Source organism: Flavobacterium rhizophilum (assembly GCF_046000485.1).
Classification (GTDB): Bacteria; Bacteroidota; Bacteroidia; order Flavobacteriales; family Flavobacteriaceae; genus Flavobacterium; species Flavobacterium rhizophilum.
The window spans coordinates 115,343-346,028 of sequence record NZ_JBELQB010000002.1 but is presented as its reverse complement, the minus strand read 5'-3'; the positions used below and the strand labels follow the sequence as shown (position 1 = coordinate 346,028).

At 36.7% G+C, this 230,686-nt stretch carries 227 protein-coding genes and 3 tRNA genes (1 of these 230 only partly in view); 138 read left to right on the top strand and 92 right to left on the bottom strand.

The window, feature by feature from the left end:
- Nucleotides 1-1,056: the 5' portion of a nucleotidyltransferase domain-containing protein gene (locus ABS768_RS03760; protein ID WP_408073626.1), read on the bottom strand. 3 nt of this gene lie to the left of the window's left edge; 1,056 of the gene's 1,059 nt are visible here — the first part of the coding sequence; it begins with the start codon at nt 1,054-1,056; its stop codon lies beyond the left edge, outside the window.
- Nucleotides 1,053-1,805, bottom strand: coding sequence for a nucleotidyltransferase domain-containing protein (locus ABS768_RS03755; protein ID WP_408073625.1), 753 nt, complete (start codon nt 1,803-1,805; stop codon nt 1,053-1,055). The genes ABS768_RS03760 and ABS768_RS03755 overlap by 4 nt, the downstream gene beginning before the upstream one ends.
- A 208-nt stretch (nt 1,806-2,013) precedes the next feature.
- Between ABS768_RS03755 and ABS768_RS03750 the strand changes: the two genes are divergently transcribed.
- Nucleotides 2,014-4,158: a S46 family peptidase gene (locus ABS768_RS03750; RefSeq protein ID WP_408073624.1), complete on the top strand. Its 2,145-nt coding sequence runs from the start codon at nt 2,014-2,016 to the stop codon at nt 4,156-4,158.
- Nucleotides 4,159-4,236: 78 nt separating this feature from the next.
- Here ABS768_RS03750 and ABS768_RS03745 read toward each other — a convergent pair whose 3' ends face one another.
- Nucleotides 4,237-10,731: an alpha-2-macroglobulin family protein gene (locus tag ABS768_RS03745; RefSeq protein WP_408073623.1), complete on the bottom strand. Its 6,495-nt coding sequence runs from the start codon at nt 10,729-10,731 to the stop codon at nt 4,237-4,239.
- 154 nt (nt 10,732-10,885) lie between these two features.
- Between ABS768_RS03745 and ABS768_RS03740 the strand changes: the two genes are divergently transcribed.
- On the top strand, nt 10,886-12,244 hold the full coding sequence (locus ABS768_RS03740) for a UDP-N-acetylmuramate--L-alanine ligase (protein WP_408073622.1): 1,359 nt from the start codon (nt 10,886-10,888) through the stop codon (nt 12,242-12,244).
- A gap of 12 nt (nt 12,245-12,256) precedes the next feature.
- Here ABS768_RS03740 and ABS768_RS03735 read toward each other — a convergent pair whose 3' ends face one another.
- Nucleotides 12,257-12,841 carry a DUF1287 domain-containing protein gene (locus ABS768_RS03735; protein WP_408073621.1) on the bottom strand — a complete coding sequence of 195 codons (585 nt, stop codon included), beginning with the start codon at nt 12,839-12,841 and terminating at the stop codon, nt 12,257-12,259.
- 87 nt (nt 12,842-12,928) lie between these two features.
- Here ABS768_RS03735 and radC point away from each other — a divergent pair, with 87 nt between their 5' ends.
- From radC to ABS768_RS03705, 6 genes are all read left to right on the top strand, one after another.
- Entirely contained in the window at nt 12,929-13,627 is a 699-nt protein-coding gene (gene radC, locus ABS768_RS03730) for a RadC family protein (protein WP_408073620.1), read from the top strand.
- An 88-nt stretch (nt 13,628-13,715) separates the two neighbouring features.
- Nucleotides 13,716-14,348, top strand: coding sequence for an ABC transporter ATP-binding protein (locus tag ABS768_RS03725; protein WP_408073619.1), 633 nt, complete (start codon nt 13,716-13,718; stop codon nt 14,346-14,348).
- Nucleotides 14,345-15,727, top strand: a complete 1,383-nt coding sequence (locus ABS768_RS03720) for an ABC transporter permease (RefSeq protein WP_408073618.1) — start codon at nt 14,345-14,347, stop codon at nt 15,725-15,727. The genes ABS768_RS03725 and ABS768_RS03720 overlap by 4 nt, the downstream gene beginning before the upstream one ends.
- Nucleotides 15,720-16,226 carry a hypothetical protein gene (locus tag ABS768_RS03715; RefSeq protein WP_408073617.1) on the top strand — a complete coding sequence of 169 codons (507 nt, stop codon included), beginning with the start codon at nt 15,720-15,722 and terminating at the stop codon, nt 16,224-16,226. The genes ABS768_RS03720 and ABS768_RS03715 overlap by 8 nt, the downstream gene beginning before the upstream one ends.
- A 3-nt stretch (nt 16,227-16,229) precedes the next feature.
- On the top strand, nt 16,230-16,913 hold the full coding sequence (locus ABS768_RS03710) for a YjjG family noncanonical pyrimidine nucleotidase (RefSeq protein WP_408073616.1): 684 nt from the start codon (nt 16,230-16,232) through the stop codon (nt 16,911-16,913).
- 2 nt (nt 16,914-16,915) lie between these two features.
- The gene (locus tag ABS768_RS03705) at nt 16,916-17,626 is read left to right on the top strand and encodes a hypothetical protein (RefSeq protein WP_408073615.1); all 711 of its coding nucleotides are present in this window, start codon (nt 16,916-16,918) and stop codon (nt 17,624-17,626) included.
- Between the two features lie 2 nt (nt 17,627-17,628).
- Here ABS768_RS03705 and ABS768_RS03700 read toward each other — a convergent pair whose 3' ends face one another.
- Nucleotides 17,629-18,906, bottom strand: coding sequence for a replication-associated recombination protein A (locus tag ABS768_RS03700; protein WP_408073614.1), 1,278 nt, complete (start codon nt 18,904-18,906; stop codon nt 17,629-17,631).
- Between the two features lie 90 nt (nt 18,907-18,996).
- Here ABS768_RS03700 and ABS768_RS03695 point away from each other — a divergent pair, with 90 nt between their 5' ends.
- Complete coding sequence (locus ABS768_RS03695) at nt 18,997-19,839, top strand: rhomboid family intramembrane serine protease (protein WP_408073613.1); 843 nt, start codon at nt 18,997-18,999, stop codon at nt 19,837-19,839.
- On the opposite strand, the gene rlmB is transcribed toward ABS768_RS03695, so the two are convergent.
- The 5 genes from rlmB to ABS768_RS03670 all read right to left on the bottom strand — a co-directional run bounded on the left by rlmB (nt 19,836) and on the right by ABS768_RS03670 (nt 26,622).
- Nucleotides 19,836-20,570 carry a 23S rRNA (guanosine(2251)-2'-O)-methyltransferase RlmB gene (gene rlmB / locus ABS768_RS03690; RefSeq protein ID WP_408073691.1) on the bottom strand — a complete coding sequence of 245 codons (735 nt, stop codon included), beginning with the start codon at nt 20,568-20,570 and terminating at the stop codon, nt 19,836-19,838. The genes ABS768_RS03695 and rlmB overlap by 4 nt on opposite strands.
- Before the next feature lie 61 nt (nt 20,571-20,631).
- Nucleotides 20,632-21,129, bottom strand: coding sequence for a lipid-binding protein (locus tag ABS768_RS03685; RefSeq protein WP_408073612.1), 498 nt, complete (start codon nt 21,127-21,129; stop codon nt 20,632-20,634).
- Nucleotides 21,130-21,141: 12 nt separating this feature from the next.
- On the bottom strand, nt 21,142-21,897 hold the full coding sequence (locus ABS768_RS03680) for an immunoglobulin-like domain-containing protein (RefSeq protein WP_408073611.1): 756 nt from the start codon (nt 21,895-21,897) through the stop codon (nt 21,142-21,144).
- Nucleotides 21,898-21,913: 16 nt separating this feature from the next.
- A complete protein-coding gene (locus ABS768_RS03675) occupies nt 21,914-23,455 on the bottom strand; it encodes a SusD/RagB family nutrient-binding outer membrane lipoprotein (protein WP_408073610.1) in 1,542 nt (513 codons plus the stop codon).
- An 11-nt stretch (nt 23,456-23,466) separates the two neighbouring features.
- On the bottom strand, nt 23,467-26,622 hold the full coding sequence (locus ABS768_RS03670) for a SusC/RagA family TonB-linked outer membrane protein (RefSeq protein ID WP_408073609.1): 3,156 nt from the start codon (nt 26,620-26,622) through the stop codon (nt 23,467-23,469).
- A gap of 486 nt (nt 26,623-27,108) precedes the next feature.
- Here ABS768_RS03670 and ABS768_RS03665 point away from each other — a divergent pair, with 486 nt between their 5' ends.
- Nucleotides 27,109-29,850 (top strand): fibronectin type III domain-containing protein, encoded by a 2,742-nt coding sequence (locus tag ABS768_RS03665; RefSeq protein ID WP_408073608.1) that lies wholly within the window; start codon nt 27,109-27,111, stop codon nt 29,848-29,850.
- Between the two features lie 52 nt (nt 29,851-29,902).
- Here ABS768_RS03665 and ABS768_RS03660 read toward each other — a convergent pair whose 3' ends face one another.
- Entirely contained in the window at nt 29,903-31,567 is a 1,665-nt protein-coding gene (locus ABS768_RS03660) for a BamA/TamA family outer membrane protein (protein WP_408073607.1), read from the bottom strand.
- A gap of 182 nt (nt 31,568-31,749) precedes the next feature.
- Between ABS768_RS03660 and rpsL the strand changes: the two genes are divergently transcribed.
- The 45 genes from rpsL (at nt 31,750) to ABS768_RS03435 (ending at nt 64,220) form a co-directional block, all read left to right on the top strand.
- On the top strand, nt 31,750-32,130 hold the full coding sequence (gene rpsL / locus ABS768_RS03655; protein WP_035129761.1) for a 30S ribosomal protein S12: 381 nt from the start codon (nt 31,750-31,752) through the stop codon (nt 32,128-32,130).
- Between the two features lie 26 nt (nt 32,131-32,156).
- The gene (gene rpsG / locus ABS768_RS03650; RefSeq protein ID WP_035129762.1) at nt 32,157-32,633 is read left to right on the top strand and encodes a 30S ribosomal protein S7; all 477 of its coding nucleotides are present in this window, start codon (nt 32,157-32,159) and stop codon (nt 32,631-32,633) included.
- 23 nt (nt 32,634-32,656) lie between these two features.
- Nucleotides 32,657-34,780, top strand: a complete 2,124-nt coding sequence (gene fusA / locus ABS768_RS03645) for an elongation factor G (protein ID WP_408073606.1) — start codon at nt 32,657-32,659, stop codon at nt 34,778-34,780.
- Between the two features lie 11 nt (nt 34,781-34,791).
- Nucleotides 34,792-35,097 (top strand): 30S ribosomal protein S10, encoded by a 306-nt coding sequence (gene rpsJ / locus ABS768_RS03640; RefSeq protein ID WP_035129767.1) that lies wholly within the window; start codon nt 34,792-34,794, stop codon nt 35,095-35,097.
- A 110-nt stretch (nt 35,098-35,207) separates the two neighbouring features.
- Entirely contained in the window at nt 35,208-35,825 is a 618-nt protein-coding gene (rplC, locus tag ABS768_RS03635) for a 50S ribosomal protein L3 (RefSeq protein ID WP_035129769.1), read from the top strand.
- Nucleotides 35,825-36,454: a 50S ribosomal protein L4 gene (rplD, locus tag ABS768_RS03630; protein WP_330441862.1), complete on the top strand. Its 630-nt coding sequence runs from the start codon at nt 35,825-35,827 to the stop codon at nt 36,452-36,454. The genes rplC and rplD overlap by 1 nt, the downstream gene beginning before the upstream one ends.
- Nucleotides 36,455-36,461: 7 nt before the next feature.
- Entirely contained in the window at nt 36,462-36,752 is a 291-nt protein-coding gene (gene rplW, locus ABS768_RS03625) for a 50S ribosomal protein L23 (protein ID WP_408073605.1), read from the top strand.
- A gap of 6 nt (nt 36,753-36,758) precedes the next feature.
- Entirely contained in the window at nt 36,759-37,583 is an 825-nt protein-coding gene (gene rplB, locus ABS768_RS03620; RefSeq protein WP_408073604.1) for a 50S ribosomal protein L2, read from the top strand.
- Nucleotides 37,584-37,594: 11 nt separating this feature from the next.
- A complete protein-coding gene (gene rpsS, locus ABS768_RS03615; protein WP_020213638.1) occupies nt 37,595-37,873 on the top strand; it encodes a 30S ribosomal protein S19 in 279 nt (92 codons plus the stop codon).
- A gap of 9 nt (nt 37,874-37,882) precedes the next feature.
- Nucleotides 37,883-38,293, top strand: a complete 411-nt coding sequence (gene rplV, locus ABS768_RS03610; RefSeq protein WP_035129784.1) for a 50S ribosomal protein L22 — start codon at nt 37,883-37,885, stop codon at nt 38,291-38,293.
- A gap of 8 nt (nt 38,294-38,301) precedes the next feature.
- The gene (rpsC, locus tag ABS768_RS03605; RefSeq protein ID WP_035129787.1) at nt 38,302-39,027 is read left to right on the top strand and encodes a 30S ribosomal protein S3; all 726 of its coding nucleotides are present in this window, start codon (nt 38,302-38,304) and stop codon (nt 39,025-39,027) included.
- 19 nt (nt 39,028-39,046) lie between these two features.
- Entirely contained in the window at nt 39,047-39,466 is a 420-nt protein-coding gene (gene rplP / locus ABS768_RS03600) for a 50S ribosomal protein L16 (RefSeq protein WP_035129789.1), read from the top strand.
- 12 nt (nt 39,467-39,478) lie between these two features.
- The gene (rpmC, locus tag ABS768_RS03595; RefSeq protein ID WP_408073603.1) at nt 39,479-39,670 is read left to right on the top strand and encodes a 50S ribosomal protein L29; all 192 of its coding nucleotides are present in this window, start codon (nt 39,479-39,481) and stop codon (nt 39,668-39,670) included.
- A gap of 17 nt (nt 39,671-39,687) precedes the next feature.
- Entirely contained in the window at nt 39,688-39,945 is a 258-nt protein-coding gene (gene rpsQ, locus ABS768_RS03590; RefSeq protein WP_035129794.1) for a 30S ribosomal protein S17, read from the top strand.
- Between the two features lie 2 nt (nt 39,946-39,947).
- Nucleotides 39,948-40,316 (top strand): 50S ribosomal protein L14, encoded by a 369-nt coding sequence (gene rplN / locus ABS768_RS03585; protein WP_035129796.1) that lies wholly within the window; start codon nt 39,948-39,950, stop codon nt 40,314-40,316.
- 12 nt (nt 40,317-40,328) lie between these two features.
- Nucleotides 40,329-40,643 (top strand): 50S ribosomal protein L24, encoded by a 315-nt coding sequence (rplX, locus tag ABS768_RS03580; protein WP_408073602.1) that lies wholly within the window; start codon nt 40,329-40,331, stop codon nt 40,641-40,643.
- 2 nt (nt 40,644-40,645) lie between these two features.
- Complete coding sequence (rplE, locus tag ABS768_RS03575) at nt 40,646-41,197, top strand: 50S ribosomal protein L5 (protein ID WP_408073601.1); 552 nt, start codon at nt 40,646-40,648, stop codon at nt 41,195-41,197.
- A gap of 3 nt (nt 41,198-41,200) precedes the next feature.
- Nucleotides 41,201-41,470, top strand: a complete 270-nt coding sequence (gene rpsN, locus ABS768_RS03570; RefSeq protein ID WP_408073600.1) for a 30S ribosomal protein S14 — start codon at nt 41,201-41,203, stop codon at nt 41,468-41,470.
- 71 nt (nt 41,471-41,541) lie between these two features.
- Nucleotides 41,542-41,940 (top strand): 30S ribosomal protein S8, encoded by a 399-nt coding sequence (gene rpsH / locus ABS768_RS03565; protein WP_408073599.1) that lies wholly within the window; start codon nt 41,542-41,544, stop codon nt 41,938-41,940.
- 17 nt (nt 41,941-41,957) lie between these two features.
- Nucleotides 41,958-42,500, top strand: a complete 543-nt coding sequence (rplF, locus tag ABS768_RS03560; RefSeq protein WP_408073598.1) for a 50S ribosomal protein L6 — start codon at nt 41,958-41,960, stop codon at nt 42,498-42,500.
- Between the two features lie 11 nt (nt 42,501-42,511).
- Nucleotides 42,512-42,862 carry a 50S ribosomal protein L18 gene (gene rplR / locus ABS768_RS03555; protein WP_035129805.1) on the top strand — a complete coding sequence of 117 codons (351 nt, stop codon included), beginning with the start codon at nt 42,512-42,514 and terminating at the stop codon, nt 42,860-42,862.
- Nucleotides 42,863-42,869: 7 nt separating this feature from the next.
- Nucleotides 42,870-43,394: a 30S ribosomal protein S5 gene (rpsE, locus tag ABS768_RS03550; protein WP_035129808.1), complete on the top strand. Its 525-nt coding sequence runs from the start codon at nt 42,870-42,872 to the stop codon at nt 43,392-43,394.
- A gap of 12 nt (nt 43,395-43,406) precedes the next feature.
- Entirely contained in the window at nt 43,407-43,589 is a 183-nt protein-coding gene (gene rpmD / locus ABS768_RS03545; protein ID WP_035129810.1) for a 50S ribosomal protein L30, read from the top strand.
- Nucleotides 43,590-43,604: 15 nt separating this feature from the next.
- The gene (gene rplO, locus ABS768_RS03540; protein WP_157482812.1) at nt 43,605-44,057 is read left to right on the top strand and encodes a 50S ribosomal protein L15; all 453 of its coding nucleotides are present in this window, start codon (nt 43,605-43,607) and stop codon (nt 44,055-44,057) included.
- 14 nt (nt 44,058-44,071) lie between these two features.
- Nucleotides 44,072-45,418 (top strand): preprotein translocase subunit SecY, encoded by a 1,347-nt coding sequence (secY, locus tag ABS768_RS03535; protein WP_408073597.1) that lies wholly within the window; start codon nt 44,072-44,074, stop codon nt 45,416-45,418.
- An 8-nt stretch (nt 45,419-45,426) separates the two neighbouring features.
- Nucleotides 45,427-45,642, top strand: coding sequence for a translation initiation factor IF-1 (gene infA, locus ABS768_RS03530; protein WP_035129818.1), 216 nt, complete (start codon nt 45,427-45,429; stop codon nt 45,640-45,642).
- 10 nt (nt 45,643-45,652) lie between these two features.
- Nucleotides 45,653-45,769, top strand: a complete 117-nt coding sequence (ykgO, locus tag ABS768_RS03525; protein ID WP_002987490.1) for a type B 50S ribosomal protein L36 — start codon at nt 45,653-45,655, stop codon at nt 45,767-45,769.
- A 2-nt stretch (nt 45,770-45,771) separates the two neighbouring features.
- On the top strand, nt 45,772-46,146 hold the full coding sequence (gene rpsM, locus ABS768_RS03520) for a 30S ribosomal protein S13 (RefSeq protein WP_035129820.1): 375 nt from the start codon (nt 45,772-45,774) through the stop codon (nt 46,144-46,146).
- Nucleotides 46,147-46,157: 11 nt separating this feature from the next.
- On the top strand, nt 46,158-46,541 hold the full coding sequence (rpsK, locus tag ABS768_RS03515) for a 30S ribosomal protein S11 (protein WP_035129822.1): 384 nt from the start codon (nt 46,158-46,160) through the stop codon (nt 46,539-46,541).
- Between the two features lie 91 nt (nt 46,542-46,632).
- Nucleotides 46,633-47,238: a 30S ribosomal protein S4 gene (gene rpsD / locus ABS768_RS03510; protein ID WP_408073596.1), complete on the top strand. Its 606-nt coding sequence runs from the start codon at nt 46,633-46,635 to the stop codon at nt 47,236-47,238.
- Between the two features lie 19 nt (nt 47,239-47,257).
- Complete coding sequence (locus ABS768_RS03505) at nt 47,258-48,250, top strand: DNA-directed RNA polymerase subunit alpha (protein WP_035129828.1); 993 nt, start codon at nt 47,258-47,260, stop codon at nt 48,248-48,250.
- A 33-nt stretch (nt 48,251-48,283) separates the two neighbouring features.
- Nucleotides 48,284-48,781 carry a 50S ribosomal protein L17 gene (rplQ, locus tag ABS768_RS03500; protein ID WP_408073595.1) on the top strand — a complete coding sequence of 166 codons (498 nt, stop codon included), beginning with the start codon at nt 48,284-48,286 and terminating at the stop codon, nt 48,779-48,781.
- Between the two features lie 167 nt (nt 48,782-48,948).
- Nucleotides 48,949-50,058: a glutamine-hydrolyzing carbamoyl-phosphate synthase small subunit gene (gene carA / locus ABS768_RS03495; RefSeq protein ID WP_408073594.1), complete on the top strand. Its 1,110-nt coding sequence runs from the start codon at nt 48,949-48,951 to the stop codon at nt 50,056-50,058.
- 213 nt (nt 50,059-50,271) lie between these two features.
- A complete protein-coding gene (gene eno, locus ABS768_RS03490; RefSeq protein WP_408073593.1) occupies nt 50,272-51,567 on the top strand; it encodes a phosphopyruvate hydratase in 1,296 nt (431 codons plus the stop codon).
- A gap of 171 nt (nt 51,568-51,738) precedes the next feature.
- Nucleotides 51,739-53,712 (top strand): tetratricopeptide repeat-containing sensor histidine kinase, encoded by a 1,974-nt coding sequence (locus tag ABS768_RS03485; RefSeq protein WP_408073592.1) that lies wholly within the window; start codon nt 51,739-51,741, stop codon nt 53,710-53,712.
- Between the two features lies 1 nt (nt 53,713).
- Nucleotides 53,714-54,475: a LytR/AlgR family response regulator transcription factor gene (locus ABS768_RS03480; RefSeq protein WP_408073591.1), complete on the top strand. Its 762-nt coding sequence runs from the start codon at nt 53,714-53,716 to the stop codon at nt 54,473-54,475.
- 103 nt (nt 54,476-54,578) lie between these two features.
- Nucleotides 54,579-56,975, top strand: a complete 2,397-nt coding sequence (locus ABS768_RS03475; protein WP_408073590.1) for a T9SS type A sorting domain-containing protein — start codon at nt 54,579-54,581, stop codon at nt 56,973-56,975.
- Nucleotides 56,976-57,290: 315 nt separating this feature from the next.
- A complete protein-coding gene (locus tag ABS768_RS03470) occupies nt 57,291-58,574 on the top strand; it encodes a citrate synthase (RefSeq protein ID WP_408073589.1) in 1,284 nt (427 codons plus the stop codon).
- A gap of 177 nt (nt 58,575-58,751) precedes the next feature.
- A complete protein-coding gene (locus ABS768_RS03465; RefSeq protein ID WP_408073588.1) occupies nt 58,752-59,666 on the top strand; it encodes a dimethylarginine dimethylaminohydrolase family protein in 915 nt (304 codons plus the stop codon).
- 21 nt (nt 59,667-59,687) lie between these two features.
- Entirely contained in the window at nt 59,688-60,623 is a 936-nt protein-coding gene (gene ctlX, locus ABS768_RS03460) for a citrulline utilization hydrolase CtlX (protein WP_408073587.1), read from the top strand.
- A 1-nt stretch (nt 60,624) separates the two neighbouring features.
- Nucleotides 60,625-61,038: an RrF2 family transcriptional regulator gene (locus ABS768_RS03455; protein WP_408073586.1), complete on the top strand. Its 414-nt coding sequence runs from the start codon at nt 60,625-60,627 to the stop codon at nt 61,036-61,038.
- 79 nt (nt 61,039-61,117) lie between these two features.
- Nucleotides 61,118-61,384 carry a DUF2061 domain-containing protein gene (locus ABS768_RS03450; protein ID WP_408073585.1) on the top strand — a complete coding sequence of 89 codons (267 nt, stop codon included), beginning with the start codon at nt 61,118-61,120 and terminating at the stop codon, nt 61,382-61,384.
- Nucleotides 61,356-62,072, top strand: coding sequence for a phosphoadenylyl-sulfate reductase (locus tag ABS768_RS03445; protein WP_408073690.1), 717 nt, complete (start codon nt 61,356-61,358; stop codon nt 62,070-62,072). Before ABS768_RS03450 ends, ABS768_RS03445 begins: the two co-directional genes overlap by 29 nt.
- Before the next feature lie 11 nt (nt 62,073-62,083).
- Complete coding sequence (cysD, locus tag ABS768_RS03440; RefSeq protein WP_408073689.1) at nt 62,084-62,977, top strand: sulfate adenylyltransferase subunit CysD; 894 nt, start codon at nt 62,084-62,086, stop codon at nt 62,975-62,977.
- A gap of 1 nt (nt 62,978) precedes the next feature.
- The gene (locus ABS768_RS03435; protein ID WP_408073584.1) at nt 62,979-64,220 is read left to right on the top strand and encodes a sulfate adenylyltransferase subunit 1; all 1,242 of its coding nucleotides are present in this window, start codon (nt 62,979-62,981) and stop codon (nt 64,218-64,220) included.
- 45 nt (nt 64,221-64,265) lie between these two features.
- On the opposite strand, the gene ABS768_RS03430 is transcribed toward ABS768_RS03435, so the two are convergent.
- Nucleotides 64,266-64,898: a MarC family NAAT transporter gene (locus ABS768_RS03430; protein ID WP_330121272.1), complete on the bottom strand. Its 633-nt coding sequence runs from the start codon at nt 64,896-64,898 to the stop codon at nt 64,266-64,268.
- Between the two features lie 115 nt (nt 64,899-65,013).
- On the opposite strand from ABS768_RS03430, the gene ABS768_RS03425 reads away from it, so the two are divergent.
- Nucleotides 65,014-66,120 carry a carboxypeptidase-like regulatory domain-containing protein gene (locus ABS768_RS03425; RefSeq protein WP_408073583.1) on the top strand — a complete coding sequence of 369 codons (1,107 nt, stop codon included), beginning with the start codon at nt 65,014-65,016 and terminating at the stop codon, nt 66,118-66,120.
- Nucleotides 66,121-66,197: 77 nt separating this feature from the next.
- Nucleotides 66,198-66,566, top strand: a complete 369-nt coding sequence (locus tag ABS768_RS03420; RefSeq protein WP_408073582.1) for a CoA-binding protein — start codon at nt 66,198-66,200, stop codon at nt 66,564-66,566.
- Here the strand turns inward: ABS768_RS03420 and ABS768_RS03415 are convergent.
- Nucleotides 66,541-68,052, bottom strand: a complete 1,512-nt coding sequence (locus ABS768_RS03415) for a sodium:solute symporter (protein WP_408073581.1) — start codon at nt 68,050-68,052, stop codon at nt 66,541-66,543. The genes ABS768_RS03420 and ABS768_RS03415 overlap by 26 nt on opposite strands.
- Before the next feature lie 77 nt (nt 68,053-68,129).
- Between ABS768_RS03415 and recR the strand changes: the two genes are divergently transcribed.
- Entirely contained in the window at nt 68,130-68,750 is a 621-nt protein-coding gene (gene recR, locus ABS768_RS03410; RefSeq protein WP_408073580.1) for a recombination mediator RecR, read from the top strand.
- 2 nt (nt 68,751-68,752) lie between these two features.
- Here recR and ABS768_RS03405 read toward each other — a convergent pair whose 3' ends face one another.
- From ABS768_RS03405 to ABS768_RS03375, 7 genes are all read right to left on the bottom strand, one after another.
- Entirely contained in the window at nt 68,753-71,554 is a 2,802-nt protein-coding gene (locus ABS768_RS03405; RefSeq protein ID WP_408073579.1) for a COG1470 family protein, read from the bottom strand.
- 8 nt (nt 71,555-71,562) lie between these two features.
- On the bottom strand, nt 71,563-72,582 hold the full coding sequence (locus ABS768_RS03400) for a hypothetical protein (RefSeq protein WP_408073578.1): 1,020 nt from the start codon (nt 72,580-72,582) through the stop codon (nt 71,563-71,565).
- Nucleotides 72,582-73,379: a fimbrial biogenesis chaperone gene (locus ABS768_RS03395; RefSeq protein WP_408073577.1), complete on the bottom strand. Its 798-nt coding sequence runs from the start codon at nt 73,377-73,379 to the stop codon at nt 72,582-72,584. The genes ABS768_RS03400 and ABS768_RS03395 overlap by 1 nt, the downstream gene beginning before the upstream one ends.
- A 35-nt stretch (nt 73,380-73,414) precedes the next feature.
- Nucleotides 73,415-73,831, bottom strand: a complete 417-nt coding sequence (locus ABS768_RS03390; RefSeq protein WP_408073576.1) for a hypothetical protein — start codon at nt 73,829-73,831, stop codon at nt 73,415-73,417.
- Between the two features lie 257 nt (nt 73,832-74,088).
- Nucleotides 74,089-74,481, bottom strand: a complete 393-nt coding sequence (locus ABS768_RS03385) for a hypothetical protein (RefSeq protein ID WP_408073575.1) — start codon at nt 74,479-74,481, stop codon at nt 74,089-74,091.
- Between the two features lie 341 nt (nt 74,482-74,822).
- Nucleotides 74,823-75,194 carry a hypothetical protein gene (locus tag ABS768_RS03380; RefSeq protein WP_408073574.1) on the bottom strand — a complete coding sequence of 124 codons (372 nt, stop codon included), beginning with the start codon at nt 75,192-75,194 and terminating at the stop codon, nt 74,823-74,825.
- A 269-nt stretch (nt 75,195-75,463) separates the two neighbouring features.
- Complete coding sequence (locus tag ABS768_RS03375) at nt 75,464-76,345, bottom strand: helix-turn-helix domain-containing protein (RefSeq protein ID WP_408073573.1); 882 nt, start codon at nt 76,343-76,345, stop codon at nt 75,464-75,466.
- Nucleotides 76,346-76,915: 570 nt separating this feature from the next.
- Here ABS768_RS03375 and ABS768_RS03370 point away from each other — a divergent pair.
- The 18 genes from ABS768_RS03370 (at nt 76,916) to ABS768_RS03285 (ending at nt 97,573) form a co-directional block, all read left to right on the top strand.
- Nucleotides 76,916-78,307 carry a UDP-glucose 6-dehydrogenase gene (locus ABS768_RS03370; protein ID WP_408073572.1) on the top strand — a complete coding sequence of 464 codons (1,392 nt, stop codon included), beginning with the start codon at nt 76,916-76,918 and terminating at the stop codon, nt 78,305-78,307.
- 2 nt (nt 78,308-78,309) lie between these two features.
- Nucleotides 78,310-79,359: a dTDP-glucose 4,6-dehydratase gene (rfbB, locus tag ABS768_RS03365; protein ID WP_408073571.1), complete on the top strand. Its 1,050-nt coding sequence runs from the start codon at nt 78,310-78,312 to the stop codon at nt 79,357-79,359.
- A 37-nt stretch (nt 79,360-79,396) separates the two neighbouring features.
- A complete protein-coding gene (rfbA, locus tag ABS768_RS03360; protein ID WP_408073570.1) occupies nt 79,397-80,263 on the top strand; it encodes a glucose-1-phosphate thymidylyltransferase RfbA in 867 nt (288 codons plus the stop codon).
- A 177-nt stretch (nt 80,264-80,440) separates the two neighbouring features.
- Nucleotides 80,441-81,727: a nucleotide sugar dehydrogenase gene (locus tag ABS768_RS03355; protein ID WP_408073569.1), complete on the top strand. Its 1,287-nt coding sequence runs from the start codon at nt 80,441-80,443 to the stop codon at nt 81,725-81,727.
- Nucleotides 81,727-82,911, top strand: a complete 1,185-nt coding sequence (lhgO, locus tag ABS768_RS03350) for an L-2-hydroxyglutarate oxidase (RefSeq protein ID WP_408073568.1) — start codon at nt 81,727-81,729, stop codon at nt 82,909-82,911. The genes ABS768_RS03355 and lhgO overlap by 1 nt, the downstream gene beginning before the upstream one ends.
- A 30-nt stretch (nt 82,912-82,941) precedes the next feature.
- Nucleotides 82,942-84,057, top strand: coding sequence for a DegT/DnrJ/EryC1/StrS family aminotransferase (locus tag ABS768_RS03345; protein WP_408073688.1), 1,116 nt, complete (start codon nt 82,942-82,944; stop codon nt 84,055-84,057).
- Between the two features lie 5 nt (nt 84,058-84,062).
- Entirely contained in the window at nt 84,063-84,635 is a 573-nt protein-coding gene (locus ABS768_RS03340; protein WP_408073567.1) for an acyltransferase, read from the top strand.
- Nucleotides 84,636-84,650: 15 nt separating this feature from the next.
- A complete protein-coding gene (locus ABS768_RS03335; protein ID WP_408073566.1) occupies nt 84,651-85,676 on the top strand; it encodes a Gfo/Idh/MocA family protein in 1,026 nt (341 codons plus the stop codon).
- The gene (locus tag ABS768_RS03330) at nt 85,666-86,946 is read left to right on the top strand and encodes a lipopolysaccharide biosynthesis protein (RefSeq protein ID WP_408073565.1); all 1,281 of its coding nucleotides are present in this window, start codon (nt 85,666-85,668) and stop codon (nt 86,944-86,946) included. Before ABS768_RS03335 ends, ABS768_RS03330 begins: the two co-directional genes overlap by 11 nt.
- Nucleotides 86,939-87,538 carry an acyltransferase gene (locus ABS768_RS03325; RefSeq protein ID WP_330441898.1) on the top strand — a complete coding sequence of 200 codons (600 nt, stop codon included), beginning with the start codon at nt 86,939-86,941 and terminating at the stop codon, nt 87,536-87,538. The genes ABS768_RS03330 and ABS768_RS03325 overlap by 8 nt, the downstream gene beginning before the upstream one ends.
- A 6-nt stretch (nt 87,539-87,544) precedes the next feature.
- Nucleotides 87,545-88,780: a glycosyltransferase gene (locus ABS768_RS03320; RefSeq protein ID WP_408073564.1), complete on the top strand. Its 1,236-nt coding sequence runs from the start codon at nt 87,545-87,547 to the stop codon at nt 88,778-88,780.
- Nucleotides 88,780-89,928: a hypothetical protein gene (locus ABS768_RS03315; RefSeq protein WP_408073563.1), complete on the top strand. Its 1,149-nt coding sequence runs from the start codon at nt 88,780-88,782 to the stop codon at nt 89,926-89,928. The genes ABS768_RS03320 and ABS768_RS03315 overlap by 1 nt, the downstream gene beginning before the upstream one ends.
- 55 nt (nt 89,929-89,983) lie before the next feature.
- On the top strand, nt 89,984-90,790 hold the full coding sequence (locus ABS768_RS03310) for a glycosyltransferase (protein WP_408073562.1): 807 nt from the start codon (nt 89,984-89,986) through the stop codon (nt 90,788-90,790).
- A complete protein-coding gene (locus tag ABS768_RS03305) occupies nt 90,787-91,698 on the top strand; it encodes an NAD-dependent epimerase/dehydratase family protein (RefSeq protein WP_330441902.1) in 912 nt (303 codons plus the stop codon). The genes ABS768_RS03310 and ABS768_RS03305 overlap by 4 nt, the downstream gene beginning before the upstream one ends.
- Nucleotides 91,695-92,243 (top strand): sugar transferase, encoded by a 549-nt coding sequence (locus ABS768_RS03300; RefSeq protein ID WP_408073561.1) that lies wholly within the window; start codon nt 91,695-91,697, stop codon nt 92,241-92,243. Before ABS768_RS03305 ends, ABS768_RS03300 begins: the two co-directional genes overlap by 4 nt.
- Before the next feature lie 112 nt (nt 92,244-92,355).
- Nucleotides 92,356-94,302, top strand: a complete 1,947-nt coding sequence (locus ABS768_RS03295; RefSeq protein ID WP_408073560.1) for a polysaccharide biosynthesis protein — start codon at nt 92,356-92,358, stop codon at nt 94,300-94,302.
- Nucleotides 94,303-94,409: 107 nt separating this feature from the next.
- On the top strand, nt 94,410-95,186 hold the full coding sequence (locus ABS768_RS03290) for a polysaccharide biosynthesis/export family protein (protein ID WP_408073559.1): 777 nt from the start codon (nt 94,410-94,412) through the stop codon (nt 95,184-95,186).
- 2 nt (nt 95,187-95,188) lie between these two features.
- A complete protein-coding gene (locus tag ABS768_RS03285) occupies nt 95,189-97,573 on the top strand; it encodes a GumC family protein (protein WP_408073558.1) in 2,385 nt (794 codons plus the stop codon).
- A gap of 40 nt (nt 97,574-97,613) precedes the next feature.
- On the opposite strand, the gene ABS768_RS03280 is transcribed toward ABS768_RS03285, so the two are convergent.
- From ABS768_RS03280 to ABS768_RS03270, 3 genes are all read right to left on the bottom strand, one after another.
- On the bottom strand, nt 97,614-98,351 hold the full coding sequence (locus ABS768_RS03280; protein WP_408073557.1) for a tyrosine-protein phosphatase: 738 nt from the start codon (nt 98,349-98,351) through the stop codon (nt 97,614-97,616).
- A 77-nt stretch (nt 98,352-98,428) separates the two neighbouring features.
- Nucleotides 98,429-99,553: an Lnb N-terminal periplasmic domain-containing protein gene (locus ABS768_RS03275; protein ID WP_408073556.1), complete on the bottom strand. Its 1,125-nt coding sequence runs from the start codon at nt 99,551-99,553 to the stop codon at nt 98,429-98,431.
- Nucleotides 99,554-99,565: 12 nt separating this feature from the next.
- Complete coding sequence (locus ABS768_RS03270) at nt 99,566-100,636, bottom strand: putative type IX sorting system protein PorV2 (RefSeq protein WP_456264633.1); 1,071 nt, start codon at nt 100,634-100,636, stop codon at nt 99,566-99,568.
- Between the two features lie 97 nt (nt 100,637-100,733).
- Between ABS768_RS03270 and ABS768_RS03265 the strand changes: the two genes are divergently transcribed.
- From ABS768_RS03265 to ABS768_RS03255, 3 genes are all read left to right on the top strand, one after another.
- The gene (locus ABS768_RS03265; RefSeq protein WP_408073555.1) at nt 100,734-101,483 is read left to right on the top strand and encodes a CDP-alcohol phosphatidyltransferase family protein; all 750 of its coding nucleotides are present in this window, start codon (nt 100,734-100,736) and stop codon (nt 101,481-101,483) included.
- On the top strand, nt 101,476-102,360 hold the full coding sequence (locus ABS768_RS03260; protein WP_408073554.1) for a glycoside hydrolase family 25 protein: 885 nt from the start codon (nt 101,476-101,478) through the stop codon (nt 102,358-102,360). The genes ABS768_RS03265 and ABS768_RS03260 overlap by 8 nt, the downstream gene beginning before the upstream one ends.
- Before the next feature lie 65 nt (nt 102,361-102,425).
- Complete coding sequence (locus ABS768_RS03255) at nt 102,426-103,838, top strand: hypothetical protein (RefSeq protein WP_408073553.1); 1,413 nt, start codon at nt 102,426-102,428, stop codon at nt 103,836-103,838.
- A 62-nt stretch (nt 103,839-103,900) separates the two neighbouring features.
- Here the strand turns inward: ABS768_RS03255 and lptB are convergent, their stop codons facing one another.
- From lptB to ABS768_RS03235, 4 genes are read right to left on the bottom strand one after another with little or no spacing between them, the layout of a single operon-like run.
- On the bottom strand, nt 103,901-104,686 hold the full coding sequence (gene lptB / locus ABS768_RS03250) for an LPS export ABC transporter ATP-binding protein (protein ID WP_408073552.1): 786 nt from the start codon (nt 104,684-104,686) through the stop codon (nt 103,901-103,903).
- Between the two features lie 21 nt (nt 104,687-104,707).
- Nucleotides 104,708-105,064 carry a carboxymuconolactone decarboxylase family protein gene (locus ABS768_RS03245; protein ID WP_408073551.1) on the bottom strand — a complete coding sequence of 119 codons (357 nt, stop codon included), beginning with the start codon at nt 105,062-105,064 and terminating at the stop codon, nt 104,708-104,710.
- Nucleotides 105,065-105,066: 2 nt separating this feature from the next.
- Nucleotides 105,067-105,897 (bottom strand): twin-arginine translocase subunit TatC, encoded by an 831-nt coding sequence (gene tatC, locus ABS768_RS03240; protein WP_408073550.1) that lies wholly within the window; start codon nt 105,895-105,897, stop codon nt 105,067-105,069.
- A gap of 4 nt (nt 105,898-105,901) precedes the next feature.
- Nucleotides 105,902-106,867, bottom strand: coding sequence for a KpsF/GutQ family sugar-phosphate isomerase (locus ABS768_RS03235; protein WP_408073549.1), 966 nt, complete (start codon nt 106,865-106,867; stop codon nt 105,902-105,904).
- Between the two features lie 88 nt (nt 106,868-106,955).
- Between ABS768_RS03235 and recQ the strand changes: the two genes are divergently transcribed.
- Complete coding sequence (recQ, locus tag ABS768_RS03230) at nt 106,956-109,154, top strand: DNA helicase RecQ (protein WP_408073548.1); 2,199 nt, start codon at nt 106,956-106,958, stop codon at nt 109,152-109,154.
- A 102-nt stretch (nt 109,155-109,256) separates the two neighbouring features.
- On the opposite strand, the gene ABS768_RS03225 is transcribed toward recQ, so the two are convergent.
- Nucleotides 109,257-109,493 (bottom strand): hypothetical protein, encoded by a 237-nt coding sequence (locus tag ABS768_RS03225; RefSeq protein WP_035129972.1) that lies wholly within the window; start codon nt 109,491-109,493, stop codon nt 109,257-109,259.
- Between the two features lie 125 nt (nt 109,494-109,618).
- Here ABS768_RS03225 and ABS768_RS03220 point away from each other — a divergent pair, with 125 nt between their 5' ends.
- Both ABS768_RS03220 and ABS768_RS03215 read left to right on the top strand, forming a co-directional pair.
- Nucleotides 109,619-110,092: an SMI1/KNR4 family protein gene (locus ABS768_RS03220; RefSeq protein ID WP_408073547.1), complete on the top strand. Its 474-nt coding sequence runs from the start codon at nt 109,619-109,621 to the stop codon at nt 110,090-110,092.
- Nucleotides 110,093-110,158: 66 nt separating this feature from the next.
- Nucleotides 110,159-111,229 (top strand): DUF2891 domain-containing protein, encoded by a 1,071-nt coding sequence (locus ABS768_RS03215; RefSeq protein ID WP_408073546.1) that lies wholly within the window; start codon nt 110,159-110,161, stop codon nt 111,227-111,229.
- On the opposite strand, the gene ABS768_RS03210 is transcribed toward ABS768_RS03215, so the two are convergent.
- Complete coding sequence (locus ABS768_RS03210; RefSeq protein WP_408073545.1) at nt 111,208-111,633, bottom strand: hypothetical protein; 426 nt, start codon at nt 111,631-111,633, stop codon at nt 111,208-111,210. The genes ABS768_RS03215 and ABS768_RS03210 overlap by 22 nt on opposite strands.
- Nucleotides 111,634-111,749: 116 nt before the next feature.
- Here ABS768_RS03210 and ABS768_RS03205 point away from each other — a divergent pair, with 116 nt between their 5' ends.
- Nucleotides 111,750-113,306, top strand: a complete 1,557-nt coding sequence (locus tag ABS768_RS03205) for an NAD(P)/FAD-dependent oxidoreductase (RefSeq protein ID WP_408073544.1) — start codon at nt 111,750-111,752, stop codon at nt 113,304-113,306.
- 63 nt (nt 113,307-113,369) lie between these two features.
- Here ABS768_RS03205 and ABS768_RS03200 read toward each other — a convergent pair whose 3' ends face one another.
- Complete coding sequence (locus tag ABS768_RS03200) at nt 113,370-114,041, bottom strand: hypothetical protein (protein WP_408073543.1); 672 nt, start codon at nt 114,039-114,041, stop codon at nt 113,370-113,372.
- 100 nt (nt 114,042-114,141) lie between these two features.
- Between ABS768_RS03200 and ABS768_RS03195 the strand changes: the two genes are divergently transcribed.
- Together ABS768_RS03195 and ABS768_RS03190 are read left to right on the top strand one after the other, a co-directional pair.
- Complete coding sequence (locus tag ABS768_RS03195; protein ID WP_408073542.1) at nt 114,142-115,776, top strand: serine hydrolase domain-containing protein; 1,635 nt, start codon at nt 114,142-114,144, stop codon at nt 115,774-115,776.
- A gap of 120 nt (nt 115,777-115,896) precedes the next feature.
- On the top strand, nt 115,897-117,543 hold the full coding sequence (locus ABS768_RS03190) for a serine hydrolase domain-containing protein (RefSeq protein WP_408073541.1): 1,647 nt from the start codon (nt 115,897-115,899) through the stop codon (nt 117,541-117,543).
- Here ABS768_RS03190 and ABS768_RS03185 read toward each other — a convergent pair.
- Nucleotides 117,533-117,925: a DUF1398 domain-containing protein gene (locus tag ABS768_RS03185; protein ID WP_408073540.1), complete on the bottom strand. Its 393-nt coding sequence runs from the start codon at nt 117,923-117,925 to the stop codon at nt 117,533-117,535. The genes ABS768_RS03190 and ABS768_RS03185 overlap by 11 nt on opposite strands.
- Nucleotides 117,926-118,065: 140 nt before the next feature.
- On the opposite strand from ABS768_RS03185, the gene idi reads away from it, so the two are divergent.
- From idi to ABS768_RS03160, 5 genes are all read left to right on the top strand, one after another.
- Entirely contained in the window at nt 118,066-118,599 is a 534-nt protein-coding gene (idi, locus tag ABS768_RS03180; RefSeq protein WP_408073539.1) for an isopentenyl-diphosphate Delta-isomerase, read from the top strand.
- The gene (locus ABS768_RS03175) at nt 118,599-119,009 is read left to right on the top strand and encodes a 6-pyruvoyl trahydropterin synthase family protein (protein ID WP_408073537.1); all 411 of its coding nucleotides are present in this window, start codon (nt 118,599-118,601) and stop codon (nt 119,007-119,009) included. Before idi ends, ABS768_RS03175 begins: the two co-directional genes overlap by 1 nt.
- 29 nt (nt 119,010-119,038) lie before the next feature.
- On the top strand, nt 119,039-120,001 hold the full coding sequence (locus ABS768_RS03170) for a type I phosphomannose isomerase catalytic subunit (protein WP_408073536.1): 963 nt from the start codon (nt 119,039-119,041) through the stop codon (nt 119,999-120,001).
- A gap of 55 nt (nt 120,002-120,056) precedes the next feature.
- Entirely contained in the window at nt 120,057-120,323 is a 267-nt protein-coding gene (locus tag ABS768_RS03165) for a hypothetical protein (RefSeq protein ID WP_408073535.1), read from the top strand.
- Between the two features lie 79 nt (nt 120,324-120,402).
- Nucleotides 120,403-120,476, top strand: a tRNA-Thr gene (locus ABS768_RS03160).
- A 265-nt stretch (nt 120,477-120,741) separates the two neighbouring features.
- Here the strand turns inward: ABS768_RS03160 and ABS768_RS03155 are convergent.
- The 8 genes from ABS768_RS03155 to ABS768_RS03120 form a co-directional block, all read right to left on the bottom strand.
- Nucleotides 120,742-121,464, bottom strand: coding sequence for a DUF4369 domain-containing protein (locus ABS768_RS03155; protein WP_408073534.1), 723 nt, complete (start codon nt 121,462-121,464; stop codon nt 120,742-120,744).
- Between the two features lie 104 nt (nt 121,465-121,568).
- Entirely contained in the window at nt 121,569-121,916 is a 348-nt protein-coding gene (locus tag ABS768_RS03150) for a hypothetical protein (RefSeq protein WP_408073533.1), read from the bottom strand.
- 207 nt (nt 121,917-122,123) lie between these two features.
- The gene (locus ABS768_RS03145) at nt 122,124-123,503 is read right to left on the bottom strand and encodes an alpha/beta hydrolase family protein (RefSeq protein WP_408073532.1); all 1,380 of its coding nucleotides are present in this window, start codon (nt 123,501-123,503) and stop codon (nt 122,124-122,126) included.
- Between the two features lie 6 nt (nt 123,504-123,509).
- Nucleotides 123,510-124,097 carry a hypothetical protein gene (locus ABS768_RS03140; protein ID WP_408073531.1) on the bottom strand — a complete coding sequence of 196 codons (588 nt, stop codon included), beginning with the start codon at nt 124,095-124,097 and terminating at the stop codon, nt 123,510-123,512.
- A 4-nt stretch (nt 124,098-124,101) separates the two neighbouring features.
- Nucleotides 124,102-124,377 (bottom strand): DUF2089 family protein, encoded by a 276-nt coding sequence (locus tag ABS768_RS03135; protein ID WP_408073530.1) that lies wholly within the window; start codon nt 124,375-124,377, stop codon nt 124,102-124,104.
- Between the two features lie 139 nt (nt 124,378-124,516).
- Nucleotides 124,517-124,795: a DUF2805 domain-containing protein gene (locus tag ABS768_RS03130; RefSeq protein WP_408073529.1), complete on the bottom strand. Its 279-nt coding sequence runs from the start codon at nt 124,793-124,795 to the stop codon at nt 124,517-124,519.
- A gap of 201 nt (nt 124,796-124,996) precedes the next feature.
- The gene (locus ABS768_RS03125; RefSeq protein WP_408073528.1) at nt 124,997-125,350 is read right to left on the bottom strand and encodes a DoxX family protein; all 354 of its coding nucleotides are present in this window, start codon (nt 125,348-125,350) and stop codon (nt 124,997-124,999) included.
- Nucleotides 125,351-125,384: 34 nt separating this feature from the next.
- Nucleotides 125,385-126,278 carry an EamA family transporter gene (locus ABS768_RS03120; protein ID WP_408073527.1) on the bottom strand — a complete coding sequence of 298 codons (894 nt, stop codon included), beginning with the start codon at nt 126,276-126,278 and terminating at the stop codon, nt 125,385-125,387.
- Between the two features lie 123 nt (nt 126,279-126,401).
- Here ABS768_RS03120 and ABS768_RS03115 point away from each other — a divergent pair, with 123 nt between their 5' ends.
- Complete coding sequence (locus tag ABS768_RS03115) at nt 126,402-127,007, top strand: murein L,D-transpeptidase catalytic domain-containing protein (protein WP_408073526.1); 606 nt, start codon at nt 126,402-126,404, stop codon at nt 127,005-127,007.
- A gap of 43 nt (nt 127,008-127,050) precedes the next feature.
- On the opposite strand, the gene ABS768_RS03110 is transcribed toward ABS768_RS03115, so the two are convergent.
- Complete coding sequence (locus ABS768_RS03110) at nt 127,051-127,458, bottom strand: DUF2721 domain-containing protein (protein WP_408073525.1); 408 nt, start codon at nt 127,456-127,458, stop codon at nt 127,051-127,053.
- 127 nt (nt 127,459-127,585) lie between these two features.
- Here ABS768_RS03110 and ABS768_RS03105 point away from each other — a divergent pair, with 127 nt between their 5' ends.
- Nucleotides 127,586-128,809 carry a DUF6051 family protein gene (locus tag ABS768_RS03105; RefSeq protein ID WP_408073523.1) on the top strand — a complete coding sequence of 408 codons (1,224 nt, stop codon included), beginning with the start codon at nt 127,586-127,588 and terminating at the stop codon, nt 128,807-128,809.
- Between the two features lie 101 nt (nt 128,810-128,910).
- Here the strand turns inward: ABS768_RS03105 and htpG are convergent, their stop codons facing one another.
- Entirely contained in the window at nt 128,911-130,797 is a 1,887-nt protein-coding gene (htpG, locus tag ABS768_RS03100; RefSeq protein ID WP_408073522.1) for a molecular chaperone HtpG, read from the bottom strand.
- A 356-nt stretch (nt 130,798-131,153) separates the two neighbouring features.
- Between htpG and ABS768_RS03095 the strand changes: the two genes are divergently transcribed.
- Both ABS768_RS03095 and ABS768_RS03090 read left to right on the top strand, forming a co-directional pair.
- The gene (locus ABS768_RS03095; protein ID WP_408073520.1) at nt 131,154-131,603 is read left to right on the top strand and encodes a lipocalin family protein; all 450 of its coding nucleotides are present in this window, start codon (nt 131,154-131,156) and stop codon (nt 131,601-131,603) included.
- A gap of 30 nt (nt 131,604-131,633) precedes the next feature.
- On the top strand, nt 131,634-132,323 hold the full coding sequence (locus ABS768_RS03090; RefSeq protein ID WP_408073519.1) for an OmpA family protein: 690 nt from the start codon (nt 131,634-131,636) through the stop codon (nt 132,321-132,323).
- 52 nt (nt 132,324-132,375) lie between these two features.
- Here ABS768_RS03090 and ABS768_RS03085 read toward each other — a convergent pair whose 3' ends face one another.
- Nucleotides 132,376-132,987 carry a hypothetical protein gene (locus tag ABS768_RS03085; RefSeq protein ID WP_408073518.1) on the bottom strand — a complete coding sequence of 204 codons (612 nt, stop codon included), beginning with the start codon at nt 132,985-132,987 and terminating at the stop codon, nt 132,376-132,378.
- Nucleotides 132,988-133,294: 307 nt separating this feature from the next.
- Here ABS768_RS03085 and ABS768_RS03080 point away from each other — a divergent pair, with 307 nt between their 5' ends.
- The 3 genes from ABS768_RS03080 to ABS768_RS03070 all read left to right on the top strand — a co-directional run bounded on the left by ABS768_RS03080 (nt 133,295) and on the right by ABS768_RS03070 (nt 135,918).
- Entirely contained in the window at nt 133,295-134,254 is a 960-nt protein-coding gene (locus tag ABS768_RS03080) for an ABC transporter ATP-binding protein (RefSeq protein WP_408073517.1), read from the top strand.
- A 127-nt stretch (nt 134,255-134,381) separates the two neighbouring features.
- Nucleotides 134,382-135,395, top strand: coding sequence for a 3-oxoacyl-ACP synthase III family protein (locus ABS768_RS03075; RefSeq protein ID WP_408073516.1), 1,014 nt, complete (start codon nt 134,382-134,384; stop codon nt 135,393-135,395).
- Nucleotide 135,396: 1 nt separating this feature from the next.
- Nucleotides 135,397-135,918 (top strand): L,D-transpeptidase family protein, encoded by a 522-nt coding sequence (locus tag ABS768_RS03070; protein WP_408073515.1) that lies wholly within the window; start codon nt 135,397-135,399, stop codon nt 135,916-135,918.
- 108 nt (nt 135,919-136,026) lie between these two features.
- On the opposite strand, the gene ABS768_RS03065 is transcribed toward ABS768_RS03070, so the two are convergent.
- The gene (locus ABS768_RS03065; protein ID WP_408073514.1) at nt 136,027-138,426 is read right to left on the bottom strand and encodes a TonB-dependent receptor domain-containing protein; all 2,400 of its coding nucleotides are present in this window, start codon (nt 138,424-138,426) and stop codon (nt 136,027-136,029) included.
- Between the two features lie 357 nt (nt 138,427-138,783).
- On the opposite strand from ABS768_RS03065, the gene argS reads away from it, so the two are divergent.
- The 5 genes from argS to ABS768_RS03040 all read left to right on the top strand — a co-directional run bounded on the left by argS (nt 138,784) and on the right by ABS768_RS03040 (nt 146,684).
- Nucleotides 138,784-140,568: an arginine--tRNA ligase gene (gene argS, locus ABS768_RS03060; protein WP_408073513.1), complete on the top strand. Its 1,785-nt coding sequence runs from the start codon at nt 138,784-138,786 to the stop codon at nt 140,566-140,568.
- Nucleotides 140,569-140,583: 15 nt separating this feature from the next.
- Nucleotides 140,584-142,080, top strand: a complete 1,497-nt coding sequence (locus ABS768_RS03055) for an SGNH/GDSL hydrolase family protein (protein ID WP_408073511.1) — start codon at nt 140,584-140,586, stop codon at nt 142,078-142,080.
- Entirely contained in the window at nt 142,073-143,491 is a 1,419-nt protein-coding gene (locus tag ABS768_RS03050) for a LysM peptidoglycan-binding domain-containing protein (RefSeq protein ID WP_408073509.1), read from the top strand. Before ABS768_RS03055 ends, ABS768_RS03050 begins: the two co-directional genes overlap by 8 nt.
- Nucleotides 143,491-145,200: an MBOAT family O-acyltransferase gene (locus tag ABS768_RS03045; RefSeq protein ID WP_408073507.1), complete on the top strand. Its 1,710-nt coding sequence runs from the start codon at nt 143,491-143,493 to the stop codon at nt 145,198-145,200. The genes ABS768_RS03050 and ABS768_RS03045 overlap by 1 nt, the downstream gene beginning before the upstream one ends.
- Nucleotides 145,201-145,289: 89 nt before the next feature.
- A complete protein-coding gene (locus tag ABS768_RS03040) occupies nt 145,290-146,684 on the top strand; it encodes a peptide-N-glycosidase F-related protein (RefSeq protein ID WP_408073506.1) in 1,395 nt (464 codons plus the stop codon).
- Nucleotides 146,685-146,743: 59 nt separating this feature from the next.
- Here ABS768_RS03040 and ABS768_RS03035 read toward each other — a convergent pair whose 3' ends face one another.
- Genes ABS768_RS03035 through ABS768_RS03025 form a run of 3 tightly spaced genes read right to left on the bottom strand, consistent with a single transcriptional unit; the run spans nt 146,744 to nt 150,765 of the window.
- The gene (locus tag ABS768_RS03035; RefSeq protein ID WP_408073505.1) at nt 146,744-149,284 is read right to left on the bottom strand and encodes a TonB-dependent receptor; all 2,541 of its coding nucleotides are present in this window, start codon (nt 149,282-149,284) and stop codon (nt 146,744-146,746) included.
- A complete protein-coding gene (locus tag ABS768_RS03030; RefSeq protein WP_408073504.1) occupies nt 149,281-150,195 on the bottom strand; it encodes a FecR family protein in 915 nt (304 codons plus the stop codon). The genes ABS768_RS03035 and ABS768_RS03030 overlap by 4 nt, the downstream gene beginning before the upstream one ends.
- A 48-nt stretch (nt 150,196-150,243) precedes the next feature.
- Nucleotides 150,244-150,765, bottom strand: coding sequence for an RNA polymerase sigma factor (locus tag ABS768_RS03025; protein WP_408073502.1), 522 nt, complete (start codon nt 150,763-150,765; stop codon nt 150,244-150,246).
- 105 nt (nt 150,766-150,870) lie between these two features.
- On the opposite strand from ABS768_RS03025, the gene ABS768_RS03020 reads away from it, so the two are divergent.
- The 3 genes from ABS768_RS03020 (at nt 150,871) to ABS768_RS03010 (ending at nt 154,546) form a co-directional block, all read left to right on the top strand.
- Nucleotides 150,871-151,548: a hypothetical protein gene (locus ABS768_RS03020; RefSeq protein ID WP_408073500.1), complete on the top strand. Its 678-nt coding sequence runs from the start codon at nt 150,871-150,873 to the stop codon at nt 151,546-151,548.
- Between the two features lie 712 nt (nt 151,549-152,260).
- Nucleotides 152,261-153,601: a signal recognition particle protein gene (ffh, locus tag ABS768_RS03015; RefSeq protein ID WP_035130085.1), complete on the top strand. Its 1,341-nt coding sequence runs from the start codon at nt 152,261-152,263 to the stop codon at nt 153,599-153,601.
- Nucleotides 153,602-153,658: 57 nt separating this feature from the next.
- Nucleotides 153,659-154,546: a bifunctional 5,10-methylenetetrahydrofolate dehydrogenase/5,10-methenyltetrahydrofolate cyclohydrolase gene (locus tag ABS768_RS03010; RefSeq protein ID WP_330441954.1), complete on the top strand. Its 888-nt coding sequence runs from the start codon at nt 153,659-153,661 to the stop codon at nt 154,544-154,546.
- Between the two features lie 93 nt (nt 154,547-154,639).
- Here ABS768_RS03010 and ABS768_RS03005 read toward each other — a convergent pair whose 3' ends face one another.
- The 7 genes from ABS768_RS03005 to ABS768_RS02975 all read right to left on the bottom strand — a co-directional run bounded on the left by ABS768_RS03005 (nt 154,640) and on the right by ABS768_RS02975 (nt 163,419).
- On the bottom strand, nt 154,640-157,513 hold the full coding sequence (locus ABS768_RS03005) for a fibronectin type III domain-containing protein (RefSeq protein WP_408073499.1): 2,874 nt from the start codon (nt 157,511-157,513) through the stop codon (nt 154,640-154,642).
- A 400-nt stretch (nt 157,514-157,913) separates the two neighbouring features.
- Nucleotides 157,914-158,756, bottom strand: a complete 843-nt coding sequence (locus ABS768_RS03000) for an SDR family oxidoreductase (protein WP_408073497.1) — start codon at nt 158,754-158,756, stop codon at nt 157,914-157,916.
- Between the two features lie 84 nt (nt 158,757-158,840).
- On the bottom strand, nt 158,841-159,737 hold the full coding sequence (locus ABS768_RS02995; RefSeq protein WP_408073496.1) for a helix-turn-helix domain-containing protein: 897 nt from the start codon (nt 159,735-159,737) through the stop codon (nt 158,841-158,843).
- 64 nt (nt 159,738-159,801) lie between these two features.
- A complete protein-coding gene (gene rluF / locus ABS768_RS02990) occupies nt 159,802-160,641 on the bottom strand; it encodes a 23S rRNA pseudouridine(2604) synthase RluF (RefSeq protein ID WP_408073495.1) in 840 nt (279 codons plus the stop codon).
- A gap of 17 nt (nt 160,642-160,658) precedes the next feature.
- Nucleotides 160,659-161,504, bottom strand: coding sequence for an alpha/beta hydrolase (locus ABS768_RS02985; protein WP_408073494.1), 846 nt, complete (start codon nt 161,502-161,504; stop codon nt 160,659-160,661).
- A 38-nt stretch (nt 161,505-161,542) separates the two neighbouring features.
- Complete coding sequence (locus ABS768_RS02980) at nt 161,543-162,322, bottom strand: zinc ribbon domain-containing protein (protein ID WP_408073493.1); 780 nt, start codon at nt 162,320-162,322, stop codon at nt 161,543-161,545.
- Nucleotides 162,323-162,324: 2 nt separating this feature from the next.
- Entirely contained in the window at nt 162,325-163,419 is a 1,095-nt protein-coding gene (locus ABS768_RS02975) for a Nif3-like dinuclear metal center hexameric protein (RefSeq protein ID WP_408073492.1), read from the bottom strand.
- A gap of 96 nt (nt 163,420-163,515) precedes the next feature.
- Between ABS768_RS02975 and lpxK the strand changes: the two genes are divergently transcribed.
- Nucleotides 163,516-164,532 carry a tetraacyldisaccharide 4'-kinase gene (gene lpxK, locus ABS768_RS02970; RefSeq protein ID WP_408073491.1) on the top strand — a complete coding sequence of 339 codons (1,017 nt, stop codon included), beginning with the start codon at nt 163,516-163,518 and terminating at the stop codon, nt 164,530-164,532.
- A gap of 3 nt (nt 164,533-164,535) precedes the next feature.
- Here the strand turns inward: lpxK and gap are convergent, their stop codons facing one another.
- The 3 genes from gap to ABS768_RS02955 all read right to left on the bottom strand — a co-directional run bounded on the left by gap (nt 164,536) and on the right by ABS768_RS02955 (nt 167,445).
- A complete protein-coding gene (gap, locus tag ABS768_RS02965) occupies nt 164,536-165,537 on the bottom strand; it encodes a type I glyceraldehyde-3-phosphate dehydrogenase (protein WP_408073490.1) in 1,002 nt (333 codons plus the stop codon).
- A 30-nt stretch (nt 165,538-165,567) separates the two neighbouring features.
- Nucleotides 165,568-166,458, bottom strand: a complete 891-nt coding sequence (gene lipA / locus ABS768_RS02960) for a lipoyl synthase (protein ID WP_408073489.1) — start codon at nt 166,456-166,458, stop codon at nt 165,568-165,570.
- Nucleotides 166,459-166,584: 126 nt separating this feature from the next.
- The gene (locus tag ABS768_RS02955; protein WP_408073488.1) at nt 166,585-167,445 is read right to left on the bottom strand and encodes an energy transducer TonB; all 861 of its coding nucleotides are present in this window, start codon (nt 167,443-167,445) and stop codon (nt 166,585-166,587) included.
- A gap of 151 nt (nt 167,446-167,596) precedes the next feature.
- On the opposite strand from ABS768_RS02955, the gene bla reads away from it, so the two are divergent.
- The gene (bla, locus tag ABS768_RS02950) at nt 167,597-168,319 is read left to right on the top strand and encodes a BlaB/IND/MUS family subclass B1 metallo-beta-lactamase (RefSeq protein ID WP_408073487.1); all 723 of its coding nucleotides are present in this window, start codon (nt 167,597-167,599) and stop codon (nt 168,317-168,319) included.
- A 2-nt stretch (nt 168,320-168,321) separates the two neighbouring features.
- Here the strand turns inward: bla and ABS768_RS02945 are convergent, their stop codons facing one another.
- The 5 genes from ABS768_RS02945 to recF form a co-directional block, all read right to left on the bottom strand.
- The gene (locus ABS768_RS02945) at nt 168,322-168,897 is read right to left on the bottom strand and encodes an RNA polymerase sigma factor (protein WP_408073486.1); all 576 of its coding nucleotides are present in this window, start codon (nt 168,895-168,897) and stop codon (nt 168,322-168,324) included.
- Nucleotides 168,888-169,994 (bottom strand): glycosyltransferase, encoded by a 1,107-nt coding sequence (locus ABS768_RS02940; RefSeq protein WP_408073485.1) that lies wholly within the window; start codon nt 169,992-169,994, stop codon nt 168,888-168,890. The genes ABS768_RS02945 and ABS768_RS02940 overlap by 10 nt, the downstream gene beginning before the upstream one ends.
- Nucleotides 169,995-170,127: 133 nt before the next feature.
- The gene (murB, locus tag ABS768_RS02935) at nt 170,128-171,141 is read right to left on the bottom strand and encodes a UDP-N-acetylmuramate dehydrogenase (RefSeq protein WP_408073484.1); all 1,014 of its coding nucleotides are present in this window, start codon (nt 171,139-171,141) and stop codon (nt 170,128-170,130) included.
- A gap of 42 nt (nt 171,142-171,183) precedes the next feature.
- Nucleotides 171,184-171,852 carry a DUF2461 domain-containing protein gene (locus tag ABS768_RS02930; RefSeq protein WP_408073483.1) on the bottom strand — a complete coding sequence of 223 codons (669 nt, stop codon included), beginning with the start codon at nt 171,850-171,852 and terminating at the stop codon, nt 171,184-171,186.
- A gap of 11 nt (nt 171,853-171,863) precedes the next feature.
- The gene (gene recF, locus ABS768_RS02925; RefSeq protein ID WP_408073482.1) at nt 171,864-172,943 is read right to left on the bottom strand and encodes a DNA replication/repair protein RecF; all 1,080 of its coding nucleotides are present in this window, start codon (nt 172,941-172,943) and stop codon (nt 171,864-171,866) included.
- A gap of 146 nt (nt 172,944-173,089) precedes the next feature.
- On the opposite strand from recF, the gene ABS768_RS02920 reads away from it, so the two are divergent.
- The 4 genes from ABS768_RS02920 to ABS768_RS02905 all read left to right on the top strand — a co-directional run bounded on the left by ABS768_RS02920 (nt 173,090) and on the right by ABS768_RS02905 (nt 176,285).
- Nucleotides 173,090-173,869, top strand: a complete 780-nt coding sequence (locus tag ABS768_RS02920) for a tetratricopeptide repeat protein (RefSeq protein ID WP_408073481.1) — start codon at nt 173,090-173,092, stop codon at nt 173,867-173,869.
- Between the two features lie 5 nt (nt 173,870-173,874).
- On the top strand, nt 173,875-174,369 hold the full coding sequence (gene ribH, locus ABS768_RS02915; RefSeq protein ID WP_035130167.1) for a 6,7-dimethyl-8-ribityllumazine synthase: 495 nt from the start codon (nt 173,875-173,877) through the stop codon (nt 174,367-174,369).
- A 292-nt stretch (nt 174,370-174,661) separates the two neighbouring features.
- The gene (locus tag ABS768_RS02910) at nt 174,662-175,159 is read left to right on the top strand and encodes an anthrone oxygenase family protein (protein WP_408073480.1); all 498 of its coding nucleotides are present in this window, start codon (nt 174,662-174,664) and stop codon (nt 175,157-175,159) included.
- Between the two features lie 115 nt (nt 175,160-175,274).
- The gene (locus tag ABS768_RS02905; RefSeq protein ID WP_408073479.1) at nt 175,275-176,285 is read left to right on the top strand and encodes an aldo/keto reductase; all 1,011 of its coding nucleotides are present in this window, start codon (nt 175,275-175,277) and stop codon (nt 176,283-176,285) included.
- A gap of 15 nt (nt 176,286-176,300) precedes the next feature.
- Here ABS768_RS02905 and ABS768_RS02900 read toward each other — a convergent pair whose 3' ends face one another.
- The 6 genes from ABS768_RS02900 to ABS768_RS02875 all read right to left on the bottom strand — a co-directional run bounded on the left by ABS768_RS02900 (nt 176,301) and on the right by ABS768_RS02875 (nt 184,731).
- Entirely contained in the window at nt 176,301-176,966 is a 666-nt protein-coding gene (locus ABS768_RS02900; protein ID WP_408073478.1) for a hypothetical protein, read from the bottom strand.
- Nucleotides 176,967-177,084: 118 nt separating this feature from the next.
- Complete coding sequence (locus ABS768_RS02895) at nt 177,085-177,954, bottom strand: hypothetical protein (protein ID WP_408073477.1); 870 nt, start codon at nt 177,952-177,954, stop codon at nt 177,085-177,087.
- Between the two features lie 104 nt (nt 177,955-178,058).
- Complete coding sequence (locus tag ABS768_RS02890; RefSeq protein WP_408073476.1) at nt 178,059-180,050, bottom strand: S9 family peptidase; 1,992 nt, start codon at nt 180,048-180,050, stop codon at nt 178,059-178,061.
- A 162-nt stretch (nt 180,051-180,212) separates the two neighbouring features.
- A complete protein-coding gene (locus tag ABS768_RS02885) occupies nt 180,213-181,499 on the bottom strand; it encodes a hypothetical protein (RefSeq protein WP_408073474.1) in 1,287 nt (428 codons plus the stop codon).
- Between the two features lie 189 nt (nt 181,500-181,688).
- Nucleotides 181,689-183,020, bottom strand: a complete 1,332-nt coding sequence (locus ABS768_RS02880; RefSeq protein WP_408073473.1) for an APC family permease — start codon at nt 183,018-183,020, stop codon at nt 181,689-181,691.
- A 103-nt stretch (nt 183,021-183,123) separates the two neighbouring features.
- Nucleotides 183,124-184,731 (bottom strand): DUF6377 domain-containing protein, encoded by a 1,608-nt coding sequence (locus ABS768_RS02875; RefSeq protein ID WP_408073472.1) that lies wholly within the window; start codon nt 184,729-184,731, stop codon nt 183,124-183,126.
- Between the two features lie 423 nt (nt 184,732-185,154).
- Here ABS768_RS02875 and ABS768_RS02870 point away from each other — a divergent pair, with 423 nt between their 5' ends.
- From ABS768_RS02870 to ABS768_RS02845, 6 genes are all read left to right on the top strand, one after another.
- Nucleotides 185,155-185,673, top strand: a complete 519-nt coding sequence (locus ABS768_RS02870) for a DUF5004 domain-containing protein (RefSeq protein WP_408073471.1) — start codon at nt 185,155-185,157, stop codon at nt 185,671-185,673.
- Between the two features lie 7 nt (nt 185,674-185,680).
- Nucleotides 185,681-186,757: a hypothetical protein gene (locus ABS768_RS02865; RefSeq protein WP_408073470.1), complete on the top strand. Its 1,077-nt coding sequence runs from the start codon at nt 185,681-185,683 to the stop codon at nt 186,755-186,757.
- 30 nt (nt 186,758-186,787) lie between these two features.
- The gene (locus ABS768_RS02860; RefSeq protein WP_408073469.1) at nt 186,788-189,718 is read left to right on the top strand and encodes a SusC/RagA family TonB-linked outer membrane protein; all 2,931 of its coding nucleotides are present in this window, start codon (nt 186,788-186,790) and stop codon (nt 189,716-189,718) included.
- Nucleotides 189,719-189,743: 25 nt separating this feature from the next.
- Nucleotides 189,744-191,246 carry a RagB/SusD family nutrient uptake outer membrane protein gene (locus tag ABS768_RS02855; protein ID WP_408073468.1) on the top strand — a complete coding sequence of 501 codons (1,503 nt, stop codon included), beginning with the start codon at nt 189,744-189,746 and terminating at the stop codon, nt 191,244-191,246.
- A 90-nt stretch (nt 191,247-191,336) separates the two neighbouring features.
- Nucleotides 191,337-192,590, top strand: coding sequence for a glycoside hydrolase family 71/99-like protein (locus ABS768_RS02850; RefSeq protein ID WP_408073467.1), 1,254 nt, complete (start codon nt 191,337-191,339; stop codon nt 192,588-192,590).
- A 21-nt stretch (nt 192,591-192,611) separates the two neighbouring features.
- Complete coding sequence (locus ABS768_RS02845) at nt 192,612-194,633, top strand: glycoside hydrolase family 97 protein (protein ID WP_408073466.1); 2,022 nt, start codon at nt 192,612-192,614, stop codon at nt 194,631-194,633.
- Between the two features lie 53 nt (nt 194,634-194,686).
- Here the strand turns inward: ABS768_RS02845 and ABS768_RS02840 are convergent, their stop codons facing one another.
- The 7 genes from ABS768_RS02840 to ABS768_RS02810 form a co-directional block, all read right to left on the bottom strand.
- Nucleotides 194,687-195,292 (bottom strand): 5'-methylthioadenosine/S-adenosylhomocysteine nucleosidase family protein, encoded by a 606-nt coding sequence (locus ABS768_RS02840; RefSeq protein ID WP_408073465.1) that lies wholly within the window; start codon nt 195,290-195,292, stop codon nt 194,687-194,689.
- Between the two features lie 58 nt (nt 195,293-195,350).
- Nucleotides 195,351-196,289, bottom strand: a complete 939-nt coding sequence (locus tag ABS768_RS02835) for a Na/Pi cotransporter family protein (RefSeq protein WP_408073464.1) — start codon at nt 196,287-196,289, stop codon at nt 195,351-195,353.
- A gap of 107 nt (nt 196,290-196,396) precedes the next feature.
- Nucleotides 196,397-197,161, bottom strand: a complete 765-nt coding sequence (locus tag ABS768_RS02830) for an SDR family NAD(P)-dependent oxidoreductase (protein ID WP_408073463.1) — start codon at nt 197,159-197,161, stop codon at nt 196,397-196,399.
- A 113-nt stretch (nt 197,162-197,274) separates the two neighbouring features.
- On the bottom strand, nt 197,275-198,213 hold the full coding sequence (locus ABS768_RS02825; RefSeq protein ID WP_408073462.1) for a helix-turn-helix domain-containing protein: 939 nt from the start codon (nt 198,211-198,213) through the stop codon (nt 197,275-197,277).
- Nucleotides 198,214-198,312: 99 nt separating this feature from the next.
- Nucleotides 198,313-199,524: a redoxin domain-containing protein gene (locus ABS768_RS02820; RefSeq protein ID WP_408073460.1), complete on the bottom strand. Its 1,212-nt coding sequence runs from the start codon at nt 199,522-199,524 to the stop codon at nt 198,313-198,315.
- A gap of 68 nt (nt 199,525-199,592) precedes the next feature.
- Nucleotides 199,593-200,564: a phosphotransferase gene (locus tag ABS768_RS02815; protein ID WP_408073459.1), complete on the bottom strand. Its 972-nt coding sequence runs from the start codon at nt 200,562-200,564 to the stop codon at nt 199,593-199,595.
- Between the two features lie 42 nt (nt 200,565-200,606).
- Complete coding sequence (locus tag ABS768_RS02810) at nt 200,607-201,074, bottom strand: DinB family protein (protein ID WP_408073458.1); 468 nt, start codon at nt 201,072-201,074, stop codon at nt 200,607-200,609.
- A gap of 225 nt (nt 201,075-201,299) precedes the next feature.
- On the opposite strand from ABS768_RS02810, the gene ABS768_RS02805 reads away from it, so the two are divergent.
- The gene (locus ABS768_RS02805) at nt 201,300-201,908 is read left to right on the top strand and encodes a hypothetical protein (RefSeq protein WP_408073457.1); all 609 of its coding nucleotides are present in this window, start codon (nt 201,300-201,302) and stop codon (nt 201,906-201,908) included.
- Nucleotides 201,909-202,081: 173 nt separating this feature from the next.
- Here the strand turns inward: ABS768_RS02805 and ABS768_RS02800 are convergent, their stop codons facing one another.
- Complete coding sequence (locus ABS768_RS02800) at nt 202,082-202,687, bottom strand: FMN-dependent NADH-azoreductase (protein WP_408073455.1); 606 nt, start codon at nt 202,685-202,687, stop codon at nt 202,082-202,084.
- Between the two features lie 119 nt (nt 202,688-202,806).
- Here ABS768_RS02800 and ABS768_RS02795 point away from each other — a divergent pair, with 119 nt between their 5' ends.
- Nucleotides 202,807-203,172, top strand: a complete 366-nt coding sequence (locus ABS768_RS02795) for a winged helix-turn-helix transcriptional regulator (protein ID WP_408073454.1) — start codon at nt 202,807-202,809, stop codon at nt 203,170-203,172.
- A gap of 338 nt (nt 203,173-203,510) precedes the next feature.
- On the opposite strand, the gene ABS768_RS02790 is transcribed toward ABS768_RS02795, so the two are convergent.
- Together ABS768_RS02790 and ABS768_RS02785 are read right to left on the bottom strand one after the other, a co-directional pair.
- Nucleotides 203,511-203,681: a GIY-YIG nuclease family protein gene (locus tag ABS768_RS02790; RefSeq protein WP_408073453.1), complete on the bottom strand. Its 171-nt coding sequence runs from the start codon at nt 203,679-203,681 to the stop codon at nt 203,511-203,513.
- Nucleotides 203,682-203,733: 52 nt separating this feature from the next.
- A tRNA-Pro gene (locus ABS768_RS02785) sits at nt 203,734-203,808 on the bottom strand.
- Nucleotides 203,809-203,970: 162 nt separating this feature from the next.
- Between ABS768_RS02785 and trxB the strand changes: the two genes are divergently transcribed.
- The gene (gene trxB / locus ABS768_RS02780) at nt 203,971-204,924 is read left to right on the top strand and encodes a thioredoxin-disulfide reductase (protein ID WP_408073452.1); all 954 of its coding nucleotides are present in this window, start codon (nt 203,971-203,973) and stop codon (nt 204,922-204,924) included.
- 68 nt (nt 204,925-204,992) lie between these two features.
- On the opposite strand, the gene ABS768_RS02775 is transcribed toward trxB, so the two are convergent.
- From ABS768_RS02775 to ABS768_RS02750, 6 genes are all read right to left on the bottom strand, one after another.
- A complete protein-coding gene (locus ABS768_RS02775) occupies nt 204,993-205,829 on the bottom strand; it encodes a GIN domain-containing protein (protein ID WP_408073451.1) in 837 nt (278 codons plus the stop codon).
- Between the two features lie 82 nt (nt 205,830-205,911).
- A complete protein-coding gene (locus ABS768_RS02770) occupies nt 205,912-206,391 on the bottom strand; it encodes a nuclear transport factor 2 family protein (RefSeq protein WP_408073450.1) in 480 nt (159 codons plus the stop codon).
- Between the two features lie 77 nt (nt 206,392-206,468).
- Nucleotides 206,469-207,191, bottom strand: a complete 723-nt coding sequence (locus ABS768_RS02765) for a head GIN domain-containing protein (protein ID WP_408073448.1) — start codon at nt 207,189-207,191, stop codon at nt 206,469-206,471.
- A 33-nt stretch (nt 207,192-207,224) separates the two neighbouring features.
- On the bottom strand, nt 207,225-208,928 hold the full coding sequence (locus ABS768_RS02760) for a PspC domain-containing protein (RefSeq protein WP_408073447.1): 1,704 nt from the start codon (nt 208,926-208,928) through the stop codon (nt 207,225-207,227).
- Complete coding sequence (locus ABS768_RS02755; RefSeq protein WP_035130213.1) at nt 208,925-209,263, bottom strand: PadR family transcriptional regulator; 339 nt, start codon at nt 209,261-209,263, stop codon at nt 208,925-208,927. The genes ABS768_RS02760 and ABS768_RS02755 overlap by 4 nt, the downstream gene beginning before the upstream one ends.
- Nucleotides 209,264-209,354: 91 nt before the next feature.
- Nucleotides 209,355-209,807, bottom strand: coding sequence for a DUF4870 domain-containing protein (locus ABS768_RS02750; protein ID WP_408073446.1), 453 nt, complete (start codon nt 209,805-209,807; stop codon nt 209,355-209,357).
- Between the two features lie 156 nt (nt 209,808-209,963).
- On the opposite strand from ABS768_RS02750, the gene ABS768_RS02745 reads away from it, so the two are divergent.
- The gene (locus ABS768_RS02745) at nt 209,964-210,416 is read left to right on the top strand and encodes a DUF4442 domain-containing protein (RefSeq protein ID WP_408073445.1); all 453 of its coding nucleotides are present in this window, start codon (nt 209,964-209,966) and stop codon (nt 210,414-210,416) included.
- A 91-nt stretch (nt 210,417-210,507) separates the two neighbouring features.
- Nucleotides 210,508-211,416 carry a TIGR01777 family oxidoreductase gene (locus ABS768_RS02740; protein ID WP_408073443.1) on the top strand — a complete coding sequence of 303 codons (909 nt, stop codon included), beginning with the start codon at nt 210,508-210,510 and terminating at the stop codon, nt 211,414-211,416.
- Nucleotides 211,417-211,465: 49 nt separating this feature from the next.
- Here ABS768_RS02740 and ABS768_RS02735 read toward each other — a convergent pair whose 3' ends face one another.
- Nucleotides 211,466-212,137 carry a YceI family protein gene (locus tag ABS768_RS02735; protein ID WP_408073442.1) on the bottom strand — a complete coding sequence of 224 codons (672 nt, stop codon included), beginning with the start codon at nt 212,135-212,137 and terminating at the stop codon, nt 211,466-211,468.
- A 147-nt stretch (nt 212,138-212,284) separates the two neighbouring features.
- On the opposite strand from ABS768_RS02735, the gene ABS768_RS02730 reads away from it, so the two are divergent.
- The 3 genes from ABS768_RS02730 to ABS768_RS02720 all read left to right on the top strand — a co-directional run bounded on the left by ABS768_RS02730 (nt 212,285) and on the right by ABS768_RS02720 (nt 214,592).
- Entirely contained in the window at nt 212,285-212,842 is a 558-nt protein-coding gene (locus ABS768_RS02730; protein ID WP_408073441.1) for a nucleotide exchange factor GrpE, read from the top strand.
- A gap of 31 nt (nt 212,843-212,873) precedes the next feature.
- On the top strand, nt 212,874-213,998 hold the full coding sequence (dnaJ, locus tag ABS768_RS02725) for a molecular chaperone DnaJ (RefSeq protein ID WP_408073440.1): 1,125 nt from the start codon (nt 212,874-212,876) through the stop codon (nt 213,996-213,998).
- 138 nt (nt 213,999-214,136) lie between these two features.
- On the top strand, nt 214,137-214,592 hold the full coding sequence (locus ABS768_RS02720) for a hypothetical protein (protein WP_408073439.1): 456 nt from the start codon (nt 214,137-214,139) through the stop codon (nt 214,590-214,592).
- Between the two features lie 58 nt (nt 214,593-214,650).
- Here ABS768_RS02720 and ABS768_RS02715 read toward each other — a convergent pair whose 3' ends face one another.
- A complete protein-coding gene (locus ABS768_RS02715) occupies nt 214,651-215,268 on the bottom strand; it encodes an HAD family hydrolase (RefSeq protein WP_408073438.1) in 618 nt (205 codons plus the stop codon).
- Entirely contained in the window at nt 215,261-216,319 is a 1,059-nt protein-coding gene (gene ribD / locus ABS768_RS02710) for a bifunctional diaminohydroxyphosphoribosylaminopyrimidine deaminase/5-amino-6-(5-phosphoribosylamino)uracil reductase RibD (RefSeq protein WP_408073436.1), read from the bottom strand. The genes ABS768_RS02715 and ribD overlap by 8 nt, the downstream gene beginning before the upstream one ends.
- Before the next feature lie 76 nt (nt 216,320-216,395).
- On the opposite strand from ribD, the gene ABS768_RS02705 reads away from it, so the two are divergent.
- Nucleotides 216,396-216,896 (top strand): GNAT family N-acetyltransferase, encoded by a 501-nt coding sequence (locus ABS768_RS02705; RefSeq protein WP_408073435.1) that lies wholly within the window; start codon nt 216,396-216,398, stop codon nt 216,894-216,896.
- A complete protein-coding gene (gene prmC, locus ABS768_RS02700) occupies nt 216,886-217,731 on the top strand; it encodes a peptide chain release factor N(5)-glutamine methyltransferase (protein WP_408073434.1) in 846 nt (281 codons plus the stop codon). Before ABS768_RS02705 ends, prmC begins: the two co-directional genes overlap by 11 nt.
- A gap of 6 nt (nt 217,732-217,737) precedes the next feature.
- Here the strand turns inward: prmC and ABS768_RS02695 are convergent, their stop codons facing one another.
- On the bottom strand, nt 217,738-218,979 hold the full coding sequence (locus ABS768_RS02695) for an ABC transporter permease (RefSeq protein ID WP_408073433.1): 1,242 nt from the start codon (nt 218,977-218,979) through the stop codon (nt 217,738-217,740).
- A gap of 166 nt (nt 218,980-219,145) precedes the next feature.
- On the opposite strand from ABS768_RS02695, the gene hisS reads away from it, so the two are divergent.
- The gene (gene hisS, locus ABS768_RS02690) at nt 219,146-220,516 is read left to right on the top strand and encodes a histidine--tRNA ligase (protein WP_408073432.1); all 1,371 of its coding nucleotides are present in this window, start codon (nt 219,146-219,148) and stop codon (nt 220,514-220,516) included.
- 28 nt (nt 220,517-220,544) lie between these two features.
- Here hisS and ABS768_RS02685 read toward each other — a convergent pair whose 3' ends face one another.
- Entirely contained in the window at nt 220,545-220,775 is a 231-nt protein-coding gene (locus ABS768_RS02685) for a hypothetical protein (RefSeq protein WP_408073431.1), read from the bottom strand.
- Nucleotides 220,776-220,946: 171 nt separating this feature from the next.
- Entirely contained in the window at nt 220,947-221,180 is a 234-nt protein-coding gene (locus tag ABS768_RS02680) for a hypothetical protein (protein WP_408073430.1), read from the bottom strand.
- A 293-nt stretch (nt 221,181-221,473) separates the two neighbouring features.
- Between ABS768_RS02680 and ABS768_RS02675 the strand changes: the two genes are divergently transcribed.
- From ABS768_RS02675 to ABS768_RS02660, 4 genes are all read left to right on the top strand, one after another.
- Nucleotides 221,474-222,301 (top strand): hypothetical protein, encoded by an 828-nt coding sequence (locus ABS768_RS02675; protein ID WP_408073429.1) that lies wholly within the window; start codon nt 221,474-221,476, stop codon nt 222,299-222,301.
- A gap of 8 nt (nt 222,302-222,309) precedes the next feature.
- Entirely contained in the window at nt 222,310-222,525 is a 216-nt protein-coding gene (locus tag ABS768_RS02670; protein WP_408073428.1) for a hypothetical protein, read from the top strand.
- A 260-nt stretch (nt 222,526-222,785) separates the two neighbouring features.
- On the top strand, nt 222,786-223,010 hold the full coding sequence (locus ABS768_RS02665; RefSeq protein WP_035130248.1) for a hypothetical protein: 225 nt from the start codon (nt 222,786-222,788) through the stop codon (nt 223,008-223,010).
- 168 nt (nt 223,011-223,178) lie between these two features.
- The gene (locus ABS768_RS02660; protein WP_408073426.1) at nt 223,179-223,982 is read left to right on the top strand and encodes an SRPBCC family protein; all 804 of its coding nucleotides are present in this window, start codon (nt 223,179-223,181) and stop codon (nt 223,980-223,982) included.
- A 93-nt stretch (nt 223,983-224,075) separates the two neighbouring features.
- Here the strand turns inward: ABS768_RS02660 and ABS768_RS02655 are convergent, their stop codons facing one another.
- Nucleotides 224,076-224,231 (bottom strand): hypothetical protein, encoded by a 156-nt coding sequence (locus ABS768_RS02655; RefSeq protein WP_408073425.1) that lies wholly within the window; start codon nt 224,229-224,231, stop codon nt 224,076-224,078.
- Between the two features lie 164 nt (nt 224,232-224,395).
- On the opposite strand from ABS768_RS02655, the gene ABS768_RS02650 reads away from it, so the two are divergent.
- The 5 genes from ABS768_RS02650 (at nt 224,396) to ABS768_RS02630 (ending at nt 228,928) form a co-directional block, all read left to right on the top strand.
- Nucleotides 224,396-224,932, top strand: a complete 537-nt coding sequence (locus tag ABS768_RS02650; protein WP_408073424.1) for an AAA family ATPase — start codon at nt 224,396-224,398, stop codon at nt 224,930-224,932.
- A gap of 7 nt (nt 224,933-224,939) precedes the next feature.
- Nucleotides 224,940-226,832 (top strand): RecQ family ATP-dependent DNA helicase, encoded by a 1,893-nt coding sequence (locus ABS768_RS02645; protein WP_408073423.1) that lies wholly within the window; start codon nt 224,940-224,942, stop codon nt 226,830-226,832.
- The gene (gene fmt, locus ABS768_RS02640) at nt 226,832-227,779 is read left to right on the top strand and encodes a methionyl-tRNA formyltransferase (RefSeq protein WP_408073422.1); all 948 of its coding nucleotides are present in this window, start codon (nt 226,832-226,834) and stop codon (nt 227,777-227,779) included. The genes ABS768_RS02645 and fmt overlap by 1 nt, the downstream gene beginning before the upstream one ends.
- A gap of 189 nt (nt 227,780-227,968) precedes the next feature.
- Nucleotides 227,969-228,241 carry an HU family DNA-binding protein gene (locus ABS768_RS02635; RefSeq protein ID WP_408073421.1) on the top strand — a complete coding sequence of 91 codons (273 nt, stop codon included), beginning with the start codon at nt 227,969-227,971 and terminating at the stop codon, nt 228,239-228,241.
- Between the two features lie 126 nt (nt 228,242-228,367).
- A complete protein-coding gene (locus tag ABS768_RS02630) occupies nt 228,368-228,928 on the top strand; it encodes a YqgE/AlgH family protein (RefSeq protein WP_408073419.1) in 561 nt (186 codons plus the stop codon).
- Here the strand turns inward: ABS768_RS02630 and ABS768_RS02625 are convergent.
- Together ABS768_RS02625 and ABS768_RS02620 are read right to left on the bottom strand one after the other, a co-directional pair.
- Complete coding sequence (locus ABS768_RS02625) at nt 228,925-229,767, bottom strand: aminotransferase class IV (protein ID WP_408073417.1); 843 nt, start codon at nt 229,765-229,767, stop codon at nt 228,925-228,927. The two genes, ABS768_RS02630 and ABS768_RS02625, sit on opposite strands and share 4 nt — an antisense overlap.
- A 52-nt stretch (nt 229,768-229,819) precedes the next feature.
- The gene (locus ABS768_RS02620) at nt 229,820-230,212 is read right to left on the bottom strand and encodes an START-like domain-containing protein (protein ID WP_408073416.1); all 393 of its coding nucleotides are present in this window, start codon (nt 230,210-230,212) and stop codon (nt 229,820-229,822) included.
- 151 nt (nt 230,213-230,363) lie between these two features.
- Between ABS768_RS02620 and ABS768_RS02615 the strand changes: the two genes are divergently transcribed.
- Nucleotides 230,364-230,437: transfer RNA gene (locus tag ABS768_RS02615), tRNA-Met, on the top strand.
- Nucleotides 230,438-230,686: the final 249 nt, after the last annotated feature.

The following is a 230,686-nucleotide window of genomic DNA, read 5'->3' as shown; positions in this document are numbered from 1 at the left end:
TTTATATAATATACTTCGCATTGAGATAAGTATATCCTCGGCTTTGCTTTTATCTGGAGACTCGGGTAAGTTGGATTTACTGTAAAGTCTTTCGATGTTTTTTAAAAGGTTATTTGCTTTCTCTAAAATTTCATCATAATCAAATTCTCCTTTTTTTATTTTTAAAAGTTCCTCTCTGTTGTTAACTTTTATGGAGAGACTGTTTTTTTCTAATATTTGCTCGGCAGACTGTAGTAATCGAATGGTATGCATCATGTTTTTAGAATCGTAGTTTTTACCATGGTGCATATTGGTACTATAGCGCTCATCATTTCTTTTTTCAACCCAATCCCAATATTCCCTATATTTTTTACAGTAAGAAGAATAAGCTTCTAAATTAAATGATAGGTATGCTAATTGCTTTTCATTTTTTGGTATGGATGAGGTAACTACAGTATTTGATGATTCTTTTTGTAAAACACCTTTGTACTTTAAATTTCCGCTATAGTCATAAAATAAGGCATACATTCCTTTTGAATTGGAAATGTTAGATAGTCCGCATTTTTCCTGTTGTAAATTGTGTTGTTTTAGCCAATTGTTAAAAGGAACGGCATTATGCCCTTCAAGTATAAAACAGAAATCAATAATAGTTTCTTTCTCTTTGGGTAAAGGGTTTACAATCTTCTTTTTAAGTCCTCGGGCTTTTTTTATTTGTGTTGTCGCATATCCTGCAAATGCGTCCTTACATAGTTTAGATAAAAAGTCTTCAAGTCTTAGCTTATCCATAATTGGATTTTTGTATAAAATACAATCTGGAGGAGAGGCCAGTATTTCAAGAATATTAGGATTGTTTTTTGTTAGTAGCTCTATAAAACGCCCCAGTTCATAATACACTATATCATTAGATTCGTTACTTACCTGCGGGATATATTCCAGTCCGAAAATTTTTTCCTTAGGTAAATAAAACACTCCTTTTATATCAGTGTCTGATGTAGGAGTGTCCAGCCCAAAAGATTTACTGCCTGAAAGTACTTCCAGTAATATAAGGTTATCTTTTTTTAAGTCGTCTATAGTCATATCCTGTTGATCTCGGCTTTAAAGAAATCATCTAATTCATTATTTATTTTTTTCCCCGGTTTCAGTTTTCCGGCATTTTCCTGATTATATAAAATAGTCTTTTTTAAAAACTGGGTGATAGCTGTATTTTTCGGATGAAGGTAGCTTTCATCTTTTCCGGCTTTTATTTCCATTAGCTCTTTAATAACACTTTGTATATCTGCAGGAGCTAAAGGTAGTACACCGTTAAAGGCAACCGGAGGGAAAGAGTTGTTGTTAATAATCCATTTTCCTGCTAAGGCACTTCTCAAGGCATAAAAATAACTTTTGAGCTTTATTTTTTCGACTTCACAAACTTCCATAAAGTTTTTGGTTGTGCCTAAATAGTGATGCAGAGTAGCAATTGGAGAAAAACATTGGATTGACAGTTCCTGCATTTGTTTCAGGAATTTGTTATTTGTTGCGTATACAACAGGCGAGTGTAACCATTCCATTAAAGGAGCGTTAGACTTAGCCAGTAACTTTAGTGCTTTTGCTAAATCCCAACCCGAACCATCAAGGTCTTCCTTTGTCATAAATTCAATTACATCGCGTTTTTCCCATAGGGAAACATACCATTCAGGGGTATGTTTATATATAAATCTTATATCATAATCACTATCGGGTGAAGCAAACCCCCAAGCCCTGCTGCCCGATTCAACAGCATGCAGTATATTAATGCTTTCTTCTTTTTCAATTTCTGTAAGTTTTGATAAGATAAGGTCTTTCATTTCAATTTTTTTACGAAAATACATTTTTTAAAAAAAGCATATTGTTTTCAGGGGAAATCATGCGGTTTTTACGCCGTGTTTATTTTACGAAATTCTCAAAAAAGAGGTATATTCGCAGCACTAAAGCAATAAAGTTGATACTAACCGTGTAACAAAATATGTAATACGGCTACTTATTGGCTAAACTTTTTAATCTTATAAAAATCAGATGAAAAAACTTATTTTGTTCCTTACCATGTCACTCATGGTAATGCCTGTAAGGGCAGACGAAGGTATGTGGTTTTTAATGTTCATTGAACGTTTAAACTACAGGGATATGCAAAAAATGGGCTTACAGTTAACTGCTGAAGAAATTTACAGCATTAACAACCACAGCCTTAAAGACGCTATTGTGCAGTTTGATGGCGGATGTACTGCAGAGGTAATCTCTAAAGAAGGTTTGGTTTTAACAAACCACCACTGCGGTTATGAAGCTATTGCTGAGCTTTCAACTCCTGAGGCAAACTACCTGAGAGATGGTTACTGGGCACCAACCAGAGCTGATGAGCTTAAACCAAAAAGCCTTTCTGTTCGTTTCTTTGTAAGAATGGACGATGTTTCTAAAAGAATCCTTTCTAAAGTTAACGACAGTATGACTGAAGAAGAGAGACAGAAAGCGATTCAGCAGGAAAGTGCTCTAATTGAAAAAGAAAACAGTGAAGGTGGTAAGTATGTAGTTTCTGTTCGTTCTTTCTTTGAAGGTAATGAGTACTACTACTTCGTTTACCAGGATTACAACGACGTTCGTCTTGTAGGTACTCCACCGGAAAGCATTGGTAAATTTGGTGGTGATACAGATAACTGGGAATGGCCACGTCATACAGGAGATTTCTCTATGTTCCGTATTTATGCTGATGCAAACGGTAACCCGGCAGAATATTCTCCAAACAACGTTCCTTTAACTCCTAAGCATTATTTACCTGTGAGCCTTAATGGTGTTCAGGAAGATGATTTTGCTATGATATTAGGTTACCCTGGCCGTACTAACCGTTGGATGCCTGCTGCAGGTATTGAGCAAAATGTAAAATATGCTTACCCTGCATGGGTAGAGTCGTCTAAACTGGGTATGGACAGAATGAAGGTTTACATGGATCAAAGCGATGCAGTTCGTCTTGACTATGCTTCAAAATATGCTCAGGTAGCAAACTACTGGAAAAACCGTCAGGGTATGATTGATGCCCTTACAAAACATAAAACTGCCGAAACTAAAGCTAAAGGTGAGGCTAAGTTCAACAAATGGGCTAACAAAAAAGCAAATAAAGATAAGTATGGTGATGTTATCGCTAACATAAATGCATACTATGCTAAGACTAACGAAAAAGCGCGTCAGGATAATTACCTTATAGGGCTTTTAAGAACAAGTACTTTTGCGGTATTGCCATACAGAGTAGGCAGTGCACTTATGCAGTATGCATCGGCATCTGAAGCTCAAAGGGCTCAGGTACTTCCAAGAATCGAAGAGTTTGTAGCAGAAGAGTATAAAACATTATACATGCCTCTTGAAAAAGATGTTCTTGCTGCTCAACTTCATTTATATGCTACAAAATCTACAGGATATGATATTGCTCCGCTTGTAGCTCAAATAGGTAAAGAGAATAATTTTGATTATACTGCTTATGTAAACAATGCTTTTGAGAACAGTATATTCAAATCTAAAGAAAGCGTTGAGGAGTTCCTTAAAAATCCTAATGCAGAGGCACTTCAAAATGATCCTCTATTCTTACTTTCTAACGATATTTTAACTCAGTACAGAGCTGTGCCGGATGATATTACTGCTCTTCAGGACAGCTATTCTAAATCTTTCCGTTTAATGGTACAGGGTATGAGAGAGGCTAATCCGAAAGTAAAATACTATCCGGATGCTAACAGTACATTACGTTTAACTTATGGTAAAGTAAGATCTCTTCCTAAAGACAGTCGTAATGATGCTGCTAAAAATTACTATACTACAATGAAAGGTGAAGTGGCTAAATACAAGCCAAATGATCCTGAATTTGACCTGCCTAAAAAACTTATTGAAATGTATGAGGCTAAAGACTTTGGTCGTTATGCAGATAAAGCAGGATATATGCCGGTAAACTTCCTTACTGATAACGATATTACAGGTGGTAACTCTGGTTCTCCTGTATTAAATGGTAAAGGTGAGCTTATTGGTCTTGCTTTTGATGGTAACATTGAGGCAATGGCTGGTGACGTAATATTTGATAAAGAACTTCAAAGAACTATTAACGTAGATATTCGTTATGTACTTTGGGTAATCGATAAGTTCTCTGGCGCTAAGCACATTGTAGACGAAATGACGATTGCAGAATAATTTAATTATTATTTGTTCAAATAAAAAACGCCTCCTGTTAACAGGAGGCGTTTTTGTTTACTCTTATTTGAATTAAAGTTAAGGTATGATTTTTATTGTTATGCCTTTTGTGTGTCCCGAAAACTCAGTTGCATACATGCTTTGTATGGTTGATATACCGTTTGAGAATGTTCCGGCATTGTTTACCCTAACATCATATTCCAGTACACAAGTTCCTTTGTCTAATCTGTCAAAAAAGAAGTTTGTAGCAGCATCTCGGGTTGTCATATAATACCTTGTGTTTGCTGTGTACTTATTGCCCGAAAAAACATCCATAGGCTCAAAACCCGAAGCTCTCATATCTTTAAGATGAACATACTCTATGTCTTCAGTAATGTTTAGTACAATCCTTACAGTAACAAGGTCGCCAATTTTTAAAGGTGAGTCGGCCGTAATTTGATTTAATGATGTTTCACTTCCGTTTTTCACTTTCAGGTAGAGTTCCTTAGTTATGTTCATTAATCCTTTTTGGGTATCCTGTATCTTATCAAGGTCTTCAAAATACTGACAAAATAATCCTCCATAACCCGGTACTTTACTTTTGTTTTCTATACTGAATTCTGATAGTTTTTTGGAGACTTCAGTATTGTTCCATTCCAGTTTTAGATAACCTGTTTCGGCTTCTTTTTTGGTTTCAGCCAATTTGTTGTTTAATGAAATATCATCTCCACATTTTATGGTAGTATTATCTTTAACCGATAACCAGTCGCTTCCCTGCATTAATAAGGCATAAACGGCTTCGGTAGTAGCTTTGGTGGTTGACCAGTGTTTGTTTTGTTTGTTTTTAATAAGCCATACCTTCATTGCATCTGCCGACTCTACGTCGTTATCAATTTCAATTATTGCCTCAATTAAAAGAGCCTGTGTTTCTATAGGTGATTTGTACCAGTACCATCCGGCCTTGTTTTCTATCCAGTACATGCCCCATTCGGTATTGTTTGAAGAAGTTTCCCTAAGGCTCTCGGTTATTTTTTTTGCGGTTATGGTATCACCAAACCTTTTGAGAGTTAGGGCAGCCATTCCCTTTTCATAGAGGGAATAGTTAAGCCAGTTGGTTTTGATGTTGTTTAAATATTTGTCTATTCTTGCTTTTAGACTGTCTTTCACAGGATATTGTTCTGTATAAAAACTTCTTGTATATAAATAATGCAGTGATGAGTAAGGAGTGGTTAAAACTAATTTTTTATTCTTTTTTGTTCTTTCGTTATCTGTTTTTATAAAATGGTCGTCAATGTGCTCGACTCCTCTTTTGGTAATACGTTTAACAGAAATGTTTGTAGTGTCGGTTATTTTTAATTTTGACAAATGGCCCAGTCCGGCAAGTATATGCCTAGTAATATACTCATCGGTTCTGCCTTCAGAAAACCATGGGAAAGCACCGTTTTCCTGTCGGTCTTCCAGTATTGCAAGGTTGGCTGTCATAGCATTTTCCATTTTGTCAAATTCAAAAAGTAGAGCCAGTCGGTTTTTCTTTTCCTGTTCGGTTTGAGCATCCAGTAACCACGGAGTTTCTGTCAGTATAATTGATTTCAGCTCTTCGTTCTGTTCAAGCTTAGATGGTTTACCTTCTTTTTTCCAAGAATCAAAAACCTCTTTAATTTTTGGATTACTGTTCAATACCGAAGCTGCAATAGCATTAGCATATACCCTTGAGAAAAGCTGTTCAGAGCATTCGTGCTCAAACTCCATAAGGTATGGTAATGACTGTAGTGCTATCCATGCCGGGTTTGAAGTGTATTCAAAAACCACTTTATGATTTTTAAGGGTGGACGACGTGTTATTCTTTAAATTCTCTAATGTATATTGTTTTGTTTCATTCGGTTTAACCCATATAGGTATACTTTCGGTTACCAGTGTTCTGTTAGTTAGAACAGGAAGTAAACTTTCAACACCATCAGTATAATTACCGGCTTTAGCAACCACTTTATATTGTATGCCTTCTATACCTCGTGGTACGGTAATTGTCCAGTTTACAACAGTATTATTCTTGCCTGCAATAGTGAAAGGCTTAGTGTTGTTACTGTTTGAGGCTATACTGTCTATAGGTTGCATGTTTACTGCATTGTAGAGTATAAGTATGGCGTTTCCTGTTTTAGGTGCGGTGGTCATATTTGTTACCTTGGCACTAATTACAATGGTATCGGCTTCCCTCAGGAAGCGGGGCATATTAGGGACTATCATCAGGTCCTTTTGTGTAATTGCCAAATGTTCCAGATAACCCGAATCCAATTGCTTACTATGGGCAAAAAGGCGAAGTCTCCACTCGGTTAATGCTTCAGGGGAAGTGAAGCTAAAGGTAAGGTCGCCATTTTTGTTTGTTGTTAAATGAGGATAAAAGAAAGCTGTTTCATTTAGGTTTTTTCGGGTTTCTACCTTCTTCAGTTCTTCTTTTTGCTTTTCAATACCGTCATAGGTTGAAATAACTATTACTCCGTTAGCACCACGGTTTCCGTAAATTGAAGTTGCAGCGGCATCTTTTAATACTTGCACATTAGCTATTTGGTTTTGATTAATGCTTCTAAAACTATCTTCATCAACAGGTACACCGTCTATTATAAATAGAGGCGCGATATTACCGTCTATAGTGCCTGCACCTCTAAGTATTATGGTGCTTTCAGACCCGGGCTCGCCGGAGGCTGTAGTTATTGATACCCCGGCAATTTGTCCCTGTAAGGACTGTAGTACAGATGCGTTTGCCCTGTCTTCAATTGCTTCACTGGATATGTATGCAACAGCCATTACCGATTTTTGTTTGGTTGTACTTCTGTAAACGTCTTTTACTACAGGGCTAAGAAACATTCCTTCTTTTAGAAGAATATTATATATGTACTGACTCCCTACAACAACTTCCTGACTTTCATGTCCTACAAAGCTAAATTGGAGAACAGATCCTAAACCGGCTTCAATTGTAAACTCTCCGTCTAAATTAGTTTGTGTACTTATTTGGGTTCCTTTTACAAGTACATTTGCTGCAGGTAAAGGACCTGTTTCGTCACTAACAATTCCTGTTATTTTTATTGTTTTTTCAGTTGAATTTTTGTTTCCGTTAGTTTTAGCAGCATCTTTATAAATAAACCTACTGTGATTAATGTTAAATCCGTAACTGTTTATTTTGTCGGGATATGTTGAAAAAGGTACTTCGACATATGTGTAAGCCTCAAAAACACGTGATCTGGACCTGCCTCCTGTAGTGGTTTCTAAATAAGGTGTACGGTAGTAATTATAATTGTCTTCTTTTAAATAAGGCCAGTCTGTCCATGAATCATAGGTGAATTGATCAAGTGAAGTGTCATACATTGATGCCAGTACTTCAAATTTCTCTTTTTCTGTTCCTGTTATACTAAACGACCATGTTTCGTTATTTCCCGGTGTGAGGTTGCTGCGAAGGGTAGAAGACGTTATTTTAAGATACGAATTACTCGTTTTCCTGAAGTTATATTCTTCTTTTTCAGTAAAAAAATCATTTTGCCACACGTAATAAAACTTTATTTCAACATTTTCAGCTTCAGGAGATAATGGTACTTTAATATTGGTTTTGTTGTTTTGCAAGTGAGTTATTTTATCATAACTGCGATTTCCGTTTTCATATGCTTCTACAGCTACATAAAGATTTTCAAGTTTAGAGGCCAGTTCCAGTTCTACATATCCGTCGGTCATGTAATTTTTGTTAAGCTCTTTATATCTGAATATGTATTCATTAGGCTGTTTCTCTTTATTTTCAAAAGTGAAAGTTTTTTTCTTTTCAATAATGTGGTTTGTTGTATCGATAGCCGAGATAACAATTTCATATTTTCCTGTATCCCATTCTTTAAGGTTTGGGTTAAGCCTGAAGGAACCATCTTTCAGTTGTATTTTTTGAGATAATATTACTCTTTCCCTCTCCGGAGACTGAGACTCTTCTCTGCTTTTATATGGGGTGTAAGGGAAATTTTTTTCAAATTCTTCCTTGCTTATGCTTTGTATTTCCGGCTCATACCATGGTCTTTCCTTTTTTATTGATTGTCTGTCAGAAGATAATTTGTAGATTGTTATTTCGGCAACAGCAGGTATAGGATGATCATTAAGGTTATTCGATTTAACTAAAATTCCGTCTTTATGTTCTTCGGTAAGATCATAAGGTATATAAGAGCTTAATTCCAAATCATGATAACCGGTTTTTATGTGGAGTTGTTTTTCCTGAGTTTCACCATTAATATCCGTCACGTCAATATTTATCTCATAACTAAATACGGGTAGTTTGTTTTCATCCGACCCTTCTATAGCTTCGGGGGTAAAGGGTATTGAAAATTTTCCGTTTTTATCTGTAGTGGTTTCTCCTTTTATAGGAGTAAAAGAACCAAGTATTCCTGATTGTGAGCAGTATCTAGACCTGTCTATTACATACTTTACTCTTGCTTCAGTTAAATTTGCTCCGCTTAATGATTTTGCCTTTCCGGTTACAATTGCCGGTTTATTTATAATAATAGGTTCTTTAATTGTGTCAAACTCAATTTCAAAGGTTGGTCTTTTATATTCTTCAACCACAACCCTTTTTGAGAAATAATCAAAATATACATTTTCATTATCCCAAAAAGGATGTTCATCTTTTCTTTTATTATATGCTTCATCGAGTTCATAATCTTCATCTTCATCAACTTCGATTTCAAACTCTCCGGTCATTGCATTTTTTGGAATTTGAAATTCTCCTGAAAACGATCCGAATTCATTTGTTTTAAGGCGTAGTGTTTTTAGTTCGTTATAATCAGCATCAGTAATGTATACGCTAACATAAATGTTTGGGACTGCGCTGTAAATAGAATTAACCTCTTGGGTTATTATACCTTTAAAATATATGGTTTGCCCAGGCCTGTATATTGCTCTATCGGTAAATATTTTACCTGATACATTTATTTCCGGTTCCTCTTCCTTTTTGTTTTTCTCATTATAGTAATAATGAACTGAATTGTTACTGTTTAGGGTGTCTTGCCTGTTATATATGAGAGGGTTTTCGTATTTTTTGCGACTTTTTTGATTAGGTTTATATTTTGGGTTTTTTACAATTGCCACTCCCTCTTTATTAGTAACGTAATTTTTTTCGGCATATATAATTTTTGCATTTTTAACAGGCTCGCCACTTTCCCTGTTAAGGATTCTGTAGTAAGTGTGATCTTTTTCATTTTGTTCTACAGAGGTGAGCTCTGTCACTATAATTTTTGCTGGTTCAGAATAGTTTTCATTGGTTTCTGTAGGAGAAACTTCCATTAAGTAATGGCCTGGCTGTAAGGGGGGGAGTATAATTTCTGTGTCATATTCAAAATATGGTGCTCTTTTAGGCATGTCATATTTTAGTATGGTAGGGGTAATTTCTTTTGTAGTGTCTGTTTTAAAACCGGCATTTACTTTGTACAGTTTTACGTATAGAGAGTCAAAATTTCTAAAGCTTACTTTAGCTAAAAAAGGCTTATTAGGGATAATATATTTTTCTGTCTCAATACTGCAACTTTTACCGCTAATAGAGTTTTTAAGCAATGCCGCATCATCTGCAACATGGTTTATTCTGTAATTGTTTATTATTTCGTCACAAATTTCAATGGCTTTTTCACGGTATTCAGGATGATTATCTTTTTTTGCTATATTATGATATAGCTGTGCTGTTTTAAGTTTTGCTTCAAATAAAAAAGGTGACTGTTTCCAGCTGCTACATATTTCTAAGAGAGTGTTTAAGTAGGTTTCCTGTAGGTTTTCCGGTGTGTTATATGAATAATTTTTATTGAAAAAAGTAAGTCTTCTTAAAACGGCCCGTTGCAGGTTTAAGGTGTCATTTTTATCGTGATAGAATTTTTCAATATCCTGAAACAAAGCAAAAGCTTTGCTGTTTTTTGGATAATCAGAGAAATCTGCATTTCGAAAAGTTTCACTGTTTTTAAGTACTAAGCCTGTGCTGTTTGAGTATCTGTCAATTTCGAGCTGTTTGATATATTGCTCAAAAAGAAAATCGTATAACGAACGGTTGGTTTTTGTTAGTATGGGGTTAAGTTGTATAATGGCATCATAGTTACTTAAAGGTACTTTATATAACGCCTCTCTGTTTTCAATACTTTTTTTATAGGCTTTTTCTATTTCTTCATTATAGTTTATGCTACTCCATTCCATTATGTTTTCGGGAGTAGCGTTTTCAAGATAAGTAGGGCTGTTTATTTCATGTTTAAATCGATTGTAATAATCGTTCAATGCGCTGGCATATAGGTATTCTATTAAAGCCTTGCCCGGTACGCTCACTTTTTCTTTTTCCTGTTTTAAAAGTTTGAAAATCTTCATTTGAGCATTTTCTTCCAGTTTTTGTATATATCTGGCTTTAAAAAAGAAGGCTTTAATTATTTGAGGTTCGTTGTGTTCTTTTCTGGCAAGTTCAAGAATTTTGTCTGTCTCTGCATCCGCCGATTTTATTTTTCCGTCAAGTTCGTAGTTAATTACTTTTTCCCATTTATAATTATAATGCTGTGCATTTATGGTAAAGCTTATCAATAATGTGAGTAGGAGTAAGGCTTTTTTCATGTTTGGGAGGTTTTATGAGCAATATGCCGCATTTTTGTTTAATGCGGTTAGCTGTTGTTGTGCTATGATTTTATTACTTTTGGTATTTAATAATATAGAGTATTATTTTCCCTGTAAGGTTGGGAAGCTTATATAAAAAATAATCAGAAATTAAATGCGTACACATTTTATAGCAATAGGGGGGAGCGCTATGCACAACCTTGCACTGGCACTTCACGAAAAAGGATATGTGGTTACCGGTAGCGATGATGCCATTTTTGAACCATCGCGTACAAGGCTTGAAAACAAAGGGCTTTTGCCTCAACAAATGGGATGGTTTCCTGAAAAACTTACTGCCGATATTGATGCCGTAATTTTAGGGATGCACGCCAAAGCCGATAATCTTGAGTTATTAAAAGCGCAGGAACTGGGGCTTAAAATATATTCATATCCTGAGTTTTTATATGAGCAGTCTAAAAGTAAAACCCGCGTTGTTATAGGTGGTTCTCATGGTAAAACTACCATAACCAGCATGATACTTCATGTAATGAACTACCATGATATAGAAGTAGATTATATGGTAGGAGCACAACTGGAAGGTTTTGATACAATGGTGCATTTAACCGAAGAAAACGACTTTATAGTGCTGGAAGGAGATGAGTATCTTTCGTCACCAATAGACAGGAGACCTAAGTTTCACCTTTATCAGCCTAATATTGCACTTATAAGCGGTATTGCCTGGGATCATATTAATGTGTTTCCAACCTATGAAAATTATGTAGAGCAGTTTGAAATTTTTATTGAAAAAATTACAAACGGTGGTATATTGGTTTATAATGAAAACGACCCTGAAGTTAAGCGTGTAGCTGAAGCTGCTTCAAACCCAATTAGAAAACTGCCATACCATACTCCGTATTATTCGGTAGAAGATGGTGTGACATATCTTGAAACTCCCGAAGGTGCTATGCCTATTGAGGTGTTTGGAGAGCATAATCTAAACAATCTTGCCGGCGCTAAGTGGATATGCCAGAATATGGGAGTAGATGAAGCCGATTTTTATGAGGCTATAGCTACTTTTAAAGGGGCAAGTAAACGACTGGAGAAAATAGCCGAGAACGGTAAAAATGTTGCATATAAAGATTTTGCTCATTCGCCAAGCAAGGTAGCTGCTACTACAAAAGCGGTTAAAGATCAGTACCCTGACAGGAAGCTTATTGCCTGCCTTGAGCTGCATACTTACAGCAGCCTTAATGCCGAGTTTTTAAAGGAGTATGAGGGTGCTTTAGATAAGGCCGATGTGGCTGTGGTTTTCTATTCGCCCGAAGCTGTAAAAATTAAACAGCTTGAAGAGGTTACCTACGAGCAGATAGCTAAAGCTTTTAATAGGGAAGACCTGATTATTTATACCAATCCAGAGGCTTTTAAGGAGTATTTATTCCATTTAAAATATGATACCGAAGGGGTAGCGCTGCTACTTATGAGTAGCGGTAACTATGGCGGACTTAATTTTGATGATGTGAAAACATTATTATAAAAAAAGAGGGACTTAATGTCCCTCTTTTTTGTACCGGTAGTGCCCGCTTACAGAATAGTCAAAGAGGCAGTCTTCTAAAACTTGTCCGCTGCCTATATTGTGTACAATCATATAATTACCTGATTTTCCTTTTTTGTTTACTACAATGCCTATGTGAGGTACGTTTCCACCCAGCATCCAGGTAACAAGGTCTCCGGGTTTGTAATCACTTCCCTTTTTTGTTACTGTTAGTTTTTCTCCTTTGCGCGTAAAAAAAGTTTGTAGGTTAGGTACTCTGCGATGATCAATATTAGTATCGGTAGATTTTAAACCCCATGACTTAGGGTATTTCGAGAAGTTTGCCTTCATGTCCTCGTGTACTTCCTTTTGCAAATCAATGCCCAGTTTGCGGTAAGCGCGTATTACCACATCAGTACATACACCGGTGTGCGCAGGGACATCGCCGTTAGGATATTTGATTTTTACATAAGAAGGGTCATATCTTACACGGTCTTCGGTAAGGGTAATTGCAGCATCTGAAAGGCGTTGGTAGAAGTCTTTTTCTACATCTGCCTTAAAAATGGAACCGATAAGGAATAATAGTAAAAGTTGCTTCATTAATAAGGTGTTTTAGTAGGTTAACGTAATATTTTTATAAAATAGTATGCGGTTTTTAATTAAATTCGCAAACCTTACTTTAATAAAATGGAAGAAACCACAGGAAGCTTTTCAATAAAATATTGGGCTGAAGACGACAAGCCGCGCGAAAAATTAATACTTAAAGGCAAAACAGCCCTTAGTGATGCCGAACTCATTGCCATACTCATTGGGTCGGGCAGTCGCAATGAAAGTGCTGTCGAACTCAGTAAACGTATTTTAAAGAGTGTAGACAATAATCTTAACACGCTTGGTAAACTCTCGGTAAAACAGTTAATGACTTTTAAGGGAATAGGAGAAGCAAAAGCGGTCACTATAGCTGCCGCTGCCGAACTGGGACGAAGGAGGAGAGAGGAAGATACGGTCGACCTGAAAAAGGTAACTTCAAGTAAAGCGGTATACGAAATCATGCAACCGCTTATAGGCGAATTACCGCATGAGGAATTTTGGGTACTGTATCTTAATAATTCCAATAAGGTAATTTATAAATCCCAGCTAAGTAAAGGCGGTATAACCGGTACTATAGTAGATGTACGCCTGGCATTTAAACTCGCGTTGGAGCATAATGCCACGGGTATGATATTGGTACACAATCATCCATCGGGAGCGTTGCAGGCCAGTGAACCCGACAGGCAGATAACTAAACAAATGCAGCAGGCAGGGCAAAGTTTAAGTATAAATATTCTTGACCATGTTATAGTAACCGAGAAAGCCTATCTTAGTTTTGCTGATGAAGGTTATTTATAACAAATGCGGTAAAATAGGCTAAATGTTAGGTTAATGCCGTTTTATTATCGCCCTATTTTCGTTAACTTGCAGGGCGTCTAAATAAAGAATGATGATTACTACAAAAGATATTCGCTTTTCCTATGGCAAAGGCACCTCTTTTCAGTTTCCCAATATAGCAGCCTCAAAGGGAGACAGTTTATTAATAACAGGAGGGTCGGGAAAAGGTAAAACTACATTACTGCATATTCTTGGTGGTTTACTAAAGCCGGAATCAGGAGAGGTGCTTATAGATGAAACAAGTCTTTCATCCTTGTCAGACAGGAAACTGGATCATTTTCGAGGTAAAAATATTGGGTTAGTATTACAACAGGCCTACTTTGTGGCATCGCTAACCGTACTGGAAAATGTAGTGCTGGCATCATGGCTGGCAACAGGTCATCAGGCAACCGAAAAAGCAAAACAGCTTTTGGAACAGCTGGACCTTAAAGATCACTTACATAAATTACCATCGCAGTTAAGTATCGGTCAGCAGCAAAGGGTATCTATAGCCCGTGCATTAATCAATGAACCTAAACTACTTCTTGCCGATGAGCCTACTTCAAGCCTCGATGACGAAAATGCCTATAAGGTTGCCGATATGCTTTCGGGACTGGCTAAGCAGTTTGGTACTGCTTTGGTAATAGTTACTCACGACCAGAGGTTAAAAGACCGTTTCCCTAATCAAATCACTTTATCATGATTACTAAAATTGCCTGGAAAAATATATGGTTTAAACCGCTTAATACTATCCTGAGTATAATATTATTAACGGCAAGTGTGGCCATAATTACCCTGCTGATATTATTGCAGGATCAGTTTGAGAAAAAATTTAACGATAATATAGATGGTATCGATATGGTTCTTGGTGCTCAGGGTAGCCCGTTGCAGCTTATACTGTCGTCGGTTTATCAGGTAGATGCTCCTACTGGTAATATCGATTATGCCGAAGCCAAAAAATGGATGAATCACCGCTTTGTGGAAACGGCTATACCATTGGCCTTTGGTGATAATTACCGTGGTTTCAGGATAGTGGGTACAACTCCTGAGTATCTTAAAAAGTACGGAGCCGAGTTAAGTGAAGGAAAAGTATTTGAACATAACTTCGATGTGGTTGTAGGTAGTGCTGTGGCACAAAAAATGAACATTAAGGTAGGTGATAAGTTTTTTGGTTCTCACGGGGATTCTGAAGAAGGTGAGGTGCACAAGGATCATGCTTATGTAGTAACCGGTATTGCTTCACACACAGGTAAGGTAGTAGATAATTTAATACTATGTAATATACCAAGTGTTTGGGCTATGCACGATCATGAGCACGAACACAATCATGACGAAGAAGGAACTGCAGAGGCACACAATCATGACGACCACGACCACCATGACCATGATGCAACTGAAGAGCTGAATGATCATGATGACCATGCTACGGCAGAAGAGGCCCATCACCACGATGATGAGCATGATCATGATCACGATCATCACGCCGAAGAAGCTCACCACCACAATCATGTAGATATGCCTGTAAGCGAAGAAGGGAAAGAAATTACGGCTGTACTTCTTAAGTTTAAAAGTAAAATGGCTATAGTTACCTGGCCCAGGTTAATACCTCAAAACACAAAAATGCAGGGAGCTCTTCCGGCTATAGAGATAAACAGGTTGTTTACGTTGTTCGGTATAGGGTTAGATGCTTTGCAGTATTTGGCTTACGGTATTATGCTTATATCGGGTATCAGTATCTTTATTGCTTTGTTCAATACGCTTAAAGAGAGAAAGTATGAGTTTGCCTTATTGCGTGTTAACGGGGCAAGCAGACTCCAGTTATTAATGCTGGTGCTTATAGAAAGTCTTTTACTTTGTGTTACCGGATATATTTTTGGAACGATTGTTGGACGATTGGCACTAAGCCTGATTTCGGGTTCATCTGAAAGTGAATTTAAAATTTCGTTTAATCCCTTAGAGTTTGTGTGGGAAAAAGAAGGATATTTATTCCTGCTCACTATCTTTGTAGGGGTTTTGGCAGCAGTTATACCTGCGGTTAAGGCTTATGGTTTAAATATTTCTAAAACACTGGCAAATGCGTAAAAATTATTTAGTAGTAGCAATTATTATGTTTTCGGGGTTAATGTTGATGTCTATGCGTACACCATCTGTAAATGCCTCGGGTTTTATAAAGCAAGCAACGGTTAAAGACAATATAGAGATTTTTGCAGATACACTATCGTGGAAACTTCTGGGTGAAATAAAATATGTAAAAAAGGCTAGCGACGACTATCCTGAAGGGGTAATGTTCCCTGTAGTAAATTCAACACTAAAAGCAAAAAGCAAAAAGACTATAGTGATGAGTGGTTTTATTATCCCTATAGATAACAAAACTTATGCGCTTAGTAAAAATGTTTTTGCTTCGTGTTTCTTTTGTGGTCAGGCGGGACCTGAAACCATTATGGGAATCAAGTTCAAGGATACTAACATGAGACTGAAAACCGACCAGTATGTAACATTGCAGGGAACTTTCAGGTACAATGACAGCGATGTGGACGACTGGATTTACCATATTGAAAATGCTGTTATCGTAAAACAATAGTTTATGAAACTTGCCGAAAAGAAAGCTATTTTTTTTGATCTTGACCATACCTTGTGGGATTTCGAGAAAAACTCTGCGCTTACTTTTGAAACCATATTGCAAAAGCATCAGGTAAGAGTAAATGTTTCTGAGTTTATAAAGTTGTATATTCCTATAAATCTTAAATACTGGAAAATGTTTCGTGATGGTCATATCGGTCAGCAGGAGCTTAGGTATAAAAGACTAAAGGAAACTTTTGATGCTGTAGGTTTTAATGTTGATGATGAACTTATCAATAACCTGTGGGAAGATTATATAGAACTACTCCCTACTTTTAACCACCTACATGATGGCGCGGTAGAAATACTGGAATACCTTAGCCCTAAATATAGCCTTCATATAATAACTAATGGGGTGCAGGAAGTAGGTAAGCTTAAAAATTCTGAAATTCATCATTATTTTGAAACAATAACAAATTCTGAACATGCCGGGTATAAAAAACCCGACGCCAGGATTTTTGAATATGCTTTAAAAGCAGCTAATATAGAAAAGCCTCACGGTGTTATGGTGGGTGATTGTATTGAGGCCGATGTACAGGGCGCTTTAAATTGCGGACTGGACGCTATTTATTTTAATGAAAACAAACTGGCGGTAAAAGAAGGGATATCCCAAATTAATCACCTGCTGGAGTTAAAAAACTTTCTCTAATTATGAAAAAACTTATCCTTCTTGCTTTATTAATTTTTGCCTCATCGGTTAAGGCACAAAGTACAGATGTTAGTGATTATAAGTATGTTGTTATTCCTCAAATCTTTGACTTCCTGGCAAAGAAAGATGAGTATAACCTTAATACCATCACTAAAATGATGTTTGAGAAAAAAGGTTTTGAGGTGTATTTTGAAGGGGAAGAAATGCCTTTTGAAGCAAAAATGGATCGTTGTAAAGTACTTTATGCCGATTTGATTTCAAATTCTAAATTCCTGTCTACCGGTATTACCATTGTAATGAAAAACTGTGTCGATCAGGAAGTGTTCAAATCAGACGAAGGTATAAGCAAAGAAAAAGAATTAAGAAAAGCATACTATGCTGCTTTGAGGGAAGCTTCTCAGTCATTCAATGCTCTATATTATCAATATAAGGGAGAAGAAGCAACACCTCTTGTGGCTAGCTCTAAAGAAGATGGTACTTCGGTTAAAAAAAGAGATAATCAATTATATGCCAAACCTACTTCATACGGTTATGAACTGCTTGATAAAACCGAGAAAACCGTACTGAAAATGTATAAAACCTCTCAGCCGGACTCTTATAGTGCTAAAATGGAAGATGTAACAGGAGTTGTATTCAAAAAAGACGAAAAATGGATTTTTGAATATTACTTAAATGACGAGCCTGTGAGCCAGGAGCTTAATATTAAGTTTTAATATTAATAGTTATATTTATCTCTCCACCTGTTTTTAAGAAAATCACGGGTAGCATTTTCACGACTGTTATTCCCCGGTTCATAAAAAGCCGTACCTTTTATATTATCGGGTAAAAATTCCTGTTCAACAAAGTTATTGTTGTAGTTATGTGAATACTTATACTCTTCGCCATAGCCAAGTTCCTTCATTAGTTTAGTAGGAGCATTGCGTAAATGTAGCGGTACGGGTAAATCACCTGTTTGTTTTACTACCTGCTGTGCTTTACCAATAGCCATATATGAAGCATTACTTTTTGGTGAAGTAGCAAGGTAAACGGCACACTGGCTTAATATGATTCTTGATTCCGGATATCCAATTGTTGAAACAGCCTGAAAGGTATTATTAGCCATTATAAGGGCTGTAGGATTGGCGTTACCAATATCTTCTGATGCCGAGATAAGCATTCGTCTGGCAATGAATTTTAAATCCTCTCCGCCTTCAATCATTCGGGCAAGCCAATAAACAGCACCATTGGGGTCGCTCCCTCTAATCGACTTAATGAAAGCCGAGATAATATCATAGTGCTGCTCTCCGGTTTTGTCATACATCACCGTATTTTTTTGAGCAAGGTGCATAACCCTATCATTGGTTATTATAATATCATCTCCTTCAGAAGCATTAATAACTAACTCGAAGGTGTTTAGGAGTTTTCTTCCGTCACCACCCGAAAGGCGTAATAAGGCCTCGGTTTCCCTAAGGTCTATTTTCTTTTGCTTTAGTATTTCATCTGCTTCCATGGCCCTGTGCAGTAAAGCTTCCAAATCTTCTTTCGAAAAAGCATTAAGCACATACACCTGACATCTTGACAATAATGCGGGTATTACCTCAAAACTCGGGTTCTCGGTAGTTGCACCTATCAATGTTACCCATCCTTTTTCTACAGCGGCCAAAAGCGAATCCTGCTGCGACTTACTAAAACGATGAATCTCATCAATAAAAAGGATAGGGTTTTTGGAAGTAAAAAGTCCGCCGCTTTGTTTTGCTTTTTCAATAACATCACGTACTTCCTTTACGCCCGAGTTGATAGCACTCAGTACATAAAAGGGTCTTTTAGACTCTTCTGCCATAATTTGTGCCAGCGTCGTTTTACCCGTTCCCGGAGGTCCCCATAGTATTAATGATGGTATTACTCCGCGTGCAATTTGATGAGTTAACGATCCGTTTGGACCAACTAGGTGTTGCTGACTTATATACTCAGATAATTGTGTAGGGCGTATGCGTTCTGCTAAAGGTGCTTCCATGGTGTAAAATTACTGATTTATGACAAAATTGCACTAAGGCAAAATTGGTTAAATTATTGTGTGTTTACAAAAAGCTTAACATACTATTTTATGACCGACAACCAATTTAAATTTTCACCTTCTGTACTGGCGTGGCCGCTTTACTTTGTGTTGCTGCTGTGGATAGTGTTTTGGGCTGACGGAAAGTTTCACCTTCATTTAACCGAATTTGGTATTTATCCGCGCACATTAAAAGGATTAAGGGGAATAGTGTTTAGTCCGTTTCTTCATGGTAGCCTTGAGCATTTATACAATAACTCTATTCCGTTACTGGTACTTATTGCCGGGTTAAGGTATTTTTACCGTAAGCAGGCATTGCAGGTTATTGTATATGGAGTGTTGTTGTCAGGCTTTATTACATGGCTAATAGGGAGGGAATCGTATCATATAGGCGCAAGCGGACTTATATATGTGCTGGTAAGTTTTATGTTTTTTAAAGGGATGCAAAGCGGTTATTACAGGCTGGTCGCTCTTTCGCTTTTAATTATTATGCTATATGGTGGTATGATTTGGTATGTGTTTCCTGATATAGAAGAAGGGATATCATGGGAGGGACATTTAGGCGGACTAATCACCGGGCTGTTGTTTTCAAGAATTTATTCCACTCCACAATATAAAAAACAAATTACTTACGATTGGCAAAGACCGGATTTTGATCCAAGCCAGGATCCTTTCATGAAGCGCTTTGATGAGAATGGTAATTTTGTAAACCCTCCAAAACCTGAACCCGAGAAAGAGCCTACTAATGAACATAGTGAGCCTGTTACACAAAGTAGCCTTAATGCAGCATCACATACACATAATGCACCTGTGTTTCGTATAGTTTATAATTATGTTCCTAAGCCTGAAGAAGAGGAGAGGGAAGGAGATACGGAACAAGAAAAGGCAGACTAAAGTCGCTGCCTTACTGCTTCATATAAAAAGGCGCCACAGGCAACCGATACATTTAACGATGAAATAGTTCCAAACATTGGCAGTTTGGCTTTTTCGTCTACTATTTTTAAAACAGATGGATTAATTCCCCTGTCTTCAGATCCCATTATGATCGCTACAGGTTCATTAAAAGCTACATCATAAATGGTGCTTTCGGTTTTCTCGGTTGCTGCTATAGTTTTAATGCCCGATCCCTGCAGGTGGAAAATAGCATCTTTAATGTGCTCAACTTTACAGATAGGTACATTGAAAACAGCACCTGCCGATGTTTTAACCGTATCGCCGTTTACCGGTGCCGATCCCTGTTTCTGGATAATAATACCATCAACTCCTGTACATTCAGCAGTACGGATGATGGCCCCGAAGTTACGGGCATCAGATAATTGATCCAGTATAAGAAACAAGGGAGTCTTGCCGCTTTCTAAAACTGTTTCTACAAGCGTTTCTAAATTATGGAAACTTACAGGGGCAATAGTAGCAACAGCTCCCTGATGGTTGTTTTGTGTAAGTCTGTTTAGTTTTTCTACCGGAACATAACTAAAGTTAATGCTGTTTTTCTTAATAGTTTTCATCAATTCACGCATCAGGTCTCCCTGAGCATCTTTCTGAATAAAAACCTTATCAACTTCCTTACCGGCATTTATGGCTTCCATAATGGCCCTTACCCCAAAAATCTGATGTTCTTTTTCCATGCTGCAAAGGTATAAAAAAACCACCCTGTTAAGGGTGGTTTTAAGAGACGAAGTTTCTCTTTTAATACTCATCTTCCAAAAAGCCGGTTCTTTTGTGTCCTGCGAAGATGATTATTGTACCCGGATCATAACTAAACTCCCCTTTAAAGTAAATACTGTCTGTTACCACCCCAGATTCTGAGAGTGCAGCATTTTTAAGTACTTTACCGTCGGTTACATTGAAAGTACTTCCTGGATCCACTAAATTTTCTTCATCAGTGGTAGTAAAAGTAAGGTTGCTTAAATTTACAGCTACAGTACCTTTTATATAGTAACCATTTTGGTTATCGTCTATGTACATTCTACCGTCTCCGGCATTAGTGTCGTATGTTTTATGAAGTATGTGCTGAGCCAATACTGAGCCCGATGCTTCATCTATAATGTCTATCCACCACTCGCCGTTCATGGCTACAGATGGTGTGGTTTCCATGCCGTAGTCATCATACCCGTCTACATCACATGAAGTGAAGGCGAAGGTAAAAATCCCTACAAGCAATAATAATCTTTTTATATTTTTCATGGATTACCTTTTTTAAAATTGAACTTGTGTAAGTGTACTTTCAAAAGTGTATGTTGTACCCGATACGTTCCAAACAGTTGTTAATACAAGTGTTTTTGTATCTGGATCAACAGTTAAATCAGTTATTTCAGAACTACCGCCAAAATATCTGTTTGTTTGTGTACCTGGGAAACTAAAGTCGTTAGACGGGATGTCGTTTGCAACAATAATTCCTCCCGGTGTTTCTGAAAAATCAATAGCTCTACCAAATAAGTACCAGCCTCCAAAGGCATCAGATATTTCGTAACTACCGTCAGCATTTTTCCAGATTAACATATACTCAATATCAGTATAAGCAGATGCCGGGCTTCCCTGACTACCATTCCTGAATACCGTAGAGGTATATAGACCTTCTATACTGTTTACTAAATCTCCGGTATTAGCCACAATAACCTGTCTTGTTGCTGTACCACTAAAACCATCTACGTTTGTTGCAGAATATTCCTGAGTGTATATGTCAGAAATACTGGTGTCAAGTGTTGTAGATGTATTGTTTCTGTATCGGCCTACAAATCGCACATCTACAGGAACTTCTACTCCGTCAATTGTGGCAACAGCCCCCGGATCTGAATATGATTCGTCAACGTTTAAAAGAACTTCACCTCCATTTACCTCGATTATAGGGTAAAAGGTTGTTTTAGATTCGACAGGATCTTCATATCCGCACGATGCTAACATAGCAAGGGATAAAAGTAAACCGGTCTTTAATGTTTTATATATAATTTTCATGACTTCACTTTTTTAATTATTCAGTTTTCTGATCCCACCAAACATTATCTGTTAAGCTGTTATGCTGAGTTATGTTCGGGTTTCTGTTTACTTCATCGTCCGGGTAGAATAATATACTTGGTATTTGTACATTAGGTAAGGTTGATATAGCCGACGGTATTCTGTTGCCCATGCTATAATCTTCTGTTCCTTCAGGTACTACCTCAGGGAACTTAGTTCTTGTAGCTTCTATATAAGCTTCTATGTTGTTTACATAAGGAAGTGAAGCCCATTTTTGAATCATAACCTGTCTTAAAAGCGTTTCTGTGTCACCCGTTGCGTTATACTCATAAGCACCTCCTGCTCCTGTAAGAGCTGTAGCTGCAGCTGTAGCATCAGCAACAGAGAATACAGGTTCAAGGTTTTCATCAGCATCTGTCAAATCATTGTCCTTTTCAAAATAGTTTGCATAAGTAAGGAAAGATTGTAGCACACCGTTGTCGTATTTTACCTGTGCTCCGGCTCCTGCAGCATAGCGTATTAAAGCTTCTGCCTGAAGGAAGTTGCTTTCTGCCATAGACATTAGGAAAACAGGAGTTTTTGGCCAAATATTTGGTCTTCCGTAAGAAGCGGCAGTGTTGTTAAAATCATTGCCTGTTCCCTGTGAAATAGAAGGAAAATTTAATGGGTTAGTTCCTGATGGTCTGTAAACAGCCTGAATTCTCATGTCGCCATTTGCTTCATAAAAATCTCGTAATGTATTACTGGCTACATTGTTTACATCTCCAAGTCGGTCTATCTGAACTTCGTAGAATGGGTTTCTCTGGTTTTGAGAATCTCCAAAGTTTGTAAAGGCAGCATCAGCGGTTATAAAGTTATCTTCTGCTATTAATGCATTAACAGCAGTTGGATTAGCCATTGATGTGTAAGCCATTCTAATATACATTTTTAGTTTTAATGTATTTGCAAACTGTACCCACCTTGCTACATTACCTCCATATATCTGATCCTGAGATCCTACACCTCCGTTAACAGGGTCTGCCTCATATGCAGCTACTGCCGCGTCTAATTCGGCCATCAAACCTGTATAAACCTCTTCACCCGAAGTTACAGCAGGTGTAATGTTGTCTATGCCCTGAAGAGCTTCAGTATAAGGAACACCGTCAAACAAATCTACAAGTAGCTGAAATGTATATGCTTTTAAACAGGTAGCGATAACTACAGTTCCTGTATCACCATCCTGCTCAGCTTCGTTTATTACGAATTCAAGATCGTTAAGGCATCCTGCATAAAGTTCAGTCCAAAGTCTGTCGGCATATGACGTTGTTAAGTTATATTGATCAAAAACTTCATATTGACTGGCACTAGGAGATTGTGTGTGGTACTGTGCCCAAAAACCTCCTAAATTTGTTAATTCACCACCCAAAACAGTTACAAGGGAAGCCTCGGCAGAAGCAAGAGCCAGCCCTTTTGTTATTTGCGTAGGTGAGTTTGGATCGGTATTTATATCCAGATCATCTTCACAGGATGTGAAGACTACCGCAAATGATAGTAAGAATATTTTAAATATATTTTTCATGATATTTTTTTTTAAAAGTTTGCTTTAATGCTGAAACCGATACTTCTTGTTGAAGGGTTCGCGCTAAATTCACCAAACTGACTACGTAAGTCTGTACCAAATGTTGAAGCCTCAGGGTCAATGTACTGATTGCTTCTAGGTGTCCATAAGAATAGGTTACGCCCTATGGCAGATACCTGTAATCTTTGTATAAATCCGTCACCTAATAATTCAGATGGTAAATCGTAGCTTAAAACAACCTCTCTTAATTTAATGAACGACTTATCTATTACTGTTGCTCTTGCAAGTGCATCAGCTCTGTAATAATCATCCATGTGCTCTACATCAACTGCAGTTGTGTTAGGAGAGTAAGAAACACTACCGTCATCAGCTACATTTTTAATTACTGATCCAGGAACAATAAATGGCTGACGATCGTTATAAGTTGTTGTTATAGAATTACCTGTAAATCGTGTAATGTCTGCTGTACGAGAATACATTAAACCTCCCTGACGAATGTCAAATGTAAAATCAAGTGTTACACCTTTCCATCTAAAGGTATTTCCAATACCCATAGTGTAATCATATTGTGTATCACCATAAACCTCTTTTACAGATGAAGCGATTGGTACACCGTTAGCATCTACTACGATATTTCCGTCAGGATCTGTTTCAGGAACACTACCCATTATCAGTGCGATAGGTTCTCCCGGTCTTGCTATAAGAGATGTTGTACTTAAACCACCAAGGTCTACCTGTTGGATACGTGGGTCAAGCTCTTCAAGTATTGCATTGTTTGTAGCAAAGTTTACCGAAGTACTCCATTCAAAACCATCAGTTTTACTTCTTACAAGATTTAAAGTAAGTAAAGCCTCAAAACCTTTGTTAGATATAGTACCAATGTTTGCAGTTTGGTTTGTATAACCACTACTTGGCGCTAACGGAAGGTTTAATATCTGATCTTCTACCTTAGCATCATAGTATGTTGCGTCAATCGAAATTAAATTATCAAAGAAAGAAGCTTCAATACCTACTTCAAACTCTTTTCTTCTTTCTGGTCTTAAGTCTGGGTTTGCCAGTCTGTTACCTACTTCATAACCTGTTATTCCGTTTACAGGGTAGTTGTAGTTTCTAAAACCTTGGTTGTCAGTACTACCTAAAGTATATACTGGTAGTACCTGATATGGATTTGTGTCAACCCCTGTTTCACCATAACCAACTCTTAATTTACCGTAATTAACCACATTTTTAATTTCAGGGAAAGTATTAGTAAATAACCAGCTCATGTTTACACCTCCGTAAAATACAGATCTTTGATCTTTTGGAAGTGTAGAATACCAGTCGTTTCTTAAGTTAGCTGTGAAATATAACTGATCGTTAAATGAAAGTGTAGTTGAGTTGTATATACCATATAGTTTTCTTGAATTTCTGGTAGAAGCTATTGTTGGTACGTCTGCACTATTTGCAAACGAAAAGAATCCAGGTATATCCTGACTAGGTACGCTGGCAGCAAGAGAGCTACCTTCCCTTGTATTGGCATTGAAACCAAAAGTAGAAGCTAAACCTAATTTTTCACTTAAGTCAAAGTTCAGGTTGTAAAGTATATCGTGGTTTAACTGCTTAATAGTGTTGTGAGCCTCTGCATAAGTACCAGGTTGCTCTGTAGATGTTCCATCGTTAGGGCTTCCCGGATCTGCATCAACTTCGGCAGTCCATATTCTTAACTTGTCAGTGTACTGGTCTAAACCAAAACGGTATGATACGCTTGACCATTTGTTAATCTCGTATGATAGTTCTATAGAGCCATAAACTCTTTCTTTGTTGTAATCACTACCATTTTCATTAAGAGTAAAATATGGATTGGTTACGCCATAAGGAGTATAGTAGTTAGAAACATTGTGAAATGGATTAGTGTAGTCTGCAAATTCAGTGATTGGAATATCAGTAGGAATCTGCATAAGGTTGTTAAATGTGTTAACCCCCTGTCCTGTAGCTACAGCACTACCACCTGTATTAACATAGTTTAGATTACCACTTAGGGTAAAGTTTTTAATTTTTGATGTACCCGATAGACCTATTGTATTTCTTTCAAAAGAATCAGAATCTGTAGGGTATATACCGTCCTGTTGCAGGTTTGAGTAAGAAAGCCTTACACTGGTATCTCCGCTACCGCCTGAAACCGATGTTGTTGTAAAGGTTGAGGTTCCAATATCAAAAAAGTTTTCAAGCTGATCTTCCTGAAATACATAAGGCTTGATAAGTTGAGAGTTATCAACAACATTACCCCATGTACGTATACTTCCGTCAAAGCGAGGACCCCATGAACCATTTTCACCTAAGTAGTGAACACCATCCCATCCCTGTCCAAAAGTAGACTGGTATTTAGGGGTTCTTAAAATAGAAGTGAAGAATGTGGTTGTAGAGAAATCTACAGCTAATTTTCCGGCTTTACCTTTTTTTGTTGTAATCATGATAACACCATTTGCGGCACGCGAACCATAAAGTGCTGTTGCAGATGCACCTTTTAGTATTGTCATGCTTTCAATGTCATCAGGGTTGATGTCTGATGATCCTCGACCAAAGTCATAACCTCCGTTCAGGTCGTCAGAAAAGTTAGTGTTATCATTGATTGGAACACCATCCACTACATATAGTGGTTGGTTACTACCACCAAGCGTACTAATACCTCTGATGATAACCCCAGATGAAGCACCCGGGTCTGTAGATGCATTGGAAATTACAACACCGGCAACTTTACCTTTAATGGCGTTAGCAATATCTCCCTGTGCACCTTTTTCGATCTCTTCAGATCTAATGGTTGATGTGGCGGCACCAATCGATGCCTTTTCACGTTTAATACCTACCGCTGTAATTACTACGGCATCCAGTTCGGTGGTGTCGTCTGCTAATGTTACATTTACTGTGGTTGATGAAGCAGGAATTTCCTGAGCTTTCATACCAATGTAACTAAAAACCAGAACCTGATCAGGACTGACTTTGATTTCATACTTACCATCGATGTCCGTTTGAACTCCGTTAGTTGTCCCCTTGATTAAAACGTTAACACCCGGAAGCGGAAAACCTGTCTGGTCTACGACAGTACCCGAAACCGTCCTCTCCTGCGCAAATGAGATTTGCATTATTAACGCAAAAAGGAGCGTTAATAATCCCTTTAGTTTTGTCTTCATTGAAATAGATTTGAGTTAGTTAACCAAATTTCTAATGTTGAAACTATTATTCCAAATTTTTTGGGATATATTTTAAAATTTTAAGAGATTTTTAAGAATTTTTGTAGGAAAAAATAAGCTAATTTGTAGTGATTGTATGTTGATTTAAAACTAATATTGTTAAAAGTGTTATAAAAAGCTAAATATTTGATTTTTTTTAACAAAACCATCTTCGCATTTCTTTAACTCTAATTTAAAGATGATGTAATTTAAAAATGATTGTAACAGTCTACTTTTGATGCGGACAAAAAAGTAATAGTAGATTAAGTAGTTTTAGTTTAGTTTAAAGGAGCTATCTGTGAAAACAGGTAGCTTTTTTGCGTTTGTTGTTACTGTATTTATAAAGTGCAGTTTTGTTAACTCATACTTAAACTTATTGTAATAGCAGTGGTAATAAGTAGGAGTAATTTTGCGCATCATTCATCATAACACTTAAAAACATCAGCAATGAACAGAATTTACTTAGTAATTTTTTTCTGTGCTTTAAGTTTGGGGAGTTACGCGCAAACGTTAAATCCTTATTTACAGGCACCAACCACAAACTCAATTTATGTTAACTGGAAAACAGAATCAAATCCGGAATCAGTAGTTGAGTACGGAACTGCGGAAAATAATCTGGCCAATACGGTTAACGGAACAAATCAGATTTTTTCTGATACAGGTTATCAGGATAACTATTATTATCATACTGTTAAGATTGAAGGGCTTTCTTCGAACACTAAATACTACTACAGAGTTAAAACCGGAGAAGCAGTTTCAGAGGTTTACTCTTTTAAAACACTTCCTATGCCCGGAGAAGCTGCTACAGAAGACGGGCATCTTAGGTTCCTTGTGCTGGGAGATAATCAAATGAGGAATGTTCCTCGTTTTGACTCATTAGTTTCGGCTGCAAAAAGAAAGATAGCTGATAAATGGGGAGTTGATGCTGATCCGGCAGACAATATTGCGCTTACCGTTATGGTGGGTGATCAGGTAGATGTTGGAACATTGGATCATTATGAAAATGTACACTTTAAAAAGAATAAGGCTTTATCGGGCTATCTTCCTATACAAACACTTGTAGGTAATCATGAAACCTATGGTACATTAGGCATGCAGGCTTACTATGATCATTACATACTTGATGAGATGTCATATCAGGGAATCACGTCGGGTACCGAAAATTATTATGCTAACCAGGTAGGTAATACTCTTTTTATAGCTTTAGATACAGAGCATACCGGTCTGCAACAGCTTAACTGGGTTACTCAGGTTCTTGAAGCGGCAAATAATGACGAGACGGTAGACTGGATCATATCTTTAGGTCACAGGCCTTACCAGGCAGAACAGTATGTAGGTGATATATCTACTTGGGTTCGTAATACTGTTATGCCGGTTTTGGTAACGTCTCCAAAACACATATTACATATAGGTGCTCACCATCACCTGTATCACAGAGGGCAGTTAAAAAACACACCAACGTATCAAATCATATCAGGCGGTGTGGCTTGGGATCAATATTGGGGTATGGCTGTTGAAGAGGATTTTGAAGATGTACAGAAAACAATATCAAACTGGATTTATCAGATAATTGATATCGATGTTAATAACGGTACTTTTGATGTAGAAGCTTACTCTATAGGTAGTGTATATACATGGAAAGATAACGAGCTTATGGATGAGTTTCACCGTTACTTAGGGTTAGAGTCTCCGGATACACCAACAATTGAGAATGATTTTGACGGTGGAGATGTTGAACTTCCGCTTGTAATTGAAAGTAGTGAATATGCTACTACTTCAAACGAACCTTTAAACTCTACACAGTTCTTAATAGGTAAAACGCCTGAGTTTGATATTGTAGAGAAAGATGTATACAGGGATTTTGAAAATCTTTTTGGTCCTGTAGGTACGCAGGTAGATACAACTGCAAATATTAATGAAGGAGTAGATATAACTAGACTTACCATTGCTGAAAACGAAATTCCAAACGGACAGTATTTCGTGAAGCTACGTCACAGGGATAGTAACCTAAACTGGAGTGACTGGAGTGAGGTGAAATCGTTTAATGTTATTAATAGTGAATTTGCTAATACGCTTATCCAAACGGATACTATTGCTTATGCACCTAATACTCCGGTTACTGTTTCTTATTCAGATGCGCCGGGTAATACTACTGATTGGATTGGCGTTTATAAATTAGAGCAGGAGCCGGGTAGTAATAGTCCGTCGGAAGACTGGGCTTATCTTAACGGGCAAAATAGCGGTAACGTGGTTTTTGATGGCTTTGCTGATTATGGAAGATATTATGCCGCCATTTTTGAAAATGACAGTTATACTGAAGTGGCGGACAGACAGGTGTTTTATGTTGGGCCGTTTGTTGAATTGAGTACAGATGCAGAGGTGTATAATTCAGGCGATGCGGTAACTGTTTCTTTTGAAAACGCACCGCAGTTGCAAAACGACTGGATAGGTGTTTATAAAGTGGGGCATATACCGGGAGATGTAAACTCTACGCAATGGCAATATGTAACCTCGGCTGAAGGTAGTTTTACTTTTGAAGGACTGGCTGATGGGTATTATTATGCAGAGTATTATTTACAGGATGGTTATTACAGTATAGGTAATAAGGTGTTTTTCCAGGTAGGTGAGCAAATCACTCAGCTTATGATAAATAAAACGGTTTATAACCTAAATGAGAATATTATTGCTACATGGACTGATGCGCCGGGTATAATTAAAGACTGGTTAGGTATTTACCATGAGGGGGATGATCCGAATGTTGATGAGCTTGTAAGTTATACTTATTTTGACGGGCAACCGGAAGGTACTAAGGTTATACCTGATGAGAATATGCCTGCCGAGCCGGGAGATTACTTTATAGTAATGTTTACTAACGATTCATACAACGAGGTGTCTAACAGAATCTCTTTTGAGGTTGAGGATGATAGTATGGGTGTTTCTGAATACAGTAGTGAAACGGGCGTAATGGTTTATCCTAACCCGGTTAAGAAAGGAGAGAAAACCTATATCAAATCAAAATATCCAATTGATAAGATTGATATGTTTGATATGACAGGTAACCTGTTCTATTCTTCTAAAAATATAAACGATTATAATTATTCGTTAATCAACCAAAGTTTACCAAGCGGAGTGTACATTTTAAAGATACATTCTAATAAGGTATATACTGTTAAGGTGATAGTAGACTAATTGCTTTTATATGTGTAAATGAAAAGCCGCTTTATTAAGCGGCTTTTTTGTTTTAAAAAGTAGTTCTAAAGCTGAGATGTACAATAGAGTTGGAAAGCTTTATGGTTTGGTCTTTTGTGCTTCCGTTAGCATATATGATATTAAAGAGTCCGGTTTTGGTAAGTAGTCCGAAGCCAAACCCTAACCCCAGCAGGTTATCTTTTATGTTTGATGTCTCATCCTGAATGTATCCATAATCGGTAATGGAGTGTATGTATATATTTGGGGCGAGTACATAGCGGTATTCTGCCATAAGGGCAGTGTAGAGGTTTGCCTGTAGGCTGTTTTCATTAAAACCTCTAAAGGAGTTAATTCCTCCAAAACGATAGAGTTCGCTAACTATATAATTATCACTTTTCAGGTAAAACGTCTGGTTCTTGAGGTTGATTATATTTCTGTCGTTTAGGTACAGGTTGTGTGATGCTTCCAGTTGAATAAAATACTGGTCACTGCTTCCGGTCTTGGAATCCCGTTGTCCTAATCCGCCTTTAACTTCAAGGCTTGTTTTTTCGGGGAACAGAAAATCATTGTTATTGTAATTGGCGTACTCATAGGTGGTGGTCCAAAAATGATTGGAGTAGTCACTAAGTGTACTGCTGTTTGAATTTTGTATATCTACCGATTCGGTTTGCTGGTAACCTAAAAACAATTTTGAGTTATAGCTAAAGTAATAGCCAAGGTTGAGGTCGGTCACCGTGTTCTGGAAAGTGCTGTCCTGTTTAAATATCTTAAGGCTGGCTTTTATTCCAAGCGGACTCTTAAATATATATGGTAGCTCCAGTGCTGCATTAAAGGTGGTTTGTTTTTGCCCGTCACTTTTCCAGTACAGGTTGAATTTTTCCCCTGAGTTTAATATGTTGTTAAGTAGGACGTCTATATATCCGTTAAAAATAATATTGTCGCTATCATCATTGGTAAAGCCTATAAAACCGTCAAAGGTATTTGGTTTTCCTTTTTCAAGGTATACATATATATTAGTGCTGTCTTCTTTAAAAAGAATTTCAGGGTAGCGCGGTTGTGTTACAAAACGAAGTGAATTAAAATCTTTATAAATACGTTCCAGATTGTTTTGATTAAAGGTTTTTCCTCTATACTGTCTTAGTATGTTCCTTCTTATTCCTTCGGGAAAGTTTTTATACCCTTCTATTGTCAGTCCGTCTATGGTTCTCTTCTTTTCTGTTTTTAATAGGAGTGTAGCATAGAGGGAGTTGTTTACTTTGTTATAGTCTGATAACTGTACTGAGCTTATGGAGTAACCTTTTTGTTCCAGTAGTTTGGTGTTAGATGTCATGAAACTTTCTGCTTCCTCCAGTGGTATTACAAGTGTGTCCTGAGTAATGTTGAGAAGCTCTCTTTCTTTTGCGGATATTTTATCGGTATATATATATAAGGTGTTGGTTTTGATACCGGTATTAAAACTGTAAACAAAAGTGGTGTCGTTTGTTTTTATATAATCCTGAATATGTGCTTCAAGGTATCCTTTTCTTTGTAATGTGGTGGTTAGTTTTTTTGCTTCGTCACTAATTGATTTTGCATTTGGGTGTGTTTTGTTGTAACCAATCGAATCTATAATTTTCGTTTCGGTATCGTTTTTACCTTCGGCTTTCAAATGGTAATTTTGGGCGTTTGCCCAAAAAGAAAAAAACAAAAGGGTGTATATGGATAAAAGGTATTTCAATTTTTGAGTCTTGATACGGTAAAAGTAACGCAAAAAAAGTGCAAAAAATATATTGGGCCAATTTTGAATACAATTCGTTTGAAAATTAATGGATTAAGATTTGTTTTGTAATTTTTAATTTATACATTTGCATCCCCGAAAAAAGCGGGTTTTTAAAACATAAGAAATTTTTAATATTAATTATGCCAACAATTCAGCAATTAGTAAGAACAGGGAGAGCCCAGATAACTAAGAAGAGTAAATCGGCTGCTTTAGATTCTTGTCCTCAAAGAAGAGGGGTTTGTACACGTGTTTACACTACGACACCTAAGAAACCGAATTCTGCAATGCGTAAAGTTGCAAGGGTTCGTTTAACAAACGGTAACGAGGTAAATGCTTACATCCCGGGAGAGGGTCACAATCTACAGGAGCACTCGATAGTATTAGTTAGGGGTGGAAGGGTTAAAGATTTACCAGGAGTTAGATACCACATTGTACGTGGTGCTTTGGATACTGCCGGTGTTAACGGTAGACTTCAAAGAAGGTCTAAGTATGGTGCAAAACGCCCTAAAGACAAAAAGTAATTTTAAAAAACTTTTAAAGTAAAGACATGAGAAAAAGACAGGCCAAAAAAAGACCTCTTTTACCAGATCCAAAGTTTAATGATCAGTTAGTAACACGTTTTGTGAACAACTTAATGTGGGACGGTAAAAAATCAACTGCTTTTAAAGTGTTCTATGATGCTATCGAAATCGTAGATCAAAAGAAACAGGACGAAGAGAAATCAGCATTAGAAACTTGGAAAGATGCTATTAACAATGTAATGCCACACGTTGAGGTGAGAAGCCGAAGAGTAGGTGGTGCTACTTTCCAGATCCCAATGCAGATCAGACCAGATAGAAAAATCTCTATGGCTATGAAATGGCTGATCCTTTATGCAAGAAAAAGAAATGAGAAATCTATGGCTCAAAGGCTAGCTTCAGAAATCTTAGCTGCTGCTAAGGAAGAAGGTGCTGCTGTTAAAAAGAGAATGGATACTCATAAGATGGCAGAAGCTAACAAAGCGTTCTCTCACTTCAGATTTTAATTCATAAAGAAACATTATAAAAAATGGCAAGAGATTTAAAATATACAAGAAATATAGGTATTGCTGCTCACATTGATGCCGGTAAAACGACAACAACTGAGCGTATCCTTTTTTACACGGGTAAATCACACAAAATTGGTGAGGTACACGATGGAGCTGCTACCATGGACTGGATGGCGCAGGAGCAGGAGAGAGGTATTACTATTACTTCTGCTGCTACGACTTGTACATGGAACTTCCCTACAGAGCAGGGTAAGCCACTTCCGGAGTCTAATCCATACCACTTTAACATTATCGATACTCCGGGTCACGTTGACTTTACAGTAGAGGTAAACCGTTCATTAAGGGTTCTTGATGGACTTGTGTTCCTTTTTAGTGCAGTAGATGGTGTTGAGCCACAATCTGAAACTAACTGGAGACTTGCAGATAACTATAGAGTTCCGCGTATGGGATTCGTAAACAAAATGGACCGTCAGGGTTCTAACTTCCTTGCAGTTTGTCAGCAGGTTAAAGATATGCTTAAGTCTAACGCTGTGCCAATCGTTTTACCGATAGGTGATGAGGCAGACTTTAGAGGTGTTGTAGATCTTATTAAAAATCAGGCTATTGTATGGCATGATGATACACAGGGTGCAACATTTGATATCGTTCCGATTCCTGAAGATATGAAAGATGAGGTTCATCAGTACAGATCTCAACTTATTGAAGAGGTTGCTGCTTATGATGAGAGTCTTCTTGAGAAATACATGGAAGATGAAAACTCAATTACTGAAGAAGAAGTAAACGAAGCGCTAAGAAAAGCTACTATTGATATGGCTATCATTCCAATGCTTTGTGGTTCTTCTTTCAAAAATAAAGGAGTTCAGTTCATGCTGGATTCTGTTTGTAAATTCCTTCCTTCTCCACTTGATAAAGAGGCGATTGACGGAACTAATCCTGATACAGACGAGCCTATTTCTCGTAAGCCATCTGTAAGCGAGCCGTTCTCTGCGTTAGCATTTAAAATTGCTACTGACCCTTATGTTGGTCGTTTAGCATTCTTTAGAGCTTACTCAGGTCGTCTTGATGCAGGTTCTTATGTGTTTAATACTCGTTCAGGTAATAAAGAGCGTATTTCCCGTATCTACCAGATGCACGCTAACAAGCAAAATGCTATCGACTTCATTGAGGCTGGTGACATTGGTGCTGCTGTAGGTTTTAAAGATATCAAAACCGGAGATACCCTTTGTGATGAGAAACATCCAATTGTACTTGAGAGTATGAACTTCCCTGATCCGGTAATCGGTATCGCTATTGAGCCTAAAACTAAGGCTGACGTAGATAAAATGGGTATGGCTTTAGCAAAACTTGCTGAAGAGGATCCAACGTTTACAGTGAGAACTGACCACGCTTCAGGACAAACTATCATCTCTGGTATGGGTGAGCTTCACTTAGATATCCTTGTAGACCGTCTTAAGAGAGAGTTTAAAGTAGAGGTTAATCAAGGTGAGCCGCAAGTTGAGTACAAAGAGGCTATTACACGTTCTGCTAACCACAGAGAGGTTTATAAGAAACAGTCTGGTGGTCGTGGTAAGTTTGCTGATATCGTGTTCAAACTAGAGCCGGCAGACGAAAACGTAGTAGGTCTTCAGTTTGTTAACGAGGTGAAAGGTGGTAACGTTCCTAAAGAATTTATCCCTGCTGTTGAGAAAGGTTTCAGAGAAGCTATGAAACAAGGTCCTCTTGCAGGTTATGAAATGGATAGTATGAAAGTTACTCTTACTGATGGTTCATTTCACCCTGTGGATTCGGATGCATTATCATTCGAATTAGCAGCTAAAATGGGTTACAAAGAGGCGGCTAAAGCTGCTGGTGCTGTAATTCTTGAGCCAATCATGAAGCTTGAAGTACTTACTCCTGAAGAAAACATGGGTGATATTGTAGGTGACCTTAACCGTCGTCGTGGTCAAATTAACAACATGGACGACAGGGCAGGTTCTAAAGTAGTTAAAGCCAGCGTGCCTCTATCAGAAATGTTTGGTTATGTAACTACTCTAAGAACGCTTTCATCAGGTCGTGCAACTTCTACAATGGAGTTCTCTAACTATGCTGAAACGCCTTCTAACATCGCAGAGGAAGTAATTAAAAAAGCTAAAGGAAACGCTTAATTTAAAAGAAAATGAGTCAGAAAATCAGAATAAAATTAAAATCATACGATCACAGCCTTGTAGACAAGTCTGCAGAGAAGATCGTTAAAACTGTAAAGAGTACAGGTGCAGTTGTTACTGGTCCTATTCCGTTACCAACTCACAAAAAAATATTCACTGTGCTACGTTCTCCGCACGTAAACAAAAAATCAAGAGAGCAGTTTGAGCTAAGCTCTTACAAAAGGCTTCTTGATATTTACAGTTCTTCTTCTAAAACTATCGATGCTCTTATGAAATTAGAGCTTCCTAGTGGTGTTGAAGTAGAAATCAAAGTGTGATAAAATAAACTAAGAAAGCAAGTGTCAGGCTTTTGGGTTACCCTTTAGCCTGATACTTCTTCTTATATAAGAGAAAAAATTTAAATACGTAATTATAATTAATTTTTAATATGTCTGGGTTAATTGGTAGAAAAATCGGCATGACCAGTATTTTCGATGAGAACGGAAAAAACATTCCGTGTACAGTAATCGAAGCTGGACCATGCGTTGTTACCCAAGTCAGAACCAATGAGGTTGACGGGTATAAAGCGTTACAACTTGGTTTCGATGACAAGTCAGAAAAGCACACAACAAAAGCGGCTCAAGGTCACTTTAAGAAAGCTGGAACTGATGCGAAGAAAAGAGTCGTTGAATTCAAGTATTTTGAAGAAGAACATAACTTAGGTGATGTTCTAACTGTAGATTTGTTCAATGAAGGAGAGTTCGTAGATGTACAGGGTGTATCTAAAGGTAAAGGCTTCCAGGGTGTTGTTAAACGTCACGGTTTTGGTGGTGTTGGACAGGCTACTCACGGTCAGCACAACCGTCTTAGAGCGCCGGGTTCTGTAGGTGCGTCATCTTACCCTTCAAGAGTATTCAAAGGAATGCGCATGGCAGGTAGAACAGGAGGAGAAAATGTAACAGTTCAAAACCTTAGAGTTTTAAAAGTAGTAGCTGATAAAAACCTACTAGTTGTTAAAGGATGTGTTCCTGGACACAAAAACTCTTACGTAATCATTCAAAAGTAATGGAAGTAAAAGTATTAGATATCAACGGAAAAGAAACAGGCAGAACGGTTACTCTTTCTGATTCTGTATTCGCAATTGAGCCTAATAATCACGCGGTATACCTTGATGTAAAGCAGTACCTTGCTAACCAAAGACAAGGAACTCACAAAGCTAAAGAAAGAGCTGAAGTTACAGGAAGTACCCGTAAGATTAAAAAGCAAAAAGGAACCGGTACTGCACGTGCAGGAAGTATTAAGAGTCCAGTGTTCAAAGGAGGAGGTACAATTTTCGGCCCAAGACCAAGAAGCTACTCTTTCAAACTGAACAAAAACCTTAAGCGTTTAGCGAGAAAATCTGCTCTAACAATCAAAGCAAACGAGTCAAATTTAACAGTAGTTGAAGACTTCACATTCGAAACTCCAAATACCAAAAATTTCATTAACGTTTTGAAAGCTTTAGGGTTAGAGAATAAAAAATCTCTATTTGTGTTGGGTGATACAAATAAAAATGTATATTTGTCGTCACGCAATTTAAAGGCGTCTAATGTTGTAACTACCTCAGAATTAAACACTTATGCGATTTTAAACGCTAATAATTTAGTTCTTTTAGAAGGTTCGTTAGAAGGAATTCAGGAAAATTTAAGTAAATAATAGGGCAATGAGTATCATAATAAAACCTATCATTACCGAAAAAATAACCAAAGACGGTGAACTTTTCAACCGTTTTGGTTTTGTTGTTAACAAAAAAGCAAACAAAATCCAGATCAAAAAAGCAGTTGAGGCTGCATATGGAGTTACTGTTGTTAATGTTAACACAATGAATTACAGGGCTGATAGAACAGTTAAATACACTAAGAGTGGTTTAATTAGCGGAAAGACAGCGGCTTATAAAAAAGCAGTTGTTCAAGTACAGGAAGGTGAAACAATAGATTTTTATAATAATATCTAATAGAAAATGTCAGTTAGAAAATTAAAACCTATTACCCCGGGTCAGCGTTTTAGAGTTGTAAATAGCTTTGACACTATTACAACTGATAAGCCGGAGCGTTCATTACTCGCACCGAAAAAAAACTCAGGAGGTAGAAATAGTCAAGGAAAAATGACCATGCGTTACACAGGCGGTGGTCACAAACAGAAGTATCGTGTTATTGATTTTAAAAGAGCTAAAGCCGGAATTCCTGCTACAGTTAAAACAATCGAATACGATCCAAACCGTTCAGCTTTTATTTCACTATTGGCTTATGCTGATGGTGCTAAAACATACATCATAGCTCAAAATGGTTTACAAGTAGGTCAAACCGTGGTTTCAGGAGAGAATGCTGCTCCTGAAATCGGTAATGCTTTACCTTTAAGCAAAATTCCTCTTGGAACTGTTATATCTTGTATCGAGCTACGTCCTGGTCAGGGAGCAGTTATTGCTCGTAGTGCAGGTACTTTTGCTCAGTTAATGGCTAGAGATGGTAAATATGCAACAATCAAAATGCCTTCAGGTGAAACAAGGTTAATCCTTTTAACTTGTATGGCTACAATTGGAGCTGTTTCTAACTCTGATCACCAATTAGTTGTATCTGGTAAAGCAGGTAGATCTAGATGGTTAGGTAGAAGACCGAGAACTAGACCAGTAGCGATGAACCCGGTTGATCACCCAATGGGTGGTGGTGAAGGACGTTCTTCAGGAGGTCACCCGCGTTCAAGAAAAGGTTTACCGGCTAAAGGTTACAGAACTCGTTCTAAAGTTAACCCGAGTAATAAGTATATCGTAGAACGTAGAAAGAAATAATTAAGTAAGATATGGCACGTTCATTAAAGAAAGGACCTTTCGTTCACTATAAATTAGAAAAGAAAGTTCAGGAAAATATCGAAAAAGGTAATAAAGGAGTTGTTAAGACTTGGTCTAGAGCTTCTATGATTACTCCGGATTTTGTTGGACAGACTATCGCAGTACACAACGGGCGTCAATTCGTTCCGGTTTATGTAACAGAGAATATGGTAGGTCATAAATTAGGAGAATTTTCACCAACAAGATCGTTTAGAGGTCACGCTGGTGCAAAAAATAAAGGTAAAAAATAATAAGAAGCTATGGGAGTTCGTAAAAGAGAAAGAGCAGAGCAGACAAAAGAAGCTAAGAAGCAAGTTGCATTTGCTAAGTTAAATAACTGCCCTACTTCACCTAGAAAAATGCGCATAGTGGCAGATCTAGTAAGAGGTCAGAAAGTAGAGCTTGCTCTTAATATATTAAAATTCAATAGTAAAGAAGCTTCTCGTAAACTTGAGAAATTATTGCTTTCTGCAATAAACAACTGGCAGCAAAAAAATGCTGACGCAAGTTTAGAGGATGCAGGGCTATTTGTAAAAGAGATCAGAGTTGATGGCGGTATGATGCTTAAAAGGCTAAGACCGGCTCCTCAGGGTCGTGCTCACAGAATAAGAAAACGTTCTAATCACGTTACAATCGTGTTAGGAGCTAATAATAACACACAAAGCAATTAATAAGCAGTATGGGACAAAAGACAAATCCAATAGGAAATCGCCTTGGTATCATCAGGGGTTGGGATTCTAACTGGTATGGTGGAAATGACTACGGTGACAAACTTGCCGAAGATCATAAAATCAGAAAGTATATCCATGCCCGTTTAGCTAAAGCAAGTGTGTCTAAAGTAATCATCGAGAGAACTTTAAAGCTTGTAACCGTTACTATCACTACTGCCCGTCCAGGTATCATTATCGGTAAAGGTGGTCAGGAGGTAGACAGGCTAAAAGAAGAGCTTAAGAAAATTACTGACAAAGAGGTTCAAATTAACATCTTTGAAATTAAAAGACCTGAACTTGATGCTCACCTTGTAGGTTCAAGCATTGCGCGTCAGATTGAAGGCCGTATCTCTTACAGAAGGGCTATCAAAATGGCAATTGCGGCTGCTATGCGTATGAATGCAGAGGGTATCAAAGTTATGATTTCCGGTCGTCTTAACGGTGCTGAAATGGCACGTTCAGAAATGTTCAAAGAAGGAAGAATTCCTCTATCAACTTTCAGAGCAGACATTGATTATGCACTAACTGAAGCTCATACTACTTATGGTAGAATGGGAATCAAAGTGTGGATCATGAAAGGCGAGGTTTACGGTAAGAGAGACCTTTCTCCGTTAGTAGGTATGGATAAAAAACAATCCAAATCTTCAGGGTCAGGAAAACCACAGGGTAAATCCGGTCAACGCAAAAGAAAGTAATTATTTAAACTAAAGAAAAATGTTACAGCCTAAAAGAACTAAATACCGTAAGGTACAGAAAGGTAAGATGAAAGGCGTGTCTCAAAGAGGACACGAACTTTCTAACGGAATGTTTGGTATAAAATCTTTAGATTCATCTTTTATTACTTCTCGTCAAATAGAGGCTGCTCGTATCGCTGCAACTCGTTATATGAAAAGGGAAGGTCAGTTGTGGATTAAAATTTTCCCGGATAAGCCTATCACAAAGAAACCTCTAGAGGTACGTATGGGTAAAGGTAAAGGTGCAGTTGAATACTGGGCTGCTGTTGTTAAACCGGGAAGAATAATGTTTGAAGTTGGCGGTGTGCCTTTATCAGTAGCAAAAGAGGCTTTACGTCTTGCTGCTCAAAAGCTACCAGTAAAAACTAAGTTTATAGTTGCCAGAGATTTCGAAGTGTAATCTAAATTTATTATGAAACAATCTGAAATTAAAGATCTATCTGCAGCTGAGTTACAGGAAAAACTTGGTGAATTACAAAAAACATATACCGATCTAAAATCAGCTCACGCTATCTCTCCAATAGAGAATCCACTGCAAATAAGAACCGTAAGAAGGTCTATTGCACGTGTAGCAACTGAGCTAAGCAAAAGAGAGTTACAATAATTGTATTCTGCTGAAAGATGGAAAAAAGAAACTTAAGAAAAGAGAGAATAGGTGTTGTTACTAGTAACAAAATGGAAAAATCCATAGTAGTTGCTGAAACTAAAAAAGTTAAACACCCATTATATGGTAAGTTCGTGTTGAAAACTAAAAAATACGTTGCACACGACGAAACAAACGATTGTAACATTGGTGATACTGTAAGGATTATGGAAACACGTCCTTTAAGTAAATCTAAATGTTGGAGATTAGTTGAAATCATTGAAAGAGCGAAGTAATTATGGTACAACAGGAATCTAGACTAAAAGTAGCAGATAACACGGGAGCAAAAGAAGTTTTGACTATCCGTGTATTAGGGGGAACGAAAAGACGTTATGCCTCTGTTGGAGATAAAATTGTAGTTTCAGTAAAAGATGCTACTCCTAACGGTAACGTTAAAAAAGGAGCTGTATCGACTGCAGTTGTTGTACGTACCAAAAAAGAAGTGAGAAGAGCCGATGGTTCATACATCAGATTTGATGATAACGCATGTGTATTATTGAATGCTGCTGGTGAAATGAGAGGAACTCGTGTTTTTGGTCCTGTAGCAAGAGAACTTCGTGAAAAACAATTCATGAAAATTGTATCATTGGCACCAGAAGTGCTTTAATTGTTTTTAAAGATGATAAAGCTAAAAATAAAATCAGGAGATACTGTAAGAGTTATTGCCGGAGACCATAAAGGTTCTGAAGGTACAGTTCTTAAAGTTCTTCGTGACAAAAACAAAGCGGTCGTAGAAGGCGTTAACATGGTGTCTAAACACACTAAGCCAAGCGCTCAAAACCCTCAGGGTGGTATCGTGAAGAAAGAAGCTCCTATCCACATTTCTAACTTAGCACTTGTTGATCCTAAATCTAAGGAAACTACAAGAGTTGGTGTAAGAACTGAAGGAGATAAGAAAGTGAGATTTTCAAAAAAATCTAATCAAGTATTATAGTGATGGCTTATATACCAAGATTAAAAGAAGAATATAAGAGCAGAATCATTTCTGCTCTTACAGAAGAGTTCGGTTACAAAAACGTTATGATGGTTCCAAAACTTGAAAAAATCGTTTTAAGCCGTGGAGTTGGTGCAGCTGTGTCTGATAAGAAATTAATAGACTATGCTGTAGAAGAGTTAACAAAAATCACTGGTCAAAAAGCAGTGGCTACTATTTCTAAAAAGGACGTTGCGACATTCAAATTAAGAAAAGGTATGCCAATTGGTGCTAAAGTGACTTTACGTGGTGAAAGAATGTATGAGTTTTTAGACAGACTTATTACGGCTTCTCTTCCACGTGTTAGAGACTTTGGCGGTATCAAAGCTACAGGTTTTGACGGTAGAGGTAACTATAACCTGGGTGTAACTGAGCAAATCATTTTCCCTGAAATTGATATTGATAAAGTTAACAAAATTGCAGGTTTAGATATTACATTTGTAACTTCTGCACAAACTGATAAAGAAGCGAAGTCATTATTAACTGAATTAGGTTTACCTTTTAAAAAGAACTAAGTTATGGCTAAAGAATCAATGAAAGCCCGCGAGGTGAAAAGACAAGCGTTAGTAGACAAGTATGCTGAAAAGAGAAAAGCTTTATTAGAAGCCGGAGACTACGAAGCACTACAAAAACTTCCTAAAAATGCTTCTCCTGTACGTTTACACAACCGTTGTAAATTAACAGGAAGACCAAGAGGGTATATGCGTCAGTTTGGTGTTTCACGTGTAACTTTCCGTGAAATGGCTAATCAGGGGTTAATACCGGGTGTTAAAAAAGCCAGCTGGTAATTAAAGAATTATAAATTGGTTTCAGGTTCGGCCTTTTTAAGGCCGAAAACCGTTACCGCAAATTAATATATATGTATACAGATCCTATCGCAGATTATCTAACAAGAGTTAGAAACGCAGTAAGAGCTAATCACAAAGTGGTTGAAATTCCTGCTTCTAACCTTAAAAAAGAGATCACTAAGATTTTATTCGATCAGGGATATATCTTAAGTTACAAATTTGATGAAAACAAAGTACAAGGTACCATCAAAATCGCTCTTAAGTACGACAAAGAAACTAAAGAGCCTGTAATCAAAGATATCCAGAGAATTAGTAAACCAGGTTTACGTAAATATGCAGGTGCTACCGAATTACCTAGAATATTAAACGGTCTAGGTATAGCTATCGTTTCTACATCAAAAGGATTGATGACCGGAAAACAAGCTAAACAACTTAATGTTGGTGGTGAAGTAATCTGTTACGTATACTAATAATAAAGACTTATACAATGTCAAGAATAGGTAAAAATCCAGTTGCGATACCGTCAGGAGTAACAGTTGATGTTAAAGATGGCGTTATTACAGTAAAAGGAAAAAAAGGAGAACTTACTCAGGATTTTACAGATGTTACTGTAAAAGTTGAGGAAGGACAGGTAATTGTTGAAAGATCTTCTGACAACAAGAACGACAGATCTAAGCATGGTTTATACAGAGCCCTGATTAATAATATGATTGTTGGTGTATCTGAAGGCTTTACTAAGTCATTAGAATTGGTAGGTGTAGGTTACAGAGCTTCTAACCAGGGTAATAAACTTGATATCGCTCTAGGTTTTTCACATAACATCGTTTTAGACGTTGTTTCTGAAGTAACAGTAGAGACTGTATCTGAGAAAGGTAAAAACCCAATCATTAAGTTATCTTCTCATGACAAACAGCTTTTAGGTCAGGTTGCAGCAAAAATCAGATCTTTCCGTAAGCCAGAACCTTACAAAGGAAAAGGAGTTAAGTTTGTAGGTGAAGAACTAAGAAGAAAAGCAGGTAAATCAGCTTAAAAATTAAGACTATGTCATTAACAAAATCTGAAAGAAGACAACGAATTAAGTTCAGAATCAGAAAGATTGTAAGCGGAACTGCTGCTCAACCAAGACTTTCTGTTTTTAGAAGCAATAAAGAAATCTATGCTCAAATCATAGATGATGTGAACGGTGTTACTCTAGTTTCTGCATCTTCAAGAGAGAATGAAATAACTAAAGGTACTAACATTGAGACTGCTGCAGCTGTAGGTAAACTTGTTGCAGAAAGAGCTTTAAAAGCTGGTATTGAAACCATCACTTTTGACAGAGGTGGATACCTTTACCACGGACGTGTTAAATCATTAGCTGAAGGCGCTAGAGAGGCCGGACTAAAATTCTAAGAAAATTATGTATCATAATTATAAAAACGTAGAACTAGTAAAACCAGGCGGACTTGAATTAAAGGATCGTTTGGTAAGTGTTAATCGTGTTACTAAAGTTACAAAAGGTGGTAGAGCTTTCGGTTTTTCTGCTATTGTAGTTGTAGGAGACGAGAACGGAGTAGTAGGCCACGGTCTTGGAAAATCTAAAGACGTATCTGAAGCTATCGCTAAGGCAGTAGAAGATGCTAAAAAGAATCTTGTTAGAATTCCTCTATCAAGCCAAACTGTACCTCACGAACAAAAAGGTAAATTTGGTGGTGCGCGTGTACTACTAATGCCTGCTTCACACGGTACCGGAGTAATTGCCGGTGGTGCTGTACGTTCGGTTCTTGAATCTGTAGGTATTCACGATGTATTATCAAAATCTCAAGGTTCATCTAACCCTCACAATGTGGTAAAAGCAACTTTTGATGCTTTATTACAAATGAGAAGCGCGGCTACTGTAGCTAAGCAAAGAGGTGTATCTTTAGAAAAAGTATTTAAAGGTTAATTCAAGGAAATCATGGCGAAAATATTAGTAAAACAAGTACGAAGCAAAATCAACTGTCCTCTTAATCAAAAGAGAACACTTGAGGCTTTAGGTCTTAGAAAAATGGGACAAGTTGTTGAACACGATGCAACTTCTGCTATCCTTGGAATGGTAAACAAAGTTAAACACTTAGTTTCTGTAGAAGAGACTAAATAACAATAACACACTGTTATGGATTTAAGTAACTTACAACCGGCTGAAGGTTCAGTTCACAATAAGAACAAAAGAGTAGGTAGAGGAGAAGGTTCAGGAAAAGGTGGTACTGCTGCACGTGGTCACAAAGGAGCTAAATCTCGTTCTGGTTATTCTAAGAAGATAGGTTTTGAAGGTGGTCAAATGCCATTACAGCGTCGTGTTCCTAAGTTTGGTTTTAAAAACATCAACCGTAAGGAATATGCTGGCGTAAACCTAGATACGCTTCAGGCTCTTGTAGATAACGGAATCGTTACAGATACTGTAGATTTTACAGTATTAGTAGAGAACCGTCTAGCTACAAAAAATGAACAGGTAAAGATTTTAGGAAGAGGAGAGCTTAAAGCAAAACTAAAAGTAACTGCTCACAAATTTACGGCTACCGCAAAAGCTGCTATCGAAGCTGCTGGAGGTGAAGCTGTAACTTTATAATCTTTTATAGTCACATGAAAAAATTTATAGAAGCGTTTGTCAATGTTTGGAAAATAGAAGAACTAAAAAACAGAATTTTAGTTACTCTAGGATTATTACTTGTTTACCGTTTTGGTGCTCATGTAACATTACCGGGTATTGATGCTACAAAATTAAATGGCTTAACTAATCAGGCTCAGAATGGTATTGGATGGCTTATTGATGTATTTACGGGTGGTGCGTTCTCGCAGGCGTCTGTATTTGCATTAGGTATCATGCCTTATATCTCTGCGTCTATCGTTGTTCAGTTAATGGGAATCGCAGTTCCTTACCTTCAAAAGTTACAAAAAGAAGGTGAGAGCGGCAGAAAGAGAATCAATCAGATTACCCGCTGGCTAACAATATTAATCACTTTAGTTCAAGGTCCTGGTTACATCTATAACCTGTACAGAACTTTGCCTAGAGAAGCTTTTTTGATAAGTTCAGACTCTGTTCCTTTCATTTTCTCTTCTGTGGTTATCTTAACTACGGGTACAATTTTTGCAATGTGGCTAGGTGAAAAAATTACCGACAAAGGTATTGGTAACGGTATTTCACTGTTAATTCTTGTAGGTATTATCGCAAGAATGCCTCAGGCTTTTGTTCAGGAGTTCACGTCTCGTGTATCTGAGAACAACGGAGGTCTAATGCTTTTGGTTTTTGAAGTAGTAGTATGGTTGTTAATCATTATAGCTTCTGTTCTGCTTATTATGGCAGTAAGAAAAATACCTGTGCAGTATGCTCGTCGTACTGCCACAGGAGATTTTGAACAGGATATTGCAGGTGGTAACAGGCAATGGATTCCTTTAAAGCTTAATGCTGCGGGAGTTATGCCAATCATCTTTGCTCAGGCTATCATGTTTATACCGGCGGCACTTGCAGGCCTTTCTGAGGCTGATGCTGCCAGATCAATTACCGCTCAATTCCAAAATGTGTTCGGTTTAGCGTATAATATAGTTTTTGCATTATTAATTATAATTTTTACGTACTTTTACACCGCGATTACAGTACCTACTAATAAAATGGCGGATGACCTTAAAAGGAGTGGAGGATTTATACCAGGTGTTAGACCGGGTGTTGAAACTTCAGATTACTTAGACAGAATAATGTCTTTAATCACATTCCCTGGTTCATTATTCCTTGCAATTATTGCCGTGTTCCCGGCAATTGTAGTAAGCTTAATGAATATCCAGTCACAGTGGGCTTTGTTCTATGGCGGGACATCGCTGTTAATCATGGTTGGGGTTGCAATAGATACTATCCAGCAAATCAACTCATATCTGTTAAACAGACATTATGATGGTTTGATGAAAAGTGGTAAGAATAGAAAAGCGGTAGCTTAATAATTTTTATGGCAAAACAAGCAGCAATAGAACAAGACGGATCAATTATAGAAGCATTGTCAAATGCCATGTTCCGTGTAGAATTAGAAAACGGGCATGTTGTAATTGCTCACATTTCCGGTAAAATGCGTATGCATTACATTAAGTTGTTACCTGGTGATAAGGTAAAACTGGAAATGAGCCCTTATGATTTGTCTAAAGCAAGAATTACTTATAGATACTAAAGCTATTAAAATGAAAGTAAGAGCATCAGTAAAGAAAAGAAGTGCCGAGTGCATCATTGTGCGTAGAAAAGGCAGATTATACGTGATTAATAAAAAGAATCCTAGATTTAAACAAAGACAAGGATAATTATGGCAAGAATTGCAGGGGTAGATATACCTAAAAACAAAAGAGGAGTTATTGCTTTAACTTATATCTTTGGTATTGGTAGAAGCAGAGCTAAAGAGATTCTGGAAAAAGCTCAGGTAAGCGAAGATAAAAAAGTACAGGATTGGAATGATGATGAGATCGGTAGCATTCGTGAGGCCGTTTCTTACTTCAAAATCGAAGGTGAGCTTCGTTCTGAAATCCAACTTAACATTAAGCGATTAATGGATATAGGATGCTACAGAGGTATCCGTCACAGAGTTGGTCTTCCATTAAGAGGTCAGCGTACCAAGAATAACTCTAGAACAAGAAAAGGTAAGAGAAAAACTGTTGCTAACAAGAAAAAAGCAACTAAATAATAAGTAGTAGTATGGCTAAAGCGAATACAAAAAAACGTAAAGTTGTTGTTGAGTCAACAGGCGAAGCTCATATTAGTGCAACTTTTAACAATATCATCATCTCTTTAACTAATAAGAAAGGTGAAGTTATTTCATGGTCATCTGCAGGTAAGATGGGCTTCAGAGGTTCTAAAAAGAACACTCCTTATGCAGCTCAGATGGCAGCAGAAGATTGCTCAAAAGTTGCTCTTGAGGCAGGTCTTAAAAAAGTAAAAGTTTACGTTAAAGGTCCTGGAAACGGTAGAGAGTCTGCTATCAGATCACTACACAATGGTGGTATTGAAGTTACAGAAATTATCGACGTAACTCCACTACCTCACAATGGATGCCGTCCTCCTAAGAGAAGAAGAGTTTAATTTATTATAACTAGAGTATAACCAAACAGGGATACGGATTATCGGAGGAGGAGACCTGAATTCATAATCCCCTGTTTAATTATTTTTTAAAATGGCAAGATATACTGGTCCTAAAACTAAAATCGCCCGTAAATTCGGTGAGGCGATCTTCGGAGATGACAAGTCTTTCGAAAAAAGAAATTACCCTCCAGGGCAACATGGTTTAGCTAAAAAGAGAGGTAAAAAATCTGAATATGCAATCCAGTTGATGGAGAAGCAAAAAGCTAAGTACACTTATGGTGTTCTTGAAAAGCAATTCAGAAACCTATATGAAAAAGCAGCTGCTACTAAAGGAGTAACAGGTGAAGTGCTTTTACAACTTTGTGAAGCTAGATTAGATAACGTAGTATTCAGAATGGGTATTGCTCCTTCTAGAAGAGCTGCAAGACAAATCGTTTCACACAGACACATTACTGTAAACGGTGAAGTTGTTAACATCCCTTCTTACCACCTTAAGCCTGGAGATAAAGTTGCTGTTCGTGAGAAATCAAAATCTCTAGAGGCTATCGATCGTTCTTTATCAAACTCTGCTCATGTTTACGAGTGGATTACTTGGAACAACGATACTAAAGAAGGTACTTTTGTTTCAGTACCTGCAAGGATACAAATTCCTGAAAACATCAAAGAACAACTAATCGTTGAGTTGTATAACAAATAAAATTGACATCAGTCGAAATATGGCAATATTTAATTTTCAAAAGCCCGATAAAGTTATCATGATCGATTCTACCGATTTCCAAGGTAAATTTGAATTCAGACCTTTGGAACCGGGATATGGATTGACTGTTGGTAACGCACTTAGAAGAGTTTTGCTTTCGTCTCTTGAAGGTTACGCAATTACTTCTGTTCGTATCGAAGGAGTTGACCATGAGTTTTCTACAATAGCTGGTGTTGTTGAAGATGTTACTGAGATAATCCTTAACTTAAAACAAGTTCGTTTTAAGCGTCAGATTGACGACATCGATAACGAGTCTGTTACTGTATCTGTAACAGGGAAAGATCAGCTTACAGCTGGTGATTTCCAGAAATTTATTTCTGGATTTCAGGTATTAAATCCTGAGCTTGTTATCTGTAACATGGACAGCAAAATAAACATTAACCTTGAACTTACTATTGAGAAAGGTAGAGGTTATGTGCCTGCAGAGGAGAACAAGAAGCAAAACGCAGCTATAGGAACTATTTTTACAGACTCTATCTTTACTCCTGTAAAGAATGTTAAGTATACAATAGAGAACTTCCGTGTTGAGCAAAAAACCGATTACGAAAAACTGGTTTTTGAAATTATCACAGATGGTTCAATTCATCCTAAAGATGCTCTTACAGAAGCAGCTAAAACGTTAATACACCACTTTATGCTGTTCTCTGATGAAAGAATTACACTAGAGGCCGATGAAATAGCTCAAACAGAATCTTATGATGAAGAATCACTTCATATGAGACAACTGCTTAAAACTAAGCTGGTTGATATGGATCTTTCTGTAAGGGCATTAAATTGTTTGAAAGCGGCTGAAGTTGATACACTAGGAGACTTAGTATCGTTTAATAAAAATGACTTAATGAAGTTCCGTAACTTTGGTAAAAAATCTTTGACCGAGCTTGATGAGCTTGTTGCTTCTAAGAATTTACACTTCGGGATGGATTTAACGAAATATAAATTAGATAAAGAATAATCTGGGCCGTAAAGGTTTTAATTACAGACAGCAATGAGACACGGAAAAAAAGTAAATCATTTAAGCAGGCAAGCTGGTCATAGAAAGTCTATGCTGGCTAACATGGCTTGCTCCCTTATAGAGCACAAGCGTATCAATACGACTGTTGCTAAGGCGAAAGCCCTTAAGCAGTTTGTTGAGCCTCTTGTAACAAAGTCTAAAGAAGATACAACTCACAACAGACGTATCGTTTTCTCTTACCTTAGAAACAAATATGCAGTTACTGAGCTTTTCAGAGAAGTTTCTGCTAAAGTTGGCGATCGTCCGGGTGGATATACTCGTATAATCAAACTTGGTAACCGTCTTGGTGATAACGCTGATATGGCAATGATCGAGTTTGTAGACTTTAACGAACTGTACAACGCTGCTAAGAAAGAAGCTAAGAAAACTACTCGTAGAGGTAGAACTAAAAAAGCTACTACACCTGCTGAAGCTCCTGCAGCTGAGGCACCTGCTGTTGATACAGAAGAAAACAAAGAAGCTACTGAATAATCATGGTAAAACTGATTTTTCAATAATATTAAAAAGGATAAACTTTATAGTTTGTCCTTTTTTTTTGACCTGATTAACCCAGTTTTTTAAACCAATTGGTTAGGAAATTTTAGAAAGATAATTTTTTGAAGTAAATTTGCACGCAATACAGCAACAAACATTTATAAATGAAATATTCAAATCGTAACAAAGCCATACTTTTATTAGCAGATGGTACTGTTTTTTATGGTAAATCCATTGGGATTGAAGGAACAGTTTTTGGTGAGGTATGTTTTAATACCGGTATGACCGGTTACCAGGAAATTTTTACAGACCCTTCTTATTTTGGGCAAATTATGGTGGCGTCTAACGCTCACATTGGTAACTATGGTACTAATGAAGAGGATGTAGAGGCTGATAGTGTAATGATTTCAGGTCTGGTTTGTAAAAACTTTAGTTTTAACCACTCAAGGGTTAACTCTACAGAAGGACTGAAAGAGTATTTTGAAAAGAATAACCTTGTAACTATATCTGATGTAGATACAAGAGCACTTGTTAGCTATATACGTGATAACGGTGCCATGAATGCCGCTATCTCTACAGACGGAACTTCTTTAGAAGACCTTAAAAAGCAACTTGCAGCTGTGCCAAACATGGACGGACTTGAGCTTTCATCTAAAGTATCTACTAAAGAACCTTACTTTGTGGGTAGCCCTGAGGCTAAATACAAAGTTTCTGCACTTGACCTTGGTATCAAGAAAAACATTCTTAGAAACCTTGTTCAGAGAGACTGCTATGTAAAGGTATTCCCTTACAACTCTACATACGAAGATTTAAAATCGTTTAATCCTGATGGGTACTTCCTTTCAAACGGACCTGGTGACCCGGCTCCGCTAACAGGTGCTCAGGAAGTAGCTAAAAAGATTCTTGACGAAAACCAGCCGGTGTTTGGTATCTGTTTAGGGCATCAGGTGTTAGCTTTGGCAAACGGTATACCTACTTATAAAATGTTTAACGGTCACAGGGGAATTAACCATCCTGTAAGAAACATTCTTACAGGTAAAGGTGAGATTACTTCTCAAAACCACGGTTTTGCCGTAGCAAGGGAAGATCTGGAAAAACACCCTGAGTTCGAACTTACACATGAGCATATTAATGATGGTACTGTGGCAGGTATGAGAATGAAAAACAAAAACTGTTTCTCTGTACAATACCACCCGGAGGCGAGTCCTGGTCCACACGATGCATCTTACCTGTTCGATCAGTTTATTGAGAATATAGAAAAAGCCAAAAATTAAATTTTAGATGCTTTTTTCTAACAAATAATGAATTTGGGCTAATATTTATTAGCCCAAATTCTGTTTATAGAGGTTTTGTAAATGAAATTTATGTTAAGATGCAGAAACTAAAACGATTGCGTTTATAAGTTTTTAAAAATAAGGCTTTTTCATTTTTCAAAATGTTTAAATTTGTTTGAATAACTAAGAAAATAACAAACTAAAAACTATATAATGAGCATTATTATTAAAGTACACGCTAGGCAAATACTGGATTCTCGTGGAAATCCTACAGTAGAAGTTGATGTAATTACAGAAAATGGTACTCTTGGTAGGGCAGCTGTTCCTTCAGGGGCTTCTACAGGTGAGCATGAAGCGGTAGAATTGCGTGATGGCGGTAAATCTTATATGGGTAAAGGCGTGCTTAAAGCCGTTGAGAATGTAAACATAAAAATTGCAAGTGAGATAGTGGGTATGTCTGTTTTTGATCAAAACTCTTTAGACAAAGCCATGATTGACCTTGATGGTACTGCTAATAAATCAAATTTAGGTGCTAACGCTATCCTTGGTGTGTCTCTTGCTGTGGCAAAAGCTGCAGCAAACGAATTGGGTATGCCGTTATACAGATATGTAGGTGGTGTTTCTGCTAATACACTTCCGGTTCCAATGATGAACATCATTAACGGTGGTTCGCATTCAGATGCTCCTATAGCTTTCCAGGAGTTTATGATTATGCCTGTTAAAGCAAATAATTTTACTCATGCAATGCAAATAGGTACAGAGGTTTTCCATAATCTTAAAAAAGTACTTCATGACAGAGGTTTAAGTACAGCTGTAGGTGACGAGGGTGGTTTTGCTCCAAACCTTGCAGGGGGTACAGAGGATGCTCTTGATACGATTAAGAAAGCTGTTGAGAATGCAGGTTACAAGTTTGGTGACGAAGTAATGATTGCTCTTGACTGTGCTGCATCTGAATTCTACGTAAACGGGAAATATGACTATACTAAGTTTGAAGGTGCCGAAGGTAAAGTAAGAACTTCTCAGGAGCAGGCTGATTATCTTGCAGAACTTGCAGGTAAATACCCTATCATCTCTATTGAAGATGGTATGTATGAGGATGACTGGGAAGGTTGGAAATACCTTACAGAGAAAATAGGTGATAAAGTTCAGCTTGTTGGTGACGATTTATATGTTACAAATGTAGAGCGTTTATCAAGAGGTATTGAGCAGGGTATTGCTAACTCAATTCTTATTAAAGTAAACCAGATTGGTACACTTACAGAAACTATAGCAGCTGTAAATATGGCTCACAATGCAGGGTATACATCTGTAATGTCTCACCGTTCGGGAGAAACTGAAGATAATACTATCGCTGATTTAGCTGTTGCGCTTAACTGCGGACAGATTAAAACAGGTTCTGCTTCACGTAGTGACCGTATGGCGAAGTACAACCAGCTTCTTAGAATTGAAGAGGAACTTGCCGAAGTGGCTTACTTCCCTAAAGAAAGAGCTTTTAAAGTTAAAAGATAATACAATAAGCTTACTTAAGCTTTGCTTGTGCAAAAGCGCCTTCGTAATCACACGGAGGCGCTTTTTTTATTCCGTTTATCAAATTCTAAATCAAAAGCTTCAAATACTCATCTGCTGTCAATAAATCAATTTGAAATCATAAATTTGTTAATGACAATTAATGTGTTGCATATGAAGTTTTTAAAAACCCTCGCTGTAATAGCTTTATTTCTGTTTAACTATACCGCTTTTGCCCAAAACAGGGTGTTGGACAGTTTGTTAAATCAATTGGATAAGGCCTCTACAGATAAACAGAAGGCAGAACTGCTTAATGCTGTTTCTTCTGAATACGTAGAAAACAATCCGGAATTGATGATGCTGTATGCTCAAAAGGCATTAAAGCTCTCTAAACAGAAAAACTTCATGAAAGATGAAGGGAAGGCCTGGTTTAATTTAGGTAATGCCAATATTATGCTGAGTAGGTATACCGAAGCCTTAAAGAGCTTTACCAATGCTCAGGATATTTTTGAAAAACTATTACCTGAAGCATCTGATAAAAAGGATGAGATAAAGGCAAATTTAGCTAAAACCTATGGTAGTATAGGTATAGTGTGTTCTGAACAAAATAATTATGCAAGATCACTTGAGTATTATTTTAAGGCACTTAAATTATATAAAGAAGCAAAACAACAGGAAATAGTATTAAGGCTGTATAATAACATAGGCATTGTTTATAAAGCGCAAAAGGAATATGATAAGGCTTTAGAGTATTTCAATAAAGCACTCGCAATACAAAAAGAAATTGGCGATAGTAGTAGCGCAATAACCATTACCAATATTGGTAATATTTATTTACTGGAAAACAAACCGGAAGAAGCCTTGGTTTCTTTTCAGGAGGCTTTAAGTATATTCAATGAGCACGAGAATAAAAGAGGTTTGGGTGAACTATACAATGCTATGGGGCAGTATTATGAAAAGACAGGTAAGTATGTAAGGGCTGAGGAGAATTATTATAAGGGGCTTACTGTTTTTGAAGATGTGAATGAAAAATATGGGGCATCTGCATCACTGGCTTACCTTGGTGACCTATATGCAGCAAAGGGTAATAACACGAAAGCACTAGAGTATTTAAAAAAGTCTTCAGAGTATGCCGAAGAAATAGGGGTGCTGGAACAGGTAAAATCATCTGAAAAAAGTATAAGTGAACTATATGAGAAAAAAGGTGACTATAAACAGGCTCTAATTCACTATAAGAAATTTGAAAAGGCAAAGGATAGTATTAATAATGCCGAGAATATTAAAAACATGGTTCGTGAGGAAATGAACTATGAAATGGAGCGTAAGGCAGAAATGCAAAAGGCAGAAGCCGATAAGAAGCAGGCAATCTATAATGAGGAAGTAAAACGTCATAATCAGCAAATGTTTTTTGTAGTGTTGTTTATTCTGTTGCTTTTTGGGATAGTATTTTTAGTGTCTAACAGACGTCAGCTTAAAAAAACACTTACACTGCAAAAGGAACTTGCCGAATACGAGCAAAAGGCACTCCATTTGCAAATGAATCCGCATTTTGTATTCAATTGTCTGGGTTCCATATCCAGTTTTATTGTTCAAAATGGTACCGATTCGGCCATTAAATATTTATCCAAGTTCTCTAAATTAATGCGACTTACACTGGAGTATTCAAAAGAGTCGCTTATACCGATAGATAATGAGATAGAGGGGTTGCGTAATTATCTCGAGCTTGAGCAGCTTAGGTTTAATAACCTTTTTGAGTTTACCATAACCAAAGATTCCGATATTGAAGATGATATGGCTATTCCGCCATTATTGTTGCAGCCATTTGTTGAAAATGCTATTTTGCACGGATTGGTTCCTAAAAAAGAAAAGGGTGTGATAAAAGTTGATTTTGCTTTACACGGAGAAAAACTCATTTGTACGGTTACCGATAACGGTATTGGTTTTGCTAAATCAAAAGAAATGAAAGTCAACTCGGTTACAGTGCACAAATCAATGGCTTTAGAGATAACCCGTAAAAGGCTTGAAGTGATTCAGGCATTTACTTCAAAAACCTCAAAGGTTGAAATTGAAGATATGATTACCAGTGAAGGACAGTCAGGCGGGACAAGGATAGTTTTAAATTTACCAATACAGTACGCAACTAACTAATATGATAACAGCATTACTAATAGACGACGACAGTAATTTAAGGAATGGTATGAAAGGGCTATTGTCTCTTTATGCACCCGATATAGAAATAGTGGGTGAGGCCGATAGTGTAAAAACAGGTATCAGTGCCATTGAGTATCATCAGCCCAATGTAGTGTTTTTGGATATTTTACTGGGTGATGGGACCGGATTTGATATACTGGAGCAGGTAATGCAGCGCAAAGGCAGGTTGTCCTGTCATGTGGTGTTTATTACGGCGCATGAACAGTATGCGGTAAAGGCATTCCGTTTTAGTGCACTGGATTATTTGCTTAAGCCTGTAGATCCGGAAGATTTGAATAACGTGGTCGATAAGATAAAAAAGACACTATCAGGTAACGATAACTACGCGCATATTGACCTTTTGCTGGAAAATATAAGTAAGAAGGTAGATAAGTTTAAAAGGATAGCGCTTTCCACTTCCGACGGAATTCATCTTTTTGAAGTAAAGGATATCATCCGTTGTGAATCGCAGGATAATTACACCAAGTTCTATATAAAAGACAGTAAGCCCATACTTATAGCCAAAACGCTTAAGGAGTATGAAGATTTGTTGTCTGAACACGGTTTTGAGCGTATACATCAGTCGCATCTTATTAATCTGGCCTATCTCAAGTCGTATATTAAAAAAGACGGAGGGTATGCTGTAATGGCTGATAATAGTCATTTGCCTATCAGTCAGCGTAAAAAAGAGCGTTTGCAGGAACTGTTAAAGTCAATGTAATAGCGAATTCTAACTGAGAGTTGGCGAATTCTAAACGGCAGGTGTGCTGTGAAACAGAATAAAATATATTTGAAAAACCGATTAACCACACACATAAACTAACATGAAAAAGAAACTACTTTACTTATTACTCTTGTTCTCGGGTATTGCAAGTGCCCAGATAGTAAATATACCTGATGCTAATTTTAAGAATAAATTACTATCGGCAAATACAACTAATAATATAGCTAAGGATATTAATGATAATTCTATTATAATTGATACTAATGGTGACTATGAGATACAGGAAAGTGAAGCCTTGCTTGTAGCTTCACTGTATCTTGAAGGTTCATTAATTGATTCTTTAGACGGGATTGAGGCGTTTTCAAATATCACTAATCTTAATTGCAGATTAAATCATTTGGTAACATTTGATTACTATTTGCCAAATTTGACCATTTTGCAATTGGAGTATAATGATTTGACATCATTGGATGTTTCGGGTTGTGCTAATTTAATAAATTTAAACTGTAGAAGTAATGACATCGTGTCCTTAAACGCTTTAGGGTTATTAAATCTTGAAGTGCTGGGTGGTGAAAATAATCAAATTACTACTCTTAATTTAACACCTTCCGGGGCATTATTAAATTTAGATATTGCAGGGGGCAGCAATGTTTCGGGATTGACTTTTTCTGATTTTCCAAATCTTGAATATTTAGATTATGAAGGGAATACCCAGCTTTCCAGCGAGGATATATCTTCTTTAGTTAATTTGAAAAGATTAGATTGTAGTGGGGTTGGTTTAACTAGTCTTGATTTAACAGGGTTTACACTATTAGAGGATCTGTACTGTTTTGATAACCCTTTAAGTTCTATTGTTACAGATGACCTGATTAATCTTTATTATTTTGGATGTAGCAATACTTTGTTGACAGAACTGGATTTAAGTCATTCGCCGGGATTAGGATTTATTCATGTAAATGAAAATACATTATTAGAGACTATAAATATCAATAATGGAGGTGTTATGATTCACCCGTACGAGTGTCAGTTTTTTGATAATCCTAATTTTGCATACATGTGTGTAGATGAGGATGAAGAGGTACAAATGTTACAGTATTTTGAGTTTTATGAACAGGCTCCTGTTGCTATGAGTACTGATTGTGTTTTTAATACTAATGATGATTATAACACTATCAAAGGAGTTTTAAGGTTTGATGGAGGGAGTGATGGTTGCGGAGAGTTTGATCCTATAGCTCCTTTTGTTAAAGTAAAACTTAATGATGGTGTTACAGAGCGTATTAAGTTTAGCCATAATTACACCGGTGAGTATTTATATTATGTTGAGGCAGGTGATTTTGAAGTGACTGTTGATTATGAATTTCCTTATTATATAACTTCTCCAACTGTGGCGAATGTTAGTTTTCCGGCTATGGATAATTCGGTATCGGTTCAGGATTTTTGTATAGAGCCAAACGGAGATTACAATGATGTAGAAGTGGTTATGGTTCCGGTTACAAATGCGGTTCCCGGTTATGATGCAGTGTATAAAATAGTGTATAAAAACAATGGTACACAGGTAGTATCTGGTTCAGTTAGTTGTGAATGGGATTATAATATTCTTACTTATGTTTCCCTTGTGCCAATGGCAGATGACATCAGTTTAGGTAACTATGGATGGAATTATACCGATTTGCAGCCGTTTGAAAGTAGGGAAATTTTAATGACTTTACATGTTAACGGGCCAACAGATACTCCTGCTGTTAATATTGATGATGTACTGCCGTTTACTGCACATGCTGTAAATGGTACCGATGATAATCCTGCAAATAATGATATTGTTTTTAACCAAACAGTTGTAGGGGCTTTTGATCCTAATAATATTATGTGTGTTCAAGGCGAAGTCGTTCCGGCATCTGAAATAGGTGAGTACCTGTATTATGTTGTGAATTTTGAAAATACGGGTAATGCCTCAGCAACTTTTGTAGTGATTACACAGGCCATCAATGAGGAAGATTATGATGTTAGTTCGTTACAAATTTTAAAGAGTTCACATTCTGTTGATGCTGAGATTGTAGGTAATGTTGTTACGTTTACTTTTCCAAACATAAATTTAAATGCTCTGGACCACGGTAATATATTGTTTAAATTAAAGTCTAAATCAGACTTGGTTGAAGGAGATCAGGTAGTTAGTCAGGCAAATATAGTTTTTGATTATAATGAACCAATTGTTACAAATGAGGCGATAACCGAATTTGAGGGGCTAATGGGGCTGGATGACTTTGAAAAGGATAATTCGGTTAAGGTATACCCTAATCCTGTAAAAGATGTATTGAGTGTTGAAGGAGATGTAAATCTGCGCTCTGTGAGCCTGTATGATATTCAGGGTAGGTTATTACAAACAATGATGCCAAATGATGTTCAGACTACGTTAGATATCTCTATGAGGGCGAAGGGTATCTACTTCCTTAAAATAACTTCTGATAAGGGAGTTAAGGTTGAAAAAGTGATAAAAGAATAAAAGATATAAGTAAACTTCATGGTGAAGGTCGGTGTTTTTAAAATACCGGCCTTTTGTTTTTTGTGTTTAATGAAAGTGAACTTTCAGATAATTAATGGTTTAGTGTTATTTGGATAATTAAAAAATAGATTTTTAACAATAAAATCGGCATTAATATTACATATTTTTCAATATTGTTGGCTTCAAACTATTAACTTTTGTTTTTTATATGCAGATTTAACGATTTTAATAAGTAATTTTCTTCCTAAATAAATTACAATTTATTAAATTCGCAGGAATATAATTTTACAAACAAAAATAAACTCAAATAACATCATGTCAAATATCGCTATATTGGAAATTGATGGCAAAAAATATGAGTTTCCGGTAATCGTGGGAACTGAAAATGAAGTAGCTATCGATATTAATAAACTTAGAGGCGAAACCGGCGCCATAACTATAGATCCGGGGTATAAAAACTCAGGTTCATGTACAAGTAATATTACCTTTTTAGATGGAGAGCAGGGTATATTACGTTACAGAGGTTACTCAATTGAGGATCTTGCCGAAAAGTCTAACTTTTTAGAAGTAGCTTACCTTTTAATTTTCGGAGAACTTCCTGCTGCTGCTCAAATAGAGAAATTTGAGAAAGACATAAGAAAATATACGCTTGTTAATGAGGAAATGAAAAACATCATTGATGGTTTCCCAAGAACAGCTCACCCAATGGGAGTTTTGGCATCTTTAACAAGTGCGCTTACTGCATTTAACCCTAAATCAGTTAATGTAGATAATGAAAAAGAAATGTATGAGGCAGTTTGCAAAACTATGGCTAAGTTCCTGGTTATTGCTACATGGACATACAGAAAGAATATGGGTTATCCGTTAAACTACTACGATAATACCAAAGGTTATGTAGAGAACTTTATGCGTTTAATGTTTGAACTTCCTACAGGTCCTTACAAAATGAATCCTGTTGTAGTTAATGCGCTTGATAAACTATTCATCCTTCACGCAGATCACGAGCAAAACTGCTCTACATCTACAGTAAGAATGGTAGGTTCGTCTCACGCAGGTTTATTTGCTTCCATCTCTTCAGGTGTATCTGCACTTTGGGGGCCGCTTCACGGTGGTGCTAACCAGGCAGTACTTGAAATGCTTGAGGCTATCCAGAAAGACGGTGGTGATGTTGAAAAATTCCTTGCTAAGGCAAAAGATAAAAACGATCCTTTCCGTTTAATGGGCTTCGGTCACAGAGTTTATAAAAACTTTGACCCGAGAGCAAGAATCATCAAAAAAGCTGCAGACGAGGTTCTTGCAGATCTTGGTGTAGATGATCCGGTACTTGATATCGCTAAGAAATTAGAAAAAGCAGCTCTTGAGGATGAGTACTTCAAATCAAGAAACCTATATCCTAACGTAGATTTCTATTCAGGAATCATTTACAGGGCTATGGGTATACCTACAGAAATGTTTACAGTTCTTTTTGCAATTGGCCGTTTACCGGGTTGGATTGCTCAATGGAAAGAGATGAGAGTAAACAAAGAGCCTATCGGTCGTCCAAGACAGGTTTATACCGGAAGTCCGCTTAGAGATTTTAAAGATATTAACAACAGGTAGTTAATCCTGTGTGATATATTAAAAGTCCTGCATTGCAGGACTTTTTTGTTGGTATATTGTCAGTTTACGGTAAATTTAAATCTGCTCTGTTGAAAAATTGATAATATTTAAACTAACATCATAGTAAATGTTTATAATTAATGGGCATTTTCTATATTTGCCAAAAAGCCAGAAGCCATGTTGAATCTGAATATTAAAAATGAAACATCACGATTAAGGGCTGTGATATTAGGAACAGCTGTAAGTAACGGACCTACACCACAGGTACACGAAGCTTACGATCCTAAATCACTGGAGCATATACTTGCCGGTACTTATCCGGTAGAGGAAGATATGGTCAAAGAAATGGAAGCTTTTAATGAAGTGTTTAAGAAATATGACGTTAAGGTATACCGACCTGAAATTATAGAGAACTATAACCAGATATTTAGTCGTGATATTGGTTTTGTTATTGAAGATGTATTCATAAAAGCCAATATACTGCCAGATAGGGAAAGGGAACTGGAAGCTATACAGTATGTAATAGACCAGATAGACCCTGCTAAAGTGGTTCGCCCTCCAGAGGAAGTACATATTGAAGGGGGAGATGTTATGCCCTGGAACGATCATATATTTATAGGTACCTATAAAGGAAGTGATTATAAGGACTATATTACTGCACGTACCAATATGCAGGGTGTAAATTACATTAAGGAACTTTTCCCGAATAAGATAGTTAAGGAGTTTGATTTGGTTAAATCTAAAATTGAACCAAGGGATAATGCGCTTCATTTAGATTGTTGTTTCCAGCCTATTGGTACAGACAAGGGTATTATATATAAAAGCGGTTTCCGTGAAGAGGCAGATTATATGTATCTTGTTAACCTGTTTGGGAAAGAAAACCTTTTCCATATAGAAAGAGAGGAAATGTATAACATGAACTCTAACGTATTTTCTATAGCTCCTGATGTTGTTGTAATTGAAAAGAACTTTACAAGGCTAAAAAAATGGCTTCTTGAGAGAGGTTTTACTGTAGAAGAAGTTCCTTATGCCGAAATTGCAAAACAGGAAGGTTTATTAAGATGTTCAACATTACCGCTTATAAGGGATTAATAATATCCGTAAATTTACATTATGAGACAGATTACTGATACTATATTGATGATACGCCCTGTTGCTTTCAGGATGAATGAGCAAACTGCGGTAAATAACTATTACCAAAAGGTAATGGATAATCTTTTGCCGGATACGGTAAATGCCAAAGCGCAACAGGAGTTTGATGCTTTTGTGGATAAGCTTAGAACTGTTGGGGTAAATGTGGTAGTTGTGGACGATACTGTGAATCCTGATACTCCCGATTCGATATTCCCGAACAACTGGGTATCTTTTCATGAAAACGGAGATGTAGCGCTATATCCTATGTTTGCCGAGAACAGACGTTTAGAAAGAAGAGAAGAGATACTTGACCTTTTGGAGGAGAAAGGCTTTGCTATTGAGAATATAGTAGATTATACATCGGCAGAGGAAGATAATATTTTTCTTGAAGGTACGGGAAGTATAGTGCTTGACAGGCAAAACCATAAAGCTTACTGTGCATTATCTCCAAGGGCAGAAGAAGAGCTGTTTATTGAGTTTTGTGAGGACTTTGAGTATAACCCGGTTATATTTGAGGCGTTCCAAACTGTAAACAGTGAGCGTAAGCATATTTACCATACTAATGTGATGATGTGTGTAGCCGAAACTTTTGCTGTAATTTGTGCTGATTGTATTGATGACAAGAAAGAGCGTAAAATGGTGCTGGATAATCTTAAGTCAGACGGCAAGGAAGTTATTCTTCTAACAGAACAGCAATTAAACCATTTTGCAGGAAATATGTTACAGGTTAGAGGCAATAATAATAAGAGTTATCTCGTTATGAGTGCTTCGGCTCATCAGGTTTTAACAAATGATCAGATTGCAAAAATTGAAAAACATACAGAAATTTTAAGCTCAAGCTTAGATACTATTGAGGCCTGTGGCGGCGGAAGTGCCCGTTGCATGATGGCCGAGGTCTTTTTAACTAAAGAATAATATGCTGTCTAAAAAAACAAAATACGGATTAAAGGCTCTTATCTACATTGCGAAGCATTCGGGTACTGAGCCTGTCCTTATTTCTGAAATTTCGGATAACGAGCGTATACCAAAAAAATTCCTTGAGGCTATATTGCTTGATTTAAAAAAACACGGGATATTAGGGTCCAAAAAAGGTAAGGGTGGGGGATACTATCTTCTTAAAGACCCTAAAGAGATTACGGCTGCTACACTTATCAGGGTGTTAGATGGTCCATTGGCTATGCTGCCATGTGTTAGTCTTAACTATTATGAGAAGTGTGATGACTGTCCTGATGAGGTAAAATGTAACCTTAATAAGTTCATGGCCCAAGTTAGGGATAATACACTAAGCTTGCTTCAGCAGAAGTCTTTGTATGATTTGGCAATATTATAACAAAAAAATTTATACTATTAGTCTACTATTTCTATAGACTAATAGTATATTTGTTTTCTGAAATTAAAGAAACTATAATATGCTTGATTTAATAAAGGCCAAAAAGAGCTTTTCGCTAAAAGATAGCCCCAAGATTTCGGCAATAAAAGCAGTTACCTGGCGTATAGTAGGAACAATAGATACCATGATAATTTCCTATATACTTACCGGTAACATTACTATCGCATTTTCCATAGGTAGCGTAGAGGTAATGTCTAAAATGCTGCTTTACTTTTTGCATGAAAGAGCTTGGGCCAGATTAACCAGAAAGAATAGTGATAATGGAGAAGTTAAAGTATCTGAATAAAGAGTTGAAGGGTAAAAACATACAGGAAGCCCTGACTATCGTTCTGAGTAATTTTGAAGGTAAAAAAGTATTCTCTACATCATTTGGTATAGAAGATCAGTTGCTTACACATTATATTGCCCCACATTTTGAGAAGGTTTCAGTATTTACATTGGATACCGGCAGGCAGTTTAATGAAACGTATGAAGTGTTTCATAGAACCCAGAAAAAATACCCTGAGCTAAATATTAAAACATTTTTTCCTGAAGAGGAGGATATAATGGAATATGTGGCAAATAATGGTATTAACGGGTTTTACGACAGTATAGAGAAAAGAAAGTCGTGTTGTTACATACGCAAAGTAAAGCCGTTACAAAAGGCTATTAAGGGAGCTGGTTTATGGATAACAGGATTACGTGCCGAACAGTCTCAAAACAGGGAGAGCATGGAGTTTTTAGAATGGGATGAGGCTAACCAGCTGGTTAAATACAATCCGTTATTGCATTATACCCTTAAACAGGTAGAAGAGGAAATAAACGAATATAAAGTTCCTGTGAACAGTTTGTACAAAAAAGGTTTTTTAAGCATTGGTTGTGCACCGTGTACCAGAGCCCTTACAGAAGGTGAAGATTTCAGAGCCGGACGCTGGTGGTGGGAAAATGGTAAAAAAGAATGCGGACTACATATTCATCAGGATAAAAATTATTAATCATGACACATATACAATCACATCTTAAGACATTAGAGGATGAAAGTATTTACATAATAAGGGAAGTGGTATCTCAGTTTCAAAAACCGGTATTGCTTTTCTCCGGAGGTAAAGATTCCATAACTCTTGCCCGATTGGCTCAAAAAGCTTTTTATCCGGCAAAAATCCCGTTCCCGTTTCTGCATATTGATACAGGGCATAACTTTCCCGAGACTATTGAGTTTAGGGACCAGTTAGTAGAGGAACTGGGAGTTGAACTTATTGTACGTTATGTACAGGATAGTATTGACCAGAAAAAGGTTCAGGAAGAAACCGGTAAGTATGCCAGTCGTAATTCCCTGCAAACGGTAACATTATTGGATGCTATTGAAGAATTTGGTTTTGATGCCTGCATGGGTGGGGCAAGGCGTGATGAGGAGAAGTCGCGTGCTAAGGAACGTATCTTCTCTGTAAGAGATGATTTCGGGCAGTGGGATTCCAAAAAGCAACGTCCGGAACTGTTTAATATCCTTAACGGGAAAATTCATTTTGGAGAAAATGTAAGGGCATTCCCTATAAGTAACTGGACAGAGGAAGATGTATGGAATTACATTGCTAAGGAAGGTGTTGGCCTGCCAAGTATATATTTTGCCCATAAACGTAAACTGGTTAAAAGAGACGGGGCTTTCCTGGCACATTCTGATTACCTTAATCTGGTAGATAGCGATGAGATTGTTGAAACAACAGTTCGCTTCAGAACCGTGGGAGATATGACCTGTACGGCAGCATTTGTTTCTGAAGCCAATACGATACCGGATATTATGTTTGAAAATAAATCTTCCAAATCATCAGAACGTGGTGCAAGAATTGACGATAAACGATCTGAGGCAGCATTGGAACAAAGAAAGAAAGGAGGATATTTTTAATATGGATTTACTTAGGATTAATACAGCCGGAAGTGTAGACGACGGTAAGAGTACGCTTATTGGACGTTTTTTGAACGACAGTAATGCACTAACTATAGAACAGGAAGAACTAATAGAAAGAAAAACCAGAGAGAAAGGTCTTGAAGATCTTGACTTTTCGGTTATAACAGATGGTCTTATTGCTGAAAGGGAACAGGGTATCACTATTGATGTAGCCCATATATACTTCTCTTCAGAAAAGCGTAAGTTTATCATAGCCGATAGCCCGGGTCATGTAGAATATACCCGTAACATGGTTACGGGAGCATCAAACTCAGAGGTTTCAATTATACTTATTGATGCAAGAAAGGGGCTACTGGAGCAAACCTACAGACATTATTTTATTAGTAACCTACTGCGTTTAAAAACAGTGGTACTATGTATCAATAAAATGGATTTGGTAGATTATAGTGAGGATATTTATCTTACTATTGCTGCTGAAATCAATAAAATGACATCGAGGTTTACCTATAAACCGGATATCCATATACTGCCTATAAGCTCGCTTAAGGGAGATAATGTTGTATTGCAATCTGATAATATGCCGTGGTATAGCGGGCAAACTCTTTCGGAAGTACTGCATAATATTAAACCGGGTGAAGCTGAGGTAGCTGATTTTAGGTTTGACGTGCAGCAAGTACTACATGTACAGAATAAAGAATTTACAGACTACAGGGCTTATGCCGGAAGGGTGATAAGCGGAAGTATATCGGTAGGTGATGAAGTTACTGTACTGCCGTCCGGTATAAAAAGCGAGGTAGTGGAACTTCGCAGATTTACCAATACTCAGCAGGAGGCCAAAACAGGCGAATCCATTCAGTTAAGGCTCAAAGATGATGTGGATGTTAGCCGCGGAATGATACTGGTTAAAAATGAAGAGGATAGCTTGCTGTTTAAAGAAATAAATGCCAAACTCGTTTGGCTTGACGAAAAACAGTCGGTGCCAGGAGGGAGGTATTTATTACAGTCAGGTACTAGGGTGGTGCAATGTAAACTTCAGCAGATAGAAGCGATTATACCGCCTGAAAATCCTGAAGAATTATACGAGGCTGCAAGCCTCAAACTTAATGATATTGCTAAAGTAGCTATAAAAACAGCTGCTCCGGCTTTTCTCGATGCTTTTGAAAATAACAGGCTTAATGGTGCCTTTATTTTAATAGACCCGCAAACCAACAATACCATAGGTGTTGGATTTTCGGAATAAGTCAGTTTTCTTATAAATAAGTAGCCCCGCAATTGCGGGGCTTTTTTATTTTAGAGAGATTGTACTCAGTATATTTACTACAGAACTACTTATGTATTGTATACCTATAGCGATAACTATAAATCCTATTATTCTTGAAATGGCTACAATACCCGATGCTCCCAGTATTCTGGAAAGATAATGGGCACTTCGCATCACTAAAAATATAACTACGGCAACTGCAGCAATGGCTACACAGGTAATAATCTTTTGTGATATTTCAGGAGAATCCTGATACAATGCTATAAGTAGTGACATGGATCCCGGTCCGGCAAGCATAGGTATTGCTAATGGGGTAAGGGCAATGTCGTTTCTTTTTTGAGCATCGTTTGCTACTTTTTTATTTACACCTCTTGTTTTACTGAACTTTCCTGTTAACAGTGCAAATCCCGAATTTACAATAATAAGTCCTCCGGCAATACGAAGTGCATCTATACTAATCCCAAAAAAGGCAAGAATGTATTGCCCTACAAAGAAAGAGATAATAAGGATGATAAAAACGTTAATGGCTGTCCAAAAGGAAATACGCGAACGTTCGGCCATTGAGTCGTCCTGGGTTAGTCCAACAAAAATAGGTACTGCCCCAAGCGGGTTGATTACCGAAAAAAGTGCAGCAAAAATGTAAATGAATAATTCCATTAAAGGTTGTTTGTTTTATTTCAGGGTAAATTTAATAAGAAAATGTGGGCTTTACGAAATGATGTATTTATTATAGCATTAATAATTTCGTTATTTTTAATGCCAAAACCACACTATGAAAACAAAAATATTACCATTTATTATACTGCTTTTAATGCAGATTCCGGTTATGGCCCAAAGTATTTCGGGTTATGTTTATGATGCTGCCGGAGATTTTCCGCTCGAAGGAGCTTTCGTATATCTTGACGGTACAACCTATTCTGCCAGTACTGATTCTGAAGGAGCTTTTACCATAAACGTAGGTCAGCAACTATCTGCAGCTTTAGTAGTGAAGTATATAGGATACCAGACAGCAATAATTCAGAATCCCTTTTCCTATCAGTCGAAAATAAAGGTGACTTTAAAAGAAGATACTATTAAAATGGAAGAACTGGTAATTAGCGGTGAAACGGTTTTTAGCAGAAAAGAAATGCTTGCAGTTTTCAGAGAACAGTTTTTAGGGAAAACCAAGGCAGGGAATTCCTGTAAAATACTTAATGAAGATGATATAAGACTGTATTATGAAATAGCAACAAATACGTTGAGGGCAGAATCTGATAAACCTATTCGAGTACAGAATAAAAGATTAAAGTATGAAGTGGAGTTTGATTTGGTTGATTTTCAGGTGCATTACACAAGGAAGACACTTTCACCGTTTTCCATGCAAACCAGTTTTTATGCGGGAACCAGTTTTTTTAAGGATGTGTCTAAAAAAGATAATATAAAGAAAAAAAGGGATGAGGTTTACAGGGGGTCATTACTGCATTTTATGCGTACAATAGCCAGTAATAGGTGGAGTGAAGAGCATTATGGTTTGTTTGTTGAAAGTATGCCTGTTAATCCTGCCGATTATTTTAAGGTAACAGATACTCTCGACTATAAAAAGGTAATTTGTTTAAAAACTACAGTACAAATACCGGATAGACATGTAGGTGTAAGGATGACCGGAATGAGTAGCCGTGAGGCGGAAAAAAAATTAGAAGCTCCGAAGGAAAGAAAAATACGTTTTGCCGTTTTACAGGATCAGGTTAACCAGTCATTTTTTGAACTGAACGCAGATCATTTTTATATTGGTGAAAACGGACTATTTTGGCCAATATCCAGTATTATTTTCGGAGGTTATTTCGGAGAACTGAAAGTAGGGGATATGCTGCCGGCAGATTATACCTATACAGCCGATTGATGTTGTATGTTATCGTTTGGCTAAAACAATATGAATAAAGATATTCTTTGTGTACTTTTGGTATAAACCTAATTGTTATGAAAACACAAAAGAAAACACTTGTTATGGGGGCTTCAGTTAATCCCGACAGATACGCTTACAGGGCGGTAAAAATGCTGCAGCAGCATGGTCATCCTGTAGTGGCTATAGGAAAAAAGGAAGATGACCTTGACGGATTGCATATTCAAAAGGAACTTATAGATTTTGACGGGGTAGATACGGTTACACTATATCTTAACCCAATGAATCAACAAAAATACTATGACTACATTATCGGGTTAAAGCCAAAAAGGGTAGTGTTTAACCCCGGCACCGAAAATCCCGAATTTTATAAGCTGCTTAAAGACAACAATATTGAGGTAGAGGTTGCCTGTACTCTTGTTATGCTGTCGCTGGGAAACTACTAGGTTCAGCTTTTTTACTAATACATAGTAACAGTATAAACGTAATTAGCCCATTTATAATTATCAGCTCATTGTCAAACACATAGTTGCCAAACAGTAACTTTGAGTTCATACTAAGCAGTAAGGTAACAAATGGCGAGGCTATACATACTATTGGAGTAAGTTTATCTCTTAGTGTAAGTTTCTTCATTATTAAACCAAAAGCGTATAAGCCCAGTAGCGGACCGTAAGTGTAAGAAGCAATCCTGAATATCATACTTACTACAGAGGCATCGTTAATAGCATTAAAAACTATAATTACCAAAAACATAAGGAAGGAGAATGAGATATGTACCCAGTGCCTTGTTCTTACAACATTAGGTTTGTTGGCATTTTCTATTTTATCCATCCCCAGGAAATCTACACAAAAAGAGGTTGTAAGTGCTGTTAGAGCTGAATCGGTAGTGGCAAAGGTTGCTGCTGTAAGTCCAAGTAGGAAAATTACCGAAGGGACCAGTGACAGGTGATGAAAAGCAATTTCAGGGAAAAGTAAATCGGTTCTTGGAGTGCCGTTAACAGTAGGTACACTTAATCCGTTTTTATTAGCATAAATATATAGCAGTGCTCCAACTCCAAGGAAGAAAAGGTTAATTACAACAAAAATACCGGTAAAAGTAAACATGTTCTTTTGTGCTTCGCCAATGTTTTTACAGCTTAGGTTTTTCTGCATAAGATCCTGATCGAGTCCAACCATAGCTATGGTAACAAATATTCCTCCTAAAATCTGTTTGATAAAATGGTAACGACTGGTAATGAAATCTTCAAAAAAGAAAATTTTGGAATAGTTACTTTGCTTAACGGTTTCAAAAGCCTGCGGAAGACTAAGCTCTAAACTATCGCAAATAAAATAGATCGTAAAAAATACCGATGAAACTATAAAAAAGGTTTGAAGGGTATCGGTAATAATAATAGTTTTCAATCCGCCTTTATACGTGTAAGCGAAAATTAGCAGCAGGGATATAAGCACGGTTGCCCAAAATGGAATCCCAAAAGCATCAAACACATAGCGCTGCAATACAATAACCACTAAGTATAACCTAAATGCCGAGCCGATCGTACGGCTAATCAGGAAAATCATAGCTGCCGTTTTATAGCTATACTGGCCCAGTCGCTTTTCTATGTAACCATAAATAGATGTAAGATTTAGCCTGTAATAAAGGGGGAGTAATACTTTTGCAATAAGTATAAATCCTATGGCATTACCCAATACAAACTGAAAGTATTTAAACTGTTCCCCGTTTGGTGAGCCTACCTCTCCGGGAACCGATATAAAGGTAACTCCCGATAGCGCAGTGCCTATCATACCAAATGCAACCAGATACCATTTTGAGTTTTTGTTGGCTTTAAAAAAGGCATCGTTACCGCTGTCTTTATTGCTTACCAGCCTTGATATGGCTATTAATACTCCAAAGTATACTATTATTATGGATAAGATGGTTATTGGTTGCATAGAATTAGTTTATATACAAAACAAATAAAAAATATTACAATATACTCACAATTTACAGGTTTTGTACATTTGCATTTATGGAAATGTCTTCAAAATTACTGGAAAGGGCAGTGGCTGAAATTTCTCAGTTACCGGGTATAGGAAAACGTACAGCCTTAAGGCTGGCATTACATTTATTAAAGCAACCGAAGGAACAGACAGAACACTTAACGGAGGCTATATTAAAAATGCGTGATGATATTCAGTTTTGCAGGGAGTGTCATAACATATCTGATGTTGAGGTATGCGAGATTTGCAGTAACCATTCAAGAGACAAATCGATAGTTTGTGTTGTAGAGGACATAAGGGATGTAATGGCTATTGAGAACACCGGACTCTTTAAGGGGATATATCATGTTTTGGGCGGGAAGATATCTCCGATAGACGGTATAGGACCTAGCCAGCTCAATATACCCACACTGGTAGAAAAGGTGAAAAACGGTACGGCAAAAGAACTTATTTTTGCCCTTAGCTCTACTATGGAAGGAGATACTACCAACTTTTATATTTACAAACAGATAAAAGACTGTGATGTAGTGCTTTCGGCTATTGCCAGAGGTATATCTATAGGAGATGAACTGGAGTTTGCCGATGAGGTTACTTTAGGGCGAAGTATTATACACAGGGTGCCTTTTGAAAACAGCCTAAAAAATCACTAACTCTATTTTTTCTTTTTCTTCTTGTTGTCGGATGACTGACTAGGGAAGCCACGTGACGAGAATTTACGGGTTTCTACACGTTTCTCCTTAATGTTAAGGTTGAATTTAACCTCTGTAATAGTATCAGGTATGGCCTGGATGTTCCTGTTGTTGTGTTCTATGTCAACATACTCAGACACATCTGATTTTTCAAGGGTAATGGTGTAATATCCTCTAGGAACATATAGTACAAAGTTACCTACGTCGTCGGTTCTTGATTGAAATATGTTTCCGGTATCATCTACAGCTATAATAGACAATCCTCCTAGCTTTTTGGTGATTTCAAAACTTCTTTCCGTTTGGATATAAGATACAGAGCCTTTGATTGTTGAGGTTTTTGTAAGCCCGATAGATATTTGGGTATCCTGAATAATATTTACGGTACGGCTGTATGCATGCCATTCGTTTGTATTTACCGGTCGTATCTCATAATCTCCGGGGGGCAGTGACCTGTATTTTATTATTCCCTGATTGTTTGTCCTGAATGCTTTTCCGCCAATTATAATTAGCTGGTTTGCTGCAGGAGTGTTTTCTGCTCCTTTGCCTTCATTTTCATAATACACATATACCTCAAGATCACTTTTAGAACTGTCTATTCTAATTGGCCTGAACTGTTTGGTTAGTCCGATCTGGAAAGAGTTTAGAGAATAAGGATTGTTGGAAATGTCACTATAATATCCGTTGACAAACAGACTGAAATCCGGAGATATTTTATAATCGGCTCTTCCGCTAAACTGAGTAATACGATCGTTAATAGTATTTGATGCAAATGTGGCTCCGGTATATAGAATCAGTTTACTGTCAAAAAACTTTAATACAGCACTTGGGTTAACCATTATATTGTAAAAAGTTTTATTAGGATTTGTTTGGTAATTGGCAATTGCCTCACCAAGGTTAAAGCTGTTATATTGATAAGTAGTAAGCAGGTTTAAGAATTTCCACGAATATATAAGGTTTGCCTTTATGTGAAATTGTGAAGGTTGATTGTTAAGGTTGGTTTTAAAACTTCCGCCATCAAGAATAAGGTTAACAGTTGAAATATGATTACTGTAATTAATACCGAGGTTCATACGGTAAGCATCCATGCTACGGGTTTGTGAGCCTCCTACATAAAGTGGCTCATCTCGCTTTTCGGAATATATGTTTGGCGATACAGATAATGTAATGTTAGAAAACCTTCTGGACGCACCAACATTGTAACGTGCCGTAGTAAATAAGGTTGAATATAAAACCTGTTCGGTTAATGACTTTGGTTTAACCGACATATAATTGTAAACGGCCCACATGTTATATTTTTCAGTAGTCCAGTTTACACGTTCGTTAAAGTTTAAAACCCCTCTTTTAACTCCTGCATAATAGCCATTGCTTACAAAGTTTGTACTGCTATAATACAGGTTACCCTGTTTACCTACAGCAACTATTTCTCCGGAAGCTCCTGCTTTATTCGTATTTGCAGCTTCATAATTGGCATTGCTTAAGCCACCACCAGCCCTAAGGGAGAAGTTTTGTTTTTTTAAAATACTAAACCTTGATGTTGCTAAAATGCTGTTTATACCGGTAAACTTATCATGATCGTATATAAGGTTACTTTCAAACCCCTTATCTAACCATCCGCCATTGTGAAAATAAGATGCCCAGGCAGAAGTTCCTCCGGAAGGATTGGAATAGTCGGCCAGATTGTACGACTTATCTATTCCTCCCACTTCAATTTTACTATCCTTAGATGTAGTGTAGTACGCCTGGGCACCCCGCCCCACTAAGTTAATATCTGCAAATTTAGATACGTTACCTGCCTGTATACCAAAATCACTATTCTTATATCCCAGCCATGTATTCCTTAAAAACAGCTGGTTAGAATTAGTCCATAAATTGGCATCTATGTTAGTGTATATTTTACTGTCGTTTAGCTGAGCTTCTGCATTAGCATACAAGTAATAAGCACTTGCATTACTGCTGTTTTCCAAATGACTTACAGTTATCTGGTTCGTTTGGTTAAACGTTTGTGCATAGTCAGGGTTAAACTGTGTAGTATAGCGCCTGTCCTGTTTAATGGAACTGGCGCGTATATTTGCTATACCGATGATATCTCCACTTTTATATAATGAGGTGATAGTTATATTAAAATCTTCCTGAGCCAATATGTTTTTGGTTACCTGTTTTTTAAGGTAGACCAAAGTGTCTGTAAAGGCACTTATTTTTAAACTGGTCGTTTCCATCATATCCTTTGCTATAAAGTTAGGATACCGGGTAAGTATGTCTATTTTTTGCGGGGTATTACCTTCATTTGAAATGCGGATAGGGATTGTTAATGTATCGCCTACATTTTCATAAATTAGGTTTGTTTCCAGCAGAAACATTTTTACCAGCTTCCTTTCGGTTATTGTAACAGGAAGGTTTACTGATTTAGTATTGTCGTTATTTGTTGTGAAAACAGCTTCGATAAAAGGCTGGTTTCCTGCCTTTGCTGTTCTTGATATAATTGCCTTTACCGGAATAAAAACCGAATCGTTTGCGGTTAAGTTTACTGTTTTCGGTTTACGCTGTACCAGGTACAGGTCTTGGTGGTTACTATGAACTTCAAATTCACCGGTAAGATTATTATTTGTGTTGTTTTTAATTTTTACAAAAGCATCTATTACACCTGTGTTTTTGGAATCAGAGTTTTGTTGGGCAAATTCAATAGAAAATTCACCTTCCTGAGCAAGGGATAAGTTCCCAATTGTCAAAAAAGCAATAACTATAATATATTTAAAAATGCCCTGCATTATAAACCTTAGTTTGGTACGATTACAAAGTACACGTATGTGGTATAGGTTCCCGGTGTTGCCGAAAGGTCAAGTGCATTTGGCGGTATAAAGAATCTAAGGTTAAACTCGATACTCTGTACATATTGCGATCGTATAGCGATTACCTGATCACTTGCCGAAAGACTTATGGGCGAGTATATTGTTAATCCGGGTATGTTTTCGTTTGTACTCAGTTCTACATTTAATATAGATACCGGTATGGTTGATGAGGTTGTTGCCGATGTCATCTCATTAGCCGATGCTTTTACATTAAGCTGATAGTTAGTAGGAGAGGTTACTTTTAGTCCTTTGATAACCTGTTGTGAAACTCCGTTAGTATAACTCTCGGCGGTATTATATTGTAAATTGAAAATGTTGGCGCCGTTTTGTAGACTAACATTCTGCTGACCATTATTTCCCTGATAGTTTAGTTGCAAACGGGCACTACTGTTCGTAGATTCGGTTCGGGTAGCTATTAGTTGCTCGTTTCCACCATTATTTATACGATACAGTTTATATTCGTAAGCAGAATAGTAAGTTCCGTTAGGGCTTACAAGTAGATGGTTACCCCCCTGAATAACAAGGTTGAACTTAAATACCCTGTTTACAGTTCCTGTTAACGGGACATTGCTGTGTATTAAGGTTATCTCGTTAAAGGTACTTAACTGAAAAGCCTGAGAGGAAACATTTATAAGGGAATTGTTTGACGAATTGTTGTTTTGCTGTTCGTTAAACTGCAGCGAACTATATTGAGCCCCAATAGTGTAAGAGTCATGAGTGTAATCCTGAATCAATCTTACGGTTAGTTTCCATTCGTTTATATTGTTTGGGCCACTATATTTCTGGATATTAACGGTAGACTGGTTTATTTCGGTTTTTCCGTTTACCATTTCGTTATACGTGGTCATTTGTGGTTGTCCGCCTGCCCATGAGTTAAGCGTGATTTGTGCTTTACCCTGAAGGAAAGTTAACAATAATAATATTAAGGCTGTTTTTGCAGTTTTCATTACAAGCTAAATTCGAGTTCTGCTATTTTTATGACATCTTTTTCTCCATAAGTCAAAATTGCCGATACGGTATAGTTGCCTTTAGGCAAGTCTTCCGGCAATATTTGCTTTAATGATCGTATGTTACCCGGTAGGGTGTAAAACTCTGATTCTTTTAATACAGTTTTTTTACCAGTACTGTTATTGAATAGTTCCCATTTAACGGTTCCGTCTGCCCATATTTTACTTTGGTTTTCAACTTTAAGCTCAAGGATTTTGTTGTCCTGCTCATCTGCATAGCTTAAAAAATCTACAAAATCTATAAGCGCTTCACTGTCTTTGTTGAATGTATGGTATATTTTTACGCCCATCCTAACAGTAACCTGTATTGAGGCTCCGTTTTTGTCGGTTGTTTTTCCGGGGTTAAGCTGGGTGAAAAATATCATAGAGTTATGTACAGGGATACTTTCATCGGCATCCTGAGGTACTTTTAATATGATTTCAATTTCTTTAGTTTCTCCCGGTTTGATAATAAAATATGATGAAGGTAATATTTGAATCCAGTTTGAGCATGAAGTTGAAATGGTATTAGCGTCCAGTATTTGGTTTTTACCATCTTCTTCATAGCTCCAGTCGCTAAAAGAAGCACCTATTTCCAATTCCTTATTAGTTGGGTTGGTGATTTTTACAAATTGCGAGCCTGAAGCTCCTTTTCCAAACTTGTAATATAACCTGCCGGGTGTAAGTGATATACCAGCCTGCGCAAAAACTGTGTTTGCTGCAAAGAATAACGTAATAGCTAAAAAGAATTTTTTCATGATTCAAATTATTTGTAACAGTAAAGTTATAGAAATTACTGAGGTACCACAGTATAAATTACATTAGTGGTATATGTGCCCGGTTCTTTGTTTAAATAATTACTAGTTTGTGAAGCAGGAATGGAATAAGTAACATGAAAACCTCTTGCGCTTTCACCTTCTGCGGAAGACACTATGTTTGTGTTGGAGGTAGATAATGGCACAGGGCTGTTCATCTGTAAACTAGCTGGAGCTGCACTACCTGATCCTGTTAGATCGTCACCTAGGGAAGCTGCTATCATTATGGTGTTAACCGGTAATGTAGTCATGTTTCCGTTTAACGAAAAGTATTCGGTAGTGGCTCTCACATTTATCTCATAACCGTTATTTGAGGTTACTTTAACGTGATTTGTTTGCTGACCTGAAGAACTTCCGTTAATGTAATGGGTAGACAGGCCCATGTCTATATTCACAGAGGGCTGTGTTACTTCTATACTAATTACCTGGCCGATTAAGACATTAACCTGCGTTTCGGCTGAGCCGATTTGGGAGAAAGCAAAAAAGGGGCAAGATAGGAACAGAAGCAAATATAAGATTTGCGGTATTTGTTTCAATGGGGGGATTTTTCTTTGCCTTTATTGCATGCAAAATGAGTATACTGCATGTACAGAAAAGCACCAACTGCAATTGTATACAGTTGGGGCTGATTCCTAAAAACTTTCAGTATTTATTATAGCGCGTATAGCGAATAAGTCACTGTAGTAGTGTATGTTCCAGCAGAGTGGTTAAGGTACTCAGAAGCACTGTCTGAAGGAATTGAATACTCAATGTTGTAACCTCTTAATGATTCACCAGTGTTGCAAGAAATAATTGTGTTCTCTGTTGAAGTACTTAAAGACTGAGCAGTAAGTGTTGGAGAAACAGAACCTTCTGAACCTGCACCAAGGTATGAACCTAGTGTTGGAGTAACAGTAATAGTGTTGACAGGGATAGTCTCTGAACCAGAAGTAAGATCTGAAGAAGCGATTACTTTAACTTCATACTCTCCTGTAGCACTAATTTGAACGTGATCAGCTTTTTGACCTGAAGTGTTACCAGACTGGAAGTGTTCAGGAGTGTTCATGTCGATGTCAACAGATGCGTCAGCAACAGTAATTTCAAATGAACTTGCTAAGTTTACGTTAAGTGTTGTTTCAGCTGTGTCTTCTTGAGCGAATAGTGAGTTTGCAGATAATGCAATGATTGCAACAGATGCAACCTTGAAAAAATTAGTCATCAGTGTATTAATTTTAGTGGGACAATTGTTAATACTTAGGGGGCTAAGTAATAAGGTTTACTTTTTGTTAATTTTAACACTGCAAATGTATGGGGTATAATAAAGATATCGATAGTCAAAAAAGTACTTTTTGCTATCATTTTAAGTTAAATATAACATTGTGATATTTAAATGTTAAATATGTATTGTTAAGGCATTAATATCGTATAGGTAATTAATGTAGAATACGTTCCCGTAGGCTTGTTTAAGTATTCTTCTCCTCCTGATACGTGGTATTCAATATTGAATGACCTTTTAATGTCTCCACTATTAGACTGTACAAGTGTATTGTCTGCAAGCGATAAGGCAGTTGGTGAAAGGTTTATGGTGCCTTGTGATTCACCACCTATGTTTCCCTGTGTTGGTGTAACCGTAACTGTCCCAATGTCTATGGTTGCGCCTTCGCCGGTAAGATTTGAAGCAGCTGAAACTCTTATTTCGTAATTACTGCTGCTCATTATTTCAATATGATCAGACTGGTTAGTGGATTTACCGTTTATATAGTCTGACGAGTTATTCAATGATAAGGATACATTACTTTGGCTCTCATTTACTTTTATGCTCTGAATATCATTTAAGTGAATATTCAGATTTGCACTCGAGTTGCTTTGAGAGTATGCTGTGTATGTTACACAGTTAAAAACAACGATTAAAAGTAAAATCAATTTATTCATATATCCGCCCCTCTAAAATCAATACATTTCAAATATAGTAGATTGCTATATTAGTTGTATTATGAAGACGTAAAGAAACGTTAAAGTGAAAATAAATTCGACGAAATGCACAAATGTTATGGTAAGAGGTTGTTTTTTTGAGTTGAGTATTCCCTGTACTCTTTTGGTGACATGTTTACGGCTTTAGAGAAAAATCTTATAAAGTTGCTAGGTTCTTCGAAGTTTAATTCAAAAGCAATTTCTTTAATATTCTTCGGGCTGTGAAGTAATAATCTCTTCGCTTCCAGTATGGTTTGTTCGGTTATTAGTTTTTTAGGTGATTGTCCATAAATGTTTTTACAGGCGTCTGTTAGTTTTTTTACAGATGTATTTAGTTTTTCCGTATAGAACTTTAATTGCTTTTGTTTTTTAAAGTGCTCTTTAATAAGCTGTCTGTAATTATGAGCGAGTTCATTGTCAGGGTTGGTAACCTGATTAAGGCTTTCGGGAGTGTTAGAGTGCGCTTTTTCGTGACAATATAATAGTAGCCTCTCAATGCTGTTATGTGCAATCATGTATTCTATTTCGTTGTATGGTTGCGTGCATTGTTCTGCAAGGTTTTTATAGTGTTGCTCAATACTTATTTGAGTGGCGTTGTCGAGTTTGAATTTGTATAGTTTTTTTAAGTTATCAAAAAAGTAACAGCTGTTAATAAAGTTGATGTCGGTTTCATGTCGGCAATAGAAGCTTTCCTCAAAACGAAGTACCAATACTTCAAATGTGGTGGGGCTTTCTATTTTAAAAACCTGATTAATACCTATAAAGGCACATTCGCCTTTTTTTATTTTTATTTTATTTATGTCTATCTGTAAAACAACTTCTCCGGATCTAACATAAAACATGGTGTAGAAGTCTCCGCGGCATGAGTGGTTGATTACTTCAGATTGTTGGGGGGTAACATAAAATGCATAATAGCCAAACGGATGGGCTTTTTTGTCTATGTGTAGTTGTTTAATCATTTTTTGAATATGTCGTGTTTTTCAAAAATATAAAAAACATGTTCTTGGACAACTATGTAAATGCTTTTTCGTTATGAAGCTGTTTTTTTGCTTTAATGTGTTATTATATTGTTAAACAGTTAAACGGCTTGTTGGGATGGTAAAAAATGATATACTTTGCGTTAGTTATTTTGTAGATAAATAATGATATGGGTAAAATAGCGTTTTAAGGGGAAAAACCCTGTAGTTTAATTTAAATGTGGTTTAAGAATATAATCTGACTATATTTGCATGATAAAATGAACAGCCAGCCAAGTCAAATGTTATAGAAATAAAAGTGAAAATTTCAATTAAATGTAAAATAGTTGTTATGGTAAATTGCATTTAGTATGCACTGTTCTATGCAGATATTTAATTGAGATATTTTCTTTTTAAATGTTTTTTTAATTAGAGGTAATGTTAATATTACTCTACATTAAACAATAACATTCTTTTGTCTTGTGAAAAATAAAATTATCAATTAGGTATGCAGGTATAAGTGTTTGTCATATCATTTAACTGTTGGGTGTTATTTAATAAAGATACTAATTAATGGTGGTTAAAAATATATGCTGTATTGGGGCAGGTTATGTAGGAGGGCCTACAATGGCTGTTATTGCTTATAAGTGTCCAGATATTAAGGTTACTGTTGTAGATGTTAATGAGTCCAGAATTAAGGCATGGAATGATGAAGATATTTCCAATATACCTATTTATGAGCCAGGTTTAGAAGACATAGTAGCTGAAGCAAGAGGTCGAAATCTGTTTTTTTCTACTAATGTTGAAAAAGCTATTGACGAGGCTGAGATGATTTTTATCTCGGTTAATACTCCTACAAAAACATATGGTCTGGGTAAAGGTAAGGCGGCTGATTTAAAATATATTGAGCTTTGTGCAAGACAAATTGCTTCAGTAGCTAAAACAGATAAAATTGTTGTAGAAAAATCTACACTGCCTGTTAGGACAGCTGAAGCGATTAAAAGTATTTTAGATAATACCGGAAACGGAGTTAAGTTTCAAATTTTATCTAATCCGGAGTTTTTGGCTGAAGGTACTGCTGTTAAGGATTTACTCAATCCTGATAGAGTGCTGATTGGAGGTGAAAATGATGAAGATGGTATAATTGCAATAAATGCATTAGTTGATGTATATGCTAATTGGGTTGACAAGGAAAAGATTCTGACAACAAACGTATGGTCTTCTGAATTGTCCAAGCTTACAGCCAATGCCTTTTTAGCTCAAAGGGTTTCTTCAATTAATGCTATGTCAGAATTATGTGAGAAAACCGGAGCAGATGTTAATGAAGTAGCTAAGGCTATAGGTATGGATAGCCGTATTGGTTCTAAGTTCTTAAAGGCGTCTGTAGGTTTTGGAGGTTCATGTTTTCAAAAGGATATATTGAACTTGGTTTATATAGCTAAATCATATGGACTTAATGAAGTAGCAGATTATTGGGAACAGGTAATTATAATGAATGATCATCAAAAAAGACGTTTTGCATCTAACATTGTAAAAACTTTATATAACACGGTCTCAGGTAAGAAGATAGTGTTTTTAGGCTGGGCTTTTAAGAAAGATACTAATGATACCAGGGAATCTGCAGCAATTTATATAGCGGATGACTTGTTAAATGAACAGGCAAATATAGCTGTTTATGATCCTAAAGTTAGTGAATATAAAATTTTAAGTGATCTGGATTATTTAGGAACCAGAAGTGAAACGGAAAACAGGAGGGGTGTTGAGGTTTATATCGACCCGTATGAAGCCTGTAAAGATGCTTATGCCATAGCTGTTCTGACAGAGTGGGATGAGTTTAAAAATTATGATTGGGAGAAAATTTATAAAGATATGAGAAAGCCTGCTTTTGTTTTTGACGGAAGAAATATTCTTGACGGCGAAATGTTAAAAAGTATTGGTTTTGTATTTCAAAGTATAGGTAAATAATTATGAAAAAAACAATTATTATTACTGGAGGAGCAGGCTTTATAGGTTCTCATGTTGTTAGGGAATTTGTTTTGAATTATCCTGATTACAAGATTATTAATTTAGATGTCTTGACTTATGCCGGAAATTTGGAAAATTTAAGAGATATTGAGAATAAACCAAATTATCAATTTATTAAGGCAAACATTACTGATGCTGATAAGGTTCAGGAGATATTTACAGAACATCAGCCTGACGGTATTATTCATTTAGCGGCAGAATCTCACGTAGATCGATCTATAAGTCATCCTTTGGAGTTTGTAATGACAAATGTTATAGGAACCGTTAATTTATTAAATGCGGCTAAACATATTTGGCAGGATAATTATGAAGGTAAACGTTTTCACCATGTTTCAACAGATGAGGTTTTTGGAACATTAGGAGAAGATGGTTTTTTTACCGAAGAGACATCTTACGACCCTCATTCACCTTATTCGGCATCTAAAGCTTCTTCTGACCATTTTGTACGTGCATATGCTGATACCTATGGTATGCCGGTTGTTTTAACCAACTGTTCAAATAATTATGGTCCTAATCATTTCCCAGAAAAGTTAATACCTCTTTGTATTTATAACATTATAAATAATAAACCCCTTCCTATTTATGGGAATGGTAAATATACACGTGATTGGTTATATGTTATTGATCATGCTAAAGCAATAAATTTGGTTTTTCATAAAGCCGAAAATAATAGCTCATATAATGTAGGAGGTTTTAATGAATGGAAAAATATTGATTTGGTTACGGAATTGTGTAGGCAGATGGATGAGAAACTTGGACGTGAAAGAGGGACAAGTGAACAGTTAATAACTTTTGTTCAAGATCGTCCGGGGCATGATTTGCGTTATGCTATCGATGCTACAAAAATCAAAGAAGAACTCGGTTGGACACCTTCTGTTACATTTGAACAGGGCTTATCTAAAACTATTGATTGGTTTATGGATAATCAGGAGTGGTTAAATAATGTAACTTCAGGTGATTATAAGAAATATTATGAGAAACAATACAGCTGATTAAAATTAGTAAAAGTAACTCGACCAAAATAATAATATGAAAGGAATAATATTAGCCGGAGGTTCCGGAACTCGATTGCATCCATTGACATTAGCGGTAAGTAAGCAACTGATGCCAGTTTATGATAAACCGATGATTTATTATCCGCTGTCAACGTTAATGCTGGCTGGGATTAATGAGATATTGATTATTTCAACACCTCATGATTTGCCGCATTTTCAAAAGCTATTAGGAGATGGATCACAAATTGGTTGTCGATTTGAATATGCTGAACAACCGGAACCAAATGGATTAGCACAGGCTTTTGTAATTGGAGAAGACTTTATAGGTGATGATAAAGTAGCCTTGGTTTTAGGAGATAATATTTTTTATGGAAGTGGTATGAGTAAACTGCTTCAAAGTTGCACGCAAGAAGAGGGAGGTGTAGTCTTTGCTTATCAGGTACAGGATCCTGAACGTTATGGAGTAGTAGAGTTTGATGCTGATAATAAAGTACTTTCAATAGAAGAAAAGCCCGAGAGTCCAAAATCAAATTATGCTGTGCCAGGTTTGTATTTTTATGACAATAATGTAGTAGAGATTGCAAAAAACATCAAGCCTTCTGCCAGGGGCGAATATGAGATAACAGACGTGAATAAAGAATATCTGAAACGTAATAAACTACGTGTAGGAGTTTTTGACAGAGGAACAGCCTGGCTGGATACAGGTACTTTTGCATCATTAATGCAGGCTGGGCAGTTTGTTCAGGTTATTGAAGAGCGTCAGGGGTTAAAAATAGGGGCAATTGAAGAAGTAGCTTATCGTATGGGTTATATTGATAAGGAACAGTTAATAAAGGTTGCAGATCCATTAAAAAAGAGTGGTTATGGAGAGTATCTTTTAAAACTGAACTTTAATAGGTAAGTTCTGATTTATATATTAATTAGAAATATTTTATCATTACAAATATTAGATTCAAAATTTATTACCGGTAAAGGTTTTGATTGACAAAGAAAGAGATTTATATGGTGAACCTAGGCTGATAAATATATGTAAATTAATAAAGTAAAGTAATTTTTCAGGCAAAGTATAAAAATATTTATGAAACAAATAGCAGTAATTGGACAGGGTTATGTAGGTTTACCTTTGGCCATTGAATTTTCTCAGCATTTTCCTGTATTAGGATTTGATATAAACAAAGATAGGGTCGACGAATTGAATTCAGGTAAAGACAGAACTTTAGAGGCTGACTTAGAAAAATTAAATGAAGGAATTGAAATTGGTAAAAAGACAGGGTTTGCTAAAGGTTATAAAGCTTCTTGTGATTTGGACGAACTGGCAAAGGCCCAAATTTATATAGTTACAGTTCCTACACCCATTGACCGTTACAATGCACCTGATTTAACTCCGCTGATAAAAGCTTCCCAAATGCTTGGAAAGATTATAAAGAAAGGAGATATTATTATTTATGAATCTACTGTTTATCCCGGTTGTACAGAGGAAGATTGTGTTCCGGTATTAGAGAAGTTTTCCGGTTTAACTTTTAATAAAGACTTTTATGTAGGCTATTCTCCAGAGCGTATCGTGCCAGGAGATAAGGTAAATACTTTAACAACAATAAAAAAGGTTACATCTGGTTCTACTCCTGAGATTGCTGAGGAAGTAGATCAGTTATATAAAACCATTATAAAAGCAGGGACACATAAAGCTTCTAATATTAAAGTTGCTGAAGCTTCGAAAGCAATTGAGAATGCTCAGCGTGATGTTAATATTTCATTTGTTAATGAATTAGCATTGATTTTTGACCGTGTAGGTATTGATACTAATGATGTATTAGAGGCTGCCGGGACAAAATTTAATTTTTTGAAATATAAACCAGGTCTGGTTGGGGGACACTGTATATCTGTGGATCCATATTATTTGGCTCACAGGGCAGTGCAACTGGGTTATCACCCTAACGTAATTCTTTCCGGTAGACGTGTAAATGATTCTATTTCAGAATTCATTGCCTCAAAAGTAGTGAAGCTTATGATAAAGAAAGGTATTACTATCAAGGAAGCTAATGCTTTGATTTTAGGTGTTACTTTTAAAGAGAACTGTCCTGATGTACGTAATACTAAAGTTGTAGACGTTTACAGAGAGCTGAATGAATACGGGCTAAATGTCGATTTATATGATCCATGGGCTGATAAGGAAGAAGTAAAACATGAATATAATGTTGATGTTTTAACCAGTTTAAAAGAAGATCAAAAGTATGATGCAATAATAGTAGCTGTATCACACAATGAGTTTTTAACAATGGATTTAAACGCTTTGAGAAATGAAGCGTCAGTAGTTTATGATATAAAGGCTTGTTTGGATAGAAACTTAGTTGACGGGAGATTATAATGAAATATGATGTAATCATTATTGGTGCCGGATTAGTTGGGTTGGCTACAGCCTATGAGTCTTTAAAACAAAATCCGGCCTTAAAAGTTTTAATCTTAGAAAAAGAGGGTGATGTTGCTAAGCATCAATCAGGGCATAATAGTGGAGTAATTCACAGTGGTATATATTATAAACCAGGAAGCTTAAAAGCTAAAAATTGCATTGAAGGATATGATTCACTTATAAATTTTTCCAAAGAATATGGTGTTAAATATGATATATGTGGTAAAATTATAGTAGCTACTTCACAGGATGAGGTTTCTTTGCTTGAAAATATATATGATAGAGGTATTCAAAATGGATTACAAAATTTAGAATACCTTTCTAGGGACGAATTTAAGGAAATAGAGCCACATTGCGAAGGAGTAAGGGCAATTAAGGTTCCGCAGACGGGCATAATAGATTATCCTGGATTAGCAAATAAAATAAAAGAACTTTTTATAGAGTTAGGAGGAGAGATTGTTTTTTCTCAGGAGGTTACAGGGATTACCGATAGAAATGACGGGATAACAGTGGAAACATTTAAAAATGAGTATTTAACTGAGAAACTCATATCGTGTGCAGGTTTGTATTCTGACAAGATTACGAAAATGACAAATGATAAAAATGATGTAATTATCATTCCTTTTCGTGGAGAATATTATGAGCTAAAAGATGAAAAAAGATATTTGGTAAATAATTTGATTTATCCGGTTCCCGACCCTAATTTTCCTTTTCTTGGAGTACACTTTACCAGAATGATTAACGGGGCGGTTGAAGCAGGGCCAAATGCTGTATTAGCCTTTAAAAAAGAAGGTTATAATTTTAGTGATTTCAATTTTTCAGAATTAATGAATACTCTTACTTGGCCAGGGTTTAGAAAAATTGTTGCAAAATACGGTAAAACCGGTTTAGGTGAGGTGCATCGTTCATTATCTAAAACTGCATTTACTAACGCTTTACAAAAATTATTACCTGAAATTCAGGAAACTGATTTAGTTCCTGGGGGATCCGGTGTACGTGCTCAGGCCTGCCGCAGGGACGGGACTCTTTTAGATGATTTTGATATTGTAAGAAACGGAAATGTTATCCATGTGAGAAATGCTCCTTCACCTGCAGCGACTTCTTGTTTGTCTATAGGTAAAACGATAAGTGAATTAGTTTAATCCATAAAAAGTAGGAAAGTGAAAATTCAAATGGTAGACCTTAAAGGTCAATATGATAAAATTAAAAATGAGGTAAATGTTGAAATTCAAAATTGCCTTGAAAATACTGCATATATCAATGGGCCCGCTGTTAAAGAGTTTCAACATGATTTTGAAAAATATCTCAATGTAAAGCATGTTATTCCTTGCGCTAATGGTACTGATGCTTTGCAGATTGCCATGATGGCTTTAAATTTACAGCCCGGTGATGAAGTTATTTGCCCTGCTTTTACATATGTCGCAACTGCAGAAGTGATAGGTCTCTTAGGCTTAAAACCGGTAATGGTTGATGTTGATCCCGAGACTTTTAACATCAATATGGAAGGGCTTGATAAATATATTACGGATAATACTAAAGCTATTGTTCCTGTTCATCTTTATGGTCAAACTGCAGAAATGGAAAAAATAATGCAATTTGCTAAGAAATATAATTTATTTGTTATTGAAGATAATGCACAGGCTATAGGTTCTGATTTTACATTTGAAAATGGAGTAGTAAAAAAATCAGGAACAATTGGAGATATAGGCTGTACATCATTTTTCCCATCCAAGAATTTAGGTTGCTACGGTGATGGCGGTGCATTGATGACAAATGATGATGAGTTAGCTTTGAGAATAAGAATGATAGCAAATCATGGTCAAGAAAAAAAATATTACCATAAAGTTTTAGGATGTAATTCCCGCTTAGATACCTTACAAGCTGCGATTTTAAAAATAAAATTACAGCATCTTGACGAGTATTCGTCTTTAAGAAATAAAATGGCTCTATATTATGATGAGAATTTAAAGGACATTGAAAATGTTAGAATTCCTAAAAGATCTGCTAATTCATCACATGTATTTCATCAATATACTTTAAGAGTTGTGGATGGCAGTCGAAATGAATTACAGAGATATCTTGCTGATAAAGGGATACCAAGTATGATTTATTATCCATTACCATTATATAAACAAGAAGCTTTTCAGCAATATGTTGATATAGGATTTTCTCTACCTGTGACAGAGAGATTATGTGAGGAAGTTATATCTTTACCCATTCATACCGAATTCAACCAAGAAGTCTCGGATTATATAATTTCAGAAATTAAAAACTTTTTTAAATCGTAAATACTATGTCAGAATTTTTTGCACATGAAACAGCTGTAATCGACGAAGGTTGTGAAATAGGGAAGGGGACTAAAATTTGGCATTTTTCTCATATCATGCCAGGATGTATTTTAGGTGAAAATTGTAATATTGGTCAAAATGTAGTCGTTTCTCCTAAAGTTATTTTAGGGAAAAATGTAAAAGTTCAAAACAATGTTTCTATATATGAGGGGGTTACATGTGATGATGATGTTTTTTTAGGACCTTCAATGGTTTTTACTAATGTTATTAATCCTCGAAGTGCTGTAAACCGTAAAAATGAATATTTAAAAACTCATGTAGGTCAAGGCGCTTCCATTGGTGCCAATGCAACCATTGTTTGTGGGCATAATATAGGTAAATATGCTTTTATTGGCGCAGGAGCAGTAGTTACTAAAGAGGTTTCTGATTATGCTTTGGTTGTTGGTAATCCAGCAAGACAATTAGGGTGGATGAGTGAGTTTGGTGAGAGACTGCATTTTAATGAAGAAGGTATTGCAAATTGCTTAGAGAGTGGTGCAACTTATAAATTGGAAAACGATAAAGTAATAAAACTCTAAAAAAGAATTATAAAAATGAATAACAAAGTGAAATTTGCCGTAGTAGGGTGTGGACACATTGGGAAAAGACATGCCGAAATGGTTAATAGGAATGAAGAAGCAGAATTAGTTGCACTTATAGATACTAAAGATAAATCTGTTTTAGGTATAAGTGATTATAAAGTTCCTTTTTTTAATTCTTTAAAAGCTTTTTTAGAGTCTGGTATTGAAGCTGATGTTATAAATATAGCTTCTCCTAATGGTTTTCACGCTCAACAGGGAATGGAAGTTTTAGATGCAGGAAAGCATTTGGTGATTGAAAAGCCAATGTCTTTAACGAAAAGGGATTCTGAAGCTTTAATATTTAAGGGTTTACAAAAACATAAACAGGTTTTCTGCGTAATGCAAAATAGGTATTCTCCGCCATCTGTTTGGTTGAAGGAGCTTTTAGAGTCAGAAAAACTAGGTAAAATTTTCATGGTTCAGATTAATTGTTATTGGAATCGTGATGATAGATATTACAAACCTGAATCTTGGCACGGTAAAAAAGATTTAGATGGAGGTACATTGTTTACACAATTTTCTCATTTCATTGACTTGATGTATTGGTATTTTGGTGATATAACAAATATTCAGGCTAAGTTTGCAGATTTTAATCATGAAAAATTAACTGATTTTGAAGACTCGGGTTTTGTTTCTTTTGATTTTGTAAATGGAGGTATGGGGTCATTAAATTATTCTACATCTGTTTGGGACAAGAACCTGGAAAGTAGTATAACCGTTATAGCCGAAAACGGATCATTAAAAGTAGGAGGGCAATATATGAATGAAGTTGAATATTGTCATGTTAAAGATTATGAATTGCCAGAGTTAGCACCTACAAATCCGGGTAATGATTATGGTGCTTATAAAGGTTCTGCCGCAAATCATCATTACATTATTGAGAATGTAATAGATGTTATTAAAGGAAGAAATACAATTACAACAAATGCTCTTGAGGGGATGAAAGTCGTAGATATGATAGAGAGAATTTATTCGTTAAAACTGAATTTTGATAAATAATAGATTAAGAAATTTTTTTTCAAAGTTAAAGTCCGGAAATTTAAAAAGTATAGCGACCATGTTTACAGGGACGCTAATTTCCAGGGTTATTCCTTTTCTATTAGCTCCTGTTCTTACAAGAATTTATACACAGGAAGAATTTGGAAGGGTAGCTTTGTATTTGTCTGTTACACAGGTTTTTTCTGTTATTGCTTGCGGAAGATATGAGATGTCTATAGTTTTGCCTGAAAATAAAAAAGAAGCACTAAGTTCAATGCTTCTTTCGGTTATTATAGCATTTTTTACATCTTTTGTTTTGTTTGTTATAGTAATATTGTTTTCAACTTCTCTTAGTGTTTATTTAGAAGACCCTAAAATTGAGAAATGGTTGTATTTTTTACCTCTAAGCATTTTTTTACAGGCGACTTTTATGGCGTTAAGCTTTTATATGGTAAGGGAAAAAAAGTTCAAAGATATTGCTGTTTCGAATATTGCTAAGACGTTTGGAGCAGGACTATTACAAATACTCTTAGGAGTTGTGAAAAAAGTATATGACGGACTGCTTATAGGTGAGGTTTTTTCATATTTATTCGGGAACTTTCGTTACTTAAAGCAAATAAATAAGGAAAAAGAAGTTATTAAAAGTATTACTAAGAAAGATTTAAAATCGACAGCTAAGCGATATAAAAATTTTGCATTGTTTTCTACACCTTCAATACTTTTGAATTCCCTTTCGGTAAATGTGATTAATTTTTTTATCCCCAAGTTGTATTCTTTAAGTGTTTTAGGTAATTATTCATTGTCATATAAATATATTATGTTTCCTATAACATTAATAGGTGGTTCTGTACGCGATGTTTTTTTTCAGGAACTTAATCAGGTAAAACATGAGCAGGTAAAGGCTAAGAAAGTTTTTATTAAATATTCTTTATTTTTATTTATCTCATCTTTTATTATTTGTACCGTACTTTATTTTATAATTGAAGATTTATTTATGTTGGTTTTCGGTAAAGAATGGCAATTAGCCGGAGAAATTTCAAAAATTTTACTTCCTTTGGTAATGGTAAGGTTTTGTGTAAATCCTATTTCAGTAGTTCTTATGGTTTATGAAAAACAAAAAATGGAATTTGTTGTTAATTCATTACTTTTTTTAGCTGGTTTAGGTGCTATTGCAATATCTAGTTTTTTTAAACATGATATAAGTATGTTTGTTACAATATTTATGATTTTAAATGTAATTATATATATTATAGTTTATTTTTTGTTTTATAAAGTTATTAGAGATGTCTAGAAAAAAAATAAAAAAAATAATTTCAAAGTTTTCTTTTATCCCTTTAATTAAAAAATCTTTATTAAGAGGCTATTTTGACCTAGGATTTGAAACTTATATAGTAAATTCTTTTTTTCAAAAGATTCTCAGGTTTAATACTAATTTTCTATTGCATTTTACTTCTCGTGCAATTATTTCAAAAAAAATAATTATTGAAGAGCATTCTGAAAGTATTACAGTATATAGGAGTTTTGCAACTTCTGGTTCATGTTATTATCAGGCTATGAATGGTATTGAAATTGGTAAAGGAACTATATGGGCTTATGGATGTAAAATATTAAGTGCTAATCATAGTTTAGAAAAAGGTAAACTTGAAGAGCACGATATTCACAATATTCCAATAAAAATAGGGCAATACGTTTGGTTAGGTGCTGGTGTTATAGTTTTGTCAAAAGTCAAAATAGGTAACTATGCAGTAATTGGTGCTGGATCTGTTGTAACTAAAGATATACCAGATTATGCTATAGCCGTTGGAAACCCTGCTAAAATTGTAGGATACAGATGTGAAAGATGTTTGCTTAGAAATGATTCAAGTCATAGCTGTTTAAATTAATATCACATGAAAGTAGTATATCTTACATGGGGAGAAACTCCAAGGTCATACGGGGTTTATAATTCTCAAGTCATAGGGCAGTTTATTGAAACGAAAAAAAATATGAGGGATGCAGATTTTTTTTTCATTGCGGGCTTGCCTATTATCCATAGTGGACTAATTAGAGAGAAATGGAGGTATAAAGAAGAGTTGCTTAAAATAAAAATTCGATTAGGAAAAATACCGTTTTATAGGATTCCCATTTTTGCTCCTCAAAATTTTGTTAACTCTTCTAAAGTTACTTTTTTATTAATGCATTTTTTATCTAATATCATTCTTAAAAAAAAGCTTAAAGATATACAACCAGATGTGGTTCATTGCCGTTCTTATCATGCAGCTTTTGCAGCTTTAAAAGTAAGAGAAAAGTATAGGTTAAATTACAAAATAGTTTTTGACGGAAGAGGGCTTTATCCAGAAGAGGTGGCTTTGAAAAAAAATTATTCTGATTCAAACTCTAATTATCTTTTTTTAAAACAGATTGAGAATGAACTACTATCTAAATGTGATGTAAGTGTTGCGGTTTCAGATACAATGCAAGAGCATTATCTTCGTTTAAAGGCTAAAAAAGCTATATGTGTTTATTTAAGCTCATCTACAAGTAGATTAAGGCCAGGTCATGAAAGAATAATTAGAGAAGGAGATACAATTAACTATGGTTATGTAGGTGCTCTGTCTGATGATACATGGCATAATCCTCATGAGTTATTGAGTTTGTATAATAAAATAAGAGTTTTTGGTAAATCTAAATTAACAATAGTTACCACCTCTAACCATGAAGCTATAAGAAAATGTTTTGCTGATATTCCTGATGATGAAATTAATATAACTTCAACTAAAACAGAAGAGGAATTAAAACAGGTTTTAAAAACATTTAATTTTGGATTAATGTCATATTTTAAACCTCAAAGCAAACGTGAGGTTTTATTGGGTAATATGGTTTTAGCGGTTAAAATAGTAGAATATTTAGCAGCAGGCTTGCCTATTATTGTTAATAGATATTGTGGTGGTGCTGGAACTATCATAAAGAAATATAATTTAGGGATAGTATATGATCCTGAAACTTTTCAAGAGATTAATTCAAAAAGTATAACAGGTTTTGTTAATGATGATAAATTTGAAGAAAGAAGCAATTTAGCTAAAGAGTTGTTTGATTATGAGGTTAATGCTAGGAATTATAAAAGGATTTATAAAAGTTTGATATAATGTATATTTCAAAGTTTGGTTTAAAGTGTATTGTTTTTTTTCTTTTTTTTTCCTTTTTAGGTAGAATATTATTTCCTTTTGGAGATGAGCCGGATTTTTCTGTACGAGCTCCGCAATTAATATTTGGAGAGTATAATTTTTTAGTTCCTTATAATTATTTACAAGGTATATTACAAGAATTAAATTATAATACATATTGTGTACCCGTTGCTGGAGTTAATTCATTATGGGCCGTAATACCTGAAAATTATTGTATTGAAAGTTTTGAGCAAATTTTATTACGCTTTATAATAATAATTGTTGTTAGTCTCCCCTTATTAGTTATTATTGTATTTAGATCGAATAAACAAAATAGATTTTTTTTGATACGTAAAAATATTGAAATTGAAGTTCGAGATAAAAGATTGGATTCTATAGCTTTATCTCTTATTTTTACAGGTACTATTTATTATATAGGTTTATTGTCTGTTGAACAATTTATAATTTGCTTGGGTTTTTTTGTTTTTTTATTTAAGAATAACATTTTTGCTCTAATAGTCATATTGTTATTGTCTATATCTTTAGATTTGGGGAACTCTTCAATTATAGTCTTTTTTATAGGCTTAGAGTGGTTTTTTAAAAAAATATATAAACAAAATAATTTAAGAAAACTTTTATTTATAATTTTGTTACTTTTATCAGTAGCACTAATACTTGGAAGTACATCTCTTTTATATATTCAAAATTTACCCTTTCTTCAGGATAAAGCTAATGCAATGTATGAGATTGAGTTAGATAGAAACTTCAGAGAAAAATATCCGATTTTATTAAGACCATTTATAACATGTATAACTGCGTTTTTTATGACACCTAGTGGTGTTAAAGTTTTAGTTGTTCAATTGCTTTATTTTATTGGGTTTAGTATAGTTCTATTGAAAGTAAAAAAAGTATTGATTAAAGATTCTTTTCCATCTTTTTTGGCATCATTAACAACAATTCTTTTTTTTGTTTTTTTGTTTCCTAATTATGCCAATGTAAAATATTATATATTTTTAATTCCGACGATTTTACTTTTTGTGTCTGAAATATTTGATAAAAACAAGCTAGCTAATTTTTTTATAGGGATGAATTTGATCTTATTTTTTCACTTATTATTATATCGTCTATGATAATTAAAAAAGAAATAACTTATTTATTAATTTATTTGATTAAAAGAATATCTAAATGACAGGATGTATTGTATTATATAATAATGAGAAGAAAATCTTATTAGATTGTATTAGCAGTTTTCTTAATAGTGAAATAATTAGTAAATTATATTTAATTGACAATTCGCCTACTTATAAATTAAGAAACATTAGTAAAGACCCTCGAATTGAGTATATCCATAATCCGTCAAACCCAGGTTTTGGAGCTGCTCATAACATGGCAATCAATAAGTCTATTAATGAGGGTGTTGATTTTCATTTTGTTATTAATCCAGATGTTTCTTTTGATAGTGATGTTATTCAAGAAATGGTTAATTATATGAAGTTGAACGAAGATGTAGGGATGATGATGCCTCAAATACTAAACTTTGATGGGACTGTTCAGAATTTACCCAAGCTCTTGCCTACACCATTCAGTATTTTGATGAGAAAGCTGAAGAGACCAAAATTTATTTATGACTCTTTTATAAATAGGTATGAATTAAGAAATGTGCCGGAAGATTTGATTTATGAGGCTCCAATACTCTCAGGATGTTTTACTTTGTTTAATCTCAAAGCTCTTAAGAAAGTTGGGGGGTATGATGATAAGTTTTTTATGTATTTTGAGGATTGGGATTTGTCAAGAAGAATGAATAAAAGCTTTAAAACTGTCTATTTTCCAAAGGTATTTGTTTATCATGGTTATGAATCAGGGGCAAATAAGCATAGGCTTTTATTTAAAATATTTATTAAATCAGCTATTTATTACTTCAATAAATGGGGCTGGTTTTTTGATAAAGAGAGGGAGCTGGTTAATAAAAAAACTTTAAATCAATTTAAATGAAAGTTATAATTACTGGTATATCTGGATTTGTAGGTCAAAATCTTTTATTTTATTTGAATCAAAAAGAAATTGAGGTTCTGGAGTTGTGTTTGAGATTTCAATCTTGGTCAAATAAAATTGATATGAGTGCTGATGCAATTATTCATTTAGCAGGTAAGGCTCACGATACTAAGAATGTGAATTCCATTGATGAATATTTTAAAGTAAATAGAGACTTAACTATAAAGTTATTTAATAAATTTTTAAACTCAAATATAAAAGACTTTTTCTTTTTCAGTTCTGTAAAAGCAGCTGCTGACTCTACAGAAAGTGTTTTATTAGAAAGTATTAATGCTAATCCACAAACACCTTATGGGGTGTCAAAACTTGAAGCAGAGCAATATCTGCTTAGTCAAAAGCTTCCAAAAGGGAAAAGATTGTTCATTCTCAGACCGGTAATGATACATGGAGCACAAAATAAAGGTAACTTAAACTTATTGTATAAGGTTGTTGAAAAAGATGTGCCTTGGTTTTTGACTAAGTTTAAAAATGAACGCTCATTTTTAAGTATTGATAATCTTAATTTTATAGTATATGAGATGTTAAAAAATAAGAGTTTAGAGTCAGGTATATATAATCTTGCAGATGATCAGACAGTCTCTACTAATAAACTAATTAAAATTATTTCTCATACATTAGAGAAAAAAGCTAAATTTTGGAATATGCCTTTTTGGTTAATTAAAAGTATTGTGTGGCTAGGAAATATATTTCCTTTTTTTCCTTTGAATTCCGAACATTTGAAAAAGTTAACAGAGAGTTATGTGGTCTCTAATAAAAAAATTAAACAGGCATTAGGAATAAAAAAGTTACCTTTAACGGCTGAAGAAGGTTTGATAAAGACAATTCAAAGTTTTAAAAATAATAAATGATACGATTTTTCGATTTTCTGTTTTCATTATTTGGGCTATTAGTTTTATTGCCTGTTGGTTTGGTGCTATTTATAATTGGCTTGTTTGACACAGGTAAGCCTATTTTTGTACAGGAACGTGTAGGAAAAAATAAAAAACCATTTAACCTGTATAAGTTTAGGACCATGCATATAAGTACCAAATCAGTGGCTTCACATTTAGCCAGTAGAGCTTCAATTACTAAGTTTGGTGGTTTTTTAAGAAAATCAAAATTAGATGAACTGCCACAGTTGATAAATGTTTTGTTAGGCGATATGAGTCTTGTTGGGCCTCGTCCTAATTTGTTTAATCAGACCGAGTTAATCGAAGAAAGGGAGAAGAGAAAAGTATATGATTATTTACCTGGTATAACAGGCTTGGCTCAGATAAACGAGATTGATATGTCAACACCTGAAAAATTAGCGATTAAAGATGCAGAGATGTTGCAAAACTTGTCCCTATCAAGTTATTTTAAATATGTACTTGCGACAGTTGGGGGTAAAGGGCATGGAGACCGTGTAGCGTAGTACTTGTTTGGTATAGGCAGCTTTACATTAAAGAAAAATAAAAAGTAAATGGAAAACACGTTATTTCATGTTTTCTGTTTAAATTAGTTATAGTTTATAAAATACTTTCAGAGTGAGTGAGAATAAAAATTATGGTTGGGCTGATTATAGGTTCTGGACATCATTACATAATTTAGGGTATTTACCGCGTTGGATTATATTACTGCTTGACTTAGTAGTAGTGTCTTTTACTGGGGTTATTTCTTATTTGCTGATAAATAGGACGGGTGTGTCTATAAAGTCAGATTTATATTTATTAAGTATACTGATTTATCTATCCATAACACTACTGTCCTTTCGTGCTTTTCGTACTTATGCAGGGATTATAAGGCACTCTTCTTATATTGATGCCGTTAAGATATTCTTCGCTCAGTTTACTACTGCTTTTTTGCTTTTGGCCTTCAATAGTTTATATGAGACTATTACTGAAGATCTTATTTATCTTAATGTTGCTATTTTGATTAATGCGGTATTTTCTTTCAGTTGTTTATTTCTATACAGGGTTTTAGTTAAACAGGTTTTCGAAAATTACTTTAACAGTAGTAATGGTAAAAAACTGGTAAGAGCTATTATTTATGGTTCTGATGCCAATGCTATTGCTGTAGCTAATGCGCTTAAATCAGAGATTCCTGGACGATTCAAATTAGTTGGTTTTATAGACAAATCAAGTCATAATAAATCAAAAATGATTTTAGGTTTGCCTATTCTGCAACATAAAAAGAAAATATCTGTAGTCATGAGAGTGTTCAATGCTGAAGCATTAGTTATTGCAGATAAAAGCCTTCTGAAAGAAGAAAAGCTTGCTATTGTAGACGAGTGTCTGGAGTTTAATTATAAGGTATACACAGTTCCTCTAATTTCAGATTGGGAAGATCAAAAAGAGATTTCCAGAAAAATTAAAAATTTCCAAATACAGGATTTACTTGAAAGAAAACCTATAGTTCTTGATAACTATTCAATTTCCTCCCAAATTAAAAATAAAACAATACTTGTAACTGGTGCTGCAGGCTCTATAGGAAGTGAAATTGTTAGACAGGTTTTACAATTTAATCCTAAAAATGTTGTGATGGTTGATCAGGCAGAGACGCCTTTGCATCAACTAGGTCTTGAAGTTGATAGGATGGAATCTCAGGCTAATATTTGTTCTATTATTTGTGATATAAGGAACAAAGGAGCTATGGAAGAAGTTTTTAAGAAATATAAGCCTCAGGTTGTTTATCATGCGGCAGCTTATAAACACGTTCCTCTAATGGAAGAAAACCCTTCCCAGGCCATTTTTGTAAATGTTTTGGGTACAAAGAATATTGCAGATTTAGCTTGTGAGTATGAAGTTGATAATTTTGTAATGGTTTCTACTGATAAGGCTGTTAATCCAAGTAATGTTATGGGGGCGAGTAAACGTATTGCTGAAAAATATGTACAGGCATTACATAATAAAATGGTGGTAGAAAACGGGTATTGTTCCACAAAATTCATTACTACGCGTTTTGGGAATGTTTTGGGATCTAATGGTTCGGTAGTGCCCTTGTTTACTAAGCAAATTGAAGCAGGAGGTCCAATTACCTTAACGCATCCTGATATTATACGATACTTTATGACCATACCGGAAGCTTGTCAGTTGGTATTGGAAGCAGGTGCTATGGGTAAAGGAGGAGAGATTTATATATTTGATATGGGTAAACCAGTTAAAATTATTGATCTTGCCAAAAAAATGATTCGTTTAGCAGGTTTTGTTCCTGATAAGGATATTGAAATAAAAATAATAGGACTGAGGCCAGGAGAAAAACTATATGAAGAATTATTAAACGATACTTCAAAAACACTACCTACCCATCATGAAAAGATTATGGTGGCTCAGGAAGTTTTTGATGATTTTGTTTGCCTAGGTCATCAGGTGGATGATCTAATAATTACAGCAACAGGTTACCAGTCAGAAGAAGTTGTATTTAAAATGAAACAAATAGTTCCTGAGTTTATTAGTATGAATTCTGATTTTGCTACCCTTGATAAAAAGGCATAAAATCCCCTTTTAACTATTTATTCGTTTTTTTTACTTCTAAAAAAAATTATCTTTGCGCTAAATTAACCAATGTTTTCCTCTCACAAATATAACATTCATACCTTAAAATGATAAAAAAGATATTATTGTTTTTTATTGCAGCACTTCTGTTTACTTCTTGTGTACCAAGAGAAAAACTAGTTTATTATCAAAATTTACCTTCTTTTAAAGATGCTAGTAAAAATTTTGAAACTCGTATAAAAGCAGATGATCTTTTAATGATTGTAGTTTCAGCTCCTGGTGATGCTGCTAAGGATTTTAATTTACCGGTTATAGGAGTTACTGGTACTACTACTTTTAGTGGTAGTATTGATGTAGCATCGTCTCAGCAAAGAGTTCAGGCTTATACTGTAAATAAAAATGGTGAAGTTCAGTTGCCGGTTTTAGGTTCTGTAAAAATTAGCGGACTTACAAAAGAAGAGGCTTTAGAGATGTTGAGTGAAAAACTGTCTGTTTATCTTAAAGAGTTTACTGTTAACTTAAGAATTGTTAATTTTAAAGTTACCGTTGCAGGAGAAGTTTCAAGGCCTGGTTTGGTCTCTATTCAAACTGAAAGATTAACATTGCCCGAGGCTATTGCAAATGCAGGAGATATGACTATTTATGGTAAAAGGGATAATGTTTTAGTTATTCGTGAAATTGATGGTGTTAAGACCTACAATTATATTGACATGACTAAAGCTGATTTTATTAATTCACCTTTTTATTATCTTAGTCAAAATGATTATGTGTATGTAGAGCCAAATAAAACCAGAATAAACTCATCAGGTGTTGGTCCCAATGTAAGCGTACTTATATCAGCAACTTCAATATTGATTTCTCTCATAGCTATATTAACTAGATAAAGATGCAAAATAATAATATTCCTGTTTTGACAGAAAATGAAAATGAGACTGGTTTTGATATAAGAGCGCAGTTGGATAAGTATTTGGTGCATTGGAAATGGTTTACTGTTAGTGTTGTAGTTTGTCTTTTTTTAGCTTTTATATATTTAAGATATTCAACTCCCGAATACAGTATTTCGGCTACTATTCTTATTAAGGATGAAAAAAAAGGCGGTGCAACAAATGAATTGTCAGCACTTAGTGAACTTGGTTTGATGTCAAGTAATAGTAATGTTGATAATGAAATAGAAGTTTTAAAAGCACGTACTCTTGTTGAAAATACAGTTAAAAATCTAAATTTTAATATAACATATTACAACAAGGGGAATGTTAAAACATCTGAGGCATATAAGAATTCGTTTGTAAAAGTAAACTTTTTTAATACCTCCGAGAATTTTTTTCAAACCGATACTTCTTTTGTCGTTAAAACTATTTCTGATCTTAAGTATGAATTGTTAGATTCTGAAGGAGAGAAAGTTGGTGTTTATTCTTATGGAAAATCATTACCAACAAAATTTGGTAATATGGTTGTAACCGTAAATACAGATAGTATTTTTGGTGACAGAAATAAGAAGAAAGAGATAATTGTTAAGTTAACTCCAATAAGAAAGGTTGCTGATGCATACAGGAGCAAACTTCAGGTGAATACAGTTAATAAAATGACAAGTGTTGTTTCTTTGTCAATAACTGATAGAGTGCCTCAAAAAGGAGAAGACTTTCTTGATACTCTTATTAGTATTTACAATAACGATGCAGTAAAAGATAAAAACCTTGTAGCCACTAATACGGAAGAGTTTATAAATAAAAGGTTAGAGTCCTTAACAAAGGAACTCGATACTGTTGAAAGAGATGCTGAAAGCTATAAAAGAGGAGAGAGGCTTACAGATATCTTTTCTGATGTAAAACTATCTTTAACTTCGGCTGATGCTTACAGTAAAAGTGTGAACGCTAAGGCGGGTGAGATTGATGTTGTAAACTATATGATTGAGTTTTTAGATAGTGCTGATAATAATAGTACTATGCCAACCAATCTTATGCCTGAAGGAGATGCAGCCTCAATGATTAATGAGTATAATGAACTGGTTCTTCTAAAAACAAGGCAGTCTGAAAGTATGACTATCGAACACCCCCAAATGATTGCTATCGATGCTCAACTTGAAGGATTTAGAGAGAGTATCAAAAAGAGTTTAACTAATTTGTTGTCTTCTCTTAAAATAGCTAAAAAGAATCTGGAAATACAAGAAGATGCGATGGAGGGAAGAGTGGGGCAGGCTCCTCGTCAAGAAAGGCAGTACAGGGTTATTGAAAGGCAAAAAGAAGTAAAAGAAGAATTGTATTTATTTTTACTAACAAAAAGAGAAGAGAACGCTATTACTTTGGCAGTGACTTCTCCTAATGCTAAAATAATAGACCCTGCTTTTGCTAAAGATAAACCTGTTTCGCCAAAAAGCAATGTTATCTTGATGGCAGCTTTGGTTTTAGGTTTGATAATTCCATTTTTGATAATCTATTTAAAGGAACTTTTGGATACTAAGATTCATAGTAATGCCGATCTTGATCATTTAACGGTTCCTTTTCTGGGAGATGTTCCTAGGTCTGAAACGAGTAGTGAGCTGGTTAACCTTCATGGTCGATCAGGTACAGCTGAGGCATTAAGGATTATTAGAACAAATATGGAGTTTATGCTTAATAATGTGCCTGAAGGTATTGCTAAAACCATTTTTGTTACATCTACTATACCAAAAGAAGGTAAAACGTTCGTGTCGGTTAATTTGGCTACAACTATAGCTATGACAGGTAAAAAAGTACTTCTTATAGGTATGGATATACGTAATCCTAAGTTGGATGAGTATGTGAATATACCTTCTAAGGGACTAACTAATTATCTTTCTTCACCTAACGGAGCTAACCTGAATGATTATATTGTCAAGTATGGTGATTTTGAAAGCTTCTATATACTTCCTCCTGGTATAATTCCGCCAAATCCAGCTGAGTTACTTATGGGTAAACGTGTAACAGAGATGTTTGAAAAACTTCAAAAAGAATATGATTACATTATAGTTGATACGGCTCCTGTTAGTTTGGTAACAGATACTATAATCATTGCTCATTTGGCACATTCATTTATTTATGTGTCAAGAGCGAATTATCTTGATAAAAGGATGCTTGTTGTGCCTGAAAATATGTATAAAGAAGGAAAGCTTCCTAATATGGCACTTGTTCTTAATGATACCGATAGGAAAACAGGTTATGGTTATGGTTACGGCTATGGCTATGGTTATGGCGCCGATATGGATGTGTCTAAATCAAGTTGGAAAGATAAAATTTTCGGAAAGAAAAAGCTGTAAGTTTTATTATAGAAAACAGAATATAAAAACAATGCCTTCTTTAAAATTTAAAGAAGGCATTGTTTTTTAAGGCATCTTTTAAAGCATCATGCTTTTTAAAAGGCACTTTGCTTTTAAAAGCCATGGCATGCTTCATATGGTGGGTATCTGATCCGGTGAAGTCAATAAGTTTTTCGTTTAACAGTCTTTCGGCCGTTTTTAAAACACCTTCTCCATAATATCCGGTAACTGAAAGTAAGTTTAGTTGAAACAGGCACCCTGCTTTTTTAAGTTTGTAATACTCTTCAAATTTTGAATGGTAAAACAAATAGCGCTCAGGGTGTGCTAGTACGGGTTTGTAACCTGCTACCTGTAGTTCAAATAATATGTCATATAGGTTTATAGGCGGATTTATGTATGACATTTCGACCAATACATAATTATCTTTAAGTGTAAGTAGTGATTCTGATTTGAATAATTCTACAAAGGTGTCATCCATTAAGTGTTCTGCAGCAGCTTTAAATGGAGAGGTTATATTTTGTTCTTTTAAGAATGAAAGGGTGCTTTCTTCTTTTTTTAATATTCCTTCTTTAGTATTGTTCCATACTCCAGGTAGTATATGGGGTGTTGCCGTGAATTGAGAAAACCCATATTCTTTTAAAGTATTGATAAGTAAAAGTGTATCGTTCTCATTTTTGGCACCATCGTCTATTCCAGGCAATAAATGAGAGTGAATATCTATATAGCCATCCGGAATTAAATCTGCCAGAGCGACTTTTGGTTTATTGAAAAAAAGCAAGGTATTAGGTTTTTTAATTAGTGTTGTAAAATTAATATAAAAGACTAATTTTAAGTGGTGCAGTTTGTTAAAATGTGCTAATTGATGGTTGGGATTGTTTTTATTTTTCTTATCAAAGCAACAGAATTCACTAATAAAAGAGGCAGCATAAGCCAAATATGTACTTTAGTTATTATTAGTATGAGATAAACTGCAAAAAGGAAAAATGATGCATGTATAAGTCTTTTTAAGAGTGTTTTTCTCTTTTTCGGACTCGTTATGGCTATAAGTAGGAAAAGAGGATTAAATAGTAATATATTGTAGTTTAGTAGTAATTCATTATGACTGGAGTATAAACTCACAAAGCAAAAAAGTAACCCCATAAGGCCTGCAAATACCAAATAAGTATTGTAGCCTGCTTTTTTTGTAGTAAGTATAAGTAATCCAAGTATTAAAAGTAAATAACTGTAGAAACTGTTTAGAAAAGAAAAGCTAGTGGTTTGCTCTGTTTTTCCCACAATAGTTTTTTTTAATTTTACTAAAGGCTGTCCATTTTTGATGTTAGTATTGCCAATGCCTTCCATTAGCTCTTTAGGTAGGAAAAGCTTTCCAGATGTATTGTCAGTTTTATATCCAAACAAAAGGTTTACACCTAGGTTCTCATAAAAATGATTGTCCTGGAGGTAAGAGTAGATAATCTCCCTATAAGTTTTTCCTCTATCTGAATTTTCAAGTGAAATAGTAACCTGTTTATTGACAATGTCTGCTACCATAGTGGTGCAGTTGCGGTCTATAAACTTATAGGTGTAATATTTTTTGTCAGAAAAAAGTATACCGTTAAGTTCGTCTGCAATTTTTTGTTTTTGATAATGTGTAAGATTGAGTATTTGTTCATACACGTCGCGACCGTAATACTGATATTCATAAATAAAATCACGATAGGATGCCACCGATACAAAATACTGTAGGTCTCCTTTTACGAATTTGGGATAAAAGTTTGGGGTGTCAAAATCAAAAGTTCCGAAGTTGTATACCGTGTTGATGTTTTTTGCAGGATCAAAAACCCTGATAGCTGTATGTCCGAATACTGAATATAGTTCGTTACCCGACCCACAGGTAAGTACGCTTATTTCGGCTTTATCTGATAAAGGAATTTGTGCAAAGGTTTTGAATGTTGATAAGCTAAAGAAAAGTAGGATTAATAAAGCTCTAAAACTTTGCATGGTATGGTTTATTTATCTGAATATCCCCAAATCTACTTTGAGGGAAAAAATGTTTGAATATAATGCCGCACTTTGGTCGCCAATATCGGTTAGTGCATAATCAACTTCTATGCCTTTATATTTAAAACCAAGACCAATATTAGGCTGGAAGCTTAATTTGCCACTGCCATCAATTTCCCTTACGTTTTGGAAGTTACCAACTCCGCCTCTTAAATAAACGATGTCAATATAACCAAATTCAAAACCAAAAGCCGGGTCAAAACTGATTGACTCAGTAGATACCAAATCATTGGTTTGGGCAAACTGCATGTTTAGGTTGGCCGATGCTAATATACTATAATCATAGCGTATTATAAACTTTTTAGAGAAACCAAGTTGAGCTTTTGGTAACGTAATCTCGTTGGTTTCAGGTAGCTCCTGGTTCTCGCCCGGTATTGCATCACTAATTGTTTGGAATTGCTCTTCATCAATACTCCAAACGTTGTAAGTAGTGGTTATGTCTCTTAACATTAGTCCAAACTTCCAGTTGTCTTTAGTTTGGTATTGTATACCTATGTCAAAACCAAATCCCCATGAGTTGGCAAAATCCCCTATAATCCTTCTGATAACTTTTGCATTGATACCATATTGAAAACCGTCTAACGGGAGTGAGCGGGCATAAGATATGGTAACTCCGTAATCTGCAGCTGAGAAAAGACTTATCCTATTGTAGTCAATATTGCCTTCGCTGTCTATTAATTGAGTGGTATTCATAATATCATCCACTCCAAATCTAATTACCGATATTCCAAAGGCACTTCTCTCGTCAATAGGCATGGCGAAAGCAGCATAGTCGTATTGTGCTATATTGGCAAAATAACTGGCGTGCATAAGTGCCAACTGTTTATCCTTAACCTGAAGTAATCCGGCAGGATTCCAGTAGCCTGAATTAACGTCTCCGGTATGGGCCGTAACAGCATTACTCATTCCCAGTGCAGCGGCATCTACCCCAATGTTCATAAATTCATTAGAGTACTTCCTGACTGACTGTGCATGAGCTATAAAGCAAAAAAACAGTATGGGAAATATAAATTTCTTTTTCAACGCTGTTAAATTTGTGCAAATATGAAATAAAAATCTCAATTACTAAACTCTATTTCTATTAACTTATTGTGTTAACTTTGCAGTAAAATTAAATGCTATGTCAGTTAAGAAACATATTCCGAACTTTATTACGTTACTAAATCTTGCTTCTGGTTTAATAGCTCTTGTGTACGCATTCAATACTAATTTGCAAATGGCATTTTTTTGGGTTTGCATGGGTATCTTTTTTGATTTTTGGGATGGTTTCTTTGCAAGGATACTAAAAGTTCAGGGTAAACTGGGGCTTCAGTTAGATTCTCTGGCCGATATGGTTACCAGTGGTGTAGTTCCGGGAGTAGCTATGTACCAGTTACTGGCTAATATTGCCGACTTAACTGATGATTATAACCTCTCTATTGATAATGGCTATTTGGGCTTATTGCCTTATGTGGGTTTTATTATAACCTTGGCTTCCTGCTACAGGCTGGCAAAATTTAATATTGATGAACGTCAAACCGATTCGTTTATTGGCCTGCCTACACCGGCAAATGCACTGTTTATAATGAGCTTGCCTGTAATATTAAACCAAACTGGGGGTGAGGGCTTGGTATTTGATTTTTTAAGTAATCCTTTTATTCTGGTAGGTATTAGTTTACTGAGTGCTTATTTGTTAAATGCCGAGATTCCTTTATTTTCACTTAAAGTGAAATACTTTAACTGGAAAAATAATAAAATACAGTTCATATTCCTTATAGTGTCGGTATTGTTGTTGTCTTTCTTCCAGTACTTTGCTATTCCTGTAATTATATTGTTTTATGTAGTGCTTTCGGTAATAAACAATATGACTGCTAAACAGGCTAATGGATAACAGGCAGTACAAAAGAAACTATAATAAGGCTTCCAAAAAAGCAAAAGCTATTTACAGGGAAGATAACCGAAAGGTTACACCAGGTAAAATACTTAAGTATTCTTTTTTGGTCTTACTATTGTCTTTTGTTGTGGCAATAGGTTATCAGTACAGGCATGGTTTTTTGTACTATTTGGGTTTTAAGACCAACAGGCGTATTGAAAAGCTTACTAAGGAGGAACGCAAAATTGCCGATCTGAGGATTTACGAGATAGTATCTCGCCACAAGGATAAGGTTTTTGGTTTTGATGTATCTGAATATCAGGGAGATATTGACTGGAGTAAGGTGAAGGAAGGGAATGAGGATTTTGCCATGAAATTCGTATTCGTTAGAGCTACTGCCGGTAAGAATAAGACGGATAAACAGTTTAAGGATAACTGGAAGCAATCAGGCAAAAAAGGATTTATTCGTGGGGCTTATCACTATTACAGGCCAAATGAAAATTCCATAAAACAGGCCGATAATTTTATAAAAACGGTTTCACTGAAAAAAGGAGATCTGCCACCGGTGCTTGATATAGAAAAGATACCAAGTAAGCAAAGTATGGATAGCCTTAAAACCGGACTTAAACGCTGGTTGGATAGGGTTGAGGCTCATTATGGTGTTAAGCCGGTTATTTATAGCGGAGAAAGTTTTTATACTGATTTTTTAAAAAAAGAATTTGAAGGTTATACTTTGTGGATTGCCAATTATAGTTTTTTTGAAGAAGAAATAAGAAAGGAATGGCACTTTTGGCAGTTTACTGATAAAGCTACGATTGAAGGAATTGATGGTAATGTTGATGTGAATATTTACAACGGAGACATTACTGTATTACATACATTGAAGTTACAGTAGTTATTTTTTACCTTATTGATTAATAGTTTTCTATATATTTGGTTTTACCAACAAACCACAGAAAAATGAAAACTACACTTATTTGCCTGCTGACACTCTTAGTTAGCTTAAAAGGCATATCTCAGGATTCCAAATTAACAGTAGCAATTTTAGGTGATCAAACGATTGCTGAAGTAAATATTAATACCGATGAGTTCATGACAGGTATTAAAGCGTTAATGGATATGGTTGAAGAGGAAGGAAAAGCCTTGCCTGAATCATATAGCCTTGCTGTTATGGTTACATTACATAAAGATGCTGATACTGGTTTTGAGGTGTATTCCAAGCCTATGCTTGATCCTGATAAAGTTAGTGCTATGCTTAAAAAGTTCAGGATGGTAAAAATGGGAAGAGCTAAGTTTATTGACTTTCCTGTAGTGATAGGTTTTGATGTGGGTAAGAATTTTGAAGAAATAGAAATTGTATCTCCTCACGATAAAATAGTAAAGGAGTATGAGGAAGCTAATTTGGCCCAGAAAGTTTTACTTAATAAACAGTGGGCCGCCGAACATTTGCCTATTTTAATTGCTTTTGAAAACGGGGTGGAAGATAAGTTTAAGGGAGTGAAAGATTTTGGGGTGCAGTTATCAAAGCTTGACTTTTCCAAAAAGCAAGATATAAAAAAACTTACCGATAATAATCATAATTACTGGAGGGCTACAATGGAAATGAGTTCAGGGAATTTGCTAATCCCTCTTACTAAAATCCTTATGCTAATGAGTCAGGGGGAATTTGATTATGCTTATAAGTTTGCCGAGATTTTGCCTATGTTTTCGGAAAATGGTACTGCAGCGACAGGGTATCTTCGGGAAATAAACTGGAGGCTAGGAATTTTTAATACTCAATTGGAGCAGGAAATAGGGAAGGGCATTGCTCTTCATGACAATGGTGATTATGAAGAGGCTATTTCAGTTTATAAAGCTATTTTAAATCAGTACCCTAATTCTGCCTGGACAATGTATGAGGTTTACTTTTCGGGTAATGCAAAAGATATTCAAGAGGGGAAAGTAGAACTGGAAGACAGAGCAGAATGGGATAAGGCTAAGATTGCTGTGTATGGTGCTAATCCGTTGTATAATATGGATATAAGGGCTAATACCGGTAATGAGGCTTATTTATTGTATAGGAGATTTGAGATGTCGACCCTTTTTAAAAATAAGGATGAGCGTTTAAAGGATGTTTTTGAGTATGCTGATATTGCAATGGATTTAGGGGTGTATGATTTTGCTGCTCAGCTTTTTTGGTTAACGGCTAATTATGATAAAGATGCTTCAGAGAAATCGTTAATGAGGTATATGTATTGTTTGGAAAAGTTAGGAGTTAAGGATTTAAAAGATAATTTTAATTATGACTTTGAAAAAGTTTTCAAGGCTATTGAAAAAGAGAAAGAAGATGAGATGAAAAACAGTCAGGCTTATCAGCAAATGAAAAAATCATAATTTTAGTGTAAAAAAGAAAGCCCGAATCAAAAATTCGGGCTTTCTTTTTTATTTAACTTATATTAAAAACTTTCTTCATCAGGTACTGTGGACGGAGTTGTTTGTTGCTGGAAGTCCAGTTTTTTCTTTCTTAGCTCAAAGTTTTGACCTAAGTATACTTTACGTACCATTTCGTCGCTGGCAAGATCTTCAGGTACCCCTGCCTTAAGTATGTCTCCCTGGAACATAAGGTACGTTTTGTCTGTAATGGCAAGGGTTTCCTGTACGTTATGGTCGGTAATAAGTATACCTATGTTTTTGTTTTTTAACTGTGCTACAATACGCTGAATGTCCTCAACTGCTACGGGGTCAACACCTGCAAAAGGCTCATCCAGAAGGATAAACTTAGGGTCGGTTGCCAGTGCACGGGCAATTTCTGTACGGCGTCGTTCACCGCCCGATAAAAGGTCACCGCGGTTAGTACGTATATGTTGCAGTGAGAATTCGTCTATAAGAGCTTCCATTTTGGCCTCCTGTTCTTTTTTTGACAGGTTGGTAAGCTGTAGTACACTTAGTATATTGTCTTCAATGCTAAGCTTTCTGAAAACCGAAGCTTCCTGGGCAAGATAACCAATACCGTTTTGAGCACGCTTGTACATAGGGTAATCGGTAATATCCATGTTGTCCAGGTATATTTTTCCGCTGTTAGGTTTTACAAGCCCAACAATCATGTAGAATGATGTAGTTTTTCCGGCACCGTTTGGTCCCAGTAACCCTACAATTTCTCCTTGGTTTACCTCAACCGAAATCCCTTTTACAACACTTCGGCCTTTATATGTTTTGACTAGGTTGTCAGCTCTTAAGATCATCTCTTAAATTTCTTTTTTATATTATTGACCCTGACCTTTTTCTTCCAGTGCTTCCCAAAATTCGTAAGCTCTTCTAAGGTGGGGTACTACTATTGTTCCGCCTACCAGAGTGGCTATGCTAAGGGCTTCCATTACCTCTTCTTTCTTAAGCCCTTCTTTGTGGCAGGTTTCCAGGTGGTATTTTACACAGTCGTCACAGCGTAATACTGCAGATGCCACAAGGCCCAGTAATTCTTTTGTTTTAACATCAAGAGCGCCTTCCATATAGGCGTTTGTGTCAAGGTTAAAGATACGTTTTATTATTTTATTGTTATCGGCCAGAAGTTTGTCGTTCATTTTCTGGCGGTAGTCGTTAAATTCCTGTACTATATCGCTCATCTCTAATTAGCTTTAGTTATCTCACTTTTCTTTCCTATTCTTACAGCAATAAATATACTTAGTTCATATAGTATTGCCAGTGGTACGGTAACTATAACCTGACTTACTACATCCGGTGGGGTTACTACTGCTGCGACAATAAGCATAATCACGTAGGCATATTTTCTGTATTTCCTCAAAAACTCAGCCGAAACCAGTCCTACTTTAGCAAGGAAGTATATGATTATAGGTAGCTCAAAAATCAGACCACATGAAATAACAGTGGTTTTGATAAGGCTTAGGTAAGAATCCAGGTCAATGTCGTTTTTGACAATTTCACTAATTCTGTAATTGCCTAAAAAGTTAATTGATAGCGGTACGATAAGGAAATATCCGAAAAAAACACCAAGGAAAAACAGTATTGAGGCAGAGAATATAAATGCCATAGCATATTTACGCTCCCTGTCATAAAGTGCCGGACGTATAAACTTCCAGAACTCCCATAAAATTATAGGGAATGCTAAAATAAAACCTGCTGTTATTGAAGTCCAGATATCGGTAGAGAACTGACCGTCCATGCGTCTACTCTGAATTTCAAAAGGTAGTTCGGTGATACAGAAACTTTTGTCTAAGTCGTATTTATTTGCCAAATCGCAAAAAAACTGATAGGTGAGAAAGTCACCGCTTGCGGGGGCAAATATGATATTGTCAAAAATGAATTTACTAAAGATAAAAGCTATAACACCGCAAATTAATATTGCTAATGTACTTCTTATCAGTAACCATCTCAGTTCTTCGAGGTGGTCAAGGAAAGACATTTCCCCTGCAGTTGTTTTTTTAGCGTTTTTGGCCATTTATTTATACTATTCCTTCTTTTAAAATATCATGTAAATGCAGTATGCCTTTGTACTCTCCGTTTTCCTCTACTACCAGCTGTGTGATAGCAAAATTTTCCATAGTGTTAAGAGCATCTGCAGCCATTTCTGTTGGCTTTATTGTTTTTGGGTTGTGTGTCATTATATCTTTGGCTACAACTCCTGCAATATTATCCCTGTCGTTAAGCATTCTTCTTATATCTCCATCGGTAATAATGCCTACAACTTTTTTCCCTTCAAGTACTGCTGTAACACCAAGTCTTTTTGCCGATATCTCAAAAATAGCCTGTTTAATGCTGCTTTCAGGAGATACTGCAGGTTTGTGAGTGTCATCCAGCATGTCGCCTACACGTAATAATAATTTTTTGCCCAACGCACCACCGGGATGGTATTTGGCAAAATCCTCACTTTTAAAGTTGTTAAGCTCCATAAGGCATACAGCAAGGGCATCGCCTAAAACGAGCTGTGCTGTAGTACTGTTGGTTGGTGCCAGGTTGTTAGGGCAGGCTTCACTTTCTACATACGCATGAAGTACATAATCGGATTCTTTTCCTAAAAACGAATTTTTATTGGCAGTCATGCCAATAAGTTTGTTGCCGTAACGTTTTAATAACGGAGCGAGTACTTTGATTTCAGGACTGTTGCCGCTTTTTGAAATACAAATAATCACATCTCCTGGTTGTACCATACCTAAGTCGCCATGAATAGCTTCGGCTGCATGCAGGAAAAGGGATGGGGTTCCGGTAGAGTTAAGCGTTGCAACAATTTTGCTGGCTATAATGGCGCTTTTGCCAATTCCGGTAACAACCAGCCTGCCTTTGCTCTGGTGTATTATTTCGGTGGCCTTCGCAAAATCCTCATCAAGGTAGTTTACAAGGTTAGCAATGCTCTCGCTTTCAGTAAGTATAGTTTTTCTGGCTGAATCCAGTATTGCCTGTGTATTTATCAAGATTGTGAAATGTTTAAAAAGTTGCGCGTATTAAAGATTTTTGTATCTTTATGTTCTGCAAATTTATGTAAATTACTATTAATAAATAATGAAATCGACCGAAATTGACTTACACAAAGAGTTAAAAAAATATTTTGGTTTTAACAAATTTAAAGGTCTCCAGGAAGGTGTTGTAAAAAGTATCATAACGGGACAAAATACATTTGTTATAATGCCAACAGGTGGCGGAAAATCACTGTGTTATCAGTTACCTGCTTTGGTGCTCGATGGAACGGCGATTGTAGTTTCCCCGCTAATCGCGCTGATGAAAAACCAGGTTGATGCCATAAGGAGTCTTTCGTCAGAACAGGGAATAGCACACGTTTTAAATTCTTCCCTTACAAAAACAGAAGTTAATCAGGTAAAAAGTGATATCACTAACGGTATTACCAAGCTTTTGTATGTAGCGCCCGAATCGCTTACTAAGGAAGAATATGTTACTTTTTTAAGAGGGGTTAAGCTGTCTTTTGTCGCGATAGATGAAGCGCACTGTATCTCGGAATGGGGGCATGACTTCAGGCCTGAATACCGTAATTTAAGAAGTATCATAAAACAGTTGGGAGATGTGCCTGTAATAGGACTTACCGCAACTGCAACACCTAAAGTTCAGGAAGATATACTGAAAAACCTTGACATGTCTGACGCTAATGTATTTAAAGCATCATTCAACAGGCCTAATCTTTATTATGAAGTAAGACCAAAAGCTAAGACAGTTGAGTCTGACATTATTAGGTTTATAAGGCAGCACAAAGGGAAATCAGGGGTTATTTATTGCCTGAGCCGTAAAAAGGTTGAGGAAATAGCGCAGGTATTACAGGTAAACGGTATTAGTGCCGTGCCATACCATGCCGGACTGGATGCTAAAACACGTGCCAAGCATCAGGACATGTTCCTTATGGAAGATGTTGATGTGGTGGTGGCAACTATTGCATTTGGTATGGGTATCGATAAGCCGGACGTTCGTTTTGTAATTCACCATGATATACCAAAGTCGCTTGAAAGCTATTATCAGGAAACGGGTAGGGCAGGTCGTGACGGAGGTGAAGGGCATTGTTTGGCTTACTATTCGTACAAGGATATAGAAAAGCTGGAGAAATTCATGTCGGGCAAACCAGTAGCAGAGCAGGAAATAGGTTTTGCACTGTTGCAGGAAGTAGTAGCTTATGCCGAGACTTCAATGTCAAGACGAAAATTCCTTCTTCATTATTTTGGTGAGGAATTTGATGATGTGAATGGTGAAGGTGCTGATATGGACGATAATGTTCGTAATCCTAAAAAGAAATCAGAGGCTAAAGATCAGGTGGTAATCTTACTGGAAACGGTTAAGAATACCAAACAGATGTATAAGTCTAAAGAAATAATATTTACACTTACAGGGAAGGTTAATGCGCTTATAAAAGCCCATAAAACCGATTCTCAGGCTTTCTTTGGGAAGGGTAAAGAATATGATGATAAGCACTGGATGGCGCTTATAAGGCAGGTGCTGGTAGAAGATTATCTGTCTAAAGATATTGAGACATATGGTGTGCTTAAGCTTACCCCTAAAGGAGAGGAGTTTATTGCTAACCCTGTGTCGTTCATGATGACGGAAGATCATGACTACGGTAACGATAGTGATGACGCTATAGTGACAGCAGCAAAATCGGGTGGAGGTACTACCGATGAGGCTTTGGTAAATATGCTTAAAGATCTTCGTAAAAAAGTAGCCAAAAAACTGGGTGTTCCGCCGTTTGTGGTATTCCAGGATCCTTCGCTGGAAGATATGGCTTTAAAGTATCCTGTTAGTGTTGCCGAACTGAGTAATGTACACGGTGTAGGTGAAGGTAAGGCTAAAAAATACGGTAAGGAATTTGCCGACCTTATTGCCCGCTATGTTGAGGATAATGATATTGTAAGGCCGGATGATCTTGTAGTGAAATCTACAGGGGCTAACTCTGCACTTAAGTTGTATATTATCCAGAATGTGGACAGGAAACTTCCGTTAAGTGATATCGCCAGTGCTAAAGGCTTGGATATGGATGCTCTGCTTAAAGAAATGGAGCAGATTGTATATTCGGGGACTAAACTTAATATCAAGTATTGGATTGATGAAATACTTGATGAAGATCAGCAGGAAGAAATCCATGAATATTATATGGAATCAGAATCTGATAATATTAAGGACGCACTTAAGGAGTTTGACGGTGATTATGATACCGAAGAGTTAAGGCTTATGCGTATTAAGTTTATAAGTGAAGTTGCTAATTAAATTAGCAATACATAAAATGATAAAAAGAAAAACCCTGAGAGATCTCAGGGTTTTTCTTTTATATGATATTTAATGTTTTTAGTCTGAATTACTGACCGCTAATTACTCTTCATAGAGTTCGCCTCGATGGGGTTTGAGTGCATCGCGCACCTGTATCATGTGTTCATCGGTAACTACCATATAAGCTATGGCATGCATATCGCTTATTGCTTTAAAACCTGTAATGTTTAATGGTAGTTTTTCTATGGCTATATATTCCTTAAGGTGTATTTCATGGTGTTCGGCGGTTTTTGCTCCTGCCGGTCCTTTAAAATCCCATATCAGTTTTATTTTTCTCATGTATAATTGTTGCAGTTAGGGGCGGTAAAGTTACAAAGTTTAGTTAATCTGTAAGGTTTTTAAAAGTGATGTAGGTTTTATTTATTCAAACTTTTATATTTATCAGTTGACAAACCTCCGTATTTATGAAAATTGAATATTTAAAAGAGTTAGAGCTGAATCCGTGTGATTATATATATTCCCATTTTGTGAATGAGCCTATTTCATTAACTGAAATTGAAAACCTTGAGCGGTTGTATAATAATGGAAAGCCTTTTCCAAAAGCCTTAAAAGAGCTGCTTTTTCTGGCTGGGACATATTGTTATATTCTTGATTATGGCATTTTTAATTCACAACAAGAGATGCAGGATTTTGTTAGAGAATTACTTGATGAGGATAATCTTTCAATAGAAAGGCCTTTTTTTGTAATAGATGTGTATAATGCTGGCGATCAGTTTTTATATGTTTATCTTGATGAAGGGAACAATCCTGCGGTATATGAAGGATTTCATTATTTTGAAATTAATTTTAATGGATATTCGCATTTGACTTCTAGTAGTTTGCAAAAATTCATAGAGTCTCAAATAGGAGCGGTAAAACAGGGTGGAAATGCTTTTTAATCTGTTCGCTTTCCTTTTTATTACTAATCATAATTTAATACTTAGTAAACCTAACTAATAAAAAAAATGAAACACTATTTACTTACAGCTTTATTTATAACCTCATTTTCTTTTGCACAGGAACTAACTTTAGAAAGGGCTAACGGACTTGCCGGACTACCGTTAAAATGTATGCAACAGGAGTTTCCCAATAAAATGGGACAGCTTATTGCCGATGCTTCCGAGCTGGGGACGCCCCAACAACTGCATCCTGCCTTTTATGGCTGTTTTGACTGGCATTCTTCGGTACACGGGCATTGGAGTTTGGTATATCTGCTTAGTAAGTTTCCTGATATTAACAGGAAAGAAGAGATTATAAGTAAGCTACAGGTAAATTTGAGCAAGGCTAATATTGAGCAGGAAGTAGCCTATATGAGCAAAAAACATGAAAAGGCTTTTGAGCGCACGTATGGCTGGGCATGGCTTTTAAAACTTCAGTTGGAGTTAGAAAGATCTCCTGTTGATGAGGTGGAAGAACTTGCTGTTAATGTAAAGCCGCTGGCCGACTTGATTGTTGCCCGATACATAGAATTCCTGCCTAAGCTTAACTATCCGGTTAGGGTAGGTACACATACAAACACTGCTTTCGGGATGTCACTGGCATGGGATTATGCCGTGTATTCTGGTAATACCGAACTTCAGCGTGTGATTAAGGAAAATGCATTACGACTGTTTAAAGATGATGCCGACTGCCCTTTTGACTGGGAACCAAGCGGTACTGATTTCTTGTCACCATGTATGGAAGAAATGGCAATAATGCAACGTGTAATGCCCGAAAAAGACTTTTTAAAATGGCTCAAAGGTTTTGCAAAGCAATTGTTTGATAAAAACTACAATTGGGAGCCGGGTGAGGTATCCGACCGGAATGATGGCCACCTTGTACACCTTGACGGACTTAACTTTAGCCGCGCCTGGAATATGTACAGGCTGGTAAGTCAGTACCCAAAACAGTTTGGTCATTTGATTCCGTTAGCCAATCATCATTTTAATTATTCGTTACCGGCTATTGTAGATGGTAATTATGAAGGCGAACACTGGCTGGCTTCATTTGCGCTTCATGCTTTTGAAGAGAAATCTTATTTATCTCTTAAAATGTAATATTGCTTTCTCATTGTTCCATAAAAATCTTTAGGAGTTAAACTAATATTTTTTTTGAGTTCTCTTTTCTGCTTGTTTGATAGAGTGTCCCAAATGTTTCCTGATTTAAGTTTGGTTATAATCCAATCGTTATCCGGGTATATTAGTTTTTTGTTTTTTATTATAAATATTTCTGTTCCTTTATATCTTGATTTAGGGTTTTTTATAGTATCAAAAACAAGAACTAAAGTGTCTTGTTTGACACTCCATGTTCCTACAGAGTTATCATTCATCATGTCTCCTCTGAAATTTTTAACAAATGTACTGTCTTCTTTTAATTCGATAGACTGGCTGAACATTCCATATGCAGGAAAATTAGTTGAGTATATTCCGGTATGGAATTTTTTTGAGCATGAAGTTATCATAATCAATGTGAAAAAAAAGATTAACGATAGATTTAACTTTTTTCGCATGCGATGTGTTTATTAGGGATATGAAATTAAACACCTAAAGTAATAAATTAAATAATTATTTTTGCGGAATGCCAAGAGAACTCCAGATACAGGTAGCCCCAGAGGTTGCCGCACAGCAGCATTTGCTTACAGAGCATGTTGCTAAGCTTATGCAGGTTAGCCCTGACGAGATTAATCATATCGCTATTGTAAAGCGCTCTATTGATGCGCGCCAAAAGGCTGTTAAAATAAATCTTAAGCTTGCAGTATACTGGAAGGAAACGTATACCGAAACTACTATTCCTTTGCCGGACTATAAAGATGTTTCCAATAGTAAGGAAGTGATTGTTGTAGGGGCAGGGCCTGCCGGGTTGTTTGCAGCACTGCAACTTATTGAACTAGGTATTAAGCCTATTGTTATAGAAAGGGGCAAGGATGTACAGGAGCGCAGGCGTGATCTTAAAGCTATTAATCGCGAACATATTGTGGACGAAGATTCCAACTACTGTTTTGGTGAGGGTGGTGCAGGAACCTATTCTGACGGGAAATTGTATACCCGTTCCAAAAAACGTGGAGATGTAGACCGTATCCTGAAACTTTTTGTGGCTTTTGGTGCTGCCGATAATATAATGGTGGAGGCACATCCGCATATTGGTACTAACAAACTGCCTAAGATAATCAAATCCATGCGCGAAAAGATTATTGAGTTTGGCGGTGAGGTGCTTTTTGATACCCGTGTAACCGATATACTGGTGAAAAATAACGAAATAGAAGGTGTGGTTACCCAGAATAATGATGTAATCAATGCCAAAAAAATAATACTGGCAACAGGGCATTCTGCAAGGGATGTATTTGAATTGCTGGACCGTAAAAAAATCTTCATTGAAGCGAAGCCTTTTGCGCTTGGTGTAAGGGCAGAGCACCCGCAAACCTTAATAGACAGCATACAGTACAGTTGCGACTTTAGAGGTGATTACCTGCCGCCGGCACCATATAGTATAGTAAAGCAGGTAAACGGCAGGGGTATGTATTCCTTCTGTATGTGTCCGGGTGGTGTTATTGCACCTTGTGCTACCAGTCCGGGAGAAGTTGTGACTAACGGATGGTCGCCTTCAAAACGGGATCAGGCTACGGCTAACTCGGGTATTGTAGTGGAGCTTAAACTCGAAGATTTTAAACCTTTTGCCAAGTTTGGCGCACTTGCAGGGATGGAATTCCAAAAGAGTATTGAACAAAAAGCCTGGCATTTGGCAGGCGAAACCCAAAGGGTGCCTGCGCAACGCATGATCGATTTTACACAAAGCAAAGTATCTGCCGATATTCCTAAAACGTCTTATGTGCCGGGAACAACTTCGGTTGAACTGGGTCAGGTATTTCCGGTATTCATTACTGAGGTAATGAGGCAGGGTTTTGTGGATTTTGGTAAATCCATGAGGGGATACTTAACTAATGATGCCATACTCCATGCTCCCGAATCAAGAACCTCATCACCGGTGCGTATACCCCGTGATCCTTATACGCTGGAACACTTGCAGATAAAAGGACTTTATCCATGTGGTGAAGGTGCGGGTTATGCCGGAGGAATTATTTCTGCCGCGATAGACGGGGAGAAATGTGCTATAAAATGTGCTGAAGAGTTTAAATAATAATCTGGATATAACATAAAAAAGCAGCCTCAGTAAGGCTGCTTTTTTATGTATGAGAAAATTTTATTTTTTGTGCTTTATCGTGTTTATTGCCTTTTCTTCAATTTCATTTTTCTGTTCTTCATTAAGGTAGGAGTATATTAACGATAAGGCAAAATTGTTTTCTACTGTAACCAGGTAAGTCTGGTAAACAGGTACTCCTTCAATATCTACCGTCATATTCATTTGGTAAAAGTCAATGCCGTTTATTGTTCTTTTCTCAAACTCTTTATCTATTTCTGTTATTGCTAAAGCACTTCCCATAATTAGCTTTTGGGCGTGATTAAGGTATTGTTTGCCTGTCTTTATTGCAGTGGCATTTTTAATATTTTCTGCTACCAGCATAAAATTGGCATTATAGTCCATAACATCATCTTCCTCATCATATTTAAAAACAACAAGTAGTGAAGCTGTGTTTATTTCAGAAGCTTTAATACGGGCTTCGGTATTTTCATTTCCTCCGGCAACAATCTTTCTGCCTTCATTTGTTAGCTCTTTTATTTCTTCCTTGTTTTGCGGATGCCAATTTTTAGGGACATTCATTTCAAGATTAAAAAATGTGTTGCTGTATTTTTCATTTCTTATCCTTCCGTAATCAAAGCCTTTTTCTTCATCAATTGGTTTTACAGAAGAGTTGTTGCATCCGGTAAGTAATGCAAAAGTGGCAAGTAACAGTAGCTTTAAGGCTTGTTTCATAAATATGGTTTTAAGGGCGTAAAAATAATTAAATTACAGTAATTCGCTACAGTTGTATATAGCGAAAAGTTTGTTTGCTATATTAGCGAAAAAATAATCTATGAAAAAAATATCAGCCTTACTCCTGATGTTACTGCCTCTTATTGCTTTTTCACAAAACAATTTTAAAGCAATCGATTCTGTTTTATCTGTTTATGATCAGGGTATTGTGCCTGGTGTTTCTGTTAGTATTGCAAAAAACGGCAAAGTGATTTATAGTAGAAATGTAGGTTATGCAGATATTGAAGCCAGTAAAAAAATAGACGACAAAACACTGTTTTGTATGGCATCTGTATCAAAACAGATTACTGCTGCCTGTATTGTTTTGCTGGAACAGCAGGGCAAGCTCAGCCTTGAGGATAAATTATCTAAATATTTTCCTGATTTCCCTGAGTATGCTAATACTGTTAGCATTGTTCATCTTTTAAATCATACCAGTGGTATAAAGGATTATATTGTTTTATCTATGTTAAAAGGGGATGATTATATGCTGTATAATGATAAGGACATGTATGATATTCTAAAAAGGCAGAATCTTGATTTTGAGCCTGGAAGTGAATATTCTTATTCCAATTCAGGATATTGGTTTTTGGTGAGAATTATAGAGAAAATATCGGGTAAGTCAATTATTGATTTTGCTCAGGAGAATATTTTTCTCCCTCTTGAAATGAATAATACTAAGTATACCTATGATTCCTATTCTGTAGAAAATATGTCAAAAGGGTATGTTGAAACAGATGAAGGGTATGAGATTGCACCACAAAAGGAGGGTTTGATTTCGGGAGCGGGTATTGTTTCTTCTGTGTATGATATGCAAAAGTGGCTATTTGAGATGCATACTCAAAAAGTTTTTGGTACTGCCTTTTGGGACATAATGTTAAATAAGAAGGTTTTTGAAATAGGTAAGGATGATTTTTATACTAAAGGTCTAGCTATTAATGTTTATTTAGGAGAAAAGCGTATTGAGCATGGAGGAGATGTAGATGGTTTTCATACTCTAACTGAATATTTTCCTGAGCAAGAGCTAACGGTTGTCATATTTAGCAATAATGATCAGGTAAGCATAAATCAAATCAACAAAACCTTATTAAGTATTTTTTTTAAGAGGACATTTTCTTTTGTAGAAGAAGAGGAAAAAAATAAAAAAGTTAACGGAGTAAAACTTACTGAAGCTGAATTAAAAAAATATATCGGAGGTTATGTTTTTTCGCCTTACTCATTTAATGTAAGTATTAAAGAGGGAGAGCTCTTTTTAGTACAGGAATGGAATGGAGTTGGTTATTCGGTTCTGGCTTTAGGTGAAGATAAATTTGCTGATAATGATAATAAAGGTGTTTTATTTACCTTTTCTGATATTAAAAATGATAGTGCAGGTTTACTGGTGTTAAATCAAAATGGTAAAAAATATGAGTTTGAAAGAAAGCCTGAATTCCAAGATGTTCATGAGTTTGTAGGTAGCTACTATTCAGCAGTTCTTGATGTAACATATAATTTTATATTAGAGGAAGGTGATTTATGGTTTGTGATAGGGTCTGAAGAATCAGTTCCTCTTTTGCATCAGGGTAAAGACAGATATGTCTCTCCTTTTGGGAATCTGATTTTTAAGAGGGATAAAAAGAGTAAACTTACAGGGTTTAGTTTCTCACATGACAGAGCCAGAAATATTGAATTTGTAAAAGTGCCTGCTACAGAATAAGGTGTGATCTGTATGCTGCGTTTATTGTTTTTGCTGTTATTAACGGCTGGAAATATGTTGTTAAAAGTTACGGACTTTTTTGCCTGGCTTTTCTTTGTAATCAAATCTAATCAAACAATTATGAAAAAAATATCAACGATACTCTTGATGTTGTTACCTCTTATTGCTTTTTCACAAAACAATTTTAAAGCAATCGATTCTGTTTTATCTGTTTATGATCAGGGTATTGTGCCTGGTGTTTCTGTTAGTATTGCAAAAAACGGCAAAGTGATTTATAGTAGAAATGTAGGTTATGCAGATATTGAAGCCAGTAAAAAAATAGACGACAAAACACTGTTTTGTATGGCATCTGTATCAAAACAGATTACTGCTGCCTGTATTGTTTTGCTGGAACAGCAGGGCAAGCTCAGTCTTGAGGATAAATTATCTAAGTATTTTCCTGATTTCCCTGAGTATGCTAATACTGTTAGCATTGTTCATCTTTTAAATCACACTAGTGGTATAAAAGACTACTTAGCATTGTCTATGTTGAGGGGGCATAATCATAAAGATTATACGAATGAAATGTTAGAGGAGATGCTTAAAGTACAGGAGCTTGACTTTGAACCGGGAAGTACTTTTTCTTATTCCAATTCAGGATATTGGTTTTTAGTGAGGATTATAGAGAAAGTATCGGGTAAGTCAATTATTGATTTTGCTCAGGATAATATTTTTCGTCCTTTAAAAATGAAAAATACTCAATATAGTTATGATCCGTACTCAGTAAAACATATGTCAAGAGGCTATGTGGAAACAGATGAAGGCTATGAAGTTGAACCCCAAAAAAAACATTTAATTTCGGGAGGGGGTGTTATTTCTTCGGTGCAGGATATGCAAAAGTGGCTGTTTGAAATGTATAGTCAGAAAGTTCTTGGTGCCGAATTTTGGAACCGCATGCTTAATGAGGAGTTTTATGATTTTGGTAATAACAATTTTTGTACGAAAGGATTATTTATAGGTGATTACTATGGTACGAAACGTATTCAGCATGGGGGCGATGTTAAAGGTTTTCATACAGTAATAGAGTGTTTCCCGGAGCAGGGAGTGACTGTTGCAATGTTTAGTAATAACGATAATGTAAATGTTTATGAGTTTAATAAACCTGCATTGAGCAGCTTATTAAATTTGAAATATAAAACAGAGGTTAAGAATGATGTTGTCCAAACAGAAGAGCAACCGATTTTTGATCCCGCTAATGAAACTGATTTAAAGCAATATGAAGGAGATTATGGTTCTGAGTTGGGATTGTTCTTTAATGTAAGTGTTAAAGACAGTGTTCTCTATTTTGTGCAGAAATGGGATGGAGGTAGTTATCCTGTTGTGCAGATAGGAGCTAATAAATTTAAAATAGCCGGAGATCCAATCTTTTTTGAGTTTACTGATATAAATAACGGAACAGCAAATTTATTAAAGATTAATCAGGAAGGAGAAGAGTATGTTTTTAAGAAAGGATTTCAGTTGCCTGATTTTGGTGATTATTTAGGGAAATATTACTCAAAAGTACTCGATGTAAACTATGAGTTCGTTTTGGAAGGTGAACTATTGGCATTTAAGCCGCAAGGGGCTGATGAGGTAAAGATTGTTACTGTAAAGGAAAACGATAAAGCTGATACCTTTTGGGGGGGTATGTCTTTTGTAAGGGATGATAAAGGTAATATTACCGGTTTTTCACTGTCACATGAGAGAGCCAGAAATATAGAATTTGTAAAAGTACCTGCTACGGAATAGGGATTTCCTCTTCATGTAGCTTATGTCCGCCTTTGTCATAGTAAATACAGGTCATGGCTACCATGTCTATTACCCATTTGTCTACACCATCCTGAGCTGCATGTTGGCAAAAAGTCTTATAATCGGTTTCGCCTGCCTGATGGGTATTGAGATGATGGATAAAATCAATGGGGTGGCCTGAATCGGCAACTTCAAGATTGTCGTATTTTGGGTTTGACTGTACTCTGTAATTATCACAACCCCAGTATACGGTGTGACCGTCTTTTACATAGGTGTTGTAACGAATAACGCCTAGTTTTATTAAATCCTGAATGTATTGGGGGAAATCGGCACCACTTTTAACATTAGAGTGCGCTTCTTCAATTTGGTCAATTGTAAACATACTCCTTAAATTTTAATATAAAGATACGTAAAAGATTGATGTATAATTGTGTAACTTGTAATATTAACTAAATAAGTCAAATTACCAACAGGCTTCTTTTCCACTAAGAATTTCTTATTTTTGAAAGCTATTAAAATATCATGACAGAAGAAAAAGTAATACTTGTAAACGAAAAAGACGAACAAATAGGGCTTATGCCAAAAATGGAGGCGCATGAAAAAGCGCTGTTACATCGCGCTTTTTCAGTTTTTATCCTGAATTCAAAAAATGAGATAATGCTGCAACAAAGAGCAGCCGATAAATATCATTCACCATTGCTATGGACAAACACTACCTGTAGTCATCAGCGTGAAGGAGAAAATAATATTCAGGCTGGTAACCGCAGGCTTATGGAAGAGATGGGATTCCAGACAGAACTGAAAGAACTGTTTTCCTTTATCTATAAAGCTCCGTTTGATAACGGTCTTACAGAGCATGAACTTGATCATGTCATGATAGGGTATTATAACAACGAGCCTAATATTAACCCTGAAGAGGCTGAAAGCTGGAAGTGGATGAGTATTGATGCTGTGAAGGAGGATATGAAAAACCATCCGGAGCACTATACAGTGTGGTTCAGGATTATATTTGACGAGTTTTACCATTATCTGGAAGATCATAAATTACCTAACTAATGAGAGTAACTGTTAGCAGAAAAGCACATTTTAATGCCGCACACCGCCTGTACCGCAAAGACTGGAGCGACGAGCAAAATGATGCTGTTTTCGGGAAATGTAATAACCCCAATTTTCATGGGCACAACTACGAGCTTATAGTGAGTGTTACGGGTAATATTGACCCAAAAACCGGATATGTTATAGACATCAAGGTGCTTAAGGATATTATTAATGATGAGGTTGAAGAACCTTTTGATCATAAAAACCTAAATGTTGATGTGCCTGAGTTTAGGGATTTAAATCCTACCGCCGAAAATATAGTGGTAGTGATTTGGAATAAAATAAGAAAGCGTATTGATGCTGCCATGGATATTGAAGTGGTGCTGTATGAAACGCCCAGAAACTTTGTTACTTACCGCGGTAACTAAAGCAACTATATTAATAATAAGACACTCAAATGGAATTATATCCGCTAATTTTTGAACCGATTTTAAAAGACAGGATTTGGGGAGGCACTAAGTTGCAATCTGATCTTGGGAAAAATATACCGACACAAACAACAGGGGAGAGTTGGGAACTTTCATCTGTACCCGGAGATGTAAGCGTAGTTAGTGAAGGTGTATATAAAAACAAACCACTTAGCGAATTGTTAGAGCAGTTTCCGCAGGAAATACTGGGGCAAAAAGTACATGAGCAGTTTGGTACACAGTTTCCGTTACTGTTTAAGTTTCTTGATGCAAAAGATGATCTTTCAATACAGGTACACCCTAACGACGAGTTGGCCAAGCAACGCCATAACTCTTTCGGAAAAACCGAAATGTGGTATGTTATGCAGGCAGACAAAGGAGCCAGGATTATTGTAGGTTTTAAGCATAAGTCAAGCCCAGAAGAATATTTAGAACACTTAAATAACAAAAATCTTATTGAGATACTTAATGAGGTTGAGGTTAAAAAAGGAGATGTGTTTTTCCTTGAAACAGGAACCATACATGCTATAGGTGCCGGAATTGTTATAGCTGAGATACAACAAACATCAGATATTACTTATCGTATTTACGATTGGGATAGGGTAGATGCTCAGGGGAAATCAAGAGAGTTACACGTAGAGCAGGCACTCGACGCGATGAACTACAATACTACCGATACACAAAAGCAATATGCCCAAACAGAAAATAGTGCTAATGTAATGGTGAATTGCCCTTATTTTACAACCAGCTATTTTCCGTTAAACGGAGAGGCTAATATCAATAAAGACGGAAGTAGCTTTACGGTATATATATGTACAGAGGGTGAATATAGCTTTGAAAATGATGGAAAATCATATTCATTTAAAAAAGGAGATACCATACTGGTACCTGCAGCCTTAAAGGGTTTCTCACTTAAAGGGGAGGCTACTTTGTTAGAAATATGTATTTCTTAACAGAGAAGGAGAAAATTAGTTGTAATTTTGCGAACAATTTAAAATTAAAATAAAGATGGCAAGTGTAAGAACTTTAAAAAAAGACATTAATTTCGTTTTAGGAGATATTATCGAGGCAGTTTACATTTGGGAGATGACAACTCAGGGAAAACCAACTCAGGAGTCAGAAGCTATTATAGATGAGGCGATTACTGTTTTTGATAATTTAATTACAAAAATTAACGAGAAAAACGTTGAAAATAAAAAAGATCATTTCAGGAAAATAAATAAAGAACTGGAAGAATCTGCTGGTCAGCTTGTTGCGAAAATCAACGCGCTGTAAGAAAAAATTTCAATAAAAAAGTGCAAATTTTTTTTTGGAAAATTCAAAACCAGTATTATATTTGCACCCGTATTGAGACGCCGGTGTAGCTCAGCTGGCTAGAGCAGCTGATTTGTAATCAGCAGGTCGTGGGTTCGAGTCCCTCCATCGGCTCAATAAAAAAACCGCTTCAGAAATGAAGCGGTTTTTGTTTTTTATAGCTTTTCCGTATTACATGTATTATTTCTCTGTTACCCTCTTTACTATATTTTTTATTTCAGGATAAAAAACGATTTTAAAGGGTGAATTTGGTAAAATTAATATGATTAGTGCTGCTAATGGTGAAAAGTGTTTTTAAACGCTTCTTTTTGCTTTGTAGTTATAAAAAAAACAGCAAGGTGTAAGCCCTGCTGTTTTTTTACTTTAAGTGAAGAGTTTTTTATTCTGCTGTGTCCTCTTTTTTTCTGTTATTAATAAATTCAGTAAGCATTTTTCCGTAATGTGATTTTGCTATCTCAGGTGTCATGCTTTTTTGTATGGTGTCCAGAAGTTTGATATTAGCATCATATACCTCAGAAAGTGCTATGTAAGGTCCTATTGGCTTATCAGCATTATTAAGTGCAAAGTTTATAGTTGCCAGATATCTTGTTTTGGTTATTTTTTCACTAGCCTTTTCAATGCTATCAAGCCGTTGGACATTGCCTGTTTTTGTAGCCTCAAGGTTTTTCTCCATAAGGTCCAGGTTCATATTGGTATAGCGCTTTTTAATTTCCAAAAAGCTTTCATATAGTTTCTGGTTTTCAGAACCTGTAACTTTGGCACGGCTATAAAACCCTTCAATGTCTGAATTTATAGTTATATCGCCCGGTTCGGCAAAAAACGGAAGCTGATTGTCTACAGAATTGGTTTGTCCCCTGTCTAAAATAAGGTATAGCATTTCAGGCTCTTCTATATTTAAATCACTGTTAAATGTTGATTTGCCGTTAATTATAATGCTATCCAAAGTGACAAGGTTAGTGTCTACTATTCTTTTTATATAAAGCTTACCCTGTTTAAAACCTTTAATGTTTCCGGATATATGTAAGTTGGTTCCGGCTTTATGTTCTTCTTTACAGGCAAAAAGTGCAGCTGCTGCAAACAGGGCTAAAATAGTTTTTTTCATAAATCAATACTGCGGTTAAATTTTTCGCAAAGTAATAAAATTTTACCGCTTTATGTAAATAAAAAAAGCAGCCATAAAGCTGCTTTTTGTGTATGATGATTTTATTAATCGTCTAATAACATTTTTACCAGTTTGATATTGCCTGTATGAACCAGTTCTACAAAAAATGAGCTTATACCATACCCCGGGGTTTCTGTTCCGGTAGTACATACTCTTGATGTTTGCTTCTTAGCAACTGGTTTAACGGTTACGGGCTCTTCTGTTTTTACAGCGGAAGGTGTAGTAGCTGCTTTTGTAACCTTAGCATTTTTAGTTTCCTGCTCTGTTTTGGAAAGTACAGTATTACTTTCTGTAGGGTTTGGAGTGGTTTTGTTGTCATTACCATTGTTGCCTGTGTTTGCAAGAGCGGTAAAACTCAGTCCCATAAAAAATATAATAAATAAAGCTTTCATGTTCAGTAAGGTTTTAATTGTTTAAAGGTGCGCAGCTTTTTAAGGTGTTAAATATAATAAATTTTTGTATACCAAAGTGTTAACTGTTGGTTTTTAAGCTTTTTTGAATTGTTTTTTTTATTTAATAATGGTTGTTTTTTTATACAGTTTTAAAATTAGTAGCAGAAAACATGATAATGTTACAGTTAATTTTTACTTTTTTTAAAATTATTTTACCTGTTGTTTTATCCACCCTGAAATTTCACTTAATACTACCGGAGACATGGTTTGCTCTATATTGCCATATTCCTGCGGTAGCCCTGTTGTACATTCCTGAAAAAGGTGATTAAGTCCGTCTAGTTTTTTTATAGTTACTTTTTTGTTTGCAGTGGTAGCCAGTTTAATTCCGTTAAGGTTTTCGTCTGGGGTTACCTGTACATCTTTAGATCCGTTAAGAGCCAGTATTGGGCATTTTGTATTTTTTAGCGCCTGTTCAGGGTTGTATTTTAAAAAGTAAACAAACCACGGACTTAATATGCCTTGTGCTTCAGATGCGGCATATCTGTCAATTTGTTCCTCTGTCGCACCCTGAGCGGCAAGGTCGGCACCCATATCTGCCTTAAATAATGCAGTTACTTTCTCTTTTCTAATTTTAGGATCTCTCTCGTTAATAACTACATCATATATCTTTTTGTTTTGAGCCTTGCTCGATGCCAGTGCCTCTTCACTAAGACCTGATATTTTTCCTAATGCATAATTTTGCAGCACCATAAGTTCAGAGATTTTAATACCTGGCCCTGCAAGAAGCACTACAAAAGCAACATCATTGTTTTTTTCGGTAACCATAGGGGCAATCATACCACCTTCGCTATGTCCTAGTAAGCCAATTTTCTTTTTATTTATTTCCGGTCTTGTTTTCAGGTAATTAAAGGCTGCTTCTACATCGGTAGCAAAGTCAGCACTGGTAGCTTTTTGAAAATCTCCTCCCGATTCTCCAACTCCCCTGTCATCAAAGCGAAGTACTGCTATACCGTTTTTGGTTAGATAGTCTGCCAGTAGTAAAAAGGGTTTATGGTCTGCAATTTCTTCGTTTCTGTCACTGGGGCCACTCCCGCTAATAAGTATTACAGCCGGATAGTTGCCTTTTTTTTCAGGTAGGGTTAATGTACCTGCGAGTGTAATGCCATCTTTTTCATTTTTAAAGGTAATGTCTTCACTATAGTAAGGAAATGGAGCTTTTGGTTCCTGCGGACGGTTTACACCCAGTCCTTTAGACAGATTTAGCGGAAGGCTGGTTCCTGCCTGGCTAAAGGTGCCAGTAATTATTCCGTCTTTTAAATCTCCTTTATATTGAACTCCGGCTGCAGGTACAGAGAAAGCCAATGAATTGTTACTGAAAGTTATATTGCTTAAGGGGATGCCTTTAGCTCCCTGATCGGGGCTGTCCATGGTGCCGTTATATTCTCCGGCTTCATTTTGCGAAATGTTTACAACCATTCTAAGTTGTACACCCTGAAATTCAAGTTTACCATTCCAGGTACCTGTAATATCCTGAGCTATGGCAAATGTTGTTGCCATTAAAATTATAAGTGTAATAAATTTTTTCATAATCAGTTAGTTTAATGCTGTGATAAAAAGTATTGAAAGTACCTCGGCCAATATGATAGCTGTAGCAAATAATACTTTATGTTTTATGGTTTTTAAATTAGTTGCTGTTTTAAATCCGTTATATAATAATGTTACTGTCCATATAAGGGTTATTATACCAAATAAGGCTACTATGGAAATGGTAATAATTTCGGTTGCAGTAAAAGCTATAGGTGCGGGATCCAGCGGATTGATTTTGGCTGTTTTGACTGCGAATTCTTCCAGAGTGTCTGCAGCAAAGTGTGTAAAGGGCATAATGCAGTATATACTTCGTGCTACCAGTACCGTATTTAAAATATCTATAGGCCTTGTTTTCTTGTTAATTAAAAAACCAATGATGTAAAATGTTGAAAAAAGAGAGGCGATATTAATTACGTTATCTGTAATAGCCTGCTTTAGTGTAATATTTTTAACCAGGTGCATATCTAACGCTCCATCAAAGCGGGCATTAAATACATAGCTTAAATAAGTAGAAAGTATTGCAGCAGCCACCCCGAAAATAAGTAACTGGGTTTCGCTATATTTTTCAAACGGATTAAAAAGTATTTTCTTCATGGCATTAATGGGTTTGTTGTAATTGCTTAATTTTTTCGATAAGATCGTCCAGCCTGTTTCTAACGGTTGGATAGCTTATACCCATTTGAGAAGCTATTTCCTTTAGGCTGCCACTTGTAAGGAAAAACTGAAGTATGAAGCTTTGTTCGTCCTGCGAAAGCTGTAAATATACCGGAAGCGGAAAGTTTCCGTTAACGCTGGTACTACACTCAGGGCAGGTTAGCTGCGATACGTTTAGTGACGATTCGCAACTGGGGCATATAACAGGAAGTTTTGCCATAACTTTAAACTATTTTAAATAAATTGTATTACAATATTAATAAAATTAAGTTTAACTTTAATAAAGTTGATGTATAAAATTGTTTTGGTCTAAATTATGGCATAAAAAAACTCCCTGTTTAAAAGGGAGTTTAATAAAATTAAAATTTGTTTTTAAAATAATATTTTGAGTCTAAATCGTCGTCCTCCAAGGCGCTAAAGTTTTGCGACTTTGGTTTTGGTTTCTTCCCGGCTACCTTTTTTTTCCACAATTCAAAATTGTCGGCGGGCAGTCTCTTTTTCATAATTTCAGTTACTTCCTTCTCGGATAAACCAAATTCTTTTTTAATTTCTTCAAACGGCTTTCTTTCTTCCTGAGCCAAAGAAACTATTCTGTCTATAGCTCCTTTTTCAAGTTCCGTACGGTTACTCTTTTTCATCAGATGAAAACATTAATATCAAAAATAAGTTTAAAAGTTTAATCAATATTACTAAAAAAAATAATTGATTTTAAGTTTGAAGGTAATTTTTGTGTTTTTTTAAAAGTAATTAACAGTAAGGGCTTTAGCGTTGTATTATTTAAAAAAAATATTACATAATGGTTAAGTTTTTTTAAAGCTGTGCATTACTGCTTCCTGTTTTTAGATATAGCAGTAAGCCCAATATAGTAGAACAACCTGTAGCGGAAGTCTAATAAGTCTTATCTGTTTTGATAAACCCAATGATGCATTGTCGTTTATATACATATAAACGTTTGCCGGAAAAACAGCAATAAGCAAAGCCATGATCCCGAGCGCAGCATATCCCGATGTTTTTGGTATACATAACAATATGCCTAAAACAACCTCGGCCACACCCGCTATAGCATTGAGTGTTTTTGGAGATGGGAACAATGGCGGAATAATTTTAGTATACATTTTAGGAACCCTGAAATGATTGAGTCCGGCAAAAATGTACAGTACTGCCATGAGGTATAAGTGCCAGGGTAAGTTCATATGGTTTCTTTTATATAAAGATACTTAATTTGAGTTATTTATCCCTTCGGTATTTTATATTCATTATTATAACTGCCAGTATAATTAGTGTAATTCCTGTCCACTGTGTTAGGGTGACCTTTTCCTGCAAAAGGATAAAAGCCATAGTTACCGATACCGGAAGCTCCAGTGATGATACTATACTACCCAAGCCTATGCCTGTAAGCGGAAATCCTTTGTTTAAAAGTAACGGAGGTATAATAGTACCGAAAATGGCAAGGACAAGTCCCCATTTTATAAAGATGTCAAAATTGTAAGTTCCCGGCCATGCTATTACCGTAAAAGTAAGTACTACAACTGCACCTCCGTACAGCATATACAGGCTGCGTTTTGAGGGTGGAAGATGCACCGCTATACGGCTTGAGGTAAACATGTTTGCAGTAAATGCAGCAGCAGCTAAAAGTCCCAGTACTATACCGCGCCAGTCGGGTACTTCAGTTGTATTTAGCAAGTTGGTTGCCATTACGGTTCCGGCAAGTACTATAACAACAGCTATTACCTTGCGTGATGAAGGTAAGGTTTTGGTAAGGAGGGCTTCCAGTACAACGCCCATCCATACGGTTTGCATCAGTAATACTATACCTATGGAAACCGGAATGTATACAACAGCCAAGTAGTAAAATACACTGGTGAACCCCATTGAGGTTCCGGCGATTATAAGGTGAAGTTTATTTTTGTTAGTCGCCTTTACAGCTGGAGTATTATTATTTCTCTTTTGGTAAAAGGTAATAATAAGCATTCCTATAATTCCCAAAATCATTTGTGAGGAGGTAACCTCGGCAGTAGTGTATCCCTGTTTGTAGGATAATTTAACCATGGTGGCGAGCATGCCATAGCTGGTAGCGCCAAGACCCACCAAAAAAACGCCTTTTAATATATTTTTTCCCATTTTTCCAGATAACGGTGCAAAGTTAGTATTTAAGATTTATCATATAGTTAAAAGTATGTTTATGCGTAGTATAATAAATCAACTAAAAATATAGTTATAGGTGATAACCTACATCTTAACTATATGACTGTCAAATTATACTTACTGTTACTGCTATCTGTTTTTAGCTGTTCGGGGAATAAAAAAGAAGAAGCTAAGGAAGCTGAAAAAGACTATACCGCTACACATACCGAAGCTCTTAAATTTTGTAAAGAGAAAGGCTTTTGTGAAGATTACTATTTCTTGGTAGATATGAGTATACATTCGGGCAAGAACCGTTTTTTTGTTTACAGTTTTAAGGATACCATTGTGACCGATAAAAATATTGTAACCCACGGTAGCTGTGATAAGTTTGAAGAGAATCCGTACAAATACCAAACAGTCAAATTCAGTAATACGCCCGATAGTCATTGTTCTTCAAAAGGAAAATATAAAGTGGGTAATCGCGATTACAGTTCGTGGGGTATAAATGTAAAATACTGGTTACACGGACTGGAAGAAACCAACAATAATGCTGTCGAAAGGATAGTAGTACTCCACTCGTGGGATGCGGTACCTAATAGGGAAATCTATCCGCAATATAGTCCGCTTAGTTGGGGGTGCCCTGCGGTGTCTGACAAGTTTATGAAAAAACTGGACGAGAAACTACAAAAAACCTCCAAGCCGGTTTTACTCTGGATTATAGAGTAAAGAGTTGATTTGTTAAGGATAATCAAATAACCAAATCCGTAAACTAACTGTGTTTCTTCGCCTCTTCAATCAAATCGCTTAGGTGAACCCTTAACGCTTTTACCGATATACTGATTTCCCAAAACGATATGGCAAGGGAAGCCAGTAATAACAACAGGCTTAACCCAAAGATGTAAGTGCCCCACAAGTTACTGCCTACAAAAAGCAGTGCCATTGCAAAAACCGAGAAGAATAGGCTTAGTACACCATACATCTGCATGTGGCGGATAAGCGTCAGTCGTTTGTTGAGGTTTTTAATTTCCAGCAGTATACTTTTGGTTTCGTTTTCCTCATAGTTTTTTTTAAGTCCGCGTACAATGGTGGCGATGGTCAAAAACCTGTTGGTGTAGGCAAGTAGTATAAGTGAGGTGGCAGAAAATAATAGCGCCGGAGTTTCCAATGGAAGATTCATAACAAAACACTGATTGAATAGTGATATAAAGATAAGGCTTTTAAAATTTTATTAACATCATTTTTCGTAATTATGCCTTACAATACAATTGTGCCTTATTTCGTTATCTAAGTTAAACCTAACCGCCATGTTGTACCACGATATTTATACACTGCTAAAACAGTCTTTCTCCCAAAAACAGGATAACTCATTTGTGCCCGAACTGGATATTGCCATGTCGCATTATCCGTTTGTATCGGCAGATGCCAAACAGATGCTCCCGGGGAGTGATTCACTGTTTTGCAGTAAGCACAATCATGCCTTTGATGATGTGGAACAGGGTGGTACAGGTGAAAACACTATAGTGGATGTAACCGACCACAAAATAAACGAAAACAACAGTTTTAAATATACCATAGTACGTAAGGCTGGGCAGGAAAGGGCTAACGGTGCCATTATACTGCTGCACGGACTTAACGAAAAGACATGGGACAAGTACCTGCCGTGGGCTTATAAACTTACGCAGGATACGGGCAAGGCGGTAATACTGTTTCCTATTGCTTTCCATATGGATAGGGCTCCTGAGGTATGGAGTGACAGGAAGCTGATGTTTGCCGTTGCTGAGGAGCGTGAGAAACGTTCCCGTGATAATACACAATGCTCGTATGTAAATGCGGCAATCAGTTCGCGTATGGATGCCAACCCGCAGCGTTTGTTTTGGAGCGGTATGCAAACCTACTCGGACATTATCCGTTTAGCAGATGATATAAAAGCCAATAAGGTGCCCGAGATAAACAGTGATGCTTCGATTGACCTGTTTGGGTATTCCATAGGTTCGTTCCTGGCACTTATACTGATGATGGGTAACCCTAAGAATATATTTGATAATTCCCGACTGTTTTGTTTTTGCGGAGGGATGACCATAGACCGTATGTTTCCTGTATCACGATACATTATGGATGCCCATGCGGCAGTAACCATGCAAAAGTCGTTTGCCCAGTTTTTAAGTTCTAACTTCGCTACCGATGGCAGGCTGGGGCATTATCAGGATACTGAACTGCACCCCGAAGAAAGCTGGTTTAAAACTATGGTACGCTACAACCATTTCCAGAAGGAACGCGAAAAAAGATTTAGCGAACTTGCCACACGTATAAAAGCGATAGTATTGGAAAAAGATGAGGTAGCACCACCTGCCGAAGCTTTAAATACACTACAGGGCGGTTACAGGAATATAAAGGTTGAGGTAGATATACAGGATTTTAACCACCCGTATACCCACATGGTGCCTTTCCCGTTAACGCAAAAGTTTAAGGAAGAGATTAATGCCTCGTTTGAGGATACCATGAAAAAGGCCGCTGCTTTTTTGGGGTAGATTTTAAATAAATAAAAAACCTGCAACTTTCGCTGCAGGTCTGTTATAATTATTTTGAAGTGAGATTTCTCGACTCCACTATGTTTCGCTCGAAATGGAAATTATTTAATAAGTTCAAAACTACGTTTTACAAACGCTGTTAAGTCTTCACCTTTAAGCAGGTTTTGCGATAGTTTAGCAAGGTCTAATGCTTGTTTAACTAGTGCTTCCTGATGTGTTTTGTCTCCGCTGTTTAGTATGTTTGAAGTAAGCTCATGGTTAGTGTTTACCACAAGGTTGTACATTTCCGGCATGTTACCCATACCAAACATACCACCGCCACCGCTTTGGCTCATTTCTTTCATACGGCGCATAAACTCAGGCTGTGTAATCCTGAATGGTGCAGCACTGCTGTCCATTGCCTCAAGTTGTACACTATAAGTTGTTTTTGGTACAATCTCTTCCAGTACGGTTTTTAGTTTTTCTTTTTCCTCATCGCTTAGTTTAGAGATTTGCTCGTCATCTTTTTTGATAAGCTTATCAATATGATCGGCATCCACACGGGTAAAGGTTACATTTTCGTTATCGGCCTCTAACTTCTGGATTAGGTGTGATACGATAGGAGAATCAAGTAGCAGTACCTGATAACCTTTCTCTTTAGCATCGGCAATGTAACTGTGCTGAGCATCCTTATCACTAGCGTATAGAATTACCAGTTTACCGTCTTTATCGGTTTGGTTCTCCTTAAGGTTTTCTTTTAGTTCTTCAAGAGTAAAGTATTTTTCGTCTACTGTTGGGTAAAGAGCAAACGCACCTGCTTTTTCATAGAATTTAGGCTCGCTTAGCATACCGTACTCCAGTACGATTTTAATATCGTTCCATTTTTTCTCGAAGTCCTCACGGTTTTCGGTAAACAGAGATTTAAGTTTATCGGCTACCTTACGGGTAATGTAGTTAGATATCTTTTTAACAGCACCGTCTGCCTGTAGGTAAGAACGCGATACGTTTAGCGGAATGTCCGGGGAGTCAATCACACCTTTAAGCATGGTAAGGAATTCCGGTACTATACCTTCTACGTTATCGGTAACAAATACCTGGTTTTGGTAAAGTTGTATCTTATCTTTTTGTACCTGTAGGTCGGCAGAAAGTTTAGGGAAATATAAAATACCTGTCAGATTAAAAGGATAATCTACATTAAGGTGGATGTTAAACAACGGCTCCTCAAACTGCATAGGGTAAAGCTCATGGTAAAAGGCTTTGTAATCCTCATCGTTAAGTTCGCTTGGCTGTTTTGTCCACGCCGGGTTAGGGTTGTTAATGATATTGTCAACCTCAATTTCTTCGGCTTTGTAATCTTCAGGAGCATCTTCCGGTTTCGGAAGTGTTTCTGTACGGGTACCGAATTTAATAGGCACCGGCATAAATTTGTTATACTTTTTAAGCAGTTCGCTTATGCGGCGCTCTTCAAGGAATTCTGTAGAATCTTCTGCAATGTGAAGAATGATTTCAGTACCTCTTTCAGTTTTGTCACTTGGTTCAAGAGTGAACTCAGGGCTACCGTCACATGTCCAGTGTACAGCCGGTTCATCTTTAAATGATTTAGTGATAATCTCTACTTTATCGGCTACCATAAAGGCAGAGTAGAAGCCTAAACCGAAGTGGCCAATTATACCCGAGTCTTTTGCAGTGTCCTTATATTTTTCAAGAAACTCCTCTGCACCCGAAAAAGCTACCTGGTTAATGTATTTTTCAACTTCTTCACCTGTCATACCAATTCCCTGGTCAATGATGTGAAGTTTTTTACCCTCTTTATCCAGTTTTACCTCAATAACAGGGTTGCCATATTCTACTTTGGCTTCACCTATGCTTGTAAGGTGTTTTAGTTTAAGGGTAGCATCGGTTGCGTTTGATACCAACTCACGTAAAAAAATCTCGTGGTCGCTGTATAAAAATTTCTTGATTAGGGGAAATATGTTTTCTACCGAAACATTAATTTTTCCTGTTGCCATAGTATTGTTTGATTTTATTTTGCAAATATTGATGTGAGAACTAACTCAAATAAAATACCAAGACGGGTTTGATGACAAATTGACATTTTTATAGGTTGTTTGTCAGTAATACAACCGTTTTTATATGTTAAAAAAACAGGATTTTAAGAAAAAATTAATTGGAGCCTCTGCTATCAGCCGGATTCCCTACAATCCCCCTGACAGCTAACGATTTACCGGAGTGCCAAAAGTAAGTGTATTAAATTAACCGATAATTCCTGTTAAAAAACTATACTGCTATTGTTTGATAACCTAAAAACTAATTAACTTTATTCATTGAAAAGTGAGTATATAACCTAAAACTTAAAATAGCAGTTATGAAAAAAGTATTGTTTTTATGCATGTGTGTAATTGCCCTTGCCTCATGTTCTTCACTGGACCAAAAATCGCAGGTGGGAATTAAGGGGAACTGGACAATTTCGCAAGTGTCTTATCCGGGGTCTGATTATATAAAAGTGACTTCTTTTGATGTTGCCGACTCACAATGTTTTGTAGGTAGTTCATGGAAGTTTGTTAGTAATAATAACACAGGAGAAATGAGCCTTGCCAAGGCCGGATGTCCTTCTTTTACCAGTCCTATTGTGTGGAGTGTAACTAAAGAGGGAGCTTTTACCCTAAAAATAACCGAAGGCGAAAAAGCAAAAAGAGTTTCACAGGGATACTTTTTACAGGTAAGAAACCAAACGGAAAGTTCATTCCAGCTGGTTGACAAAGTAAACGTAGGTGGTAAAACCGTAGATGTGGTATACCAGTTTAACAGAATGTAAAAAATCGATAAAACAAAAAAAACAGCATTTATGAAAACGACAAAAATTTATTTAATAGCCTTTGCCTTTATTTTTAGTATAGGTTTTACATCGTGTGAGGCTACAAGAAATATGAATAATACTCAAAAAGGTGCCGGTATTGGTGCTGCATCTGGTGCAGTGATTGGCGGTATCATCGGTAATAATGTGGGTAAGGGTAATACTGCCCTTGGTGCTATTATTGGAGGTGTAGTAGGTGGTGCTGCCGGTGGTGTAATTGGTAACCAAATGGACAAGCAGGCTCGCGAAATTGACGATGCTTTACCGGGTGCAGATGTTGAAAGGGTAGGTGAAGGTATTAAAATTACATTGGGTGAGAACTCGGTTAATTTTGACCTAAATAAATCTTCACTAACTTCTACAGCAAAAGGTAACCTTGATAAACTGGTACCTGTATTTAATGAATACCCAGATACAGATATCCAGATATTCGGTTATACTGACAGTAGTGGTAGTGATGAGTACAACTTAAAACTGTCTGAACAAAGAGCGGCTTCTGTAAAAACATATCTTGTGAGTAAAGGTATAAGCGGTTCACGTATTAATACTTTAGGTCGTGGTGAAGCAGACCCAATTGCTTCAAATGATACTAAAGAGGGCATGAGCAAAAACAGACGTGTGGAATTTGCCATTACAGCAAACGAAAAAATGGTTGAAGATGCTAAGCAAAAGGCTCAGTAATCTAAGTAACTTATCTATATAAATAAAAAAAACAGCCATCAAGCTGTTTTTTTTATTTCCAGTCGGAATCGCCTTTGTTTTTTCCTAAGTAGAAGGTAAGTCCGGCAGAAAGGTTTAAAAGCTTTCCTACCGATGGCGGATCGGTTTCTTTTTTATACGACTGACCGTTAAAATCATAATCCTGACTGAAGTTCATAATATAAGTAGCGTCTAAATGAAAGGTAACCCAGTCGGTAATTCTTACCTGAGGTGTAAGTCCTAGCATAATGAGTCCTATATTGTCTTTACCGGCATATCTCACTGATTTGATATTCGCGTAACCCAAACCGGCATGTGCAAGAAGATTGAAACGGGTGTCGCTATGATTTTTAAGGTTTAATGTTCTGGCTAGGTTGTTAACTGCCTGTACCGAAAAACGGGTGTAATCTGATCCGTAATTTGGAACATTGTCTTTCCTGAATTTGTCTGACCCGAAGTCAAATTTAATTCCCCAGCTTTCGTCAATCATATACCTGAATGCAAATTCGTAATGGGAATAATCAGAAAAACGTGCAACAGGAATACTGGCTCCATAACCTGCTTCCAGTGAATACTGATCTGACTTGTTTTGAGAAAAAGCGCAAAAAGAGAGCGCCAACATACAAAGTGTGATGGTCTTTTTCATAGTGTGTTTTAATGAGTTATGGTGTGGTGAGGATAAAGAAAGAAAAAATATTTTGAAGAATTTTAAATTTTAAAAACCGTTTAACAATTTTTCACGTATATATATTTATACAAGTTGGTTTTTATCAAATATCTATTTGATAAAATAATTTTAAAAGTGATGATTCACGAATGAGTTTGTTTATTTATTGGTTAGGTTGATAAGGGTACTTTCTCCTCGTTTGAGATTGTGCCCTTATTATTTTTTATAAGCCTGTTAGTTTGCCGTAAATCACTTACTTTTGCAGGGTTAAAATTTATGATTTTCAATGCTTGCTGTAAAGAATATTTCCTTTGGTTATACCGAAAAAACCATATTACACAACCTGAGTTTTACTGTGAAAACCGGGCAAAATATAGCTGTTATAGGCGAGAGCGGATGCGGTAAAAGCACCCTGCTTAAACTTATATACGGTTTATATGATATTGAGGAAGGAGAAATTACCTATAAGGGTGAACGGGTACTTGGACCTAAGTTTAATCTTATACCGGGTATGTCATACATGAAATACCTTGCACAGGATTTTGACCTGATGCCTTATATTACAGCAGCTGAAAATGTTGGGGCTTTCCTTTCTAATTTTTATCCTGAAGAAAAGCAAAGACGTATTATGGAGCTTCTCGATATTGTTGAGATGAGTGAATTTGCCGATGTAAAAGCACAATTCCTAAGCGGTGGTCAGCAACAACGTATCGCGCTTGCTAAAGTACTGGCATTGGAACCTGAGGTTTTATTACTTGACGAACCTTTCAGTCATATTGATAACTTCCGGAAAAATGCTCTGCGCAGAAATCTTTTTGCTTACCTAAAACAAAAAGGAGTTACCTGTATAGTCGCTACGCATGACAGTACCGATGCACTTTCTTTTGCCGATGAGACTATTGTAATAAAAGGTGGAAGAATGCTCTCTAAAGCTAAATCAAAAGAGATTTATTACAACCCTGTAGATAAATATACCGCTTCACTTTTTGGAGAGGTAAACGAAATAAAGCTAGAGCTTTTAACGCTAACACAAAACCCTGAAGAGACGGTGTTAATCTATCCGCACCAGTTAAAGGTGGTGGAACAAGGGCCGCTTAAAGTAGTGGTGAAGCAGTGTTACTTTAAGGGTAACCGTTATTTAATAAAGTCGGCTTTAAACAGGCAGGTGGTGTTTTTTGAGCATTATAAAGAGCTCCCTGTAAATAGCGAGGTAGATTTGGCGGTTGACAGGAATGCTTTTAGCTAATGTCTGCTACATGCTGTAAAGCAACAGGTTAAATATCTTGCTATTAATTAAAAAATAAGTTAATTTACATTTCCTTTTTAAGGAATGTTTATTTTTGCGCCTGCATTTTTAATAAAACAATCAGTTTATGTATAATTCAAAGATTTCAGGGTTAGGCTATTATGTTCCGGAGAACGTGGTTACTAATGACGACCTTTCCAAAATAATAGATACTAATGATGAGTGGATTCAGGAACGTACAGGTATAAAGGAAAGAAGGCATGTAGTAAAAGGCGATGGCGATACTACCACAACTATGGGAGTAAAGGCTGCTAAAGTTGCTATAGAACGTGCCGGTATAGATAAAGACGATATCGATTTTATAATATTTGCGACCCTTAGTCCTGATTATTATTTCCCGGGGCCAGGTGTGCTTGTACAAAGGGATCTTGGTTTAAAAAGAACTGTGGGCGCCCTTGACGTAAGAAACCAGTGTTCGGGATTTATATATGCGCTTTCGGTAGCCGATCAGTTCATTAAAACAGGTATGTACAAAAACATACTTATTATAGGTTCTGAACTACATTCTACAGGTCTTGATATGACTACAAGAGGACGTGGTGTTTCTGTTATTTTTGGAGACGGAGCAGGTGCTGCGGTACTAACAAGGGAAGAAGATAATACTAAAGGTATCCTTTCTACACACCTTCATTCAGAAGGTCAGCATGCAGAGGAATTAGCACTTATTGCTCCGGGTATGGGTAAGAGATGGGTTACTGATATTATAGCCGAAAACAACCCCGATGATGAGAGTTATTACCCGTACATGAACGGTCAGTTCGTATTTAAAAATGCGGTGGTGCGTTTTAGTGAAGTAATTAACGAAGGTTTAAATGCTAATAATCTTCAGGTTTCAGATATTGATATGCTTATACCTCACCAGGCTAACCTGAGAATTTCGCAGTTCATTCAGCAGAAGTTCGGTTTAAGTAACGATCAGGTTTATAATAATATCATGAAATATGGTAATACCACTGCGGCTTCTGTGCCAATCGCATTAACCGAAGCATGGGAAAACGGTAAGATTAAAGAGGGTGATACGGTTGTGCTTGCAGCTTTTGGTAGCGGATTTACCTGGGGTAGTGCTATCATAAAATGGTAAAATGAAAATTAGCAGGATGATTCTTTTAGGAATGTTATCTGTGCCTGTTGCTTTGGGAGTGTATTATTTCCTTCCCGAAAAAGCATTGCCCAAAGGTAGTGTAATAGATAGGTTAGTGGTGTACAAATCCAAAAGGAAAATGTTTGCGTACAATGGCGATAATCTTTTAAAAAACTATACTATTTCGTTAGGAAAAAATCCTGTAGGACATAAGCAGTTTGAAGGGGATAACAAAACTCCCGAAGGTGTTTACAGTATTGATGAACGGAATCCTAACAGCGCTTATCATAAAAACCTTGGTGTTTCCTATCCAAATAAAGCCGACAGGGAGTTTGCCGCAAAACTAGGTAAATCACCGGGCGGACTTATTAAGATACACGGACTGAGAAATGACAGAGGGTATATAGGTAAGTTTCATCGCTGGAAAGACTGGACAGCCGGTTGTATTGCGGTAACCAATGATGAGATTGATGAGCTTTATACAGCAGTAAAAGAAAACACAGTAATAGAGATACTGCCTTAAAATAGAAAAGCCCGGAACATTGTTCCGGGCTTTTCTTTTAACTAACTACTAATCTCAAATGATTGAAAAAAACTAAATTTCGCTCCATTTGTTTACTTTATATATTGTTTAAAACATGCCTCCGCTGCTTTGTTTTGTGTTGTTATCACGGTACTTACGTTGCATAGCTCTGTTTTTACCACCACCAAACCTGTAGTTTAGATTGAAATAAACCGTTTGGCTTTCCCAACGGAACTGCCCTCCCTGCGGGAATGGGTTTTGGCTGTCAAAGGCATAACGCATGGTTTTGAACATGTCGTTAAAACGAACGCTTAATGACATTTTATCGTCAAGAAGGCTGTAGCGAACACCCGAGTCTACCTTATACATTTCCTTACTATTGTTCTGTACTCCGTTTACAGGTCCTCTGTAAAAACCGAATAGGATGAAGCTTAGCCTTTGGTTAACTCTTAAGTTTGCATTTAACCTTGCATTAAAAGCATTTGCGTCTATTGATTTGATTACGAATTCATATTCTCCGTCAGGCTGTAATACGCTAACCGCACCTTTTTGCGAAATGCTTGAAAAATCGATTGCCGGTTGTATGTCTATCCATTTTGCAATCCTGTAGTTTGCCGAAAGTTCAAAACCATATGAGGTGTTGTTGTTATAGTTATCAAAACTCATTATCTGGTCGTTTTGGTTCACTGTGGTTTCATCAGGATATAAAACCCTGCTAATCTCATCGTTTATCAGCCTGTAAAACACGCCTCCTGTTATAGAAGAACCCTGACCAAACATTTTGGTATAGTTAAGTTCAACAGAGTTGGTAAACTGAGGTTCAAGTTCCGGGTTACCCAATGAGGTAATCAATGGTGTAGAGAACTCTCTTATAGGTTTTGTTTGTTCTAAACTCGGCCTGTCCACACGGCGGCTATAGCTTAACTGAAACATATTCTTTTGATCAAGGCTATACGTTAAGTATGCCGAAGGGTAAACCGTAATATAATCGTCATCAAAGGCTACGTTGCCTGTTACAGATCTTGCTTTTACTTTATAGCTTTCAAAGCGTGCCCCTACCTGATAGCCGAACTTTTCAAACTTCTGCCCGAATGTTGCATAAGCAGAATAAATATCAGCATCATAAGAATAGTCAGAAACCGGGTTAATGATTAATGGGTTGGTTGTTTGGTAATCGTTGTCTGAACGGATTAATCTTGCCTCAGCTCCCAGTTCCAGTTTTGATTTTTCACTAAGCGGATTTACATAATCAAGGTTAAGGGTTGCATTTTGACGTGTGTCTTCAACTCTGTCCACATAGTTACTTGGAGTGGTTCCGGTAACAATATTATATACACCTGCCTGTGCACTTTTAGTATCGTTTAGGTTTCCTTCAAAATCAAGTGTGTGGCCTTCATCATTAAACTTGTGCTTGTAAGCAAGGTTATAAGTGTTGTTGTGATTTCCGCTAACAAAGTCAGAGATTTGTGACGTGTCATCTTCCGAATCATTTAGGTAGTCAATACCTATGCCTATCCTTGATTCGGCATCAAAACTATTAAGGTTTACGTATGCAGAAATGGTGTTGTTGTCATTAATGTAAAAATCAAGCCCGAATTTACCAAAGTAGTTGTTGTTATCGTTAACCACATCTATATCCTGAAAAGAATTGAGATTCGGACTGTTTCTGTAAACCTCGCCCCAGTTGTAACGTTTGCCAAGGTTGTTACCCATATTGGTAAAGAAATTTACTTTACCCGAACGGTAGTTCATATCAAGCGAATTGTTGTATTTAGGGACTTCGCCAAAGGTAATACCTGAGTTGAAGTTTCCGTTAAACCCGTCGTTGGTGTTTTTGTGCAGGATAATATTAATGATACCCGACATACCCTCCGGATTATACTTCGCACTAGGGTTGGTAATAAGTTCTATTTTCTTTATTGAGGTTGAAGGAATTTGTTTTAATAACTGCGCCGGGCTAATGTTAGTTGGTCTTCCGTCTACCAATATCCTTACGTTTTGATTACCACGAAGGGAAATGTTTCCGTCCTGATCTACATTTACACTAGGTATATTGTTCATAATCTCTCCGGCGGTTCCACCTGCAGTAGTAAGGTCACGGCCTACAGTGATAACCTTACGGTCCAGTTTCTGCTCAATAGTAGATACCTCTTTAACAATTTCCACTTCCTGTAGCATGGTAGCTTCTTCAGTAAGCAGGATAGTACCCATGTCAAACGTTTTTACAGCTTCGCCAAGAGTAATGTTTCTTTTAAAGGTTTTGTATCCCATAAACTGGGCTTCAATAGTGTATTTGGCTAGCGGAAGGTTTTTAATATTGAACTTACCGTTGTCGTCTGTAATTATTCCGGTAACCACTTTGTCACCGTTTTTCACAACTATGCTAACGTAAGGAAGAGGTTCTTTTGAGTTTTTGTCGTTAACCTCACCCGTTATACTGCCCGGGTTTTGGGCATACATAGAAAACAGGCTCCCGAACAGGAGCGCAAAAAGCAATTTGAATTTCATTTGTTCGAAAATTGATTGATGATTGATGATGTCTTCGTGTAGTTTTTAAAACGTGTACACTACACAAAATCTTCCAAAACGTTTTTAAATCTATTTATCCGCTTTGTTACACATAAGACAACCATATATGGGAAATGTTACAGAAATTTTTAAGTTTTTTTTCTTTCTTTTTTAAAAGGGCTTATTGTGAGGGGTGTAGCGTTAATTTTAATTGTTTGGAATGTTGTGTACTGCGTTTGTTATAGGGGTAGGATGATGTTCTGATTTAAAATATAATTACAGTAATTATTTTAGGAGTTTTCCTTTTAGCCTGTCAGGCAAATATTTTATCTTTGCAGGCTTAAAAACATTATAAAAATGGCATTATCACAAATACTTACTTCCCATATCGAAAAAGCGATAAACGAATTGTTTGATGTAACCCTTGAAAAGGTTGAACTACAGGCAACACGCAGGGAGTTTGAAGGCGATATTACCATGGTTATTTTCCCGCTGCTAAAGCTTGTAAAAAGCAATCCGGTTGAGCTGGGAAATAAAATAGGACAGTACCTTGCAGATAACTCAGAGATTGTTGAACGATACAATGTGGTTTCGGGCTTTCTTAATATTGTTATTGCAGATGCTTATTACGTAAACTTTTTTAATGATATAAAAGAAGATGAGAATTACGGACTGGTATCTCCTAAACCAGGAGACAAGGCTGTAATGGTAGAATATTCTTCCCCAAATACTAATAAACCACTTCACTTGGGCCACGTGCGTAATAACCTTTTGGGTTATTCGGTAGCCGAGATAATAAAAGCATCGGGTAAAAAAGTGTATAAAACCCAAATCATTAACGACAGGGGTATACATATTTGTAAATCGATGCTGGCATGGCAAAAATTTGGTAAAGGGCAAACTCCTGAAAGCGCAGGCTTAAAAGGAGATAAGCTTGTAGGAAATTTTTATGTGGAGTTTGATAAGGCATACAAAGAAGAGATAAATAACCTGATAGCAAAGGGTTCAAGTGAAGATGAGGCTAAAAAGAATGCTCCGCTGATACTTGAAGCACAGGAAATGCTTCGTAAATGGGAAGCCGGAGATAAGGAAGTTGTTGCACTTTGGAAAAAAATGAACCAATGGGTGTACGACGGTTTTGCTACTACATATAAAAATCTTGGGGTTAACTTTGATAGTTACTACTACGAGAGTAATACTTACCTATTAGGTAAAGATGTAGTGGAAGATGGGTTAGCAAGAGGCGTATTCTTTAAAAAGGAAGACGGTTCTGTATGGATCGATCTTACAGATGAAGGACTTGATGAAAAACTGGTACTTCGTTCTGACGGTACATCGGTATACATTACTCAGGATATAGGTACTGCTATTCAGCGTGTAAAAGACCACCCTGATGTAGGTGGTATGGTTTATACAGTAGGTAACGAGCAGGATTACCACTTTAAGGTACTTTTCCTAATCCTTAAAAAACTGGGTTATGACTGGGCTGCAAATCTGTATCACCTGTCTTACGGTATGGTTGATCTTCCGTCTGGAAAAATGAAGAGCCGTGAAGGTACTGTTGTTGATGCCGATGATTTAATGGATGAAATGACAGCTACCGCAAAGCAGATATCTGAAGAGCTTGGTAAACTTGAAGGATATAGCGAAAAAGAAAAAGCCGAGCTATACAGAACAATAGGTATGGGGGCTTTAAAATATTATATACTAAAGGTAGATCCTAAAAAACGAATTTTGTTCAACCCGGAGGAATCGGTAGATTTTGCAGGTAATACAGGTCCGTTTATACAGTATACATATGCAAGGATACAGTCGCTTATCCGTAAAGCTGACTTTGATTTTTCTGCACCTTTGAGCAATATTGATGTAGTGCTTCATGAAAAAGAAAAAGCAGTACTTAAGCTAATAGCACAGTACCCGGAAGTTATACAAAATGCTGCGGAAAGCCACAGTCCGGCATTAATAGCTAACTATATTTATGAATTGGTGAGGGAGTATAATTCTTTCTACCAAACTGTAACTATATTAGGGTCTGAAGTTGAAACCGAAAAAATATTCAGGATACAGCTGTCCAAAAAAGTGGGTGAGACAATAAAATCTGCTTTTGCTCTGTTAGGTATAGGTGTACCTGAAAGAATGTAATAAACATCCAGTTTTGTGAGCCAGAAAAATAAGCCTTACTTTTTACAGTCGTTCGCTATTGTTGTATTGTCAATAGCGGCATTTGTTGGCTTTAAATCTTTTTTACCAGAGAAGATTTTTACAGAGACTGAAACCGTTAGTAAAAATGTGGTGGTAGATAGTTTGCTACTGGATGCCATTGAGGTAGAAAAAGCCATAAAGGCAGAAGATACTGCTGCTGTTAAAGAGGTAGATACACTGGAGGAATCAGAAATTATTTTTGAGGAAAAGCACGGTGTACAATTCCCTCCCGAAACTTTTGAGCAGTACAAAGGGTATCAGCATCTTGTTGCCCTTTTCCAAAAATTATACGAACTGGAAAAAACCGGAAGCGGTAATGTGAGGATTGCCTATTTTGGTGATTCCATGACCGATGGCGATATGATAGTGCAGGACTTCAGGTCTAACCTTCAGGAAAAATTTGGAGGTGAGGGAGTAGGCTTTGTAAATATCACATCAGAGTCGGCGGGTTCCCGAGGTTCGGTACTACATCAATATTCGGGGAACTGGAAAACGCAATCCTACCTAAATGTAAAACGTCCTGATAGTCCGTTTGGTGTAAACGGGTATGTGTTTTTTACAAAGCACGATACCGTTAAACCTATATGGGTAAAATACAGGGCAGGAGGCTTAAGGCATATGAACAGGTTAAACAGCCCTACACTGTTTTATGGTAAGAGTAATAATACCGAAGCCAGTGTGGAATTTATAGCTGGTAAAGATACCCTTGTAAAGAAACTTAACCCTGTAAATAAGCTTAATACATTACTGGTTACTTCTGCTAACCCAAGGTCACTTGAAGCCAATTTCATTAAAGCCGATTCTGTTCCGTTTTACGGATTTAACTTTGATAATGGTAAAGGTGTACACGTAGATAATTTCTCTAACAGGGGGAATTCAGGTTTGCCTATATCGCTGTTTAATACAGGGGTTATGAAAGCTTTTAACGAAAAGCTGGGTTATGATCTTATAGTACTGCACTACGGTACCAACGTTTTGAATTACGGTTCGTACAATTACACCTGGTATGAAAAACGTATGGGTATTGTTGTAAATCACCTTAGGGAGTGCTTTCCGGGTGTGGATATACTTGTTATTTCTACCGCCGATAAGGCTACTAAGTATGATATGGAAATGAAAACCGATTCGGCTGTTGTGCCTTTAACACTGGCACAAAAGCGTTATGCTATACAAACCGAATCAGGATTTGTTAATCTGTATACACTTATGGGAGGTGATGGTTCTATGGTAAAATGGGTAGATGAGGAAGTGCCTGCTATGGCTAATAAAGATTATACCCACTTTAATTACAGAGGTGCCAAAAAAGTAGCCGATCTTATTTATAAGCAGCTTATAAATGGCTACGAGAAATACAAAGCCTTAAAGAAAGAAGCTGAGCCGGAAGTGGAGGAAACAGCTCCGGTAAAGGAAAATGATTCTATAACCGTTTTAAAAGACAGTATTAATGGTTAGGAAGTTAAGTTTTATACTGTTTGTATTAGTCTTTTTTGCTAATGCTTCGGCTCAGGTAGATACTGATTCTACCGAAGTGAGTATGGATAGTATTGTTATAGATAGTACTGTAATCCTTTCTGATAATATTATTACCAATTCATCGGTCTTAAATGCTGTTTTTGAGAAGTTATTTCAAATAGAGACCGAAGGTAAAGGACATGTAAATATTGTACATATAGGAGATTCACATATTCAGGCCGATTTGTTTACAGGAGCTATTCGCGAAAAAATGCAGCAGGAGTTTGGGAATGCCGGTGCAGGTTTTTCCTTTCCGTATAACCTTGCTAAAACCAATGGCGGCTACAGTGTGAAATTTTCATCAAATGCTGCATGGGAAAACAGAAGGAATGTGTACAGTCCTGACGGAACCGAAGTAGGGCTAAGTGGTATAGCGCTTACTACCAACGAGGATTTTGCTATGGCTATTGAACCACGTGATACGGCTAATACATTTAATACAATAAAGATTGTTACACCGCACAATCTGTCTATGTTTGATGTAGCTACGAGCTCAAAGACTATTATATTAGAATCTACAGAGCCAAAGATAATAATCCATAAAATTAAAAGTGGTGATGCACTTTCCTTAATAGCACAAAAATATGGTACAACTGTATCGCAGATTAAAAAGCTAAACGGATTACGCTCTAATAACATAAGAGCGGGTAAAACTTTAAAAATACCAACAGGGGAAAAGATAAAGAAAGAGATAGAAAGATCAGAGTTTATTCCTCTTGCTTTGAAACAGGATAGTACCTGCTGTTATTATTACAGCGAGGAAGCTCTGTCAAAAATATACCTGCTGGCTAATAAAAATCAAAAGCAATATAACCTTAACGGTGTTGTGCTGGAAAAAGATACTGCCGGGGTTTTATATCATGCGATAGGAGTGAACGGTGCAAAAAGTTCTGATTACAATAAATATCCTATGTTCTTTAATCAGCTAAGGGCGCTTGAGCCCGATTTGATTGTAATTTCATTAGGGACAAACGAGTCTTTTGATAAAATGTCTGCATCGGATTATATGGTGCAGATGAATAGTTTTATAGACAGTGTGAGAGCTGCAAATCCTGATGTTTGTATTTTGGTTACTACTCCGCCACCGTCACTGTTTAAAAGAAAATATCCTAATACTTTTGTAGCCGATTATGCTAAGACCCTTACCGTTGAGGAAACCGAAAAAGGATATGCTACATGGGATTTGTTTACGGTAATGGGAGGTTTGTTTAGTGTGAATGATAACGCCAAAAAAGGACTGATGTCTTCAGACAGGGTACACTATTCAAGAGACGGATATAAACAACAGGGTATACAGTTTACCGAAGCATTTTTAAACGCATACAATAATTTTAAAACAAACAGGGAGTAATGCAGTTTACAGATTTTGTACCGCAAATTTCATCTTGGCAGGACGTATTGGACTGGTTCGCATATAATCCAAAAGAACCTTTGCTGTTTAATTCGGCCCGATTCCTTAGGATGTTTGTTGTGTTTTATGGGATGTATCTTTTGTTGCGAAATACTTTTCGCCTAAGGATATTCTACGTGATATGCTTTTCGTTGTATTTCTATCAGCAGTCAAGCGGATTTTACTTTTTGCTGCTCTTGTTTACTACATCGCTTGATTATACACTGAGTTACTTTTTATACCGGGAAACCGATACGTTTAGACGAAAACTCTATGTATGGTTTAGTGTAGTGGTAAACCTTAGTTTTTTGTTCTATTTTAAATATACCAATTTTCTTATAGGGAGTTATAATGACCTTTTTGGTGGTAATTTTGATTTTCAGGATATTATACTTCCGGTAGGTATATCATTCTATACCTTTCAGTCTATAAGTTACACCATAGAGATATACAGGAAAGAAATAACTCCGGCAAAGAGCTTTCCGGACTATTTGTTTTTCGTATCGTTTTTCCCGCAGCTGGTTGCCGGGCCTATTGTAAGGGCTAAAGATTTTATACCAAAAATTTACGAGAAGCTTCATATATCAAAAGAAGAGGTTAACTACGGGTTGTTCCTGATTATTGGCGGACTTATAAAAAAGGCAGTAATATCTGACTATATTTCTATAAACTTTGTAGACCGTGTTTTTGATGCGCCAAACAGTTATACGGCTTTTGAAAACCTTATGGCGACCTATGGTTATACATTACAGATATACTGTGATTTCTCGGGATATTCTGATATGGCAATCGGTATAGCTTTATTGCTTGGTTTTGAACTTCCGCCTAACTTCCGTACACCTTACAAATCATCATCTATTACTGAGTTTTGGAGAAGATGGCACATATCGCTTTCTACCTGGTTAAAAGACTTTTTATACATATCGGTAGGAGGGAACAGAAAAGGGACTTTTGCAGGTTTTTTATTTCCTTCATTGTTCTTTTTCGGGTTAATACTTTGGGGGGTAACCTATGGTCCCGATAGTAACCTGCCCTTTATATTAAGCCTTGGAGCTACTTTGTTATTCATACTTACGTTTGTGCTTTCCAAAAACAAGGAAAAAACGATGTATACCAACTCCAACCTTATGACTACAATGCTTCTGGGTGGATTATGGCATGGTGCTAGTCTTCGTTTTATTATTTGGGGAGCGTTGCATGGCATGGCGCTTTCGGTACATAAGATATTTTTAGAGTTTTTTCCTGCCAAAAAAAGTAGTGAACATCCTTTAGAATCTTCCCGTTCAAAAAAGAGAAATCAAGCTACTGTTGGGGCGGTAATATGGAAGTTGCTTTCTGTTGTTCTTACATTTCATTTTGTTGCCTTTTGCTGGATATTCTTCAGGGCAAAAGATTTTACAACAGCATTAGATGTAATAAACAACATAGCAAAAGTAACTTTTGAGCCCGAGAAATGGCAAACTATTGTATTGGGTTATAAAAATGTATTTCTTTTAATGCTAATAGGTTATGTTTGGCATTTTCTTCCGGAAGGCTTTACTCAATTTATGAAAAAAGCCTTTAATAAAACACCTTTAGTACTTAAGGCAGTCATTTTAGGACTGGCTTACTGGTTAGTGTATGCAACAGTTTCTGCAGGACCACAGCCATTTATTTATTTTCAGTTTTAATACTTTTTCATAAAGTAGTTATATAAGTTAGGTTTTTTTGCAAAAAAATTATTAAATTTCGCATCTTAACACATGCTTAACTATTAACTATGAGAAAAAAACTACTTTTTGCTTCTTTTTTGTGTTTCTCTTTATTTAGCAGCCCTACGCTAAGAGCACAGGAAGAGCCGTATACTTTACAGGTTTTTGAGGAAGCCGTATTTTACGGGATGTATGAAGCTACTGTAAGCGAGCCGGTTCCTGAAGGGGCTATTCGTAACAGTAATTCATCTTACGGGAAAATGCTAACTGAAGAACAATTAGCTTCGTTTGGTAATACTCTAACAATGACAGTTACCTTAAATCCGCTATGTGATAACTATGACAGGATTGGTAATGTTAACCTTGCTTTTGTTCCAAAAGGACAAACCACTTATGTATATAATGAGGTAGACAGGATAGAACTTGGTCGTTTTATTACTCCATTTATGGATATGAATGCTGCGCTTCAGGAAGTACCATATGAGTTTGATCTTGACAATATTACACAAATATTTCATGATGAGAGTATAACTTCAGTATATGACCTTTGGGTTGAGCTTGAGGTTTACGGTTATCAGGGAGGTCCTGGTCAGGGAGGTGCAGCAGTAGAGATAGATGGGTGTTCAGACAGGAATGATGTTTATCAGGGTAACTTAGAATTTACTTCTACAAATAATCCTCTTGTTATTAACGGAGATGATAATGTTTTCCTGCCGTTATCATACAAATATGAACTTAAAAACTATACTCTTGATGGTACAGATGTACTTGGAGAGACAGTTAGAACAATAAACTTTACCCTTGAGGAGGCTTTGCCTAATGCTAAGTTTTACCTTATTACTTCAAACCACGGATCTAACTCAGGTGGTGAGGAGTACATCAGAAGACAACATTATGTTTATTTAGATGATGAGCAGGTTGCAACATATAAGCCTGGAGGAGTTTCTTGTGTTCCTTTCTTTGAGTATAATACACAACCTAGCTGTATATATTATGATTGTTCACAAAACCCTTCACCACCAAGGCCTGATAATAATGCTGCCTGGTCTTGGAATAACTGGTGTCCGGGGGATAAAATTCCAATTAGGGTAATTGAACTTGGTGATCTTGCTGCCGGAGAACACTCATTTAGAATTGAAGTGCCGGATGCGGTATTTAACGATGGTCAGGGGTATTTCCCAATGTCTGTATACTTACAAGGATTCTCTCAAACTCTTGGGGCTGAAGATTTCAATACAACAGCTTTTAGTCTTTTCCCTAACCCTGTTGTAGATATAGCTGAGGTTCAAACTGTAGACGGAAGTAGTATAAGCAACGTAACAGTTGTAAATACGCTTGGTCAGATTGTTTATTCAGGTACAAGTGAGAAAATGAATCTTTCTCAGCTTCAAAGTGGTGTGTATATCGTTAACGTTAGGTTTGATGATAACAGAACTGCTACTCAAAAGTTAATAAAGAGCTAATTTATTTAGATTGATAGTTTAAATAATTTTAAATCCGCCTTAGGGCGGTTTTTTTATATTTAGAATTTTAATCTGACCATTGCGTTTGGTGTTCTTTCAACCGAATAGGTGTTTACCACTTCAATAAGGTCGGTTTCATCGTTAATACGGTAGTAGCGGTTTATGATATTCTTTTTGTTTAATACATTTAATACGGAGATTCCCATTTGCAGGGTAGCCATGTTTTTAAGTTTTAAAGAATAAAGAGCAGAGAAATTAACCTGAAAGAAGTTCTCTATGTTATCTCCGTTTGGCGATGCGTAGCTTATTTCGGGATATCCTGGTGTGTTATATACAGGGTCATTACTTAATGGTATTGTTTCGGGTCTTCCGGTAAACCATTTGCCTCCTAGGGCAAACTTCAGGCTCTTCCATTCATAAGTAGCAGCACAGTTAACAGTATGTCTTAGTTCAAGGTTATTAGGGAACTTTGATGGGTTAAAACCCTTAAAGTCGTATTTATTATTGTTCCAGGTGTAGCTAAACCATGCATAAAAACCGTGAAACTGTTTTTGGATCAGAAACTCCGTACCAAAAACCCTATAATCTCCTGTTAGGTTAATAAGTTCCAGCTGATTTTGAAAACCCTGTTCGGCAGTTGTGATACCTGATACTTTTTTGTAAAAGTTTTCAAGAGAAACCTGCCATCCTCCGGATTTATAATAAACACCTGCCGATATTTGCCTGCCTTTTTGTATAGGAATGTCCTCTCCATTTGCCATAATCCACCTTCTTTTCTCAATGCCTAAAAAGTCCTGTTGTACTTCGGCAATCTGGGAGGTTGCCTGGCTTTTAAATTCTCCAAGAGCTTCCAGTTTCCAATGATTGTTTATAGTATAGTTAAACTGTAACCTTGGCTCTAAAAGAAAAGTGGACAGGCTGGAAAAATAGTTACCTCTTAGCCCGAATTTTGCGTAAAACTTACTGTTTTCGGGGTTATATTCTGCCTCACCTACAAGGGCATGGCTTCTTAATACATCTTTTGTGGTTTGGAAATAATCAGGAGAGTTTATCCTGTTTGTGTTTTTGATTCCCAATTCACTGTACTGATAGCCTGTGTGTACTACCAGGTAAGGGTATAGGTTAGTGCTATTGCTTAAGCGGAACCCGGTGTCTACAATGTTGTTTTCCTGTTCTACAGCCTGATTATTTAATAAGGCTTCGTTATTTCCGTTTACATGGTAGTAAGAGCCATACATAGTGATTTCGCCATAGTTCTTTTCATTCCATTGTGATTTCCATGTAGCAGATCCGCCTAGTGTAAGTTGTGACAGGTTACTGTTTTTTACCAGTACACGGGTAGAAGTAATAGTTCCCTGAGTAAAATCAAGTTTATTGTTTATACCTATAAAATCGATAAACAAGTCACTTTTATCACTGGTTTTAAGATGATATTGTCCGGTAAAGTCGTAGAAGTAAAATTCCTTATCACTTTTGTAGTTAATATCGTTACTGTTGCTAAGTTCGGTAACTACTGTGTTCTGGAAAATTCTTTTTGAGTATTTGCTGTAAGCGGGGAGGTCTATGGCATCGGTAAAAGATCGTCTGGCCGATAGCTCCAGCCCTGATTTTTCAGATAGTTTTAAAACCGAATAGAAGTCGGCATTAATCATATTGGTTCCTATACCGAAACTGCTGTCGTCTATATTTTCAGATCTTGAAGATATATCAACAACACTCGATACGCTTTCACCATAAAAGGCGGAAGTTCCGTTTTTGTATATTTTTATCTGATGGGGCAGGTTAGGGTTAAAGCCGGATATGAGTCCAAAAAAGTGTCCGGTTTGAAAAAGTCTTATCCCGTTCCATAAAAATAGGTTTTGGTCGTGAGTACCGCCTCTTACATTAATGTTAGAAACGGTTTCATCTATACTGCTTATGCCCGGTAATTGCTGCATGGTTTGCAGTACATCAGGTTCTATAAGTCCGGGTAGTATACCAAACTTTTTAGGTTTAATAACAAAGCTGCCATCATCCTTTTTGGAGATACCGGTGGTAAGGTATCGTTCGGCAACAATCTCTTCAAGTGTGGTAGTGAAAATAAGTTTAAGGATAATAGTACGGCAATCGTCCTTAAAACTGTTAACCGTTAATGTTATGGGTTCGTAAGCCGGGTGGCTTATCTCTATAAGGTCATTTTTATTTCTAACTATTTTAAAGTAACCGTCCTTATCAGTTTCTACCTGTTCGTTTTGGGAAGTATATCTTATTGTTGTTCCTTCAATAGGAACAGTATATTCATCTACTATATATCCGCAGATAAATTCTTCGCTAACCGGTTTGTAGATGCTTATGTATTTGCCTGATTGTTTAAAGCTAAGTCCTGTTTGTGTCCTGATATAGGATAGCTTTTCACCAATAAGTAAGCTTTTTTGAGGAGGTACTATTTTAAACGGACTGATGTCACTATTAAGGTAGCTGAATTTTACATTGTGCTGTTCTTCAATTTGTACCAGTATGTTTTTTAAAGGCAAAACCTTGCTTACATCCTGGGCATAGGTAGCCCGGACGAAAAAAAAAAATAGTACAGAAAATAAAAGCAGTCCTTTTTTTAATATCATTCTACCGATAAAATAACGGTGCCCTTACCTGTTTTTTTAGCTTTTAAGTGATACTTGTCTGTAAAAAAGGCTAACGTAGTGTCAAGTTCGTTCATAGGTAGGGTACCTGTAAATACATTTTCAGGAGATAGGGAAACATTTTTATCCAGCTCTATTTTTACTGCATAATGCCTTTCTATTTCTTTAATAATATTTTCAGGCTTCTCGCTTACAAAAGTCACTTCGTTATTCATCCAGCCCGGTTGTGCAGCTTGTGTTTCTGGGATAGTTATTTCTTCTCCATCCTCAAAGGTAATACTTTCGCCCGGAGTTAGAAATACTTCCTGTGATTTATAAGTAACTTTAACCTTACCCTCAAAACAGGTAACATCAAAGCGATTATCTCTGGCTTTTACATTAAACTGGGTACCTACTACGGTAACTTTTCCCAGAGGTGTATTTACATCAAAGGTTTTTCCTTTTGCCACCCTAAAGTAAGCTTCACCTTTAAGGTCTATGCTTCTTTTTTTGTTCCAGTTCCATGATTTGAATTCGGCTTCTGAACCGGAATTCAAAACGACGGCCGATTTATCCGGTAGAAGGAATTCGGTTTTTTCACCAGCCTCTGCTATTTGAGTAGTAGTATTATTTGTGTATAAAACAAAAGTAAGGCACAATGCAATAATCAATACGGCAGCTATGCGCACAAGCCATGGCTTATGTAGCTTAACCACTTTAGTTTTCGGTGCTTCTCTTTTTTCTGTTATAGCATTATATAGCCTGTCGGTATCCGTTTCCGGAGCCTGCAGTTGAGCAGAATATTCTGCGATTTTCCTGTAAGTGTCAAACTCAGGTAAAGATTCAAATTCCTTTAGCTCCTTTTCATCCATCTCCCCGGCAAGCCACTTCGCTAATTTTATATCCTCTTTCATTATTATGTTTGTTGCTTTGATTTGTAAACAGTTAATTAAATAAATACCCTACCTGAAATTTTCAATTTCTTTTCTCAATTCCAGTAAGGCACCATGAATTCTTTTTTCTACGGCCTTTACACTTATGCCTAAAATCTCGGCAATCTCATAGTATTTTTTGCCGTCAATACGGTGCATAAGGAAAGCGGTACGCTGCGCTTCAGATAAACCGGCTATAGCCTTTTGCAGTTTTACCTTAAACTGATCTTCTTCCATAATAAACTCAGGGCTTTCTGATGAAGAAGTGGGGCCGTTATGCCTCTTTGCATATTCCAATACAACCTTTTGGTGTGCAATATGGTTTAATGAAGCGTTATTTGCTACAGTGTATATAAATGACTTGGCTTTTTCGGGTGGGACATTGGCACAGTTTTCCCATAGCTTAATAAAAGCTTCCTGGGTAACATCCTCGGCACGTTCTTCATTACCAAATTTATAATAAAGATAGTTTTTGAGCGTTTTTACATGTGTTTTGAAGAAATTGGAAAAAATCAATTCTTCGCAAATATTCGATATGGAGTTATTTTTCATTTTCGGAGTGCAATATCAGTGTGAAATTATAAAAAATAATGCAAACAGGTAGGGCTTTTCCCTTTTTAACTGTTTAATTATTGTCCGAAAATGGTAAATGTGTATATGAAGTTCGTCAAAGCAAAAATAGAATTTTTTTTTATTCTCATAACATTATTGCTGTTTTCCTGTCAAAGCGAAGAAAATATTGTTTTTCAGGATACCTCGGGCAATCTCATTTCAGGTTCAGAGTTGGTCGTTAAAATGATGAAAGTAACTCAAAACCCTGTGTCGGCTGATAATATTATAGACAGTACAGATTGTTTTTCGGTTAAGCTGCCGGTTATGGTTATTGCAAACGGACAGGGAATTACTATTGCAAACGAGGCCGATTATTCCCTTATTGAAGATGTTTTCAATCAGTCCCAACAGGATATAGATGAGGTACAGGTACAGTTTCCTGCTACAGTTGTTTATGCTGATTATACCGAGGCGGTTATAAGTACGCAGCAGGAATGGTTACAGGCGGCTACCTGTAATGAAAGCGGAAGCGATTTAACCTGTATTGCTTTTGAATACCCTATGTCTGTAAATACCTATGATACGGTAAACCAAATTGCTGATGTTGTGGTTGTAGATGACAATATGGAGCTGTATGGCTTTTTAAGCAATCTTAATGAAGATGTACTGGCTGCCATTGCTTATCCGGTTGTGGTGCAGTCTCCCAATGGGGGTGAAATTACTGTTTCTGATAATGAGGAGTTGCTTAATGCAATCAATCAGTTTACGAATTTGTGTGAATAAATTGCAGAATAAAAATAAACTGTTGTATTTGAGTGATGTAACATGAGTAGGTTACTAACTTAAACTACTGTAATTATGAAAAAACATGTTCTTAGATTAATGTTGGCATGCACTTTGATAACTGTATTGCAGTTCTGATGATAACCCGGATGATGATGTTGATTTTAATATCGGTTTTGCATCGCTGGCAGATTTTATGGGTCTCACAGACGATTGGGATGTGGTCCAGGTAACATCGAGCACTATAAGCCTGATTGATGTGAGCGGTGGAAACGGAGGTACAGATACCCTTGTGTTTCAAAAGAATTAAAATAATATCCTTATGCTGCTTTTACAGTGAAGGAATAACAATAAATGAAAAAGAAAAACTAGTATCTATTCTGATAAACGGAAGCTTCAAAGTTATTTGAATTGCTATGAAAACTAAAAAGAGCCAAAGTTTATCTGTGCAGAAAAACCAGCCTGAAAAGGCTGGTTTTTTTATTTTTTCGAAAAAAAATGAAAACAGGGGTAGGGTGTAAAACCTTATGACTGTTTTACTATCAACACCGATTAACAGATGCAATAATCGTAAAGTTTGTGTTTTTTTTTAATATTCAAGTTTTTTCCTCAAGAAAACCAGTCCTAAAGGCTGGTTTTTTTATTGCATAACTCTGTTAACTTCAAAATCAAATTCTTAAATTTGCACCTTATAAAATCTGAACAATAAATTATGTTTGATAATTTAAGTGATAAGTTAGACAAGGCCTTTCATATTCTTAAAGGGCACGGGAAGATTACCGAAGTAAACGTAGCTGATACCCTTAAAGAAGTTAGGAGGGCACTACTTGATGCCGACGTTAACTTTAAGATAGCTAAGGATTTTACCAATAAGGTGAAAGAAAAAGCTATTGGCGAGAATGTATTGACTACATTACAGCCGGGGCAGCTTATGGTTAAGCTTGTAAAAGACGAGCTAACCGAACTTATGGGTGGAGATGTTGCCGGGGTTAACCTTTCGGGTAATCCATCGGTAATATTAATGTCCGGTTTGCAGGGTTCGGGTAAAACCACTTTTTCCGGTAAGCTTGCTAACTTTTTAAAAACAAAGAAAAACAAGAAACCTTTACTTGTTGCCTGTGATATTTACCGTCCGGCGGCAATAAACCAGCTTCACGTAGTTGGAGAACAAATAGGTGTAGAGGTATACTCTGAAGAGGGGAATAAAAATCCTGTTGAGATTGCACAAAATGCAATTAAGCATGCTAAGGCAAACGGCTTTAATGTAGTTATTGTGGATACCGCAGGTCGTCTTGCTGTTGATGAGGAGATGATGAACGAGATTGCTAACGTTCATAAAGCCATAGAGCCAAACGAAACGCTTTTTGTGGTGGATTCCATGACAGGTCAGGATGCTGTTAATACTGCAAAAGCCTTTAACGACCGCCTTAACTTTGACGGTGTTATACTTACCAAGTTAGATGGTGATACCCGTGGTGGTGCCGCTATATCTATCAAATCGGTAGTTAACAAACCAATCAAGTTTATTGGTACGGGTGAGAAGATGGAAGCTATTGATGTTTTCTATCCTTCACGTATGGCCGACCGTATTCTTGGTATGGGTGACGTTGTATCGTTAGTTGAAAGAGCGCAGGAGCAGTATGATGAGGAAGAAGCAAGAAAGCTTCAGAAGAAAATCGCTAAAAACGAGTTCGGTTTTGACGATTTCCTTTCTCAAATACAGCAGGTAAAGAAAATGGGTAACATGAAAGACCTTATCGGGATGATTCCGGGTGCAGGTAAAGCCCTTAAAGATGTAGAGATCGAAGATGATGCCTTTAAGCATATAGAAGCTATTATACATTCCATGACTCCGGTTGAAAGAAGCAAGCCGTCTGTTCTTGATGCAAAAAGAAAGAACAGGATTGCTAAAGGATCGGGTACGTCCATACAACAGGTAAACCAATTACTGAAGCAGTTTGACCAGATGAGCAAAATGATGAAGATGATGCAGGGAGGTGCAGGTAAAAACATGATGCGAATGATGGGCGGAATGAAAGGCATGAGGCCATAAGAAACTGTAGAGGCGCGGGTAACCGCGTCTTTTTTAATAATAATTAACAGATATAACATGCAGTTATTAGACGGGAAAAAAATTTCTGAAGACATTAAGAATGAGATTGCCGCTGAGGTAAAAAAGATGAAGGACAATGGTGAAAAAGTACCTCACCTTGCAGCGGTTATTGTTGGTAACGACGGAGCAAGTCTTACATATGTAGGTAGTAAGGTAAAGTCATGTGAGCGCGTTGGGTTTGAGTCTACACTTATAAAATTACCAAGTACTATTAGTGAAACCGAGCTTTTAAAGAAAATTGAAGAGCTTAATCAGGATGATAATATTGATGGTTTTATCGTACAGCTTCCGTTACCGGAACAGATAGATGATCAGAAGGTACTTATGGCTATCGACCCTAGTAAGGATGTTGATGGTTTCCATCCTGAGAACTTTGGTAAAATGGCTTTGGATATGACTACTTTTATCCCGGCTACCCCGTTTGGTATTCTTGAGCTTTTAGAGCGATACAATGTACAAACTGCAGGTAAGCATACAGTAGTTATTGGTCGTAGCCACATTGTAGGTAGGCCTATGAGTATCCTTATGGGGCGTAAAGGTTTTCCTGGTAACTCTACTGTAACACTTACACACAGCCATACTAAAAACATTAGCCAGATTACTACTCAGGCCGATATTATTATTACAGCTTTAGGTGTGCCTAACTACCTAAAAGCAGAGATGGTGAAAGATGATGCTGTAATTATTGACGTGGGTATTACACGTGTTCCTGATGAAACTGCCGAAAGAGGTTATAGGATTACAGGTGACGTAGATTTTGCTAATGTTAGCAAAAAAGCATCATACATTACTCCGGTACCGGGAGGTGTGGGACCAATGACAATTGCCATGCTGCTTAAAAATACATTACTTGCAAGAGAACAAAGAGCAATGAGAGGACAATAATCCTTTTATTTCATTAAAAAAACAAAGGCTGCTAATTTTATTAGCAGCCTTTTTCATTAAAAAAAACTATCAATCTGAATTAATTTAATGATGTTACTTTTTAAGAACCTTAATTTGTTTCAGTTCGTTGCCCGCATGCACAGTAAGGAAATAAGCTCCTGATGGTAAAGAGCTCATATTAACCTGAGTTGTTTCTGTTCCTGCTTTTTGCTGTAGTACAAGCTGTCCTGTCAGGTTGTATACTTCTACATTGTCAATTATAGTAGAGTTGCTTAATGTTACAATGTCTTCGGTTGGGTTTGGTTGGTAGGTAAAACCTTTAAAGGTATTGTTGTTAAGTCCCAGTTCTACTTCGGTAGTAAACTCTACCATTTCCCAGTCACTCCATATTGGTCCACATTGCGTTCTTACAAATGCATAGTATGTGGTTTCCGGCTCAAGTTCTGAGAAGTCAGTTGTGAAGTTTTCTTCATACGTTCCTTCTGCAGGAGGTGTATCGTTATCACCTATTGCATATTGGTATACGCTTGGAGTGGTGTTGCCTTCTGTCGTAGCTTCCCATGCAAACGTAGCACTGTTTTCGGTAATATCTGATACTGTCAGATTAGAAGGGGTACCGCAGGCATTTTCTTCTACGCTAAAATTATCAACATAAATACTGCCCTGAGCGCCTTCACTTTGTGCATGGAACCCAAAGTAATAAATACCGTCTTCCTCTACTGTTACATAGTTAGTAGTTTGTGTTACTGGAGTAGCATCGGTAATGGTATGCTCACCTATGACACCTCCTTCTGAAGCTGTTGCAGGATTTGGATTGGTACTTAATATTACCATTAGGCTTTCGGTAGTAGTGCCACTATCGTTACCGTAAGTGTATTGTATTTGATAGAAAGTGCCTGCGGTTAGTTCTATTCCCTGTGTAAAGTACCAAGCATCTGCATTGGCCTCTGTTCCTGTGTAAGTTAATGTATTGGAGTCAAATCCACTGCCCGGATTACCTGCTGTAGCCCACACACTGCCGCTGTTAGTGGCAACAGTATTACAGCTAGGTATTTCCGGAGCGGTAGCCGACTCAAAATCTTGTGTATATGGTACTGTCGCTGTTTCGGTACAAGGTGTTGTAAATACTAAGGGTGCAGGCCATTCTCCCATAACAGGTCCGCAAAAGTTCCTTATGAATACATAGTAAGTTGTTCCTGCTTCCAGTTCATCAAAAGTTACGTTCAAGTCGTTAACCATAACCATATCTGCTTCTGAAGGAATATCGCTAGTCCCGAAAGTATAAAAATATCCCATTGATGTACCGCCTTCGGCTGCTTCCCATGCTACTGTGGCGGTTGTTGGGGTAATATCTGTAATAGCTATGTTTTGTGGCAGGCTACAGGTCCATTCGTCAATAATAATGTCATCTATGTAAATGTTTCCCTGATTTGCATCACTATACGCCTGTATCCCGAAGTAGTATACCTCGCTATTGTCGCCTACGGTAAACGGAGCGGAGAAATAAACTTGTTCTTCGTTACTGTTTATACCTGTAATCTCGGTAATTGTATTTGTCCATGTAGAAGGGTCTGGTGAAGTACCGAATCTTAATCTTATATTTTCGGTAGTTTCACTACTGTTATTACCATACCTAAAGCTTATTTTGTAAAAAGTATTAGCTTCCATTTCTACCGGAGCCATCACAAAATAGGTATTTGCTGTTTCAGTATTACCACTATACATTAATGTACCGCTTTCAAATCCGCTTCCAGGATTGCTTACAGATGTCCAGTTGCTTCCGGTATCTATAGTTACAGATGAGGTACATTCCGGTATTTGTGACTCAGTAAGCGATTCAAAATCTTCTGTGTAAGGTAGTGGTGTAGGCTCACATGGTGTAGTGAATTCAATAACTTCCCATTCACTGTTTACATCACCACACTCATTTTTTATAAAAGCATAGTATGTAGTATTAGCTTCCAGTTCGGTAAGTTCCTGATATAACTCTGTAACAGTTTCAGGGGAAGCAGGTGGAGTATTTGTAGTAGAGTAGCCAAAATAATATCCTGTAGAGGGAACATTTCCTTCTGTTGCTGCTTCCCATGATATTGTTGCACTATTATAAGTAAGAGCACTGGCTGTAGCATTTTCAGGGGTCCCACAAACGGTTTGCTGTAAGGAAAAATCATCTATATAAAGTTCGCCCTGATTTGCTTCGCTTAAGGCGCGGAAACCTATATAATATGTACCTGTCTCTTCTACAGTAAAGAAGTTTAGATCCTGTGTGTGTGGTATAGCATCATCTATGGTGGCAGCATATAGTGCTACTGCATCTTCAGCAGTAGGAGAAATACCATAAGTGAGCATAATGCTTTCAGCAGTTTCTGTACTGTTATTACCATACCTGAATGTTACCTTGTAATATGTTCCGGCTTCAAGGTTTACGCCTTTAGTAAATAACCAGCTGTCTCCGGCTACAGCGCTAGAACCAAATTTTAATGTACCGGTTTCAAAACCCGATCCCGGATTTGTAACTGTAGTCCAAAAAGGTGAACCCGAATTAGCTATAGAAGTTGTACATTCAGGGATTAAGCTTGCGGTTACATTTTCAAAATCAAGGGTATAAGGTAACTCTGCACCTGTACACGCTGTTGTAGTGAATTCAGTTCCGGTACTCCAGTCACTCCATGTGCCCGAACAAAATGACCTGATGTAGGCAGTATAGGTAGTGCCTGATGCTAAAGGAAAATAATTTGACATACTTGTTGAAGTTGTGGTTCCTCCGGCAGTAGCATCGTTATCGCCCACTACGATGCTGGCCTGGTAAAATTGTACTTCACTTCCTGTTGAAACGGCATCCCAGCTTAATAAAGCACTGTTTGATGTTATTTCTGTTACTGTAAGGTTACCCGGTACAACACATTGTGCTGTTGCCATAAAGACCTTTAATAACAAAAAAGAAATCAGAATAATAGTTCTTTTCATAATGATTAATTTTTCTAATAGTTAATAGTTGTAGTTTTTCTTAGCTTTTAATCATGCTTTTTTGAGGTAAAAAGCGTGACAAATAGTTTCGCAACGTTAATGAAAAAACAAATTTTTTTTAGTTAAAGCATTGATATTATGGTGGATAAAAAAGCGACAAATGCAATGACAAAAAGCGACACTTGTTTTTTAACTATCTGTTTTTTAGTGTTTTATGTTTTGTTGTGATTGATTTTGTTTTCTTTTTCCTACAACGTTTTCATTTTTTTATTTTTTTTGAAGAAATGATGAGAATTCAGTTTAAATGGCTGATTTTAATATTTAATCAAACAGAAGGGTATAAAAAAAACAAAAGGACTTACATAACGTAAGTCCTTTTGTAAAAACAGAAATTGTAGATTTAAAAATCAGTAGCTTTAGTAGTGGATTCCCATGTTTTTAATTCCTGCTCTAAGTTTTTAAGCTTGGTTTCTGCCATTTGATATGCATCACTACCAAGGAAAAGGTATAATGGCGGATTAGCAGTTTCAGAAACCTTAATTATTTGCTCAACACCTTTTACAGGATCTCCGGGCTGGTTACCGTTAATGGTGTTTTCATGTAGTGACTGTGAGTTTCTTGCCGAAGTATAGGCTTCAATTGGGTTTTGCGTTGCGGCAAGTGAATCAGGGTTTAGGAAGTTAGTTCTGAAATACCCCGGTAATACTAAAGTCACGTTTATATTGAAGTCTTTCATTTCTTCCGAAAGGGCTTCGGTGAACCCGTTTACAGCAAACTTGGTAGCGCAATAAATACCAAAACCCGGGAAGTTACCTATAAAACCGCCTACAGATGATATGTTGAAGATGTGCCCTGATTTCTGTTCGCGTAAATACGGAAGTGCTTTACGTATAACATTAAGGGTACCAAATACATTCACTTCAAAGTTTTGGCGAGCTTCCTTGTCTGTCAGTTCTTCAACTGTACCTAATAATCCGTAGCCTGCATTGTTAACCACATTGTCCAGTTGACCAAATTTTTCAACAGTAGCTTTTAGTGCCTTTTCTACACTATTCTCACTGGTAAGATCTACTTCTAACGGAAGTAAATTTTCATGTTCTCCGGCAGCAGCCAATAATTGGTCTTTACTTCTTGAAGTGGCAGCAACATAGTTTCCTTTTGCTAAGAGCTGTTTTACAAACTCTAGTCCTAAGCCTTTGCTGGCTCCCGTAATAAACCATACTTTTTTCTCTTTGTTTTCCATAATTGTTCGTTTTTAATTATGGTACAAAGTTATGAGCAGTGTAGAACTTATAGCTTGCTCCGGTCAAACCAATAATTGCAAAAATCAAACATTTCTATAATGAGAAGGCGTTTGGGTAGTTTGTTTTTTGAAAAAGTTATTGAAATGCGAAGGTTCTTCAAAGCCAAGGCAGTTGCTTATTTCGGCTATGTTCCAGTCGGTATGTCTTAAAAGGGCCTTAGCTTCAGCAAGTAAACGTTCACTAATAAGAGTAGTGGTGGTTTTGCCTGTTGTTTGCTTTATGGCGCGGTTAAGATGATTAACATGTACCGATAGTGTTTGGGCAAAATCATTAGCCGATCGCATGTTAAATCGCTGTATAGGTGTTTCTATAGGGAATTGCCTTTCAAGTAACTCATTGAATACAGAAGTGATGCGAGAATTTGCGTTAGGGTGAGTATAAAGGTTTTCTGCCGGTTCGGTTTTGAGTGCAAGGTGAATGATCTCATTAAGGTAACCTCTCAATAAATCATATTTAAAGGCATAATCCGAGTTGATTTCATTCAGCATCTTTTCGAAAATAGCCGCAATAGCTTCTTCCTGAGTGTGGTTTAGAATATAGGATGGTTTGCCTCCCGGAGTGAACATAGGTAACTCATTAAGGCTGCCTCTTATTTTTTCGGTAAAAAACGGTGCGGTGAATATACAGAAATAACCTGTAGGGTCTTCTGATAGGGATTCCCATGTATATGGAACCTGCGGATTAAAAAATACCAGAGATGTACCGTCTACCTCAAGACTCTTATCAGCATAGTGGTAGCGGTTTTTACCTTTTACAAAAGTAACCTTGTAATAATCCCTGCGGGCATACCTTACCTGTTTGCCGGGTTGCAGGCAGTCTTCCAACCTAAAAACATTAAAATGACCAACGCTGTCATTTAGGTTTTGTGGTACTTCTTTCCTTTTGTCTTTATAAAACTGGGTGAGAGATTCTGATTCCATATTGAAGGTGATTGCAAAATTCAATCAAAGATACGAAATATTGTAATTCCCTTTAAGGTATGGGTTATTTTCTCTTCCTGAAGTCGCCTTTCCTGTTTCGGTTACCGTTTTCGTTTCTGCCGGTGTTTTTCGGTTTGTTGGTTAACGGTTTTTTGTTTTCAGTTTTAGTTTTAGGTAAGCTCGCTTCTTCTGTTTTACTGGAGTCAGATATAAGTTTGTTCAGTTCTTTTATTTCTACTGAAGTAAGATCACGGTAACGGCCTACGGGCACATCCAGAGAAATGTTTATGATTCGTATACGTTTAAGCGCAGTAACCTCATAACCTAAAAACTCACACATACGGCGAATTTGCCTGTTAAGTCCCTGTGTAAGCACAATCCTGAAAATGTATTTGCTAACCTGCTCCACTTTACACTTACGGGTTATAGTGTCCAGAATTGGCACACCGTTACCCATGCGTTGTATAAAGCGGTCGGTAATCGGTTTGTTTACCGTTACTATATATTCCTTTTCATGGTTGTTACGGGCTCTTAGTATTTTGTTTACAATATCACCATCATTGGTCATAAAAATTAGGCCTTCACTGGCTTTATCTAAACGCCCTATAGGGAATATGCGGGTAGGGTAGTTTATGTAGTCTACAATGTTGTTTCTAACATCGGGGTTAGTGGTACATTCAATACCAACGGGTTTGTTGAAGGCAAGGTAAACGCTTTTTCCTCTTTTTTCGGTAATCAGTTTTCCGTCAATGCGTACTTCATCCTCAAGGCTTACTTTGGTTCCCATTTCGGGCACAACGCCATTAATGGTTACACGGCCTTCTTCAATAAGTTTGTCGGCTTCCCTGCGGGAACAGTATCCGGTTTCCGAAATAAATTTATTTAAACGCTTAAGCTCTTCCATCGTGCAAAGATACGCTTTTAGCTTTCAAAAAGGAAGGAGTATATTTTGTTGTAAAGTACATCGTCATGCATGCTGTGTCCAAGTCCTTTTGTGATTATAAATTCGGCATCAGGCCATGCTGCTGCTATTTTTTCGCCTTCCTTAAATGGTACTACTTCATCTTTTACATCATGAGCTATCAGTCCTTTTGCTTTTATTGTGGTAGCAAAAATACCACCCGAAAACTCTTCGGTCTTTATTTTGAAGTGTTTGAAGAAGTGTTTTTTAAGTAACTGAATTACGTTTAGATTCAGGCTGAGTATACCGGCATAATTGTGTAGCAGTGTATTAAGATCGCTTGGAGCACCTAATATTACCATTTTCTTGATAAAATCGTTAGGGTACTGTGATTGATAGTGTATGGCAGTTGCGCCTCCCATCGAGTGGCCAATCATATACTGTGGCTGGAATTCCTTTACCACGATATCTAAAAATTCTGAATAGCGCGGAACGCTAAACTCGTGTCCTGACGATAAACCATGTGCAGGAGCATCTACAGCTATAATAGTACTGCCTGATTTTTTAAGGTAAGGCATAAGCAGTTCCCATCGGGAAGCATTGCTTTCCCATCCGTGTACAAGGAGTATTTTGGTGTCGTTACCTTTCCAAATGTAGGTTTGGAAAATAAAATTATTGTGAGTAATAATTTCAGCTTCGGCCTCTTTAAGTATATCGGGAAGATTGTCTTTGGATAATCTGCCTTCTCGTGGCTCACTGAAAAATTTATATGCCAATTTACTTGCTTTTTGTGGAGCAATGTAACTGAGTGTGTTTATGTATAGTCCTATGGATTTAGACAGGATAAAGGTAATCAGTTTCTGCATGGCAGTTAAAAAAGCCCCGCATTGGCGGGGCTTAAATATTATAATTTAGCGAACAATTGTTCCATTTTTTCTTTTTCTTCGTCAGCAAGAGTGCTGTCTACTAAAATTCTTCCACTGTGCTCATCTGTAATGATTTTTTTGCGTGAAGCAATTTCCATTTGAGTTTGTGGAGGTATAGTGAAGAATGATCCGGCAGAAGCACCTCTTTCAATAGAAACAACTGCAAGTCCGTTTCTTACGCTTGTACGTATTCTTTTGTAAGCAGCAAGAAGTCTTTCTTCAATTTGTCCCTGGTACTCAGCTGATTTTTCGATAAGGAAGTTTTCTTCTTTCTCAGTTTCAGCCATAATAGCACCAAGCTCTGATTTTTTATGGTCAAGGTGGTTTTGTTTAGCCTCAAGTCTTTCCTGAGACTGACCAATTACCTCTTTTTTATGCTCAATAGAAGCTTTCATCTCTTTGATGTGCTTTTCAGCAAGCTGGATTTCAAGCTCCTGGAATTCGATCTCCTTAGTAAGTGAGTTGAATTCACGGTTATTGCGAACATTTTTTTGCTGCTCAGTATATTTCTTGATTGCAGTTTTGTGCTCGTCAATAGCGTTTTTCTTTTCTTTGATCTGATCCTCAATAGATTCAAGATCACTTTTAAGTTTGTCAAGCCTTGTACTTAATCCTGCAACTTCATCTTCAAGGTCTTCCACTTCAAGAGGAAGTTCACCCCTTACATTTCTGATTTCGTCTATTCTTGAATCAATTAACTGTAAATCATAAAGTGCCCTTAACTTTTCTTCAACACTTAATTCCTTGGTATTCGCCATATTTATAAGTACTTAACTGGATTTGTATTTTCTTGCGATAAAATGATTGCAAAATTAGGAATTTTTTTCGTAAGATAATCAACTATATAATTTTTTGTGTAACGTTCGCTCTCAAAATGCCCTATATCTGCCAGTAAAAGCCTGTTTTCTGCTTCATAAAACTGATGGTATTTTAAATCGGCAGTCAAAAAAGCATCTGCTCCTTTAGCAATAGCACTTTTTATAGCAAAACTACCCGAACCTCCCAATACAGCTACTTTTTTAATTGGTTTCCCTGTAAAGGCACTGTGTCTTATACCTCCGGCTTCCATCTTTTCTTTTACAAAAAGCAAAAAGTCTTTCTCATCCATAGGCTTTTCAAATTCGCCTATCATCCCTAAACCAATGTTTTGATGTTTGTTTTCCAGGCTGTAAACCTCATAGGCTACTTCCTCATAAACATGATTGTTAAAAAGCGCTTTTAGTATTTTCGACTCCAGGTGCTTCTCAAAAGTTACTTCGATTTTTATTTCTTTATCTTCTACAAAATCGCCGGGAAGTCCTATAGCAGGATTACTGTCTTCATTTCCCTGATAGGAGCCAAATCCCTGTGAGGTAAAGCTGCAGTTTTCATAATTACCGATGTTTCCGGCTCCGGCATCAAACAATGCATTGCGCAGTTTTTCTACATTTTCGGGGATGGTAAAGGTGATAAGTTTACGTATGTAGTTTTCTTTAGGTACTAAAACACAAGTGTTTTTTAATCCTAAAGCATCACAAAATATTTTGTTTACACCGTGTTTGTGGTTGTCTAAAGCGGTGTGAACGGCATAAATGGCAATATCATTTTTTATGGCTTTAATTATTGAGCGTTCCACATAGTTTTTTCCGGTTATTTTTTTTAATCCTGAAAATAATATAGGATGAAAACAAACTATAAGGTTGCAGTTTTTTGCAATGGCTTCATCAATAACATTTTCCAGCGCATCATGGCATACCAGTACTCCGGTAGCATTGTTGTTGCTGTCGCCGGTAAGCAGGCCTACATTGTCAAAATCTTCGGCATAGGCTAACGGAGCCATTTCCTCTAAAACGGCAAGTATATCTTTTATTTTCATGAAAACGGTATAGTGTAAGCCCAAATTTAAAAAATTATTGTGTGTAAGGCAAAGCTGAAGTTGAATTAATAGAGTAAAAAATTTTACATTCGTAGTATGAAATTAATCAGGAAAATTTTACTTCCCTTCTCATTACTGTATTGGCTGGTTACGGCCATTCGTAATTTTTTATACGATACAGGTTTTTTTAAGTCGCAACAATTTAATTTGCCCGTTATTGCTATTGGTAACCTGAGTACCGGAGGTACAGGTAAGTCGCCTCAAACCGAATATCTTATACGATTGCTGAAAGATAATTACAGGCTTGCTACTTTAAGCAGGGGGTATAAAAGAAAATCGGAAGGGTATGTTTTAGCTGATGCTAATGCTAATGCAGATATACTTGGTGATGAGCCTTACCAGTTTTACAGTAAGTTTCCTGATGTTAATGTAGCGGTTGATGCCAATAGGGTAAACGGTGTTGAGAGTTTATTGCAACTTAATCCGAGCCCTGAAGTAATTGTGCTTGATGATGCTTATCAGCACCGTAAGGTTAAGGCGGGATTTTATATACTGCTTACTGCCTATGGTGATATTTATGCCGATGATTATTTGTTGCCTGCCGGAAACCTGCGTGAGGGTAGGAGCGGAGCTAAGAGGGCAGATGTGATTGTGGTTACTAAATGTCCTGCAGGTATAACGGAAGCAGAGCAGCAAAAAATTGAGAAAAAATTACGGACGCAACCCAAGCAAAAGGTGTATTTTACTGCTATAGAATATGATACTGTTGTTTATGGTGATAACAGTGAAGTTTCTACAAAAGAGATAAAGGAGACAGATAAAGTGCTGGTTGCCGGAATAGCTAAGCCTAAACCGTTTTTCGATCAGTTAAAAAACAGTTCTGATGTATGTTTAACCTATCCTGATCATCATGATTTTTCAGCAAAAGATATTGATGATATACTGGCTGCTGCAAAAGACAGGATTGTGGTAACTACCGAAAAGGATTATGTAAGACTCAAAGATAAAATGCCTGCCGGGAAACTGTTTTACCTGCCTATAAAAACTTCTTTCCTTGACAGGAAGGAGGAGTTTGATAAAACCGTTTTAGATTTTGTTGGTGATAATAAATAAAACTTACTTGCTGATAAAAAGGATAAGGTCTATTATTCTTGATGAATAGCCTATTTCGTTGTCATACCATCCTACTATTTTTACCATTTTATCCAGTGCCGATGTAAGTTGAGAATCGAAAAGGCATGAATTCCTGTTGCCTAGAATATCTACCGATACAATAGGGTCTTCGGTGTATGCCAATATACCTTTCAGCTCATTCTCTGATGCTTTTTTGAAGGCGTTGTTTATTTCCTCAATACTTACCTCGCGTTTTACATAACAGGTAATATCGGTTAGTGAGCCGTCCGGTACCGGTACGCGTATACCACTACCACCGATTTTACCATCAAACTCAGGGAAAATTTTGGTAAGTGCCTTTGCGGCACCTGTGGTTGTAGGTACTATAGATTGTGCTGCTCCGCGCGCACGTCTTAAATCCTTATGTGGTTGGTCGTGCAGGCTTTGATCTGTAGTGTAAGAGTGTACTGTTGTGATGTAAGCCTGATTAATTCCGCAAAGGTCATTAATCACTTTCATCATTGGTGCAGCATTATTTGTAGTACAGCTGGCGTTAGAGACTACTTTTTCTGTTCCGTCAAGTATATGTTCATTAACTCCCAGTACAACAGTTTTTATCCTGTCGTCTTCCGGTGGAGCCGAAAGCAATACTCTTTTAGCACCTGCTTCTATATGTTGGTTGGCATCTTCCAGGGTTTTGAATTTACCTGTAGATTCCACAACAATATCAACGTCAAACAGAGTCCAGTTAATATCCTTAACCAGTTTGTTCCTTAAAAAAGGAAAGCTTTTTCCGTTAATTATGATAGAGGTTTCGGTATGGGTAACTTCATGGGGTAGTATGCCGTGAATACTGTCATACTTAATAAGATGAGCCATTGTTTTTGCGTCGGCAATATCATTAATGGCTACCACTTCAATTTCAGGGTGGTTAAGTAAGAGCCTGAAAAGGTTTCGGCCTATGCGACCGAAACCGTTTATGGCAATCTTTATTTTTTTGTCCATTGTTTTAAAAACAATTACAGCAAAAAGCTATTAAAGGATGTGTTTTTGTGCTTTGTATGAAGAACGTACAAGTGCGCCGCTTTCTACGTGGCGGAAACCAAGCTCTAAGCCTATTTCCTCATATTTCTTAAACTGATCGGGAGTGATGAACTCTTTTACAGGAAGGTGTTTTTTACTAGGCTGCAGGTACTGGCCTATAGTAAGTACGTCTAGGTTTACAGCTCTAAGGTCGTGCATGGTTTGGATAACCTCCTCTTCGGTTTCGCCAAGCCCAAGCATAATACCTGATTTTGTACGGTTAATACCGCTGTCCTTAAGGTAACGAAGTACTTCAAGGCTACGCTCGTATTTTGCCTGTATACGCACCTCACGAGTAAGTCTTTTTACCGTTTCCATGTTGTGAGAAACTACTTCTGGGGCAACCTCAATAATACGGTCTATGTTTCTCTCAATTCCCTGGAAGTCAGGTATAAGGGTTTCTAGTGTGGTGTTAGGATTCATCCTGCGGATAGCCTTAACGGTTTCGGCCCATATAATAGAACCTCCGTCTTTAAGGTCGTCACGGTCCACACTGGTAATAACGGCATGTTTAATGTTCATTAGTTTGATAGAACGCGCTACTTTTTCCGGCTCATCCCAATCTACTGTTTCAGGCCTTCCGGTTTTAACACCACAAAAACCACATGAACGTGTACAAACATTACCCAGTATCATAAAAGTAGCAGTACCCTCACCCCAGCATTCGCCCATGTTAGGGCAGCTTCCTGATGTACATATGGTATGTAGTTTATACTTATCTACCAGTCCTCTTAATTCAGTATATTTTTTCCCTGTAGGCAGTTTAACCCTAAGCCATTTAGGCTTTTGAGTAAGCAGTCCGTTTTGGGCAGTTGGTTTTGCAGTATCTAATACGGTTTCCATAATAAAAACTTTAGATTGCAAAGATAAGGTATATTTGTGGATATTATGTAACGATTAATTTTTATGGCTAAAGCTCTAAAAATGTTATTATTTTATAAAGAAAAAGCCCCTAATCAGGGGCTTTTTTTAAGATCTTATGTTAAGGGTTACAGGTAAATTGTAAGCTGTTCTTACAGGCTTACCATTTTTAATGCCGGGATTCCATTTTGTTTTGATACTTTTTAGTACCCTTATAGCTTCATCACCCATTCCGTATCCCGGATCTCTTAGTACTTTTATGTTTGACATTGTTCCGTCTTTTTCTACAATAAAAGAGACAAATACTCGAAGCGTCATGTCTTTGCCAATATCCGGTGCGTTGAATCTTCTGCTAACCGTTTCGTAAAAAACAGATAGTCCTCCCGGAAAATCAGGTTTTACGTCTACTTTAATATATTCTATTATGCCGGTTCCGTTTTCGTCTCCGTTAGCGGTTCCGCCATCAGTGCGGTCTCCTGTTCCGTTTGGTGTGCCAATATTTATTTCTCCGTTAGGGTTACCCGGTGTAGTTACCTGCCCTGGGTCTGAGTTTTCAAAGTCTTCCATAGTAGGTAAAGCAGCAGTTACCTCGTTAGCACTTACTATAACAGGTGTTGTAAATTCTGTCGTAGCGCTTACTGGTGCTGCAGCTTCTGCAGGCGGTTCCGGTATAACAGGTTCCGGTTCCGGTATATCAGGAGGGGTAACATCCTTGGGTAACTCTACAAATACAAACGGGTCGTCAAGCTCTGTTTTGTTATCAGCATATTCAGGATCTGTTTTAGGTCCCATTTTGTTTGCAATCATAGGTATGGAAATTAAACCGACTACTAGAGCAACACCCAAAAATAAAGCAATAACTGTATGTTTAGGGTTTTGCTGACGAAGCTGGTAGGCTCCGTATTTTTGGTTACGGCCTTCAAAAACAAGGTCTATCCATTTTTTTTCGAAAACGCTTACTTTTGACATAATAAGATGATTTAAAGTTTGTTAATAAAGAATGATTTTTATACTAAAACGTTTTCGGTGTTTTTGATATTGTAATAAATGGTATAAAATTCTTATAATTTTTTATTGTGTAAAATGAAAGTTTTTTATAAATATCTTTGAAATAAAAATCATGAGACTGTTTCTTGCTTTTGTATTATTGTCATTTTCCGGATTCGCCCAAGTAACTACCGGATTAAAATTTACCCAACTGACAGATGATCTGTATGTCTATACTAATTATAAGTTTTTTTCGGGCACGCAATTTCCATCAAATAGTATGTATATGGTAACAGATGAAGGTGTTGTGCTTTTTGATACTCCTTGGGATGAAAACCAGTTTCAGCCTTTATTGGATAGCATTAAAAAAAGGCATAATAAGAAGGTGGTTTTGTGTATTGCTACTCATTTTCATGATGATAGTAGTGCCGGACTGGAGTATTATAGTAATAAGGGCATTAAGACCTATACTTCAAAAATGACTTATGATCTTACTAAAGCTAAAAATACAGGAAGCCCTGCCAAATATACCTTTGAGAAAGACACTGTTTTCAATATAGGGGGGAGGGCGATAGAGACCTATTATCCCGGCGAGGGACATACTAAAGATAATATTGTTTTGTATGTAAAAGATGAAAAGGTTGTTTATGGAGGCTGCCTTATTAAAAGTACTGAAGCTGCTGATTTAGGTAATATAGCCGATGCCAATTTGAATGAATGGGAGCAGACAATGAAGAACCTTATGAATAAATATCCTGATCCGGTTTATGTAATACCCGGACATTTTGCCTGGTCAAAAGGAGATAAGTCAATAAGGTATACAATCAAACTTATAAAAGAGACAGGGGAAGAATAGTTTTATTTTTTCTTTTTACCATTACGGATAATGTCTGCAAGTAGTTTTTTAGCTCTTAGCAGTTTTACCTTTACATTATTAAGTGGCTCGTTGAGTTGTTCGGCAATTTCCTGATAGCTCAGCTCCTGAAAATAGCGCAGCTGTATTACTTCCTGATAGTGTGATTTTAATAGCTTAATACATTCCAAAAGACTGGAAAGATTCTGTTCCTTAATCAGTTCGTCTTCGGCGGTAGGTGAGCTGTCTGCAATGTTATAGGCCTGTTGGTTTTGTTCGTCTGTGATTTCTATAAAGAGTGATGACTTCTTTTTCCTTAAAATGTCTATGTGTACATTTTTGGCAATGGCTATGAGCCATGTATTAAAGGCGTATTCAGGATTATAAGTAGCTATCCTGTCAAAAGCCTTGGCAAATGTTTCAATAACAATATCTTCTGTATCGGTTTCATTTTGGGTGCGTTTAAGCATAAAGCCATATACCTCATTCCAAAAAAAATCCAATAAAAAAGTAAAGGCTACCTGGTCGCCCTTTTTAGCTTTTTCTATATTGCTTTGTATAAGTTGAGAATTTATTTCCAAAGTACAGGTTTAGAGAACATATTGCTTATGTAAACATTAAGCTGTGTGAAGATAAGGAATATTTCGATAAAAGGAAACCAGTAAATCACGTCTTTCTCTTTTAGTTTACTCGCACTGTAGCCTATGGTTAACCATGCTATAAGGTAGCGGAAACCTATAACGGGTACAATAAACATCCAGTCAAAACCGGCAATTAAAAGTCCGGCAGCGAATAACGGAAATAGTAACTGTGCTATAAAGAACAGACGTATTTTTATCTTGTCTCCGGTTTTAAATTGCGAGTGTAGGTATACCTGTCTCTTTTTTTGTGCAAACCATTGCCCGAATGATTTTTTAGGAGGGCAGTAAGTAAAGCTTTCGGGAGTATAACAAACGGTAGTGTTTTTGCCGGTGGCTACCTGATTAACAAACATAGCATCCTCACCACTTCTTACATGCATATGGCTCATAAAGCCGTTAGCGTTAAAGAATTCCTCCTTTTTATAAGCCATATTGCGGCCCTCACCCGTGTATGGAGATCCCATTTTTGCCCACGACATGTATTGTGTTGCCCTAAGCATTTCGTCAAAGCGAATTATCTTATTAAGGAAAGAGCGTTTTACTTTTTCGTAAGCACCATATCCTAGTACAATTGTTTTTGTCTGGGTGAACTGAGCACTCATTTGCGATAGCCATTCTTTTGAAGACGGGTAGCAGTCTGAATCGGTAAATAATAAATAGTCTTTAGTAGCGGCTTTGATGCCTAAGGTAACAGCAAATTTTTTATTGGCCCAAAAAGCTTCGTTGTTTTCTACCTTAACCAAACGGATATTAGAATACTGCTGTTCAAATTCCTCAAGTACATCGAGCGTTTCATCGCTAGAGGCATCGTCTATAAGGACTATTTCAAAGTCGGGATAGTTTTGTTCGGCAATAAGCGGGACATATTTTTTTAAGTTTTCGGCCTCGTTCTTGGCGCAAACGATAACAGAAACCGGAACTTTTTTCGGACTGCTTTTATCTGGCTTTGAAAAAGCAAATTTTCCGAAGACGATAAGATAGTAAAATAGTTGTATTGCGGTTATACCGATAAATATATAGAAGGTAATGTTAAGCATACAGGTATTTTTTGATTGGCGTTTTAATGGTGCAAAATTAGAAAAAAGTCTTATTTATTCCTTTAGTTTGTTGTTAAGTGTTGGGTAATAATTGTTGAGTAATGACTGATTACGGGCCACTTTTTACTGAATACTATATAATATTGACTTCTGCCTCAATGCGTATGCCGAAGTTGTTATATACGGTTTCCTGTATTTTTCGTGACAGGTCTAATAATTCCTGCCCTGTGGCATTACCATAGTTAACCAGTACCAAGGCCTGCCTTGCATGTATGCCGGCATCACCGAAACGTTTTCCTTTAAAGCCCGACTGTTCTATAAGCCATCCTGCAGGAACTTTTACTTCAGTTTCAGAAATCACGTAATGTGGCATTTCCGGATGTTTACTGTAAACTAAATCAAACTCTTTTTTAGATATAATAGGGTTTTTGAAAAAGCTACCACTGTTACCCAGTTCTTTTGGATCGGGTAATTTACTTTGCCTAATGTTTATTACAGCATCGCTAACATCTTTTATTCCGGGTGCTGTAATGTTTTTTTCGGTTAGCTGTGCCATAATATCACCATAAGCGGTGTTAATTTTATGGTCTTTTTTGGTGAGCCTGTAAGTTACCGATACTATAATGTATTTGTTTTTTAAACTGTTTTTGAAGATGCTTTCGCGATAGGTAAATTCGCATTCTTCCTTTGTAAAGGTTTTTATTTCCTGCGTGGCAATGTCCATGGCTTCGCACGATATAAAAGAGTCTTTTATTTCAGTTCCGTAGGCGCCTATGTTTTGTATAGGGGTAGTGCCTACATTGCCTGGGATAAGCGACAGGTTTTCAAGTCCGCCATAATTATGCTGTATGGTGTAAAGTACAAATTCATGCCAGTTTTCGCCGGCCATAGCTTTTAAATGTACATGTTTGTCATCTTCAAAAACTACCTCTTTACCTTTAAGGTTTATATGTATGACTAATGAATGTATGTTTTGGGTAAGGAGCATATTACTGCCTCCTCCAAGGATGAATTTTTGTTTTCCGGAGTTTTCCTGAAGTACTTCTTTAAGCTCTTTTACAGAATTAACCGAAACAAATTCATCGGCAAAAGCCTCAATTCTAAAAGTGTTATGATTTTTAAGCGGGTAGTTTGAAATGATTTCCATAATTATGGGTTAGTTTACCGGTGGCAAAATTACATATTTTAACTACTCTTCGGTAGTCATGGCGCGGTTTATATATTCTATAAACGGTTGCATAACCAATAATTTTTTTGCAGTCTCTCCAATAAAGTTTTTACTGGCAAGATCTTTATCGCTAAGCTTATGTGTTACAGTGAAACTTTTTAGTTTTAAAAACTCAATTGCCGGATGGTCTTTATCATAATCTTTAGGAGCAGTTTTCAGGCTTTGTTCTCTGTCCAGTGTTCCGTAAAGCTTTTTGAATTCTTTGTTTTCCAGTATTTCTTCAAGGTCTTCGTAAAAGCCTGCAATTTCACGACGCATTTTTTTAAGTGATACAGGGTCGGGCATGTGCAGACCTCCAGCAATAAAGCTGGCTCCTTTTTCTATATGAAGGTAATAACCACCCATGTTGAATTCCTTATTTCCTGCCGACATCCATATACCCATATTGGTTTTATAGGGAGATTTGTCTTTAGAGAAACGGATATCCCTGTTTATCCTGAAAGAGCAGTTTTTAAACTCCAGGTGTTTTAATGACTCGTCGCCTGCGCTCACCTCTCTAATCAGGGCTTCGGTTACGGCTTTGTAGTCTTTTTTATATTCGGCATATCTTTTCTGATTTGCCTGAAACCAATCACGGTGATTATTTTGTTTAAGGTCTTCCAGAAACGGAAGTATGGTTGCTGGTAACATAGTTGTATAAGTTATAAGGTAAAGATACGATAACTTTGGTGAGTAGACTTCACAATTTCTTCAGTACGTTCAGGGTGGGTGTCAGATATAAAAATCTGTCCAAAAACCTTATCGTTTACCATTTGTACTATTTTAGAAACTCTGGTCTCGTCAAGTTTGTCAAAAATATCATCAAATAATAGGATAGGGAGTACGCCACTTTGTTTCTTTATAAAATCAAACTGAGCTAGCTTAAGCGCAATCAGAAAAGATTTTTGCTGTCCCTGCGATCCGAATTTTTTAATAGGATGTTCGTCTATCTCAAATGAGAGGTCGTCTTTATGTATGCCTACACTTGTATATTGGAGTACCCTGTCACGTTGCAGGTTTTCTTCCAGTAGCTTATCTAGTGTCTGTTCATGTAGCTGACTCTGATATACTAATGATATATTTTCTGCCGAACTGGTTATGGCGTGATGGTGTGCATTGAAAATAGGAATAAAATCGGCAAGGAATTTTTTTCTTTTTTCGAATACAGAATGCCCCAGTGCGGTAAGCTGCTCATTATATATACCCAGTGTCTCCTTGTCAAAGGTATGGTTAAGGGCAAAATACTTAAGTAAGGCATTTCGCTGGGCAATTACTTTTTGGTAGCTTATTAGTTCCTGCAGGTAAGTGGGGTCCAGTTGCGAAATAACACTGTCTATAAATTTACGCCTTGTTTCACTTCCTTCCATAATAAGGTCATTATCTGAAGGGGAGATGATAACTAATGGTATAAAACCAATATGTTCAGAAAACTTATCGTAGGCTTTTCCGTTTCGTTTTAAAACTTTTTTTTGTCCCTTTTTAAGGCTGCATACAATTTGTTCGTTTCTTTCATTTTTTTCAAAAGTGCCGTCTACAACAAAAAACTCTTCGCCATGCTTTATGTTTTGTACCGCAAGAGGGTTAAAATAGCTTTTTCCGTAAGATAAATGGTATATTGCATCCAGTACATTTGTTTTCCCTATGCCGTTTTTTCCCACAAAGCAGTTGATTTTTGAGTCAAACTCAAAATTGCCTTCAGATATATTCTTGTAGTTTAGGAGGGATAAATTTTTTAGGTACATTTGTAACTGTGTTCTTGATAGTGAGAACATTGTATAATTAGTATACTTTTATAAAAAGAGCATGCAAATTATTGAAAAATATCGACAAAAAGATATTTTAATTCTCAATAAAAATTTTATTTTTGCGGCTCACTAAATTAAATTAGATGGCAACATATAACAAAAGAGGGTACAAAGCTCCAAAACCTGCTGAGGTGAACGAAGTAGAACCGGAAGAAACTTTTGACGGTCAAAGTACAACTGAGGAAGTGTTTAACACACTTGACGAAAAAGCCTCAAAGACTGAAGAATGGGTAGCCAATAACCAAAAGCCAATCATTATTGCAGTTGCTGTTATTGCAGTTGCACTTGTAGGTTATTTGTTTTATGGACGTGTTGTAGTTGAGCCAAAAGAAACTGAAGCTGCTAACGATTCATTCCAGGCACAACAGTATTTTATTGAGGCTTCAAACGCTACAACCGTAGCTGAGAAGGATTCACTATACAATCTTGCCCTTAACGGTGGAGAAGCTAAAATGGGTCTTTTGTCTATTTTAGAGAACTATTCTGGTACAGATGCTGCAAACGTAGCTAACTATATGGCTGGTATGGCTTACCTTAATACAGGGAAGTATAAGGAAGCTGTAGAGCGTTTACAGGAATATAAAGGTAAAGAGCTAACAACAGGTATTCTTGCTAAAGGAGGAATTGGAGATGCTTTTGCTCAAACAGGTGAAAACGAAGAAGCTTTAAAATATTATGCTGAAGCTGCAAAAATGGGTGATGATGCTCTAGTTACACCTCGTTTTCTTTTTAAAGCGGGTCAAACAGCTTTAACTCTAGGTAAAAAAGAGGAGGCTAATAAATATTTCAATGAATTAAAGGCGAAATATGAGTCGGCTCCGGAAGCTAATAATATTGATGCTTACATAGCAGAAACAGAATAACTGTAATGGCTACAGCTAATAAGAACTTATCACAATACGATAAAAATATGGTCCCAAGCGCGAAAGATTTTCGGTTTGGGATTGTTGTTTCAGAATGGAATGAATCCATTACTGAAAATTTATACAAAGGAGCTTTTGAGGCTTTAATTGAAAACGGTGCTAAAGAAGAAAACATTGTAAAATGGGATGTGCCGGGAAGTTTTGAGCTTATTTATGGCTCAAAAAGGATGATTGATACCCAAAATGTAGATGCTGTTATCGCCATAGGCAGTGTAATACAGGGTGAAACTAAACATTTTGATTTTGTTTGTGAAGGAGTTGCACAGGGTATTAAAGATCTTAATATTTTAACCGATGTTCCTGTGGTTTTTTGTGTGCTGACAGACAATACTTTACAACAGGCTATAGATCGTAGCGGTGGTAAACATGGTAATAAAGGTACCGAGGCTGCTATCGTTGCTGTTAAAATGGCGAATTTAAGGAAAGAAACACGAGGTTAATTCAACTATTTTTTGTTACTTTGTACTGTAATTAAAAATTAAATAATTATTTAATTTTTAAAACCAAAAAATACATATCTTCGTATAAAGATAAAAAAAGCCGGATAAATTAAGGTAAGGTGTGGTTTACCGGCTTCCCTTCTGCCCTCGGGCAGAAGGGTTTTTCATTTTATAGGGGTACTATTTCTGATAATCAGTTTGTTATGTCCCTTTCTTTTTTTGCATAATATATTTTTTGTTGTATTTTTCGAAAACCGTTTAGAATCTAATATCAACTCTAAAAGATTATATTATGAATACTTTTGCCTCTGTTATTCATATTTTAACTTTATTGACTACGGCGCTTATGGCCGGGCTATTCTTTTCTTATTCATTTTCTGTTAATTCAGGACTTAGCCAACTTAATGATTCGGCCTATCTTTTAGCAATGCAGTCTATAAATAAGGCAATACTTAATCCGGTATTCTTTATCTGCTTTTTTGGTACAGTTGTTTTACTTCCTTTAAATGCCTACCTGCAGTATGACGGGAGGCTTACAATTAACTTTTCATTATACGGTCTTTCGGCAGCGTTTTACATCATAGGGTTATTTGGTATTACCATTTTAGGGAATGTGCCTTTAAACGATACGCTTGAAGCTTTTGATTTGGGGAATTCAAGTCAGGAAGCTATTAAAGCTATGCGGGAAACTTTTGAAGATCCCTGGAACAAATGGCATAGCATTCGTACTATAGCTGTAATTATTTCTTTTTTATTGTTAAGTATTGCTACTGTACTACCTAAAAGATAATTGTTTGAATTTTGTAATGATCTGATTGATTAGAGCAATATAATTCGCTGTTATTATGATGAAATTTGTGTAGCTGCATAGCAGTTACAATTCTAATCATATAAATCAAAAAACAATGAAGTACAATTTTTTAGGAAACACGGGATTGTTAGTTTCTGAAATTTGTTTTGGTACCATGACGTTTGGTGGAAGAGGGTTTTGGGAGGCCATTGGTAAAATTCAGCAGGAAGAGGTAAACGGACTTATGAAGTCTGTAGTGGATTCGGGAGTTAATTTTATAGATACGGCTAATGTGTATTCTTATGGGGAATCTGAAAGGCTTTTAGGTCAGTCTGTAAAAGATTTAGGGCTGAACAGAAATGAGCTGGTTATAGCCACTAAAGTTCGTGGTCGTATGGATGAGAAACCTAATAATATTGGTTTGTCACGTTACCATATATTTAATTCGGTTGACGAAAGCCTGCAACGTCTGCAGCTGGATCATATCGATATATTATATGTACACGGTGTGGATAACCGTACTCCGATTGAAGAAACCATGAGAGCTCTTAATGATATTGTGTTATCGGGTAAGGTAAGATATATTGCCGTATGTAATTGGCCGGCATGGATGGTAATGAAGGCACAGGGAATAGCCGATAAGAACGGATGGAATAAGTTTATAGGCCTACAATATTACTATTCGCTTTCAGGGCGTGATATTGAAAGAGAAATAGTTCCTTTGGCTTTAGATCAAAACCTTGCCATTATGCCATGGAGTCCATTGGCAGGAGGTTTTCTTTCAGGGAAATACACAAGGGAAGGTCAGGCTTCGGGATCGCGCAGGGAAGCATTTGATTTTCCTCCTGTGAACAAGGATAAGGCTTATGATATTATTGACGGACTTGTACAGGTAGGTGAGAAGCATAACGTAACACCGGCACAGGTTGCCCTTGCATGGGTACGCCAACAACAGGGAATTACCAGTACTATTATTGGAGCTAAAAATAGCAATCAGCTACAGGATAATATCAGATCAGTTGATGTGGAGCTAACCGAAAAAGATTTACAATTGCTTGACGAATTGAGTGCACTACCAAAAGAATATCCGCAATGGATGGTAGAGCGTCAAAACTCCGACAGATAATAAAAAAAGCTGAACTTATAGTTCAGCTTTTTTTATTATTCCGTCTTTTTCAAGTTGTTTCAATAGTGTTTCGGTATAGCCCTTTACAAAATTTTCTAAATCAGTGGGGTTATAGGTAGCAGATTGTGCCGACCATAAAAGCTCTTCGGTAGCCGTATCATATAAGTTGCTTTCCAGATAATAGGTTTTATCTGTAGTATAATAACCCGGGTCGTACATCATAGGGTAAACATTGGAATAGTATCCGTAAAAATTACCATAATACCCCATTCCCATACCCATAGGGTAGTAAGAAGTAGATCCCTGAACATATCGTGTTGAGGTTTCCTTGTCTTTTAACGCCACTGTAAAAATGGTTTGAGCATTGGTAGCCCTTATCACTTTGAGTAATTCTTCTCTTGATGGCATATTATCTTTAGTGAAAGTTCTGGTAAATACATTATGACTTTTAAAACTCTCTACATCTCTCTGACTTGCCTGAAAAGCCAGTTCATTTTCCAGTACGGTTTTAGCACTCATGTTTGAAGTAAGAACAGCGATGAATACGCTTTTTATGGTTTCATTTTTTACTTTCTCTTTATTTACCCACGATCCGGTGATTTGAGTATTTGATCCTGCACAGGAAAAAATAAAGGCTGTTAGCAATAAAAAGAAAAACGGATAGATTGTTTTTTTGCTCATAATATATTGTATTGTAGTTGGTTATTTTAAAGATAAGGTTTGTTTTCTTAAAATTTTCCTAATACAAAATAAAAAGCCTCCTAAAAGAGGAGGCTCTGGTAAAACTATTTTTATTGTTTTAATACGTTACAGAAGGTATAAGTCCTCTAAGTCCCATATCGGTAAGGGTTTCTCCGGCTGATGGCTCAAATTTACCGTCGGTATTTACCTCATTCCATTCAAAACTGTTATTGATGGAGAAAGAAAGATTAATAGTAATATCTTCTGTTTCATTACCGGTAATGGTAAGTCCGTTTTCAAACTGCCCTGTTAAAACACAAGACCCCTGTGGTATAGGAGATGATTCAAACAATGGATTTGGTACAGTAACAGCACCTTCAGGAGCCTGACCGTCTATTACATACCCCAGTGTTTCAAAAGCCCAGTATCCTTGTAGTTTGTTAGCATTAACCTCTACTGTTTGTCCGTTAATATCAAAAGAATAAATATAGTTGTTATAGCCTATAAAACTAGCCATGGTTCCTGTTAGCTCGTTACCTGAATTCAGGAATTTGATTGTTCCGTTTTGATAAGATACCGAAACTCTTACCCAATCATAATTACCTGTGCTTACCTCGCTCAAGGGGATACTTAGGAAAACTTCACCGTCCTGACCCAATATAGCTTTACTAAAGTCGATAGCCTGAGCACCTCCGGCTGTGGTTTCTTCACCTTTGTAAATAACTTCCCCCTCGCCTAAAAGAGTATAAAGGTTTGGAGCAAGCTCTATATAATGCGCGCTCATGTAATTTACAATAGGGGTTTGGGCTGCGTTGCCTTCACCTATTTCGGCAGGCTGCCCTAAGTTATTAAGACGGATCTGATCTTTATCAAACTTCAGCCTTACAATAAGGTTTGGTTCATTTGAGGTAGGCTGCGAATCATCTGAATTACTGCAGGAAAACAGAAATGCAATGCTGCTTAATGCTAAAAATTTTAGTTTGTTCATTATTGGATTTTAGTTTATGTTTGCGGTAAAAATACTATTTTACAATTAATAGGCAACAAAAAAACCGGGTGCTAAACCCGGCTTTCTGTATATAAAATGATTTGTTATTGTTTTAGGTGCTTTGCAAAAAAGCCCATCATGCATTTGTAAAGCTCAAGCCTGTTATCTTCATGTCCGAAGCCGTGACCTTCATTGTATTTAACCATATAAGGTACATCAAAACCACGTTTCCTTAGGTTTTCTACTACCTGGTCTGATTCATTTATGTTAACCCTTGGATCATTAGCACCCTGAACCACAAACAGAGGTTTGGTTATTTTATCAACGTTAAGAGCCGGAGATACCTGTTTCATGATTTCGATATCCGTTTCAGATGTTTCGTCATACCACTGGGCATAAACCTGTTTTAGGTATGGCTTCCAGTAAGGGGGGAATGATTTGAAAAAGGTAAATAAATTAGACACCCCTACATAGTCCACTCCACAAGTATATAAATCAGGTGTTTTTACTAAGCTTCCAAGAGTAGCCAGTCCGCCATAACTACCTCCGTAAATGGCTATTTTGGAATCGTCTATCATTCCCAGAGATTTCACATAAGCCACACCGTCTTCAAGGTCATTAAGCATTTTTCGGCCTATCTGTTTGTTTCCGGCAAGGTAGAATTCTTTGCCATATCCACCAGATCCCCTGTAGTTTACCTGTAGGGTAGCATAGCCTCTGCTGGCGAAAAGCTGTGTTTCCGGATTAAAGCCCCATGTATCTCTTGGTCCGTATGGACCACCGTGAGGGTTTACTATAAGCGGAACTTTCTTTCCGTTTTTAGCCTCGTTAGGGATAGTTAGGTAACCATAAACAGTAAGACCGTCCCTTGAGGTAAATTTCACAGGGCGCATTTCGGCCATATCTTCTTCCTTCAGGTTAGGCATCAGGTTGAATATTTCCTTGAAGGTGTCTTTTTCGGCATCATAAAAGTAATAAATACCATAAAGCTTATCGCTTCCTACATATAGTAGGTATTTGTCTTCATCGTCGGTTACATTGGTGATTGCAACTTCCTTGTCGCCAAATTGCTTTTTAAACTTTTTATATAGCTTTTTATAGGTTTCACTAACGGGTATAACTTCCGATTTTTCTCCCGTATAGTAATAAGCATCCAGTTCATATCCTCTTTTTCTGGAAGTTTCTGTACCACTTAAGTCGTAGGTATCGTTAGAGAATATTTTTTTTATTGTTTTGCCTTTTTCAAAATCATACAGTACAATTTCTTTGGTATTGTTATCCAGGTTGGTTAATACGTAGGCATCGTGTGGATTTGGAGTGGCATAATTAAATTCCAGTATGGCGAATTGTTGCTGCCAGTTGGTTTCCTTAGCTTTTTTAAAAGACTTATCGTTGCCCGGCCTGTAATACAAAACGTAGTCGGTACCATTTTGCTGTTGGGTATAGGCTTTAAGGTTACCATCCTTATCAAAATCATAACCACTTATAGGGTTGGAAAGGTCGGTGTTTTCAAACAGTTTTTCCAGTTCGCCTGTATTGATGTTGATTTTATAGGGTTCAAACACCTGCGGATTATCCTTATTCATTTCGATAATCATATAGTCCTTTTGGTCTTTTAAACCATTAAGAATATTTACTCTTACACCATCAAACGGAGTAAGATCCTTTTGGTTAGCTCCGTCAAGGTTTACGGCAAACAGATGGAAGTTTTCGTTGCCACCGTTATCCATAATATAGATAAGCCTGTTGTTGTTGGCCCATCCGTAACCTCTTACAAGGTCTTTGCCTTCTTCTATGACACGGGTCACTTTATCGGTTGTTGTGTTTTTTACATAAACATGTCTTTTCCCGTTGTCGTCTTTTTCCATGTAGGAAAAAAACTTGCCGTCCGGCGAAAACTTAAATGAGCTTTGCATCGGTTTTTTGAAATAATCTTCTACCGAATACTTGTAGCTGCCTTTTTCCTGTGCTGCGAGTTTTTCAAGTTCCTGTTTTGACGATGGGAGGGAAGTATTACCCGGAAGGTCTGTTTTTTCTTGTGCTGCCATACCTGTAAATATAGCAAAAGCAAGAAAGTTCAAAATTGACTTTTTCATTTCTTACAGTTTTAATAATTGATTTAATGATTGATGACCTTAAATATATCAATTATATCTGTAAGATTTTGATTTTGGCAATGTTATTCGATTATGTGCATAAAAAAGCACTTGTGTGAATAACACACAAGTGCTTTGAAAAACAGATAACAAAACAATCAATTAATCATAATCGCTGTATCGTACTGCAAATACGCAACGGTTGTCCTGTCCGTATTTAGAAGTTTCATATTCGGTAAGGTTCCACAGATAACCTGTGCTGCTATCATAGTATAAATCTTCTGCCCCGTGAGGCCAACGGAAACGAGTCCCTGCGCCATCGCCACTGTAGTGACGTACCAAACGCGCTGTAGAACCTTCGTAGCTACTATTTCCTGTAGTGGTTACTAAACTGGTAGAAGCCTGTCCTCTCCTGTAAACGCCCTGTACACGGTATACCGGTCCGTTATTTCCGGTTGCGTTGTCTTGTGGTTCAAGCTGCTGTACCGTTTGCCCCGTATTAATCTGTCCGCTTGAGTTAAGCGCAAATCCATATATCTTAGGGGTTTGGTTATCACTTGGCGTAAGGTACTGACCTGTCCATAGTCTTGTCTCACCATTATTGCCTGTACCTAACGAGATACATGAATAGGGGTTGGCATTGTCAATGTCATAATAACCAATTTGCGGAAGCACATAAGAATAGTTGAATGCTTTTAGTGTACCATCAGTCTCACGGCCTATACGGTTTTTGGTGCTGTCTCCCGAAACTGCGATAAGTTTCCTGATGTCAAACACACGCATACCCAGTTTGGTATCTACAACATAAATTTTGTTGTTAGAATAAGCTACACCGCCTGCGTGGATGGTAACCGGACAAAACAGGTCTAACTGATCGTAAGAATTGGTAGATCTGTACAGGTTGCTGTTACTCATGTTGTTTTTGTCCTGCACTAAAAGGATGTGTCTGTAAGTGATATTATTCATATCGGTAATATCAACAAGGGCAATACGAACACCTTTGTGCTGGTTGTAAACTCCCGAAATAGTACCCGGGCCAACACCATACCATGTTGCCAAAAGGAATTTGCGGCCACCCCAGTTAAAACCGGTTAGTCCCTGTGGGCGCCATTCTTCTGTACTTTCGTCGCCGCTGTTCCATTTGAAACCGGTAACCTGATTTGCCGACGGAATGTTAAATCCATACACGCTGTTATAACCGCTTTTTGTGCCAGAGCGGTTAAGGTTAATATCGTCTGGCTCAAGGAAGCCATACGATGATAGTGAGTTTACAAAGTTGCTTTCGTCTGTGTAACTAATCGGCAGACTGAGAAAGGCCTTTGTTGTCACTTTTGTGGTGTCCGGAGATGTTGCAGCATCTTCAGAAACGGGCTCAAAGTCGTTTGAGCATGAACAAATCGCTCCAGCCATAAGCAGGGCCGCGAACTGTTTCAAGTAAGTGGTTTTCATTTTTATGGTTTTTAATAATTATTCGGCTTATAAACAGCAGAACAATTTTCCCATCAGCTCCCGCACTTCATGAAAATGTTATTGCCTGTAAAAATTCAAATAAAAGTAAAATATCCCATAAAAAATTGATTTGTTTATTACTAAAATATTAATAATGAAACATGAAATTTTGAGATAAATAGCAGATGTTTAATTTTCTGCGTTTTTGTGTTGTATTTTTTTCTGATGCCTTTTGGAGTAGAACCATGCTCCGGCTGTAAGTAGTATGTAAAGTACTACGATGGCAGCCATTTGTTCCCATTTGTTTTTAAGCTCGTAGTATAGAATAAGGATACTGCCTAATGAGAGCCCGGCAATGGCTAACATCGTAATGACAGCAGATGATTTTGTTTTGTCCTTTATCTTATAATTGGCAATAGCCATTAATAGCGATACCAGTAGAAAGGTAACACTGCCAAATTCCAATATAAGTTCGAGTCCGCCAATAAGGATTAACACACCTGCAAAAGCTGCCATAAAAAGGGTTGCATTTTTAGGTATCTTATTTGTTCTTTTAGTAAGTATATCCGGGAAATAGCCATCATCAGCAATTGCAGCCAGTTGTCTTGAAGCTCCAAAAACGGTTCCGCTAATTGCACTACTGGTTGCCAGTAAGGCTCCTGCAATAACTATTGTACTGCCCAGTTTACCTAATACTTCACCTGCGCCCGATGCAAGAGCAAATTCCTTATTTTCAATAATATTTTCGGCAGGTATGGCAAATAATGCTCCCATGGATATCACTACATATATAACTACAGCCAGCACTATGGCACTGTATATGGCTCTAGGAATATTTTTGTCGGGATCTTTCATTTCGTTTACTGCATTGATAACGAGCTGAAATCCTTCAAAGGCAACAAAGGTGACCGACGATACTATAAGGATATTCATGATGCTGGATTTTTCGGCATCCACAGCCATGGTTTCCATAAACTTAGCAAAGCTGGTATCACCATTTTGCATAAGTACCACCGATATGACAGTAAGTAATACCAGTTTGGTGTATACCATTATATCCTCAATTTTACCCATACCGTTTACACTCCAAAGGTTAATTGCGGTAAACAGGCCTATAATTCCAAGCGCGACAGCTTTACGAATCCACATATTATCTGAAAAATCAGTGCTACTGATGGCATAAGAGGAAAAGGTATAAGCATAAAGTGCGAGTGTGCTTATGTACCCGAATATTACATACCACCCGATAACAGAAGCAAGAAAAGGTGTTTTAGGATAGGTTTTTTTATAAAAGGCATAGGTAGCGCCCTCATCTTTGTAATATACGCCTAGTTTAACATAAGAGTAAGCTGCAAGGGAAGCTATAATACCCCCCACTATAATGGCAAAAGGGGTTACGTTTCCTATTATTGCTACAGATATTCCCAATATGGTGAATATACCACCGCCTACCATTCCTCCTAAAGCAATGGCAATAAGTTCTGCCAGCCCCAGGTTTTTAGTTTTAGATTGTAGTCCCATGTAAGGCAATTTTGAGGTAAGTATAACAAAGTTACCCATTTGTAAGAAAAGAAAACATTAAAATTAGCTTAAATGCTTCTGAAAAAAATGTGAAGTGATAAAGTTATATGGTTTTTATAGCCATAATCTTCTCTTCAAATATTTCCTTGCAATGTGATTTGCTTTTAATACGTGTTTTGTAGGTGTAAACAGTTGATACCGATAGTTCAAGAAAATCGGCTATCTGTGTGCTGTCCTGTATACCCAGCCTGTAAAGGGCAAACAGTCGCATTTCGGTGTTTAACAGTTCTCCTTTCTTAATAACGGTTTTATGGTCATCCGGGAAAAGTGCATTAAAGTCCTCAATAAAAGTAGGGAATAGTTTCAGGAAAATCTCATCAAACTGATGGAACAGGTTTTCCCTTTCCTTTTTTACATTATAGCGTTTAAGACTGGTAATAACCTCATCGGTTTTCTTGGAAATTATTTTCTGTATGGTGCTTTTTTGTAGGTGGTCAATCTTATTAATGAAGTCGGAAGTAGCTTTTATAAAATAAGCGATATACTCTTCCTTAATGATGTTAGCTTCACTAAGACTGTTGTTCATTTCCTGTAGTTTGGCATATGATTCGGCCATTGCCTTTCGGGAAGCATTACGTTCTTTAAGTTGCCTGAAGATAATAACCAGGAAAATAATAATAATAACCGATAGCACAGCGAGTAGTATCACTACTATTTCGAGTATATCGTTCTTATCTTTAATTTTATTAAGCTGAGCCTTTTCTATAATAGGCAGTATGGTGGAGATTTCAATTTTACGGTGACGGGCATCATAAAATGTAGCATCGTCCATTGCCAGGTTAATATACTTATTGGCTTTTTCCAGGTCACCACTTTTAAATAATTCGTTTGCCAGGTTACGCAGTGCAACGGTTTCCTTTGTGGCATTCTTTACATCGGCAATGGCGGCAAGACACAGGTAATGGATTCCTTTTTCTTTTAAACCCTGTTCAGAATAGATATAACCGAGGCTGGAAGTGGCAATACCATAATATTCTGTAGGAAGTTTGTAATTGTTAATCCAATAGCTAAAGGCAAATTCGGCACCTTTACGATCCTGTTGTTTCATCCGTTTCAGGCTAATAGCTGCCCAGTATTCATTAGTATTGGTGTCTACAATCATTATAGCCTGTTCAATATACTTTGTGCCTTTCTGTATGTAGTTGATGTTATAACGGGGGTCTCGGGTATAATCGGCAAGGTCATAATAGGCACGTGCTTTGACCGAGAAATATTCGTAACGGGTTTTTATATCCAGTCGGTCTTCATTCTCAATACTGCAAAGAGTATCAATAGCTTCCTTAAATAATCCTGATGACAACAATACAAAGCCTTCCTTTATTTTGGCTTTGGCAAGTAGTTCTGGATCCTTTAGGAGGAAAGCCATGTCCTTTGCCTGCTCTATATAGTAATAGGCAGAATCATATTTAAACGATTTGTATTCGTCAAAAAGTGACATATAGGTGTTGTACAAAGCTTTTTTATCATCGCTTAGTTTAAACTTTTCTATATGTACTTTCAGTTCGCCTATGGCAGCATATTTCTTTTTTACATAATACTCCTTATTGGCAAGGGCTTTATCCAGTTCCTGCAATACGGGATCGGTCTCTTTAGGTGTGCTGAACAAAGAGAAACAGGTAAAAAGTAAGAGAAAGGTGATGTGTTTTTTCATTACAGCTGAAATAGCGCATAACAAGGTGCTATAACCTCATCATTACCTCACGCAGTTGTTAATCAAGGTAAAAACTAATGATTTTTTTAACAGATTATTTTTAAGATGTAAAAATACGGGAAAAGTTTTCATCTTAACAATAAAATCATTTAATATATAAACAATTGAGAAAAATATCCTTATTAAATTTTGATATTCTTATTATTTTGATTTTTTACTTCCTTTAAATTGTCTAAACATCTACTTGATTTTTTAAGTATAAATAATTTATTAATCAATTGTTTATCAGTTGCTTATTTTAAATAATAGCCTTGATTTATCTTGATTTTTATTCAATGTTTTTTTTAAGAGTTTTTTAAGGGCTAGTTTCGTCATATCCTTTTTATAGGGAGTAACTAATTACCTAACAAAACAACAACATTTATGAGAAGTAAAATTATTTATGGGTTAGCTATCATGGGGCTTATTGCGGTAGGCTGTAATGATCCTGATGATGGTAGTTATGTAAATCCTGTTACCATTTATGAGAAAATGGAAGGTGACTGGGGTTTAATGAGTTTAAAGATGGTAGATGAGTATGCAAAGGCAAATGCTATCGAACCTTCTGAACAAAACATGGGAGCTTATTTTAATTATGAGGATTTTAAAATAAGGTTTAGTGTTGACGATAATATGGAACCTACGACTTATGAAGTAATGGGTGATGTGCCTCCTTTATTTCCGGCAAACGGATACTGGAAGCTTAGTTCTGCTTTCCAACAACCAAACGGTGAGGCGGTAAAGATCTATTTATATAGTGATGCTCAAAAAACACAAATGACCGATGAACTTAAACTGGTTGCAGTACCGGGAAGCAGTGAGCAAATGGAGCTTCAGTTGGTAAGGAAGTCAGGAGGTATTGCATTTGTGTCTTATTCGTTTAAGTTAAATGCAGTTAATTAACGACACCATGAAAAAAATTATACAATTTATAGTATTGGCCTTTGCTTTATTGCCGGGCGTTGCCAGGGCACAGGAGGCAGCAGGGTCTATAAACGACATGTGGTCGTTCCCTGTAATATATGCTTACGACGAAGAAGTGACGTGGTTTTTTGACCTTTCCACTACAACGTTTGCGGCAGAATCTGATGTTTATTTATGGATTTGGTCTCCGTCTGAACCGGATGCAGGAAATTGGGAAAACTCTTCTGAATTTGCAAAACTTACCTACGAAGGGGATATGATATGGAGCTTTACGCTTACTCCTACAGAGTACTTTAACATGACTCCTGAAGATATTGCGGCTAGTGCCGGTTTTTGGTTCAGGTTAAAAGATCTTACAGGCTCGTTACAGTCAGAAGTGCATAGCATGGCTTATACTGATTATTCATCTTTTGCAGGTTCAGGTGAGTTATGGAGATCATACCCATCGTCACCACTTATTGATGAAGGGGTAAGTATACTTTTCAATGCCAGTCTGGCCGATGGTTTTGAAGATGCAACAAGTATACACTTTCATAGTGGACTTAACTTTTGGGATATTGCTGTTGAATATCAGTCCTGGATTCCGGAAGTGGTTGAGAAAACCCAGTTAAAAAACATGGGAGGAGGTATCTATAAAATGGATCTTATACCACAGGAATATTATGCCGCTCCGGACGGGTATGTAATGGAAAACATTGCTTTCCTTTTTGTTAAGGACGATTGGGCAGGTACCACCGCTGATCAGGTACTTTACGCAGGTGAGTTTATTCCGCCACCACCGCCGGTATTTACATTCTTCCCTCAGCAAATAAGTAAAAAGGATTTTTTGGGAATAATAAGAACCAACAACGAACCGGGAATTAACACCCTTATCTATACGGTTACTGCAGGTACAGTAGAGATTACAGGCGAAATTACAGGTGGGGTAAGTGAGATTAAAGGATTTGTAAACCTGGTGTCTGCGCTACAAAATGTAGATGTAAACGAAATACATGTTCTGGTTAAGGATAATACCGACAGAACAATTTCAGACACTACTATCCCGCTTAAGCAGCTGGACTAATAAACCACAATCAACTTAAAAAACCATTCGATGAATAGTAAAAATACTAAAGCAGGCCTGTACAAGGTGTGGGCTAATAAATCGCTGGTACTCACATTTGTCATACTTTTTCTTTCGGTTGCTGCATTTGCACAGGGGAAAAAGCAGGTATCGGGTACTATTAACGATAATACCGGTATGGGTATGCCGGGGGTGTCGGTAATTGAGGTAGGTACAACAAACAGTGTAGCTACCGATATTGACGGAAAGTTTGTTATTACAGCTACTGTAGGTAGTACGCTGGAAATATCTTTTATAGGTTATGAAACCCAAAGCGTAACCGTAACCGAAAATACATCAAACATTGAGCTTACTTTACAGGAAGGAGCCTTAATGCTTGATGCTGTAGAGCTTGTTTCTGTAGGTTATGGTACCATGAGAAAACAGGACTTAACAGGAGCTATATCAACCGTAGGGGAAAAAGACCTTGTAAAAGGTAACGTTACTTCTACCGAGCGTGTGTTACAGGGTAAAGTTGCCGGTTTAGCAGTTGTTCAGGATACGGGTGATCCAAGTAGTGGTTCGTCTCTTCGTTTAAGAGGTGGTACTTCGCTAACTGCAAGTAACAGTCCGCTTATCGTAGTAGATGGTGTAGCAGGTGTAGATATTAATGTTGTACAGCCTTCAGATATCAAATCGATTGACGTTCTTAAAGATGCTTCGGCTACAGCCATTTATGGTTCAAGGGGGGCTAACGGTGTTATCATCATTACAACAAAAAGCGGTAAAAAAGGACTTTCTGTAGTGTATAACGGTTTTACCAGTGTTGGTAAAGCATCAAATAATTTAGATTTACTATCTGCAAACCAGTGGAGAGCTTATGTGCGTGATAACAACTTAGCTGATGCTGTAGATTATGGCGGTGATACTAACTGGCAAAAAGAAATTCAGCAAACTGCTTATTCACAAAATCACAGCCTTAGCATTAATTCGGGTTCTGAAGATGGCGGGCTACGTGCGTCGCTTCAGTACTTTGATAACGAGGGTATCATTAAGCGTTCAGGGATGGAGCGTTTAAGCGGTAACATTAGTGTATATCAGTACGCTTTAGATAAAGCCATTAAATTTGATATGGGCTTAATGGCTAATGTTGACAAATGGCATCCGGTAGATTACAGGATTTTTGAGCGTTCGTTCAACCTTAATCCAACAATTCCTGTATATGATGAAAACGGTAATTTTACATCTGTAGGAGGAACATTATATGAAAACCCTGTTGAGATACTTACTAACCGTACAGCCGATAATAAAAGACACAGGTTATTAGGATACTTTAAAACAGAGGTAAACCTGTTGAATGATTTTAAAGCGGTTGTAAATACTTCTTTAGAGTATAATGCGCTTAATGCCGATCAGTACAAGCCATCGTATGCTGTACTTGAAGGTAGGACAGAAAACGGTTACGGACAGAAAACGTATGGTGAGTATACTACAGCACAGGTTGAAGCGTACCTTAACTATAACAAAATGTTTGGTAAGCATAGTGTAAATGGTATGTTAGGGTACTCTTACCTTGAAAATGTATACGAAGGTTTTGGTGCACAGCGTAGCGGATTTGAAACAGATTTATTTGGTTACAACAACCTTGGTGCAGGTTATAACTACCGTTTAGGTGATGTTTATTCATACAAAGGAAAGTCAAATCTGGTTTCTTTCTTCGGTAGGGCAAACTATTCTTACGATGGTAAGTATATGGCAACAGCAACTGTAAGAAGAGACGGTTCAAGCCGTTTTGGTGCAAACAACAAATGGGGTGTATTCCCTTCTGCATCGGTAGCATGGAGAATCTCTGATGAGAACTTTATGGACTGGTCTAACGACTGGTTAGGAAACCTTAAAATAAGAGCAGGTTATGGTGTTACCGGTAATCAGGATGGTATTGGTGAGTACAAATCACTTTCAATATTAGGTGTAGGTCAGGATAGTTACTATAACCCTGCTACAGATTCATGGAGCCTTGCTTATTCGCCAACACAAAACCCTAACCCAGACCTTAAATGGGAGGAGACGCAACAGCTTAACTTAGGTTTAGACTTTACTTTATTTAACAGGATATCAGGTTCGTTTGAGTACTACTCAAAAACAACTAAAGATTTATTATACACTTATCAGGTACCTCAGCCACCTTACTTAGTAGGTACCATGCTGGCAAACGTAGGTGAGCTTTCTAACAAAGGGGTAGAGCTTACACTAAGTGCCGACATTATTAACAACGATAAGTTTACATGGAGTGTAAACACCAACTTCTCTCACAACAAACAGATGATTGAGAAACTGTCTAACCAAATGTATGAGACAGATGTAATTTACAGTGGTTCGCTTCACGGGCTTTCGGGTATGTCTAACCAGTTCTCACAAATTATTGCCGAAGGTTATCCTGTAGGTACGTTTTGGGGTAAAGAGTTTTTAGGTTTTGATGAGAACGGAGAGTTTATTTTAAGTGAGGAAGATAAAGCCATTGGTGATGTTCAGCCAGATCTTATTATGGGGCTTAGTATGAACTTTACTTACGATAAGTTTGACTTCGGATTTACCAGTTACGGTATGTTTGGTCAGGAAGTGCTTAATGCAACAAACATGATGCTGTACACTCCAAACAGATTACCGGCATACAACGTTCCTGATGACTTTATCGGTTCAGGTATCAACTCGGCGCCAACATTCTCAAGCTACTGGATAGAGAAAGCATCTTTCTTCAGGCTTCAAACGGTAACGCTTGGTTATACTTTTCCGTTTAAGGACAACGGTTCTAAGCTTAGAATATATGTGTTAGGTGAAAACCTTGCAGTATTTACAAATTACGATGGTACAGACCCTGAGGTTAACCTTACCGGTCTTGATAATCCGGGTATTGACAGGTTTAATAACTATCCAAGGCCAAGAACTTTCTCTATAGGTCTAAACTTCACCCTGTCTAAATAAGTGATTTGATAACACTAAAATTAAAATGATGAAAACCAAAATAACAGCATTATTCTTAACGTCTCTTTTTGCACTGTCGTGTACAGATCTTGATGAGGATTTGTATGACAGAGTAAAGGATGACAACTTTGGTAATACACCAAGTGAAGTGGAAGCTCTTGTGGGTGGGGCCTACTCATCCCTTAGAGGGTTTAGCGACGGAATCTCAAACTCATTTCCGGGTAGCGAATATGTATTCTTTTTAAACGCCGTAACTTCAGACGAGACTGTTATCCCTACAAGGGGAACCGACTGGTTTGACGGTGGGCAGTGGCAAAGGGCACAAACCCATACATGGCTTGCCAGTGACGGTATGATACTTTCGGCATGGCGTTACTGTTATGCGGGTATTGCAAAAGTAAACTCTATTATTTACCAGATAGACAAATCAGGGCTTACCGATGAGGCTAAAGCTCCTATATATGCAGAGCTTAGATCGGTTCGTGCTTATTACTACTACATGTTGTTAGATATGTTTGGTAATGTGCCTATCGTAACTGATTTTGAAGATCAGGGGTTACCGTCTAACTCAACACGTCAGGAAGTATATGATTTTGTGGAAACCGAGTTACTGGAGTCGTTACCTTACCTGAAATCAGAAATTGTATACTCTAAGTTTACTAAAAATGTGGCTTACGCTTTACTGGCAAGATTGTACCTTAATTCAGAAGCGTTTATTGGTCAGGCCCGTTGGCAGGATTGCATCGATATGTGTCAAAATGTGTCGGGCTATTCATTAACGGTAGATTACTTTGCCAACTTCGCTACAGAGAACCAAACATCAGGAGAGATAATCCTTTCTATACCTTACGATAATGCAGCAGGCACAGTAGGTAACTATATGTCTTCAATGAGTTGTCATTACCTGCATAGGTTTACTATTTCGCCAACAGGAGATTATCCTTGGAGCGCTAATGGTATGGCTGCAGAGCCGGGAGTTTTCTCAAGCTTTGAAGAAGATGACGTGAGGAGAAATGCAATGGTGGAAGGTGAGCAGATAAATCTTGCTACAGGTTCGGTTATTATTATGGATAGTGGTGAACCTCTTATCTATACCGAAGAGATTCCTGATTTTACCAATGCTACTCAAAATGTAGGGGTACGTTTAGGAAAATATGAAATGAAACCGGGAGAACAATGGGAAAGAGATCACGATCTTGTTGTTATTCGTTATGCCGAGATACTTATGATGCAGGCAGAGTGTTATGTTCGCTTAGGTTCGCCTGGGCAGGCACTTCCGTTTGTAGAGCAGGTAAGAATGCGTGCAGGACTGGATACTCCTGATACGATAGATTTAGACTTCATTGATCAGGAACTTCGCAGGGAATTCCTTTTTGAGGGAAGAAGAAGGACAGACAATATTAGGTTTGGCACATTCTTCCAGCCTGGTTGGGAATTAGGTACAACAGAACCTTTCAGAGCCATCTTCCCTATACCGGAAACCGTATTATCTACCAATACGAATTTAGAACAAAATCCGGGTTATTAAGAAGTTAGTAGTAGTGCCGGTCTGCCATGTTAGAGTTAGTTCATGGCAGACCGGCATATTTTACTTTACTGAAGCTTATATTTTTAAATAATGAACAGATATTTTACACTATTATTAAGCGGTGTTATTACTATAGCTATAAGCTGCAACAGCTGTAGTAAGGACGATGGCGGTACAGAAACCGTTGGAGGAGGTCAGGAGGAAACATTTGATCCTGTTGCTGTGACCAAAACAAACAGTACCAAAATCTATATGCATTATATGCCGTGGTTTGAGACTAAAGAAAGCAGTGGGAACAACCAATGGGGCTACCATTGGACCATGGCAAACAAAAATCCTGATAATGTTGATGTTAACGGGCAGAGGGAGATTGCTTCACACTATTATCCTTTAATTGGACCATATCATTCGGGAGACCGTGATGTTATTGAGAACCATTTACTGCTGATGAAGTATTCAGGAGTAGATGGTGTTTTAATTGACTGGTACGGTACCTACGATATTAATGACTTTAAGGCTTTAAAGGAAAATTCAGAGCAGTTAATTGATATGCTGGATGAGGTAGGATTAAAATTTGCTATAGTATATGAAGACAGGTTTTTAAATGATATTGTACAGGCAGGGCTGGCACCTACAGTTACAGGAGCAGCAAAAACCGATTTAGGTTATATGCAAAGCAATTATTTTAATACTGATGAATATATTAAAGTAAACAACAAACCATTGTTGTTAAACTTCGGGCCTATTGTGATGCAGACTCCTGATGAATGGACTACAGCTTTTAGTAATCTTAGTACCAAACCAACTTTCCTTACTTTATGGAATGAATCAAACGAGGCGGGTGAAAATGCTTCGGGCGAATACTCATGGGTTTATGAGAATAATACCAATCTTAATAATTTCTATGTAAATAATCTGCCTAATCTTGATGTGGCAATGGGTAGTGCTTATCCGGGGTTTCATGATTACTATGTCGAAGGTGGTACATCTACCGTTATTGGATGGACAATAGATCATAACAACGGGGCAACGCTCGACGAAACTCTTAGCATGGCACAAAATGCTAACCTTGATTACCTGCAACTGGTAACTTGGAACGACTTTGGCGAAGGGACCATGTTTGAGCCTACTGCAGAGTTTGGTTACAGCTACATACAAAAAGTAAAAACATTTGCCGGAGTGCAAAACACCGGAGATGTATTTAATGAGATAAGTAAACTTTACGATTTAAGAAAAGAGTATAAAGGCAACCCTGATATTCAGAAAAAGCTTGATAAGGCATTCAATTATTTTGTTTCAATGCAAGCAGAAAAAGCGATAGAGCTACTAAACGAAATTCAATAACAATTGTAATTAATGCAAATAATGAAAAATAAATTATTCAGGTTGTGCCTTACGGCTTTTGCTTCGGTAATGGTATTATCATGCGGTACCGAAGAGAAAGTATATACAATATCTTCTCCGGGAAATACAAACGAACTGGTATTTAAACTAACAGAAAAGGGAGAGCCGCAATATAGTTTTTCCTCAAACGGAAAAACGGTTATAGAATCTTCGTTAATGGGGTTTGAGTTTCAGGAGGCCGGTAAAATGACAGATGGCTTTGAGGTGGTAAATACCGAAGAAAAGTCAGTTGATGAAAGCTGGGATCAGCCTTGGGGAGAGTTTAAAACCGTAAGGGATAACCACAAAGAATTAGTAGTTCACTTAAAGGAATCTAAAGGCGATGGTCGTTTAATGGATATCATTTTCAGGGTATTTGACGATGGACTGGGTTTTAGATATTATTTCCCGGAACAGCCTAATATGGGCGAGGTTAAAATAGCCGATGAGGTTACACAATTTACTTTCCCGTTTGATAATGATGTATGGTGGATGCCTGTACATGGTGAGAACAGCTACTATGAAAGCTTTTACCGCAAAACACCAATAAGTAAAACCGATACCATTAATACTCCGGCGACTTTTGAAACAAAAGACAGTCTGTTCGTTGCTATACATGAAGCTAACTTAACCGACTTTGCCTCCATGACACTGCTTAAAACTCAGGGTAATGCTTATAAAAGCGATTTAGTGCCGTGGGCAAATGGGGTTAAGGTATATGCAAAAACACCTTTCCAAACGCCATGGAGAACTGTTATGGTAGGTACAAAACCGGGAGACCTTGCTATGTCTACATTAACATTAAATCTTAATGAGCCATGTAAAATAGAAGACACATCATGGATTACCCCAATGAAATATGTGGGGATATGGTGGGGTATGCACCTTGATAAATACACTTGGGGGCAGGGAGAAAAGCATGGTGCTACTACCGAGAATACAAAAAAATACATCGATTTTGCTGCTGCAAATGGTTTTGACGGTGTTTTGGTGGAAGGATGGAATGAAGGATGGGACGGCGACTGGACTGCCGATGGTACTGCCTTTAGTTTTGTAAAGGCTTATCCTGATTTTGATTTGGAAAAAATAACAAGGTATGCTGCTTCAAAAAATGTACGCCTTATAGGGCATCATGAAACTGCCGGTGCAGCGAGTCATTATGAAAGCCAGTTGGAAGATGCATACAGCCTTTATAATAAGGTTGGTGTAAACTCGGTAAAAACAGGATATGTAAACAAGTATTTGGATAAAAAAGAATGGCATGACAGTCAGTTTGGTGTGCGTCATTACAGAAAGGTGATAGAAACAGCAGCCAAACATCATATCATGATTGATAACCACGAACCTGTAAAGGGAACAGGGCTTTGGAGAACTTATCCTAACCTTATGGCTCAGGAAGGAGCGAGAGGACAGGAGTACAATGCATGGTCGGCAGACGGAGGTAACACACCAGAGCATACTACTATTATGCCGTTTACAAGAATGCTTGCAGGTCCGTTTGACTTTACCCCGGGTAACTTTAACTTTGATTACGAAACGCCAAATAAAGCGATGGTGCAAACTACGGTTGCCAAGCAGTTGGCTTTGTATGTGGTACTATTCAGTCCGCTTCAAATGGCTTCCGATTTGCCTGAAAATTATGAGGGTAGGGCAGAGTTCCGGTTCATTAAAGATGTTCCTTGCAATTGGGAAGATAGTAAAGTACTTGATTCTAAAATTGGGGAATATGTAACTATTGCCCGTAAGGACCGCAATAGCGATGAGTGGTTTTTAGGTTCTATAACTAACAGCGATGCACGAAAAATAGCTGTCCCGTTAAACTTCCTGAAACAGGGAGTGCCTTATAAGGCAGAAATATACAGGGATGGAGAAGGTGCTGATTATAAAGAAAACCCTTATCCGGTAAGTATAGATGTAATGACGGTTAACAGTACTTCTGTTCTTGACCTGAATTTAGCTCCGGGTGGAGGTACGGCTGTACGATTCATACCAATCACCAATTAGAGAATTGTATTTGTGATTTTGTTTAAGGAAAACGGGGCTATGAGCCCCGTTTTTTATTTTGTAATGATATTGTTTAGTGTATGCTTTAGTGCTTTGGCAGCATTTTTTACCATTTCGGGCCAGTCTACAGCAGCAGTATCATCCGCTCCGTCAGAGATGTATTTAAGGCATAAAAACGGAATGTTTTCCTGTTTGGCTATGAGTGCTAAAGGGTAGGCTTCCATGTCTATCACATTGTAATCTTCGGTGTTGTGATCCATTACAAAACTATCTCCGGTACCACATATTCCGTGAGGTAAGGTTTCTATTTTAATTCCATATTCTAATACAGGTAAATGTACAGAGAGAGGTGTTTGGTACTTTTCAAAGCCCAGTGCGGTTACATCCATATCACGCTGTACAAAATTAGTACAACAAACTACCTCACCTCTTTTGTGTGAAGTACTTCCGGCTGAACCCAAGTTTATTATAATAGAAGGCTTATTGTCGTGTATGCTCTTCATAAGGTTGTACATGGCATTTAGTTTACCTATGCCAACAAAAAGGGTGTTTACGTCCTTAAACTCATGAGTAGCCTCTGATTCTAAAGCGAAAACATACAAAGGTTTTTGTAATAACTCTGATGTAGAGGGTAATGTATTGTGGGTAGTAACAGACATGATTTGTAATAATTTCTGCAAATTTAGCTTAAATATTCAAAACCATAGTTATGCCTGTTTAGGGTAACATTTCTCCTTTAGGCTTGAACAATGATGCAAACTGATGGCAAACCGGTAGCAATACAATAGCTATGATTAAATTGAATATTAAATGTGCCAATGCTGCCTGATAAGTAATGTTTGATGATATGCTTAATATGAGATTTTCAAACAGTTTGTAAAACGGTAAATATATAACTACGCCTATAGCATTAAAGGCAAGATTAGCTAATGCTGTTTGTTTGGCTACTTTTCCAAGTTTTAACGAAGCTATAAAGGCTGTTGTGGTGGTACCTATGTTAGAACCTACTATAATACCTATGGCGCTGTCCAGCCCCAAAATATTTTGGGAACATAATATTATGGTTAAACCAACGGTAACCGAACTTGACTGACAAATAGCCGTAATGATGATACCATATAAAATTCCGATGAACGGATTTGAAGCATAGCCGAGGAAATCTACCAAATCAGGACTGTCTTTAATAGGGGTTAGGTTCATACTTATCAGTTCAAGGCTAAACAGTATAAGCCCCATGTAAAATACAGGTTTTGAATATAGTTTTATCTTTTCGGGGAAATACCCCATAATAAAACCTAAGGCAAGCAGTATGATCCCCAGTGCTTCCATTTGGAAAGAAACCAACCAAGCCGTAACGGTTGTTCCCAGGTTACTACCTAAAAGTATGGGTAAGGAACTCTCAAAAAGTAATACCCCCGAATCTACAAACGAAACTACTATGGAAATCACTGCGCTACTGGACTGTATGAGTGCTGTGGCTACAAACCCTAATAAAAAAGCTTTTATTTTGGAGTGTGACAGGGTTGTAAGAAGTGATTTTATTTTAGAGTCGGCTTCACTTTTTAAGGTGTCCGAAAAGCCTTCGAGACTGTGGGTAAATAACCCGATTGCAGCAATAACCGATATGAGGATTTTTAGCCAGTTTAGTTCTTCCATGTTGGTATTGGTTGGTTAACAGGAGTAATGTATTTAAAGATAGAAATTTTTTGTAAACAAAAAGCCGGACGTTAGTCCGGCTCATTCTAAAATAAAGAAATTATGTTTTACAGCATCATACCGCCCGATACTTCTATACGCTGTCCGTTTATCCAGCGTGCTTCATCGGTACATAAAAAGGCAACTACTCCGCCAATATCATCCGGTAAGCCTACACGGCCTAAAGCGGTAACAGAAGCTACCTGATTATTAACCTCTTTGTTGTCTCTTACATGACCACCGCCAAAGTCGGTTTCAATAGCACCCGGAGCTACAATGTTAGCAGCAATTTTACGCGGGCCTAATTCCTTAGCAAGATATCTTGTAAGTACTTCGATAGCACCTTTCATAGATCCGTAGGCAGATGATCCGTTAAAAGAGAAACGTGCCAGTCCTGAAGAAATGTTTATAATACGTCCGCCTTCGTTGATATAAGGTAATGCCTTTTGTGTAAGGAAAAATACTCCTTTGTAGTGAATATTGAATACCTCGTCTACCTGTTCTTCGGTAGTGTCTTCAAAGCTGGAATATAACGCTGTTCCTGCATTATTGATAAGAAAATCGAAGTTAGGGCTTCCTGTGTTTTCCTCCAGATGCTTGGTAGCCTCTTTAATAAACCCTTCAAAAGATGAAGTGTCGGCAGTATTTAACTGGTAAGCAATAGCTTTTTGTCCTAATGATTTGATTTCTGCAACTACCTCGTCTGCTTTTTCCTTATTGCTATTATAAGTAAATATTACATCAATCCCTTTTTGGGCAAGGCTAACTGCCATGTTTCTGCCTAAGCCACGGCTACCGCCTGTAACTATAGCTATTTTGGTTCTTGTTTCCATATTAATAAAAATCAATTTTTAGTTGTTATTATTTTATGGTACAAAGTTCCGTCAAAAAACCATGGTACGGTTTGCAAACATCAATCGGTTATTTGTAAAATTCAAATATAGGATTATGATCTAAAGGTAAGCGGAGCCAGTGAGGTTTGTTTTTTAAAGAAATTAGAGAAATGGGCAACTTCTTCAAAGCCCAGGCTGTCGGCTATTTCAGATACGTTCCAGTCGGTTTGCTTTAAAAGGATTTTTGCTTCCTGTAAAATACGTCCGGTTATAATGTCGGTAGTGGTTTTACCTGTACTTTCCTTTAGCACTTTGTTGAGGTGATTTACATGTATGGCAAGTCTTTCGGCGTACTCTTTTGCTGTGCGTAACTGTAGTTTTTGGGTAGGCGACTCTATAGGGAATTGGCGTTCTAATAGCTCTATAAAAAGAGATATGATACGTGTCGATGCATTTTGCTCTGACCGAAGGGTAGAGGCAGGCTGTAGTTTTTGTCCGTAATGTATAAGCTCTGTAAGGTAATTGCGTAACAGGTCATACTTGAATTCGTAATCAGAGTTGATTTCCTTTTGCATCTTCCTGAAAACGAGTTCTATTTCATCTGCCATGGCATCGTCAATCTCAAAAACGGGATACCCGCCCGATTGGAATATTGGCAGCTCATCTATTACCAGTCCGCTTTTATTTTTGATTAGAAACTCATGAGTAAAAACACAAAATAATCCTCCCTGGTTCTCGTCTAACGGATACCAGTGGTAAGGTACTTTTGGTGTGGCAAACAGCAGGGCGTTTTTCTCAACGTTAATCACCTTATCGGCATACTCAGCGCGGTTTTTCCCTCTAATCAGGCTTATTTTGTAATAGGCCCTCCTGTTATAGGGCATTACATTTTTTTGCTTTACCTGTTTTATGGTTTCCGAAATATCAAACACATTAAAATGCCCTACCTCTTTACTTATACCCGGAGGTAAAAGAGTGTCTAAATCCTTGCCTGTAAAGTTTACGGCTTCTTTATAAAATTCTTCGAGCGTTGTGTTTTTAATGGTTTTCATAACTGCCGTTGTTTGCAAAATTCAAAGGTAGTAAATGTTTTGTAGATATGTTTTAATAAAAAAAAGACCTCCTGAGTAAGGGAGGTCTTTTTAACTGTATTAGTTGAGTATTTTTTCTAAATGTTGCCTTACTTCTTCGGCTGTTGGGTTTACTGCTAAAACAGTTCCGGTTTTATCAATAAGGAATACTTCTCCTCCAGCGCTTGGGATACCGTATTTTTGCCATATTTTATTTTCTCCATCTACATCTGTTAATTGTAACCATGGCCATTTTTCTTTTTCAAGAAATTTAGTAAGTTTTTCTGTATTATCCTTTTCTCTTGCAACGCCAATTACGGTAAAGCCTTTGTCTTTAAAATCATTGTACACAGGTACCATGCTTTTGCTTTTTGCAATACAAGGGGCACACCATGTTGCCCATAAATCAAGTAAAGCTACTTTTCCTTTAATTTGGGTTGATAGTGTTATCGGGTTACCGTTCAAATCAGGTGCTGTAAAGTCTATAAATTTTTTACCCGCTTTAATGCTTTTTCCTTTAATAAGATTAAGTGCTACCTCATTATAAGGATGGTTAGGAAAGTTATTTGATAACTTTTCGTAAAGCTTGTAGGTTTTGTTAACGTCAATAATGTCTTGGTTTATTACATTTTCTAAAAGCAGGTAATAAGAAACAATAGAGGAAGGATTGTTTTCTGCCCATTTTATTCTACTTTTTATAATTTTAGAAACTTTTTCATTAAAAGCCTTTCCTTTAGTAGTGTATACTTGATTAAGTCTTCTTAAACTATCTGTTTTTTTTAGCCAAGTATTTTTATCGGTTGACATTAGCTTATCAGCATCCAGGAATGCTTTTGTTCTGTAGTTTCCTTCCTCCTTAAGCTTTGTTTCCTCTTGGTTGAGGCTTTTCAGTTTTGTATTATATGCATCATTAATTGTTTTATACTCTTTATTTAACTGCCCTCCTTCTACTGTGTTTTTATCAAAATTTTCTTCTGAATGTACAGTAATATTTATATCTGTGTTTTCAAGGAATATCAATGTAAATTGACCTCCTCGCGTCTCCTTTGCTTTACCTAAAAAAAGCTGATAGCTTTCAGGGTTTTCTATGTGGGCTATATACTCAAATTTACCATCAATAACAGGTATATCTATAGCAGGCTCAGTTAAGTCTTCATAGGGTCTCACGAGTATTACAGATTCAGTGTCAGTGTCAACAACAGTACCGTTTATATGGCAAACGTCTTCTTTTTTGGAACAGTTAATTAATAATAATGCAGTAAATAGTAATACTAATTGGTTTGAAAATTTCATTTTATTGGTTTTGTAAAGTGTGATGTCAAAAATAGGGATTTTCTTATGTAATTACATAATTAAACTTGTTACTCTTTAGTGTGATACTCCATCCAGCTTTGAATCCTGCCTACATACATTTTAAGGTAGTTTTCCGATAGGAAGATATTAGACCAGTCAAAACGTTGCGACTGTACTCCCAGATAAAAAATAAAAACAGCCGCAGCAGCGTGTGGAATAATATTTAGTTCCTGTTGTGAAAGTGTATTTATACTTTGATGTCCGTTTATAAAAGCCTGGGCTTTTTTACTGTATACCTCTTTGTTTGGTTCAATAATAAAGAGGTGTTTACAAAAGTAAGCTACGTCTAATATCAATGGTCCGTTACCAAAGAAATCAAAATCAAATACCGTTACTTCATTCTCGTTGGTAATCGCCATATTGTCGTACCACATATCAAGGTGTACCACACCCTGTTCTAAAGGTGTCTGTTCAAACAGTTGCTTTATGTCTTTACCCAAAGCTTTTAGATACTGCATTTCAGGAAGGTCATCATGAAAATAGGTATTGGCATATTGGTATGGTAGTTCGGTAAGTGTTAGTGTATTATAACTAACTCGCTTATAGGTTTTACTTTTTGTTGCCTGATGAAATTTACCCATTATTATGCCAATGTGAAAGCAGGTGTCTTCGTCTATAAACCGGACTTTCCCTCCCTCAGCAAATGAAAAAACAACGGCATAGCGAATCCCTTCGGGTGCGTTTATTTCCTGAATGTAATTACCGTTTGCATCAGGGATAGGGTAAGAGATATTCAGTTCCTTATCCTTTAGAGACAGAAGCAGGCTTATTTCTTCTTCAATTTCCTGTTTAGTGCGCCAGTTATGGCAATATAACCTAAGTACATGTTTGTTGCTGTTACCTGTTAACATATAGGTGTGATTCATCCCGGTGCGGAAAAGGGAACAACTGGTGTTGTTTTCTAAATCATATTGCAAAATGATAAAGTCGCCAAGTTCTTTTGCATTAAGGATCGATCTTGTTACAGGGAAAGTTTTCATGTTGGATTTTGTTAAAGGGCGGCAAAAATAGTAAAGATTAGTTTAATCCCATATAAAAGGAGGATCTATACCCATTGCTCTTAAATAGGAAAGAAACTGGCCGGCGTGAACAGATTCATGATAACCTATGCGAAGCAAGTATGCGGCAAGATTCTTTTTTTCTCTGTTACCGGGATGTATTATTTGTGTTTCTTCAAGTTCTTTTTGAGTGAACTTTTTAATACTATCCAAAAACGTTTGACGATGAGGTGCTGCAAATTCCAGTTCATCCTGTACGTTTGTATAAGGAAGATTTTGCCAAGGTGTAGTGTAGTTTGTCATGTCTCCCTTATTGATAATTATGTTCCATCCGTAATCAGCCTGTAATACATGGCGTATTAATTCTATTGCTGTCATGGCATTATTATCAGGTTTCCAGTTGTAATATTCTTTAGGGAGGCTTTTCCAAAGAATAATACTCCTTCGTCTTACTTGTTCCAGATGATTGATAATAATTTCGTTAAGTGTCATTTCGGTTGGTTTAGATATGTAAGGTGTTTGTGAGTGCTGTGGTAAAATTAAAATATTAGCATAAGTTTAAAAACAATAAAGTAAAAAGTTCAGGTTTCCATTGTAGTTTTTTATTTTTAGAGGCAGAATGATTAATTATCACTATTTATTTTGTTATGTTTCTCATACTTTTCCTGTAATAGCAAAAAAAGAGTTGAAAAAGAACCTATAATTACTTGTTTATAAATGAATCTTCAGCCATTAAAAATACCATCGGGTTGGTCGGTAGGATGGAATTTGTTAACCGAAACAGATCCGACAGAAGAAACTATACATGAATTTACAGGTAGTTTGCTACTTGTAAATTCATCAACACTATTAAAAGCAATTGATGTATGCTGGCAACCGGAAGCCGATATAAACGGCGCATATCAACTACAGGTTATTTTGCTATTGCCAAAGTTTAACAGCATAACAAATACAATGGACTATGAAGGTATTTGGGAAGCCCCGGAACTGGAGTTTACAACCCAAAACCGACTGGAATTAATAGAAAAGCTAAATAGTTTACTATTTACTTTAAAACCATATACTGATACCCGTATTTTATTAAAACCGGGTATTGTGGATGAACCTAATGAGGCTATAAGACAAGATTTGTTAACGAATGGTTTAACAAATCAGGTTACGGAAAGCATTATAGCCTCTAACCATAAAAAACTTCAGGAATTAATTTTGGATCATAAAGATGTCTCTAAAGAAGTTGTAGTAGAATTATTTCAATATGGGGCGGGGAAAGGCGTTAAAAACAAAGCGAAACAGCTATTGAGAAGTAAGGCTTTTAAAAAAGAATAAAATAACAAAAAGCTCCAGTGAAAACCGGAGCTTTTTGTTGGTATGGCAGAAAGACTCTAGGTAATTACAAAATTTTTTATATTAATAAGTTATAGGTTTGCAAAGGTTATGGTTACGTGTTCCGGATATAACGAAATCTATCCAACATTTAAACCTGACTTAAGATAATGTAATTAGTCAATTATAATATCTGAAATAGCTTTTTTCATAGCCATTTCTTTAACTCCGGGAACTTTAAGACCTTCGGCACGGAATACTGTAAGGTCTGTCATTCCCAAAAAACCAAGAAAAGCTTTCAGGTAAGGAGCAACAAAATCATTAACTTTTCCCGGACCTTCTGAATAGATGCCGCCTGATGCCATGGCTACATATACTTTTTTTCCGGTTACCTTTCCAACAGGGCGGCCGTCTTCCCCATATCCAAAAGTGACTCCGGCTCTGGTAATATGGTCAATCCATGCTTTTAGAGATGAGGGGATTGTAAAGTTGATAAGCGGAGCACCCATTACAATAATATCAGCTTTCATTAATTGTTCAACCAGTTGGTCTGAGAGACGAATAGATTTTCGGTCATTTTCAGTCATTTGCTCTTCAGGAATAAAGAAGGTGCCTAGTACTTCCGGAGTGAGGTGTGGTAATCCAAGCTCTACAAGGTTTAACTCTTCAATAGTACTTCCGGGGTATTTATCCTGAATTTGTTCCACTATAGTATCTCCTAATTTAATACTATACGATTGTTTACCCATCAGGCTTGATTTAATATGGAGAATTTGTTTCATATTCATAAGTGTAAAAATGATTTGTATTTAAGAGCAAAGGTATGGTATGGAGGTGTGTAAAAGATAGTAGTTACCTAATGGAAAGCGGTTACTTTTGGGGAAGTTGCTATCTTTGCTCTATGGAAACAATTGAAAATAAAGTACTTCCAACGAAAGAAGAATGTGCAGGGTCGCTCAAAAACGTTTTTGATGCTATATATGTTTTAAATGGAAAGTGGAAATTGCCATTAGTGCTTTGTCTTATGCATTCTTCAAAACGCTTTAATGAAATTCAGAAGGAAATAAAAGGCATTTCGCCAAAAGTATTGGCTAATGAACTGAAAGATCTCGAATTAAATTTTCTGATTAAGCGTAATGTGTATCCAACAACTCCGGTTACCATTATTTATGAAGCTACAGACTATAGTCATACACTGAAAAATATACTGACTGAATTGAGTAATTGGGGTGAAAATCACAGAAACAAGGTAAAAGGTAAAATTTAAATAAAACATATAATACTTACTGTCTATGTCGCCATCATGATATATTTCTATGATTACATCATTACATCCTGTCGTCAATATTATTTGTCTGACCGATGTAGGATTTAGACAAGCTGTAGATTATATATACTGTATACATTTTGTAAGGTGATTAAAATAAAAAAGGCTCCAGTTTTCACTGAAGCTTTTTGTCGGGGTGGCAGGATTCGAACCTGCGACCTTCCCGCCTTAAGCGGGACGCATTTTCCGTTGTACGCTATATTTCATAGTTGAAATTTATATCCTGAAGGTATCTTTTAGCCCCTCTTTTCTTAATTTTTGTTTCCATTAAAACAGCTTCAGAGCGTGTTTGTAATTTTGTAGTGTAGATAAGTTTCCAGGGGACCCCCATTTTTTGTTGATAAGGATTGTTTATTATTGTGCCTTTTAATCCTGTCGTCAATATTATTTGTCTGACCGATGTAGTATTTGGATTTAGACAAGCTGTAGATTATATATACTGTATACATTTTGTAAGGTGATTAAAATAAAAAAAGCTCCAGTTTTCACTGAAGCTTTTTGTCGGGGTGGCAGGATTCGAACCTGCGACCTCCTGGTCCCAAACCAGGCGCGATAACCGGGCTACGCTACACCCCGTTTCTCTGTTAAGAGGTTGCAAATATACTACTAAAAATCAATTTTCAAAGCCTATAGTAAAAATTTATTTTTGCATAGTCAAATCTGATATATAAGTGTAGTTATTTTTTTAATTAAAACTTACATTTGCAACTCTTTGAATTAAAACTAACAGTTAAAACTATGTCTGATTCTATCGAAAAAATAAAATGTCTTATCATCGGTTCAGGCCCTGCGGGTTATACTGCGGCTATTTATGCTGCAAGGGCAGATATGAATCCGGTTATATATACAGGTATGGAGCCTGGAGGTCAGTTAACCACAACTACAGAAGTTGATAATTTCCCGGGATACCCTGAAGGTATTGACGGTCCTACCATGATGGTGCAGCTACAACAGCAGGCTGAGCGTTTTGGTACAGAAGTACGTATAGGAATGGTTACTGCCATTGAACTTAGTAAAGAACACGGCGGATGGCATAAAGCTACCATTGATAATAATAAGGAAGTACATGCAAAAACTGTAATTGTCTCTACTGGTGCTACAGCTAAATATCTTGGATTACCAAGTGAGCAACGCCTTAGAGGTGGTGGAGTTTCGGCCTGTGCGGTTTGTGACGGTTTCTTTTACAGAGGTCAGGATGTGGCTATCGTAGGGGCGGGGGATACTGCTGCCGAAGAGGCTACTTACCTTGCTAACATCTGTAAAAATGTTACGATGCTTGTAAGAAAAGATTTCATGAGGGCTTCTAAAGCAATGCAACACCGTGTTGAAAATACTCCTAACCTAACAGTACTTTATAATACTGAAGTTGATGAGGTACTTGGTGAGCAGGTTGTTGAAGGTTTAAGAACAGTAAATAACCAGACAGGAGAGAAAACAGAAATCCCTGTAACAGGTTTATTTATAGCTATTGGTCATAAACCGAATACTGATATTTTTAAAGGTCAGCTTGATATGGATGAAACAGGTTACCTTATTACTCAGGGTAAATCTACCAAAACCAACTTACCGGGTGTATTTGCTTCCGGAGATGTTCAGGATAAAGAATATAGGCAGGCAATTACAGCAGCAGGTTCAGGTTGTATGGCAGCTCTTGATGCCGAGCGTTACCTTGCTACACTTGATAGTCATTAATAATTTATGATAATGATATAAAAAAAGCAGTGCAACAGCACTGCTTTTTTGTTTTATAGATGTTTTACTTATAGTTCTCTCTTGTAAATTGAAGCGCTGTCAGCAAAAGTTTTAAGCTCTATTTTAGCATCTCCGTAAAAGCCTATTTCTGCTTTTCCTTTAGCTGTTATTATTGCTGTTTCGGCAGCCATAACGTTTGTGTTTGAATATCCTTCGGCAACCAGTTCAAGGTTTTTAACCGTGAATTTAGCTCCGGTAAACGAAGCGCTGTTGTCTACCCTTAAAAGAGCATTTAAAGCATCGCCTTCTATGACTGCTTCACTTTCCTGATACAGGTCAAACTTAGAGGAGTTTGATGCTGCTACCAGCGCCTTAAGGTTGGCTTTTTTACTTAATTCAAAAATGCAATCATCTCCTTTATAATTTATTTCGGCTTTGGTTTTATCATTAAGATAAAGGCTAAAGTTAGAAGCCTTAACGTTTAGGTAGGATTTAGAGTAATCAAAGTTTTTAACGGTGATAGTATCTACTTCAAGATCGGCAAGGGAATTAATAACAGTTTCGTGCCTTCCCGTTACACTTTTAAGATTTTCGGTATAGGTAACCCTAACAATAAATTTTTCAAAACGGTTAACATCTTTAGAAGTGTAAATCCTTAGTGTACTTCCGTTTACATCTGTCCGGATAACGTCATGCAGGTTGTCGTCTGCTTCAATCTCAATGCCTTCTCCGGCACCTTTAACAAGGAAGATTTCAACATTGTCTTCTACTTCTATATTTTCAAAGGCTGTTACTTCCCTTTGAGAAACAGTAACATTCTTGGTTCCTTTTATTTTGTCCTTACGCTGTGCGAAAGCTACTGTGCTAACCAGTACAGAGAATACGATTATTATAAACTTTTTCATATTATAATTTAGAAACGGTTTGTGGCAAATATAAAAAAAAACACCGGCGGTGACCGGTGTTATAACGTAGTAAACGATAAAATTATTCTGCTGGTTTATGATTGTAACTGAGTATGCGTGACATTTTCCACTTTCCGTTTTCCAAAAGCCACAAGTGAGTAAATTTTGCCGTTCCGGTTTTTCTTTCCACACCGTTTTCTACAATATAAAATTCGTGGTCACCACTTAGTATGGCTCCGTACCCAACCATAGGGTATACCTCAAAGGTGCTTAGTACAGGTTTGCGCAGTATTTTCTGCGAACCGTTGCAAATGTTTTTACGTATGCTTTCCATCAGTTTATCACAGCCTTTACTAATACCTCCCTTGTCGTGGTAAAACTCTACATCTTCAGTGAAAAAAGTTCTGGATTTTTCTAGGTCGCAGGTGTTGTAGGCTTCAAATGCCAGGCTATCTAAGGTGATTATTTTAGCTTCGAGTTCTTTTTGGGTTTCCGGGAATTTATCCTGAGCATTAACAATGCCTGTTGTTAATGCGGCCATAAGAATAATTAATTTTTTCATGGCTGATAGTTTTTTGATTGATGATTAAATAAAAAAAACACTGTGGTCAGCAGTGTTTTTTAGAAATGGCGGGGAGGTTAATCCTGTTTTACAGTACCCCCCGAAGAAGTGTTTTTATTTACTGTTGCAGGGTTTCCTGCAAATAATACCGATCCTCCGCTTGATGCTTCGGCATCAAGGCTGTTACTTGTGTTAACCAAAACCGAACTACCACTTGAAGCTTCGGCGTTGGCTGCGTTTACTGCTAAGTCTTTTGCATTAATATTACTTCCGCTGGAAGCGTCAGCTTCCAGTTTCTGAGCCTTTCCACTTACTTTAAGAGAACTGCCACTACTTGATTCTGCTCTTACATTTACTGCTTCTGCACTTACTTCAAGCTGACTGCCACTACTCGAAGATAAGCCCAGGTTCTCACTTTTAATAGTGTTTTTGCTAATTATATTAGCGCCCGATGATGAAGCTATTCTTTCTATAACCGGCATAGTAACTATAACCTTTTTGGAAGATGCTTTTTGTATGCCTACATCGGTTGTAATAACAAGTTCGCTACCTTCAATTTTTGTTGATATGTGTTCCTGTAAATTTTCGTCGGCTTCAACAACTATTGATTTTTGGTTTCCCTGCTCAATAACAACTTCAAGTCCGCGGTTCCCTGATACCGATGTGAAATTGCCGTCGGCATTCCTTTCGGTAGTTACTACATTTCCGTCTCCGTTTATCCCAAATCCGCAGGATGAGAATAATAAAGCGGTCACTATGGCTATTACGGCTTTTGTGATATGAGTTATAATTTTTGTCATGATTTTGGTTTTAGCTGTTTTAACTTATTGTTTTTAATTGATTGTATCTTTTTGCTTGTCTTTTATCTGGATACTAATATTGGTATTGCCCTCAGATACTTTTATATGACCATGAGCCTCAAGGTTGTTTTCTTCCATTTCTTCATCTTCCATTTCCTCTTCCGGGCAGTCAAGACAATCAAGATCATCACCATTTAGCTGGTATATGTGGCTTTCGTCATTATAAGGAATGTATAATGAGTAATCGCTCCTGTGGTAGTGCCTAATACTTTTGTCAGCATTTATAATAGTGCCTTCCGGTAGGTATACATAAACCTTGACTCTTTGACTCCTGAATTTGTTTTTCAAATCGGTAACCAAATAATTGTCTAAAGTTAATTTATTTCCTTCTAAATCAAAATTATAGTTTATTTTTTCGGCTCTTTCCCTAGCGTCGCTTATAGTGCCCCCTTCGGCTACTTTTTCAACTTGTAGATATGGAGTATCGGCGTCGGTTTTCATAAAGAATAACTGTATGCTGTTTGAGAAGATCAGGTTGTTGCCTGTTGTGTCTTGTGTAATCCTGAAATCAGTATTGCGGTCTACAGTTTTGGCATAGAACTCATTATATCTGAATTTAATGTTTAATGTATCTGTAGGATTAATAAGTATCTGTTCTTTTTTCATGACCTTACCATCATAAGCTACTTCGGTAGCCTGCCTAATGCCTAGATAAATTGAGAAGGCAATTGAAATTAGCCATATTGCTAACAGGGTATATTTAGTAACATTACCTATAGGTTTAGGATTTTCTACCAGTATTTTCAGGCCTAAAAGGAAAAGGAAGAAAAACGGTATGCCTATAGTTAGTAATCCAATTAAAGCTAAAATCCATAGTGGTACTTCGGTATAATTAGCAAAGTTCATAACATCATGCCAAGGTCCGCCCGGTACGGCTGATGTAAATAGAACAGTGAAGAAAAATATTATAAGCCCCCCAAGTGTTATGGCAGAAAATATAAGGATAACAGCCCCAATTATTTTTGAAATAGCTTTAAAAATAGCCATAAATACACTGCCTATACCATTACCTATTCTTTCGGCTCCGGTTTTTGCGTCGTTTCCCAGTTTGTTATAGTCTACATTTTGAAGTTTTGAGGAAATACTGTCTATTTCCTCACGAACCTTTTTTTCGATATTGGAGATGTTTATCTGTTCGCCTTTCATTTCAAGTTTTTCAGTAGTGGTAATAGCTTTTGGTATAAGTATCCATAGAAGGATATAAACCAGTAAGCTGGTACCGAATGAAATAAATGGTGAAATAATAAAGATTATCCTTACCCATAAAGGATCTATCCTGAAGTAATGTCCAATACCGGCACATACACCCGCAATAATACTTGATTCTCCGTCACGGTAAAACTTCCTTGTTCGATGTTCCGGATTGTAGTAAGTGCTACCGGAATAAGATGATGAAGAATCTGCTGTAGTGTCTTCGTCAATTTTATAATCTTCCGGTTGCCCCATAATGGCAATAACTTCGTCGATTTCTCTGGTACCTACAACCTGTTTATCGTTTTTGATCTTGTCAGACAAAAGCTCCGCAATTCTGGCTTCAATATCATTCATAATCTCTTCTTTGCCATCTGGTGACAGAGATCGTTTGATAGCATCAAAATAACGATTTAGTTTTTGATAGGCATCTTCATCTATATGAAAGAAAAAGCCTCCTAAATTTATACTTACTGTTCTGTTCATGACTGTGAGTTTTGACTTGTTATTACGTTTACTGCGTCGGACAATTCTGTCCAGGTGATACTTAATTCTTTTAAAAATTCTTTTCCTTCATCGGTTAGGCCATAGTATTTTCTTGGTGGCCCCGATGTTGATTCTTCCCAGCGATAGCTTAGAAGTCCGTCGTTTTTAAGTCTGGTAAGCAAAGGGTAAACCGTACCCTCTACCACCAGCATCTTTGCGTTTTTTAAGGTATCAAGAATTTCTGATGTGTAGGCATCTTTCTCCTTTAAAATGGAAAGGATGCAAAATTCCAATACCCCTTTACGCATTTGCGCCTTTGTGTTTTCAATGTTCATAAGACTCCTGTGTTTTAATTGAACTGTTCATTTTTTGATTGATGATTGATGATGATTTGATTGATGATTGAAAAAGGGTTGGCTGATTTGTTTATTTAATAAATTTTATAGTTAGAGGATAGTTGTAATTTTCCCCGTTACTGTTTCTTACTGATGCATACATTATTAAAAAGAATTCCAAAACTTTCATTGCTATCAGGATTAATACTGCGAGTATAGCTATGGTTGCAATCCCTGTTATTTTTTCGGCACTAAACTGCTCGTGTACAAAATGAAACTCATTAACTGTATTAAAGCTTACGTCACTTAAGGTGGTATAAAGTAAAAGTGGTATAGCAATAACAATAAGTAGTAATGAATAAAGAAAAAGGCTAAGCTGAAAGTTTATTATTTGCTTGCCATTATAATCTATAAATTTTGAATCCTGTTTTTTAAGGCTCCATATTAATGTTGGAAATATAAAGTTTCCAAACGGTATAAAGTACTGTGTGTATGCGCTAAGCTGCATTAGTATGGCTGTGTTTCGGTTTGCTGTGGTTTCCATAGTATATGGGTATATCTATTAATATTCTATGCAAATATATGTTTAAAGACAGGTATTGTGCAATACAAAGTACTAATATTTAACATAAATTTAACAAATTAAAAAAGATAGAATATTCACTATTTAATTGTTATATTCGCATGTAAACCAACTGATATGAACTTTACACCATCTAAACTCAATACTTTTTTAATGGTGAAATTACCTTCGGCATACTTATGTGGTGTTAGGGTAAAACACATTACAAAAGAGCAGTGCATTGTAAAAGTGAGGCACCGCTGGATTAATCAAAATCCGTTTAACTCTATGTATTTTGCTGTTCAGGCTATGGCTGCCGAATTAACTACCGGTGCCTTGGTTATGAATCATATACAAAACAGCGGAAAAAAAATATCAATGCTTGTTGCAAACAATAAGGGGAGTTTTTCCAAAAAGGCTAAGGGTGTTATAGCCTTTACCAGTAATGACGGTAACCTTATTGAGGAGATGATTAATAAAGCTATTGAGACAGGTGAGGGGCAAACCTTCTGGATGAAATCAATAGGGACAGATGAGGCTGGGGATCAGGTGTCTGAAATGGAGTTCGAATGGAGTATAAAGATTAAGTAATTTGTAAGGATAAAATCACAAAATTCAGTTAAAGCTTTTTGTTTAACTTTTATTTAAATATTCAGGTTTTAACTTTGTTAAAAAAGCAACTATGAGAGTTTTGATAACCGGTGCTACCGGGCTAGTAGGGAACGAACTGGTTTCTTTACTGCTTAACAGAGGTATTCAAATAAACTATCTTACTACATCAAAAAGCAAAATAAGAAAAGATGATTCTTATACAGGGTTTTACTGGAATCCGGAAAAAGGAGTTATAGATGAGGATTGTATTAATGGAGTTGATGTTATAATTCATCTTGCGGGTGCCCCTATAGCTAAGCGATGGACAGATAGTTACAAAAAAGAAATACTGAATAGCAGGACTGTAACTACAAATATGCTCTATAATCTCCTTAAGAATAAGGAGAATAGTGTACATCAGTTTATTAGTGCATCGGCAATAGGAATATACCCGGATAGTATGGAAGAGGTTTACTCTGAAGATAACGCACAGGTAGATAATTCTTTTGTTGGAAAGGTAGTAGAGAATTGGGAGGAAGCAGTAAACAGGGTTAAAGAACTGAAAATAAGAGTTGCCAAAGTAAGAATTGGGTTGGTACTTTCGGCTAAAGGAGGTATGCTTGCAGAATTGGAAAAACCGGTTAGTTATGGTGTAGGCTCAGCATTTGGTTCAGGTAAGCAAATACAATCCTGGATTCATATTGAAGATCTTACCGAAATATTTTTTCATGTAATGAATAATGAAATGGAAGGTGTGTTTAATGCAGTAGCACCTTATCCGGTTAGTCAGAATGATTTGGTGAAATGTGTAGCCAAGGTTCTAAAAAAACCTTATTTTATGCCTAATGTGCCAAAGTTTGTAATGAGGATCGTACTTGGCGAAATGAGTATGCTAATGTTTACAAGTCAGAATGTCAGCGCAAAAAAAATAATAGCGACAGGATATCAGTTTAAATTCCTTTCGCTTGAAAAAGCTATAGCTCACGAGTTAGTAAAATAAAAAAACCTCCAGCAAAACAGGAGGTTTTTATTTTTAATGATAAAAGCGATTACTTAGTTGCTTTTACATTTACTTTAATTTCAATTTCATCATCTACATATTTGTCACCAAGGTTGTCAAATATACTTTTAGATGAGTAGTTTACTTTCCATAAAGTTCTGTCTATTTTAAAGCTATCACTTACAAGAGTAACCGCATCCGGAGTAACAGTAATAGTTGCAGGGAACTTAATGTTTTTAGTGGTTTCCTTAAGTGTAAGGTTACCTTCTACCATTGTTTTACCTTCTTCCTGAGTGATACCTGTAATTTCAAAAGTACCAGTAGGATATTTGTTTACGTTAAAAAAGTGGTCTGCAGTTTCTTCTTTACCTAAACCTTTAAGGTGTCCTTCAAGATCCTCTTTACCGTTACCAGTCTCAAGATCGGTTACAGTGATAGAGTTCATATCTAAAGTAAATTTACCAGATTCAACAGAATCATTTTTTACGGCAAACTCACCTTCACTGATTTTAATAGTACCTGTGTGTTTTCCGGTTGGTTTAGAACCAGTCCAGTCAATTACAGACTCTTCAGTGTTAACATTGTATTTTACAGCTTCAGCAGTAGCTTCTTTTGCATCAACTGCTTCTGTTGTTTCTGCATTTTCTGTATTGTCTTTTTTACAAGATACAGTTAAAGCAAGTGAAGCACACAACATAAGTAGGGTAAACTTGTTTTTCATATTATTTTATTTAGATGAATAATTGACACAAATCTAAACAAATTCCTTAAAAAATAAATGTGACAATTTGACATTTATATCTATTTGGCAATACATTTGCACTCGGTTTTGAACTATATAATAATGTTTAAGAAAATATTCAAAAATATGAGCCAGGAAAATTCAGAAAATGCTGAAAAAGATTTAACACAGGAAAATGTGATTAATGAGAGTGAAGAGACAGTAAATGAAGGTATTGCCTCTGCCGAAGAGTTAACCGTAGAAGAGAAACTTAAGGAAGAGCTGGCTAAAGAAAAAGATAAGTTTTTAAGGCTGTTTGCAGAATTTGAAAACTATAAAAAAAGAACATCTAAAGAAAGAATTGATCTTTTTAAAACTGCCAATCAGGAAGTACTACAGGCTATGTTGCCTGTACTTGACGATTTTGACAGGGCGATTGCTCAAATTTCAAAAACTGATGATGAGGTATTGCTAAAAGGAGTAGAGCTTATACATAATAAACTTAAAGATACGTTAGTGTCTAAAGGTTTGGAACTGGTTGATATTAAAATTGGAGATGATTTTAATGCAGATTATGCAGAGGCGATTACTCAAATACCTGCCCCAAGTGAAGAACTTAAAGGGAAAGTGGTTGATGTAGTGGAAAAAGGTTACAAGCTTGGAGAAAAAATTATCCGTTTCCCTAAAGTGGTTATAGGTAACTAATTTTAAGGAACAGAAAAAAGCAAACACAAGGATGAAAAAAGATTATTACGAAATACTTAGTATTGAAAGGACTGCTACTACAGAGCAGATAAAAAAGGCTTACCGAAAGAAGGCTATTGAGTATCACCCTGACAAGAACCCGGGTAACAGGGAGGCTGAAGAGAACTTCAAACTAGCTGCCGAGGCTTATGAGATTCTTAGTGATCCTAATAAAAAAGCCCGTTACGATCAATACGGTCATGCTGCTTTTGAAAATGGCGGTTTTGGCGGTGGCGGAGGTATGAATATGGATGACATATTCAGTCAGTTTGGCGATATCTTCGGTAGTGCTTTTGGCGGAGGTTTTAGTGGCTTTGGAGGTTTCGGTGGTGGCGGAGGCCAACGCAGAATGAAAGGAAGTAACCTTCGTATAAAAGTAAAACTTACCCTTGAAGAGATTGCTAACGGTGTTGAAAAGAAAATCAAGGTTAAGCGCAAGGTACAGGCGCAGGGAGTTAGTTTTAAAACCTGTCCTACCTGTAATGGTGCCGGTCAGGTAATGAAAGTTACTAATACCATATTAGGTAGAATGCAAACTGCCTCGACCTGTCACTCATGTGGTGGTACAGGTCAGATAATTGATTCTAAACCAAACCATGCCGATGCTCAGGGTATGATAATGGAAGACGATACTGTATCAATCAAGATACCTGCCGGTGTTGCAGACGGTATGCAGCTTAAAGTTTCCGGTAAGGGTAACGATGCACCGGGTAACAACAGTGTACCGGGTGATTTGATTGTTGCTATTGAGGAAATAGAACACGAAACACTGAAACGCGAGGGTGAAAACCTGCACTTGGATTTATATATAAGTTTTGCGGAGGCAGCTTTAGGTACTAATAAGGATATAGATACGGTAAACGGAAAGGTTAGAATTAAGCTTGAAGAAGGTATACAGTCTGGTAAAATATTAAGGCTTAAAGGTAAAGGTGTACCTAGTATAAATAGCTACGGAAGCGGAGATTTACTGGTGCATGTTAATGTATGGACGCCTAAAAAACTGACTAAAGAGCAAAAGCAGTTTTTTGAAAATTCTTTAACTGACGAAAACTTCACTCCTAGTCCGGAAAAATCGGATAAATCTTTTTTTGAAAAAGTTAAAGATATGTTTTCGTAATTTAAGATAAATTTATATATTTGAAATTCACTAGGTAACTAGTGGATTTTTCTTTTTCATAGCAATTTTTCCCATCCTTATGCCAATAGGGGTGGGTTTTTTTATTTATCTTTATAACGCATCAAATACTGTTTTATTATGAAGAAAAATATTATTAAATCATTTTTTGTCCTTAGTGCGGCAATATTCCTTACAAGTTGTGGAGAAGATAAAACCAATAAAGTACACTGTGGTGTTGAAATGTCAGCATTTCAGGCTATGGAGCTGAAAAAAATAGGTAATGAAGGTTATACTTTTTCTGACGACGATAAAAAACTGGCAGCAGATGTTATCGAGACTCTAAATGGACTTTTTGATAACAAATACAAATTCAATTTAGGCTTTATTGAAAGAAATGACCAAAAAATAAGTCTTTATGTAATTGTGCCGGATGATGAGGAAGTGATTGATAAAGTGAGTTGCTATTTGATGCAGCACGATTTTGACGGCAGGCTGCCTGAAACAAGAAATCTGTTATTTTATACTGAATCGTATGATAAAATCCTGATAGGTATTAAAAACGATACTTCTGCTGTAGAAGAAAATGCAGAATAAGAAATAATAGGGTATAAGATTATTTAAAGGCAGTATACAGTAATGTATGCTGCTTTTTTTATACCTCTTCGAGGGTAATTATCTTTTTATTGAAAAGTTCTGTTATGTCTTCCATTTCAGGATTTAATGTCCATACCTTAAAACCAAGTAACTCTGCTGCATCAGTATTAAACTTTTTGTCATCAATGAGAAGGGTTCGTTTTGGCTGTATATCGTGATTATTTATAAGATAGGTGTAAGCTTCTGATTCGGGTTTTCTAACACCAATCTCATGAGAAAAATATACACGCTCAAAGCACTGATAAAAATCCATATAGAATGATGCTCCGGCATCATGTTCAAACTTTTCAATGTGTATTGGATCGGTGTTACTAAGAAGAAATAAACGGTAGTTTGCAGATAGTTTTTGTAGAAACTCTAATCTGTGTAAAGGGAAATCACCAATACCGGCATTCCATGCCTCTCTAATCGCAGTAGGATCAGCATTTGGAATATAGGCCTTAATTCCTCTTATAAAAGCATCCTCCTTAACTTTGCCGGTTTCAAATTTTTTTTCCAGCTGATTTAGTTCGTCGGTCCATTCTTTTAGTCCAAGTTTTTTCAGCGCATTGTCGCGGGCTTCATTATCCTTATTGATAAAAACGTCGCCAAAATCAAATACTATAGTGTTAATCATGATTTCTGAAAATTAAAAGTTCGTCATTGAGTACAAAGTACTTTTCATTTGCTGTGGCTTGTAAGGCCGGCGCTTTTATCCCTTCATGAAAAAGGGTTTTACCTTTAAAAACCCTTGCTTCATCCCACAGGTTTGCATCAATAAACGTTTGCAGGGTTTGCCTGCCGCCTTCAATTATAACCGATTGTAAGTTGTGGTTATAAAGTACATTAGCAATCGTTTGTGGGAGATTACTATCAAAATTTATTTTTTCAAAAAGGAAACTCCCTAAATTAGGTAAATTCTCTTTTTCTGTCAAAATAATTGTGTTTATTTTTTGTTTTTTAACAAAATAATTGTCAGGTATTCGGTTTTTTCTGTCTAAAATCACACGTGTCGGATTGTTGCCTGTCCAGTCTCTTACGTCTAACTTGGGGTTGTCGTCTAAAATAGTAGTGGTGCCTGCCAGTATAGCCATCTCTTCACTACGCCATTTGTGAACTAACTGTCGGGAGTAGGTGTTGGTAATCCATACCGGTTTTTTATCCTTGTTGTTTCTTGTTTCCGGTAACGGACTCAAAAAGCCATCGGCTGTTTCGGCCCATTTTAAAATGATGTAGGGGCGTTTTTTTTCGTGATAGGTAAAAAAACGACGGTTAAATTCACGGCATTCCTTTTCCAGTACACCAACAATCACTTCCCTGCCTGCTTCTTTAAGTTTTTTTATGCCATTACCGGCAACTTTTTCATGCGGATCTGTTGTGCCTATTACAATAGTTTTTATCTGTTCACGTATAATTAAATCACAGCATGGCGGAGTTTTACCATAATGGCTGCATGGCTCCAGACTTACATATAGTGTGGAAAGCGGTATTAAGTGTTGGTTTTCGGGCTTTACCGAATTAACACAGTTTACTTCGCCATGAGGTCCTCCGTAGGGAGAAGTATGTCCTTCACCTATAATGGTGTTGTTGTATACCAAAACTGCACCTACCGATGGGTTAGGCATTGCTTCTCTTAATCCGTTTGCTGCCAAATCCAGGCAGCGCTGCATGTATATTTCGTGATTCATGGGCGATGAAGTAGTAAGAAATCAAAGTTACAAAGTTTTGTGCAGTCGTAAATCCAATATTGGTTAGTTTTGTACTATGGATTCAGTTATCATTAGACCAATAGCACTTGCCGACAATACAACTGTGGCAAAAGTGATACGTGATGTGCTTGTGGAACATAATGTGCCTAAAGTAGGTACTGCCTATGCCGATGTGTCACTTGACAGTATGTTTGAGACTTATACGCAAAATAACAGTATTTACTTTGTTATAGTGAAAAATGGCAAAATTATTGGAGGAGCTGGTATAGCACCATTGGAAAACGGTCCTCAGGATATATGTGAATTACAAAAGATGTATTTTCTGGCTGAGGCACGCGGACTTGGTTTGGGAAGCCTCATGATGAAAAAATGTCTTGAAAGTGCTTCGGGTTTTGGCTTCAAAAAATGTTATTTAGAAACCATGCCTTATATGGAAGATGCACAAAAGCTTTATAAAAAATCAGGCTTTGTATATCTGGATGCTCCAATGGGTAATACCGGACATAATTCGTGCCCGGTGTGGATGATAAAAGAACTGAACACAAATGAACATTAAAGAATACCGCGCCTTTTTTTTAGATACGCTCAGTAAAGCATATGATGCTGCCGAAGCTGAAAGCCTTTTTTATATATGCCTTGAAGAACTTAAAGGTTGGAAAAAAGTAGATTTGGCAATGAACAGTAATACCGAACTGGACAGGATAGAGTTGGTTAAGTGGAATGAGGTATTAACCCAACTGGAACAGGAAAGACCTATACAGTATGTTTTTGGTAATGCTCATTTTTACGGACTGGAGTTTTTTGTAGATGAGAATACCCTGATACCACGACCTGAAACAGAAGAGCTTGTAGAGTGGATTATCAATGAAAATAAAGGAAAGAAAGATATTAAAATACTGGATATAGGGACCGGTAGCGGGTGTATTGCTATAACTCTTGCCAAAAACCTGCCGGAAGCTAAGGTGTATGCTATAGATGTTTCTAAAGATGCTTTGGCTAAGGCCAGAGGTAATGCTGTGCGTAATGAGGCAGATGTTACTTTTATAGAGAAAGATATTCTTGTGGCAGACTCTTTACCCGAATCTTTTGATATTATAGTTTCAAATCCCCCTTATATCCGTAATCTTGAAAAGCAGGAAATTAAGAATAACGTACTTCAATATGAGCCTCATTTGGCACTTTTTGTAGATGATAACGATCCGTTACTTTTTTATAGGAAGATAGCTAAGCTTGGAAGGCAAAACCTTTTGGTTAACGGAAAAATTTATTTTGAGATAAACCAGTATTTAGGCCCACAAACCGTCTCAATGCTGGAAGAAGAAGGCTATAAAAATGTTATCCTTAAAAAAGATATTTATGGTAACGACCGTATGGTGTCGTGTGATATATAATAGGGATTATTCGTATCGTAAAGATTCTACCGGGTCTAACGAAGCAGCTTTAACAGCCGGGTAAGCACCTGATATTATGGTAACAATTATAATAGTGGTCAAGGCAGCTATTGTGGCTCCCCATGGCATTGGGAAAGCTGCTTTCATTAAAATTGATGCTCCATAGCCTGTTAGTAAACCTAATACGATTCCTAATAATCCTCCCAAAAAGCTTATTATCAGTGTTTCTGTAAGAAACTGTCCGGCTATGGTGTTCTTTTTGGCTCCAAGTGATTTACGTACTCCAATTTCGCGGGTTCTTTCGGTTACCGATACTAACATGATATTCATAAGAGCGATAGTAGAACCAAATACGGTAATGATACCAATACACCATGCTGCATAATTTAAAATATTAATTTGTGACATCAGGCGTTGCAGTAATTCGTCGCTTCTGGCAATTCCAAAATTATTATCTTCTACAGGGTTTAGCTTTCTTACCCTTCTCATGGTTATGGTAGCTTCATCTATAGAGCCGTCAAGCATATCCTTGTTTTGGGTTTTAACCTTTATGTCATAATTAATATTTGGAGCGGTAAATAGTGATCTTGCTACCTGTATAGGTAATAAAACCCTTAAATCCTGCCTGTTGCCAAAGGTAGATCCCTGTTCTTTCAATACACCTATAACCTTAAACCTTGCACCTCTTATTGAAATTGTTTTTCCTATTGGGTTAATATCTTTTAAAAGCCCTTTTTCAAAGTCAGAGCCTACAATACAAACATAGTTGTTGTTTTGTATGTCAAAAGTGGTAAAGTTTCTTCCGGATGTTGTTTCGAGTCCGGAGTTGCCCATAAAATTATGGTCTACACCAAGTACACTGATTTCCGGATCAGTTTTTTCAGAGCCATATTTTACTTCGATATCGCTTGCTGCGGTAAATGAAAGTGACACCGCCGAACCAGGGAAGTGATATTTTTCCTGAAATGATTTTGCCTGCGGATAGGTAATGTTAGGGTTTATTTTTGCAGTTCTGTCGTTTTGTCTTATCTGTTGTGAAAAGTCGTAACGGCTAATGGAAAAAGTGTTAGTTCCCATTGCCGAAAAGTTACCGGTAATAGTATTCTCAAGTACTTTTACGGTGGCAAGTATGCCTACAAGTGCCCATATACCCACACCAATAATAATTACAGTAAGTATAGTGCGCAGCAGTTGCGTTTTAATTGAACTAAAGGCAATTTTGGTATTTTCCCTTAACAGGCTAAACATAGTTTTGCAATTTAGCCACTAAAATACATAAATTGTTTTAGCTATTTAATGTAAAATTTAGTAATATACTTAAAGCATTACAAAACCTTATAATAGAAACATAAACTGTAAGCCTGAAAGGGTAAACTGTATTATATTTGCATTTAAATTAAAAATAAGATTTACTATGGCACAAAAACCGGGAATTCCTAAAGGAACAAGAGATTTTTCACCTGCAGAGGTGGCTAAGCGTCAATACATCATATCGGCGATAAAGCATCATTTTGAGACTTTCGGATTTCAGCCAATAGAGACTCCTACATTCGAAAACTCATCTACCCTTATGGGGAAATATGGGGAAGAGGGTGACAGACTTATTTTTAAAATACTCAATTCAGGTGATTATCTGGCAAAAGTTGATGCTACGCTTCTTGAAAATAAGGATAGTGTTAAGGTTGCTACTCAGATTTCTGAAAAAGCACTTCGTTATGATTTAACTGTACCGTTTGCTCGTTATGTGGTACAACACCAAAACGATATTGTGTTTCCGTTTAAGCGATACCAAATTCAACCGGTATGGAGAGCAGATAAGCCTCAAAAAAGCCGTTACAGGGAGTTTTACCAGTGTGATGCCGATGTTGTAGGTTCAAGGTCATTATGGCAGGAAGTAGAGTTTGTACAGCTTTATGATGGTGTGTTCACCTCGCTTGGACTGAACGGAGTAACAATTAAAATCAATAACCGTAAAATACTTTCGGGTATTGCAGAGGTTATTGGAGCGAAAGATAAACTTATAGACTTTACTGTTGCTCTTGATAAGCTTGATAAAATAGGTGAAGACGGTGTAAAAAAGGAGATGCTTGAAAAAGGCATTAGTGAAGATGCTATACTAAAAGTGCAACCGTTATTTAACTTTACAGGCAGCATAAATGAAAAGCTGGGTAAGTTAAATGAACTACTTGCTACATCTGAAGAAGGTTTGAAAGGAGTAGAAGAGCTTCGTTTTATATGTGATAATGTTGCAGCTATAGGTTTAGGGGAGTCAACCCTTGATCTTGATGTTACACTGGCACGTGGACTTAACTATTACACTGGAGCGATATTTGAAGTTTCTGCTCCTGCCGGAGTAAAAATAGGCTCCATAGGTGGAGGCGGAAGATATGACGATCTTACCGGTATATTCGGATTAAAGAATATGAGCGGTGTGGGTATATCTTTCGGGCTTGACCGTATATATGACGTGATTGAGGAGCTTAACCTATTTCCGGATACCGTTACAGAATCGACCAAAGTGTTATTCATCAACTTTGGTGATAAAGAATCACTATATGCTATGAAGGCTGTAAAACAGTTGAGGACTGCAGGTATAAAATCTGAACTTTATCCTGATTCGGCTAAAGTTGGTAAACAGTTCCAGCATGCCGATAAGAGAGGGATACCTTTTGCGGTATTAACTGGTGACGAAGAGATAAACAATAATACTTATACTCTAAAAAATCTTGCTACCGGAGAACAGGCGCAGGTGAGTTTAGAAGAGCTAAAAAATAAAATTCAATAATAAAGAAGCCTCCCATTTGGGAGGCTTTTTATATTTCAAGTGTTTCAATCCTGTTTCTTGATATATTCCCTGTTGTATCTTCCAGTATGGTTATCCCTAATATTTCAAAAGGACGTTCTATAAAACCATGTTGTGAAATATAATCAATAGCCAGGCTGTCAAAACTATCAGGGTGCAATACAATTGCGACACTGTCTGTTAATTCATTTTCCAGAATATAATCCCTTATTTGTACATAATTTATTTTACCGTTGTGCATAATGTTGTTGGTTTGCCTGAGGTATTGTATAGGGGGGAATTAAGCTGCAAGTTGCATCTTAATTGTTGTAGTCGGATTATAATTTAATGTTTTAAAGATTACAATATTGTGTATACAATAAAACCCCGCTTTAAGCGGGGTTTCGATTGTTTTTTGGTCGTAAAGTGAAAATTATTGAGCGATTTCCATAATATGGATTTTGCTTTTAGGAATTTCTCCTGAGTTATCCTGCAGGATTTCAATTCCCAGAATTTCAAACGGACGTTCAATCTGATTGTCGTTAAAGTCCAGATAGTCCAAAACAAGTTCATCAAAATTGTCCGGATGCAGCGTGATAGACACGTTGTCTGTTAATTCATTCTCAATAATAAATTCACGCATAGCGTTAAAAGTAATTTTCTCCATAAGCGTTTGGTTATTTATTTATGTTTCGATAAAAATAGATATTCTATTGAATTAAGTTTAGTTAAAATTGTTAAAATTTTAAATTTTAACACTTAAAAAAACGATGTAGGTAAAATATTGTTAGAGAAATGTTAATGAATTTTGCATTTTTAATAGAAGTTAAAATGCTGACAATCTGTTATATTACTATGTGTTTTGTTAAAAAACATTTTTAGCAACCAATTTTTAAATAAAATTCATGTTTGCCATGTGAAAATTAACTAAAATTGCTTTTTCTTAAAATAGCATACTAAATGAGGTTTATTTACAAACTAACTACTTTACTACTACTAACTACTTTTTGTTCAAATAATTTGTTTTCACAACAAAATGAGAAAGAAATCCTGGAACAGGGTAAGCTTCTCTACAAGTCAGAAAAGGCATCCTGGCAGGGAACAGATATGTTTTTAGATCGCTTTCCTGAAAAAAGCAAGCTGGCAGGCGGATATTTTTCTTATACAGATAAAGACAGGAATATTTGTGTTTTTTATGACAGGGATACTGTTCCTAAAACGGTAGCTGTATTTTCTTTTGATGATACCTATTTACCGGTGAGAGCTCAAATTGATACGGTTGCAAGGGAATTTAGTGATTATGAAAAAGACCTCTACAGTATAAGGAAAGAAGCAATGGCCGAGCTTAACAGGAATCCTGTTTTTGAATTTTATAACTATACATCCTTTAATCCGGTACCTCTTATATATAAAGAAAAAAAGATGGTTTACTTTTTTACAGGACCAAAAAAAGGCAATGTGGTTATTTTTGGGAATGATTATCTTATTACTTTTAATGATGATAATACTGTTGAAAATGTGGAAAAACTACATAGCAGTATGACTCCGGTTAATTATAGTGGTAATTCTTCGGAAACAAATTCACTGCATGCTCATACCGAAGATGATATTATAACGGCGACTGATGTTTGTGTATTGATGCTTTATAGCCCTTATGCTAATTGGGAAAAACATTATGTGTTGTCTAAAACAAAAGTATCGGTGTGGGACTGTTATAAAAATGAGTTTTATATCATAGATCGTTCTGCTTGGGAAAAAGGTCTTAATGCTGCCAAACAAAAGAAATAGTAATAATTATGAAAAAACTTTTACTGCTGTTGTTGCTTGTTCCTCTTACTGCTTTTAACGGAAGTGGTGAAAGTGATGTGTATATATGTACGGGTAAAAGTTCAAAAAGATATCACTATAATAAAAAGTGCAGGGGACTTTCAAACTGTAAAGCCGAGATTAAGGAAGTTACACTAAAGGAAGCTAAAGATAAGGGGCGTACTTTGTGTGGTTATGAGGACTGATTTTTTTAGTTTTTAAGAGATATTTAACTTAGTTTATTAGAGAATATTTAAAACTCATGGTTTTTATATATATCAGTACATGGTAAAAAATAGCCTTTTTACTGTACTTTGTTGATTATTAAGGTAGTTAAAAGATAAAATCAAGCATTTGGTCGATAAAATAAGTTTTTAGGAAAATTTAAACATTTATTGGCTTTTTGTTATCAAAATTTTAAAGGTTTAAATCTCATCTTTGTATCATTAACCAACGCCAAGTTACCATGAGAAAAAACATCGACCTTGCTACCATTAAGAGATTTATTCTAACTAATGCCCTTAAAGGGAATGTAATGCTAATGCTTCATCCGTCTAATTTTGAAAGACTGGTAAAAGCAGGAAAGAACAAAGTGAAATCGTTACGTGTTTCGGGAATCAACATCATTGCCGATAACAATAATGAGGTGAAAGAAGACGAAATAGACATACTTGAAGTACATTTCGGTTAAACATATAAAACATAAAATATTTAAATAAAAAACCACCCAATCGGGTGGTTTTTAGTTTTTTATCACATTATTAAGAATACTTTATCATATACTTGGCTGTTGCTGTTTTTATTATTAAATAACTTTATATGAGGTAATTAATCTAAATAATCTCAAAAAAATAAAGTTATGGAAGCAAATATTATAAAACCTGAAGAAACAGGGAGTTCAAAAAGGAGTTTTTCAAAATATGACCCCTCGGGTACCGATCCAAACCGATATGCTTCGGTTACCAATCATGAGGAGGCAGATGAGTACCTGCATGGTAAAAAAAGTATAATACCCGGACTACATGTTAATGTAGGGAAAGCAGAAAGAGCTTTGATGATAGCCGGAGGTGCTTATTTATTATATAGAGCACTTAGTAAAAAAGATGAAAGAAAAGTGCTGGAAGGTATTACTGCCGGTACAATGCTGTTTAGGGGGATAAGCGGGTACTGTCCGGCTTATGATGCTTTAAGTAATTCTAAAATACTTAAAGGCGGTAGTGTGTCTATATCTTCTGCTTTCACGGTTAATAAACATGTTGCTGAAGTATATCATGCATGGAGACATTTAGAGTCATTGCCGTTGTTTATGGAGCATCTTGATAGTGTAAGGCAGATAACTGATAATGTATCTGAATGGAAAGCAAAAGTTCCGGGAGGGCTTGGTACTATATCCTGGAATGCCGAAATACTGGACGATAAACCAAATGAGTTGTTGAGCTGGCAATCACTTGCCGGGGCTGCTATTCATAATTCGGGTAAAGTAAACTTTAAAGACAACGGTAGCAGTACAGATGTGGAAGTGACTATTTCTTATAAGGCTCCAATGGGAGCGGCAGGTGAAGCGGCTGCAAAACTACTTAATCCTATATTTGAGAAAATGATAACTAAAGATATTGAAGGTTTTAAAAGTTACATGGAGGCCGGCAATGCACCTATGCCTTAATTTACCTATGCCGATTCATGCATCTTGCCTTATTGTATAAAAAAAACTCCCCTTTAGTAGGGGAGTTTTTCATTTAAAACGAATTGGCAAAATCTAATTAAAAATTCCGTATAAGCCTCCTATTACCATTATAGCCATAATGGTAATCACGGCAATTTCAATATATCGTATAATTGCATCCTTTCTTCTAAAAGAAAAATAGTGTGCATATTTCTTTTTTCGCGTTAGTGTATTTCCTGTGTCCTTCATAGCATTTATTCTTTATTACGTCATTAAATATATATAACGCATTTTTTTAGTAAAAAATATTTAACATTGCGTTAAATATAGTGTTTTAGTTTAAAATATTCAAATAGCGTGCCATGTTTAGCTATTTTGTAAGTTTGATTAATTTTGTGCTTTAATACTTTGTTTTGGAAAAGGAGATAGTAGTAATAATAGGAGGGCCGGGTTCGGGAAAAACATCTTTGATTAACGAACTTGCTAAAAAAGGGTACACCTGCTACCCTGAAATTTCGCGTCAGGTAACACTGGAGGCCCGTAGGCAGGGTATAGAGCAGTTGTTTCTTGAAAAGCCTTTGCTGTTTAGTGAGCTTTTACTGGAAGGGCGTAAAAAACAGTATACAGATGCGCAGCAGGAAACAGTTCCAGTAGTTTTTTTGGACAGGGGTATACCTGATGTATTGGCTTATATGCACTACATAGGCGATGCTTATCCCGCTTTTTTTGATGAGGCGTGTAAAAATCACCGTTATACAAAAATATTCTTTTTACCGCCTTGGGAAGAAATATATACTCCTGACGAAGAGCGTTATGAGAACTTTGAACAGGCTAAATTAATTGCCGACCATTTGGCTGAAACCTATACAACTTACGGCTATAACTTAATAGAAGTGCCAAAAGAGACGCTGGATAACAGAATTCTTTTTATCTTAGAGCATCTTTCGTGATATAATTATGCAACAACCCCTTGATACCCTTAATAAGTACTGGAAGTACGAAAGTTTCAGGGATCCTCAGGAACAAATCATACAATCTGTTTTAAACGGAAAAGATACGCTCGCGGTAATGCCTACCGGCGGGGGAAAATCGGTTTGTTTTCAGGTTCCGGGAATGATGCTAACTGGTTTGTGTCTTGTGGTTTCTCCACTTGTGGCGTTAATGAAAGATCAGGTTGAGAACCTGTCCCGAATTGGGATAAGGGCAATCGCGCTTACAGGAGGTATTTCTACCGATGAGATTAGTAATTTACTGGATAACTGCCGTTATGGTAATTATAAGTTTTTATATCTGTCTCCCGAAAGGCTACAGGCCGACTGGATATTGGAGAGAATTAAAGAGCTACCAATAAACCTTGTTGCTATAGATGAGGCGCACTGTGTATCACAATGGGGGCATGATTTCAGGCCGGCATATCTTAAAGTTTCAGTTTTAAAAAAATATTTGCCTAATGTGCCTTTTATGGCACTAACGGCATCGGCTACAAAAAGGGTAAGGGAAGATATGATAAAGCATCTGGAGTTGCATGATCCGGCTGTCTTTATCAAATCGTTCGCAAGGAAAAATTTGGCTTATATGGTTTTTGAGACCGAAGATAAGCTGCATCGTATACAACAGATGTTGGTTAAAAACCCGCAACCATCTATTATATATGTAAGGAACAGGAAGGCTTGCCATGATGTTTCGCGCCAGTTGGAGTCATTGGGTTTCAAGGCAACCTTTTATCATGGAGGGTTAACTTCTTCCGAAAAGCAAAAAAACATGCAGATGTGGATGAGTGAGCAGGCTCAGGTTATGGTAGCCACAAATGCTTTTGGCATGGGGATAGATAAGCCTAATGTAAAAACGGTAATACATATACAATTGCCCGATAATATGGAAAGCTATTATCAGGAAGCCGGAAGGGCAGGGCGTAACGGAGAAAAGGCTTTTGCTGTACTACTGGTTAATAAGTCTGATACCCAGATAGGGAAAAATCAGTTCTTGGAAGTATTACCTGATAAAAAGTTTTTGAAACAGGTGTATGTTAGGCTTAATAATTATCTCCAGATAGCTTATGGTGAGGGTATAAACGAAAGCTTTGCTTTTAATCTCAATATATTTTGCAGGCAGTATGATTTGCCTGTGGTAAAAACGTATAATGCATTACAATTTCTGGATAGGCAGGGAATAGTTACTTTATCCAAGGAGTTTTCTGAGAAAGTCACCATACAGTTTTTGATTCCGAGTAAGGAGGTGATGCGTTACATTAGTCTTAACAGGAATGATGAAGAGGTTATATTAACCATTTTAAGGAGTTATCCGGGAGTGTTTGATATGGAGATTAATCTGAATACCGATTTAATTGTAAGAAAGGCGAAAACAAATGAAGAAGGATTAATGCAGGTGCTTAAAAGACTCCATGAAAAGGAGGTGATATCCTTTAGGAGTCTTGGTAATGACAGTAAACTGACTTTTAATGAGGTGAGGGAAGATGAGCTAACCATTAACAGGGTAGCTAAATTTCTGGAAAAGCAAAACAATATAAAAATACAGCAGTTTGATGCTGTTATAAATTATATTGAAAATACGCAAGCCTGTAAAAGCAGGCTCATACTTACCTACTTTGATGAAGAGGCTAATGAGGATTGCGGAATATGTTCTTATTGTATAACAAAAAGCAAAAAAGTTAAAGATCCTTCACAAGTTGCGTTACAGGTTTTAGAACTGATAAGTAGTGAAGCTTTATCTTCAAGAGATATTGAAGATAAGCTTGAGCTTACGCCCGATGAGGTTATCTTTGCAATACAAATACTTTTAGAAAACAATAAGATTAAGATTAATACCAATAATCAATATATTTTAAAATAATGAACAAGCTGAGAATCGTGTTTATGGGTACGCCGGAATTTGCCGTTGGGATACTCGATACTATATATAATAATAACTATGATATTGCTGCTGTGATTACAGCACCCGACAGGCCGGCAGGGAGAGGGCAAAAGGTAAAGTTTTCGGCAGTAAAGGAATATGCCTTAGAAAAAGATTTAAAGGTATTGCAGCCTACTAACCTTAAAGATGAAACTTTTTTAGCTGAACTGAAAGAGCTTAATGCTAATTTACAGGTTGTAGTGGCTTTCAGGATGTTGCCTGAAGCTGTTTGGAAAATGCCTGAGTTGGGTACTTTTAACCTTCATGCATCGCTTCTTCCTCAATATAGAGGTGCAGCTCCCATAAACTGGGCTGTTATAAACGGTGAGTCAAAAACAGGTGTTACTACATTTTTTATAGACGAGAAAATTGATACCGGTGCTATGATACTTAAAGAAGAAGTTAGTATTGGGGAGAATGAGACAGCCGGAGAGTTGCATGACAGGCTTATGGAACTTGGTAAGGGAGCAGTTATAAAAACTCTTACTCTTATTGAGGAAGGTAAGGCTGATACTACAATACAACAGGATGCTGCTGATATTAAAACAGCCTATAAGCTAAATAAAGATAACTGTAAGATAGACTGGTCTAAAACAGGTAGGGGAATTCATAACCTTGTTAGGGGGCTTAGTCCTTATCCAGCTGCCTGGAGTTATTTTACAGATAACGGTAAGGAATGGAATGTGAAAATATATGAAACAGCTTTTGAGCCGGTTACACCCAATGAAGAAGTGGGGACTATAGTAAGCACAAAGAAAGAGATAAAAATTGCGGTTAAAGACGGGTATCTAAATATTAAAAGTTTACAGTTCCCCGGTAAGAAAAAAATGGCAGCTCATGAATTGCTTAACGGAGTACAGTTTTCTGATACAGCTAAGGCGCTGTAACCCTTGTAAATACTGATATTTTAAGAAAATTTTAATAAAACAAACAAGTTTATTAACATTTGACTTGAAGTTATCAACAAAAAAACGGAATTAACCTATATTTACTTGCGTAATTTGATTTTCCTATTAAATTTGTAGTACAGGATTAGAAAAACAATAATTTTAACCAAACAATTAATAACATTTATTATGAACAAATCAGAATTAATCGACGCAATGGCTGCAGATGCAGGAATATCTAAAGGTGCAGCAAAAAAAGCTTTAGAATCTTTTGTTAGTAATGTAGGTGATACATTAAAAAAAGGAGGAAGAGTATCTTTAGTTGGTTTTGGTTCTTGGTCAGTTTCTAAAAGAGCTGCAAGAGAAGGTAGAAACCCTCAAACTGGTGCTACAATCAAAATCGCTGCTAAAAATGTAGTTAAATTTAAGCCGGGTGCTGAGCTTGACGGTTCTGTAAACTAATATTATATCTTGAAAATATAAGTTAAAAAGCCTCCAGTTAGGAGGCTTTTTTAATTAAATCTTTAGGTAATTATTTTGGAACTAGGTATTTTTTCTTTAAATTTATTTTAATAAAAAGGTAAGCCCATGATTACATTAAAACCCAAAAAAGGGTATTTGCTGGTAGCAGAACCCTCATCCATTGGAGATCTGTCATTTAGCAGGTCTGTAGTTTTACTAGCTGATCATAATGATGAAGGTTCTATAGGTTTTATACTCAATAAACCTTTAGGATATTCAATAAAGGATTTGATTCCTGAGGTAGAGGGGAATTTTAAAATTTATAACGGAGGGCCTGTAGAGCAGGATAATCTTTATTTTATTCATAATATCCCCGATTTGATACCTGATAGTATTGAAATATCTAATGGTATATACTGGGGAGGTGATTTTGAATCTACGAAACACCTGATTAATCAGGGTAAGATTAAAAAGGCTAATATCCGTTTCTTTTTAGGTTACACGGGGTGGGCTGCTCATCAGTTAGAAGATGAGCTGGAGGATAACTCCTGGATAGTTTCTGAAAACCGTTATGAGAACAAGATAATAGGTAAGTCTAGTAACTCTTTCTGGAAAGAGAAAATAATGGAGCTTGGAGGTGAATATCTTATATGGTCTAATTCTCCCGAAAACCCTTCGTTAAACTAGCCTAGTCTAATAAATACATTAAGTTTTTTTATCAACTCATTAGCCAGTGTGTTGCCGTATTCTTTTTTACGGTATTTGGTTATTGGCTGTATTCCTTTAATTACATTGGTGATAAAAATTTCATCTGCTTTTTGTAGTTCAAAAGGTGAAATGCTTTCTTCGGTAACCTCAAGACCTTCTGTTTTACGGGCAATGGCAAGAACCTGTTTTCTCATTATTCCGTTAAGGCATCCGTCTGTAACGGGAGGTGTAACCAGCTTTTTGTCTTTAAGCATGAAGATATTACCCTGAAGGGCTTCAATAACATTTTTTTCATCGTTGATAAGCAGGCAGTTGTCAAGGCCGTTTTCGTGAGCAAAAATACTTCCGGTTATCTGCACCATTTTGTTAGTCGACTTAATGGTTGATAAAAGCTGTTTTGTTACATAAAAGTCTTTAAACAAATCTACTTCATAAGTTGAGTTTTCTGTAAAGCTGTACAGAGGCTCCTGTAAAGTTTCGGCAGTTATGATAAACTCAGAATCATTTGTGGTTGGCAGATAAAAACCGCCTGATTTTCTGAAAAAGGTAAGTCGGGCACGGCAGGAAGCGCTTATGTTTAAAGCATTAGCCAGGTTTTTAACCTGTTCCTCCATGTATTCCATAGTAAAATACATCGGGATTTCCATTCTTACAATTCGCATGGAAGCCATTAGCCTAAAGTAATGATCTTCTGCAAACAATATTTTTCCGTCTACAACCTTTAAGGTTTCAAAAACGGCATCGCCGTATAAAAAACCTCTGTTTTGCTCCAGTGAAATGTTTGTGTTTTCTGTAAGATTGCCATTGTAATTAATCATAAAAAAAGCCCTGAAAATTCAGGGCAAATATAAGTCTTATATAAAAGAATTCCTAAACAGAACCTATTACATGTTTCAGGTCGGAAATTTGGTTATCCCAAAGTTGTTTTGACTCCTCTACGTCGTCTTCATCTGCAAAGTCAACAACTACTAATGAAACATCTTTTGTTATTTCGTCAACTATAATACGAATCTCAAAATAGTAATCAGTGTCTTTATTGTCTTCATCAAGCCAACGGAATTTTACTTTTTCGCCGCTTTTTTTGGAGGCAAGCCTGGCTTTCTCTTCAGAGCCGTCCCAAAGGAAGCTAAATACTTCTCCTCTCGAATTAACATTGTCAGCAAACCATTCTGATAAGCCTGAAGGTGTTGATATATATTGATATAACAACTGCGGGGAAGATGTTATAGGGAACTCCAGTTCGTATTTTACTTTAACGTCCATACTTTGTTATTTTTTTTGAAATATATAATTTTTAGTTTTGAAATGAAAGTGTTTTGAAAAATAATTTTTTTTCTTGAAAATATATTTGCAACCTTTAAATTTAGTTTTATATTTGCACCCGCATTCAAGGAAGTAATAACCGAGAATATTTGGCGAGGTAGCTCAGTTGGTTAGAGCGCAGGATTCATAACCCTGAGGTCACGGGTTCAACTCCCGTCTTCGCTACTAAAAGTAGCAATAGGCTGTAAGTGTTTCACTTGCAGCCTTTTTTGTTTTTTACATCTTTTAACAGATAGAAAATTAATTGATTTTTCTTAGATTTTTTACTTTGACAACTGCTTATTAAGCCTTTTTTTAGTGTATAAATGTAAATATGTATATTTTTTTAAATTAATTAACTACTCTATGTTCTTTATGTGTGTTTATTTAATTAAATTTTAGTTTTATTTCTTAAATAAAGTATAAAAAAATAAC

Bases quoted from the DNA above. Each gene is read 5' to 3' on its own strand.
- rplC (WP_035129769.1), top strand. From the start codon at position 35,208: ATGTCTGGGTTAATTGGTAGAAAAATCGGCATGACCAGTATTTTCGAT.
- ABS768_RS03670 (WP_408073609.1), bottom strand. From the start codon at position 26,622: ATGAAGACAAAACTAAAGGGATTATTAACGCTCCTTTTTGCGTTAATA.
- ABS768_RS02975 (WP_408073492.1), bottom strand. From the start codon at position 163,419: ATGAAAATAAAAGATATACTTGCCGTTTTAGAGGAAATGGCTCCGTTA.
- ABS768_RS03700 (WP_408073614.1), bottom strand. From the start codon at position 18,906: ATGGAAGCACCTTTAGCAGAACGCATACGCCCTACACAATTATCTGAG.
- ABS768_RS02880 (WP_408073473.1), bottom strand. From the start codon at position 183,020: ATGGGACTACAATCTAAAACTAAAAACCTGGGGCTGGCAGAACTTATT.
- ABS768_RS02755 (WP_035130213.1), bottom strand. From the start codon at position 209,263: ATGAACATTGAAAACACAAAGGCGCAAATGCGTAAAGGGGTATTGGAA.
- ABS768_RS03030 (WP_408073504.1), bottom strand. From the start codon at position 150,195: ATGAAAGAGGATATAAAATTAGCGAAGTGGCTTGCCGGGGAGATGGAT.
- ABS768_RS02720 (WP_408073439.1), top strand. From the start codon at position 214,137: ATGAAGAAAAATATTATTAAATCATTTTTTGTCCTTAGTGCGGCAATA.
- rplP (WP_035129789.1), top strand. From the start codon at position 39,047: ATGTTACAGCCTAAAAGAACTAAATACCGTAAGGTACAGAAAGGTAAG.
- gap (WP_408073490.1), bottom strand. From the start codon at position 165,537: ATGGACAAAAAAATAAAGATTGCCATAAACGGTTTCGGTCGCATAGGC.
- rpsM (WP_035129820.1), top strand. From the start codon at position 45,772: ATGGCAAGAATTGCAGGGGTAGATATACCTAAAAACAAAAGAGGAGTT.
- ribH (WP_035130167.1), top strand. From the start codon at position 173,875: ATGGCTACAGCTAATAAGAACTTATCACAATACGATAAAAATATGGTC.
- ABS768_RS03190 (WP_408073541.1), top strand. From the start codon at position 115,897: ATGAAAAAAATATCAACGATACTCTTGATGTTGTTACCTCTTATTGCT.
- ABS768_RS03750 (WP_408073624.1), top strand. From the start codon at position 2,014: ATGAAAAAACTTATTTTGTTCCTTACCATGTCACTCATGGTAATGCCT.
- rplD (WP_330441862.1), top strand. From the start codon at position 35,825: ATGGAAGTAAAAGTATTAGATATCAACGGAAAAGAAACAGGCAGAACG.
- ABS768_RS03150 (WP_408073533.1), bottom strand. From the start codon at position 121,916: ATGAAAGCTTTATTTATTATATTTTTTATGGGACTGAGTTTTACCGCT.
- rplE (WP_408073601.1), top strand. From the start codon at position 40,646: ATGGCTTATATACCAAGATTAAAAGAAGAATATAAGAGCAGAATCATT.
- rfbA (WP_408073570.1), top strand. From the start codon at position 79,397: ATGAAAGGAATAATATTAGCCGGAGGTTCCGGAACTCGATTGCATCCA.
- ABS768_RS03260 (WP_408073554.1), top strand. From the start codon at position 101,476: ATGGATAACAGGCAGTACAAAAGAAACTATAATAAGGCTTCCAAAAAA.
- ABS768_RS03010 (WP_330441954.1), top strand. From the start codon at position 153,659: ATGCAGTTATTAGACGGGAAAAAAATTTCTGAAGACATTAAGAATGAG.
- ABS768_RS03065 (WP_408073514.1), bottom strand. From the start codon at position 138,426: ATGAAATTCAAATTGCTTTTTGCGCTCCTGTTCGGGAGCCTGTTTTCT.
- ABS768_RS03485 (WP_408073592.1), top strand. From the start codon at position 51,739: ATGAAGTTTTTAAAAACCCTCGCTGTAATAGCTTTATTTCTGTTTAAC.
- ABS768_RS02810 (WP_408073458.1), bottom strand. From the start codon at position 201,074: ATGACACTTAACGAAATTATTATCAATCATCTGGAACAAGTAAGACGA.
- ABS768_RS03685 (WP_408073612.1), bottom strand. From the start codon at position 21,129: ATGAAAAATATAAAAAGATTATTATTGCTTGTAGGGATTTTTACCTTC.
- ABS768_RS03135 (WP_408073530.1), bottom strand. From the start codon at position 124,377: ATGGCAAAACTTCCTGTTATATGCCCCAGTTGCGAATCGTCACTAAAC.
- ABS768_RS02680 (WP_408073430.1), bottom strand. From the start codon at position 221,180: ATGGAGAAAATTACTTTTAACGCTATGCGTGAATTTATTATTGAGAAT.
- ABS768_RS02645 (WP_408073423.1), top strand. From the start codon at position 224,940: ATGCAACAACCCCTTGATACCCTTAATAAGTACTGGAAGTACGAAAGT.
- ABS768_RS03455 (WP_408073586.1), top strand. From the start codon at position 60,625: ATGCTGTCTAAAAAAACAAAATACGGATTAAAGGCTCTTATCTACATT.
- eno (WP_408073593.1), top strand. From the start codon at position 50,272: ATGAGCATTATTATTAAAGTACACGCTAGGCAAATACTGGATTCTCGT.
- ABS768_RS03165 (WP_408073535.1), top strand. From the start codon at position 120,057: ATGGCAAGTGTAAGAACTTTAAAAAAAGACATTAATTTCGTTTTAGGA.
- rplO (WP_157482812.1), top strand. From the start codon at position 43,605: ATGGATTTAAGTAACTTACAACCGGCTGAAGGTTCAGTTCACAATAAG.
- ABS768_RS03405 (WP_408073579.1), bottom strand. From the start codon at position 71,554: ATGCAGGGCATTTTTAAATATATTATAGTTATTGCTTTTTTGACAATT.
- ABS768_RS03115 (WP_408073526.1), top strand. From the start codon at position 126,402: ATGACTGTCAAATTATACTTACTGTTACTGCTATCTGTTTTTAGCTGT.
- ABS768_RS02775 (WP_408073451.1), bottom strand. From the start codon at position 205,829: ATGAAAAAGTTTATAATAATCGTATTCTCTGTACTGGTTAGCACAGTA.
- ABS768_RS03200 (WP_408073543.1), bottom strand. From the start codon at position 114,041: ATGAAACAAGCCTTAAAGCTACTGTTACTTGCCACTTTTGCATTACTT.
- ABS768_RS03395 (WP_408073577.1), bottom strand. From the start codon at position 73,379: ATGAAAAAATTCTTTTTAGCTATTACGTTATTCTTTGCAGCAAACACA.
- infA (WP_035129818.1), top strand. From the start codon at position 45,427: ATGGCAAAACAAGCAGCAATAGAACAAGACGGATCAATTATAGAAGCA.
- rplF (WP_408073598.1), top strand. From the start codon at position 41,958: ATGTCAAGAATAGGTAAAAATCCAGTTGCGATACCGTCAGGAGTAACA.
- ABS768_RS02620 (WP_408073416.1), bottom strand. From the start codon at position 230,212: ATGGACGTTAAAGTAAAATACGAACTGGAGTTCCCTATAACATCTTCC.
- ABS768_RS02745 (WP_408073445.1), top strand. From the start codon at position 209,964: ATGAACTTTACACCATCTAAACTCAATACTTTTTTAATGGTGAAATTA.
- ABS768_RS02800 (WP_408073455.1), bottom strand. From the start codon at position 202,687: ATGAAACAAATTCTCCATATTAAATCAAGCCTGATGGGTAAACAATCG.
- ABS768_RS03140 (WP_408073531.1), bottom strand. From the start codon at position 124,097: ATGAAGAAAATACTTTTTAATCCGTTTGAAAAATATAGCGAAACCCAG.
- murB (WP_408073484.1), bottom strand. From the start codon at position 171,141: ATGGAAATCATTTCAAACTACCCGCTTAAAAATCATAACACTTTTAGA.
- ABS768_RS03185 (WP_408073540.1), bottom strand. From the start codon at position 117,925: ATGTTTACAATTGACCAAATTGAAGAAGCGCACTCTAATGTTAAAAGT.
- ABS768_RS02670 (WP_408073428.1), top strand. From the start codon at position 222,310: ATGAAAAAACTTTTACTGCTGTTGTTGCTTGTTCCTCTTACTGCTTTT.
- lptB (WP_408073552.1), bottom strand. From the start codon at position 104,686: ATGATCTTAAGAGCTGACAACCTAGTCAAAACATATAAAGGCCGAAGT.
- ABS768_RS03315 (WP_408073563.1), top strand. From the start codon at position 88,780: ATGTATATTTCAAAGTTTGGTTTAAAGTGTATTGTTTTTTTTCTTTTT.
- ABS768_RS02695 (WP_408073433.1), bottom strand. From the start codon at position 218,979: ATGTTTAGCCTGTTAAGGGAAAATACCAAAATTGCCTTTAGTTCAATT.
- ABS768_RS03000 (WP_408073497.1), bottom strand. From the start codon at position 158,756: ATGGAAAACAAAGAGAAAAAAGTATGGTTTATTACGGGAGCCAGCAAA.
- ABS768_RS03430 (WP_330121272.1), bottom strand. From the start codon at position 64,898: ATGGAATTATTCATTTACATTTTTGCTGCACTTTTTTCGGTAATCAAC.
- lipA (WP_408073489.1), bottom strand. From the start codon at position 166,458: ATGGAAACCGTATTAGATACTGCAAAACCAACTGCCCAAAACGGACTG.
- ABS768_RS02730 (WP_408073441.1), top strand. From the start codon at position 212,285: ATGAGCCAGGAAAATTCAGAAAATGCTGAAAAAGATTTAACACAGGAA.
- rpsG (WP_035129762.1), top strand. From the start codon at position 32,157: ATGAGAAAAAGACAGGCCAAAAAAAGACCTCTTTTACCAGATCCAAAG.
- ctlX (WP_408073587.1), top strand. From the start codon at position 59,688: ATGAGACAGATTACTGATACTATATTGATGATACGCCCTGTTGCTTTC.
- ABS768_RS02930 (WP_408073483.1), bottom strand. From the start codon at position 171,852: ATGTTACCAGCAACCATACTTCCGTTTCTGGAAGACCTTAAACAAAAT.
- ABS768_RS02890 (WP_408073476.1), bottom strand. From the start codon at position 180,050: ATGAAAAAGTCAATTTTGAACTTTCTTGCTTTTGCTATATTTACAGGT.
- ABS768_RS03110 (WP_408073525.1), bottom strand. From the start codon at position 127,458: ATGAATCTTCCATTGGAAACTCCGGCGCTATTATTTTCTGCCACCTCA.
- ABS768_RS02835 (WP_408073464.1), bottom strand. From the start codon at position 196,289: ATGGAAGAACTAAACTGGCTAAAAATCCTCATATCGGTTATTGCTGCA.
- ABS768_RS02665 (WP_035130248.1), top strand. From the start codon at position 222,786: ATGAGAAAAAACATCGACCTTGCTACCATTAAGAGATTTATTCTAACT.
- ABS768_RS02765 (WP_408073448.1), bottom strand. From the start codon at position 207,191: ATGACAAAAATTATAACTCATATCACAAAAGCCGTAATAGCCATAGTG.
- ABS768_RS03450 (WP_408073585.1), top strand. From the start codon at position 61,118: ATGCTTGATTTAATAAAGGCCAAAAAGAGCTTTTCGCTAAAAGATAGC.
- dnaJ (WP_408073440.1), top strand. From the start codon at position 212,874: ATGAAAAAAGATTATTACGAAATACTTAGTATTGAAAGGACTGCTACT.
- ABS768_RS03170 (WP_408073536.1), top strand. From the start codon at position 119,039: ATGGAATTATATCCGCTAATTTTTGAACCGATTTTAAAAGACAGGATT.
- rplQ (WP_408073595.1), top strand. From the start codon at position 48,284: ATGAGACACGGAAAAAAAGTAAATCATTTAAGCAGGCAAGCTGGTCAT.
- ABS768_RS03340 (WP_408073567.1), top strand. From the start codon at position 84,063: ATGTCAGAATTTTTTGCACATGAAACAGCTGTAATCGACGAAGGTTGT.
- rpsL (WP_035129761.1), top strand. From the start codon at position 31,750: ATGCCAACAATTCAGCAATTAGTAAGAACAGGGAGAGCCCAGATAACT.
- ABS768_RS02940 (WP_408073485.1), bottom strand. From the start codon at position 169,994: ATGCTTAACATTACCTTCTATATATTTATCGGTATAACCGCAATACAA.
- ABS768_RS03345 (WP_408073688.1), top strand. From the start codon at position 82,942: ATGGTAGACCTTAAAGGTCAATATGATAAAATTAAAAATGAGGTAAAT.
- ABS768_RS03005 (WP_408073499.1), bottom strand. From the start codon at position 157,513: ATGAAAAGAACTATTATTCTGATTTCTTTTTTGTTATTAAAGGTCTTT.
- ABS768_RS03255 (WP_408073553.1), top strand. From the start codon at position 102,426: ATGAAAACTACACTTATTTGCCTGCTGACACTCTTAGTTAGCTTAAAA.
- ABS768_RS02850 (WP_408073467.1), top strand. From the start codon at position 191,337: ATGAACAGATATTTTACACTATTATTAAGCGGTGTTATTACTATAGCT.
- ffh (WP_035130085.1), top strand. From the start codon at position 152,261: ATGTTTGATAATTTAAGTGATAAGTTAGACAAGGCCTTTCATATTCTT.
- rpsH (WP_408073599.1), top strand. From the start codon at position 41,542: ATGTATACAGATCCTATCGCAGATTATCTAACAAGAGTTAGAAACGCA.
- ABS768_RS03425 (WP_408073583.1), top strand. From the start codon at position 65,014: ATGAAAACAAAAATATTACCATTTATTATACTGCTTTTAATGCAGATT.
- rluF (WP_408073495.1), bottom strand. From the start codon at position 160,641: ATGGAAGAGCTTAAGCGTTTAAATAAATTTATTTCGGAAACCGGATAC.
- lpxK (WP_408073491.1), top strand. From the start codon at position 163,516: ATGAAATTAATCAGGAAAATTTTACTTCCCTTCTCATTACTGTATTGG.
- ABS768_RS03125 (WP_408073528.1), bottom strand. From the start codon at position 125,350: ATGAACTTACCCTGGCACTTATACCTCATGGCAGTACTGTACATTTTT.
- recF (WP_408073482.1), bottom strand. From the start codon at position 172,943: ATGTACCTAAAAAATTTATCCCTCCTAAACTACAAGAATATATCTGAA.
- rpsK (WP_035129822.1), top strand. From the start codon at position 46,158: ATGGCTAAAGCGAATACAAAAAAACGTAAAGTTGTTGTTGAGTCAACA.
- ABS768_RS03755 (WP_408073625.1), bottom strand. From the start codon at position 1,805: ATGAAAGACCTTATCTTATCAAAACTTACAGAAATTGAAAAAGAAGAA.
- argS (WP_408073513.1), top strand. From the start codon at position 138,784: ATGGCATTATCACAAATACTTACTTCCCATATCGAAAAAGCGATAAAC.
- ABS768_RS03095 (WP_408073520.1), top strand. From the start codon at position 131,154: ATGAAAAAAGTATTGTTTTTATGCATGTGTGTAATTGCCCTTGCCTCA.
- ABS768_RS02875 (WP_408073472.1), bottom strand. From the start codon at position 184,731: ATGAAAAAACACATCACCTTTCTCTTACTTTTTACCTGTTTCTCTTTG.
- ABS768_RS03120 (WP_408073527.1), bottom strand. From the start codon at position 126,278: ATGGGAAAAAATATATTAAAAGGCGTTTTTTTGGTGGGTCTTGGCGCT.
- ABS768_RS03045 (WP_408073507.1), top strand. From the start codon at position 143,491: ATGCAGTTTACAGATTTTGTACCGCAAATTTCATCTTGGCAGGACGTA.
- rplX (WP_408073602.1), top strand. From the start codon at position 40,329: ATGATAAAGCTAAAAATAAAATCAGGAGATACTGTAAGAGTTATTGCC.
- rplV (WP_035129784.1), top strand. From the start codon at position 37,883: ATGGGAGTTCGTAAAAGAGAAAGAGCAGAGCAGACAAAAGAAGCTAAG.
- ABS768_RS03195 (WP_408073542.1), top strand. From the start codon at position 114,142: ATGAAAAAAATATCAGCCTTACTCCTGATGTTACTGCCTCTTATTGCT.
- trxB (WP_408073452.1), top strand. From the start codon at position 203,971: ATGTCTGATTCTATCGAAAAAATAAAATGTCTTATCATCGGTTCAGGC.
- ABS768_RS03035 (WP_408073505.1), bottom strand. From the start codon at position 149,284: ATGATATTAAAAAAAGGACTGCTTTTATTTTCTGTACTATTTTTTTTT.
- ABS768_RS03245 (WP_408073551.1), bottom strand. From the start codon at position 105,064: ATGAGCGATATAGTACAGGAATTTAACGACTACCGCCAGAAAATGAAC.
- ABS768_RS02770 (WP_408073450.1), bottom strand. From the start codon at position 206,391: ATGAAAAAATTAATTATTCTTATGGCCGCATTAACAACAGGCATTGTT.
- ABS768_RS02795 (WP_408073454.1), top strand. From the start codon at position 202,807: ATGGAAACAATTGAAAATAAAGTACTTCCAACGAAAGAAGAATGTGCA.
- ABS768_RS03435 (WP_408073584.1), top strand. From the start codon at position 62,979: ATGGATTTACTTAGGATTAATACAGCCGGAAGTGTAGACGACGGTAAG.
- bla (WP_408073487.1), top strand. From the start codon at position 167,597: ATGAGACTGTTTCTTGCTTTTGTATTATTGTCATTTTCCGGATTCGCC.
- ABS768_RS03740 (WP_408073622.1), top strand. From the start codon at position 10,886: ATGCGTACACATTTTATAGCAATAGGGGGGAGCGCTATGCACAACCTT.
- rpsN (WP_408073600.1), top strand. From the start codon at position 41,201: ATGGCTAAAGAATCAATGAAAGCCCGCGAGGTGAAAAGACAAGCGTTA.
- ABS768_RS03355 (WP_408073569.1), top strand. From the start codon at position 80,441: ATGAAACAAATAGCAGTAATTGGACAGGGTTATGTAGGTTTACCTTTG.
- ABS768_RS03275 (WP_408073556.1), bottom strand. From the start codon at position 99,553: ATGCAAAGTTTTAGAGCTTTATTAATCCTACTTTTCTTTAGCTTATCA.
- ABS768_RS02760 (WP_408073447.1), bottom strand. From the start codon at position 208,928: ATGAACAGAACAGTAAGTATAAATTTAGGAGGCTTTTTCTTTCATATA.
- ABS768_RS03725 (WP_408073619.1), top strand. From the start codon at position 13,716: ATGATGATTACTACAAAAGATATTCGCTTTTCCTATGGCAAAGGCACC.
- ABS768_RS03675 (WP_408073610.1), bottom strand. From the start codon at position 23,455: ATGAAAAATATATTTAAAATATTCTTACTATCATTTGCGGTAGTCTTC.
- ABS768_RS03735 (WP_408073621.1), bottom strand. From the start codon at position 12,841: ATGAAGCAACTTTTACTATTATTCCTTATCGGTTCCATTTTTAAGGCA.
- ABS768_RS02855 (WP_408073468.1), top strand. From the start codon at position 189,744: ATGATGAAAACCAAAATAACAGCATTATTCTTAACGTCTCTTTTTGCA.
- ABS768_RS02815 (WP_408073459.1), bottom strand. From the start codon at position 200,564: ATGAAAACTTTCCCTGTAACAAGATCGATCCTTAATGCAAAAGAACTT.
- ABS768_RS02655 (WP_408073425.1), bottom strand. From the start codon at position 224,231: ATGAAGGACACAGGAAATACACTAACGCGAAAAAAGAAATATGCACAC.
- ABS768_RS02840 (WP_408073465.1), bottom strand. From the start codon at position 195,292: ATGTCTGTTACTACCCACAATACATTACCCTCTACATCAGAGTTATTA.
- rplN (WP_035129796.1), top strand. From the start codon at position 39,948: ATGGTACAACAGGAATCTAGACTAAAAGTAGCAGATAACACGGGAGCA.
- ABS768_RS03470 (WP_408073589.1), top strand. From the start codon at position 57,291: ATGTCAAATATCGCTATATTGGAAATTGATGGCAAAAAATATGAGTTT.
- ABS768_RS03225 (WP_035129972.1), bottom strand. From the start codon at position 109,493: ATGAGAAAAATAAAACTGATATGGGATTTTAAAGGACCGGCAGGAGCA.
- tatC (WP_408073550.1), bottom strand. From the start codon at position 105,897: ATGGCCAAAAACGCTAAAAAAACAACTGCAGGGGAAATGTCTTTCCTT.
- ABS768_RS03415 (WP_408073581.1), bottom strand. From the start codon at position 68,052: ATGCAACCAATAACCATCTTATCCATAATAATAGTATACTTTGGAGTA.
- ABS768_RS03310 (WP_408073562.1), top strand. From the start codon at position 89,984: ATGACAGGATGTATTGTATTATATAATAATGAGAAGAAAATCTTATTA.
- ABS768_RS02845 (WP_408073466.1), top strand. From the start codon at position 192,612: ATGAAAAATAAATTATTCAGGTTGTGCCTTACGGCTTTTGCTTCGGTA.
- ABS768_RS02900 (WP_408073478.1), bottom strand. From the start codon at position 176,966: ATGAGCAAAAAAACAATCTATCCGTTTTTCTTTTTATTGCTAACAGCC.
- ABS768_RS02885 (WP_408073474.1), bottom strand. From the start codon at position 181,499: ATGAAAACCACTTACTTGAAACAGTTCGCGGCCCTGCTTATGGCTGGA.
- ABS768_RS03205 (WP_408073544.1), top strand. From the start codon at position 111,750: ATGCCAAGAGAACTCCAGATACAGGTAGCCCCAGAGGTTGCCGCACAG.
- ABS768_RS02910 (WP_408073480.1), top strand. From the start codon at position 174,662: ATGAATACTTTTGCCTCTGTTATTCATATTTTAACTTTATTGACTACG.
- fmt (WP_408073422.1), top strand. From the start codon at position 226,832: ATGAACAAGCTGAGAATCGTGTTTATGGGTACGCCGGAATTTGCCGTT.
- ABS768_RS02705 (WP_408073435.1), top strand. From the start codon at position 216,396: ATGGATTCAGTTATCATTAGACCAATAGCACTTGCCGACAATACAACT.
- carA (WP_408073594.1), top strand. From the start codon at position 48,949: ATGAAATATTCAAATCGTAACAAAGCCATACTTTTATTAGCAGATGGT.
- recQ (WP_408073548.1), top strand. From the start codon at position 106,956: ATGAAATCGACCGAAATTGACTTACACAAAGAGTTAAAAAAATATTTT.
- ABS768_RS03665 (WP_408073608.1), top strand. From the start codon at position 27,109: ATGAACAGAATTTACTTAGTAATTTTTTTCTGTGCTTTAAGTTTGGGG.
- ABS768_RS03290 (WP_408073559.1), top strand. From the start codon at position 94,410: ATGATAAAAAAGATATTATTGTTTTTTATTGCAGCACTTCTGTTTACT.
- ABS768_RS02735 (WP_408073442.1), bottom strand. From the start codon at position 212,137: ATGAAAAACAAGTTTACCCTACTTATGTTGTGTGCTTCACTTGCTTTA.
- ABS768_RS03480 (WP_408073591.1), top strand. From the start codon at position 53,714: ATGATAACAGCATTACTAATAGACGACGACAGTAATTTAAGGAATGGT.
- ABS768_RS03680 (WP_408073611.1), bottom strand. From the start codon at position 21,897: ATGAAAATTATATATAAAACATTAAAGACCGGTTTACTTTTATCCCTT.
- ABS768_RS02740 (WP_408073443.1), top strand. From the start codon at position 210,508: ATGAGAGTTTTGATAACCGGTGCTACCGGGCTAGTAGGGAACGAACTG.
- ABS768_RS02625 (WP_408073417.1), bottom strand. From the start codon at position 229,767: ATGATTAATTACAATGGCAATCTTACAGAAAACACAAACATTTCACTG.
- ABS768_RS02660 (WP_408073426.1), top strand. From the start codon at position 223,179: ATGGAAGCAAATATTATAAAACCTGAAGAAACAGGGAGTTCAAAAAGG.
- ABS768_RS03145 (WP_408073532.1), bottom strand. From the start codon at position 123,503: ATGAAAAAATTTATTACACTTATAATTTTAATGGCAACAACATTTGCC.
- rpsJ (WP_035129767.1), top strand. From the start codon at position 34,792: ATGAGTCAGAAAATCAGAATAAAATTAAAATCATACGATCACAGCCTT.
- ABS768_RS03320 (WP_408073564.1), top strand. From the start codon at position 87,545: ATGAAAGTAGTATATCTTACATGGGGAGAAACTCCAAGGTCATACGGG.
- ABS768_RS02980 (WP_408073493.1), bottom strand. From the start codon at position 162,322: ATGGCGAATACCAAGGAATTAAGTGTTGAAGAAAAGTTAAGGGCACTT.
- rpsQ (WP_035129794.1), top strand. From the start codon at position 39,688: ATGGAAAAAAGAAACTTAAGAAAAGAGAGAATAGGTGTTGTTACTAGT.
- recR (WP_408073580.1), top strand. From the start codon at position 68,130: ATGGAAATGTCTTCAAAATTACTGGAAAGGGCAGTGGCTGAAATTTCT.
- fusA (WP_408073606.1), top strand. From the start codon at position 32,657: ATGGCAAGAGATTTAAAATATACAAGAAATATAGGTATTGCTGCTCAC.
- ABS768_RS02920 (WP_408073481.1), top strand. From the start codon at position 173,090: ATGGCAACATATAACAAAAGAGGGTACAAAGCTCCAAAACCTGCTGAG.
- ABS768_RS03475 (WP_408073590.1), top strand. From the start codon at position 54,579: ATGAAAAAGAAACTACTTTACTTATTACTCTTGTTCTCGGGTATTGCA.
- ABS768_RS03105 (WP_408073523.1), top strand. From the start codon at position 127,586: ATGTTGTACCACGATATTTATACACTGCTAAAACAGTCTTTCTCCCAA.
- ykgO (WP_002987490.1), top strand. From the start codon at position 45,653: ATGAAAGTAAGAGCATCAGTAAAGAAAAGAAGTGCCGAGTGCATCATT.
- ABS768_RS03695 (WP_408073613.1), top strand. From the start codon at position 18,997: ATGACCGACAACCAATTTAAATTTTCACCTTCTGTACTGGCGTGGCCG.
- idi (WP_408073539.1), top strand. From the start codon at position 118,066: ATGACAGAAGAAAAAGTAATACTTGTAAACGAAAAAGACGAACAAATA.
- ABS768_RS02955 (WP_408073488.1), bottom strand. From the start codon at position 167,445: ATGTCAAAAGTAAGCGTTTTCGAAAAAAAATGGATAGACCTTGTTTTT.
- ABS768_RS03130 (WP_408073529.1), bottom strand. From the start codon at position 124,795: ATGAAAAAGAGTAACCGTACGGAACTTGAAAAAGGAGCTATAGACAGA.
- ABS768_RS02860 (WP_408073469.1), top strand. From the start codon at position 186,788: ATGAATAGTAAAAATACTAAAGCAGGCCTGTACAAGGTGTGGGCTAAT.
- ABS768_RS03215 (WP_408073546.1), top strand. From the start codon at position 110,159: ATGAAACACTATTTACTTACAGCTTTATTTATAACCTCATTTTCTTTT.
- ABS768_RS02805 (WP_408073457.1), top strand. From the start codon at position 201,300: ATGAATCTTCAGCCATTAAAAATACCATCGGGTTGGTCGGTAGGATGG.
- ABS768_RS03400 (WP_408073578.1), bottom strand. From the start codon at position 72,582: ATGAAAACTGCAAAAACAGCCTTAATATTATTATTGTTAACTTTCCTT.
- ABS768_RS03505 (WP_035129828.1), top strand. From the start codon at position 47,258: ATGGCAATATTTAATTTTCAAAAGCCCGATAAAGTTATCATGATCGAT.
- ABS768_RS03325 (WP_330441898.1), top strand. From the start codon at position 86,939: ATGTCTAGAAAAAAAATAAAAAAAATAATTTCAAAGTTTTCTTTTATC.
- ABS768_RS03020 (WP_408073500.1), top strand. From the start codon at position 150,871: ATGAAGTTCGTCAAAGCAAAAATAGAATTTTTTTTTATTCTCATAACA.
- ABS768_RS02985 (WP_408073494.1), bottom strand. From the start codon at position 161,504: ATGCAGAAACTGATTACCTTTATCCTGTCTAAATCCATAGGACTATAC.
- rplR (WP_035129805.1), top strand. From the start codon at position 42,512: ATGTCATTAACAAAATCTGAAAGAAGACAACGAATTAAGTTCAGAATC.
- ABS768_RS02635 (WP_408073421.1), top strand. From the start codon at position 227,969: ATGAACAAATCAGAATTAATCGACGCAATGGCTGCAGATGCAGGAATA.
- ABS768_RS02715 (WP_408073438.1), bottom strand. From the start codon at position 215,268: ATGATTAACACTATAGTATTTGATTTTGGCGACGTTTTTATCAATAAG.
- rfbB (WP_408073571.1), top strand. From the start codon at position 78,310: ATGAAAAAAACAATTATTATTACTGGAGGAGCAGGCTTTATAGGTTCT.
- ABS768_RS02675 (WP_408073429.1), top strand. From the start codon at position 221,474: ATGAGGTTTATTTACAAACTAACTACTTTACTACTACTAACTACTTTT.
- ABS768_RS02790 (WP_408073453.1), bottom strand. From the start codon at position 203,681: ATGTATACAGTATATATAATCTACAGCTTGTCTAAATCCAAATACTAC.
- ABS768_RS03715 (WP_408073617.1), top strand. From the start codon at position 15,720: ATGCGTAAAAATTATTTAGTAGTAGCAATTATTATGTTTTCGGGGTTA.
- radC (WP_408073620.1), top strand. From the start codon at position 12,929: ATGGAAGAAACCACAGGAAGCTTTTCAATAAAATATTGGGCTGAAGAC.
- ABS768_RS03705 (WP_408073615.1), top strand. From the start codon at position 16,916: ATGAAAAAACTTATCCTTCTTGCTTTATTAATTTTTGCCTCATCGGTT.
- rlmB (WP_408073691.1), bottom strand. From the start codon at position 20,570: ATGGAAAAAGAACATCAGATTTTTGGGGTAAGGGCCATTATGGAAGCC.
- ABS768_RS03040 (WP_408073506.1), top strand. From the start codon at position 145,290: ATGAGAAAAAAACTACTTTTTGCTTCTTTTTTGTGTTTCTCTTTATTT.
- ABS768_RS02995 (WP_408073496.1), bottom strand. From the start codon at position 159,737: ATGGAATCAGAATCTCTCACCCAGTTTTATAAAGACAAAAGGAAAGAA.
- hisS (WP_408073432.1), top strand. From the start codon at position 219,146: ATGGCACAAAAACCGGGAATTCCTAAAGGAACAAGAGATTTTTCACCT.
- ribD (WP_408073436.1), bottom strand. From the start codon at position 216,319: ATGAATCACGAAATATACATGCAGCGCTGCCTGGATTTGGCAGCAAAC.
- rpmD (WP_035129810.1), top strand. From the start codon at position 43,407: ATGGCGAAAATATTAGTAAAACAAGTACGAAGCAAAATCAACTGTCCT.
- ABS768_RS03175 (WP_408073537.1), top strand. From the start codon at position 118,599: ATGAGAGTAACTGTTAGCAGAAAAGCACATTTTAATGCCGCACACCGC.
- ABS768_RS02905 (WP_408073479.1), top strand. From the start codon at position 175,275: ATGAAGTACAATTTTTTAGGAAACACGGGATTGTTAGTTTCTGAAATT.
- ABS768_RS03050 (WP_408073509.1), top strand. From the start codon at position 142,073: ATGGTTAGGAAGTTAAGTTTTATACTGTTTGTATTAGTCTTTTTTGCT.
- ABS768_RS03710 (WP_408073616.1), top strand. From the start codon at position 16,230: ATGAAACTTGCCGAAAAGAAAGCTATTTTTTTTGATCTTGACCATACC.
- ABS768_RS03025 (WP_408073502.1), bottom strand. From the start codon at position 150,765: ATGAAAAATAACTCCATATCGAATATTTGCGAAGAATTGATTTTTTCC.
- ABS768_RS02825 (WP_408073462.1), bottom strand. From the start codon at position 198,213: ATGAAAACCATTAAAAACACAACGCTCGAAGAATTTTATAAAGAAGCC.
- rpsE (WP_035129808.1), top strand. From the start codon at position 42,870: ATGTATCATAATTATAAAAACGTAGAACTAGTAAAACCAGGCGGACTT.
- ABS768_RS02630 (WP_408073419.1), top strand. From the start codon at position 228,368: ATGATTACATTAAAACCCAAAAAAGGGTATTTGCTGGTAGCAGAACCC.
- ABS768_RS03745 (WP_408073623.1), bottom strand. From the start codon at position 10,731: ATGAAAAAAGCCTTACTCCTACTCACATTATTGATAAGCTTTACCATA.
- ABS768_RS02830 (WP_408073463.1), bottom strand. From the start codon at position 197,161: ATGGAAACAAGAACCAAAATAGCTATAGTTACAGGCGGTAGCCGTGGC.
- ABS768_RS03155 (WP_408073534.1), bottom strand. From the start codon at position 121,464: ATGAAAAAAACTATTTTAGCCCTGTTTGCAGCAGCTGCACTTTTTGCC.
- rplB (WP_408073604.1), top strand. From the start codon at position 36,759: ATGTCAGTTAGAAAATTAAAACCTATTACCCCGGGTCAGCGTTTTAGA.
- ABS768_RS03285 (WP_408073558.1), top strand. From the start codon at position 95,189: ATGCAAAATAATAATATTCCTGTTTTGACAGAAAATGAAAATGAGACT.
- ABS768_RS03080 (WP_408073517.1), top strand. From the start codon at position 133,295: ATGCTTGCTGTAAAGAATATTTCCTTTGGTTATACCGAAAAAACCATA.
- ABS768_RS03420 (WP_408073582.1), top strand. From the start codon at position 66,198: ATGAAAACACAAAAGAAAACACTTGTTATGGGGGCTTCAGTTAATCCC.
- ABS768_RS03300 (WP_408073561.1), top strand. From the start codon at position 91,695: ATGATACGATTTTTCGATTTTCTGTTTTCATTATTTGGGCTATTAGTT.
- ABS768_RS03305 (WP_330441902.1), top strand. From the start codon at position 90,787: ATGAAAGTTATAATTACTGGTATATCTGGATTTGTAGGTCAAAATCTT.
- rplW (WP_408073605.1), top strand. From the start codon at position 36,462: ATGAGTATCATAATAAAACCTATCATTACCGAAAAAATAACCAAAGAC.
- ABS768_RS02820 (WP_408073460.1), bottom strand. From the start codon at position 199,524: ATGAAATTTTCAAACCAATTAGTATTACTATTTACTGCATTATTATTA.
- ABS768_RS02895 (WP_408073477.1), bottom strand. From the start codon at position 177,954: ATGAACAAACTAAAATTTTTAGCATTAAGCAGCATTGCATTTCTGTTT.
- ABS768_RS03385 (WP_408073575.1), bottom strand. From the start codon at position 74,481: ATGAACACTCCTGAACACTTCCAGTCTGGTAACACTTCAGGTCAAAAA.
- ABS768_RS02870 (WP_408073471.1), top strand. From the start codon at position 185,155: ATGAGAAGTAAAATTATTTATGGGTTAGCTATCATGGGGCTTATTGCG.
- ABS768_RS02685 (WP_408073431.1), bottom strand. From the start codon at position 220,775: ATGCACAACGGTAAAATAAATTATGTACAAATAAGGGATTATATTCTG.
- rpsD (WP_408073596.1), top strand. From the start codon at position 46,633: ATGGCAAGATATACTGGTCCTAAAACTAAAATCGCCCGTAAATTCGGT.
- ABS768_RS03720 (WP_408073618.1), top strand. From the start codon at position 14,345: ATGATTACTAAAATTGCCTGGAAAAATATATGGTTTAAACCGCTTAAT.
- rpmC (WP_408073603.1), top strand. From the start codon at position 39,479: ATGAAACAATCTGAAATTAAAGATCTATCTGCAGCTGAGTTACAGGAA.
- ABS768_RS03090 (WP_408073519.1), top strand. From the start codon at position 131,634: ATGAAAACGACAAAAATTTATTTAATAGCCTTTGCCTTTATTTTTAGT.
- ABS768_RS03085 (WP_408073518.1), bottom strand. From the start codon at position 132,987: ATGAAAAAGACCATCACACTTTGTATGTTGGCGCTCTCTTTTTGCGCT.
- ABS768_RS02865 (WP_408073470.1), top strand. From the start codon at position 185,681: ATGAAAAAAATTATACAATTTATAGTATTGGCCTTTGCTTTATTGCCG.
- rpsC (WP_035129787.1), top strand. From the start codon at position 38,302: ATGGGACAAAAGACAAATCCAATAGGAAATCGCCTTGGTATCATCAGG.
- ABS768_RS03265 (WP_408073555.1), top strand. From the start codon at position 100,734: ATGTCAGTTAAGAAACATATTCCGAACTTTATTACGTTACTAAATCTT.
- ABS768_RS03075 (WP_408073516.1), top strand. From the start codon at position 134,382: ATGTATAATTCAAAGATTTCAGGGTTAGGCTATTATGTTCCGGAGAAC.
- ABS768_RS03220 (WP_408073547.1), top strand. From the start codon at position 109,619: ATGAAAATTGAATATTTAAAAGAGTTAGAGCTGAATCCGTGTGATTAT.
- ABS768_RS03210 (WP_408073545.1), bottom strand. From the start codon at position 111,633: ATGATAACTTCATGCTCAAAAAAATTCCATACCGGAATATACTCAACT.
- lhgO (WP_408073568.1), top strand. From the start codon at position 81,727: ATGAAATATGATGTAATCATTATTGGTGCCGGATTAGTTGGGTTGGCT.
- ABS768_RS03070 (WP_408073515.1), top strand. From the start codon at position 135,397: ATGAAAATTAGCAGGATGATTCTTTTAGGAATGTTATCTGTGCCTGTT.
- htpG (WP_408073522.1), bottom strand. From the start codon at position 130,797: ATGGCAACAGGAAAAATTAATGTTTCGGTAGAAAACATATTTCCCCTA.
- ABS768_RS03375 (WP_408073573.1), bottom strand. From the start codon at position 76,345: ATGATTAAACAACTACACATAGACAAAAAAGCCCATCCGTTTGGCTAT.
- ABS768_RS02750 (WP_408073446.1), bottom strand. From the start codon at position 209,807: ATGGAAACCACAGCAAACCGAAACACAGCCATACTAATGCAGCTTAGC.
- secY (WP_408073597.1), top strand. From the start codon at position 44,072: ATGAAAAAATTTATAGAAGCGTTTGTCAATGTTTGGAAAATAGAAGAA.
- prmC (WP_408073434.1), top strand. From the start codon at position 216,886: ATGAACATTAAAGAATACCGCGCCTTTTTTTTAGATACGCTCAGTAAA.
- ABS768_RS03370 (WP_408073572.1), top strand. From the start codon at position 76,916: ATGGTGGTTAAAAATATATGCTGTATTGGGGCAGGTTATGTAGGAGGG.
- ABS768_RS03335 (WP_408073566.1), top strand. From the start codon at position 84,651: ATGAATAACAAAGTGAAATTTGCCGTAGTAGGGTGTGGACACATTGGG.
- ABS768_RS03465 (WP_408073588.1), top strand. From the start codon at position 58,752: ATGTTGAATCTGAATATTAAAAATGAAACATCACGATTAAGGGCTGTG.
- rpsS (WP_020213638.1), top strand. From the start codon at position 37,595: ATGGCACGTTCATTAAAGAAAGGACCTTTCGTTCACTATAAATTAGAA.